The 230,686-nt window shown below is 39.2% G+C and carries 200 protein-coding genes, 9 tRNA genes, 1 pseudogene, 1 riboswitch and 1 other annotated feature (1 of these 212 running past the window's edge); of the genes and pseudogenes, 109 read left to right on the forward strand and 101 right to left on the reverse strand.

The genetic code is table 11. From position 1 onward, the window contains the following. The 5 genes from ycaO to AACV00_RS11585 all read left to right on the forward strand — a co-directional run. Positions 1-175 carry the 3' portion of a 30S ribosomal protein S12 methylthiotransferase accessory factor YcaO gene (gene ycaO / locus AACV00_RS11565; protein WP_017827047.1) on the forward strand. The gene continues 1,583 nt to the left of window position 1, outside the view, so the window shows 175 of its 1,758 coding nt (coding positions 1,584-1,758); the start codon falls outside the window, past its left edge; it ends in the stop codon at positions 173-175. A 670-nt stretch (positions 176-845) separates the two neighbouring features. Continuing rightward, complete coding sequence (focA, locus tag AACV00_RS11570) at positions 846-1,700, forward strand: formate transporter FocA (protein ID WP_004244577.1); 855 nt, start codon at positions 846-848, stop codon at positions 1,698-1,700. A gap of 54 nt (positions 1,701-1,754) precedes the next feature. Beyond that, positions 1,755-4,037 (forward strand): formate C-acetyltransferase, encoded by a 2,283-nt coding sequence (gene pflB / locus AACV00_RS11575; RefSeq protein ID WP_004244576.1) that lies wholly within the window; start codon positions 1,755-1,757, stop codon positions 4,035-4,037. Between the two features lie 107 nt (positions 4,038-4,144). Continuing rightward, positions 4,145-4,885: a pyruvate formate lyase 1-activating protein gene (gene pflA / locus AACV00_RS11580; RefSeq protein WP_004244575.1), complete on the forward strand. Its 741-nt coding sequence runs from the start codon at positions 4,145-4,147 to the stop codon at positions 4,883-4,885. Between the two features lie 357 nt (positions 4,886-5,242). After that, positions 5,243-6,148: a BPSS1780 family membrane protein gene (locus AACV00_RS11585; RefSeq protein ID WP_104459799.1), complete on the forward strand. Its 906-nt coding sequence runs from the start codon at positions 5,243-5,245 to the stop codon at positions 6,146-6,148. A gap of 72 nt (positions 6,149-6,220) precedes the next feature. Here the strand turns inward: AACV00_RS11585 and allD are convergent, their stop codons facing one another. Then, positions 6,221-7,270 (reverse strand): ureidoglycolate dehydrogenase, encoded by a 1,050-nt coding sequence (allD, locus tag AACV00_RS11590; protein WP_161680289.1) that lies wholly within the window; start codon positions 7,268-7,270, stop codon positions 6,221-6,223. Positions 7,271-7,669: 399 nt separating this feature from the next. Between allD and AACV00_RS11595 the strand changes: the two genes are divergently transcribed. After that, entirely contained in the window at positions 7,670-8,002 is a 333-nt protein-coding gene (locus AACV00_RS11595; protein WP_104459800.1) for a hypothetical protein, read from the forward strand. A 179-nt stretch (positions 8,003-8,181) separates the two neighbouring features. On the opposite strand, the gene serS is transcribed toward AACV00_RS11595, so the two are convergent. From serS to lrp, 5 genes are all read right to left on the reverse strand, one after another. Continuing rightward, positions 8,182-9,471, reverse strand: a complete 1,290-nt coding sequence (gene serS, locus AACV00_RS11600) for a serine--tRNA ligase (RefSeq protein ID WP_004244571.1) — start codon at positions 9,469-9,471, stop codon at positions 8,182-8,184. A 133-nt stretch (positions 9,472-9,604) separates the two neighbouring features. Beyond that, positions 9,605-10,954, reverse strand: coding sequence for a replication-associated recombination protein A (locus tag AACV00_RS11605; protein WP_012367706.1), 1,350 nt, complete (start codon positions 10,952-10,954; stop codon positions 9,605-9,607). 10 nt (positions 10,955-10,964) lie between these two features. Continuing rightward, positions 10,965-11,570 (reverse strand): outer membrane lipoprotein chaperone LolA, encoded by a 606-nt coding sequence (lolA, locus tag AACV00_RS11610; RefSeq protein WP_004244569.1) that lies wholly within the window; start codon positions 11,568-11,570, stop codon positions 10,965-10,967. Between the two features lie 112 nt (positions 11,571-11,682). Further along, complete coding sequence (locus tag AACV00_RS11615) at positions 11,683-15,534, reverse strand: DNA translocase FtsK 4TM domain-containing protein (RefSeq protein WP_442956593.1); 3,852 nt, start codon at positions 15,532-15,534, stop codon at positions 11,683-11,685. 106 nt (positions 15,535-15,640) lie between these two features. After that, positions 15,641-16,135 carry a leucine-responsive transcriptional regulator Lrp gene (lrp, locus tag AACV00_RS11620; protein ID WP_004244566.1) on the reverse strand — a complete coding sequence of 165 codons (495 nt, stop codon included), beginning with the start codon at positions 16,133-16,135 and terminating at the stop codon, positions 15,641-15,643. Positions 16,136-16,677: 542 nt separating this feature from the next. Between lrp and trxB the strand changes: the two genes are divergently transcribed. From trxB to infA, 5 genes are all read left to right on the forward strand, one after another. Next, a complete protein-coding gene (trxB, locus tag AACV00_RS11625) occupies positions 16,678-17,637 on the forward strand; it encodes a thioredoxin-disulfide reductase (RefSeq protein WP_004247618.1) in 960 nt (319 codons plus the stop codon). Positions 17,638-17,775: 138 nt separating this feature from the next. Further along, positions 17,776-19,545, forward strand: a complete 1,770-nt coding sequence (cydD, locus tag AACV00_RS11630; RefSeq protein WP_036908219.1) for a heme ABC transporter permease/ATP-binding protein CydD — start codon at positions 17,776-17,778, stop codon at positions 19,543-19,545. A gap of 2 nt (positions 19,546-19,547) precedes the next feature. After that, on the forward strand, positions 19,548-21,299 hold the full coding sequence (gene cydC / locus AACV00_RS11635) for a heme ABC transporter ATP-binding protein/permease CydC (RefSeq protein WP_004244562.1): 1,752 nt from the start codon (positions 19,548-19,550) through the stop codon (positions 21,297-21,299). A 1-nt stretch (position 21,300) separates the two neighbouring features. Beyond that, positions 21,301-21,993, forward strand: a complete 693-nt coding sequence (gene aat, locus AACV00_RS11640) for a leucyl/phenylalanyl-tRNA--protein transferase (RefSeq protein ID WP_004247616.1) — start codon at positions 21,301-21,303, stop codon at positions 21,991-21,993. Positions 21,994-22,312: 319 nt separating this feature from the next. Then, positions 22,313-22,531 carry a translation initiation factor IF-1 gene (infA, locus tag AACV00_RS11645; protein ID WP_004244560.1) on the forward strand — a complete coding sequence of 73 codons (219 nt, stop codon included), beginning with the start codon at positions 22,313-22,315 and terminating at the stop codon, positions 22,529-22,531. A gap of 119 nt (positions 22,532-22,650) precedes the next feature. Here infA and clpA read toward each other — a convergent pair whose 3' ends face one another. Together clpA and clpS are read right to left on the reverse strand one after the other, a co-directional pair. Further along, complete coding sequence (gene clpA / locus AACV00_RS11650) at positions 22,651-24,945, reverse strand: ATP-dependent Clp protease ATP-binding subunit ClpA (RefSeq protein WP_036894527.1); 2,295 nt, start codon at positions 24,943-24,945, stop codon at positions 22,651-22,653. Between the two features lie 30 nt (positions 24,946-24,975). Continuing rightward, complete coding sequence (clpS, locus tag AACV00_RS11655; RefSeq protein WP_004244558.1) at positions 24,976-25,290, reverse strand: ATP-dependent Clp protease adapter ClpS; 315 nt, start codon at positions 25,288-25,290, stop codon at positions 24,976-24,978. A 289-nt stretch (positions 25,291-25,579) separates the two neighbouring features. Here clpS and cspD point away from each other — a divergent pair, with 289 nt between their 5' ends. Next, positions 25,580-25,789 carry a cold shock domain-containing protein CspD gene (cspD, locus tag AACV00_RS11660; RefSeq protein ID WP_004244557.1) on the forward strand — a complete coding sequence of 70 codons (210 nt, stop codon included), beginning with the start codon at positions 25,580-25,582 and terminating at the stop codon, positions 25,787-25,789. 162 nt (positions 25,790-25,951) lie between these two features. On the opposite strand, the gene macB is transcribed toward cspD, so the two are convergent. The 3 genes from macB to AACV00_RS11675 form a co-directional block, all read right to left on the reverse strand. Further along, positions 25,952-27,895: a macrolide ABC transporter ATP-binding protein/permease MacB gene (gene macB / locus AACV00_RS11665; RefSeq protein WP_004247615.1), complete on the reverse strand. Its 1,944-nt coding sequence runs from the start codon at positions 27,893-27,895 to the stop codon at positions 25,952-25,954. After that, positions 27,895-29,004 carry a macrolide transporter subunit MacA gene (gene macA / locus AACV00_RS11670; RefSeq protein WP_094959750.1) on the reverse strand — a complete coding sequence of 370 codons (1,110 nt, stop codon included), beginning with the start codon at positions 29,002-29,004 and terminating at the stop codon, positions 27,895-27,897. The genes macB and macA overlap by 1 nt, the downstream gene beginning before the upstream one ends. Before the next feature lie 141 nt (positions 29,005-29,145). Then, positions 29,146-30,819 carry an ATP-dependent nuclease gene (locus tag AACV00_RS11675; RefSeq protein ID WP_020945404.1) on the reverse strand — a complete coding sequence of 558 codons (1,674 nt, stop codon included), beginning with the start codon at positions 30,817-30,819 and terminating at the stop codon, positions 29,146-29,148. Between the two features lie 345 nt (positions 30,820-31,164). Here AACV00_RS11675 and AACV00_RS11680 point away from each other — a divergent pair, with 345 nt between their 5' ends. The 6 genes from AACV00_RS11680 to artM all read left to right on the forward strand — a co-directional run bounded on the left by AACV00_RS11680 (position 31,165) and on the right by artM (position 36,569). Continuing rightward, on the forward strand, positions 31,165-32,067 hold the full coding sequence (locus tag AACV00_RS11680; RefSeq protein WP_004244553.1) for a lysine exporter LysO family protein: 903 nt from the start codon (positions 31,165-31,167) through the stop codon (positions 32,065-32,067). Between the two features lie 51 nt (positions 32,068-32,118). Next, positions 32,119-33,582, forward strand: a complete 1,464-nt coding sequence (locus AACV00_RS11685; RefSeq protein WP_036971351.1) for a DUF2867 domain-containing protein — start codon at positions 32,119-32,121, stop codon at positions 33,580-33,582. A gap of 106 nt (positions 33,583-33,688) precedes the next feature. Further along, positions 33,689-34,417: an arginine ABC transporter ATP-binding protein ArtP gene (gene artP, locus AACV00_RS11690; protein ID WP_012367698.1), complete on the forward strand. Its 729-nt coding sequence runs from the start codon at positions 33,689-33,691 to the stop codon at positions 34,415-34,417. Between the two features lie 14 nt (positions 34,418-34,431). Continuing rightward, on the forward strand, positions 34,432-35,166 hold the full coding sequence (artJ, locus tag AACV00_RS11695; RefSeq protein ID WP_004244550.1) for an arginine ABC transporter substrate-binding protein: 735 nt from the start codon (positions 34,432-34,434) through the stop codon (positions 35,164-35,166). Positions 35,167-35,196: 30 nt separating this feature from the next. Then, on the forward strand, positions 35,197-35,901 hold the full coding sequence (artQ, locus tag AACV00_RS11700; protein ID WP_036971348.1) for an arginine ABC transporter permease ArtQ: 705 nt from the start codon (positions 35,197-35,199) through the stop codon (positions 35,899-35,901). Then, positions 35,901-36,569, forward strand: a complete 669-nt coding sequence (gene artM, locus AACV00_RS11705) for an arginine ABC transporter permease ArtM (RefSeq protein WP_004244548.1) — start codon at positions 35,901-35,903, stop codon at positions 36,567-36,569. Before artQ ends, artM begins: the two co-directional genes overlap by 1 nt. Before the next feature lie 142 nt (positions 36,570-36,711). Here the strand turns inward: artM and rlmC are convergent, their stop codons facing one another. The 3 genes from rlmC to AACV00_RS11720 all read right to left on the reverse strand — a co-directional run bounded on the left by rlmC (position 36,712) and on the right by AACV00_RS11720 (position 38,850). Further along, entirely contained in the window at positions 36,712-37,845 is a 1,134-nt protein-coding gene (rlmC, locus tag AACV00_RS11710) for a 23S rRNA (uracil(747)-C(5))-methyltransferase RlmC (protein WP_036971346.1), read from the reverse strand. Positions 37,846-37,873: 28 nt separating this feature from the next. After that, entirely contained in the window at positions 37,874-38,377 is a 504-nt protein-coding gene (locus AACV00_RS11715; RefSeq protein ID WP_004244546.1) for a YbjN domain-containing protein, read from the reverse strand. Between the two features lie 170 nt (positions 38,378-38,547). Next, positions 38,548-38,850 (reverse strand): YbjC family protein, encoded by a 303-nt coding sequence (locus tag AACV00_RS11720; RefSeq protein WP_004247610.1) that lies wholly within the window; start codon positions 38,848-38,850, stop codon positions 38,548-38,550. A gap of 170 nt (positions 38,851-39,020) precedes the next feature. Between AACV00_RS11720 and AACV00_RS11725 the strand changes: the two genes are divergently transcribed. After that, positions 39,021-39,284, forward strand: a complete 264-nt coding sequence (locus AACV00_RS11725; RefSeq protein ID WP_004244541.1) for a GrxA family glutaredoxin — start codon at positions 39,021-39,023, stop codon at positions 39,282-39,284. Positions 39,285-39,550: 266 nt separating this feature from the next. Here the strand turns inward: AACV00_RS11725 and AACV00_RS11730 are convergent, their stop codons facing one another. Further along, positions 39,551-39,976 (reverse strand): secondary thiamine-phosphate synthase enzyme YjbQ, encoded by a 426-nt coding sequence (locus AACV00_RS11730; RefSeq protein ID WP_004252055.1) that lies wholly within the window; start codon positions 39,974-39,976, stop codon positions 39,551-39,553. 237 nt (positions 39,977-40,213) lie between these two features. Between AACV00_RS11730 and ybjG the strand changes: the two genes are divergently transcribed. The 4 genes from ybjG to AACV00_RS11750 all read left to right on the forward strand — a co-directional run bounded on the left by ybjG (position 40,214) and on the right by AACV00_RS11750 (position 46,578). Then, positions 40,214-40,825: an undecaprenyl-diphosphate phosphatase gene (ybjG, locus tag AACV00_RS11735; protein WP_004247606.1), complete on the forward strand. Its 612-nt coding sequence runs from the start codon at positions 40,214-40,216 to the stop codon at positions 40,823-40,825. A 929-nt stretch (positions 40,826-41,754) separates the two neighbouring features. Then, entirely contained in the window at positions 41,755-43,083 is a 1,329-nt protein-coding gene (locus AACV00_RS11740) for an HAAAP family serine/threonine permease (protein ID WP_004244537.1), read from the forward strand. A 114-nt stretch (positions 43,084-43,197) separates the two neighbouring features. Next, the gene (locus tag AACV00_RS11745; protein WP_004244536.1) at positions 43,198-44,562 is read left to right on the forward strand and encodes an L-serine ammonia-lyase; all 1,365 of its coding nucleotides are present in this window, start codon (positions 43,198-43,200) and stop codon (positions 44,560-44,562) included. A 345-nt stretch (positions 44,563-44,907) separates the two neighbouring features. Continuing rightward, entirely contained in the window at positions 44,908-46,578 is a 1,671-nt protein-coding gene (locus tag AACV00_RS11750; protein ID WP_004244535.1) for a formate--tetrahydrofolate ligase, read from the forward strand. Positions 46,579-46,667: 89 nt separating this feature from the next. On the opposite strand, the gene AACV00_RS11755 is transcribed toward AACV00_RS11750, so the two are convergent. Further along, the gene (locus AACV00_RS11755) at positions 46,668-47,870 is read right to left on the reverse strand and encodes a serine hydrolase (protein WP_004247605.1); all 1,203 of its coding nucleotides are present in this window, start codon (positions 47,868-47,870) and stop codon (positions 46,668-46,670) included. 157 nt (positions 47,871-48,027) lie between these two features. On the opposite strand from AACV00_RS11755, the gene AACV00_RS11760 reads away from it, so the two are divergent. After that, positions 48,028-48,648 (forward strand): glutathione S-transferase family protein, encoded by a 621-nt coding sequence (locus tag AACV00_RS11760; RefSeq protein WP_004244532.1) that lies wholly within the window; start codon positions 48,028-48,030, stop codon positions 48,646-48,648. Here AACV00_RS11760 and AACV00_RS11765 read toward each other — a convergent pair. Then, the gene (locus AACV00_RS11765; protein ID WP_161680292.1) at positions 48,645-49,466 is read right to left on the reverse strand and encodes an SDR family oxidoreductase; all 822 of its coding nucleotides are present in this window, start codon (positions 49,464-49,466) and stop codon (positions 48,645-48,647) included. The two genes, AACV00_RS11760 and AACV00_RS11765, sit on opposite strands and share 4 nt — an antisense overlap. Positions 49,467-49,795: 329 nt before the next feature. Beyond that, positions 49,796-49,927: a sequence feature (His leader region), on the forward strand. Positions 49,928-49,971: 44 nt separating this feature from the next. On the opposite strand from AACV00_RS11765, the gene hisG reads away from it, so the two are divergent. The 8 genes from hisG to hisIE are packed head-to-tail and all read left to right on the forward strand — an operon-like array spanning position 49,972 to position 57,101. Next, the gene (hisG, locus tag AACV00_RS11770) at positions 49,972-50,871 is read left to right on the forward strand and encodes an ATP phosphoribosyltransferase (protein WP_004244529.1); all 900 of its coding nucleotides are present in this window, start codon (positions 49,972-49,974) and stop codon (positions 50,869-50,871) included. A gap of 6 nt (positions 50,872-50,877) precedes the next feature. After that, the gene (hisD, locus tag AACV00_RS11775) at positions 50,878-52,194 is read left to right on the forward strand and encodes a histidinol dehydrogenase (protein ID WP_004252067.1); all 1,317 of its coding nucleotides are present in this window, start codon (positions 50,878-50,880) and stop codon (positions 52,192-52,194) included. A 2-nt stretch (positions 52,195-52,196) separates the two neighbouring features. After that, entirely contained in the window at positions 52,197-53,279 is a 1,083-nt protein-coding gene (gene hisC, locus AACV00_RS11780) for a histidinol-phosphate transaminase (RefSeq protein WP_104459804.1), read from the forward strand. 48 nt (positions 53,280-53,327) lie between these two features. Next, the gene (hisB, locus tag AACV00_RS11785) at positions 53,328-54,395 is read left to right on the forward strand and encodes a bifunctional histidinol-phosphatase/imidazoleglycerol-phosphate dehydratase HisB (protein ID WP_004252073.1); all 1,068 of its coding nucleotides are present in this window, start codon (positions 53,328-53,330) and stop codon (positions 54,393-54,395) included. Further along, positions 54,395-54,985 (forward strand): imidazole glycerol phosphate synthase subunit HisH, encoded by a 591-nt coding sequence (hisH, locus tag AACV00_RS11790; RefSeq protein ID WP_004244525.1) that lies wholly within the window; start codon positions 54,395-54,397, stop codon positions 54,983-54,985. The genes hisB and hisH overlap by 1 nt, the downstream gene beginning before the upstream one ends. A 6-nt stretch (positions 54,986-54,991) precedes the next feature. Beyond that, on the forward strand, positions 54,992-55,729 hold the full coding sequence (gene hisA / locus AACV00_RS11795) for a 1-(5-phosphoribosyl)-5-[(5-phosphoribosylamino)methylideneamino]imidazole-4-carboxamide isomerase (protein ID WP_088206717.1): 738 nt from the start codon (positions 54,992-54,994) through the stop codon (positions 55,727-55,729). After that, on the forward strand, positions 55,711-56,484 hold the full coding sequence (gene hisF / locus AACV00_RS11800) for an imidazole glycerol phosphate synthase subunit HisF (RefSeq protein WP_161680294.1): 774 nt from the start codon (positions 55,711-55,713) through the stop codon (positions 56,482-56,484). Before hisA ends, hisF begins: the two co-directional genes overlap by 19 nt. Then, positions 56,484-57,101 (forward strand): bifunctional phosphoribosyl-AMP cyclohydrolase/phosphoribosyl-ATP diphosphatase HisIE, encoded by a 618-nt coding sequence (hisIE, locus tag AACV00_RS11805; RefSeq protein WP_004247598.1) that lies wholly within the window; start codon positions 56,484-56,486, stop codon positions 57,099-57,101. Before hisF ends, hisIE begins: the two co-directional genes overlap by 1 nt. A gap of 142 nt (positions 57,102-57,243) precedes the next feature. Here the strand turns inward: hisIE and yiaY are convergent, their stop codons facing one another. Further along, a complete protein-coding gene (gene yiaY, locus AACV00_RS11810; protein WP_004244521.1) occupies positions 57,244-58,395 on the reverse strand; it encodes an L-threonine dehydrogenase in 1,152 nt (383 codons plus the stop codon). A gap of 313 nt (positions 58,396-58,708) precedes the next feature. Here yiaY and AACV00_RS11815 point away from each other — a divergent pair, with 313 nt between their 5' ends. Next, positions 58,709-59,206, forward strand: coding sequence for a YbaK/prolyl-tRNA synthetase associated domain-containing protein (locus AACV00_RS11815; protein WP_004244520.1), 498 nt, complete (start codon positions 58,709-58,711; stop codon positions 59,204-59,206). A 119-nt stretch (positions 59,207-59,325) separates the two neighbouring features. Here AACV00_RS11815 and gndA read toward each other — a convergent pair whose 3' ends face one another. After that, positions 59,326-60,732, reverse strand: a complete 1,407-nt coding sequence (gene gndA / locus AACV00_RS11820; protein ID WP_004244519.1) for an NADP-dependent phosphogluconate dehydrogenase — start codon at positions 60,730-60,732, stop codon at positions 59,326-59,328. 244 nt (positions 60,733-60,976) lie between these two features. On the opposite strand from gndA, the gene AACV00_RS11825 reads away from it, so the two are divergent. Further along, positions 60,977-62,557, forward strand: a complete 1,581-nt coding sequence (locus AACV00_RS11825; protein WP_004247594.1) for a TerC family protein — start codon at positions 60,977-60,979, stop codon at positions 62,555-62,557. Positions 62,558-62,718: 161 nt separating this feature from the next. Here the strand turns inward: AACV00_RS11825 and dcuC (AACV00_RS11830) are convergent, their stop codons facing one another. The 5 genes from dcuC (AACV00_RS11830) to apbC form a co-directional block, all read right to left on the reverse strand. Then, positions 62,719-64,080 (reverse strand): anaerobic C4-dicarboxylate transporter DcuC, encoded by a 1,362-nt coding sequence (dcuC, locus tag AACV00_RS11830; protein WP_004247593.1) that lies wholly within the window; start codon positions 64,078-64,080, stop codon positions 62,719-62,721. A 429-nt stretch (positions 64,081-64,509) separates the two neighbouring features. After that, on the reverse strand, positions 64,510-66,441 hold the full coding sequence (gene asmA, locus AACV00_RS11835; RefSeq protein WP_110706700.1) for an outer membrane assembly protein AsmA: 1,932 nt from the start codon (positions 66,439-66,441) through the stop codon (positions 64,510-64,512). 45 nt (positions 66,442-66,486) lie between these two features. Continuing rightward, positions 66,487-67,068 carry a dCTP deaminase gene (dcd, locus tag AACV00_RS11840; RefSeq protein WP_004244515.1) on the reverse strand — a complete coding sequence of 194 codons (582 nt, stop codon included), beginning with the start codon at positions 67,066-67,068 and terminating at the stop codon, positions 66,487-66,489. A gap of 76 nt (positions 67,069-67,144) precedes the next feature. Next, complete coding sequence (gene udk / locus AACV00_RS11845; protein WP_004247591.1) at positions 67,145-67,786, reverse strand: uridine kinase; 642 nt, start codon at positions 67,784-67,786, stop codon at positions 67,145-67,147. A 212-nt stretch (positions 67,787-67,998) separates the two neighbouring features. Next, positions 67,999-69,111, reverse strand: a complete 1,113-nt coding sequence (apbC, locus tag AACV00_RS11850) for an iron-sulfur cluster carrier protein ApbC (protein WP_004247590.1) — start codon at positions 69,109-69,111, stop codon at positions 67,999-68,001. A gap of 204 nt (positions 69,112-69,315) precedes the next feature. Between apbC and metG the strand changes: the two genes are divergently transcribed. The 6 genes from metG (at position 69,316) to sanA (ending at position 76,513) form a co-directional block, all read left to right on the forward strand. Next, positions 69,316-71,343 (forward strand): methionine--tRNA ligase, encoded by a 2,028-nt coding sequence (gene metG, locus AACV00_RS11855; RefSeq protein ID WP_049198734.1) that lies wholly within the window; start codon positions 69,316-69,318, stop codon positions 71,341-71,343. A gap of 135 nt (positions 71,344-71,478) precedes the next feature. Continuing rightward, the gene (locus AACV00_RS11860; RefSeq protein WP_004247588.1) at positions 71,479-71,946 is read left to right on the forward strand and encodes a CidA/LrgA family protein; all 468 of its coding nucleotides are present in this window, start codon (positions 71,479-71,481) and stop codon (positions 71,944-71,946) included. Further along, positions 71,940-72,641: a CidB/LrgB family autolysis modulator gene (locus AACV00_RS11865; protein WP_004247587.1), complete on the forward strand. Its 702-nt coding sequence runs from the start codon at positions 71,940-71,942 to the stop codon at positions 72,639-72,641. Before AACV00_RS11860 ends, AACV00_RS11865 begins: the two co-directional genes overlap by 7 nt. Before the next feature lie 215 nt (positions 72,642-72,856). Further along, positions 72,857-73,741 carry a cytidine deaminase gene (gene cdd / locus AACV00_RS11870; RefSeq protein WP_049198735.1) on the forward strand — a complete coding sequence of 295 codons (885 nt, stop codon included), beginning with the start codon at positions 72,857-72,859 and terminating at the stop codon, positions 73,739-73,741. Between the two features lie 214 nt (positions 73,742-73,955). Next, positions 73,956-75,653: an NAD-dependent malic enzyme gene (locus AACV00_RS11875; protein WP_004244507.1), complete on the forward strand. Its 1,698-nt coding sequence runs from the start codon at positions 73,956-73,958 to the stop codon at positions 75,651-75,653. 134 nt (positions 75,654-75,787) lie between these two features. Continuing rightward, the gene (gene sanA, locus AACV00_RS11880; RefSeq protein ID WP_004244506.1) at positions 75,788-76,513 is read left to right on the forward strand and encodes an outer membrane permeability protein SanA; all 726 of its coding nucleotides are present in this window, start codon (positions 75,788-75,790) and stop codon (positions 76,511-76,513) included. Here the strand turns inward: sanA and yeiB are convergent. The 3 genes from yeiB to AACV00_RS11895 form a co-directional block, all read right to left on the reverse strand. Next, on the reverse strand, positions 76,510-77,661 hold the full coding sequence (yeiB, locus tag AACV00_RS11885) for a DUF418 domain-containing protein YeiB (RefSeq protein ID WP_087726652.1): 1,152 nt from the start codon (positions 77,659-77,661) through the stop codon (positions 76,510-76,512). The genes sanA and yeiB overlap by 4 nt on opposite strands. A gap of 9 nt (positions 77,662-77,670) precedes the next feature. Then, positions 77,671-78,333 (reverse strand): GTP cyclohydrolase I FolE, encoded by a 663-nt coding sequence (gene folE, locus AACV00_RS11890; protein ID WP_004244504.1) that lies wholly within the window; start codon positions 78,331-78,333, stop codon positions 77,671-77,673. A gap of 145 nt (positions 78,334-78,478) precedes the next feature. Next, complete coding sequence (locus tag AACV00_RS11895; RefSeq protein ID WP_004244503.1) at positions 78,479-79,648, reverse strand: YbfB/YjiJ family MFS transporter; 1,170 nt, start codon at positions 79,646-79,648, stop codon at positions 78,479-78,481. A gap of 214 nt (positions 79,649-79,862) precedes the next feature. Between AACV00_RS11895 and moeA the strand changes: the two genes are divergently transcribed. The 3 genes from moeA (at position 79,863) to AACV00_RS11910 (ending at position 83,834) form a co-directional block, all read left to right on the forward strand. Next, positions 79,863-81,104 (forward strand): molybdopterin molybdotransferase MoeA, encoded by a 1,242-nt coding sequence (gene moeA, locus AACV00_RS11900; protein WP_004252107.1) that lies wholly within the window; start codon positions 79,863-79,865, stop codon positions 81,102-81,104. Positions 81,105-81,109: 5 nt separating this feature from the next. Next, a complete protein-coding gene (moeB, locus tag AACV00_RS11905) occupies positions 81,110-81,877 on the forward strand; it encodes a molybdopterin-synthase adenylyltransferase MoeB (RefSeq protein WP_036971803.1) in 768 nt (255 codons plus the stop codon). 256 nt (positions 81,878-82,133) lie between these two features. After that, positions 82,134-83,834 carry an amidohydrolase gene (locus tag AACV00_RS11910; RefSeq protein WP_049257433.1) on the forward strand — a complete coding sequence of 567 codons (1,701 nt, stop codon included), beginning with the start codon at positions 82,134-82,136 and terminating at the stop codon, positions 83,832-83,834. A gap of 63 nt (positions 83,835-83,897) precedes the next feature. Here AACV00_RS11910 and AACV00_RS11915 read toward each other — a convergent pair whose 3' ends face one another. Beyond that, positions 83,898-84,362, reverse strand: coding sequence for a GNAT family N-acetyltransferase (locus AACV00_RS11915; RefSeq protein WP_004244499.1), 465 nt, complete (start codon positions 84,360-84,362; stop codon positions 83,898-83,900). A 9-nt stretch (positions 84,363-84,371) separates the two neighbouring features. Then, a complete protein-coding gene (locus AACV00_RS11920) occupies positions 84,372-84,950 on the reverse strand; it encodes an LOG family protein (protein WP_004244498.1) in 579 nt (192 codons plus the stop codon). Between the two features lie 348 nt (positions 84,951-85,298). Here AACV00_RS11920 and rhtA point away from each other — a divergent pair, with 348 nt between their 5' ends. Beyond that, the gene (rhtA, locus tag AACV00_RS11925) at positions 85,299-86,189 is read left to right on the forward strand and encodes a threonine/homoserine exporter RhtA (RefSeq protein WP_004244497.1); all 891 of its coding nucleotides are present in this window, start codon (positions 85,299-85,301) and stop codon (positions 86,187-86,189) included. Positions 86,190-86,466: 277 nt separating this feature from the next. Further along, a complete protein-coding gene (gene dps, locus AACV00_RS11930) occupies positions 86,467-86,973 on the forward strand; it encodes a DNA starvation/stationary phase protection protein Dps (protein WP_004244496.1) in 507 nt (168 codons plus the stop codon). A gap of 60 nt (positions 86,974-87,033) precedes the next feature. Here the strand turns inward: dps and dinG are convergent, their stop codons facing one another. Continuing rightward, on the reverse strand, positions 87,034-89,142 hold the full coding sequence (gene dinG, locus AACV00_RS11935) for an ATP-dependent DNA helicase DinG (RefSeq protein ID WP_004247579.1): 2,109 nt from the start codon (positions 89,140-89,142) through the stop codon (positions 87,034-87,036). Between the two features lie 263 nt (positions 89,143-89,405). On the opposite strand from dinG, the gene AACV00_RS11940 reads away from it, so the two are divergent. Continuing rightward, positions 89,406-90,314 (forward strand): LysR family transcriptional regulator, encoded by a 909-nt coding sequence (locus AACV00_RS11940; protein WP_004244494.1) that lies wholly within the window; start codon positions 89,406-89,408, stop codon positions 90,312-90,314. A gap of 120 nt (positions 90,315-90,434) precedes the next feature. Here AACV00_RS11940 and AACV00_RS11945 read toward each other — a convergent pair whose 3' ends face one another. Beyond that, positions 90,435-91,814 (reverse strand): MmgE/PrpD family protein, encoded by a 1,380-nt coding sequence (locus AACV00_RS11945; RefSeq protein ID WP_004252118.1) that lies wholly within the window; start codon positions 91,812-91,814, stop codon positions 90,435-90,437. A gap of 70 nt (positions 91,815-91,884) precedes the next feature. Beyond that, complete coding sequence (gene purB, locus AACV00_RS11950; protein ID WP_004252122.1) at positions 91,885-93,252, reverse strand: adenylosuccinate lyase; 1,368 nt, start codon at positions 93,250-93,252, stop codon at positions 91,885-91,887. A gap of 408 nt (positions 93,253-93,660) precedes the next feature. Here purB and metC point away from each other — a divergent pair, with 408 nt between their 5' ends. The 4 genes from metC to sseA all read left to right on the forward strand — a co-directional run bounded on the left by metC (position 93,661) and on the right by sseA (position 97,568). Then, the gene (gene metC / locus AACV00_RS11955) at positions 93,661-94,836 is read left to right on the forward strand and encodes a cystathionine beta-lyase (protein ID WP_004244491.1); all 1,176 of its coding nucleotides are present in this window, start codon (positions 93,661-93,663) and stop codon (positions 94,834-94,836) included. Between the two features lie 35 nt (positions 94,837-94,871). Continuing rightward, positions 94,872-96,239 (forward strand): C4-dicarboxylate transporter DcuC, encoded by a 1,368-nt coding sequence (dcuC, locus tag AACV00_RS11960; RefSeq protein ID WP_004252125.1) that lies wholly within the window; start codon positions 94,872-94,874, stop codon positions 96,237-96,239. Positions 96,240-96,524: 285 nt separating this feature from the next. Beyond that, a complete protein-coding gene (locus tag AACV00_RS11965) occupies positions 96,525-96,710 on the forward strand; it encodes a hypothetical protein (RefSeq protein WP_012367682.1) in 186 nt (61 codons plus the stop codon). A 12-nt stretch (positions 96,711-96,722) separates the two neighbouring features. Continuing rightward, positions 96,723-97,568 carry a 3-mercaptopyruvate sulfurtransferase gene (gene sseA, locus AACV00_RS11970; RefSeq protein ID WP_161680296.1) on the forward strand — a complete coding sequence of 282 codons (846 nt, stop codon included), beginning with the start codon at positions 96,723-96,725 and terminating at the stop codon, positions 97,566-97,568. 83 nt (positions 97,569-97,651) lie between these two features. On the opposite strand, the gene AACV00_RS11975 is transcribed toward sseA, so the two are convergent. The 3 genes from AACV00_RS11975 to rhlE all read right to left on the reverse strand — a co-directional run bounded on the left by AACV00_RS11975 (position 97,652) and on the right by rhlE (position 100,445). Next, on the reverse strand, positions 97,652-97,900 hold the full coding sequence (locus AACV00_RS11975; protein ID WP_004244486.1) for a GlsB/YeaQ/YmgE family stress response membrane protein: 249 nt from the start codon (positions 97,898-97,900) through the stop codon (positions 97,652-97,654). Between the two features lie 205 nt (positions 97,901-98,105). Further along, positions 98,106-99,038 (reverse strand): tRNA dihydrouridine(16) synthase DusC, encoded by a 933-nt coding sequence (gene dusC / locus AACV00_RS11980; protein WP_004247575.1) that lies wholly within the window; start codon positions 99,036-99,038, stop codon positions 98,106-98,108. A 9-nt stretch (positions 99,039-99,047) separates the two neighbouring features. Beyond that, positions 99,048-100,445 (reverse strand): ATP-dependent RNA helicase RhlE, encoded by a 1,398-nt coding sequence (gene rhlE, locus AACV00_RS11985; protein ID WP_004244484.1) that lies wholly within the window; start codon positions 100,443-100,445, stop codon positions 99,048-99,050. Between the two features lie 310 nt (positions 100,446-100,755). Between rhlE and cecR the strand changes: the two genes are divergently transcribed. The 5 genes from cecR to AACV00_RS12010 are packed head-to-tail and all read left to right on the forward strand — an operon-like array spanning position 100,756 to position 106,517. Beyond that, positions 100,756-101,454, forward strand: coding sequence for a transcriptional regulator CecR (cecR, locus tag AACV00_RS11990; protein ID WP_104459811.1), 699 nt, complete (start codon positions 100,756-100,758; stop codon positions 101,452-101,454). Positions 101,455-101,471: 17 nt separating this feature from the next. Continuing rightward, on the forward strand, positions 101,472-102,458 hold the full coding sequence (hlyD, locus tag AACV00_RS11995) for a secretion protein HlyD (RefSeq protein WP_004247573.1): 987 nt from the start codon (positions 101,472-101,474) through the stop codon (positions 102,456-102,458). Between the two features lie 20 nt (positions 102,459-102,478). After that, positions 102,479-104,248 (forward strand): ATP-binding cassette domain-containing protein, encoded by a 1,770-nt coding sequence (locus AACV00_RS12000; RefSeq protein WP_004247572.1) that lies wholly within the window; start codon positions 102,479-102,481, stop codon positions 104,246-104,248. Then, on the forward strand, positions 104,241-105,392 hold the full coding sequence (locus AACV00_RS12005) for an ABC transporter permease (RefSeq protein WP_004244479.1): 1,152 nt from the start codon (positions 104,241-104,243) through the stop codon (positions 105,390-105,392). Before AACV00_RS12000 ends, AACV00_RS12005 begins: the two co-directional genes overlap by 8 nt. Positions 105,393-105,407: 15 nt before the next feature. Then, the gene (locus AACV00_RS12010) at positions 105,408-106,517 is read left to right on the forward strand and encodes an ABC transporter permease (RefSeq protein WP_004244478.1); all 1,110 of its coding nucleotides are present in this window, start codon (positions 105,408-105,410) and stop codon (positions 106,515-106,517) included. A 142-nt stretch (positions 106,518-106,659) separates the two neighbouring features. On the opposite strand, the gene AACV00_RS12015 is transcribed toward AACV00_RS12010, so the two are convergent. From AACV00_RS12015 to moaA, 5 genes are all read right to left on the reverse strand, one after another. Further along, the gene (locus AACV00_RS12015; protein ID WP_004244477.1) at positions 106,660-107,370 is read right to left on the reverse strand and encodes a Bax inhibitor-1/YccA family protein; all 711 of its coding nucleotides are present in this window, start codon (positions 107,368-107,370) and stop codon (positions 106,660-106,662) included. Positions 107,371-107,564: 194 nt separating this feature from the next. After that, positions 107,565-108,026 carry a molybdopterin synthase catalytic subunit MoaE gene (moaE, locus tag AACV00_RS12020; RefSeq protein ID WP_004244476.1) on the reverse strand — a complete coding sequence of 154 codons (462 nt, stop codon included), beginning with the start codon at positions 108,024-108,026 and terminating at the stop codon, positions 107,565-107,567. 1 nt (position 108,027) lies between these two features. Next, positions 108,028-108,273, reverse strand: coding sequence for a molybdopterin synthase sulfur carrier subunit (moaD, locus tag AACV00_RS12025; protein ID WP_004244475.1), 246 nt, complete (start codon positions 108,271-108,273; stop codon positions 108,028-108,030). Continuing rightward, positions 108,270-108,749, reverse strand: coding sequence for a cyclic pyranopterin monophosphate synthase MoaC (moaC, locus tag AACV00_RS12030; protein WP_004247569.1), 480 nt, complete (start codon positions 108,747-108,749; stop codon positions 108,270-108,272). The genes moaD and moaC overlap by 4 nt, the downstream gene beginning before the upstream one ends. A gap of 41 nt (positions 108,750-108,790) precedes the next feature. Continuing rightward, entirely contained in the window at positions 108,791-109,771 is a 981-nt protein-coding gene (moaA, locus tag AACV00_RS12035; protein WP_004244473.1) for a GTP 3',8-cyclase MoaA, read from the reverse strand. After that, positions 109,761-109,910, reverse strand: a riboswitch (molybdenum cofactor riboswitch). (Overlaps the previous gene by 11 nt.) Positions 109,911-110,199: 289 nt before the next feature. On the opposite strand from moaA, the gene AACV00_RS12040 reads away from it, so the two are divergent. Next, a complete protein-coding gene (locus tag AACV00_RS12040; protein WP_004247568.1) occupies positions 110,200-111,135 on the forward strand; it encodes a gluconeogenesis factor YvcK family protein in 936 nt (311 codons plus the stop codon). A gap of 117 nt (positions 111,136-111,252) precedes the next feature. Here the strand turns inward: AACV00_RS12040 and AACV00_RS12045 are convergent, their stop codons facing one another. From AACV00_RS12045 to bioB, 6 genes are all read right to left on the reverse strand, one after another. After that, on the reverse strand, positions 111,253-112,215 hold the full coding sequence (locus AACV00_RS12045) for a DUF1266 domain-containing protein (RefSeq protein WP_004247567.1): 963 nt from the start codon (positions 112,213-112,215) through the stop codon (positions 111,253-111,255). Positions 112,216-112,399: 184 nt separating this feature from the next. Then, the gene (gene uvrB, locus AACV00_RS12050) at positions 112,400-114,409 is read right to left on the reverse strand and encodes an excinuclease ABC subunit UvrB (RefSeq protein WP_004247566.1); all 2,010 of its coding nucleotides are present in this window, start codon (positions 114,407-114,409) and stop codon (positions 112,400-112,402) included. A 469-nt stretch (positions 114,410-114,878) separates the two neighbouring features. After that, positions 114,879-115,565, reverse strand: a complete 687-nt coding sequence (gene bioD, locus AACV00_RS12055) for a dethiobiotin synthase (RefSeq protein WP_004244465.1) — start codon at positions 115,563-115,565, stop codon at positions 114,879-114,881. Continuing rightward, positions 115,558-116,325: a malonyl-ACP O-methyltransferase BioC gene (gene bioC, locus AACV00_RS12060; RefSeq protein WP_104459814.1), complete on the reverse strand. Its 768-nt coding sequence runs from the start codon at positions 116,323-116,325 to the stop codon at positions 115,558-115,560. The genes bioD and bioC overlap by 8 nt, the downstream gene beginning before the upstream one ends. Beyond that, on the reverse strand, positions 116,300-117,463 hold the full coding sequence (bioF, locus tag AACV00_RS12065) for an 8-amino-7-oxononanoate synthase (protein ID WP_004244461.1): 1,164 nt from the start codon (positions 117,461-117,463) through the stop codon (positions 116,300-116,302). The genes bioC and bioF overlap by 26 nt, the downstream gene beginning before the upstream one ends. Then, positions 117,463-118,500 carry a biotin synthase BioB gene (bioB, locus tag AACV00_RS12070; protein WP_017628468.1) on the reverse strand — a complete coding sequence of 346 codons (1,038 nt, stop codon included), beginning with the start codon at positions 118,498-118,500 and terminating at the stop codon, positions 117,463-117,465. Before bioB ends, bioF begins: the two co-directional genes overlap by 1 nt. A 103-nt stretch (positions 118,501-118,603) precedes the next feature. Between bioB and bioA the strand changes: the two genes are divergently transcribed. Continuing rightward, complete coding sequence (bioA, locus tag AACV00_RS12075) at positions 118,604-119,881, forward strand: adenosylmethionine--8-amino-7-oxononanoate transaminase (protein ID WP_017827749.1); 1,278 nt, start codon at positions 118,604-118,606, stop codon at positions 119,879-119,881. Positions 119,882-119,937: 56 nt separating this feature from the next. Here bioA and pgl read toward each other — a convergent pair whose 3' ends face one another. Continuing rightward, positions 119,938-120,927, reverse strand: coding sequence for a 6-phosphogluconolactonase (gene pgl / locus AACV00_RS12080; protein ID WP_049198758.1), 990 nt, complete (start codon positions 120,925-120,927; stop codon positions 119,938-119,940). A gap of 148 nt (positions 120,928-121,075) precedes the next feature. Here pgl and AACV00_RS12085 point away from each other — a divergent pair, with 148 nt between their 5' ends. Next, positions 121,076-121,897: a pyridoxal phosphatase gene (locus AACV00_RS12085; RefSeq protein WP_012367674.1), complete on the forward strand. Its 822-nt coding sequence runs from the start codon at positions 121,076-121,078 to the stop codon at positions 121,895-121,897. A 69-nt stretch (positions 121,898-121,966) separates the two neighbouring features. Here AACV00_RS12085 and modC read toward each other — a convergent pair whose 3' ends face one another. The 4 genes from modC to AACV00_RS12105 all read right to left on the reverse strand — a co-directional run bounded on the left by modC (position 121,967) and on the right by AACV00_RS12105 (position 125,066). Next, positions 121,967-123,031 (reverse strand): molybdenum ABC transporter ATP-binding protein ModC, encoded by a 1,065-nt coding sequence (gene modC / locus AACV00_RS12090; RefSeq protein WP_004244454.1) that lies wholly within the window; start codon positions 123,029-123,031, stop codon positions 121,967-121,969. Next, positions 123,025-123,717: a molybdate ABC transporter permease subunit gene (modB, locus tag AACV00_RS12095; protein ID WP_004244453.1), complete on the reverse strand. Its 693-nt coding sequence runs from the start codon at positions 123,715-123,717 to the stop codon at positions 123,025-123,027. Before modB ends, modC begins: the two co-directional genes overlap by 7 nt. 17 nt (positions 123,718-123,734) lie before the next feature. Beyond that, positions 123,735-124,505 (reverse strand): molybdate ABC transporter substrate-binding protein, encoded by a 771-nt coding sequence (modA, locus tag AACV00_RS12100; protein ID WP_041701066.1) that lies wholly within the window; start codon positions 124,503-124,505, stop codon positions 123,735-123,737. Between the two features lie 417 nt (positions 124,506-124,922). Continuing rightward, positions 124,923-125,066: an AcrZ family multidrug efflux pump-associated protein gene (locus AACV00_RS12105; RefSeq protein ID WP_004247559.1), complete on the reverse strand. Its 144-nt coding sequence runs from the start codon at positions 125,064-125,066 to the stop codon at positions 124,923-124,925. 158 nt (positions 125,067-125,224) lie between these two features. Here AACV00_RS12105 and modE point away from each other — a divergent pair, with 158 nt between their 5' ends. After that, a complete protein-coding gene (gene modE, locus AACV00_RS12110) occupies positions 125,225-126,016 on the forward strand; it encodes a molybdenum-dependent transcriptional regulator (protein ID WP_004244449.1) in 792 nt (263 codons plus the stop codon). Positions 126,017-126,081: 65 nt separating this feature from the next. Here the strand turns inward: modE and AACV00_RS12115 are convergent, their stop codons facing one another. From AACV00_RS12115 to AACV00_RS12140, 7 genes are all read right to left on the reverse strand, one after another. Continuing rightward, positions 126,082-126,594 (reverse strand): contact-dependent growth inhibition system immunity protein, encoded by a 513-nt coding sequence (locus AACV00_RS12115; RefSeq protein WP_049203649.1) that lies wholly within the window; start codon positions 126,592-126,594, stop codon positions 126,082-126,084. Between the two features lie 3 nt (positions 126,595-126,597). Then, positions 126,598-126,765, reverse strand: a complete 168-nt coding sequence (locus AACV00_RS17645; RefSeq protein ID WP_353655908.1) for an endonuclease toxin domain-containing protein — start codon at positions 126,763-126,765, stop codon at positions 126,598-126,600. Between the two features lie 331 nt (positions 126,766-127,096). After that, the gene (locus tag AACV00_RS12120) at positions 127,097-127,429 is read right to left on the reverse strand and encodes a hypothetical protein (protein ID WP_004252172.1); all 333 of its coding nucleotides are present in this window, start codon (positions 127,427-127,429) and stop codon (positions 127,097-127,099) included. Positions 127,430-127,578: 149 nt separating this feature from the next. Beyond that, a complete protein-coding gene (locus AACV00_RS12125) occupies positions 127,579-128,085 on the reverse strand; it encodes a contact-dependent growth inhibition system immunity protein (protein ID WP_004252175.1) in 507 nt (168 codons plus the stop codon). Between the two features lie 3 nt (positions 128,086-128,088). Then, positions 128,089-129,795 (reverse strand): DUF637 domain-containing protein, encoded by a 1,707-nt coding sequence (locus tag AACV00_RS12130; RefSeq protein WP_237584924.1) that lies wholly within the window; start codon positions 129,793-129,795, stop codon positions 128,089-128,091. 84 nt (positions 129,796-129,879) lie between these two features. Beyond that, positions 129,880-133,455 (reverse strand): two-partner secretion domain-containing protein, encoded by a 3,576-nt coding sequence (locus AACV00_RS12135; RefSeq protein WP_237584925.1) that lies wholly within the window; start codon positions 133,453-133,455, stop codon positions 129,880-129,882. A gap of 14 nt (positions 133,456-133,469) precedes the next feature. Then, positions 133,470-135,029, reverse strand: coding sequence for a ShlB/FhaC/HecB family hemolysin secretion/activation protein (locus AACV00_RS12140; RefSeq protein WP_104731549.1), 1,560 nt, complete (start codon positions 135,027-135,029; stop codon positions 133,470-133,472). 175 nt (positions 135,030-135,204) lie between these two features. On the opposite strand from AACV00_RS12140, the gene modF reads away from it, so the two are divergent. Then, complete coding sequence (gene modF, locus AACV00_RS12145; RefSeq protein WP_161680298.1) at positions 135,205-136,671, forward strand: molybdate ABC transporter ATP-binding protein ModF; 1,467 nt, start codon at positions 135,205-135,207, stop codon at positions 136,669-136,671. Positions 136,672-137,021: 350 nt separating this feature from the next. Further along, positions 137,022-137,774 (forward strand): 2,3-diphosphoglycerate-dependent phosphoglycerate mutase, encoded by a 753-nt coding sequence (gene gpmA / locus AACV00_RS12150; protein ID WP_004244443.1) that lies wholly within the window; start codon positions 137,022-137,024, stop codon positions 137,772-137,774. A gap of 67 nt (positions 137,775-137,841) precedes the next feature. Here gpmA and aroG read toward each other — a convergent pair whose 3' ends face one another. Together aroG and pnuC are read right to left on the reverse strand one after the other, a co-directional pair. Beyond that, positions 137,842-138,900 carry a 3-deoxy-7-phosphoheptulonate synthase AroG gene (gene aroG, locus AACV00_RS12155; RefSeq protein WP_004244442.1) on the reverse strand — a complete coding sequence of 353 codons (1,059 nt, stop codon included), beginning with the start codon at positions 138,898-138,900 and terminating at the stop codon, positions 137,842-137,844. A gap of 243 nt (positions 138,901-139,143) precedes the next feature. Beyond that, positions 139,144-139,872: a nicotinamide riboside transporter PnuC gene (gene pnuC, locus AACV00_RS12160; protein WP_004244441.1), complete on the reverse strand. Its 729-nt coding sequence runs from the start codon at positions 139,870-139,872 to the stop codon at positions 139,144-139,146. A gap of 239 nt (positions 139,873-140,111) precedes the next feature. Between pnuC and AACV00_RS12165 the strand changes: the two genes are divergently transcribed. Beyond that, positions 140,112-141,002 carry an aminoglycoside 6-adenylyltransferase gene (locus AACV00_RS12165; RefSeq protein WP_161680300.1) on the forward strand — a complete coding sequence of 297 codons (891 nt, stop codon included), beginning with the start codon at positions 140,112-140,114 and terminating at the stop codon, positions 141,000-141,002. 155 nt (positions 141,003-141,157) lie between these two features. On the opposite strand, the gene AACV00_RS12170 is transcribed toward AACV00_RS12165, so the two are convergent. The 11 genes from AACV00_RS12170 to AACV00_RS12220 all read right to left on the reverse strand — a co-directional run bounded on the left by AACV00_RS12170 (position 141,158) and on the right by AACV00_RS12220 (position 148,957). Beyond that, a tRNA-Lys gene (locus tag AACV00_RS12170) sits at positions 141,158-141,233 on the reverse strand. A 30-nt stretch (positions 141,234-141,263) separates the two neighbouring features. Next, a tRNA-Lys gene (locus tag AACV00_RS12175) sits at positions 141,264-141,339 on the reverse strand. A gap of 152 nt (positions 141,340-141,491) precedes the next feature. After that, positions 141,492-142,265: a cell division protein CpoB gene (gene cpoB / locus AACV00_RS12180; RefSeq protein ID WP_004247552.1), complete on the reverse strand. Its 774-nt coding sequence runs from the start codon at positions 142,263-142,265 to the stop codon at positions 141,492-141,494. Positions 142,266-142,274: 9 nt separating this feature from the next. Continuing rightward, positions 142,275-142,772 (reverse strand): peptidoglycan-associated lipoprotein Pal, encoded by a 498-nt coding sequence (gene pal / locus AACV00_RS12185; RefSeq protein WP_004247551.1) that lies wholly within the window; start codon positions 142,770-142,772, stop codon positions 142,275-142,277. 45 nt (positions 142,773-142,817) lie between these two features. Beyond that, a complete protein-coding gene (gene tolB / locus AACV00_RS12190) occupies positions 142,818-144,113 on the reverse strand; it encodes a Tol-Pal system beta propeller repeat protein TolB (protein WP_004244437.1) in 1,296 nt (431 codons plus the stop codon). Between the two features lie 142 nt (positions 144,114-144,255). Further along, positions 144,256-145,323, reverse strand: a complete 1,068-nt coding sequence (gene tolA / locus AACV00_RS12195) for a cell envelope integrity protein TolA (RefSeq protein WP_004244436.1) — start codon at positions 145,321-145,323, stop codon at positions 144,256-144,258. 27 nt (positions 145,324-145,350) lie between these two features. Continuing rightward, positions 145,351-145,776, reverse strand: coding sequence for a colicin uptake protein TolR (gene tolR, locus AACV00_RS12200; protein WP_004244435.1), 426 nt, complete (start codon positions 145,774-145,776; stop codon positions 145,351-145,353). A gap of 22 nt (positions 145,777-145,798) precedes the next feature. After that, on the reverse strand, positions 145,799-146,485 hold the full coding sequence (tolQ, locus tag AACV00_RS12205; protein ID WP_004244434.1) for a Tol-Pal system protein TolQ: 687 nt from the start codon (positions 146,483-146,485) through the stop codon (positions 145,799-145,801). Next, positions 146,485-146,880, reverse strand: coding sequence for a tol-pal system-associated acyl-CoA thioesterase (gene ybgC, locus AACV00_RS12210; RefSeq protein ID WP_004247549.1), 396 nt, complete (start codon positions 146,878-146,880; stop codon positions 146,485-146,487). Before ybgC ends, tolQ begins: the two co-directional genes overlap by 1 nt. A gap of 309 nt (positions 146,881-147,189) precedes the next feature. After that, positions 147,190-147,597, reverse strand: a complete 408-nt coding sequence (locus AACV00_RS12215) for a hypothetical protein (RefSeq protein ID WP_036919986.1) — start codon at positions 147,595-147,597, stop codon at positions 147,190-147,192. Further along, positions 147,587-148,957: an MFS transporter gene (locus AACV00_RS12220; RefSeq protein WP_049203644.1), complete on the reverse strand. Its 1,371-nt coding sequence runs from the start codon at positions 148,955-148,957 to the stop codon at positions 147,587-147,589. Before AACV00_RS12220 ends, AACV00_RS12215 begins: the two co-directional genes overlap by 11 nt. A gap of 90 nt (positions 148,958-149,047) precedes the next feature. Here AACV00_RS12220 and AACV00_RS12225 point away from each other — a divergent pair, with 90 nt between their 5' ends. Beyond that, positions 149,048-149,941 carry a LysR family transcriptional regulator gene (locus AACV00_RS12225; RefSeq protein WP_004247548.1) on the forward strand — a complete coding sequence of 298 codons (894 nt, stop codon included), beginning with the start codon at positions 149,048-149,050 and terminating at the stop codon, positions 149,939-149,941. 90 nt (positions 149,942-150,031) lie between these two features. On the opposite strand, the gene ybgE is transcribed toward AACV00_RS12225, so the two are convergent. From ybgE to sdhC, 12 genes are all read right to left on the reverse strand, one after another. Continuing rightward, positions 150,032-150,316, reverse strand: a complete 285-nt coding sequence (gene ybgE / locus AACV00_RS12230) for a cyd operon protein YbgE (protein ID WP_004244426.1) — start codon at positions 150,314-150,316, stop codon at positions 150,032-150,034. Next, positions 150,316-150,429 carry a cytochrome bd-I oxidase subunit CydX gene (gene cydX / locus AACV00_RS12235; protein WP_004244425.1) on the reverse strand — a complete coding sequence of 38 codons (114 nt, stop codon included), beginning with the start codon at positions 150,427-150,429 and terminating at the stop codon, positions 150,316-150,318. The genes ybgE and cydX overlap by 1 nt, the downstream gene beginning before the upstream one ends. Positions 150,430-150,441: 12 nt before the next feature. Next, positions 150,442-151,599, reverse strand: coding sequence for a cytochrome d ubiquinol oxidase subunit II (gene cydB, locus AACV00_RS12240; RefSeq protein WP_004244423.1), 1,158 nt, complete (start codon positions 151,597-151,599; stop codon positions 150,442-150,444). 14 nt (positions 151,600-151,613) lie between these two features. Beyond that, the gene (gene cydA / locus AACV00_RS12245) at positions 151,614-153,182 is read right to left on the reverse strand and encodes a cytochrome ubiquinol oxidase subunit I (protein WP_161680302.1); all 1,569 of its coding nucleotides are present in this window, start codon (positions 153,180-153,182) and stop codon (positions 151,614-151,616) included. Between the two features lie 1,484 nt (positions 153,183-154,666). Further along, positions 154,667-155,539, reverse strand: a complete 873-nt coding sequence (gene sucD, locus AACV00_RS12250; protein ID WP_004244421.1) for a succinate--CoA ligase subunit alpha — start codon at positions 155,537-155,539, stop codon at positions 154,667-154,669. Continuing rightward, positions 155,539-156,705: an ADP-forming succinate--CoA ligase subunit beta gene (gene sucC, locus AACV00_RS12255; RefSeq protein WP_004244420.1), complete on the reverse strand. Its 1,167-nt coding sequence runs from the start codon at positions 156,703-156,705 to the stop codon at positions 155,539-155,541. Before sucC ends, sucD begins: the two co-directional genes overlap by 1 nt. Positions 156,706-156,866: 161 nt before the next feature. Then, a complete protein-coding gene (gene odhB / locus AACV00_RS12260; protein ID WP_161680304.1) occupies positions 156,867-158,075 on the reverse strand; it encodes a 2-oxoglutarate dehydrogenase complex dihydrolipoyllysine-residue succinyltransferase in 1,209 nt (402 codons plus the stop codon). 13 nt (positions 158,076-158,088) lie between these two features. After that, positions 158,089-160,893 (reverse strand): 2-oxoglutarate dehydrogenase E1 component, encoded by a 2,805-nt coding sequence (sucA, locus tag AACV00_RS12265; RefSeq protein WP_004244418.1) that lies wholly within the window; start codon positions 160,891-160,893, stop codon positions 158,089-158,091. 284 nt (positions 160,894-161,177) lie between these two features. Further along, complete coding sequence (locus tag AACV00_RS12270) at positions 161,178-161,894, reverse strand: succinate dehydrogenase iron-sulfur subunit (protein ID WP_004244417.1); 717 nt, start codon at positions 161,892-161,894, stop codon at positions 161,178-161,180. Between the two features lie 34 nt (positions 161,895-161,928). Continuing rightward, a complete protein-coding gene (sdhA, locus tag AACV00_RS12275) occupies positions 161,929-163,695 on the reverse strand; it encodes a succinate dehydrogenase flavoprotein subunit (RefSeq protein WP_004244416.1) in 1,767 nt (588 codons plus the stop codon). Next, positions 163,695-164,039: a succinate dehydrogenase membrane anchor subunit gene (sdhD, locus tag AACV00_RS12280; protein ID WP_004244415.1), complete on the reverse strand. Its 345-nt coding sequence runs from the start codon at positions 164,037-164,039 to the stop codon at positions 163,695-163,697. The genes sdhA and sdhD overlap by 1 nt, the downstream gene beginning before the upstream one ends. After that, complete coding sequence (gene sdhC / locus AACV00_RS12285; protein WP_123059542.1) at positions 164,033-164,413, reverse strand: succinate dehydrogenase cytochrome b556 subunit; 381 nt, start codon at positions 164,411-164,413, stop codon at positions 164,033-164,035. Before sdhC ends, sdhD begins: the two co-directional genes overlap by 7 nt. Before the next feature lie 631 nt (positions 164,414-165,044). On the opposite strand from sdhC, the gene AACV00_RS12290 reads away from it, so the two are divergent. Further along, the gene (locus tag AACV00_RS12290; protein WP_004244410.1) at positions 165,045-166,328 is read left to right on the forward strand and encodes a citrate synthase; all 1,284 of its coding nucleotides are present in this window, start codon (positions 165,045-165,047) and stop codon (positions 166,326-166,328) included. A gap of 69 nt (positions 166,329-166,397) precedes the next feature. Here the strand turns inward: AACV00_RS12290 and AACV00_RS12295 are convergent, their stop codons facing one another. Then, a complete protein-coding gene (locus tag AACV00_RS12295; RefSeq protein ID WP_063109018.1) occupies positions 166,398-167,159 on the reverse strand; it encodes an AraC family transcriptional regulator in 762 nt (253 codons plus the stop codon). A gap of 102 nt (positions 167,160-167,261) precedes the next feature. On the opposite strand from AACV00_RS12295, the gene AACV00_RS12300 reads away from it, so the two are divergent. The 6 genes from AACV00_RS12300 to AACV00_RS12325 all read left to right on the forward strand — a co-directional run bounded on the left by AACV00_RS12300 (position 167,262) and on the right by AACV00_RS12325 (position 179,535). Beyond that, positions 167,262-168,392 (forward strand): multidrug effflux MFS transporter, encoded by a 1,131-nt coding sequence (locus tag AACV00_RS12300; protein WP_161680306.1) that lies wholly within the window; start codon positions 167,262-167,264, stop codon positions 168,390-168,392. 386 nt (positions 168,393-168,778) lie between these two features. Continuing rightward, positions 168,779-172,507 (forward strand): DUF4132 domain-containing protein, encoded by a 3,729-nt coding sequence (locus AACV00_RS12305; protein WP_161680308.1) that lies wholly within the window; start codon positions 168,779-168,781, stop codon positions 172,505-172,507. 25 nt (positions 172,508-172,532) lie between these two features. Then, positions 172,533-173,642, forward strand: a complete 1,110-nt coding sequence (locus AACV00_RS12310; protein ID WP_004252202.1) for an ATP-binding protein — start codon at positions 172,533-172,535, stop codon at positions 173,640-173,642. A 100-nt stretch (positions 173,643-173,742) separates the two neighbouring features. Further along, complete coding sequence (locus AACV00_RS12315) at positions 173,743-176,325, forward strand: DUF5682 family protein (protein ID WP_161680310.1); 2,583 nt, start codon at positions 173,743-173,745, stop codon at positions 176,323-176,325. Beyond that, on the forward strand, positions 176,312-177,463 hold the full coding sequence (locus tag AACV00_RS12320; protein ID WP_017827817.1) for a VWA domain-containing protein: 1,152 nt from the start codon (positions 176,312-176,314) through the stop codon (positions 177,461-177,463). The genes AACV00_RS12315 and AACV00_RS12320 overlap by 14 nt, the downstream gene beginning before the upstream one ends. Then, a complete protein-coding gene (locus tag AACV00_RS12325) occupies positions 177,460-179,535 on the forward strand; it encodes an SWIM zinc finger family protein (RefSeq protein WP_161680312.1) in 2,076 nt (691 codons plus the stop codon). The genes AACV00_RS12320 and AACV00_RS12325 overlap by 4 nt, the downstream gene beginning before the upstream one ends. An 80-nt stretch (positions 179,536-179,615) precedes the next feature. Here AACV00_RS12325 and AACV00_RS12330 read toward each other — a convergent pair whose 3' ends face one another. The 7 genes from AACV00_RS12330 to seqA all read right to left on the reverse strand — a co-directional run bounded on the left by AACV00_RS12330 (position 179,616) and on the right by seqA (position 184,773). Continuing rightward, on the reverse strand, positions 179,616-180,359 hold the full coding sequence (locus AACV00_RS12330; protein WP_004247540.1) for a type 2 GTP cyclohydrolase I: 744 nt from the start codon (positions 180,357-180,359) through the stop codon (positions 179,616-179,618). A gap of 223 nt (positions 180,360-180,582) precedes the next feature. Beyond that, on the reverse strand, positions 180,583-180,789 hold the full coding sequence (locus tag AACV00_RS12335; RefSeq protein WP_004247539.1) for a YbfA family protein: 207 nt from the start codon (positions 180,787-180,789) through the stop codon (positions 180,583-180,585). A gap of 308 nt (positions 180,790-181,097) precedes the next feature. Then, positions 181,098-181,382: a NadS family protein gene (gene nadS, locus AACV00_RS12340; protein WP_004247538.1), complete on the reverse strand. Its 285-nt coding sequence runs from the start codon at positions 181,380-181,382 to the stop codon at positions 181,098-181,100. Position 181,383: 1 nt separating this feature from the next. Further along, complete coding sequence (locus AACV00_RS12345) at positions 181,384-181,716, reverse strand: type II toxin-antitoxin system RelE/ParE family toxin (protein ID WP_104459334.1); 333 nt, start codon at positions 181,714-181,716, stop codon at positions 181,384-181,386. Positions 181,717-181,864: 148 nt separating this feature from the next. Further along, positions 181,865-182,347: a YehS family protein gene (locus tag AACV00_RS12350; protein ID WP_104459333.1), complete on the reverse strand. Its 483-nt coding sequence runs from the start codon at positions 182,345-182,347 to the stop codon at positions 181,865-181,867. 156 nt (positions 182,348-182,503) lie between these two features. After that, a complete protein-coding gene (gene pgm, locus AACV00_RS12355; protein WP_036919970.1) occupies positions 182,504-184,147 on the reverse strand; it encodes a phosphoglucomutase (alpha-D-glucose-1,6-bisphosphate-dependent) in 1,644 nt (547 codons plus the stop codon). A gap of 74 nt (positions 184,148-184,221) precedes the next feature. Next, complete coding sequence (gene seqA, locus AACV00_RS12360; protein ID WP_004244392.1) at positions 184,222-184,773, reverse strand: replication initiation negative regulator SeqA; 552 nt, start codon at positions 184,771-184,773, stop codon at positions 184,222-184,224. 464 nt (positions 184,774-185,237) lie between these two features. On the opposite strand from seqA, the gene ybfF reads away from it, so the two are divergent. The 4 genes from ybfF to fur all read left to right on the forward strand — a co-directional run bounded on the left by ybfF (position 185,238) and on the right by fur (position 187,844). Then, positions 185,238-186,023: an esterase gene (gene ybfF / locus AACV00_RS12365; RefSeq protein ID WP_036894445.1), complete on the forward strand. Its 786-nt coding sequence runs from the start codon at positions 185,238-185,240 to the stop codon at positions 186,021-186,023. A gap of 198 nt (positions 186,024-186,221) precedes the next feature. Further along, entirely contained in the window at positions 186,222-186,521 is a 300-nt protein-coding gene (ybfE, locus tag AACV00_RS12370) for a LexA regulated protein (protein WP_004244385.1), read from the forward strand. A gap of 158 nt (positions 186,522-186,679) precedes the next feature. Then, complete coding sequence (gene fldA / locus AACV00_RS12375) at positions 186,680-187,207, forward strand: flavodoxin FldA (protein ID WP_004244384.1); 528 nt, start codon at positions 186,680-186,682, stop codon at positions 187,205-187,207. A gap of 190 nt (positions 187,208-187,397) precedes the next feature. Beyond that, a complete protein-coding gene (fur, locus tag AACV00_RS12380) occupies positions 187,398-187,844 on the forward strand; it encodes a ferric iron uptake transcriptional regulator (RefSeq protein ID WP_004244382.1) in 447 nt (148 codons plus the stop codon). Between the two features lie 83 nt (positions 187,845-187,927). On the opposite strand, the pseudogene AACV00_RS12385 reads toward fur, so the two are convergent. The 4 genes and pseudogenes from AACV00_RS12385 to nagE all read right to left on the reverse strand — a co-directional run bounded on the left by AACV00_RS12385 (position 187,928) and on the right by nagE (position 194,241). After that, a pseudogene (locus AACV00_RS12385) lies at positions 187,928-188,270 on the reverse strand (type II toxin-antitoxin system HicB family antitoxin). A gap of 71 nt (positions 188,271-188,341) precedes the next feature. Beyond that, positions 188,342-189,736: a chitoporin ChiP gene (gene chiP / locus AACV00_RS12390; RefSeq protein ID WP_004247531.1), complete on the reverse strand. Its 1,395-nt coding sequence runs from the start codon at positions 189,734-189,736 to the stop codon at positions 188,342-188,344. Between the two features lie 637 nt (positions 189,737-190,373). After that, entirely contained in the window at positions 190,374-192,041 is a 1,668-nt protein-coding gene (gene glnS / locus AACV00_RS12395; RefSeq protein ID WP_161680314.1) for a glutamine--tRNA ligase, read from the reverse strand. A 196-nt stretch (positions 192,042-192,237) separates the two neighbouring features. Next, a complete protein-coding gene (gene nagE, locus AACV00_RS12400; protein ID WP_004252221.1) occupies positions 192,238-194,241 on the reverse strand; it encodes an N-acetylglucosamine-specific PTS transporter subunit IIBC in 2,004 nt (667 codons plus the stop codon). A 387-nt stretch (positions 194,242-194,628) separates the two neighbouring features. On the opposite strand from nagE, the gene nagB reads away from it, so the two are divergent. The 13 genes from nagB to fghA all read left to right on the forward strand — a co-directional run bounded on the left by nagB (position 194,629) and on the right by fghA (position 201,654). Then, positions 194,629-195,435, forward strand: coding sequence for a glucosamine-6-phosphate deaminase (nagB, locus tag AACV00_RS12405; protein WP_004247451.1), 807 nt, complete (start codon positions 194,629-194,631; stop codon positions 195,433-195,435). A 122-nt stretch (positions 195,436-195,557) separates the two neighbouring features. Further along, entirely contained in the window at positions 195,558-196,721 is a 1,164-nt protein-coding gene (gene nagA, locus AACV00_RS12410; RefSeq protein WP_004246019.1) for an N-acetylglucosamine-6-phosphate deacetylase, read from the forward strand. Between the two features lie 9 nt (positions 196,722-196,730). Continuing rightward, positions 196,731-197,963: a DNA-binding transcriptional regulator NagC gene (nagC, locus tag AACV00_RS12415; protein ID WP_004246020.1), complete on the forward strand. Its 1,233-nt coding sequence runs from the start codon at positions 196,731-196,733 to the stop codon at positions 197,961-197,963. Between the two features lie 413 nt (positions 197,964-198,376). Continuing rightward, positions 198,377-198,453, forward strand: a tRNA-Met gene (locus AACV00_RS12420). A gap of 8 nt (positions 198,454-198,461) precedes the next feature. Continuing rightward, positions 198,462-198,546, forward strand: a tRNA-Leu gene (locus AACV00_RS12425). Between the two features lie 25 nt (positions 198,547-198,571). Beyond that, positions 198,572-198,646 (forward strand) — tRNA-Gln (locus AACV00_RS12430). A gap of 44 nt (positions 198,647-198,690) precedes the next feature. Then, positions 198,691-198,765 (forward strand) — tRNA-Gln (locus AACV00_RS12435). Positions 198,766-198,809: 44 nt separating this feature from the next. Continuing rightward, positions 198,810-198,886: transfer RNA gene (locus tag AACV00_RS12440), tRNA-Met, on the forward strand. Between the two features lie 3 nt (positions 198,887-198,889). Continuing rightward, positions 198,890-198,964: transfer RNA gene (locus AACV00_RS12445), tRNA-Gln, on the forward strand. A gap of 51 nt (positions 198,965-199,015) precedes the next feature. Further along, positions 199,016-199,100: transfer RNA gene (locus AACV00_RS12450), tRNA-Leu, on the forward strand. A 262-nt stretch (positions 199,101-199,362) separates the two neighbouring features. Beyond that, the gene (gene frmR, locus AACV00_RS12455) at positions 199,363-199,638 is read left to right on the forward strand and encodes a formaldehyde-responsive transcriptional repressor FrmR (RefSeq protein WP_004246023.1); all 276 of its coding nucleotides are present in this window, start codon (positions 199,363-199,365) and stop codon (positions 199,636-199,638) included. Between the two features lie 19 nt (positions 199,639-199,657). Beyond that, complete coding sequence (locus AACV00_RS12460) at positions 199,658-200,770, forward strand: S-(hydroxymethyl)glutathione dehydrogenase/class III alcohol dehydrogenase (protein WP_012367592.1); 1,113 nt, start codon at positions 199,658-199,660, stop codon at positions 200,768-200,770. Between the two features lie 53 nt (positions 200,771-200,823). Then, entirely contained in the window at positions 200,824-201,654 is an 831-nt protein-coding gene (gene fghA, locus AACV00_RS12465) for an S-formylglutathione hydrolase (RefSeq protein ID WP_104731541.1), read from the forward strand. A gap of 48 nt (positions 201,655-201,702) precedes the next feature. On the opposite strand, the gene ubiF is transcribed toward fghA, so the two are convergent. Beyond that, the gene (gene ubiF / locus AACV00_RS12470; RefSeq protein ID WP_004247447.1) at positions 201,703-202,890 is read right to left on the reverse strand and encodes a 3-demethoxyubiquinol 3-hydroxylase; all 1,188 of its coding nucleotides are present in this window, start codon (positions 202,888-202,890) and stop codon (positions 201,703-201,705) included. A gap of 212 nt (positions 202,891-203,102) precedes the next feature. Here ubiF and miaB point away from each other — a divergent pair, with 212 nt between their 5' ends. The 6 genes from miaB (at position 203,103) to AACV00_RS12500 (ending at position 209,326) form a co-directional block, all read left to right on the forward strand. After that, positions 203,103-204,533 carry a tRNA (N6-isopentenyl adenosine(37)-C2)-methylthiotransferase MiaB gene (miaB, locus tag AACV00_RS12475; RefSeq protein WP_004246028.1) on the forward strand — a complete coding sequence of 477 codons (1,431 nt, stop codon included), beginning with the start codon at positions 203,103-203,105 and terminating at the stop codon, positions 204,531-204,533. 28 nt (positions 204,534-204,561) lie between these two features. Next, positions 204,562-205,623: a PhoH family protein gene (locus AACV00_RS12480; RefSeq protein ID WP_004246031.1), complete on the forward strand. Its 1,062-nt coding sequence runs from the start codon at positions 204,562-204,564 to the stop codon at positions 205,621-205,623. Then, positions 205,616-206,083, forward strand: a complete 468-nt coding sequence (gene ybeY, locus AACV00_RS12485) for an rRNA maturation RNase YbeY (RefSeq protein ID WP_004246032.1) — start codon at positions 205,616-205,618, stop codon at positions 206,081-206,083. Before AACV00_RS12480 ends, ybeY begins: the two co-directional genes overlap by 8 nt. A gap of 70 nt (positions 206,084-206,153) precedes the next feature. Further along, positions 206,154-207,035 carry a CNNM family magnesium/cobalt transport protein CorC gene (gene corC / locus AACV00_RS12490; protein ID WP_004246033.1) on the forward strand — a complete coding sequence of 294 codons (882 nt, stop codon included), beginning with the start codon at positions 206,154-206,156 and terminating at the stop codon, positions 207,033-207,035. 7 nt (positions 207,036-207,042) lie between these two features. After that, positions 207,043-208,566 (forward strand): apolipoprotein N-acyltransferase, encoded by a 1,524-nt coding sequence (gene lnt / locus AACV00_RS12495; protein WP_124725736.1) that lies wholly within the window; start codon positions 207,043-207,045, stop codon positions 208,564-208,566. A gap of 76 nt (positions 208,567-208,642) precedes the next feature. Continuing rightward, positions 208,643-209,326 carry a hypothetical protein gene (locus tag AACV00_RS12500; protein WP_161680316.1) on the forward strand — a complete coding sequence of 228 codons (684 nt, stop codon included), beginning with the start codon at positions 208,643-208,645 and terminating at the stop codon, positions 209,324-209,326. A gap of 8 nt (positions 209,327-209,334) precedes the next feature. Here the strand turns inward: AACV00_RS12500 and AACV00_RS12505 are convergent, their stop codons facing one another. From AACV00_RS12505 to AACV00_RS12520, 4 genes are all read right to left on the reverse strand, one after another. After that, positions 209,335-209,838, reverse strand: a complete 504-nt coding sequence (locus AACV00_RS12505) for a protein disulfide oxidoreductase (RefSeq protein WP_004252236.1) — start codon at positions 209,836-209,838, stop codon at positions 209,335-209,337. Then, on the reverse strand, positions 209,838-210,569 hold the full coding sequence (locus AACV00_RS12510) for a DsbA family protein (protein ID WP_004247442.1): 732 nt from the start codon (positions 210,567-210,569) through the stop codon (positions 209,838-209,840). Before AACV00_RS12510 ends, AACV00_RS12505 begins: the two co-directional genes overlap by 1 nt. Then, positions 210,569-212,605, reverse strand: a complete 2,037-nt coding sequence (locus AACV00_RS12515; protein ID WP_049257099.1) for a protein-disulfide reductase DsbD family protein — start codon at positions 212,603-212,605, stop codon at positions 210,569-210,571. Before AACV00_RS12515 ends, AACV00_RS12510 begins: the two co-directional genes overlap by 1 nt. Before the next feature lie 80 nt (positions 212,606-212,685). After that, a complete protein-coding gene (locus tag AACV00_RS12520; RefSeq protein ID WP_004246039.1) occupies positions 212,686-213,075 on the reverse strand; it encodes a hypothetical protein in 390 nt (129 codons plus the stop codon). A gap of 356 nt (positions 213,076-213,431) precedes the next feature. Between AACV00_RS12520 and AACV00_RS12525 the strand changes: the two genes are divergently transcribed. The 8 genes from AACV00_RS12525 to nadD all read left to right on the forward strand — a co-directional run bounded on the left by AACV00_RS12525 (position 213,432) and on the right by nadD (position 221,782). Continuing rightward, positions 213,432-214,325: an amino acid ABC transporter substrate-binding protein gene (locus tag AACV00_RS12525; protein WP_004246040.1), complete on the forward strand. Its 894-nt coding sequence runs from the start codon at positions 213,432-213,434 to the stop codon at positions 214,323-214,325. A gap of 118 nt (positions 214,326-214,443) precedes the next feature. Further along, positions 214,444-215,184, forward strand: coding sequence for an amino acid ABC transporter permease (locus AACV00_RS12530; RefSeq protein ID WP_004247440.1), 741 nt, complete (start codon positions 214,444-214,446; stop codon positions 215,182-215,184). After that, on the forward strand, positions 215,184-215,858 hold the full coding sequence (gene gltK / locus AACV00_RS12535) for a glutamate/aspartate ABC transporter permease GltK (RefSeq protein WP_004246042.1): 675 nt from the start codon (positions 215,184-215,186) through the stop codon (positions 215,856-215,858). The genes AACV00_RS12530 and gltK overlap by 1 nt, the downstream gene beginning before the upstream one ends. Beyond that, positions 215,859-216,584 (forward strand): amino acid ABC transporter ATP-binding protein, encoded by a 726-nt coding sequence (locus AACV00_RS12540; RefSeq protein WP_004246043.1) that lies wholly within the window; start codon positions 215,859-215,861, stop codon positions 216,582-216,584. A 359-nt stretch (positions 216,585-216,943) separates the two neighbouring features. Further along, on the forward strand, positions 216,944-219,526 hold the full coding sequence (gene leuS, locus AACV00_RS12545; protein WP_004246044.1) for a leucine--tRNA ligase: 2,583 nt from the start codon (positions 216,944-216,946) through the stop codon (positions 219,524-219,526). Positions 219,527-219,538: 12 nt separating this feature from the next. Beyond that, the gene (lptE, locus tag AACV00_RS12550) at positions 219,539-220,087 is read left to right on the forward strand and encodes an LPS assembly lipoprotein LptE (protein ID WP_004246045.1); all 549 of its coding nucleotides are present in this window, start codon (positions 219,539-219,541) and stop codon (positions 220,085-220,087) included. Then, on the forward strand, positions 220,084-221,118 hold the full coding sequence (gene holA, locus AACV00_RS12555; RefSeq protein ID WP_161680318.1) for a DNA polymerase III subunit delta: 1,035 nt from the start codon (positions 220,084-220,086) through the stop codon (positions 221,116-221,118). The genes lptE and holA overlap by 4 nt, the downstream gene beginning before the upstream one ends. Continuing rightward, positions 221,111-221,782: a nicotinate-nucleotide adenylyltransferase gene (nadD, locus tag AACV00_RS12560; protein ID WP_049210526.1), complete on the forward strand. Its 672-nt coding sequence runs from the start codon at positions 221,111-221,113 to the stop codon at positions 221,780-221,782. Before holA ends, nadD begins: the two co-directional genes overlap by 8 nt. A 13-nt stretch (positions 221,783-221,795) precedes the next feature. Here the strand turns inward: nadD and AACV00_RS12565 are convergent, their stop codons facing one another. After that, the gene (locus AACV00_RS12565; RefSeq protein WP_107336924.1) at positions 221,796-222,551 is read right to left on the reverse strand and encodes a YbgA family protein; all 756 of its coding nucleotides are present in this window, start codon (positions 222,549-222,551) and stop codon (positions 221,796-221,798) included. Between the two features lie 390 nt (positions 222,552-222,941). Between AACV00_RS12565 and rsfS the strand changes: the two genes are divergently transcribed. The 8 genes from rsfS to lipB all read left to right on the forward strand — a co-directional run bounded on the left by rsfS (position 222,942) and on the right by lipB (position 230,627). Next, a complete protein-coding gene (gene rsfS, locus AACV00_RS12570; RefSeq protein ID WP_004246049.1) occupies positions 222,942-223,268 on the forward strand; it encodes a ribosome silencing factor in 327 nt (108 codons plus the stop codon). A gap of 2 nt (positions 223,269-223,270) precedes the next feature. Continuing rightward, on the forward strand, positions 223,271-223,741 hold the full coding sequence (rlmH, locus tag AACV00_RS12575) for a 23S rRNA (pseudouridine(1915)-N(3))-methyltransferase RlmH (protein ID WP_004246050.1): 471 nt from the start codon (positions 223,271-223,273) through the stop codon (positions 223,739-223,741). Positions 223,742-223,778: 37 nt separating this feature from the next. Next, entirely contained in the window at positions 223,779-225,674 is a 1,896-nt protein-coding gene (mrdA, locus tag AACV00_RS12580; RefSeq protein ID WP_004246051.1) for a peptidoglycan DD-transpeptidase MrdA, read from the forward strand. Between the two features lie 4 nt (positions 225,675-225,678). After that, positions 225,679-226,791, forward strand: coding sequence for a peptidoglycan glycosyltransferase MrdB (gene mrdB / locus AACV00_RS12585; protein ID WP_004246052.1), 1,113 nt, complete (start codon positions 225,679-225,681; stop codon positions 226,789-226,791). Between the two features lie 10 nt (positions 226,792-226,801). Then, positions 226,802-227,797 carry an endolytic peptidoglycan transglycosylase RlpA gene (gene rlpA / locus AACV00_RS12590; RefSeq protein ID WP_161737336.1) on the forward strand — a complete coding sequence of 332 codons (996 nt, stop codon included), beginning with the start codon at positions 226,802-226,804 and terminating at the stop codon, positions 227,795-227,797. 126 nt (positions 227,798-227,923) lie between these two features. Next, positions 227,924-229,135 carry a D-alanyl-D-alanine carboxypeptidase DacA gene (dacA, locus tag AACV00_RS12595; protein ID WP_161680322.1) on the forward strand — a complete coding sequence of 404 codons (1,212 nt, stop codon included), beginning with the start codon at positions 227,924-227,926 and terminating at the stop codon, positions 229,133-229,135. A gap of 198 nt (positions 229,136-229,333) precedes the next feature. Continuing rightward, on the forward strand, positions 229,334-229,597 hold the full coding sequence (gene ybeD / locus AACV00_RS12600) for a DUF493 family protein YbeD (protein ID WP_026090527.1): 264 nt from the start codon (positions 229,334-229,336) through the stop codon (positions 229,595-229,597). 385 nt (positions 229,598-229,982) lie between these two features. After that, complete coding sequence (gene lipB, locus AACV00_RS12605) at positions 229,983-230,627, forward strand: lipoyl(octanoyl) transferase LipB (protein ID WP_004246056.1); 645 nt, start codon at positions 229,983-229,985, stop codon at positions 230,625-230,627. Positions 230,628-230,686: the final 59 nt, after the last annotated feature.

The raw sequence follows: 230,686 nt of genomic DNA on the forward strand, positions 1-230,686 counted from the left end.
TTCTCGTATGTATGGCGAGGAAACACTGCAAGCTGCATTAAATGCAATTGAAGGTAAACAACCTTTTTATGGCTTGCAACCCATAGCTCCATCATTAGCGAATTTGCCTGTTCATCAATCTTTATTAGCCGCGTATGAAAAATTACAACAAGCAAAACGTCAATCGAATAAATAACATTATTTTATTTAAGGTTATTTATTAAATAATTATTTTTAACTGATTAATAATCGCTTTGTTTAAAATCAAAACACTCTACTTATTAGTAGAGTGTTTTATTATATATAAAAAAATATAACGACAATTTTGCCACCATGACAATTATGTCAAATGACAAAAGTGTCAAATATGTCAAAAGTGACGATTTTAAGTTTTAAATACGACACAAAAAGATAAGGTTAACTTTTTAATCTAAAAAAACCACAAAAATATAGTTTAAATTGCTAATTGTTTACCTAGATCTCAAAAATTTAAAAACCGTATTTTTATAATGGTTTTAAGGCTGGCGTAATCAATTAGATTACCCACAAATAAAGTAATGTTTATATTTAGCGCAAAAGTAAATGGAGCGTTAAATTTTATTTTTATCTGTTAACGCTAATAAAAATAAATAATACGTTATATTTACTTTTTACTTTGTTTATCCAGCCAGGCTAAAATTTTTTGATAAAATTTAAAAAATTTTTTCTTATTATTAATCAAATAATTATAGCTAATTTAGCCGGTTTTTACGTACTAAAATTGCGTCTCTCATAAGCGACTATGATCCATATCAACTTTAGGAGTAAGACCCTTTGCTACTATTATTGCGTGCTATAATTATTCCAACATATAAGAGAGTGTTAGTATGAAAGCTGACAGCCCTTTTAATTTATTATCACCTGCTGATATGGCAAAAGTTGCCGATGATGCATGTTGTTATAAAGCAAACAAACATATCCCAACAACTTACTTATCTGCTTTTACTGCGGGAATGTTTATTTCAATTGCGTTTGTTTTTTATATTACAGCGACTACAGGCACCGCATCTGTTCCATTTGGTCTCGCTAAACTCGTTGGAGGAATTTGTTTCTCTTTAGGCTTAATGCTCGTGGTTGTTTGTGGTGCAGACTTATTCACTTCAACTGTACTCACCATTATTCCTAAAGCGACAGGACGTATTTCTTGGGCTAAGATGTTCGCTAATTGGATAAATGTCTATATTGGTAACTTTATTGGCGCCCTGTTCTTTGTTGCCTTAATGTGGTTTGCAGGTCAATATGCAGCAGCTAATGGGTTATGGGGTCTGAATGTATTACAAACTGCACAGCATAAAGTTGAGCACACCTTTATTGAAGCTGTTTGTTTAGGTATTTTAGCTAATTTAATGGTTTGTCTTGCAGTTTGGATGAGTTATGCAGGTCGAACTTTAATTGATAAACTCTTTGCACTTATTTTACCTATCGGTATGTTTGTGGCGAGTGGCTTTGAGCACAGTATCGCTAACATGTTTCTTATTCCTTTAGGTATTGTAATTAAGAATTTTGCACCGGCAGAATTCTGGACTACAGTAGGTGCATCACCAGAACAATTTTCAAATCTAACAGTATCAAATTTCCTCGTTGATAATTTATTGCCAGTCACTATCGGTAATATTATCGGCGGAGCAGTCCTAGTCGGTCTGGTATACTGGTTAATGCATCTGCGCGGCGATAAACATTAATCCGTGCAGTTATGACTGATTTCTTAAGTTCCATTGTAAAAAGGTAGAAGTATCATGTCTGATTTAAATGAAAAATTTGCTGAAGCATGGAAAGGTTTTTCTGAAGGTGAATGGCAGAACAATGTTAATGTTCGTGACTTTATTCAAAAAAACTATACTCCATATGAAGGCGACGAATCTTTCCTAGCAGGTTCCACTAAAGCAACTGATACACTTTGGGAACAAGTTATGGAAGGCATCAAAATTGAAAACCGCACTCATGCGCCGGTTGATTTTGATACTTCTGTTGCTTCAACTATCACTTCACACGATGCGGGTTATATCGAAAAAGATTTAGAACAAATCGTCGGTTTACAGACTGATGCACCTCTAAAACGTGCAATCATCCCATTCGGTGGGATCCGTATGGTTGAAAGTTCTTGCCACGCTTATAACCGTGAGCTAGATCCAGAGCTGAAAAAAATCTTTACTGAATATCGTAAAACACACAACCAAGGTGTATTCGATGTTTATACTCCAGACATCTTAAAATGCCGTAAATCAGGTATCTTAACTGGTCTGCCAGATGCTTATGGTCGTGGCCGTATCATCGGTGACTACCGTCGTGTTGCACTGTACGGTATCGAGTTCCTACGTAAAGACAAATTCGCTCAATTCACCTCTTTACAAGAAAAACTGGAAAAAGGTGAAGATCTGGAAATGACTATCCAACTGCGTGAAGAAATCGCAGAGCAGCACGCTGCATTAGGTCAAATCCAAGAAATGGCTGCGAAATATGGTTGTGATATTTCTCGCCCAGCTCAAAATGCGAAAGAAGCAGTACAATGGACTTACTTCGGTTACTTAGCCGCTGTTAAATCTCAAAACGGCGCAGCAATGTCCTTCGGTCGTGTATCTACTTTCTTAGATATCTATATCCAACGTGATCTCGATGCAGGTCTGTTGACTGAAGAACAAGCTCAGGAATTAATTGACCACTTAGTCATGAAATTACGTATGGTTCGTTTCTTACGTACTCCTGAGTATGATGAATTATTCTCTGGTGACCCAATCTGGGCAACAGAATCATTAGGTGGTATGGGTTTAGATGGTCGTACTTTGGTAACTAAGAATACTTTCCGTTTCTTAAATACCCTGTACACCATGGGTCCTTCACCAGAACCAAACATGACTATCCTATGGTCAGAACAACTGCCTATTAATTTCAAAAAATATGCAGCTAAAGTCTCAATCGATACTTCTTCAATCCAGTACGAAAATGATGACTTAATGCGTCCTGACTTCAACAGTGATGACTATGCAATTGCATGTTGTGTTAGCCCAATGGTTGTGGGTAAACAAATGCAGTTCTTCGGTGCTCGTGCAAACTTAGCTAAAACCTTACTGTATACCATCAATGGTGGTGTGGATGAGAAACTGAAAATCCAAGTAGGTCCAAAACACGCACCTATCATGGACGAAGTATTAGACTTTGATACTGTGATGAACCGTATGGATCAATTTATGGATTGGTTAGCAACTCAGTATGTTACTGCACTGAATGTTATCCACTACATGCACGATAAATACAGCTATGAAGCAGCACTGATGGCACTTCATGACCGTGATGTATACCGTACTATGGCTTGTGGCATCGCAGGTCTATCTGTTGCGGCTGACTCACTGTCTGCTATCAAATATGCAAAAGTATCACCAATCCGTGATGAAAACGGTTTAGCCGTAGACTTCAACATTGAAGGTGAATACCCACAATTTGGTAACAACGACTCTCGTGTTGATGATATCGCTTGTGACTTAGTTGAACGTTTCATGAAGAAAATTCAGAAACTGCACACTTACCGTAACGCAGTGCCAACTCAGTCAATTCTGACCATCACTTCAAACGTTGTGTATGGTAAGAAAACAGGTAACACTCCAGACGGTCGTCGTGCTGGCGCACCATTCGGACCAGGTGCTAACCCAATGCATGGCCGTGACCAAAAAGGTGCAGTTGCTTCATTAACTTCAGTTGCTAAACTGCCATTTGCTTACGCGAAAGATGGTATTTCTTATACCTTCTCTATCGTACCTAACGCGTTAGGTAAAGATGATGATGTTCGTAAAGCAAACCTTGCAGGTCTGATGGATGGTTACTTCCATCATGAAGCGGATATCGAAGGTGGCCAACATCTGAATGTTAACGTAATGAATCGTGAAATGCTGTTAGAAGCAATGGAAGATCCTGAGAAATATCCTCAATTAACTATCCGTGTTTCTGGTTATGCAGTCCGTTTCAACTCATTAACTAAAGAGCAGCAACAAGACGTTATCACTCGTACATTCACTCAAACAATGTAATTTGATAACTCATGCATTTATTTACTGAGAAAGTAGATAAAATCGCTTAGAATAAAGGCCCCTACTTTGGGGCCTTTTTATCTAGACAGTTTTGGAGTAACCCTGTTATGTCCGTACTTGGTCGTATCCACTCATTTGAATCCTGCGGTACTGTTGACGGTCCCGGAATACGCTTTATTGTTTTCTTCCAAGGATGCCTAATGAGATGCCTCTATTGTCACAACCGTGACACATGGGATACTCATGGTGGGCAAATTGTCACAGTTGATGAATTAATGAAAGAGGCAGTGACTTATCGTCACTTTATGAATGCCTCTGGTGGTGGCGTTACTGCTTCTGGTGGTGAAGCTATCTTACAAGCAGAATTTGTACGTGATTGGTTCCGTGCTTGTAAAAAAGAAAATATCCATACCTGCTTAGATACTAACGGTTTTGTACGCCGTTATGATCCTGTCATCGATGAATTAATGGACGTGACTGATTTAGTCATGCTGGATTTAAAACAAGTGAATGATGACATTCACCAAAAATTGGTTGGTGTTTCTAACCAACGTACACTGGAATTCGCCCGCTATTTAGCTAAACGAGGCCAAAAAACCTGGATACGTTACGTGGTTGTGCCCGGTTGGTCTGATGATGATGATTCTGCTCATCGTTTAGGCGAATTTATAAAAGATATGAAAAATATCGAAAAAGTCGAGCTTCTCCCTTACCACGAATTAGGTAAACATAAATGGGTTGCTTTAGGAGAAGAGTATAAACTCGATGGTATTCATCCACCGTCAAAAGAGACGATGGAAAATGTTAAAGCAATTATTGCATCTTATGGTCATAAAGTGATGTATTAAGCTTTTATACACCCCCATTTTAAAAAGCAGTGCACAATGTACTGCTTTTTTTATGTAAAACTGCCATCAAGTTTTCCCCTCCCTGCGGCATGTTCTTTTGAGAAAGCGCCAGCCACTAAATTAAAAAATATTGTTTTCCATACCTCAAATAAAGATATTTTTAATAACGACCATTGCAGTTAATTATGACAATATAAAATTGTTACTCATTCTAATGGTCATTTAGAAGTTTCTAAGATTATCCTTAAGCATTCTTTAGTTTAATAGTATTGATTAATTACAAAATAAAAAGATATGATATGAATTATAAAAAGTTATATTTATAAACAATTAATTATTTTTAAGGCAGAGAAAAAAATGGAACAAGATAATAGTTCATCGCTTACGGAGCCACAAGAGGTGTTTACGCCAGCTCCTCTACAAAGAGGTGCTTCAGGGGCAACCGAGTGGTTAGGTATTGGCTGGGATTTAGTTAAAGAGCGCTTTTTTATGTGGGTAGGCGCTGTAATTATTTACTTTCTTGTTAACTTAATTATCTCATCTATCCTTGGATTTATCCCACTTATTGGGCCGATTATCTCCCCGTTTATTTCAGCTGTATTAGTTGCCGGGCTTATGATGATAGCCCATCAGCAATATGAGACTGGTCAGCTAAATCTGGATAATTTATTTTCTGGTTTCCAGAACAAACGCTACCTTAGCATCATGGGTGCTTATGGTATTAGTGTGCTTATTATCTTAGCAGGCTTTATTTTAGCACTATTAATCAGTGGCTCATTATTGATGGAAGTTGCTCAAGCCGCTCTTAATGATGCACCAACCTACTATATTCAAGGCTTATTGGCTGATAACCTGACACCAATTACGTTTTCTTCTATCATTATTATCATTTTTAGCTTAATCAGTACTGCCTCTTATTGGTTTGCCCCTGCCTTAATTTTAGTAAATGACTATAAAGCTATCCCTGCCGTTAAAGCCAGTTTTATGGCGGTTAAAAACAACTTATTTGGTGGCTTTCTATTCTTTGTGCTGTTAAGCATCATTATTGGCTTGAGTATTATCCCATTTGGATTAGGCTTATTTATCACTATTCCACTCTCTTTTACTGCAATGTATGGATCATATCGCCATATTTTCTATCAGAAAAATATGGGTAATATGACTAATAACCATACTGATAACAATGACAATAATGGTGATGGTGGGAATAAAGTTTCTTTAAATAAAACCGCAGAATCGAATATCGGTAAATTAGTCAGTTAAATATTTTATAATTTTGGATAACCCAAAAACAGCCACCTAATTAATGGATGGCTGTTTTTTTATTAATATAACTTAGCTGGCAAATGGGTTTTTATTATCATAAGATTGATTAAATAATACATCAGAATTTAAGTAATGATAAATTTCGTCAACGATTTCTATCCCCTCTTTTTCGCTTCTCTGCGCTGCAAGCTGACTATTTTCCCCAGGATATAATACCCGTTCAAAACCGACTGCAGGCTTAATACTATGTAGCTCAGCCATTACTTGAGAAATGTGTTTTTTAAATAAATCAGCATCAGTGAAGAAAGCAGGATTAATCACAATGTGGAGCTGGCCTAATTCACGACCTTGTGTCAAATCATGATACATAGAGCTAACATGTTTACCAAAAGGTAATCCTAATAAAATGCCAGACAATACATCAACCATCATCATCAAGCCATAGCCTTTTGGTCCCGCAATAGGTAATAAACCTTTTACTGCAAAGGGATCACAGGTTGGTTTGCCCGCTTCATCTACCGCCCATGTGTCAGGAATGGCACTATGTTTAGCTCGCGCATCGAGAATTTTACCCCATGCCTGCACCGTCGTCGCCATATCAAAGGTAATAGGTTTATCATCTGCACTCGGGGCTGAAAAAGCGATAGGATTAGTGCCATAATAAACTTCAGAGCCACCAAATGGCACTACCATAGGATCCGATTGGCAAAGTGAAATACCAATCATTCCAGATGCAGAGGCTTGTTCTACAAAGTAGGATAACGCCCCACTATGACCAATACGTCTAACCCCAACAACAGCAATGCCTTTCTCTTGTGCCATATTAATCGCGTGCTCCATGGCCTGCTTAGCAGCAACATGTCCAGCACCATTATCACCATCAAAAATCGCACTACAAGGTCCTGTCTCTTGATAAGTAAACTTAGGATGCGTATTTGTTCCTCCCTTACTAATGCGCTCAGCATAATATTCCACACGTACAGCACCATGGGAATGAATTCCTTTCACATCAGCATGAACTAATACATCGGCAACAATGTCTGCATGGTTTTCATTCAGTCCTGCATTATGTAACTTATTTTTGATTAATTGGTGTAACTGCTGTTTAGAAATTATCATACAATAGGCTCTTTAGTAGGGTTCTAAATAAATAGAAACGTCATAAGATAATTGAAATTAACTTGAGCGATAATTTTAATGTAGCAGTATAGAGATGATCTGCTGTGATCAGTTTAACCAATAGCGAATTGCATTATATTTTTATTTAATCTCACTTATTTTAGTAAGAATTTTTTAATAATCATCTGTTTTTTCTGCACCTGATAACTGTTATTAAATAATATTAAGAGCAATAAAACGCTCTTTTATTAAAAAATCATCAGTAAAAACCCACCTGCTATTATTTATTAATAATGTCACCCTTCATCTGTATCAAAGAGAAAAAATGATATGTTTCTTTTGATCATTTAAGTCCATTTAGGTAGTCTGTAATAACAATTATTATTTGTGGAATAAAGAATGATAAATAAAGAAATGTTAAAGAACCTAAAGTATTTTGAAAAAACTCCATTGATTCATCATATTAATTATTCCCTAACTGAAAATGCTAAAAAAAATATACTAAACGGCTGGTTACCTGCATGTATGGAAGATAAATGGCTTTCATATAGTATAGAAAACTGTGTTTATGTTCATCGCAGTTGGAGTGGCCATTTAATGTATAAATTCACTATTGATAATAACACCATTGATTTTATAGAAATTGCAATGGACGATTTTGTTGATATGACAAATGAAAGAAAAATAGAAGTATTTTTCTCTTTGTTGCCTTACTTATCTCAACCTCATTGAAGTATTAGATACTGAAGCTAGTATATAGCCAGAATATAAAACATTAATAAAATTATACTCAGGTTAAAAGGTTAATAGAAATTACCACCACTAGTCTTTTGATGCTCTTTATACCATTAAAAAACCCCCTGTTTAGTAGGGGGTTTTAATATTATAAACACTGAGTAATTAGGTTTTTATTAACCAATATACTCAAGGCCATTCATATAAGGACGTAAAACTTCTGGAATTTCAATACGACCATCAGCGGTTTGATAGTTTTCCATAATGGCGACTAAAGTACGCCCTACAGCTAAACCTGAACCATTTAAAGTGTGCACAAGTTGAGTTTTCTTGTCACCTTTAGCACGGAAACGTGCTTGCATACGGCGTGCTTGGAAATCCCAGCAGTTAGAGCATGAAGAAATTTCACGGTAGGTATTTTGTGCCGGTACCCACACTTCTAAGTCATAGGTTTTACGTGCGCCAAAGCCCATATCACCTGTACAAAGTACCACTTTACGGTAAGGCAGATTGAGCAATTGCAACACTTTCTCTGCATGGCCAGTTAGCTCTTCTAATGCATCCATTGATTTTTCAGGATGTACAATTTGTACTAACTCTACTTTATCAAATTGGTGCATACGGATCAGACCACGTGTATCACGGCCATAAGAGCCCGCTTCTGAGCGGAAACATGGCGTATGTGCAGTCATTCGCAATGGTAGTTCGTCTTCTTCGAGAATAACGTCTCTAACCATATTGGTAACAGGTACTTCTGCTGTTGGGATCAGCGCATATTGGCTTTCAGACTCTTCTTCAAGTGGTTTGGTATGGAATAAATCACCACTGAATTTAGGTAACTGTCCTGTGCCATATAAAGTGGCATGGTTAACTAAATAAGGCACATACATTTCTTGATAGCCATGTTGTTCTGTATGCAAGTTCAGCATGAACTGGGCGATCGCGCGATGTAAACGTGCAATTTGACCTTTCATCACAACAAAACGTGAACCGGTGATTTTCACGGCAGATGGGAAATCTAAACCATCTGTGAGTTCACCTAGAGTAACGTGATCTTTTAATTCAAAGTCATAAGTCTTTGGTTCACCCCAACGAAATACTTCAACGTTCTCGCTGTCATCTTTACCATTAGGCACAGAGTCATGAGGCAGATTCGGTAAAGTTAACGCATAGTCACGAATGTCGGCTTGCAGTTTATCTAATTCCGCTTTTGCCGCTTCAAGTTTTTCACCTAATTGGTTAACTTCCTGACGAAGTGGCTCAATATCTTCACCACGCGCTTTAGCAGCACCAATAGACTTCGATCGGGAATTACGTTCTGCTTGCAGGGATTCTGTTTCAACCTGTAACACCTTACGGCGTTCTTCTTGTTGACGAATTTTTTCCACATCGAGGGTAAACCCCCTGCGAGCCAGTTTTTCGGCGACCGCGTCTAGCTCATTACGCAGTAGATTTGGATCGAGCATGCTTATCCTGTGCTTATTGATAGATTAATAAAAACCTTATCTCCTATCATTCTCTTGTTTACCTATCGCGAAGATACCTGAGATAAGGGGTAGTTAAAAAAATTACTAATGATTGAATAACCTTACCGCATCTTTACAATTTGCGATAGCGTTTTGTCACACTATTTTGATCTTGCTGAGAAAGCCAGTCTAATTTCTCAGCAAGCTTGATCTCTAACCCTCGATTAACAGGGTGATAATAACGCGTTTGTGCCATTTCAGCAGGAAAATAGACCTCTCCTGCCGCATAAGCATTAGGTTCATCATGAGCATAGCGATACTCTGCACCTAAGCCCATCTCTTTCATTAATTGCGTTGGCGCGTTACGTAAATGTGCAGGTACATCATAATCAGGTTTACTTTTCGCATCTGCCAGTGCGGCTTTATAAGCGGTATACACGGCATTACTTTTCGGCGCACAAGCAAGATAAACAATCGCTTGTGCTATCGCACGTTCACCTTCTGCAGGGCCTACCCGCGTAAAGCAATCCCATGCAGCGATGGCAACTTGCATAGCTCGAGGATCTGCATTACCAACATCTTCTGAAGCAATAGCCAGTAAGCGACGAGCAACATACAGTGGATCTCCCCCCGCAGTGATGATACGAGCATACCAATAAAGTGCAGCATCAGGTGCCGAGCCACGTACTGATTTATGCAAGGCAGAGATAAGATCGTAAAATCGATCACCTTTATTATCAAAACGGGCGCTACGTTCACCACTAATTTCTTTTAGTAATTCCGCTGTTAGCGTTCGTTTGCCTTGGCTATCGACTTCTGCCATATCAGCCATCATTTCAAGCAGGTTGAGTGAACGGCGCGCATCGCCATTGACTAATTCAGCAATCATTTTGCGTGTATTATCAGGTAAAATAATATTACGCCCACCTAATCCACGTTCAGTATCATCTAATGCTTGCTGTAATACCTGTTCAATGTCTGTTTCTGTCAATGAGCGTAGCAGGTAAACTCGTGCACGTGATAGCAGTGCCGAATTTAATTCAAAAGAAGGGTTTTCCGTTGTTGCACCAATAAAAGTGATAGTGCCATCTTCAATATGTGGCAAAAAAGCGTCTTGTTGGCTTTTATTAAAACGATGAACTTCATCAACAAATAGGATGGTTCTACGCCCCGCATTTCTATTTTGGTGCGCTATGTCAATGGCGGCCCTGATCTCTTTGATCCCTGACGTCACCGCAGAAAGTCTTTCTATATCCGCTTGGGCATAGCGCCCGATAATTTCAGCTAATGTGGTTTTTCCTGTGCCCGGAGGTCCCCATAAGATCATTGAATGCAATTGGCCTGCTTTTATCGCCCGTGGTAGCGGTTTACCTTCAGCGAGTAAATGCTTCTGCCCAATATACTGTTCTAATGTTTCAGGCCGCATTCTCGCGGCCAGAGGTTGAAATTCATTTTGTGAAAAGTCGAGTGATAAATTACTCAAAATAGCCTCACTAGCGTTGGTCATCCACCGTCACACCCGCGGGTGGTGTAAAGCGGAACGCTGATGCATCAATGGGGGCGACCTTTTGTGCCGTTAATTGGTATTGGCTGACTTGCCCATCTTGCTCTGTAGCCGCAAATTGTTGGATTTGACCATTAGGTGAAACGGTAATAGAAAAGTGCTTTAAATTGTTCTCTGTTTTAGGGGTTAATTCAAAGCGATCACCATTTTGCTTAACATCGTAATTTTGCCATTCTTTACTATCATTACGCGCAATCAACATAAAAGGGGTATTCGTTGTGGCACTCTCTAACCAAGTTGCCGTCACTTGTTCGACAAATGGGTTATAAAACCACAATGTTTTACCATCAGAAATTAGTGTGCTCTCATCCGGTGCCGTCATTTGCCAATTAAACAGATCAGGACGCTGTACTTTTAAATGTCCTTCCCCTTTTTGAATTAACGCACCTTCGTTACTGGTCACCGTTTGACTAAAGTTAGCCTGAAAGCTATTCACTTTATTAAGACGTTGTTGTAAGTCTTGACGAGCATCCGCCCAAGCGGCTTGGCTACCAAACAACGCGATAGCACAGACTGTGAGTAATACTTTTTTCATTCAACACGCCTCTGACTGAGATTACGCCGACATCATGTCGGCGTATAAGTTATAGTGATATTTATTAGATTATCATGCTGATTTAAGCGCTGATAACTCTGTTTTCAAGATATTACATTTCTGCTGGCGGTGGTGATAATACATCACGCGTATTATTGTGATTAGGTGCACTGACAATACCCTGCATCTCCATCTGCTCAACAATTCTGGCTGCACGGTTATAGCCTATTCTAAATTGACGCTGTACACCGGAAATGGAGACTCGCTGTTTTTCAACCACAAATTCTACGGCCTGATCAAATAATGGATCAAGCTCTTCACCATCATCATAACCACCACCATTGCCACCTTCGCCTTCTTCACCACATTTGGTAATGGCTTCAATATATTGAGGTCGTCCACGTGCTTTCCAGTCTGTTGCAACCGCATGTACTTCATCATCGCTGACAAATGCACCATGTACACGCTCTGGCATATAGCCATTAGGGGCATAAAGCATATCACCCATACCTAACAAGGATTCGGCACCACCTTGGTCTAAAATAGTGCGCGAGTCGATTTTACTCGATACGGTAAATGCGATGCGACTTGGAATGTTCGCTTTAATTAAACCAGTAATAATATCCACTGAAGGGCGCTGAGTGGCTAATACTAAGTGAATTCCCGCCGCACGTGCTTTCTGTGCTAAGCGAGCAATTAATTCTTCCACTTTTTTACCCGCGGTCATCATTAGATCAGCAAACTCATCGACGATGACCACAATATAAGGCTCTTTTTCTAACATAGGCAACTCAGGTGCCATGCTGTCAGAAGGTTTCCATAGTGGATCTGGAATTGGACGCCCCATGGCTTCCGCTTCTTTAATTTTTTCGTTATAGCCCGCAAGGTTACGTACCCCTAATGCGGACATTAATTTATAACGGCGTTCCATTTCTGCGACACTCCAGCGCAAAGCACTCGCAGCATCTTTCATATCTGTCACCACTTCGGTTAACAGATGCGGAATACCTTCATAAACCGATAATTCCAACATTTTCGGGTCAATCATAATAAAGCGTACATCTTCTGGCTTCGCTTTATAGAGAATGCTGATGATCATCGCATTCACCCCAACAGATTTACCCGAACCTGTAGTACCTGCAACCAGTAAGTGAGGCATTTTAGCCAAGTTAGCAACCACAGGTTGCCCACCGATATCTTTCCCTAATACCACAGTTAATGGTGAACGACTGTCACGGAATGCATCACTATCTAATAGTTCACGCATATAGACGGTTTGGCGTTTTTTGTTTGGTAACTCAAGCCCAACATAAGGTTTGCCCGGTATAACTTCAACAATACGCACTGCCGTCGTGGAAAGTGAACGTGCTAAGTCGCGGGATAGATTTGAAATACGTGCAGCTTTTACACCAGGCGCTAGCTCTAGCTCAAAACGGGTGATCACCGGGCCCGGTGAAATACCAACCACTTTTGCTTTAACACGGTAGTCATTTAAACGCGCTTCAATTAACTTACCAATACGCTCAAGCTCAAACATATCAACAGGTTCATCATCCATAGGAGGAGAGGTTAATAAGTCAAGTGATGGCATTGGTGTTGTTGGTTTTTGTAACGGCCTATCATTGCGCATTAATAACGGATGAATTAATGACTGTTGCTGTTGCTGTTGCTGTTGCTGTTGCTGTTGCTGTTGCTGTTGCTGTTGCTGTTGCTGTTGCTGTTGCTGTTGCTGTGTAAAATGTTGAGCCATCTGTGCTTGAGGCTCAATACGTGTTTGCCCTACAGAAGATACAGAAGATACTGGCTCTGCTGGGGTTACCATCGGCGTAAAAACAGGCTCTGCAGGCTCTTCATCTAACAAATCATCCACCGGTGATAACGAGCCTAATGCATCAAGATTTTCTTGTAACTCGATAGTCGGTGTGTATTCCTCTTCTTCATCATCACGAGGTGATACTTGTAAGAATGCATCACTGTTAGGATAAAGAGTGCTGTTATCAGTCTGTTGAGTAATAGGGGTAGATTGAGCCGCAAAAGAGTGCTGAATATGGGGATGATACCCTTGTGCCGAGGCTGGCGTTTCGGATGCTCCAGTCGTGACTGATGGCAATACCTCGTCATCTTCATCCTGTAAAACATCCTCACCGTAGCGTTCTTGCAGTTGTTGCTTAAACTGCTCAGCGAGGTGTTGTTCATACTCATCACTCTCCTCTTCTGTTTCTTGCGCAGAAAAGGTATGGGTATCAATGAAAGGTTGATTATCAGACTCGTCATACTCGTCATAGGTTGACTGCGAGCTAGATGTCGCTGATGACATCGTGATGGTTGGCTCAACATTTTGTGTTGCTGATGTATCCTCACCATAGCGCTCACGTTGTTGCTCAAGAAATTGCTGACGTAACGATTGTTCGAAATTAGCCTGCTCTTGTATATCCGCTAAATCGTCTTCATGATCTTGTTGAAGCGCTTCTTCACGGCGGCGTAATTCCGCCTCACGTTGTGATGGGATACGAATACCATAAAGCTCTCGACGCGTTGGTAATCGTACAGGATTTGGCCGAGGTAATTCAGGCCCTAATCCTTGTTTAACTTGTGCACCGTGACTGACTATTGCTGCTGTTGCCACACTGGCAACTCCGGCGGCTGTTTGAGTTAATGAAGCTGAATTGCTATCTGTTGATGTAGCTGATGTAGCAGATGGCGTAAATAATGATGCACTATGGTCGCTATTATCCGCCGCTATTTTTTGCGAGACAATTGGCGCTTCGTTTGTCTCAATAGGTTTGTTTTCCGTCAATGGCATGGTTGTCGGTACTTCTTCTGTCACGACACTATTGTCTGCCATAGAGTCAGAGGAATGCGCTTGTTGCTTAAGAAATGCCGATGGTATTTCAAAGCGATAGTGTTCAGGTTCAGGCTCAGTGACTGGGCTAGCGTCATGAGTAGCCATAATGGATGGCGGTGTTACTTCTGCATCATGGGTTGTGGCATGCGTCGGTTGTTGATTATCAACAATATGCTCTGCCCGCTCTTTGCTCTCGTGCGCCTCAGCGATAACTGTCTCTGTGGCTGAAATCGTTGGGGTTGCAGATCCGCTAGCAACTTCTGAAGTTTCAGTTATATCATCATGTTGTGGCGTGATCGCCATTTCTTGCTGACGCGCTAACTCAAGGGCGGAAGGTGCAGAAAAGAGAATATCATCACTATCTGGTTCTATTTGCGCAGAAAGTTGATGTTCTGGCTGGGTGTTGTTATCCACCAGCACCTCGGGATCTGCCTGAATAGGATCGGCGGGTTCTTCATAATCATCATAGTCAATATCTTTTTGACCACGATTAGTAATAAAAGCAACCGCACCTAAGATAACCGCACCAATCTTTTCGGTAATCGTCAGCCATGACCAGCCAGTAAATAGCGTAAAGCCTATCGCCCATACTGATAGTAGCGCCAGTGTTGCACCTAGCATATTAAACCAAGGTAGCAATGCCTTGCTAAATAAGCTACCAATCACCCCACCAGAGCTAAAATTGTAGATATCATCAAAATTAAGATCAGCTAACGCACAAGATGTAAGAACCAGAGCCAAGGCACCAATTGTACGTAATGCAAGGGAGAAAAAATCTGTGTATTCACGATTTTTTTGATGACGTAATGCATTCCAGCAACCAAATACCACCACAATAGGGATTGCATAAGCGAGCAAGCCAAATGCTGAAAAAAGGATATCAGCAAGCCATGCACCAATATTGCCACCTAAGTTTTGAATAGGTTCATTCCACGTGGTTTGTGACCAACTCGGATCGGCTGGATGGAAGCTCAGTAAAGAAATCATTAAAAAGATAGCACCAATGCCTATCAAAATAAGAAGGGCTTCCCAAATACGACGGCGGTTACTTATCTTAGTAAAACGAATATTTTTATCTTCTGTATATTCCTGGCTCAAAGAGGGCTCTCCAGGTTTCACTTAAGGTTTAAACGGAACAACGCTGAGATAACCCAGCGTTGAAACTGTATACATAAACAGGAGTGTACCTAACTTTATCCTGTTTTGCACTAACCTATTAGCAGGCTTAGCGTGTTTTAATCACTAGGCGATTGCTTTGTTTTACTTCTTCCATCACCACATAAGTGCGGGTGTCGTTTACACCAGGAAGACGTAATAGCGTTTCGCCTAATAATTTACGATAAGCAGACATATCAGGTACACGAGTTTTCAACAGATAGTCAAAGTCACCAGAAACTAAATGACATTCTTGGATCTCTTCAAGTTTTTGAACAGCCATATTAAATTGTTCAAAGACATCTGGTGCACCACGGTTTAATGTGATTTCCACAAATACCAACAGAGATGCATCTAGGTAATGGGGGTTTAATAGCGCAGTATAACCAGAAATAAATCCTTGGCGTTCTAATCGGCGTACACGCTCTAAACATGGGGTTGGTGATAAACCAACGCGTTTAGACAGCTCAACGTTTGAGATACGACCATCTTTCTGAAGCTCATTTAGAATATTCCGGTCTATTCTATCAAGATCTTTACCCGGACGTTTTTTATTATCAATCATCTCTATACTCTCTTTCTCTTTTTCTCTTACTTTATTTTCCTATACCCATACCTGTACACCTTCAGCATCATATTGAGACCTCGGTATCAAACGGTCAGAGCAAACTACCAATCTATTTTTATTTAATGCCAGATAAAACAATCATTTTATCCAAATTTTTATCTATTCATCTTGCAAAAGCACTATCCTATGCCCTGTCTGTCTAAAAATAATACCTATTACGTCTGAGGATAATTATCTTTTACAGTCATGTTTTCGCAAATGTACAGCGGATTGTCAAAGCAAATGAACAAAAATCAGAACAAGGCGCTATGTTATTGTCTATATATGCAAGATAAACAGCAATTGTAAAGCAAAATATTTCAGGTTAATTCGATGATGTTAACGCAATATAACTCTATAATTATTAAACTATATTACTATTAACTATTGCTAAAATAGTTAAAATATTATCGCTATTTCCCTTTCTTGGCTTTTTTTAACGTCTTATTTCTCCTACAATCGCTCAATTCGCATCAAGCCTAATCAAAGATGAGGTATCCATGAGCACCATCAAACATAGCAAACTTATTATTTTAGGTTCAGGTCCTGCCGGCTATACTGCAGCAGTTTATGCAGCACGAGCTAACCTAGAACCCGTGCTGATTACGGGTGTTGAAAAAGGAGGACAGCTCACTACCACAACTGAAGTTGAAAACTGGCCTGGCGACCCTGAAGGATTAACTGGTCCTGGTTTAATGGATCGCATGTTTCAGCACGCTGAAAAATTTAATACCGAGATTATCTCTGACCATATCAACAAAGTCGATCTGAAAAACCGACCTTTCCGCCTATTTGGTGATGAACAAGAATATACTTGTGATGCCTTGATCATTGCAACAGGGGCATCAGCACGTTATATCGGTTTACCTTCTGAAGAAGCATTTAAAGGCCGTGGTGTTTCTGCCTGTGCAACCTGTGATGGCTTTTTCTATCGTAACCAGAAAGTTGCTGTTGTCGGTGGCGGTAATACTGCCGTAGAAGAAGCACTGTATTTAGCAAATATCGCCTCAGAAGTGCACCTAATCCACCGCCGCGATTCATTCCGCTCTGAAAAAATCTTAATTGACCGTTTAATGGACAAAGTTAAGAATGGCAATATCATTTTGCATACCGATCGTACCTTAGATGAAGTGTTAGGTGATGATATGGGTGTCACTAAAGTGCGCTTAAAAGATACGAAAAGTGATAAAACCGAAGAGCTAGAGGTTATGGGCGTCTTTATTGCTATTGGTCATAGCCCTAACACGGCAATTTTTGAAGATCAATTAGCCTTAGATAACGGTTACATTAAAGTTCAATCCGGTACGCAAGGCAATGCTACCCAAACATCTATTGAAGGTGTTTTTGCCGCAGGTGATGTAATGGATCATATTTATCGTCAAGCCATTACCTCAGCTGGTACAGGTTGTATGGCTGCTTTAGATGCAGAACGTTACTTAGACGCACTAAAATCTAACTAAAATCCTCACTTCCTTTCAAGGCGCTATTTCAGTAGCGCCTTTTACCATGTAACATACTAGCTTGGTCGTTAAAGAGTAATTATTATTCTTGGCGTTTTTGATACTTTGTATCTCACCTGCAGATTTGAATCTTTTCTCATGGATAAAACTAAACAAAATGAATTGGTTCGATGGCTGAAACAGCAAAGTGCTCCAGCCCGCCGTTGGTTACGGCTATCAATGATTTTAGGGGTAGTCAGTGGTTTATTAATTATTGCGCAAGCATGGTTATTAGCCATTCTACTACAAGCGTTCATTATGGATGGGCTAAGTCGTGATACACATACGACTACTTTCCTTATCCTTATCAGCATCTTTATTTTACGCGCTGTCGTGATGGCGATACGCGAACGTGTAGGCTATCGCTGTGGTATGGCGGTCAGACAGCAAATTCGCAAAATAGTACTTGATAGACTTGAAGCGCTAGGCCCTGTATGGGTCAAAGGCAAGCCCGCAGGAAGTTGGGCAACGATTATTCTAGAACAAATAGAAGATATGCAAGATTACTATGCGCGTTATCTACCGCAAATGTATCTCGCCTCTATTGTACCTTTGCTTATTCTTATTACCATTTTTCCTATTAATTGGGCCGCAGGATTAATTCTTTTTGTCACAGCCCCTCTTATTCCTTTATTTATGGCGTTAGTTGGCTTAGGCGCAGCAGATGCTAACCGGCGTAATTTTCTTGCCTTAGGTCGCTTAAGTGGCAACTTCCTTGATAGATTACGTGGTTTGGATACATTGCGCCTATTCAACCGTGGTGATGCAGAAGTAAAACAGATAACGGATGCAACGGAAGACTTTCGTAAGCGAACCATGGAAGTGCTACGTATGGCATTTCTCTCTTCTGGCGTATTAGAATTCTTTACCGCCGTATCCATTGCGGTCGTCGCGGTCTATTTTGGTTTTTCCTATCTTGGAGAATTGAGCTTTGGTGATTATGGGTTAGGCGTGACGTTATTTTCTGGTTTTTTAGCCCTGATCCTTGCCCCTGAGTTTTTCCAACCATTACGCGACTTAGGCACCTATTATCATGCTAAAGCACAGGCGGTAGGTGCAGCTGGCTCCTTGGTTGAGTTTTTAGAAGCCGAAGGTGAACAGCCCCAACCTACGGGTAATCAAACTATTAATACCGACCAAGGTATTGAAATAGTTGCCCAACAATTAGAAATTTTGTCACATCAAGGAGCCAAACTGGCAGGCCCTCTTAACTTTACCATTCATCCCAAACAGCGTATTGCACTGGTCGGGCAAAGTGGCGCAGGCAAGAGCTCATTACTTAATGTATTGTTAGGTTTTTTACCTTATCGTGGCTCGTTAACCGTCAATGGTGTTGAGTTAACTCAACTCTCTCCACAGGCATGGCGACAATGTATCAGCTGGGTGGGACAAAACCCTAACTTACCAGAGCAAACCCTGCTGGATAATATTCGTTTAAGTGATCCGAACGCCAGTGAAGCGAAGATAAATCAAGCTATTGAAAAAGCTTATGTAAGTGATTTTATTAACGAATTACCGGATGGTTTAAACACCATTATTGGTGATAATGCTGCCCGTCTTTCTGTTGGTCAAGCCCAACGTATTGCGGTAGCTCGCGCCCTGTTATCACCTTGTCACTTTTTATTATTAGATGAGCCAGCAGCAAGTTTAGACTCTCACAGTGAACAGCGCGTTATGCAAGCGCTTAATGAAGCTTCATTACATCAAACGACGCTGTTAATTACCCACTTATTAGAAGAAACGATGGAATATGATCAGATTTGGGTAATGGAAAAAGGGCAAGTCATTGAAACTGGGACTTATCAGTCACTCAGTCAACAACATGGTGCCTTTGCTCGTCTTCTTGCTCATCGTAAAGAGGAACTTTGATCATGAGAGTACTGCTTCCTTTTCTCGCGTTATACCGTCGTCACTGGTTTATGCTGTTACTGGGTATTTTGTTGGCAATTTTAACATTATTAGCCAGTATCGGCCTTTTAACACTTTCTGGCTGGTTCTTAGCGGGCACGTCATTAGCGGGTTTTGCGGGCATTTATAGTTTTAACTATATGTTACCCGCCGCTGGGGTACGAGGTGCGGCAATATTTCGTACTGCGGGGCGTTATTTTGAGCGTCTTGTCAGTCATGATGCCACCTTTCGTGTACTCTCACACTTGCGTGTTTTCACTTTTAAGAAAATTTTACCGCTCTCTCCTGGGGGGATCGCCCGTTTTCGTCAAGGTGAATTACTTAACCGTTTAGTAGCTGATGTTGAAACCTTAGATCACCTTTATATTCGGGTGATCTCACCGATAATTGCCGCCTTTGTGGTTATCATGACCATTATGTTTGGGCTTGGGCTTATTGATGCTCGCTTAGCAAATACGCTAGGTGGTATTATGCTCACCCTGCTGGTGGTATTACCTTTTGTATTTTATTATGCCGGAAAGCCCATTGGTCGTGATCTCACAGATCTAAGAGGGCAATATCGCACCGTACTCACCAGTATGTTACAAGGGCAAGCTGAATTAACAATTTTTGGCGCCCTTCCCCGCTTTAGACAAAATTTAGCGCAACTTGAAGCACGCTGGCTGCGCCGTCAAGCACAACAAGCTAACTTAACTGGTTTATCTCAATCGCTAATGATTTTAGCCTCGGGATTAACCGCCACACTGATTTTATGGTTAGCTGCCGATGGTATTGATGCCCACTTTATGCCAGAAGCACTCATCGCTCTCTTTACTTTCTGTGCATTAGCGGCATTTGAATCGCTCGGCCCGGTGACTGTCGCATTTCAACATTTAGGGCAAGTCATGACATCGGCTACGCGTATTACGCATTTAATTGAGCAACAACCCGATGTCACCTTCCCAGCCCAAGGGGGAGAGATAAAACCGAGCGCCTCATTAACACTACGGGATGTCTGCTTTACCTATCCTAATCAACCCATGCCTGTGATCAATCATGTTGATCTCACCATTGAAGCAGGACAACATGTGGCATTACTGGGTAAAACGGGTTGTGGTAAATCAACACTCTTACAATTAGTCAATCGCGCGTTCGATCCCTCTCAGGGCGTGATCACATTAAATCATTTATCTCTTGCTGATTATGATGAAGCGACATTGCGTTCAATGATGTCTGTTGTACCTCAACGTGTGCATGTTTTTAGCCATACTTTAAGAGAGAACTTAATTATGGCAAAAGAAGATGCGACAGATGAAGAGCTTACTCATGTTCTACGCCAAGTTGGTCTTGAACAACTGGTCGAAAATGATGAAGGTTTAAATGCATGGATGGGTGATGGTGGAAGACAGCTTTCTGGAGGCGAACAACGACGTTTAGGGCTGGCAAGAGCCATACTCCATAATGCACCACTTATTTTACTTGATGAGCCAACAGAAGGTCTTGATGCAGACACAGAGCAACAGATCCTCGCGCTATTACAGCAACATTGCCAAGGAAAAGCGGTATTAATGATCACCCACCGACTTTCTGGGTTAGATAAAATGGATAAAATTTGTGTGATGGATGGCGGTCATATTGTCGAAACCGGCACGCATCGTCAGTTATTACAACAGCAAGGTCAGTATGCTAAATTTCATCAAAGACAAGCATTGTTAATGCCACATGATGAGGCGTAATATGCCGTTGTTTCAATTAGATGAACACGATGTGACTTTTCCTGCCCCCCATTTGGCTTTAAAAGAGCCAAGTGGGTTATTGGCAATTGGTGGCGATATTTCCCCTGCTCGTTTGAAAGAGGCTTATCAAACGGGGATTTTCCCTTGGTATACCCCCCATGAAACGCCGTTATGGTGGTCACCCGATCCCCGAGCCGTCTTACCCGCAGGAACATTGCATATTGGTCGTACGTTACGTAAGTTTTTACGCCAAGCGCCTTATACCATCACCTTAAATCAGGCATTCTCTGATGTCATTGAGGCCTGTAGTGTACGTGATGAGGGAACTTGGATAGGCCCTGATATAAAAACCGGCTATCGGGCATTGCACCAACAAGGAGAAGCCCATTCTGTAGAAGTTTGGGAGGGCGACGAATTGGTCGGTGGTTTATATGGGGTTAACGTTGGTGCCGTTTTCTGCGGTGAATCAATGTTTAGTCGTCGAAATAATGCTTCTAAATGTGCCTTTGTTGCTTTTTATAACCATTTTCTGCGTTATGGGGGTCAACTATTTGATTGCCAAGTGTTAAACTCTCATACGGCAGCATTAGGTGCGATAGAAATTGCCAGAGATCGCTATTTAGAGGCGCTATCTCGTTGGAAAAAGGTGATTATTGATAAAAAGTGTTGGTATCAGCAATCGTTGGAATTATAATCACCACTCGTTTTTGTAAAGCCCATCAGATTTTAAATAGAATTTCACTGCTGTGGTCTATACAAAAATTCATCTTGCACATCCAAAGTGTGGTTTGGATGTTGTTATTTTATTGCAATAAATACCGCACAATAAAGAATTATGACTTGTGTTATTAACCTTGTTTTTCAGCAACTAAAACACAAGTAACGGTAAGGAATATTAACTTGTTAGCAAAGCAAACATCTTTGTTAACCAATAACATTCCTTTACATAGGACAATATTTTCGGCATTATCTTGCCGTTTAAAAAATATGGTTATTAAAACTTAGAGGATTAGATGGCCAAAGAAGACAACATTGAAATGCAAGGCACTGTACTGGATACTCTGCCAAACACGATGTTCCGTGTAGAATTAGAAAACGGACACGTCGTTACCGCTCATATTTCAGGAAAAATGCGTAAAAACTATATTCGTATCCTGACAGGCGACAAGGTTACCGTTGAGCTGACCCCATATGACCTGAGCAAAGGCCGTATCATCTTCCGTAGCCGTTGATCCCAATCCATTCTCTCCCGCAATATCATCATTTCGGGTGAAAAAAAACACCACAGGCAAAGCATGAATTGATGCTGACCTGTGGTGTCTGCTTTTTAGCCTAAGATAAACCGCTATTATTAAATAACGGTATCTTCTTTTTTAGCCAATTTTTCTTGGCTAGTAAATTGGTACTGTAATTTATTTTCTTGGTCATTTAAGGTCACAGAAACCGAGCCACCATTAACTAACGAGCCAAACAGAATTTCATTGGCTAATGGTTTTTTCAGATTTTCTTGAATTACGCGAGCCATAGGTCTTGCTCCCATTGCTTTATCGTAACCTTTATCACTTAACCATTGGCGAGCTTCTTGACTTACCTCTAGCGATACCCCTTTATCATCCAATTGAGCTTGTAACTCGACAATAAATTTATCGACCACCATAGCAATAATATCGGCTGATAGCGCATTAAACCAAATAATGCTATCTAAACGGTTACGAAACTCTGGGGAAAACGCTTTTTTGATTTCAACCATGGCATCAGTGCTATGATCTTGTTCAGTAAACCCTATCGATTTACGTTGCGTTTCATGAACACCCGCATTGGTTGTCATCACCAAAATCACATTACGAAAATCAGCTTTACGGCCATTATTATCAGTAAGTGTTCCGTTATCCATCACTTGTAGCAGAATGTTAAACACATCAGGATGTGCTTTTTCAATCTCATCAAGTAACACTACAGAATAAGGGTTTTTAATCACCGCATCTGTGAGTAATCCACCTTGATCAAAACCAACATAACCAGGAGGTGCCCCTATTAAACGGCTTACCGTATGTCGTTCCATATATTCAGACATATCAAAGCGCAGTAGCTTAATATTAAGCGCTTTCGCCAACTGGACCGTTACTTCTGTTTTACCCACCCCAGTTGGTCCGGCGAATAAGAAAGAGCCAACCGGCTTATTCTCTTGCCCTAAACCTGCTCGGCTCATTTTGATAGATTCAGCCAAGGCATGAATAGCTTGATCTTGACCGAACACCAACATTTTTAATTGGTTATCCAGATTTTTTAGCATTGACTTATCACTGCTAGAAACCGTTTTTTCTGGAATACGGGCAATTTTTGCTACTACCGATTCAATATCAGAGACATTAATCGTCTTTTTACGTTTACTTGGTGCAATTAAACGGGTTTTCGCACCGGCTTCATCAATAACATCAATGGCTTTATCAGGAAGGTGTCTATCAGTAATGTATTTAACCGATAAATCAACAGCTGCCTGAATTGCCTTATTGGTATAACGCACATCGTGATGTGCTTCATACTTCTGACGCAATCCCTTAATAATTAATACGGTTTCATCTGCCGAAGGCTCAATTACATCAATTTTTTGGAAACGACGAGCCAAGGCGCGATCTTTTTCAAAGATCTGACTAAATTCTTGATAAGTGGTTGAACCAATCACACGAATACGACCACTTGATAATAGTGGTTTAATTAAGTTAGCGGCATCAACTTGTCCACCAGAGGCGGCACCAGCACCAATGATGGTATGAATTTCATCGATAAATAAGATACTTTTTTCATCTTTTTCAAGTGTTTTCAATAACGCTTTAAAGCGTTTTTCGAAATCACCACGATATTTGGTTCCTGCTAATAAAGATCCAATATCAAGAGAATAGAGCGTACAGCCTTTCATCACATCAGGCACATCATTTTGTTCAATACGCCATGCAAGCCCTTCTGCAATTGCCGTTTTACCGACACCCGATTCACCGACCAGTAATGGATTATTTTTACGTCGACGACATAAGACTTGTATCGTTCTTTCTAATTCCGCTTGACGGCCGATAAGTGGATCAATTTTACCCTGACGCGCCAACTGGTTTAAGTTAGTGGTAAAATTATCCATGCGATCATCGCCTTGTGGCATCTCTTGTTGAGATTGTGCATTTATATCGCCCATATCAGACTGATCATCACTGTTTTGTTGATCATCTTTTAAAATGCCATGAGAGATAAAATTAACCACATCAAGACGGCTAACATCATGTTTACGTAGTAGATAAGCGGCGTGAGACTCTTGCTCACTAAAAATCGCCACTAGCACATTGGCACCGGAAACTTCATTTTTACCTGAAGATTGCACATGGAACACAGCACGTTGTAATACACGTTGAAAACTCAAGGTTGGCTGTGTTTCTCTATCGACATGCTCGGGTAAAATAGGTGTCGTTTTACGAATAAAGATTTCAAGCTCTTCGCGTAAGACTGCTAAATCGACTTTACAAGCTTCCAATGCTTCACGCGCCGATTTGTTACTTAATAGCGCCAGCAACAGGTGCTCTACAGTCATAAATTCGTGTCTGTTATCACGGGCTTTCGCGAATGCAATGTTAAGACTAAGCTCTAATTCGTGATTAAGCATAAGCACCTCCTCCTTAAAAGACTCACCGGACTACGCTTTTTCCAGTGTACACAAAAGTGGATGGCCATTCTCTCTGGCGTATTGATTCACTTGTGCAACTTTAGTTTCAGCGATATCCGCACTATAGACACCACACACTCCCTTCCCTTTATGATGAACGTCCAACATAATTTGTGTGGCTTTTTCTTCGTTAAGAAAAAAATACATTGTTAATACTTCTACAACAAAATCCATGGGGGTGTAATCATCATTATTCAAGATCACCTTATACATCGCAGGTGGCTCATTTAACTGAGAGACCTTCTCCCCTAGTGTGGTTTCTGTTAAAAAATCAAACTGACCCATTGTTATGTGTTACTCATTGGTTTGTTAAACGTCACGACTCACTATGACATTCAGTTTACCATCTCATAGGAAAGTCTGCCTATCAACGGTTTTTTATTAACTCTTTTTCTACCAAAATAAATAACAAAGCGTTAGCTACATCAAAGTTTCACCTACTCGGAACATTTTCTTGCTCATCTCCCCCTTGACGATTGAAACAATTAATTAGAGTATGTTTTATGAACAGCTCAGTAAATATACTGAAAGTAATGTTAAGTAAATAAAGACAAGTATATGAGAGAAGCTAAGTATGGAGACAGGTACAGTTAAGTGGTTTAACAACGCTAAGGGTTTTGGTTTCATTACCCCTGCCGCAGGTGGCGAAGATATTTTTGCCCATTATTCATCAATAAGAATGGAAGGCTACCGCACACTGAAAGCGGGTCAGAAAGTTAATTATAGCACAATAAAAGGACCTAAAGGGGATCATGCTGATCTTATCATTCCTATTATCGAATAATGGTTAAGTAAGTATGATGTGGATAATATTTTATCCGCTCTCGCCCCTTATTTCGTCCATTTTCACACTTTAAACAGAAAATGACGCTCACATTATCATACCAATAAAAGCCCTTATCTTTTGAAAGATAGGGCTTTTGATCTTTTATAGACTACCGCTATTTTACTCTCTCGCTAAGGCATCAATAGGGTTCATTTTGGCCGCATTTCTCGCCGGTAAAAAACCAAAAATAACCCCAATTGCTGTAGAGCAAGCAAAAGCACTTATCAGTGCCGTGGGCTGGAACACAAAATGCCAATTGGGTAGCATCATGCTGGCAAACATAGCAATCGCAAATGAAAGGCTAATACCTAATAATCCTCCCACCAAACACACCAGTACTGACTCAATTAAAAATTGTTGCATAACATCACTGGCTCGTGCGCCTACCGCCATACGAATACCAATTTCCCGAGTCCTTTCCGTAACAGAAACCAACATGATATTCATCACGCCGATCCCGCCTACCACCAGCGAAATAACCGCTACCAAGGTTAAAAACAGTTGCATAGTTTGCGTGGTTTTTTCAGCCGCCTTAATAAAGCTATCAATGTTATAAGTAAAAATATCTTTTTTACCATGCCGGATCGTTAATAAGCGGAGAATTTGTTGCTCAGCAACACTCGCATCATAGCCCTCTTTTACTTTTACTGTGATGTTATCTAAATAACTACGATTATAAATTCGACTACTTAGCGTACTGTAAGGCACCCAGACACGTAATGACTTATTATCACCAAAAGTGGATTTTTGCTCTGCAACCACACCTATGATAGTAGAAGGAATATTACGAATAATAATTTGCTCGCCAATCACCGCTTGTTTATTCGGGAAAAAACGATGACGAGTATTTTCATCAATAACGACTACTTGCGCTTGGCGATGGATCATATCAGGCGTAAAAGTGCTCCCCTGTGCAAATTTCAACGCATACACTGAAAAATAATCCTCGTTAACACCAGAAACTGTTGCCGGCGCATCTTGATTACCACGACGTAATCGAGAGCTAAAGTAAATCTGTGGTGTCACTGATTGTATATAAGATTGCTGTTTTAACGCATCAACATCTTGAATGGTTAAGGATTGTTTATCTTCTGGTGAATCACTACCAAGCTCCTTACCCGGATAGATATCAATGGTATTGGCGCCAATCGCTTTTATATCTGCTAAGACCCTATCTTTGGCAGCATCACCAATAACAATAATGGTGACAACAGAGGCAATGCCAATAATGATCCCCAACATTGTCAGCAAGGTACGAATTTTATTCACCACCATTGCTCGCCAAGCCATATTTAATGCCTGCGTAAAACGCCCAATGACTTGATGAAAATAAGAGGCGGTTTGGATCGCAGGTGGTGCCTTTTTCACTGGTACAGAATGGTGATTATTATTATCGCTAATAATTTGACCATCTTTAATTTCAATAATACGATCGGCTTGTTGGGCAATTAATGGATCGTGAGTGACAATAATCACCGTATGCCCTTGTTGATTTAATTGCTTTAAGATAGCCATTACCTCTTTACCCGATTGGCTATCTAATGCCCCCGTTGGCTCATCGGCGAGGATCACTTCTCCGCCATTCATTAATGCGCGGGCAATACTGACTCTTTGCTGTTGACCTCCGGAAAGCTGACTTGGCCGATAGTGAATACGCTCTGCTAAACCAAGGCGAGTTAATAGCGCACGAGCGCGCTCTTTTCTTTGCTCTGTACTTTTACCTGCATATATGGCGGGGATCTCCACATTTTGCTCAGCAGTTAAATGCGCCATCAAATGGTAGCGTTGAAAAATAAAGCCAAAATGTTCGCGACGTAGCGCAGCCAGTTGGTCACTTTCCATATCTGCCACACATTGCCCAGCCACTTTATATTCACCGCTGCTTGGCTTATCTAGGCAACCTAATATGTTCATTAGCGTTGATTTCCCTGAGCCTGATGCACCAATAATCGCGACCATTTCCCCAGCATTAATCGTCAGTGAAATCTGATCTAGTACCACCGTGTCTTCTTCACCATTGGTATATAAACGGCTTACGTTGTTGAGCTCTAGTAATGCAGACATTATGACTCTCCTGCAATCTCACCGAGGATCACGTCATCATTTTCATTTAATCCACTAATGACTTCTGCATAAACATCTGTACGAATACCGATTTTAACTACGCGTTTTTCAGGCTGCCCATTGACGAGAACCTCTACTTGATATTCATTTATGCCTACATCTTCCCCTAATGCTGACAATGGCACTAAGAGAATATCTTTTTTATGCTCAAGGAGAATTTTAACTTGTGCTGTCATTTGTAAACGCAACAAATGTTGTTCATTGGGGACTTCAAAACGTGCATAGTAAAAAATCGCATCATTGATTTTTTCAGGTGTAGGTAAAATATCTTTTAACTTACCATTGAAGGCTTTGTCTGGTGCTCCTAACACAGTAAAAGAGGCTTTAAGATCGGGTTTTAAATAGATAACATCCGCCTCAGAAACTTCGGCTTTTACTAACATGGTATCTAAATCAGCTAATGTTAATATGGTTGGTGCTTCTTGAGCTGCAATGACTGTCTGCCCTTCAAGGGTTTTGATAAAAGTGACCACACCATCCATCGGCGCAGTAATACGGGTATATTGCAAATTAGTTCTTGCGGTATCCAGTGTTGCCTGATTTTTTCTAATTTGTGCTTCATAAGTCGCCACTCGCGCTTTTTTGACTTCAACGTCTGTTTTAGTGCGATCAAGCTCTTCTTGGGCTATAACATGTGTGCCAATCAGCTTTAATTGACGTTGATAAGTCAATTGCGCCAAACGTAATTCGGCTTTAGCTTGCTGTAAATTAGCCGTCAGTTCATTATTAGTTTCTTGAGATTCCGCGACCTCATTTTGTGCTTTTTTCGGATCAATAATCGCCAACAGATCGCCTTTTTTTACTATATCCCCTTCTTTTACATATAAGGTTTGTAGCTGACCACTCACCTGCGCACCAACATCGACTTTGCGTACCGCATCTAATTTGCCCGTTGCTGTGACTTCTTTGGAAAGCTCCCCACGAGTAATTTTTTGTGTTTGATAACTAGGTAAATGCTCTTTCGGCCAGAAAAAAAATAAGCCTATGGCAATAAAAATCAAAATAGCAGCTATAATCTTCCCTTGCTTTTTAGTTAGGAAAAAAGCCATGAAATATCCTTCTTATACAATAAGAGTGAAATAAAAAATAAAGTCCTGTTGGTAATAACCTAAAATCACCCTTAACTTTTTCGATAATAAAAACACAATAAGATATCTATGCCCCTATAAATAGAAGCATAGAAAAATGACTTAATTGGCTTTTCCTCTCGCAAGCCATGCTACCCGAGAAAACATCACCTTTAATAAAGTAGGAATAGCATCAATACCTCGTTGTGCAGCATTATTAGCAACCGTTAAGGCAAGATCAGGCTTTGATGAACGTTGTATCGCTTTTATGATCACACGTCTTACTGGCCATTTTTCATTATCAGGAACACCCGCAACCTCATGATAGACATTGCGAAAACCTTCTTTATATAAATAGTGTTCCATATCTAATGCTGGCAACCGTGTTAATCGGTCACGCTCCGCATCATTTCTTTTTGCGGCAAATTCTTTAACGGTGGCGGCGTATTTTTTACCCGCCTCATCGCCATCAACCAACGTATGCCATTCTATACCCATATAGGTAGCATACTTTAACAGTGGCTTAAGTCCGCACTGCGCAAACTCAATGACTTTGATCCCTTCAGATTCAAAGAAGTAGTTACATTGTCTGGCTAATTCGTTCATTAGCCAGATTTCCGTTTCCCCTTCGACCAATAACCAACAACGAGCAAAGAGTGCAGAAGGTCGGTTATAACGAATATGAAAAGAGATACGACGCTCTTCTTCTGCATGAAGTTGTTTGTCGCCAAGTCGATAAGCGGCAACTTTATCTGTATCACGTACTAATCGACAAACACTTTGTAGTGGTGCTAAGGAGAGTAACTCCCCTGAATTGGTTGTCGTAATGCGTTGCAAAGAAAAGAGATTTAATAATCCCCATGCCACAGAAAGCATAATAGGGTGTAAGCGAGTTTCAGGGTTTTCTACAATCACTATCGGTCTTGCATAAGGATCAAGTTCGACACTGCCTCGTGACTGTAGAATAGAAGAGAACATACCTAAAATAATTAAGCGGATATTGCGCTGATTAGGTTTCGCTAAAATCTTATTAATATTTTCTAGTGCATGCCATCCTCGAATATGTGGCTCACTGACTTTGCGATGTTTCAAATGAGATTTAAACAGTAGCGCACCGTGATCAGCAAAATAGTGTCCTAATAACTGTTGCATTGCATCTAACCCTTCACGTAAATCTTCATCTGATAAATTGTCTGGGTTATTAATTAATGCTTTCGTTAATTCACTCATCTTATTATTAAATGCTTCACGACGAGGCTCGTTATGAGGGTCAATAACTTCTGTTGTTAAATTAGGTATAAAACGCGCATCCTGTAAACGCAATACTGGATAAAGGCGCACAATTTCAGCAATAATCGCTTTGGTCTGTCCATTCGCTAAACGGATCTGTTTACCTTCTTTATCCAGAAAATAACGAAAGGTTTTGACATTTTGCTGCTCATCTAATTCTGCACTAATACGGTAATAAATATGCTTACGAGCGTCCCCATTAGCTATCCATACGGGTGCTAATTTACGAAAACGATACGAGCGATGACGACCAGGACGTGATTCGGTAAAAGTCAGAATAATTTGTAGGTTTTTTTTACTGTTTTCTGGCTCATTAGGTAAACGATGAAAATCTTCTGCTGTAAAAGCATATTGATAAGTTTCGATCCCCAAACTCAAGGTTAACGCATCAAGTAATGAAGTTTTACCCCATGCATTTTCGCCAACCAAAACCGTATTCATATCAAGGGGGAGAGAAAGGCGATTAAGCCCCCGAAATCCTGCTATTTCCACTCTTTCTAAATACATAAATTCCCTCTCAGGTCGCAACTCAGTTGTTATGGTTCATCTATTGCATCTCTATCAACTTTATACGCTTTCTGATAATAATTTTACTTAATGACTTATTTTTATTAAAACACAGTTCCTCATGAGCGTAATAAAATTTACTCAACTATTCGACACATAACTAATTAGCTCATTTTTCAAACAATTAAGGCTATATTAATCAGATCGTGCTAGGCTCTTCTTCTGTAATAAAAATTTTCAACTTATCGCGGTTTCTATATCCACATAACTATTAGCAAATGTTATAATACAATTCGCGTTATTAGTTTATTTTATAATTTTGACAACACACAGTAAGGAATAGAAATGCTATCAGGGTTATTGATTATCCTATTGCCCCTGTTTATAGGGTATTTGATTAAGTTAAACAATCGCCCTTTGCTTCAATTGGCTAACCGTTTACTTAGTGCAATGGTTTATGTGATCCTCTTTTTAATGGGGGTTAGCTTAGCCATGTTAGATAATATTGGTGAAAATTTATTTTCTATCCTTGCCTATGCCAGTGTCTTCTTTATCTGTACTTTTGGTGCCAATCTGCTGTTTTTATGGTTGCTGGATAAAAAAGATCCCTGGCATGTCCCTGCACATAAACAAGCTAAGCCCCCTTCACGTATCAAAATGGTACTCGAATCACTACAACTTTGTGGTGTAGTGGTAGTAGGTTTTTTTGTCGGTTTAACCGGATGGTCAATTTTTGGTTATGCATCTCAAGCCAGCCAAGGCGCACTTATCTTTTTATTATGGCTTGTTGGTCTACAATTACGTAATAGTGGCATGAGTCCAAAGCAGATCTTAATTAATCGTCGCGGTACTACCATTGCAATAGTGATGGCAATAAGTGCCCTTGCAGGTGGTGCATTAGCGGCTTATTTACTCGGATTACCCACAAAAATGGGATTAGCGATAGCCTCTGGTTATGGTTGGTATTCTTTATCGGGGATCGTATTAACCGATGCGTTTGGCCCGGTAATTGGTAGTACCGCTTTCTTTAATGACTTAATGCGTGAATTAGCCGCTATCATGCTAATCCCCATTATTGTTAATCGTTATAGAAATACGGCATTAGGTATTTGTGGTTCAACTTCTATGGACTTTACGCTACCTGTATTACAACGCAGTGGAGGGGTTGCCATAGTTCCTGCTGCAATTGTGCATGGTTTCGTATTAAGTTTGGTCACACCAATCTTAATGGCGTTCTTTACTTCATAGAAAATTTTGTAACAATAGTATTATTACGTCTTTTCTTACAGTGGGTTAACGATGAATCAACAGCGTGTATTGGTATTAGGTGCCAGTGGACATATTGGACAAAATCTTATTCCTGCCTTAATAGCACAAGGCCATCAAGTCACCGCCGGTGCTCGTAGAGTCGATTGGATGATGTCGCAAGGGTGGCAAAATACACGCTGTGTATTTGTTGATTTACACGATCCCAAAACATTACGAGATGTCATCCGTAATACGGATATTGTGTATTACCTTGTACACAGTATGGGAGATGCCCATAACCTTATCGAACAAGAGCGCCAAGCGGCATTGAACGTCGTCGATGCTTTAGAAGAGAGTGACGTTAAACAAATTATTTTTTTAAGTGCGCTCCAACATAAAGATCAACCCTACTCTCCCCATCTTGTTGCCCGCAAGCTCACGGGAGAAGTACTTAGAACCAGCTCTATTCCTGTGACAGAAATCCGCACCTCTATGATTGTCGGCCCCGGTTCGGCCGCTTTTGAGATCATGCGAGATATGGTATATAACTTACCGATATTAACCCCGCCACGTTGGGTGCGTTCAAAATCATCTCCTATTGCGTTAAAAAATTTAATTTACTATTTAACAGAAATTATTCATCACCCAACCCATCAACACCGCATTTTTGATGCCGGTGGCCCTGAATATATTAGCTATCAAACACTTTTTGAGCGCTTTATTAACATCTCCGGCAAAAAACGATTACTGATCCCTTTACCTATCCCCGCCAGTATTATTTCTGCTGGGTTTATTAGCCTAATAACTTCAGTACCCACTTCAATCGCCAAGGAGCTTATCCAAGGGCTTAAATACGATCTTCCCGCTAAAGATGCCTCTTTACGCAAACTGATCCCACAAAAGTTAATTTCTTTTGATGACGCAGTCAGAGAAACACTCGCAGATGAAGAAGCGGCTTTAGATGATCAAGATTGGGGTTACTCTCCTGAAGTACGTAACCGTTGGAAACCCGGCTATGGCTATTATCCCAAAAATGCCGGATGTACAGTGTCAACACCAGCGAGTGCGGCGGCACTTTGGCATGTCGTTCAGCAAATTGGTGGTGAACAAGGTTATTTTTATGGTAATGCATTATGGAAAACACGTGCTTTATTAGATGATCTTGTTGGCAACAAAGTCACTTATGGGCGCCCTCAGCGTGAAACGCTAGCGCTAGGTGATATGATTGATGGTTGGCGGGTAATAAAGTTAGAGCCTGAAAAACAACTGACTTTACTCTTCGGTATGAAAGCCCCCGGTTTGGGACGCCTCTCTTTTACTATTCACGATAGTGGTAACCTACGCTCATTAGATGTCCGTGCTTGGTGGCATCCTGCTGGTTTTAGTGGTTTACTCTATTGGTTTGCCATGATGCCAGCCCATTTATTTATTTTTAAAGGTATGGCTCAAACCATCTCAACTTGCGCCTATAGATTGGATAAAAATTCACCTAAAAAGCCCGAGCAATCGTCCTAATATCCATTTTTAAGTAAAAAAAGCAATTTTTTATGCACTATTAGTTGCATAATTATTCTCATCGTTTTATCATTTGAAACAGTTAATGACTATTCAAAAAAAACGCATGAGTATTCAATTAAAAAATATAAATTGTTTCTACGGTTCGCACCAAGCACTCTATGATATTAATCTAGAATGTTCTGCTGGTGAAACAATGGTTCTGTTAGGACCAAGTGGTGCGGGTAAGAGCTCTCTAATGCGAGTTCTAAACTTATTAGAAATGCCTCGTTCTGGTGAATTAGACATTGCTGGTCTACATTTTGATTTTGGCCAGCAACCGAATGCGAAAGCGATTCGTACATTACGCCAAAATGTTGGCATGGTTTTTCAGCAATATAATTTATGGCCACACTTAACGGTTCTTGATAATTTAATTGAAGCACCTTGTCGTGTATTAGGCTTGGCAAAACCGCAAGCTAAAGAAAAAGCGATGAAATTACTTGAGCGTTTACGTTTAAGTGATTATGCACAACGTTTTCCACTGCATTTATCCGGTGGACAACAGCAACGTGTTGCCATTGCAAGAGCATTAATGATGGAGCCTCAGGTACTGTTATTTGATGAACCAACGGCAGCACTTGATCCAGAAATTACGGCTCAAGTTGTTGATATCATAAAAGAGCTTTCTGAAACAGGGATCACACAAGTTATTGTGACCCATGAAGTTGAAATTGCGCGCAAAGCCGCAAGCAAAGTTGTATATATGGAAAACGGCCGTATTATAGAGCAAGGTGATAATCATCATTTCACTGCCCCTCAAACGGAAGCTTTTGCTAATTACTTGTCACACTAAATCGGGATCTGACAATGAAAAAAATATTATTTGCAGCACTTCTGACCAGTATTACACTTTCTGCAACAGCGGCTGATAAAGAGACTATTCGTTTTGCTACTGAGGCAACTTATCCTCCATTTGAAATGATTGATGCAAACAATCAAATCGTTGGTTTTGATGTAGATTTAGCAAATGCCATGTGTGAAAAAATTAATGCTGAATGTACTTTTACCAATCAATCATTTGATAGCTTAATTCCTAGCTTAAAATTCCGTCGTTTTGACGCATTAATGGCGGGGATTGATATTACGCCTGAGCGTCAAAAACAGGTAGATTTTACTGATTCTTACTATGACAACTCAGCGGTCTTTATCACCGTGACAGGTAAAATTTCCGATGTTGCAAGCTTAAAAGGCAAGCAAATTGGTGTCCAAAATGGGACAACCCATCAGAAATTCATCAATGAACAACATAAAGAGATGAAAACGGTGCCTTATGACAGTTACCAAAATGCCGTGTTAGACCTAAAAAATGGTCGTATCGAGGCTATCTTTGGTGATACCGCTGTGGTTAATGAATGGCTGAAAAAGAATCCTGAATTAGGCATTGTCGGTGATAAGGTCACTGATCCTAACTATTTTGGTACAGGCCTTGCTATTGCAGTAAGAAAAGGTAATGCTGATTTACAAGATAAATTAAACAAAGCATTATCTGAAGTAAAAGCCGATGGCACCTATGATGTCATTTATAAAAAATGGTTTGAATAATTATAGTTAATAACAACAATAGCTTAATAAATGAATGAAATAACAACGCTAGCAGGTGCGACCGTGACTACGGTCACACTTGCTATTTCTGCTCTTATTATCGGATTAGTTCTAGCCATGCTGTTTACTGCGTGGGAATCCGCAAAGTGGAAAGCCTTTGCTTTTCTAGGAACTTGCTGGGTAACACTAATTAGAGGACTGCCAGAAATGCTGGTGGTTCTTTTTGTCTATTATGGCACCTTACAAGGTGTCATGATGCTCATGGATGGTATTGAATTAGGTTCTTTCACCTTACAATTTGACTTTGGTGATACTGAATCTTTACCTTTCTATTGTGGTGTTATCGCCCTTTCACTTCTGTATGCGTCTTACGCTTCACAAACTTTACGTGGTGCATTAAAAGCCGTGCCAACCGGACAGTGGGAAGCAGGACAGGCATTGGGTATGGGAAAAATCACCATTTTTTTCCGCTTTATCATGCCCCAAATGTGGCGTCACGCGTTACCCGGACTCGGTAATCAGTGGTTAGTGCTCTTAAAAGATACCGCTTTAGTCTCATTAATTAGCGTTAATGATTTAATGCTACAAACCCAGAGTATTGCCAATCGTACTCAAGAGCCTTTTACTTGGTATAGCATTGTGGCACTTATCTATTTAGCCATTACATTAGTCAGCCAATATATTCTGAAATGGTTAGAGATGAGAACGACCCGATTTGAACGGAGTGCCTCATAATGTGGGATTATATTGTTGATATTTTACCAGGCTTACCGACCAGTTTATCACTGACTTTTGTTGCGCTCTTAGTCGCCTTTACGTTATCGGTATTAATGACTTTTATTTTGGCATTAAAAGTCCCTGTTATTTCACCTATCGTAAAAGTCTATATTACATTGTTTACTGGCACACCTTTGTTGGTACAATTTTTCTTAATCTATTATGGACCAGGACAATTCCCCTCATTAAAAGAATATCCTCTGTTGTGGGAATTATTATCCACACCTTGGTTTTGCGCCATGGTGACATTAGCATTAAATAGTGCGGCTTATTCAACACTCCTTTTCCACGGTGCAGTCAGGGCGATACCTGCTGGACAATGGCAATCCTGCCAAGCTTTAGGTATGTCACCGCTACAAACAGCGAATGTCATCTTACCTTATGCTTTCAAACGCGCCCTTTCTTCTTATTCCAATGAAGTGGTGCTGATTTTCAAGAGTACTTCTCTTGCTAGCACTATCACTTTACTTGAGCTAACCGGCTATAGCCGACAAGTCTTTGGGCAAAATTATGATGTGATGGTATTTGTTGCTGCAGGCATTATTTATTTAGCTATCAATGGAATACTGACACTGTTAATGAGATTAATTGAGAAGAAAGCCTTAGCTTTTGAACATCGTGATTAGTGTAACTTAAATCATTACACCACTTTTTTTGCTTTAAAATTAACCCCCAAAGTTGAACAACCGCTTTGGGGGTTATTAAGTTGTGCAGTTAAAATTATCAAGCGTTAACGACAATAACATGTTATTGCGATTAAATGAGCGTTTAACTTTGTTGTAAAACCAAGAGCGTCAACACTTCATAATGAGCAGTATGAGGGAACATATCAAACAGTTGCACTCTATCGATACGATAATGAGAAAGTTGTTGTATATCTTTTGCCATCGTTTGAGCATTACAACTGGAATAGAGGATAAAACGAGGCTTCATACTATTTAAATAGTCGCATAACGTTTCGCCAATACCTCGTCGTGGCGGATTAACCAGTACTAATTCAGGAACAGACTCTTTTGCTAAAGCAAAACCAGTAGAGTCCAGCGCTTGAAACTCTACATGCTCTAACCCTAATTCATTGGCGGATAAACGTGCACATTCAATCGCTTCAGGGCTAATCTCAATGCCTGTTAATTCCGTGTTTTTTTGTGCGCAATGTAAGCCAAACCCCCCTGAGCCACAAAAGAGATCCCATAACCGGTTTATCTGCAACTCTTTGACCCAATGCCCTGCCGTTGCATACAGTGACGCAGCAACATCGGGGTTGGTTTGAAAAAAACCTTTCGGGCGAACATGTAACGGAATATCATTAAAATATTCATCTAAAAAGGTTTTCTCTGTTAATACAATTTCTTGCTCACCTTCTAATATCGCCATATGGACAGGTTGGATATTCACCGAAATGACGGCTAATTGGGGTAATTGAGCCTGTAACCATGGTAATGCTTGGCGAAGTTGCGCCAGTTTTTTTTCTGAGCGCAGCACAAAACGTAGCATCATGCTGTGATTGTGGCGGCTTTCTGTTAATAAAATAAACTTTAGCTCGCCTCGACGACGTTCCACGTTATAAGGCACTAATCCTGCTTTGGCTATAAAGGTTTTTAATATTGGGAAAACCGGTTCAAAAGAAGCGGGATAGAGTGGGCATTGGCATAAATCAACACCTTCCCCCTCTGGTTTACGTAACCCTAAAATCGGTTTTTCGACACTACCACTTACCACCATTTTCGCTTTATTACGAAATTGAACTTGTTGGCTTTCTACCGGCGCTAATTGAGTAAACGCGTAGTTTTTGGGCAATAAGTCTAATAGATTATGTTGTTTTTGATTAATTTGTTCGGAATAAGCAAGAGAAAGCCACTCACAAGAGTGGCAATCACCCGCACTGGAGCGTGCGCATTGCATAAGATTTTGTGACCGTTATAGATAGTAATTAATGTACAGTATATGAAGAGTCTGTTGATGATGATGTTATGTCTAGATCTTCATCTTCTTCATTTTCTTGTCTTTCGCCATACAGAAAATCATTATTAAAGATCTCACTGATCACTTCTGCTGACTGCTCTTCAGCCTTATGTAAAAACAGATCGAACTGATTAAATGATAGTCCCACAGCAATAGGTAAAGATTGGCTCAAAACTAATTTCGGTAAGTTTTCATCGCTAATTTCTAGGAACGTCTTAATAAATAGGGAACTTGCATTAATTTGACTAAGATTTGCCATAACAGGCACTATCGCTGATGGTTTTAATTCAGCAATAGCGGTAAAAACAAGCACATCATCAAGCACATCAATTTTAGCATCAAAAATACCATTGATATATTGAAGATGAGGTAAATGTAACGCCTGACAAGAGTCACATTCATAGAAAGCAATCTGTAATTCATCCAGCCAAGATTTCAGCTGATCCAGATCGATAGTAACAACAGCGTCCATTAAATAACCTTTACGCGCTAAAAATAAGAGTGCTTTTCTGCATTGATGTTATTTTGCCACTTTTTTTCACCAGAAGGCAGTAATAAATAGAAAAACGCCACAAATAAAGTCAAGTGACAAAGAGGCTAAGTCACCTAGCCTCTTTCACTCATCATCATATAAAAGCGTATTTATTTTTCGTTATGTGGCTTTTTCTTTTTATTTTCAGTTGCTTTAGTATCAATACCTAAGAAGGTTAAACGATAGATCGCTCGCCAAACGATATGTATTGCAGGTGGGATCATACAAAGCACCCCTAAAACAACCAAGGTCAATTGCCCTGTATAGGTTGTTAACCATTCCGGTGAAGTCATATATTGATTAATATATAAGTAAGCGATAACCAATAGCACAATACCAATTAGTTCAATAATAATAATTGGCTTTGGCATATCTGATAGTGTTTTCATATCCCGTTTAGAGGGCTTTTCCATGTTGTCTCCGTTCATCACCTTGCACTAGTCCTATATCATCATTCAGCAAATTGATATAATTTATTACACTAAAAGGCAATAACTGTTTTTGTTTATTCGAATAAAAAGGCATAGTATTCACAAATAAAGACTATTATGCCTGAATTTATTTCCTCAATAAGGAGTGTCGTATGTTTGTTGTAATTTTTGGTCGTCCTGGTTGCCCATATTGTGTCCGAGCTAAACAACTTGCTGAAACCTTGTCTGAAAAACGTGATGACTTTGATTTCCGCTATGTGGATATTCAAGCTGAAGGTATTACCAAAGCAGACTTATCAAAAACTGTCGGTAAACCAGTTGAAACTGTGCCACAAATTTTTATTGATGAAAAACACATTGGTGGCTGCACAGATTTTGAAGCTTATGCGAAAGAGCATTTAGGCATCTATAACTAATTTTTAAAACGCTAAAATACTTTATTTATCAATGTGTTTTAGCGTTTTCATTCTTTTTTACCTACTACTTTCTCCGTTGTTTTTTCCCTTTTCAGACCACTTACTAAAAATATTTCTAATTTTTTTCATTAATTGGCGAACTTTCTTTTTAACTCGTAGTCTGAATTAGTGCCACTGCTTTTCTTTGATGTCCCCAAATATTGAGGAGCCCGATAGTTTCAACCCCTTTTGGTGAAATAACTGTCGGGTTTTTTATTGCCTAAAATTCAGTAACACTCTCCTTGTAATGTCACCACAATACGTCGACGCCCACCGTGATTTCTATGTTCACCTAAATAAATCCCCTGCCATGTACCTAAATTTAATTCCCCTTGGCAAATAGGCACCGACACACTCTGACCAAGTAAACTACTTTTAAGATGGGCAGGCATATCATCACTGCCTTCATAAGTGTGAAGGTAATAAGCTTCATGCTCTTTCACACAGCGATTAAAGAAACTTTCAAAATCACTACGTACAGTCGGATCGGCGTTTTCATTAATGGTTAATGACGCAGAAGTATGTTGAATAAAAAAATGAGCAATACCTATTTTGTATTGTCTGAGTTCGGGTAATTCTTGCAACAGTGCCTGTGTGATTAAATGAAATCCTCTCGGTTTTGCTTGAAGTAAAATCTCTTTTTGAAACCACATTGATTAATACCTTTAAACATATGGGTGATAGATAAAAAAGTGCAATTACTCAAGGGTAAAGTGTTTTTTTAGTCAATTCAGTCAGTCAGCGAAAAAAAACTGACAATTCTTGAAAAAAAGCACAATTAAATAAGAAAATTACTCTTTACCCTGCGCACAGCCTCATTTAACCTTGTGGGATTGACTGATTATGTACCATAAACATTGCCTATCAGCACGATATATATGGAGCTTACTTTGCTGGAACAACTCAATTTAGCCGTATTTTCATTGATGAATGCAACCCCTTCGGCCTCCCCTTTAGAGATTAATGTCGCGATCTTTATTGCTAAATACTTAGTTTACTTGTTCCCTCTGTCTTTAGCTTTCTATTGGCTATGGGGAAATGAAAAACATATTGATCAGCAAAGGACTTTAGCTTGTAAGGCTGGGGTCGCTCTGATTATTGCCCTCTCTATCTCTTGGTTTATCGGTATGATAGCTCCCCATGATCGCCCTTTTGCTGCCAATATCGGTTATAACTTCCTTGATCATGAGGCAACGCCTTCCTTCCCTAGTAATCATGGTACTTTCGTGTTTACTATCGCACTGGCTTATCTTTTTTGGCATAACAGTAAACGTATTGGCATGCTGATGCTTATTTTAGGTCTTGCGATTGCTTGGGCTCGTATTTATCTTGGCGTCCATTGGCCAATAGATATGGTTGGTGCATTTATTGTTGCTCTCCTCTCTTGTGCATTAAGCCAAATACTTTGGTCACAAGGCGGGAAAAAGTTACAAAAAGCTATCCACCAGCTCTATCAACTCTGCTTTGCATATCCTATTCGCAAAGGTTGGACAAAAGCTTAATCCTATTAGGATAAGAAACAACCGCAAAAGGCCACAGTATTAATGTGGTCTTTTTTATTGTCTTTTTCTGCTATTTAATATAAATAAATAAAGATTTTATATATTAATATATGAATAAAAATATTCTCTATTATTATATTTTTTGTCCAAAAAATAATTTCGTTGTTATTTTAATCAAAATGAAGTTTTTATATTCACTAGAAATAAAATATTTTATGATTTTATTAACAGGAATATTGTACCAAATATAAACAATATTTCTGTTATTGATAAAATAATGAGATAACTATTTTATCAAACAGTAGAAGACCATTAATAAATAATCATATTTTTTTATTTCTATAGGCTTTTAAGTGATTTTTTAGCCAAGTCACAAAATTTATTTTTTATATATAAATCAACATATTATAAAGTTAAAATAATGTTTTAAATGTAAATAAAAATAACCTCATTGATTTAAATCATCTATTTTATAAAAAATAGAAAGCAGGAAAAATAATCATTAACATATGAATATTTCTATATTTAATTTTATTCTAAAAAATAAACAATTTTGGAAAACCATTTCAAAATGTTTATAAACAGCACACAAAAAGCACAAAGTATAAAAAATGTTACATTTAGCGATTTTTTAGTTATATTTAGCATTTGAGATGGTGATCACGGTAGTTTATCCTGAAAAACACTATATTCTGCCCATCTAAAGTCTAGATATAAACTTATTGAATATTTTTTCAAATTTTAGAAGATTTTTATTCTTTTAAAATCTAGCTTTTTTAGTATGTGGTAATTGAAGATATTGAGATAACACCAGGCACTCAATGCGCTCATTTATTCATAATAAAATTTATGCAGTGATTGCTTTGTAAAAAGGCAATGACTCACTTTATTTTTCATTATTTTTTTACCGCGTTATTTCGGAGAGTATTATGGATACAACCAAAGCTGGTTCTATCGCACAGGGTAATACCCAAAGTGATTACAAAACATGGCGTAAGTCAGACACAGTATGGATGCTCGGTTTGTATGGTACAGCTATCGGTGCTGGCGTTCTGTTTTTACCTATCAATGCCGGGATTGGTGGCTTAATTCCTCTGTTGATTATGTTAGTACTTGCTTTTCCTATGACCTTTTTTGCACACCGTGGTATGTGTCGCTTTGTGCTATCAGGTAAAAATCCAGGTGAAGATATTACTGAAGTGGTTGAAGAACACTTTGGTAAAACAGCAGGTGTATTAATCACTCTGCTCTATTTCTTTGCTATTTATCCTATCTTGTTGGTTTACAGTGTCGCTATCACTAATACGGTAGAAAGCTTTATTGTTCACCAAATGCATATGACAGCACCACCTCGTGCGATTTTATCACTGGTACTGATTGTCGGTATTATGTGTATCATTCGCTTTGGTGAACAAGCTATTGTTAAAGCAATGAGTGTCTTAGTATTCCCATTCGTTGCCATCTTGATGGTACTTGCTTTATACCTCATTCCTGAATGGAATGGTGCCATTCTTGATACGCTCTCTTTTGATCACGCATCAACTTCTGGTATGAGCCAAGGCTTGTTAGTAACCTTATGGTTAGCTATCCCTGTGATGGTGTTCTCTTTTAACCACTCACCAATCATCTCTGCTTTTGCTGTGGCAAAACGCGAAGAGTACGGTGACAATGCAGAGAAAAAATGTTCACGCATCTTAGCTTATGCTCATATTATGATGGTGATCACTGTTATGTTCTTCGTGTTTAGCTGCGTATTTAGCTTAACACCAGAAAATTTAGCTGAAGCAAAAGAGCAAAATATCAGTATTCTGTCTTATCTTGCTAACCACTTTGAAGCACCCGTTATCGCTTACATTGCACCTTTCATTGCCTTTGTTGCGATTACTAAATCTTTCTTAGGTCACTATTTAGGGGCTCGTGAAGGTTTCAATGGCTTAATTATCAAAGGGATGCGCGGAATTGGTAAGAATGTCGAAAAAGATCGTTTAAACAAAATCACAGCTCTGTTTATGTTGGTTACAACGTGGATCGTTGCAACATTAAACCCAAGTATCCTTGGTATGATTGAAACACTGGGTGGCCCAATCATCGCAATGTTACTGTTCTTAATGCCTATGTATGCTATCCGTAAAGTACCAGCGATGAAAAAATATCAAGGCCATATTAGCAACGTATTTGTTGTTATCATGGGTCTGATTGCAATCTCAGCGGTTTTCTACACCTTAGGTAATACTTTCATTAATTATTTCTTTAACTAATAAGTTTATCGATGGCTACTTTCTAAAATGAAAGTAGCCATATCGCTACAGTCTACAAAACAGTTTTCATTCTAATAACACACAGTGCGCCTTTAAATTAGGGAGGCGAATATTATGGTTAGCGTTTTTGATATTTTTAAAATCGGTATTGGACCTTCAAGCTCACACACGGTAGGCCCAATGAAAGCAGGTAAAGAATTTGTCGATTTACTTGCTGAGAAAAACCTTCTCTCCTCTGTTTCCCGCGTAGTCGTTGATGTGTATGGCTCTTTATCTCTAACAGGTAAAGGTCACGCAACAGATATCGCGATTATTATGGGATTAGCCGGTAATTTACCTGATACGGTTGATATTGACGCTATCGCACCTTTTATTAAACAAGTCGAAAATACCGGACGTTTGATGTTAGCTAATGGTGCTCAAGAGGTTGATTTCCCCGCGGTTGGAGGCATGAATTTTCATAAAAGTAATTTACCTCTTCATGAAAATGGTATGACTATCAGCGCCTATAATGGCGAACAACTTCTGTTGAAAAAAACCTATTACTCCATTGGTGGCGGCTTTATTGTTGATGAAGAGCATTTTGGTCAGCCCGAAGAGAATAAAGTTGAAGTACCTTATCCTTATCAATATGCTGCTGATTTGCGACGTCACTGTAAGGAAACCGGCCTCTCTCTTTCTGCACTGGTGATGCAAAATGAGCTTGCATTACGCAGTAAAGAAGAGATCTCAGCCCATTTTGCTGCCGTTTGGGAGGTAATGAAATCAGGTATCGAGCGCGGTGTTAATACCGAAGGCTTATTACCGGGACCATTACGTGTTCCTCGTCGCGCGTCTGCATTACGTCGTATGTTAGTGACTGAAGATAAAACCACCACCGATCCTATGACAGTGGTTGATTGGATCAATATGTTTGCATTAGCCGTAAACGAAGAAAATGCCGCCGGTGGACGTGTTGTAACAGCCCCCACTAATGGCGCATGCGGTATTATTCCTGCCGTACTCTCCTATTACGATAAATTTATTCGCCCAGTCAACGAAAACTCCTATACACGCTTTTTCTTAGTGGCCGGTGTTATTGGATCGCTGTACAAAATGAATGCCTCTATTTCCGGTGCTGAAGTGGGTTGTCAAGGTGAAGTCGGTGTAGCCTGCTCAATGGCTGCAGGGGCTTTAACTGAACTGCTAGGGGGTAGTCCTGAGCAAGTCTGTATTGCGGCTGAAATCGCGATGGAGCATAACTTAGGTCTTACTTGTGATCCGGTTGCAGGACAAGTACAGGTGCCTTGTATCGAGCGTAATGCTATTGCTGCCGTACAAGCGGTAAACTCAGCACGGATGGCGCTTCGTCGTGTCAGTGATCCACGTATCTGTTTAGATAAAGTCATCGAGACTATGTATGAAACAGGTAAAGATATTAATTCTAAATATCGTGAAACATCACAAGGTGGCTTAGCCATTAAAGTCTCTTGCGATTAATTTAACACTTTGACATGATTGTTACCCATAAACCAATGCCAGCTTTTGCTGGCATTATTTATTTTTGCTCCCCGACCATGATCCCTCCAATCACAACATAATAATTTTATATTTTTATCACAATGGCAGTATCATGTGACACCGAGCATATCTTCTAAAGTCCAATATCTATAAACCTATAAATCTATTGGTCATATTTATATTATTAGCTAAAGTTGATTAATTAGAGGGTTATTCGCTCAATAAGTAGCAACAGAGCGACACATTTTTTCTTGATCTGTTGAATCGATAGCATTGATGCATTATCACTCATGTAGCTCTACACGGGATAAAAAGAGAACCAAAATGAAATCAGATATTGAAATTTCCCATCAAGCACCGCTTTTACCCATCCAAGATATTGCTAAAAAAATAAATGTAGACCAAGACGATATTGAATTTTATGGCAAATACAAAGCCAAGTTTAGCCAGAGTATTTGGTCAAAAATCACCTCAAAAAAACAGGGTAAATTGGTGCTTGTCACTTCCATTAATCCCACACCAGCAGGTGAAGGTAAAACCACCGTTACGGTAGGATTAGGACAAGCCCTTAATCAATTAGGCAAAAGTGCCATTATTGCATTACGCGAACCCTCCTTAGGCCCTTGTTTTGGTCTAAAAGGAGGAGCGGCTGGCGGTGGATATTCACAAGTTGTACCGATGGAAGATCTCAATCTTCATTTTACCGGTGATTTTCATGCTATCACCTCTGCAAATAATTTATTAGCAGCGATGTTAGATAACTCGCTTTATCAAGGTAATCCCCTTAACATTAATCCTAAAAAGATTATTTTTAAGCGCTGTATGGATATGAATGATCGCGCACTACGTCATTTAGTGATTGGATTAGGTGGCGACAAAGATGGGGTGGTTAGAGAAGATAGCTTTGTTATCACCGTTGCTAGCGAAATTATGTCTATCCTTTGTTTAGCAAAAGATATTAATGATTTAAAACAGCGCTTAGCACGTATCATCGTTGCATATAACTATGAAGGCGAGCCTGTTAGTGCTGAAGATCTCAACGCTGTCGGCGCTATGGCAACCTTACTTAAAGATGCCCTTAATCCTAATTTAGTACAAACTTTAGAAAATACCCCCGCGATTATTCATGGTGGCCCTTTTGCCAACATTGCCCATGGCTGTAATAGCCTAAGAGCGACTAAACTTGCTCTTCAACTGGCTGATATCACTGTAACAGAAGCGGGATTTGGCGCTGATTTAGGTGCGGAAAAATTCTTTGATATCAAATGTCGCATAGGCGACTTACAACCAGACTGTGCAGTTTTAGTCGTTACCACTAAGGCATTAAAATATAATGGTGGCTTAGGCAAAACACAGTGGGATCACGAAAATCTCACCGCTTTGGCAACGGGGATCGAAAATCTAGGTAAGCATATTGAAAATCTGAAAAAATATGGTGTTCCGGTTATTGTTACAGTAAATGCTTATGTGACAGACTCTGCTAAAGAGCATGAATTTATCGCCCAATATTGCCAGCAAAGAGGATGTCGTTTTGCCATTAGTCAAGTATGGGAAAAAGGTGGCGCGGGTGGTATTGAATTAGCCAATCAGGTTATTGATACACTAGAAAATGATGCACCACAGTTTCAATTACTCTACCCTGATAATATGCCTTTAAAGCAAAAGATAGAGACCATTGCTCAAGAAATTTATGGTGCAAAAGGGGTGACTTACAATGCTAACGCCCAAGAGATGCTAACAAAAATCGAGGATATGGGCTTTGGCCATTTCCCTATTTGTATGGCAAAAACGCAATATTCTCTATCAGATGATCCCGCATTACTTGGTCGCCCGACTGATTTTACCATTAATATCCGGGAAGTGTATGTCAGTGCTGGTGCAGGCTTTGTTGTTGCATTAACGGGCACAATAAATACGATGCCAGGATTACCTAAAAAACCGGCAGCAATGGCGATGGACGTTGATGATCATGGGGCAATAAAAGGACTGTTCTAAGGCACTTAAAACCTGCTCAATAAAGAATGCCAGTTAATACTAGCATTCTTATTTTAAATGGGTGAGTTTTTCAGTAATTATGAGCTTAATTAACCAAAAAGCGCATTAAACCAACCAGAGACTGTTTTAACCACAAAGTCCCAGATACGACTAAAGAACCCCCCTTCTTCAACCGCTTCTTTTACCACTAATGGACGCTGCTCAATCACTTCATCGTTTAGTAAGAAATTCACTGTTCCTACGACTTGATTTTGTGTTAATGGTGCTTCTAATTCGGGGTTAGTCAATGTAAAAGAGGCTTTTAAGTTCTTTAACTCTCCTTTAGGAATGGTGATTGATGCATCTTTAGCAACACCTAAAGCCACTTCACCTTTATCGCCATACCATACTTTTTGCGTAGTCAGGGGCACGTTCTCTTTTACAGGTGTCACGGTTTCAAAAAAGCGGAAACCCCAGCCGAGTAATCTTTCACTTTCAGCAAAACGCACTTTATCTGATGGCGCCCCTAAAACCACTGCAATCAGACGCATATTTCCTTCGGTTGCCGAAGAGACAAGGTTATAGCCAGCCCCATTGGTATGCCCGGTTTTTACACCGTCGACATTCATATTTTTATTCCACAATAGACGGTTACGATTTGGCTGGCGAATATTGTTGAAGGTAAATTCTTTTTCTTTATGAATATCATATTCTGAAGGTACATCGCGGATCATGGCAGCTGTTAATAACGCCATATCTTGTGCTGTGGTGTACTGCCCTTCAGAATCTAGACCGTGTACTGTTTTAAAGTGAGTGTTTTTTAAACCTAAATTCGCGGCATAGGTATTCATAAGATCAACAAAGGTTTCTTGGCTACCGGCAACATGCTCTGCCAACGCAATACTGGCATCATTACCAGATTGGATCACCATACCTCGATTTAAGTCGATCACTTTAACTCGATCGCCTGGTTTTAAAAACATCAAGGATGAGCCCTTTAAAACAGGATTACCCGTCGCCCAAGCATTGCGCCCAACAATAACAATATCATCGGGCGACATACGTCCCTCTTTTATCGCTTGTCCTACCACATAACTACTCATTATTTTGGTTAGACTGGCAGGATCTAGGCGCTCTTCAGGCTTCTCTGAAGCAAGTATTTTTCCACTGTTATAATCCATTAATACGTAAGATTTAGCCTCAATTTGAGGCGGCACAGGATTATTCACCGCAAAAGTAGGACTAGAAATAATTAGCAGTAAACCCATTCCCGCGGTAACCTTAGCCAATACGGATGGAAGATTTGTTTTCATTACCGATCATCCTTTTATATCAATTTGTTAAAGCTTTCCTACTATAGGGCTTTATGGAATAAGACGCCAACATTGATAGATAAAGATTTATCTTATATTCATATTTAACGCCCTACAGAGGGAATTTTTGTTACTTATCGTGGTTTAGGAGACCTTTATGTTAAAAGTCTGGGGTAGAAAAAACTCATCGAACGTTAAAAAAGTCCTGTGGTGTTTAAAAGAGCTTCAAGCTCCTTACGAACAAATTGATGTCGGAGGCCCTTTTGGTGGACTTCATGAGGCCAACTATTTAGCACTCAATCCCAATGCATCTATTCCTACCTTACAAGATGATGATTTTGCCTTATGGGAGTCAAATACCATAATTCGTTATTTATGTACCAAATATGAAAATTATCATCTCTACCCAACCGATGTAAAGCAACGCGCAAACGTTGAAAAATGGATGGATTGGTCAAATGGTAGCCTTTTTTCTCCAATCCAACAAATGATGATAAATCTTGTTCGCACACCAAAAGAGCAGCAAGATCCACAGCTTGTACAGAGCCTAAAAGCGAAATTAAACCAACTGATCAAAATTGCCGATGATCAACTGGCTAAAACAGCTTATTTTGCCGGTGACTATTTTTCATTAGCTGATATCGCTATTGCTCCTTTGGTATACCCATGGCTAGAGGTTTGCCAAGAAGGTGCAAATTATCCACATCTACAACGCTGGTTTGCACAATTAAGTGAAAATCAGATCTTCCGTGATGTCGTTTTACTGCCGGTAAATTAACTCATTGGCATTTTGTCGGGATCAGGATAGTGATAATGAAATCCGAGATCTCGGCAAATCTCCTGACCGTCGATCTCTCGTGCTGGCGGTTTATCTTCTAGAGCAAATTCAGGGGGAGTAAGATCTAACTGTGCAGCAGCACGGCTGTAAAAATCTTTCTTTTTAGGATGAATAGGCGCGCATAAATTATATAAACGGCCTCCTTCATTTTGAGCAAGCAGTTGCTCTATCGCAAAAATAACATCGTCTAAATGCACTAAATTGACACTCTGATGTGCACCTTTGACCTGTTTTTTACCGGATAAAAAGCGTCCTGCATGACGACTAGGCCCAACTAACCCCGCCAAACGTAAAATATCGACGGTCGTAAGTGGTAAGCGATGTAACCAATTTTCAACTTCCGCTATCATCTTAGCGGATTGCGTTTCTGGCCTAATATCAACTTCTTCTGTAATAACACCACTTTGATTGCCATATACTGAAGTAGAGCTAATATAAATCACTCTTGTCACATGCCGAGACATGGCGCTATCCACTAATGTTTGTATCCCTTCAACATAATCATATCCTCCCCCCGCCGCACTGGGAGGTAATGTAATAATCAGTACGTCAGTTTCCATTAAGTAATCAAAATCATCTCTATCACACTCAATAGCCGGTGTTAAATTCATTAGACAACAATCAACACCACTCATTCGTGCTGCTTCTACACCATCTTCTGTGGTTTTTGTTCCTTTTACTTGATATCCCGCTTCACGCAAGGCATTGGCAAGTGGTAATCCTAACCAACCTAATCCGACTATCGTGATCCGTTTCATTTTTTACCCCTACTTTCATGGCTTATTTAAATTATGTAACAAAACTTAATTTTATCCATTACTGATAAAAACTGCTTAAGCGTTATATATATTTAGCCTGCTTTAATATACTGGCGCACTTACTCGGTTAAGTAAAGAAAAGAAATATTAAAATTCTCTAAAAAACATAAGGTTACAATTTATTTAAATTATTATTAAAAAATAGGTTGCTTTTTACTTTATAAATCAGGTAGGTTGAAAGGCAGACAAATTCTAAATACTGGTTAATTATTTATAACGGGTATTTTTATTCGCTAGGAAAACATTATGTATAGCATTCAATTAAACCATCATCATCACCATCATCCTGACTAGTCTTTCAGGCGATGAGTGCTGGAAGACGTTTAGGTAACGCTTCCGGTGGTCTGAGTGCAGACAATAAAATAAAAACCCCGGAAGGCAACTTCCGGGGTTTTTTTATAGCTAAATTTCATAACAAGAATACGGACAAAGATAGGGTAACATTATGTTAGATAAAGCAAGATTACGAATTGCCATGCAAAAATCAGGTCGTTTAAGTGATGATTCACGAGCACTTTTAGCGCGTTGTGGCATTAAAATAAACTTAAACCAACAACGCCTTATCGCTTATGCGGAAAATATGCCTATCGATATTTTACGTGTCAGAGATGATGATATCCCCGGTTTAGTGATGGACGGAGTGGTTGATTTAGGCATTATTGGTGAAAACGTATTAGAAGAAGAATTACTAAAACGCCGAGCACAAGGAGAAAATCCAAGTTATATCACACTGCGTCGTCTTGACTTTGGTGCTTGCCGTTTATCTCTTGCTGCACCGGTTGATTTTGATTATCAAGGGGTTGAATGCCTCAATAATACCCGTATTGCCACCTCTTACCCTAATCTATTAAAACGTTATTTAGACCAAAAAGGGATCACCTTTAAATCTTGCTTATTAAATGGCTCCGTTGAAGTCGCACCTCGAGCCGGTCTGGCCGATTCTATTTGTGATTTAGTTTCTACTGGCGCCACATTAGAAGCCAATGGATTAAAAGAAGTAGAAGTTATTTATCGTTCTAAAGCTTGTTTAATTCAACGTGACGGTGAAATGGACGCAACAAAACAAGCCCTTATCGATCGCTTAATGACGCGTATTCAAGGAGTTATTCAAGCGCGCGAATCAAAATACATTATGTTACACGCGCCAAGTGATTGCCTTGAAGATGTTATCGCCCTATTACCGGGTGCTGAGCGCCCGACCATCCTTCCTTTAGCGGGTGATCAAAATCGAGTAGCAATGCACATGGTCAGCAGTGAAACCCTCTTTTGGGAAACGATGGAAAAACTAAAAGCATTAGGGGCAAGTTCAATTCTTGTTTTACCAATAGAAAAAATGATGGAATAAGGTGAGATGATGAAAACGGCGTTTAATACATTAAATTTCTGGGATAAATGCACCCAACAGCAACAACAACAGCTACTCACTCGCCCAGCGATATCCGCATCAGCGCCTATTACAGAGCAAGTTGCTACGATTATTTCTCAAGTACGCAACGATGGGGATAAAGCCCTTAAGGCACTGAGTCAAAAATATGATAAAGCGGCTCCCGATAGCGTATTGGTGACAAAAACACAGATTGACGCGGCTTGTGCAAGGCTCAATAACGAAATCAAACAAGCAATAGCGCAAGCCATGAGCAATATACGCCGTTTTCATGAAGCGCAAATTCCTAAAACCATTGAGGTAGAAACGCAACCCGGTGTATTTTGCCAACAAGTCAGTCGCCCTATTGATGCAGTAGGACTTTATATTCCCGGTGGATCAGCGCCTTTACTCTCAACAGTGATGATGTTGGGGCTACCGGCCCGTATTGCCGGTTGTCGCAAAATAATTTTATGCTCTCCGCCACCGATTGCTGATGAAATTTTGTATATTGCGCAACAAATTGGTATTGATGAAATATTCCAAGTCGGTGGTGCTCAAGCCATTGCTGCGATGGCTTTTGGTACAGAGTCTATCCCAAAGGTAGATAAAATTTTCGGCCCGGGAAATGCTTATGTGACAGAAGCAAAACGCCAAGTCAGCCAATCGCTACAAGGTGCGGCTATTGATATGCCAGCTGGCCCTTCGGAAGTATTAGTGATTGCTGATGCCGATGCTGATCCTGCCTTTATTGCCGCTGATTTACTATCACAAGCAGAGCACGGTCCTGACTCACAAGTGGTGCTATTAACCCCAGATGAAGCCCTTGCCAAAGCGGTCATTAGCGAGACGCAAGCCCAATTAACACAATTAACTCGCGCAGAAATAGCACAACAAGCCTTAGCCGAAAGTCGTGTCATTATCACCCGTGATCTCAACCAATGTATTGAAATCAGTAATCGCTATGGGCCTGAACACTTAATTATTCAGACTAATGATGCAGACTCACTTGTTGATAGCATTACTAGCGCCGGCTCAGTGTTCTTAGGGGCTTGGTCTCCTGAATCGGCGGGAGATTACGCTTCTGGCACCAATCACGTACTACCTACATACGGTTATACCGCCACCTATTCGAGTTTAGGCTTAGCCGATTTTATGAAACGTATGACCGTACAAAAACTGACTGCTCAAGGTTTGGCTGATTTAGCCAATACCATTGAAATATTAGCGCAAGCAGAGCAATTAACTGCACATAAAAATGCCGTCACACTTCGCGTTAACGCCTTGGCTCAAGGAGATAACTAGCCATGAACACGCCCTTTGATATTACCCTATTAGCCAGAAAAAATGTTCGCCAGTTAACCCCTTATCAATCAGCGAGACGTTTAGGTGGAAATGGCTCGGTTTGGTTAAATGCCAATGAATACCCTACCGCTCCTGACTTTACGTTTAATGAAAAAAATTTAAACCGCTACCCTGAGTGTCAGCCGGTTAACGTAATTAATCGCTATGCAGCATATGCAGGCGTTCAACCTGAGCAAGTGTTAGTTAGCCGAGGTGCCGATGAAGCGATAGAACTACTGATCCGTGCTTTTTGTGAGCCTGGTAAAGATGCTGTTCTCTATTGTCCACCCACTTATGGTATGTACAGCGTCAGTGCGGAAACCTTTGGTGTAGAACAGCGTGTTGTCCCTGCTCTTGCTGATTGGGAGCCTGATGTCAAAGCCATTGCATCACAACTTGATAATGTAAAACTTATCTACCTATGCAGTCCCAATAACCCAACGGGCAATATCGTTGAGCCTTCACTGATCCGCGAAGTATTAGCATTAGCAAAAGATAAAGCCATTGTGGCTATTGACGAAGCTTATATTGAGTTTTGTCCTCAAGCATCACTAGTCACTTGGTTACAAGAGTATCCGAATTTAGTCATTTTGCGAACTCTCTCTAAAGCTTTTGCATTAGCGGGGCTGCGTTGTGGCTTTGCACTTGCCAATTCACCTGTTATTGAATTATTACTTAAGGTGATCGCCCCTTACCCACTTTCTACCCCAGTTGCTGATATTGCGGCACAAGCATTAACTGACCAAGGTATAGAAGCGATGAAACAACGGGTAACGGAAATTGTACACAATAGAGCATATTTAGCAGATGCACTAAAAAATTTACCCAATGTTGAACAGGTTTATTGTAGTGAAACCAACTATATTTTAGTGAAATTCACTGATGCTGATTGTGTTTTCCGCAGTTTATGGGATCAAGGGATTATTTTACGCGATCAACAGCGTCAATATGGGCTGGCAGGTTGTTTACGCATCTCTATCGGTACACGTCAAGAGTGTGATAGCGTGATAACCGCTATAAAAAATAGACAAACGGCAAACGTATAAACATCACTAATGATAACAATAAAAAATCACCACTGAGGGATCTCAACCATGAGCCAGAAAATTCTTTTTATCGATCGTGATGGTACTTTGATCACAGAGCCACCAACCGATCACCAAGTTGATAGTCTCAATAAGCTTGCCTTTGAAAATGGCGTTATTCCCGCATTACTCAACTTACAACAGGCGGGCTATAAGCTTATTATGATCACCAATCAAGATGGGCTTGGTACAGACAGTTTTCCACAAGCTGACTTTGAACCCCCTCATAATCTCATGATGCAGGTTTTTTCTTCACAAGGTATTGTTTTTGATGAAGTATTAATCTGCCCTCATAAACCTGAAGACAACTGTCCTTGTCGTAAACCTGAAACAGGGTTAGTCACCCAATATCTGGTTGAAAGTGCTCTTGATAAAACCAATAGCTATGTGATTGGTGATAGACAAACCGATCTACAATTAGCTGAAAATATGGGGATCAACGGATTACGCTATAACGCCAATGAATTAAGCTGGTCAGCTATCAGTGAATTGCTGACGAAAAAAGATCGCTACTCCCACGTTGAACGTAAAACCAAAGAGACACAAATTGCCATTGATATCTGGCTTGATCGTGAAGGCGAGAGCCAAATTAGCACTGGAGTTGGTTTTTTTGATCATATGCTAGATCAAATTGCCACCCACGGTGGCTTTCGTATGAATATCAATGTACAAGGGGATTTAGTCATTGACGATCACCACACCGTTGAAGATACAGGTCTTGCACTCGGCGAAGCACTGCGAGAAGCATTAGGTAATAAACGCGGCATTGCACGTTTTGGTTTTACTTTGCCTATGGATGAGTGCCTAGCAAGTTGTGCGCTAGATATTTCTGGACGCCCTCACCTTGAATATAAAGCAGAATTTAAATATCAGCGCGTTGGTGATTTAAGCACAGAGATGATTGAGCACTTTTTCCGCTCTCTCTCTTACACTATGGGCTGCACTCTACACTTAAAATCAAAAGGCAAAAACGATCACCACAAAGCAGAAAGTCTGTTTAAAGTATTTGGTCGTACCTTACGCCAAGCTATTCGTGTTGAAGGAAATACCTTACCCAGTTCAAAAGGTGTGCTGTGATGAAAGTCGTCATTCTTGATACAGGTTGTGCTAATTTAGCCTCGGTTGCATACGCCGTACAAAGGCTAGGTTACGATCCGATTATTTCTTATGAAAAAAATATCGTGTTATCTGCTGATAAACTGTTTCTACCCGGGGTGGGAACAGCTAGTGCCGCTATGGAACAACTAAAAGCCCGTGAACTTATCCCTTTAATTAAAGCGTTAACCCAACCCGTATTAGGCATTTGCTTAGGAATGCAAATTTTGGCCTCTCTGAGTGAAGAAGGTCACAATATCCCTCTATTAGGATTAGTTGACGGTAATATCAATAAACTTGATACCAAAGGATTACCCTTACCGCATATGGGTTGGGATCAGGTATTAGCAAAACCCGCTCACCCTCTATTTCGCAATATTGACAGCGACGCTTGGTTCTATTTTGTTCACAGTTATGGTTTAGGGCTCAATGACTCAACCATAGCCGAAACAGAATATGGTTCACGCTTTAGCAGTGCCATTCAGAAAGATAATTTCTATGGGGTGCAATTTCACCCTGAACGCTCAGGAAAAGCGGGTGCTCAACTGATTAAGAATTTTTTGGAGATGTAACGCATTATGATTATTCCGGCATTAGATTTAATTGATGGCAAAGTCGTTCGTCTTCATCAAGGTGATTATAATAAACAACGTGATTATGATGATGATCCGATCCGTCGCTATCAACAGTATCAACAAGACGGAGCAAAATTATTGCATCTCGTCGACCTAACTGGTGCGAAAGATCCACTTGCACGGCAGATCCCACTATTAAAACAGCTAGTTGCCTGTGTTAACGTTCCTGTGCAAGTTGGTGGTGGTATTCGTAGCGAAGAAGATGTGAAGTCGCTATTAGCCGCAGGAGCAAGTCGAGTGGTGATTGGCTCTACAGCGGTGAGCCAGCCCGAATTAGTCAAAACATGGTTTGAGCGTTATGGTGCCGATGCGATTGTACTCGCCCTTGATGTTCGTATCGACGAACAAGGTAAAAAATGGGTGGCAGTAAGTGGCTGGCAAGAAAACTCCCCCTATACACTAGAAGAGATCATCGCACTTTATCAACCTGTAGGATTAAAGCATGTATTGTGCACCGATATTTCTCGTGATGGCACCTTAGCCGGTTCTAACGTCGAACTGTATAAAGAAATTAGCCAGCGTTTCCCTGAAATTTTATTCCAAGCTTCTGGCGGTATTGGCGATTTACAGGATATTGCAGCACTTCCTGGATCGGGTGTTGCGGGTATTATTGTTGGCAGAGCACTATTAGAAGGCAAATTCACATTACAAGAGGCGATATCATGTTGGCAAAACGCATAATTCCTTGTCTTGATGTTCGTGATGGACAGGTTGTTAAAGGTGTGCAATTTCGTAACCATGAAATTATTGGTGATATTGTTCCCTTAGCAGAACGCTACGCGAAAGAAGGTGCCGACGAGCTGGTCTTTTATGATATTACCGCCTCTTCTGATGGCCGAGTGGTCGATAAAAGTTGGGTATCGCGGGTAGCCGAAGTGATTGATATTCCATTTTGTGTTGCGGGTGGCATTCGCTCAGTAGAAGATGCCGGGAAAATTCTCTCTTTTGGGGCAGATAAAATCTCAATTAATTCCCCTGCACTTTCTGATCCAACACTGATTTCTCGCCTTACCGATCGCTACGGTGTGCAGTGTGTAGTTGTGGGAATTGATACATGGTTTGATGAAAAAACCGGGGAATATCTCGTTTATCAATTTACGGGTGATGAAAAACGCACACAACAAACGCCATGGAAAACGCTCGATTGGGTACAAGAAGTACAGCAACGGGGGGCGGGAGAAATAGTGTTAAACATGATGAACCAAGATGGTGTAAGACAAGGCTATGATTTAAAACAACTCGCACTGGTACGCCAAGTCACTCAGGTTCCCATGATAGCTTCTGGCGGTGCAGGTGAAATGTCACACTTTCTGGATGCATTTAAATTAGCCAATGTTGACGGTGCCCTTGCCGCTTCCGTATTCCATAAGCAGATCATTAATATCAACGAATTGAAACAGTATCTCACAGAAAATGGCGTTAAGGTAAGAATATAATGAATAATACAAAACTCGCCCAATTAGATTGGCAAAAAGTCGATAACCTAATGCCTGTCATTATCCAAAATGCTATTTCTGGTGATGTCTTAATGCTTGGTTATATGGATAAAGCCGCATTAGAAATGACGCTAAACAGTGGCAAGGTCACTTTCTATTCACGAACTAAACAACGTTTATGGACAAAAGGTGAAACATCAGGCAATTTCCTTAAATTGGTGGATATTTATCCTGATTGTGATAACGATACTTTACTTATTTTAGCTCACCCAATCGGGCCTACTTGTCATAATGGGACTGAAAGTTGTTTTGCTCCAGCTAAAAGCCAATGGGGATTTCTTTATGAGCTTGAGAACTTACTGCGCGAGCGTAAAAGCGCCTCGCCAGATAGCTCTTATACGGCACAACTTTATGCCAGCGGAACCAAACGTATCGCACAAAAAGTCGGAGAGGAAGGTGTTGAGACTGCTTTAGCTGCAACTGTTAATGATCGTGAAGAGTTAAAAAATGAAGCTTCTGATTTGCTCTATCATTTAATGGTGCTATTACAAGACCAATCGCTATCTCTATCTGATGTGATTGATTGCTTACAAAAGCGTCATAAAAAAGCGCAATAAAATAAGTGTCAGTCATTAAACTACATGACCACTTAATACTTAATAATATAAAAAACACCTCAAATACGACATTGATATTTGAGGTGTTAATTCTTTGCTTAAATAAGATGTTAACTTATATTAACCCTCTTATTTTTAGCGATTACATTGCTTGGCGGAATATCTCGATAACATCACTTTCACTACCTTGAACAGGGTTAGTGATGGCACATGCATCTTTTAATGCATTTTCAGCTAATGTTTTAAAATCTTCTTCTTTCACGCCTAATTCTTTCAGGCCTGCTGGAATACCGACATCTTTGGCGATTTTGCGGATCTCTTCAATACAAGCTTGCGCACCCTGCTCATCATTCATTGCCGAAACATCAACACCCATAGCTTGCGCTATATCTTTTAAACGACCTGCTGCTGCTTGGATATTATAAGCTTGAACATGAGGCAGTAATACTGCATTACATACACCATGAGGTAAGTTATAAAAACCACCTAATTGGTGAGCCATAGCATGCACATAACCTAAAGAAGCATTATTAAATGCCATACCCGCTAAAAATTGTGCATAAGCCATATTTTCACGTGCTGCTGTATCACCACCGTTTTCAACGACTTTACGTAAAGACTCACTGATCATCGTCACTGCTTTTAACGCACATGCATCAGTAATAGGATTAGCGGCAGTAGAGACATAAGCTTCAACAGCATGGGTTAACGCATCCATACCCGTAGCTGCGGTTAAACCTTTTGGCATACCAATCATTAACTCTGAATCATTTACAGATAAGATTGGTGTTACATTTTTATCAACAATAGCCATTTTAATATGACGCGCAGTATCCGTGATGATACAAAAACGTGTCATTTCAGAAGCAGTACCAGCGGTTGTATTAATTGCAATCAGTGGTAATTGCGGATGCTCAGAGCGATCAACCCCTTCATAATCGGCAATCTTACCACCATTGGCAGCGACTAGTGCGATACCTTTAGCACAGTCATGAGGAGAGCCACCACCTAAAGAGATAACACAGTCACATTGATGCTCTTTTAATAAGGCTAACCCCGCTTCAACATTTTCAACGGTAGGGTTTGGCGCTGTACCATCATAAGTAACGCTAGCAATACCTGATTTCGCCAGTAATTCACTCACTTTATTTACAACACCTAATTGATTTAAAACACTATCAGTAACAATCAGTGCTTTATGAAAGCCAAAGTCTTTCATTGAGTTTATCGCGTCTGCAAGACAACCTGCGCCTAATTTGTTTACTGAAGGGATATAAAATGTTGAACTGGCCATTATTGACTTCCTTTTAGTAATTTAATCTACGTTTTAATATGTTCTATTCTTTTTATTCTTAAATTGATCATTATCAATATAATGAATAAATATTAATTTTTTTATAATATTAGAGCTCTAAAATAATATAGATAATCTAATTATCCTATTAATTCAATAGGATAATACTATTAACATATTATCATTTGTAACAAAATAATTTGATAGGCTTATCAAAATAATAAATACCAAAGAAACATATCACCGCAGAAAAATTTTTTTAAAGTCGTATAATGACCGAATAAGAATACATGCTTAATCTTAGGAGTCATTGATGTCTTTGACTATTTTCGAGCAATTAACCACATTACTCAATAACCACCACGCCCGTTATCGCGTCATGGAACACCCGACCGCGGGTCGTTCTGAGGAAGTTGCTAAAATAAGAGGTACACAATTAGGGCAAGGGGCAAAAGGTCTAGTTTGTCATGTAAAAGGTAATGGTATTAAACAACATGTACTGGCCATTTTACCTGCTGATAAACAAGCTGATCTATCAAAACTCGCTATCGCTATTGGTGGGACAAGAGCCTCTCTTGCAAGCCCGAAAGAAGTTGATGAACTAACGCAATGTGTATTTGGCGCGATCCCACCTTTTAGTTTTCATCCAGCACTAAAACTGGTTGCTGATCCGCTATTATTTGAACGTTTTGATGAATTAGCCTTTAATGCTGGAACATTAGAACGCTCGATTATTTTAAATACACAAGATTATCAGCGGATTGCTCAGCCCGAGTTAATTCATTTTATTCGCCAAGATGATAATGATTAATAAAAGTACTATAAAATGCAGTTAAAAAGTATTTTTTAACTATAACTTTTTAATTACAAATAGTAAAAAGGTGCTGAAATTCAGCACCCCTAACACTTATAACTCACTGTTTTTAAAACTTACTCCATCCACTCAGTATGGAATACGCCTTCTTTATCAGTACGTTTATAAGTATGCGCACCAAAATAGTCACGTTGTGCTTGAATTAAGTTTGCTGGTAACACTTGCGCACGGTAGCTATCGTAATAAGAGATAGCCGCAGAGAATGTTGGCGTAGGAATACCTGCTTGAACACCATAACAAACAACATCACGCAATGCTTGTTGATACTCATCAGCGATATTTTTAAAGTAAGGTGCTAATAATAAATTAGCGATATTCGCATCGTCATTATAGGCATCAGTGATTTTTTGTAAGAATTGAGCACGAATGATACAACCTGCACGGAAAATTTTCGCAATTTCACCGTAATTTAGATCCCAGTTATATTCATCTGATGCAGCTTTCAATTGTTGGAAGCCTTGCGCATAAGAGACAATTTTACCTAAATATAGTGCACGACGAACATTCTCGATAAAGGCTTTTTTATCACCAGTAAATGCTTTTGGTGCTGGACCTGATAATACTTTAGATGCCGCCACACGTTGATCTTTCAGTGAAGAAATATAACGTGCAAAAACAGATTCTGTAATCAACGTAACAGGAACACCTAAGTCTAAAGAGCTTTGGCTAGTCCATTTACCGGTGCCTTTATTTGCCGCTTCATCAAGAATAACATCAACAAGGTAGTTACCTTCTTCATCTTTCTTACGGAAAATATCAGCAGTAATTTCAATAAGGTAGCTACTTAATTCACCTTTATTCCACTCGGTAAAAGTGTCCGCTAACTCTTCGTTAGTTAAACCTAGTGAGTGTTTTAATACTGAATAAGCTTCTGCTATCAGTTGCATATCACCATATTCGATACCATTGTGTACCATTTTCACATAGTGACCTGCACCATCTGCACCAATATAAGTGACACAAGGCTCGCCATCTGCCACCGCGGCAATTTTCTCAAGAATAGGAGCAACTAACTCATAGGCTTCTTTTTGACCACCAGGCATAATAGAAGGTCCTTTTAATGCCCCTTCTTCACCACCAGAAACACCCGTACCAATAAAGTTAAAACCTTGAGCCGATAGCTCACGATTACGACGAATAGTATCTTTAAAGAAAGTATTTCCGCCATCAATAAGGATATCGCCCTTATCTAAATGTGGTGTCAGCGCTGCGATGGTTTTATCTGTTGCTTCACCCGCTTTAACCATTAACAAAATACGACGCGGTTTTTCTAATGAATCAACAAATTCCTCAATAGAGTAATTCGGAACCAGTTTTTTACCTGGATTTTCAGCGATCACTTCATTGGTTTTATCGCTCGAGCGGTTGTAGATAGATACAGTGTAACCACGGCTTTCAATGTTTAGCGCAAGGTTACGTCCCATCACTGCCATACCAACCACGCCGATTTGCTGTTTTGACATGAAATAACTCCCGTCTGAATATAAACCTGCCAGTCTCAATGTACTGACAATTTGTTAACCTGATCACATAGTAACTCACTCTCTCATTTGGTGGTAGTTATTGATGCAATCGATATCGCATTCCTTATGGATAAAATGAAATTATTCTGCCACTATCAATAATAATTTATTGAAAAATTCCGCTAAATTGCTCATTATTCCCAAGTCGGCATATGCCGTCTTTATAGAAGGTAAAACAAACTGTATGGAATGGATCGTAGATCCGACGATATGGGTAGGTCTTTCCACCCTTATTGTTCTCGAAATCGTACTTGGTATTGATAACCTTGTTTTTATTGCTATTCTAGCAGATAAACTCCCAGCAAAATTAAGAGATAAAGCACGTATCACAGGATTATTGTGTGCTCTTATTATGCGGATTGTACTGCTATTTAGTCTCTCTTGGCTTATCACCCTAACCAAACCTCTTATCACACTGTTTGATCATCCTTTCAGTGCCAGAGACTTAATCATGCTCCTCGGAGGGATATTCTTACTTTTCAAAGCCACAATGGAGCTTAATGAACGGCTAGAAGGTAAAGATCATAACGAGGGAAAACAACGTAAAACCACGAGTTTTTGGTCTGTTGTTGCGCAAATTATTGTACTAGATGCTGTATTCTCTCTAGACTCTGTTATCACTGCGGTAGGGATGGTTGACCATCTCGGCGTTATGATTGCTGCTGTAACTATTGCGATGTTCTTGATGATCCTCGCAAGTAAGCCATTAACCACATTTGTCAATAATCACCCAACTATTGTTATTTTATGTTTAAGCTTCTTATTGATGATTGGTTTTGCCTTAGTTGCAGAAGGGTTTGGCTATCCAATACCTAAAGGCTATTTATACGCTGCCATTGGTTTCTCTATTATGATAGAGATATTTAACCAACTCGCACAGTTTAACCGTCGACGCTTCTTATCAGCTTCTCGCTCTTTGCGTGAACGTACAGCGGAAGCGGTATTGCGCATTATTAATGGTAAACCAGAAGCCTCTGAACTTGACCCTCACACTTCTGATTTAGTTGCTAATACAGAAGAGGTGTTTGATCCTCAAGAGCGCCAAATGATTGTGCGCGTTCTGGGTTTAAGCCAGCGAAACGTCAATAGTATTATGACTTCACGCCATGATGTTGAATATGTTGATCTAAAAGCCACCCAAGATGATATTCGCCAATTACTAGAAGAAGATCCCCATTCTCGTCTCGTTATTACCGACGAAGAAAATAGCGACGAACCTATCGGCGTGGTAAATGTTATTCAATTATTAAATCAACAGTTACGTAATGAACCATTAGATTTGCGTTTATTAATTACACAACCCTTAATCTTCCCTGAGGGGTTATCACTATTACAGGCATTAGAACAATTCCGTAATGCTCATACTCACTTTGCCTTTGTGGTTGATGAGTTTGGCTCTGTCGAAGGCATTGTTACCTTAACCGATGTAATGGAAACCATCGCCGGTAATTTACCAGTAAGTACAGAGGAAAATGACTCTCGTCACGACTTAGTACAGAATGAAGATGGCTCATGGACTGTCAATGGTTTTACACCGCTGGAAGACTTAGTGCTTTATATTCCTATTAAGTTGGATGAAAAACGTGAGTATGAAACCTTGGCTGGCTTATTGATGGAACACTTACAACGCGTTCCTGCCGTCGGTGAAAAAGTGGTTATTGATGGTATTGAATTTGAACCATTAGATGTACACAATCACCGTATTAATAAAGTACGTATTGTTGAACCAACACCTGAAGACGAAGAAAACGTCGACGAAGCTTAATTTCTATTAAATAACCAAATATCCGTCTCTAAGGCGGATATTTTTTATCTGAAAATGATGCTTAATAAAAAAACGGGCTTTGTCTATGCATAACAAAGCCCGTCAATAGAATGAAAAATAAAGTAGATAAAGCTAACTTTATTTCAATAATTTATTGATGATCAACCTAATGTGCTGGGTACCAGTATTTCCGTTGCAACAATCACAATCACAAGCCCGACCAATACTGGTACAGAAACGCGTTTCATCACTTCAAAAGGTGAAATTTTTGCCATTCCTGATACAGCAACTACCACACCCGATACAGGTGATAAAGTCCGTCCTAAGTTTGATGCTTGTAACATCGGAATAGTTAAGTAAGCAGGATTCACACCCATATTACTTGCTAAGCGCGGAATTAATTCAACGAAAGCATAGAAAGGCGCATTCCCTGAGCCGGTTGTCATTGCCGCGAGCATGGTAATTAAGACTAATGCAATCATCATAACAATTGCCCCTGATCCTAATGATTGTGCACCATCAATTAACGCGTGAATAAAGCCAACCGTTGTTAAACCTTGCGCAAAAACCCCTGCGGCAACTAATAACATTACCACTTGGGCAAATGCATCAGCCATACCACGGTAAGCAACTTCTAAACCGGCAAAAACTTCTTTAGCACTAAAGCTACGGATAAATTCAATAACCGCAGATAACATCATGCAAAGAATAATAATGGCAACAATATGAAGCTCTGGTAACCATTTACCATCAAAAACTAATACACCAATAATAGGTGTGAAAGGTAAAATCGCATAGAAATTAGGGGCGTGAGTTTTGATTTCGTTCACATCTAACATCTCTGTTTCAATATGCTCTTTACGATCAAGATAACGTTGCCAGAAAAAGTGAGCAATACACATCCCAAGAATTGCGGCAATAGAGATAGGCAGTGTTGTTTTAAACGCAAAATCAATAAGTGGCATTTCAGAAGCTTGTGCCGCTAAAATCACGTCACCAGAGGTTGGCGCCAAAATAATTGATGCAGGTGAAGCACAGATAGCTGCCGCCGCACCACGACTAATTCCCATATTGACCATCACTGGGAATAAGGTCGCCATCAATAACACACCAAGACCTGTTGCGGATGAAACAGCTAATGACATTAAACATGCAACAATATAAGCCGCTACCATTAAAAGATAAGGTGAGTTGATCATTTTTAATGGGCGTGAGGCAAGTTTCACGACCACGTCATTGGCACCAATATGAGTCATATAAGAAGCAAACCCACATAGCACCATGATCATCATCCCCAGATCACCACCACGGCTCATAAGTAGATTTTTTACATACTCAACAATATCGATTAAGCGATAACCGGTACTTGTGACACTGGCTGGTAATACTGATTTGCCCATAATCACACTGATGATAAGCAATAATAGCCCACCAGTAAGTAGCACACCTGTTGGCGAATATCCCTTAACAATGTAACGCCCAACACCCACAGCGACGAGGGCGCCGATAAGAATTTCAATCATGTATAGTTCCTGTCTACGATAGTTATTTATAAAATGAAGCTTTTTGTTTTTATCATCATTTTTTTGCATTTAGTGCAATGGACACACTCTGCCCAAAGGCAACGTTGCAGTGTATGACATATATCAAAAAAAACGACTATTTTTTTACATGTAAACAGTACGAATGAGTATTTTTTAGGCAAAAACTGAATTAAATGATAAACATAATGCACTATGAGCATAATTTAATCATTTTATCCATTTTCTGTTAACGGTGACAGGGAACCGGGAACGTGGATAAGAAACGTAATGCAGCATCTGTGTTCCACAGATATTGTTTAATATAAGAGAAGAGATTATTAATCATAAATTAATAAAATCAATTTATTAGCCAAAAAATAAAATAAGGTGGAATAAAAATTTATTCCACCTTGTTAACAACTTTAAAAATTATATTTTTTTCAATAATTGATTAAGCGCTTTAACTTCGGGGCTATCATCTTGCTTATTTAACCAATTATCTATGGCCTGTTTTGCTTTTTGCTGTAATTGATCACGTAGTAATTTTTCAACGTTAAACTCATATTGGATAGCATTCCAATTACCATACAATCTTAATGGAATATCTATTTTGGCTAGTTGGCGAATAAATTCATTCTCTTTACCCCAACCTTTTTTGATATTAACCATCAGCATCACATCTAGATTATGACGTTGTAGATCTAATTGACCTTGCCCGCTGATCTGATAAGCACTTGCTTGAGCATCTAACTGATTTAACGTCACTCGGCCTTTAGGCGCTAGTTTAAACTGAGCAATCACACTATCTGCTTTGGTATAGTTCTCAATATCTTCAGGATAAACCACTTGATCGGTTGTTTGTGCAATAGATTGCTGGATCACTTGTGGAATATTTAATCCTAGCATTTTAAATTCGCTTAATGAGGTATCCAGCGTACCCTGCCAACTATTAAGAAACGCGTTGTGATTATATCCGGCACCTTCTAGATGCCCTTTAGCAGAAATTAAACCGCTGAAATTTTCTGGCTGATCAAAGACGCGTAATAAAGGTTGCAAAGGGATATTATTCATTGTGACATTCATACTAATATGCGCTGGCACAATGCTGGTAGAAATCACCGTAGGCAGTGAGAAATTTCCGTTTAGGATCTGCCCTTCTAACCTATCAATATTTAATGATTTGGGGTTATTTAATGCGGTTAATTTAACATTGTTTATTTCTAATTCTTTATACAATAACTTATTGAGCGCTAAGTTTAAGCTAAATTCAATATCACCCCAGTGGGTTAAATCATACGCTTTGTTTTCAATTGTCGCGGAGGTAATAACCGGGCGAGCCATAATAGTTGCATTGGGTGATGGTGCAGCCTGAGCATGGCTAAAGAATGAGAATGATGGCGACGGAGTATTCGCCAAGGTTAACGATGCCGTTTCAGATGAATTAGGCTGTGCTAACTCAGGTAATAGGGTATTTAAATTTAAAGTGTCCCCAGTTAATTCCACTTGATAGCGGTTCTTTTTAGCCAATTCAGCCGTGATGCTACCTTGTAGCTGACTCTCATTTGCCGTCATATTTAAATTATTTAAGGCAATAACATTTACACTATCATTTTTAATATTGAAATCTGAGGTTAAATTTCCGGAGATCCCTTGAGCCGGAAGTCCTATTCCCGATAATGCATAATCTAATTGAGCGATATTGCCACTGATTTGATATGGGTAGCCACTCATATCAGCATTAGCAACAACATTTAACATTAACTCGCGACGATCACGATTAATTTTGGTGCTCATCTCAAGGTTAATTTGTTTTTTGTCGTCCGTTTTTAATAATAAATTGATATCGCGTAAATTAAGTTGCTCTCCCCCTTTGGTTTGCCAAATAATCAAACTATCGGAGATCCTCACCTTAGCAATATTTAGTTGCCAACGATTTGTTTTTGGCTCAATAATCGGACGAGTACTGTCTCCATTGGCAACAGAAGGCGGGGTTATTTTAGGTATTGCTTTACTCTCAGGCGTTTGTCTAACCACGGCGCCTTTTAGCATCACTTCTTTTACTTCCAACTGGTGGGAAAGTAATGGCCATAATTCCACATCAAGACGCATATTATCAGCAGTGATCAATGGTTGCTCAGCACCGGGAGCTGTTAATGACATTTTACCACTAATAATGCTGAGTTTTGGCCAGACATGCCAACGCATATCATCTTGTAAGGTTAATTTATAGCCACTTTGTTTTTCAACGCGTTCAACAAGATAACCACGAAAATCATTAGGGTTAATGAGCAAAACTAATGTCGTTAAGCCTGCCAAAATCACTACAAGCAAAATGGCGAGTGTTGTCAAAAACCTTTTCATATTGTTACCCGCTTAATAAAGTTGATAATAGTCGTTAATGAAAAATTAATCTTCGCTAATCCGACTTCCTACCGCACCTTGTTGATTTTTATATTTCGCATCTTGGCGACGATTGTAAGGCCTATCCGCAGAGCCTGACATAGGTTCAAAACTTAATGCGCCAATCACCATACCCGGTCTTAATGCTAATGGCAGTTTACCTGAATTAAAAAATTCTAATACGATGTGTCCATGCCAGCCCGGATCAATTCGGTGAGCCGTGACGTGTACCATTAATCCCAATCGCGCTAAAGATGAGCGTCCATCTAACCACCCTACTACATTATCCGGTAATGTGACAGACTCTAATGTAACCGCCAAGGCAAGCTCTCCGGGATGAAGATAAAAAGCTTCGCCTTCTGGTAATACAATTTCATCACTCATCACCCGCTCAAGGGCCTCATTAACTTCATTTTTGGGGCCACTGAGGTCAATGTAAGCCGCAGTATGTCCTTGGAAAACACGAAACTGGTTACCCAAGCGAACATCCGCTGTTGCGCCGTTAATTCGCTCGACAGGCGGGCGGGGTTCAATGACTAATTTACCTTCATCAAGCCACTGAATAATATCACGGTCGCATAATCGCATTTTATTTCCCTTCTTCAAGTTAAACAGGCAGTTTCATGGTTAATCATGCATGAAAGCTGCCTACAAATGAACTCAATTATTCACAAAACTGTCCGATTTTTGCTTTCAAAATATCGATCGCAACACGGTTTTTTCCCCCTCTAGGCACAATAATATCGGCATATTGTTTAGAAGGCTCAATAAACTGGAAGAACATCGGACGAACAGTTTTATTATATTGTTCAATAACAGAATCTAGACTACGCCCACGTTCATTCACATCACGTTTAATTCTACGCATTAGACAGATATCTAATGGCGTATCGACAAAGATAGAAAAATCCATCTCTTCACGTAAGCGCTTATCTGTTAATAACAGAATACCTTCAATAATAATAACTTTTTTTGGTTTAAAATGAATGGTTTCTGATTTACGGGTGTGAGCGACATAATCATATTGAGGGAGTTCGATGGCGTTTCCGGCTTTTAGTTCACACAAGTGTTGGTATAAAAGTGCGTGATCCATCGAATTGGGGTGGTCGTAGTTAACTTTATATCGCTCTTCCATTGTTAAATCACTTTGGTCACGATAATAGCAATCTTCTGGTATCACACCGATATTATGATCACCTACTTGCGCTCTTAATTCACGGTAAAGTGTACTGGCAATAAGACTTTTACCTGAAGCAGAGGCTCCAGCGATACCTACAATTGTGCACTGATGTGCTGTGTCAGCCATAATAAAAAACCTGGTTTGAAATAAAAAAGAGGAATAACGTAATAATATGTAAATATTACGCTCGCGCAGATTATAGTTTTGAAATCCTTCTGGTTCCAGCGTAAAACCAAAAATCTCTTTGTTTTTTATCAAAAATAGTCAGATTTCAGCGGATAAAAAAAAGGAAGCCTAAAAGACTTCCCATAATAATCAATAGATTATTGTTTCACCGCTTATACCGCGCGGAAAGAAATTTCCGTTGGAATAGCATCCCCATCCCAATACATTTGCGCAGAAACTGTTGAAGCAATTTCACGATAGATATCAGCGAATTCACCTTCTGGATCACGCATCACCGTCGGTTGTCCGCGATCTAAATCTTCACGTAAAGAGATATGCAGTGGAATTTGACCCAATAATTGGCAATGATATTTTTCGGCTAATTTCTCAGCACCACCAGTACCAAAAATAGGCTCAAGATGACCACAATTGCTACAAATATGCGCACTCATATTCTCAATAATACCTAATACGGGTACATTGACTTTTTTGAACATGACAATGCCTTTCATCGCATCCACCAGCGCAATATCTTGTGGTGTTGTAACAACAACGGCGCCAGTCACCGGAATATTTTGTGATAAGGTCAATTGAATATCACCCGTTCCTGGTGGCATATCGATCACAAGGTAGTCTAAATCAGGCCATAACGTATCTTGCAGCATTTGCATCAACGCTTTACTTGCCATTGGACCACGCCATACCATGGCATTATCGTCTGTGACTAAATAACCGATAGAGTTAGATGCTAGACCATACGCCATAATAGGTGCCATATGTTGCCCATCTGGTGAAGTTGGGCGTTCCATGGTTGTACCTAACATATTAGGAATGGATGGGCCATAAATATCCGCATCCAGAATACCAACTTTAGCCCCTTCTTGTGCTAGCGCTAAAGCAAGGTTTACCGCGGTACTGGATTTACCCACCCCGCCTTTACCTGAACTCACCGCCAGAATATTACGTACGCCATTAATACCTGGAAGATCGTTTGCACGACGTAGTGTGGCAATATTATGTTTTAGCTTCCACTCAACAGCTTTGGCTCCCGTCATATTACGCAGCTCTGCCGTTTTTTCTTCAATCAGTTGTTGGAAAGGTTTTTTCCACACAAACGGCATCACTAATTCGATATGAAGGACATCATCAATCATCGCACACTGATGTAATGCTTTTAGGGAAAGCAGATTACGTTTCAATGTCGGGTGTTCAAAAGTAGACAAGACACCTGAAACTTTTTCTTTCAGAATCTCAGGGGTGGTCTGCTCGGGGGATTTATCACTCATCCCGGCTCCTCTCATTTTCGTTATTCATTAAATATCTGAGTGCACCTATCATATCAGATAGTCAATGACTACGATAATGCCTTACCTCAATTTGCCAAGCGAAATTTCTCTTGCAAAAACTCTATGATTGCCCTAGCGACATCATGACGGATAGGTTAACATCAAAGACCCTTTTTTTAATTTAATGGAAGTAAGATCCTTACTATGTCTCACGTCGCGAATAAATTATTGGTAACCTGCGCGTTACCTTATGCTAACGGTTCAATTCATCTCGGTCATATCCTTGAACACATTCAGGCTGATATCTGGGTCCGTTACCAACGAATGCGCGGCAAAGAAGTTCATTTCATCTGCGCTGATGATGCTCACGGCACGCCTATTATGCTGAAAGCTCAACAATTGGGTATTACCCCAGAAGCCATGATTGAAGAGATGAGCAAAGAGCATCAACAGGATTTTGCCGGTTTTAATATCAGCTACGATAATTATCACTCCACACACAGTGAAGAAAATCGTCAATTATCGACGAAAATTTATCTAGCCCTGAAAAAAAATGGTCATATTAAAAGTAAAACGATTTCTCAACTTTATGATGAAGAAAAAGGCATGTTCTTGCCTGATCGTTTTGTTAAAGGGACTTGCCCTAAGTGTAAAGCGCCCGATCAATATGGTGATAACTGTGAAGTATGTGGGTCAACTTATAGCCCGACAGAATTAATTAATCCTCGCTCTGTGGTATCGGGTTCAACGCCGGTAATGCGTGAAACTGAACACTATTTCTTTGATCTCCCAGCCTTTAGCAATATGTTGCAAGAGTGGATCCGCTCCGGTGCATTGCAAGAGCAAGTAGCCAATAAGATGCAAGAGTGGTTTGACAGCGGTCTGCAACAGTGGGATATCACCCGTGACGCCCCTTATTTCGGTTTTGAAATCCCTGATGCGCCGGGTAAATATTTCTATGTTTGGTTAGACGCCCCTATTGGTTATATGGGCTCATTCTTAAACCTATGTGAAAAGCGTGGTGATTTAAGCTTTGATGAGTTCTGGAACAAAGAGAGCAAAACTGACTTATACCATTTTATCGGTAAAGATATCGTTTATTTCCACAGCTTATTCTGGCCGGCAGTGTTAGAAGGTAGTGAATACCGTAAACCAACCAACCTATTTGTGCATGGCTATGTCACCGTCAATGGTGCGAAGATGTCAAAATCTCGCGGTACCTTTATTACGGCACGTGCCTATCTTGATCACTTTGATGCTGATTGCCTACGCTATTACTATGCGGCAAAACTTTCATCACGTATTGATGATATTGACCTAAACTTAGAAGACTTTGTACAGCGTGTAAACAGCGATATCGTCAACAAGGTGGTTAACCTCGCGTCCCGTACTGCGGGTTTTATCAGTAAACGCTTTGATGGCAAATTAGCGGCAAGCCTTGATGATGCGAAGTTATATCAACATTTCGTCGATATGCAAGAAAGCATCGCACAATGTTTTGAAAACCGTGAATTTGGTAAAGCCATTCGTGAAATTATGGCATTAGCAGACGAAGCTAACCGCTATATTGATGAAAAAGCGCCTTGGGTGGTTGCTAAACAAGAAGGTAAAGAGGCTGAGTTGCAAGCTATTTGTACTATGGGAATTAACTTATTCCGTGTACTGATGACTTATTTAAAACCAATTCTACCTTCTTTAACAGAACGTTCAGAAACCTTCTTACAAACTGAATTAACTTGGAATGCTCTGTCGCAACCGCTGTTAAACCATGAAATTACTAAATTTAAAGCATTGTTTAATCGTATTGAAATGGATAAAGCCAATGCAATGGTAGAAGCTTCAAAAAGTACCATTGCGCCAGTCAAAGAAATCACGGGCCCATTAGCAGACGCGCCTATTCAAGAAACCATTAAATTTGATGATTTTGCCAAAATTGATATGCGCATTGCTGAAATTAAACAGGCTGATTTCGTTGACGGCTCAGATAAGTTGCTAAAATTAATACTGGACTTAGGGGGAGAAACACGCCAAGTATTCTCCGGCATTCGTTCTGCATACCCTGATCCGAAAGTATTAGAAGGTCGCTTAACTGTTATGGTTGCAAACCTAGCACCTCGCAAAATGCGTTTTGGAATTTCAGAAGGTATGGTGATGGCCGCAGGCCCTGGTGGTGAAGATATTTTCTTACTTAGCCCAGATAGTGGGGCTAAACCGGGTCACCAGGTGAAATAAAAACTGACCTTTATTCAAAATGCAAATACAAAGCGGGGTTCTATAAAGAGCCCCGCTCTTTTTTTATTGTGATCCATAGCACACTTTGAAAATTGGTGTATGATAAATACGTCAGTTGATTTAGGACACATATCTATGAAATCTAAGCGGGTGCAGATTACAATCTGGCACTATATACGATCATTTTTTATACTTTATCTTTGTCTTTTTGCCGGTAATCTTATTTCAGCCTTATTACCTTTCGCGGTGCCAGGCAGTATTGTTGGACTACTTATTCTATTTGGTTTACTTGCCTTCCAGCTTATTCCACTACGTTGGGTAAAACCCGGTGGTAATATTTTACTGAAAAATATGTCATTGCTCTTTATTCCTATCGGGGTGGGTGTAATGAACTATTATAATTTATTAAGCCAACAACTCTTTCCTATTGTTCTGGCCTGTGTTGTCAGTACCTTTGCGGTGATGGCGCTAGTCGCTTACTGCTCACATTACGTGCATCGTGAACGTCCTATTATCGGTGCTAAACCCGATAAAGTAGAGGATGTAGAATTAGCAGAACAACAAGACGACGACAGAGCGTTAAGTGAGAAGAAAAAATGTTAATATTAATGAATATTTGGTGGTCATTACCGCTAACACTTATTATTTTCTACTTAGCACGTAAACTGGCTGCTCGATTTAAATGGCCTATTTTAAATCCGTTATTGATTGCTATTGTTGTTATTATTCCTATTTTATTAGTGACACACACCGCTTATGAGGATTATTTTGCCGGAAGTCGTATCCTTAACGACTTGTTGCAACCAGCTGTTGTTGCTTTAGCTATTCCTTTATATCAACAATTACACCAAATACGCGCACAATGGAAATCGTTAATTAGTATCTGCTTTATTGGTAGTATCGCCGCCATGGCTAGTGGTACAGCGATTGCATTATGGGCTGGCGCTACTCCTGAAATTGCCGCCTCCATTTTGCCTAAATCGGTAACAACCCCTATCGCAATGGCTGTTGCGGATTCCATAGGTGGTATTCCTGCAATCAGTGCTGCATGTGTTATTGCAGTAGGTATTTTAGGTGCCATTTTTGGTCATACGCTATTTAAAATATTACGTATTCCAACTCACGCTTCTCGTGGTTTAGCGATGGGAACAGTCTCTCACGCAGTGGGTACTGCAAGAGCAGCTGAAATCGATTATATTGAAGGGGCATATAGTTCATTAGCATTAATGACTTGCGGTATTATTACTTCACTTACTGCACCCTTTATTTTTCCTTTTATTTTGCACCTTTTTAGCTAATTAGCTAAATCAAGAGAACACATAAAAAACCTTCGTTCAGAGCGAAGGTTTTTTATGCTAATGCTAAAATCAATTTACTATAAATTTGAGATGCATCTCCCAATTAATCATTCAGTTGCAATAGTTTCATTGAAAATATGATTTTAATCACATATAAGAATAGGTAAAGATGCCTAAAATCTTACAATAGCAGAAGATTAATGGGAGACACCTATATGCATACTCGTTTTCAGGCAATTTGGTCAGATTTATCCCCTCAATTACAACAAGCACTTACGCCTTATCTTGAGCAGGATGAATTTCCGGCAATGTTCACTGCAGAACAAGTTAATGCGTTAAAAACACAGTTACAATGTAATGATGATGAGTTAGCCCTCGCATTACTGCCTGTTGCAGCCGCTTGTGCTGTGACACCTATCTCTCATTTTAATGTGGGTGCCATTGCTCGTGGTGAAAGCGGCCACTTCTATTTTGGGGCAAATATGGAGTTTGCTGGCGCCCCATTACAACAAACGGTACACGCAGAGCAAAGTGCGGTTACACATGCTTGGTTACGCGGTGAGTCTCGTTTAGTTGCCATCACAGTTAACTATACCCCTTGTGGTCATTGTCGTCAGTTTATGAACGAACTAAATAGCGGCACTCATATTGCAATCCATCTCCCAGGCCGAAAAGTGGCGACCTTAGGTGACTACTTACCTGATAGCTTTGGCCCTAAAGATCTCAATATCACTACCCTACTGATGGATAAAGTTAATCACGGTTATCAAATAAATAACACTAGCCAACTAGCACAACAGGCACTACAAGCAATAAATCGTAGTCATGCCCCTTACAGCCATTCTCACAGTGGTATTGCTGTACAGATGAAAAGCGGCAAGATCTTTCAAGGTAGTTATGCTGAAAATGCCGCATTCAATCCTAGTATGCCACCATTACAAGCGGCACTTATTGCATTAAATATGGCGGGTGAAAATGTTATGGATATTGAGTCTGCAATATTAATTGAAAAAGCAGACAGCCTATTAACTCAGTGGGATGCCACACAAGCAACATTAACAGCTTTAGGTTGCCGCCAAATACAGCGTGTCACTTTGTAACATTTTTTAACTTATACCGTTAAATTGTCCTCATAAAAAAGCATCAGCATGTAAATTTTTGCTGATGCTTATCAGAAAAAGTCATAACAATTGTATCTATCTCTCATTTCTAAGCAGAAAAATCATAAAAAAATAACATAAGCTGTACATATTTTTATTATTTTGTAGGATCTACACTTGTCATGTGACTAACTGCCTTACAAGAGTATTTTTCATGGAACTGGAACACGAAAGTAAACGTCCTCTCTATATCCCGTATGCAGGCCCAATCCTGCTTGAATTTCCCCTGTTAAATAAAGGTAGTGCTTTTAGCGAAGAAGAGCGCAGCACCTTTAACCTTCATGGTTTACTGCCTGAGGCAGTAGAAACCATTGAAGAGCAGGTGGAACGCGCTTACCGTCAATATCTTGATTTTAAAAATGATAACGATAAACACATCTATTTAAGAAATATCCAAGATACCAATGAAACGCTATTTTATCGTCTGTTGGAATCTCACCTTACTGAAATGATGCCCATCATTTATACCCCCACAGTAGGTGAAGCTTGTGAGCACTTCTCTGATATTTACCGCCGTGCGCGTGGACTTTTTATCTCTTACCCTAACCGCGCCAATATTGATGATATGCTACAAAACGCCACCAAACAAAACGTAAAAGTGATTGTGGTCACAGATGGTGAGCGTATCCTTGGTTTAGGTGACCAAGGTATCGGTGGTATGGGTATTCCTATTGGTAAACTCTCTTTATATACCGCTTGTGGTGGAATAAGCCCCGCTTATACCTTACCCGTTGTACTGGATGTTGGCACCAATAATCCACAACGTTTAAATGACCCACTTTATATGGGCTGGCGCCATCCACGTATTACCGGAGATGAATATAACGAATTTGTCGATGAATTTATTCAAGCCGTTAAACGTCGTTGGCCAAATGTACTGCTGCAATTTGAAGATTTTGCACAAAAAAATGCCATGCCGTTATTAAATCGTTATCGTGATGAATTATGTTGCTTTAATGATGATATTCAAGGTACTGCCGCTGTGACATTAGGTAGTCTAATTGCGGCAAGTCGTGCTGCGGGGCGTCAATTAAAAGATCAAACTGTCGCTTTCTTAGGTGCAGGCTCAGCCGGTTGTGGTATTGCAGAGCAAATTATTGCACAAATGAAGTCTGAAGGACTAAGCGACGAACAAGCTCGTGCACGTATCTTTATGGTTGACCGTTTTGGTTTGTTAACGGATAAACTGCCAAACTTACTCGATTTCCAAAGCAAGCTTATTCAAAAAAGCGAAACGCTGGCCGATTGGCAAACAGAAACGGATGCAATTTCACTGTTAGAAGTGGTTAAAAATGCTAAGCCAACCATTCTGATTGGCGTTTCTGGTCAAGCAGGACTTTTCACTGAAGAGATTATTCGTGAAATGCATAAGCATTGTGAACGTCCTACCGTGATGCCTCTTTCTAACCCAACGTCTCGTGTTGAAGCGCGTCCTGAAGATATTATCAATTGGACTGATGGACAAGCTCTTGTTGCTACAGGAAGTCCATTTGCCCCAGTCACCTATAAAGAGAAAGTGTATCCTATTGCACAATGCAATAACTCATACATCTTCCCAGGTATTGGCCTTGGCGTTATTGCAAGTGGTGCAAAGCGTGTTACTGATGCCATGTTAATGGTTGCAAGCCGTGCGTTAGCCGATTGCTCGCCTATGGCAAAAGAAGGCGATGGCCCACTATTACCTTTATTAGCCGATATTCAACAAGTTTCACGTTATATTGCTAAACAAGTTGCCAAAGAAGCACAGGTGCAAGGTGTTGCAACGGTCACGTCTGATTCTGCTTTAGAAGAAGCGATTGAACGTAACTATTGGGAGCCTGAATACCGTATTTACAAGAGAACGTCATTCTAATTGAGTTAAAATCATTAGGTTTCATTCTGAAAAGCGCACTATTATCACTAATAGCGCGCTTTTTTCTTGCTTCCCAATTAGTGCTCAAGTAGCCTTTAACCTATTAGAAAACCCTGAGTCATTAAGGCAAGGATATGCTAAAGCGCCTCATTTATCTCTTTTTGACCCTTTTTATCTTAGTTGCGGTGGCATTAATTGCTTGTGATCGCTGGATAGGTGTAAAAACTAGCCCCTATATATTTGAAGATATAGATAAACTACCCGCCAAAAAAGTAGGCATGGTATTAGGTACTGCTAAATATTACACCACAGGCTATCTTAACCAATTTTATCAATATCGTATTCAAGGTGCTGTTAATGCCTATAACAGCGGCAAAGTGCAATATCTGTTACTCAGTGGAGATAATGCACAGCATAGCTATAATGAACCCAATACGATGCGTAAAGATTTAATTAAAGCAGGCATACCGGCATCGCGTATCGTTATGGATTTTGCTGGATTTAGAACTTTAGATTCGGTAGTACGCACAAAAGAAGTGTTTGGAACAGATGGCTTTACTATTATCACTCAGCGTTTCCATTGCGAACGAGCCGTATTTATTGCCCTTGAAAAAGGCATTGATGCCCAGTGTTTTGCTGTTGCTTCGCCGAAGAGTATGTTTAAGGTGCGTGTACGTGAAGTTTTAGCCAGAGCAGGTGCAGTTGTCGATCTCTATATATTAAAACGCGAACCGCGTTTTCTAGGTCCACCAGAAGCGATACCTGCTGTACAAAATATTCCTGATGATATTAAGGGCTATCCGGCGGTTTCACCACAAGAGGTAGAAGCGTTGCCATTAAACAATGGCAAAAACAGTTAAAAGCGTTTAGCTAACCCTGTTGACGAGTGGCGCCACAGCCACTCGATTGGCCCTTGAGAAAAATAGCGTAACCACGTTACAGCAAAGATAATATTTATCCCCCAAATAGCCATCACAAATAGCATAAGCTGCAATAAAGTAAATTGGTTAAATAACCCCATCCGCTGGAAAAGCGTCGTGCCAATAATACTCTGTAGTAAATAGGTGGTAAGCGCCATTTTCCCCACACAACGTAAAGCATAGGCGATAAAACTGTGTTGAATATAAGGCCATGCCCAATAGAGTAAAGCAATATAACCTAAGCTTTGAATAATTTGGATCACCATGGTGATAGGCTGAGCCACTACCGCAGACCACATATAATGCCAATCTAAATAATAATCGGTAATAACAAGCGTCCCTTGGAAAAGTAAACTTATGACTAAAAAACAAACCGCTATCAAACCATAATGAGACTGTGAATAGCATCGTTGTAACCAACCGGATGCCATTAACGCCGCCCCCATTAACATGGCGCCAATTAAAAACCAACTATATTGACGAACTAAATTAAAAATAAAATCACTCAGTTCATCTAATCGCCAGTAGATACTATTTATATAGTTTCCGGTTTTCCAGTTAGTCTCTATCATGGCGGAATAGTCAGAGCTATACCAAACTATTTCAACAAAATCACGATAGTAATAAAATAAAAAAGCTAAAATAATCGCGCCAAATAAATAGAGCAGCAGCCCAAGGATAAATTGCCGCTTAATAGGTAATGCTTTAATAAAAAAGAGAACAAATAATCCGCAAATACTATAAGGAAATAAGATATCCCCTTCCCATAGTAATAGGGTATGAATAATACCGATTAATGCCAGAATAATTAGGCGAGAGACGTTCCAAGCAACAGAGCGTTGAGATAATAAATAAAGTGTTCCGCCAAATAGCAGCGCAAAAATAAACAGAAACTTTCCTTGGGTAAATAAATTTAGCCCCATCCAAGTAAGTTTGTCCGCAAAAGTCGCCTCTCCTGAATGCATAGGATTAAATGAGGCAACTCTTAATAAGGCAAAACCTGAGATATTGAGTAATAAGATGCCAAGGATCGCTATTCCTCTCAACGCATCTAAAGCGTCGATGCGTTGACGTGAACTTTGTTCCATTTATTCATCTCAAAGATGGCGTACAGCACGCAAAAACTCTTGGCGAGTATTTTGGCTAGATTTAAATAGTCCACCTAATGAAGTTGTGGTGGTTGCACTGGTTGCATCACGAATGCCTCTTGCTTTTACACAATAGTGAACGGCATCAATAGAGACAGCAACGTTTTTCGTCCCCAATAGCGTTTGTAAGGCAATCAATATTTGTTGCGTTAAACGCTCTTGCACTTGAGGGCGTTGTGCGAAGAACTGCACAATACGGTTAATTTTTGATAAACCAATCACTTTATCTTTAGGAATATAAGCAACCGTTGCTTTACCATCAATAGTGACAAAATGGTGCTCACAAGTACTGGTTAATGTGATGTCACGAACAGTGACCATTTCATCAACCTGCATTTTATTTTCAATCAGGGTGATTTTAGGAAAGTTGTGATAATCCAAGCCTGAAAAAATTTCATCAACATACATTTTCGCAATGCGATGTGGCGTTTCCGCTAAACTGTCATCACTTAAATCTAGGTTTAACAATTTCATCACTTCCGTCATGTGATGTTTAATTTGTTGTTTACTCTCACTGGGTGAAAGTTTTGGCTCACGAAGAGGCGTTTCCAAACCACGCTCCACTAACGCGGCATGTACCCATTGCGCCTCTTTACTTAATGTTGATGACATTGGACTCTCCGATAAACACATTAATTAAGTCTCTGTTACCTAATTCAACGATAACCGTTACACTTTAGATGAGCTGAATCACATTATCCAGCAATACTGCATTTTTGGTTATGAAATTATTGCTTTTTTGTCATTTTTTATTGTTTTACCCTTTATTGTTTTCTTTCATACAAACCAAAATACCGCCGATGATCAATATCACAAAGGCGACATATAATGCCGGCTCTAGTCTTCCCGTTAACGCCGTTGAAAGGAAGGAAACCAGAGGCCCAACTAGCTGTCCAATAGCATAAAATGTTGTTAATAATCCTGCCATATAACGAGCATGATCAGGTGCCAACTCTTTACCACGTAAAAATGCCAATTGCACCGCACACATTAACCCTCCCCCCACTAAAAATGCGCCAATAGCAAGACCTGTAATTGTGGGTAGCCATTCGGCAATGATGATCCCCAGTGCTTGCAACCATAGTGTTATCGCCAATCGTAATTGTGTATTAAGGACATTACGTGTCAGTATCGCGATCCCAATACATAAAGCTGCGGAAGCACCAAAAATAGGCCAGACAAATTGAGCAACTAAGCTACCGGGAAAACGTTCCGTCGCCATTTGAGATAAAAAGGTTGCAGGTAAAATATAACCAAAGCCCGCAAAGGTATAACCCCAAATCAATTTTTTCATCGCCGGCGTTAAGATAAGTGGCTCTACTTTGACTTGCTCACGATTAATTGACCAAGGTTTGGGTAAATGATAGCTCACATAAATTGCACAAATAAATGCCAACACACCGTAAATCAACCAACCTGTTGTCGCACTCATCTGCCACTTGAGAATGAATACCGCAAGAAGGCCACTAATAAAGATCCCCGCCCCTGTTCCTGCATAGACTGCCACACTTAATGCCGGGCGATTTAAACGGGCTAATACTTCATTTGCCCACGAAGCAACGAGCACTAATGTCCAACCGCTTGCCCAACCAATAAAAAAACGGGCAATACTATGAGTTAAAGCATCATTAAGTACCGCACTAAGCAGTGTAATGATCACCGCTCCCCATAATCCCCCCCAAAGCCGATAGCCCACACCTTTAGTTGCTTTCATCGCATCATATGAACCAGCTAAATATCCTAGATAATTAAATGCAGCAACAATACTGGCACTGGTTAATGTCAGTTGTGTGTCCGCAATCATTAGCGGTACTTGAGGCGTAAAAGTAAAACGCCCTATCCCCATAGCAACAACTAAAGCAAGGAAACCACTAAAAGCGATATGAAAGGCTTGTGCTGAATGGCTTGGGTGGGTTGAGGTATTCATAAGGCTCCATTGTATTGATGTTATTTATTACATTTAAAATACAACAATATTATTAACACATTAACTAACAGTTTTGTTTTAAATAGTTAACATTTTATGTTGAGTAATATTTTCTTTTTTTGCTGATGAGATGATCGCTAACATGATGTGCTTCATCGTGATAGATTAGTATCATGAAATAAAACAGAACATTTCGATAGATTTGGAGTATACAATGAGTCAATGTCAGGTTAGCGGTTTGTTATCCCTTGATGAGGCGCTAGAAAAATTACTTGAAAAACCGGTGGCAATCACAGATACCCTTAGTATCCCTTTGCATAAGGCAGCAGGTTATATCTTAAGTGAGCACATCACTTCACCACTCAATGTACCTCCTTTCGATAATTCTGCCATGGATGGTTACGGTGTACGTTATACGGATCTAAACACTCAATCTCCTTTACCTATTGCAGGCAAAGCGTTTGCTGGAGTCCCTTTTGAAGGTGAATTACCACAAGGACAATGTGTTCGTATCATGACCGGAGCCATGATACCCGCAGGTGTCGATACCGTTATTATGCAAGAAGAAACACAAGTGACTGACAACGGTATTCTTTTTCCACATCCGGCCAAGCTTGGACAAAATATTCGTCGTATTGGTGAGGATATAAAACAAAACGATATCGTCTTAGCCGCAGGAACAAAACTTTCTACAGCACAGTTACCTCTTATTGCTTCACTCGGTATTGCCAATATTAATGTTTACCGCAAATTAAAAGTGGCCGTATTTTCAACGGGTGATGAGTTGCAAACTATTGGCCAACCATTAAAAGCGGGGCAAATCTATGATACTAACCGCTTTGCCGTACGCTTAATGTTGGAAAAATTAGATTGTGATGTGCTTGATTTAGGCGTTATTCCAGATTCGCCAGAAAAACTGCGAGAAACTTTTAAAACCGCTGATGCACAAGCGGATTTAGTGATTAGCAGTGGCGGAGTTTCTGTGGGTGAAGCGGACTATACTAAACAAATTTTAGATGAAATAGGCGAAATTGGTTTTTGGAAATTAGCCATTAAGCCAGGTAAACCTTTTGCTTTTGGTCGCTTACATAATGCTTGGTTCTGCGGATTACCGGGTAATCCTGTCTCAGCAACAGTGACATTCTACCAATTAGTACAGCCTTTAATTGCCCGTTTATCTGGTTTTAGTCAGTGGCGAGCACCACAGCGTTTCCATGCTAAAACCTGTTCACCATTAAAAAAATCTGTCGGTCGTCTGGATTTCCAACGCGGTATCGCCAGTATTAATGAAAATGGTGAATGGCAAGTAACCACATCGGGACATCAAGGCTCTCACGTATATAGCTCCTTTAGTGTTGCAAACTGTTTTATCGTCTTAGAGCGAGAGCGTGGTAAAGTTGCAGCGGGTGAAACCGTCACTATTGAGCTATTTAATCCTCTGCTAAAAAGCGAATAGTGTTTATGAGTATAGAATTAACCGATGAAGAAACGCTGCGTTATAATCGCCAAATTGTGTTAAGAGGCTTTGATTTTGACGGTCAAGAAGCACTGAAAGGTGCTTCTGTATTGATTGTCGGTGTTGGGGGATTAGGCTGTAGTGTATCGCAATATCTCACTGCCGCAGGTGTTGGCAAACTGACACTATTAGATTTTGATACCGTTTCACTGTCCAATCTTCAACGCCAGATCCTGCATCGCGATAGCACCATTGGTCAGCCGAAAGTTTTATCAGCTAAAACAACATTAAACGCGATTAATCCCCATGTACAGATAGATACGGTTGATGCACTACTTGAAGATAAAGCACTGGCTGAATTAATCAGCCAACATCATCTGATAATGGATTGCACAGATAATGTCACTATCCGCGAACAACTAAATCGACTGTGTTTTGTGCAGAAAAAACCCTTAGTATCTGGTGCAGCCATTCGTATGGAAGGCCAAATTAGCGTCTTTACCTATCAAGATGATGAACCTTGCTATCGCTGTTTAAGTCATCTTTTTGGTGATAATGCACTCACTTGTGTTGAAGCGGGTATTATGGCCCCTGTTGTGGGTACTATTGGCACTTTACAGGCCATTGAAGCCATCAAATTACTCACTGGTTATGGTGAAACTTTACATGGCAAAGTATTAATATTTGACGCTATGCGGATGCAATTTCGTGAATTTAAGCTACCTAAAAATCCACACTGTGATGTATGTGCGGCTAATTTACCCGATAATTGACCCCTTCTAATATTTTAATAGGGTAAGTAGCTATCGGTTCTGCTTACCTTATTCTCTTCCATATAGTGGTATTCTATGCGGTTTATCCTATTATTTTCGCCCGTTGATAAAACAGTTAGTTAAATCAATGTAACACGTAGGTAGTATTGAGCGTCATTTAATTCTAATATGACCGCCCGCATCAAAACTTCATAGGATGCCCAATCAGTACCGAAAATTAGCCATCATCGCCAAAAAAGCTATACAAGGTAGAAGAATGACATTTCAAATTGCAGACACACTCTATTATAACGGCCTAATCTATACCGCTGATAATAGTAACAATTTCGTCGAAGCTATCGCTGTTTCCCAAGGCATTATTATTGCAACAGGCACAAAATCGAATTTACTTGCTTACTGTAATGAAAAAACACAGCATATCGATTTACAGAAGAAAATGGTGATGCCCGGCATTATTGATGCTCATATGCATCCATTTTGGGGGGGAGCCACATTAGCAGGTTGTCACCTTGATTACCTCTCCTTAACAATCGATGAAATTCTATCGCGTATCCAACGCTATCTTGATGCTGATCCCATCGATAGTGATACAGCTTGGTTGAAAGTGTCAGCATGGTATCGTGAAGGGATGCAACCGGAAGGGATACAAATGACGCGTTATCACCTTGATAGCTTAAATACGTCTCGTCCTATCTTACTTTTTTCTAGTGATTGTCATAGCGTATTAGCAAATTCCCGCGCACTAGAATTATTAAATATTACGGCTGAAACCCCCGATCCACCTGATGGCAATATTGAACGTGATGGTGATAGAACACCTATTGGTATTCTTGAAGATGCGCCAGCTATGCAGGCTATTGATAGTCTACCGCCTTTAACAGCAGAGCAAAATCTACAAATCGCACGCCATGTACAAAAGTTGCTCAATCAACAAGGGGTAACGACTATCATGGATGCACGTGTTGGTGAGCCACAATTACGTGCCTTTAATACTTTACGAGAAGCGGGTGAATTAACGGTTCGTGTTGAGAATGCGGTTGAAATTACCCCTGATGATGTGGCTGATATTGCAGCTATTCCTCATGCTGTACAACAAGCAATAACACGATTCTCTCAATGGCATCAAATCAGCCAAGGCGCGCAACCCAGTGTCGCTATTCGCCATATTAAGCTTTTTCTTGATGGTGTATTACAAGCGCCGATTATGACAGCCCGTTTACACGCCCCTTATCGTATTAATGTCGGTACGGATGAAACGCCCCATTGGCAAGATTCAGAGCATGTTGGCGATCTCTATTTTTCACCTGAAATCTTGACGCCATTAGTCACTGAGATTAGCCGTGCAGGTTATCATCCTCATATTCATACCGTCGCTGAAGGGGCGATTAGTGTCGCACTTGATGCCATTAGTGAAATGCGCAAAGCCTTGCCAGAAAAAGATATTCGCCCCGGCCTTGCGCATAACGAATTAATGTGTGAAAAAGATTATGCGCGCTTTGCCCAATTAAATACCTACCCTTTTCTCTCCTTTCAATGGGCTGGCGTAGAGCAACATAATATTGATAAAGATCTTGAAATGTTAGGCAAAGCACGTTGCCAATATCTAGAAACCGCCGGTAAATTTATTGATGCGGGAGTGACTGTCGCATTTGGCAGTGATTGGCCGATTGATCCATTAAATGAGTGGTATGACTTTAAAGTTGCCATGACTCGACAAAAAGATCCCTCTCAGCCACGTTTAGATAATGATCGCAATCTCACCTTAATCGAAGTATTACGAGCCGCCACCATCAATGCCGCTTATGCACTAGATATGGATAAACAGATTGGTTCATTAGAAGTAGGGAAATTCGCCGATTTTATTGTCTTAGATAGAAACTTGTTTGAAATATCGGCAGAAGATATTGAAAATGTCAGGGTATTGTGTACGATAATTGCGGGGAAACCCACAATTTAGCTGAATAACATAATTAATAAACCCGCACTCAGCGGGTTTATTTTTGCCATGATTAAGCGAAACTTACAAAGCAATACCCATCACGGTACTGACTTCTTTTAACCCTTCTCGCTGATAAAAACGTTTAGCATCGGCATTTTCAGCCAATACTGAAAGCTCTAGGTGGGTCATTTTTTGTTGTTTTGCCCACGCCTTCATAGCATTTAGCAACAATGCCCCTGCCCCTTGTCCACGAACAGAAGGGTCAACAACAATATCAAAAATATAGGCATATTTACGCTGTACTAAACAGTTAAATAGCGGTGTCTCTTGTATTTGGGCAATAGTAAAACCGACAATTTTCTGTTCTAACTCAGCCACTAACAGATGAAATTTATCATTTTTAATGCCATTAATAATAAATGCTTCATCTTGTTTACCCGGTTTTAATCTTTCTGGCTGTAATTTCGCCATCTCAGCAAATAAATAGCCATACAGGGTATTAATCTGCTCAACATCAGAAAGTACAGCTTTTCTTATGGTTATCATGCTCTACCTTTATTTATCGTAGGTTTTAATCGAAGGGGCAATATAACTTTCAAATTTATCTAATAACTGGATAGGTGATTGCTCAACAATCGCCATATGACGATATTTTTCATGTAAGAATTTTTCATCTACCATTTTATCTATCATAGCCAGTAATGGCTGATAAAAATCATTAATATTAAATATACCTAATGGCTTTTGATGAAGGCCAATTTGGCTCCAAGTAAACACTTCACTGAACTCTTCTAATGTGCCAAAACCCCCCGGCAGTGCCACAAAGCCGTCCGCGAGTTCAATCATTTTACTTTTACGTTGGTGCATAGTTTCAACGACATGGAGTTCTGTCAGATTTTTATGTGAGATTTCACGCCCTTCTAATAGCGTTGGGATCACACCAATAACTTTACCCCCTTCCTGTAAAACGGTATCCGCGAGCGTGCCCATAATTCCTACACTGGCACCACCATAAACTAAAGTGATATTACGTTTAACCAGCTCTTTAGCAAAAAGAATCGCTTGTTGTTTATAAATTGGTGAAGCGCCTAAACTTGAACCACAATACACGGCAATAGACTTTATTTTATTCATTTTTAATTCTCTTTAGCTAGTTAAAACGAGTGAAAAATTATACTGAACCCCTCAGTTATAAAAAAGGTCAAAAAAAATTATTTTATCGCTTTTATAATATATCTCTCTGTTTGTTTTATTAATAATACACATTTAATTTGATTGTTTTTATTCATCCTTACTGTATTTTCCAAATATATTTTAATATTATTAAACTATCCCTAAACTAAAATAATTTAAGTTGTGTTATTAATAAATAATTAATAAATAACTATATTAAAAATCACAAATTTACTTTATATTATGTGATCCTTTGTTATATAGGATAACAGAGTACTCAACGCTTTACTTTTGACGAGGTTTTTCAGGATGTTGTCAGCCAGACACTCAGCTAAATTACAGGTGTTCTACCCTGTGCTTCTTTTGCTTCTTTCTATGCTATCAATACAAAGTGGCGCATCATTGGCAAAAAGCCTGTTTCCTGTTATTGGCGCCCCCGCAGTCACAGCATTACGCCTTTTTCTAGGTACTCTGATCCTGTTTTTTATTTTTAAACCATGGCGTCTAAGCTTTTCTCGTAGTGCCATAATGCCACTATTTTTATATGGTTTATCATTAGGGGCAATGAACTACTTATTCTACTTGGCTCTTGAAACTATTCCATTAGGTATTGCAGTAGCACTTGAGTTTACGGGACCGCTTGCGGTAGCGATGTTTTCTTCACGCAGAGCAATCGATTTTTTATGGATAATCTTAGTGATTGCTGGATTAGGGTTATTACTGCCGATTGGGGATAATATTCACGGACTCGATCCCCTAGGCATTTTATATGCATTAGGTGCGGGTGTCGGTTGGGCATTGTATATTGTTTTCGGACAACGTGCAGGAAAAGGCTATGGCGCAGCGACAGTTTCTATTGGCTCACTTATTGCCGCCTTTATCTTTTTCCCTATTGGTATGCTACAAAGTAGCCCTGAGCTAGTTTTTAGTTGGTCTATATTACCTATTGGATTAGCTATTGCGATTTTATCTACCGCTTTTCCTTATACTTTGGAAATGATTGCACTTACCCGTTTACCGGCAAAAACCTTTGGGACATTGATGAGTTTAGAGCCTTGTATGGGGGCTTTTATTGGTATTATTTTCTTACATGAACATTTAACGTTAATACAATGGGTTGCGTTGGCATTTATTGTGTTAGCGTCAATTGGTTCCACTGCAACCATGAAAAGAAAAACCAAAATTGAAAAAGTAGAATAAATATTTATACAGTTTAACTTATTAATAAATAAAATATTAAATGAAAAGAGATCAGTTGATCTCTTTTTACTTATTAAATAATAACTTTACTTCCCTAACATTGCTATTTTAAGCATATTGTCTTATTCTAAATAGGCTATTTCGATAGATGACATTTTTATTAGTAATGCCCTATCAATTTAATAGTAGCAAGCGATAAGACTAACCATTAATAATCCACTATCATAATTAACAGAAATTAAGATATTGAGTTATTAATTATTTAGGGAGAACGATTATGAGTACTGCTAAATTAGTCAAATCCACACCTTCAGCCCTGCTTTATACCCGTAATAATGTTGATGACAGTGTTAAACTGCATACTATCGAACTACTGCAGCAAATGGTGACTCAGTTTATCGATTTGTCTCTCATTACCAAACAAGCACACTGGAATATGCGCGGTAGAAACTTTATTGCCGTACACGAAATGGTAGATGGTTTCCGTGATACCATCAATGAACATACTGATGAGTTTGCTGAGCGTTTAGTACAATTAGGTGGCACAGTCCTTGGTACACCACAAACTGTCAGTAAAAAAACACCTTTAAAAGCCTATCCACTCGATATTCATGATGTGCAAGATCACCTTAAAGCATTGGCTGATCGCTATGCGGTAGTCGCTAATGATATTCGTAAAGCGATTGATGAAGTTGAAGATGAAGATACTGCTGATATGTTTACCGCAGCATCCCGTGATCTAGATAAATTCTTATGGTTTATTGAAGCAAATATTGAAAACTAATTGCTTACTTAATCACATGCTTCTTACTGAAAAGGGCTACCAATATAGGTAGCCTTTTTATTATTCTGTTTTAGGTATATCTGGCTGATAAATAGGAAAGACAGGTAGCGCGGTTAATAGCCGTGAACCGTAGTTTTTCGTTAATAAACGTCTATCATAAATAACAACTTCACCATGGCAATGATGGCTACGAATAAGACGCCCAACTTGCTGGATCAAATTAAATGATGCACTTGGTAAGCTTTGCACTTCAAAAGGATAACGTTTCAGTGATTTTAGCCATTCCCCTTCCGTCACAATAACCGGATCAGTAACAGGTGGAAAAGCAATTTTATGAATATGTACTTGCGTTAAATAGTCACCTTTTAAATCTAATCCTTCAGCAAAAGATTGTAACCCAATTAACACACTATTATCGCCCGCATCAATACGCTTACAATGTGTCTCCACTAAACGATAGCGCGGTTGATCTCCTTGGACTAAAAGACTCAAACGTAGATCTTTAACTTCCTCTAAAAAACCTTCCATCGCCCGTTGACTACTAAATAATACTAATTGCCCTCGATGGTGGTTTTCTACCATTCCTTGACGAAAATAGCGTGCCATCTCTTTTAAATGCGCTTTTTCATTCGCCATTGTCGGTTCATAACGCATTTTAGGGATAACGAGTTTCCCTTGCCTTTCATGTGTAAAAGGCGATGACAAGGTAATAAAACGATCATCAAAGTGTTCGCTTAGTCCTGTAAGCTCTTGAATACGCGAAAAACTGTTTAATGAACGTAGTGTGGCAGAAGTGATCACCACATGAGGAATATTTTTCCATAATAATTGTGTTAACTGTTCACTAACGCGAATACCAGCACAATGTAAATAGAGATGTGACTGCTTTTTATCATAACGACGAGTAAGCCATTTCGAAACGGGTGCTTTTGATGTCTGCTCTAATGTCGCAAGTCGCCATAGTTTTGCCATATTTTCCAGATAACCAACCATTCTGCTGGTGGTTAAAATCGCGCGATGTAAACGTACAACATCTTCTTTTGCTGTTCGCTCAGTTAAGTCGTTAAGAATCGACTCACCTAACATTTTTAAACCATCGGTTAGCTTAAATAAGTCTTGGCAACATAATAGTAATTGTTCAGGTAATTGACCTAATGGAAATAAATATTCATCATTTTCACTGCGCTCAGGCAATAACGCGCGGGTAAAATGTTCAACGTCTTGATAGGCTTCGCGCATTTTTGCAATATGAGCATCAAAACGAATGGGATCGGCTAATTTGGGTGGTTTGACTGGGATAAATTGTGCTAAATATTGGCTGACATGACGAGTCATATTATCAAGTTGCATATTTAATGCCGATAAGGTTATTTCCCCTTCAACTTCAAGCGCATCTCTAGCAACATCAGGAATATGATGCCCTTCATCCAATACTAATAAAATATTTTTTGCATCAGGTAACACCGATTCACTTTCCATCGCAGCCATCACAAGAGCATGATTGGTGATAACCACATCAACTTCGTCTATTTCTCGACGGGCCAGAAAAAAAGGACAGCGATGATAGTATTGGCAATTACGACCTAAGCAATTCATTTTATCTGTGCTAATCTTGCGCCATAAACTATCCGTTAATGCTCGTTTATGGTGATCACGCAAACCATCCCAACCAAAGCTGGTAAAATCGTGCTTTAACTCTTGGCAAATCTCCCTTTCCGCACTGGTTGCGACATCAACTTTATCTTCCAGCAAGAACATTAAATCAATTTGCTCGCCTTCTGTTGCACAAATTGCCTCTAAATTACGGGGACATAAATAACGACCTCGCCCAAAAGCCCCAGTAAAAGTCAGGTCTGGAATAATTTTTTTTAGTAAAGGCAGATCTTTGCTGTAAATTTGATCTTGTAGCGCCACATTCGCCGTACTGATAATCAGTGGTTTTTTCTCTTCCCGACTGATAGCAATACCAGGAATAAGATAAGAGAGTGTTTTACCTACTCCGGTAGGCGCTTCAATAATTAGATGTCGCCCCGTTTCATCAGAAAATGTCTTCGCAACTTCAGCAATCATTTCGCGCTGAGGCGCTCGTGGAATAAAGCCTTCAATATGCTCAGGTAATGCTTTATACCATTGGCTGATTTGCATTTTTACAGATTGAGAAAGGGACATAACTACTCTATTCGTCATTAAAATAAGCGTTATTGTCGCATAACACTGTATAAAAATCAGTAGTCAGCTGCACTTACTCGCCTTTTTCATCAAATACTGCGTAACCCTACGAATTTATTGAGCGGTGTTATAGATTATTGATCCAACTCTTCATAGTATGAAAGAGAGCGGTATGCCAATTAAAAAGAACTTTATTAACCTTTATAAAAATAATACCTCTTGCGTTTTATTTCGCACCACAACACCAATTAAGAGATAATAAAATGACTTCTGCAAAGCGCCCTATTTTTAATTTAGAGTTAGACCTACTCAGAACTTTTGTTGCTGTTGCCGATGGTTCCACCTTTGCCGCAGCCGCTGAATCAGTTTGCCGAACACAATCTGCAGTCAGCCAACAAATGCAACGCCTTGAGTCATTAATAGGTAAAGAGCTTTTTGCTCGACAAGGGAGAAATAAAACATTAACCGAAGCAGGCACTCAACTGCTTAATTATGCTCGGCGGATTTTGCGCATTAATGATGAAGCATGTTTATCTTTATTGCATGAAGAAATTGATGGAATATTAAAGATTGGCTCTCCCGATGATACAGCAAACACAATCTTACCCGATCTACTTGCTCGTTTTTCAGGTGCTTATCCTCGTTTAATTATGGAGATTATTGTTAAACGTAGCCCTTTTTTAATGTCAATGTTGGAAAATAATGAGGTCGATTTAGCCATTTCTACAGAAGAGCATGTCGGTTATCCTAAAATTGTCTTACGCGTATCGCCTTCGTTATGGTATTGCGGTAAACATTTTAGATTTGATCTTGACGAACCGTTACCTTTAGTGGTTCTTGATGAACCAAGTACTTACCGTGATATGATGATAAATCACCTTGATCAACAAAATATTCGCTGGCGCATTGCCTATATTGCCACCACCTTATCTGGTGCCAGAGCGGCCGTTCGTGCTGGTTTAGGTATAATGGCACGCTCTATCGAGCTTTCTGGTGATGATTTACGTATTTTGGGTGAAAAAGAGGGATTACCGCCATTACCTGCTATTCGTTATAACCTTTATCTTAATGCCAATAGCCCGAGTAAAGCAGCTCAGATACTATTTGATTCATTAAAAAATGAGCAGAATGAAGTCATTAATCACGCAGATATTACCCTTCAAAACCACTAACTCATTAAGGAAACAAAAATGGCACTACAATAAATTGTCAGTGCCATTTATCAGGTGCAACTCATTTAAACAAAAGGTATCAGATTCATTATCTTGTCCCTGTGGATGCAGATAAAAGAGTTATGCCTCTACCCGTAATAATTGTGTAAGTAATGAAATAGGTATATTTTCAAAATTCATTATATTTTCAATCAGTTGATCAGCTTGTGTCTTTTTCATTACACACTTGGCATTATCATAAAACTTCGCTATTACATCCGTATCAACCATCGGATTTTCAGGGTTACCATACTGAATATCGATCCTTTCAGTTAATTGTTGCCCATTTTTCAATCTAACAAAGATTAATCCAGGAAAATAGCTCGGAAAGGGAATTTCATTTTCTGATGGATAACGATAGCTCACTTTTTTCGCCAATAGTTGGATATCGTTACGCTGTAAGTTTTCCGCTGAAAGCGATGATAAAGTTAACGCATTATCCAAAAAACCAATAGCAAATAACCAAGGTAAGCTAAATTTTGCCCCATAAGCTGTTTTTGGCGCCCATTTTGTTTCGAGTGGCTCACAAATTAATGCAGCAGCAACTGGATCAATCACACATTCTACTTGTTCAATTTCTTCCGCACTGATCCCTCTTTTAAGTAAACGACGTCCACAATCAACAGTAGCATGAGCAAAATGGCAAACCGGATAAGGTTTTATTGAAACATTTAAAAACTCCCATTGTTCACCTAATCCTTGTGCAACTTGTTCAGGGATCGCTTGCTCGCTGATCCCATGAGTATGATAAATACTGTATCGCCCTTCAAATATTGTCTCAGGCCCAGTCATTCCCCCTTTAGCTAACGAGGCTGCAATAATACCGGATTGAGCGGCCCATCCGGCATGAAAACATTTTGCCGATGAGCTATTAGTCAGATATTCAGCGATACCCGCTGCTTGACTTGCCGTTAGTCCTAACGCATTTACCGCCTGCTGTGACGTAAGTTTTAATAATGAAGCCGCACATGCTGTTGCACCGAAGATCCCAGCAATCGCCGTTGCATGAAATCCACGTTGATGGAAACCACTGTGACTCGCTAAACCAACCCGTGCAGCGACTTCCCAACCAATAACCCAAGCCGTTAATATTTCTTCATTTGAGGCGTTTAATGTTTCCCCTAACGCAAAAGCTATCGGTGTTAATACAGCACTACCGTGAGTAATAGAATCAGTATGTGTATCATCGAAATCTAATGCATGTGCAGCAATACCATTGGCTAAGGCTGCTGCAGTGGTATTAGCTGTCTGCATACTTCCCCAAATGGGGATCTTACCTTGGCTATCGGGTAAAAGAGTAATCCCATGACGTCCTTGTTTCGAGCTAGATTGTGTACTCCCTGCAAGTGCTACACCTAATGTATCTAATAAATGTAATTTGGCTCGAGCTATCAGTTGCGTTGGAAGCTGTGAAAATGTCGTTGTAGTAATAAAATTAGCTACATGCTGACTCAATGTCATATAAATACCTCAATGCTGATAATAACAAAGCCAGTTATCACTGGCTTTTTATGAGATTTCATTCCATCAATTAATCATTTAACCAGCCGGAAGCTTTTGTTTGAGCGACTACACGATCAACTTGCTCAGGAGCATTACCAACATAGGTAGTTGGATCTAGCAAAGCATTTAACTCTTCTTGTGAAATATGGTCACGAATACGAGTATCACGATTAATAGCTTCTACGAAAGTAATCCCTTCTTCTTGTCCAGACATTGACGCTTCATACACAATTTCGTGAGCAGTTTGTTTGCCTGCTTTATCGGACAGAGCAAACATCACACGTTCTGCTAACATAAACCCACCTAAGATATCCATGTTGTGACGCATTTTTTCAACATGAACATTTAGCCCACCTAGTACTGTTTTCATATTATCCAAGATAACAGATAACATCAGACACATTTCTGGCATAATCTTCCACTCCATCTTCCAGATAGCACCATCACGTTCATGTTGATGTTTCATCATATCCGTTAATACAGAAAGATTAGCTTTTAAGGTATTACTTACACAGGCGGCATTTTCAACAATAGCTGGATTGCGTTTATGTGGCATAGTTGAAGAGCCAACTTGCCCTTTACCAAAAGGCTCTGAAAGCTCATCAATTTCATTGTGTGCTAATATTAAGATCTCGTTAGCTATTTTCCCTAACGTTCCACTAATTAATCCAATTAACATACCATATTCACTAAATCTATCACGTGCTGGTTGCCATGAGATTTCCGGTATACCTAATCCTAAGCGTTTTAATACGCGTTTTTCTAATTCATCAGCTTTATCGCTTAAAGAAGCTTTAGTCCCGACAGCACCGACTACACTGCCAACAAATAGACGAGGTTCCACCTCTTTAAGTCGTTGATAATGACGCGCTAACTCTGTCAACCAAATTGCTGTTTTATGCCCAAATGTGATTGGTAACGCTTGTAACGCTAAAGTGCGTCCAACCATAGGTGTATTGCGGTGTTTTTCACTTAAAGAAAGTAATGAACGACCTAATATTTTAATATCACGTAAAAAAGTTTGATGAGCAGCTTTAAGTTGTAGCACTAAGCCTGTATCAATAACATCTTGTGTTGTCGGCCCAAAATGAACATATTCTCCATAATGTTCAGAACAAGCATATTCTAAGCCTCGAATAGTAGGTACTAATGGATGTCGAGTAAGACGAACTTGTTCTAATACATAATCCATATCTAATTTTTCAAGTTTTGCACTCTGTACAATAACCTCAGCCGCCTTTTGAGGAATTAAACCAAGCTCAGCTTGTTCTATTGCTAATGCTGCTTCATAATCAAGCCAATTTTGCATTCTAGTTTTGTCAGAAAAAATAGTTCTCATTTCTTCTGTTGACCATAAGTTTTTTAATAAAACAGAATCAAACACACTAGTTCCCATAATTATTTCCCCTGTTAAAAGAATAATAAAAAATCGTTTTTAAAATAAAACGAGTTGTTAGCTTGTTACTTTATTTATGCAATAGAATTTTAATAAAAACACTTTGATAATTTTAATCTAATTTAAAGAATTTCTAATCAATTAAAAATTAATTAAAATTCAATAAGTTGCAAAATAAAATTAATTTATTATTTATACCTTTTAAATCTTAAACAATCTTTAAGATTTAATTAGAATAATTAATGATAAAAAATTAGAGCAAGATCATCATTTTTTAAAAATAGATATTTTAAAAATAAATATCTTTGTTATAAATAATAGCAACTACAAATTTCCAGCTCAAAATAGTAATTAAATTCTAAATTAATTACTGGGAGATCTTATTTTCTATATTCGGAGATATAAATAATGAAACAGAATAAACAAACAACATTGATACATAGTGGGCGTCAAGCAATTAAAACATCTGGCCCAATTAACCCTCCTGTTATGAGAGCCAGTACTATTGTTTTTGATTCAATAAAAAGTTGGCGTGAAATACGCGATCGTCGTATTACTGAACGAGTATTAAGCTATGGTGCTCGTGGTACAGAAACAGCGTTTGCACTTGAAGCATTAGTAACTGAATTAGAAGGTGGTTATCGAGCACAGCTCTTTCCTACAGGGCTAGCCGCAATTGCATTTACTATTATGGGCTACGCCCGAAGTGGTGGGCATGTTTTATTTGCTGATTCTGTCTATGAACCCGTACGTAAAATAGCCTCTGCTTTTTTAGAGCCTAATAATATCACTTATAGCTTTTTTAAAACTGACGGTTCAGATTTCGAGCAAAAAATTCAAGAAAACACTCAACTTATTTTCGTTGAATCACCGGGTTCATTACTTTATGAAATGCTGGATCTACCAGAAATTTGCCATATCGCTCATGAAAAAAATATTCCTGTTGGGGTGGATAATACTTGGGGCTCGGCATGGCTTTATAACCCTTTGGAATTAGGTGCTGATGTTTCTGTAATTGCTGCAACTAAATATTTATGCGGTCACTCAGATGTCATGATGGGCATTATGATCGCAAATGAAACCGCATGGAAACAAATTGGGGCATTACCAGAAGCTCTTGGTCAAGCAAGTAGCCCTGATGATGCCGCCTTAGTCCTGAGAGGAATGAGGACTCTTGCTCAACGTCTTACAAATCATGGTAAATCAGCACTGGCTATCGCTCAGTGGTTAGAAACACGCCCTGAAGTGGCCAAAGTTTGGTTTCCAGAGTTACCCACACATCCTCGCCATGACTTATGGAAACGTGATTGTAAAGGTAGTAATGGATTATTAACCATTGAATTTAAACAAAAATATACCATTAAACAATCTGAACAATTTATTGATGCATTAACCTTATTTGGTATTGGTGCATCTTGGGGAGGATTTGAAAGTCTTGCATTACCCGCCAATGTTATGGGTGCCAGAACAGCAACAGATTGGCGTGAAGGCCACGGTCCTTTTGTACGTTTACATATTGGTCTTGAGTCTACTGATGACTTAATTGCAGATCTCACCCAAGCATTTAGTGCATTAAATCAATAACAACAATACTGCATCACGACACTGGGGAATTAATTATGACTGGTTTAATTATTGCCGCGCTAGTTACTGCGTTGGTAGTTTATTTGCTGGCTCGAGGTTATAAACCTCAACCTGTGTTATTACTCGGAGGCATGCTGTTATTGCTCCTTACAGCTTCTCTCGATCTCAACCCTTTATTACCGGAAAATAAATCTACACAATTTAAGTATTTTGATATTTTCCAAATTTTTACCGATATTATGAGCTCGCGTTTAGCGGGTTTAGGTTTAACCTTAATGGCAATTGCTGGTTTCTCACGTTATATGGAACACGTGGGCGCCAGCCGAGCTTTATTTGCTATTTTTGAAAAACCATTAAAAACGATTAAATCCCCCTACTTATTACTGGTTATTTCATTTTTAGTCACACAAATTTTAGTTATTTTTATTCCTAGCCATGCAGGTTTAGGAATGTTACTCATGGTAACGATGTACCCTATTTTAATTCGCTCAGGTATTAGTCCTCTATCTGCTTTAGCTGTTATCGGTTGTTGTCAATTTATTGATCATGGACCCGGCTCTGGAAATGTTATTATGGCGGCTAAAACAGCGGATATTGAACCTGCAGTCTATTTTGTTCAACACCAACTCCCTATCACTATTCCTATTATCATTGCGGTTGCTATTACCCATTTCTTTATTCAACGTTGGTGGGATAAACGTGAGGGTTTTGTTTTCGACCCAACAGCTATTGATAATGTAAAAGAAGAAGGAAGTCAGGTGCCATTATCATATGCCTTATTACCCGTGATCCCTTTAATTCTTATTATTGGTTTTAGTCCGTTATTTCATAATTACATTAAATTAGAAGTGACTACCGCAATGATTATTAGTACGGTTATTGCACTAGTCTTTGAATATGTGCGATTGCGCGATGCTAAAGCGGTAATGAACAGTTTTATGTTGTTCTTTGAAGGCATGGGAAAACAGTTTGTTTTAGTTGTATCGTTGATTGTATCTGGGGAATTTTTTGCTAATGGATTACTAAAAAGTGGCGCGGTAGATACCTTAATTAGTTCTGCTCAAGATGCTGGCTTTGGTATTGCTGCGATGATTATTGTGATGAGTGCCATCTTAGCATTAGCAGCCTTTTTAATGGGATCGGGTAATGCTGCATTCTTTTCATTTGCCGCATTAACACCCAAAATTGCTGCGTTCTTAAAAGTCGATGTCATCACTTTAATTTTACCTATGCAAATTATGACCAGCTTTGGTCGCACAGTTTCACCTATTACGGCAGCTATTGTTGCTATTGCAGGAATTGCCAATGTCTCACCTTTCCAAATAGTGAAAAGAACCGCAATTCCAATGGCTATCGCCGCTACCGTTAACTTAGCGATGACATTCTGGTTTTTATACACATAATTTACAGCACCGATTGTGTATCAAATAAAATAATAAGTTGTATTCCCTTCCCCTTAAACTCGGTGACTCCTGAGTTTAAGGGCTTTTTGTTATTATCCATCACCCTAAACAATAACTATCACCATAATTAAAACTAGGTATTATTATATTCCAAATTTGTTTGTTTTTTGAACAGCGATATCGTATTTTAATACTAACCAATTTACTGCTTTATGTGGTACAGCACTTGTTTCAATGGCATATCTAGATATACTTTTTAGTAACATTCATCTGCACATAAATCTTATGAAAAAATTACTTCTTGTTGTTATCGCACTACTGGCTTTTGGCTCCCTTGGGGGCGTTTTTCTTGCCGGACTAAATATTTATACGCGCTCAACCACACCGGTAGACACAGAGCAAACTCAACCTAATCGCTCACCAGCACAGCAATTTCCAGCTCTACCAGATAGCTCACCATCGACGAAATAAAGAGGTTGCACCATGGAATTTGATTATTTTGTTACTCCACAATGGCTTTTTGAACATCACGACGCTCAAGATCTCGTGATAGTTGATGTTAGCGCGCCTATGCCTACGCAAGATATTGACTATCATCAGCGCTATCTTGAACGTCATATTCCTGGTGCCCATTTTTTTGATCTGGATGAAATCGCCGATAAAACAACATCATTACCACATATGTTGCCATCTGACACACTGTTTTCTGAAACCTTAACTCAGTTAGGTATTTCAAATAATACAACAGTGATCCTCTATGATATCGGCAATCTCTTTTCAGCACCTCGTGGCTGGTGGACTTTTACTACCTTAGGTTGTCACAAGGTGCGTATTCTGGCCGGTGGTTTACAAGCTTGGCAAGAAGCGGGGTTCCCCCTTGAACAAGGAGAAACGCCCAAAGTCCCAGCCACTCACCCTTTTATCGTCACACGCCACACTCAACGCTGTGTCGATAAACAACAAATACTGGATAATCTGACCACGCAACAAAATCAAATCATTGATGCTCGCTCGGCGGATAGATTTTATGGCAGAGCACCAGAGCCTCGCCCTGGTTTACGTAGGGGCCATATTCCCAATAGTAAAAATGTTCCTTGGGATAGCTTAGTCATTAATGGACAATTAAAAGATAAAGCGCAATTACAGCACATTTTTGAACAAGCGGGAGTCGATTTATCTCAGCCAATTATTGTCAGTTGTGGCTCAGGTATGACTGCGGCTATTCTATTTTTAGCTTTAACTCTATTGGGCTGCCAAAATATCGCACTGTATGATGGCTCTTGGGCGCAGTGGGGAGCAGAAAACGCATTACCTTGTGAATGCGAATAAAATAAAAGCGATAGTGAAGTTAACGCAAAAAAGTAAACCCGCAGATGCGGGTTTAATAGTATTAATAGACTCTTTATTTCCAATTAACTGGCAAATATTTTTGCTAAATAAAGCACAACGATTGCCCCTATTACGGCAACGACAAAACTACCAAAATTGAAACCATCTACTTTGCCTTTACCAAAGAAATTACTAATTACACCACCAACTACAGCACCCACAATACCTAGAATACAGGTCCAGATAAGGCCGATATCATACGAGCCAGGCATTAAAAATTTGGCTAAGATACCCGCAATAAGACCGAACACAATCCAAGAAAGAAATCCCATAGTTCCCCCTAAATGTAGTGATAATATAGATAGTATATTAAAAATGGTCACTTTAAGAGTGTAAGACGAAATAGTGATTTTTTCCAATAATTGTACTTAAACAGCAATTATTTTTTTCATATTCAGATATTTTTACCTTTTTATAGAAAAAACCAGCACCTTATTATTAATGCTGGTTTTGGCTATTAATAACCTATTGTGGTTATTATAACGCTTCTATTATTTTGGCTATTTCAGGTGAGGTTTTTAGCGTTCTAATTTGACTAAAAAGTGCATCAGCATCTTGATATTCTTTCCTTAAATATCCCAACCACTGTTTTATACGGGAAGCATGGTAATAAGTGGTATCCCCTTGCTTTTCTAGACGAATATAGCGTTTAAGTAATTGGATCACTTGTGACCAAGGCATTTTTTCTTCAATACCTTTTATCACATTACTTAAATTGGGCGTATGCATCGCCCCGCGACCTATCATAATCGCATCACAGCCGGTTATCTTTAAACAAGAGATAGCATCTTCTCGACACCAAATCTCACCGTTAGCGATAACGGGAATAGTCAATTTTTGGCGAATTTCACCAATCGCCTGCCAGTTTATCTTATCAGCACGATAACCATCTTCTTTTGTTCTACCGTGGATAGTAATTTCTGTCGCGCCACCTTGTTCTACGGCATCGGCAATTTCATGACAATAAGATGAACAATCCCACCCTAATCGGACCTTTACAGAAACAGGTAAATCCGCAGGTACAGCACCACGCATCGCTTTAGTTGCTTGATAAATCGTTTCTGGTTGTTTTAATAACGAGGCACCACCACCATTACCATTGACGGTTTTAGAAGGACAACCACAATTAAGATCAACCCCCCATGAACCTAAAGAGACGGCTCGAAAAGCGTTTTCTGCCAACCATTGTGGATTTTGCCCTAATAATTGTACCCGCACCAAAGTGCCACTTTGCGTGCGGCTTTGGGTGTGTAATTCAGGGCATAAACGATAAAATGCTTTTGGCGGTAATAATGAATCAACAACGCGAATAAATTCCGTGATACAGAGATCGTAATGATTAATCGCCGTCAGTAGATCTCTCACAAGGGGGTCTAACACCCCCTCCATTGGCGCTAATAGGACTCGCACAGTTTAGCCTCAAAATTCTTTTCTAGCTTTTGACCAAGGATTTTGATTATCACGATCATCATCGTGTTTGCGTGAACGTCTAGCTGGTTTAGATTTATTCTGTTTTATCTCACCCGTTTCACTCTCTTTTTGATTACGACTATTTTTATTACGTGGTGTATGGCGATTATCTTTGCCACGCATATCAGCACGACCATGTCCGCCTTCTTTATTATTACGTGCTTTATTCTTTGGCTTTTTATGCAAAGGTGCCGCTTTTATTGAGGGATCAGGATCATAACCTTCTAATGCTAAACGAGGAATTTCACGTTTTAATAAGCGTTCAATATCGGCTAATAAGCCATGTTCATCAACACAAACTAAAGATATCGCTTTACCTGTTGCCGCCGCACGCCCTGTTCGACCAATACGATGAACGTAATCTTCTGCTACCTGCGGTAATTCAAAGTTGACCACATAAGGAAGTTGGTCAATATCAAGTCCCCGCGCTGCAATATCAGTGGCAACTAACGCTTTTAATTTACCGTCTTTAAAATCAGCTAAAGCACGTGTTCTAGCTCCTTGGCTTTTATTACCATGGATCGCCGCTGATTTGATGCCATCTAAATTAAGATGTTCAGCTAATTTATTCGCACCATGTTTAGTTCGAGTAAAAATAAGAACTTGAGGCCAATTTTCTAGACCAATTAAGTGTGATAACAGCTCTGTCTTACGCTTTTTATCCACTAAATGGACATATTGATCAACAGATTCAGCCGCTGAGTTTTTGGGGGCAACAGCAATACTTATAGGATTGTTGAGTAGTGAGTTAGCAAGCCCTGTTATCTCTTTTGAAAAAGTCGCTGAAAAGAGTAAATTTTGTCGTTTTTTCGGTAACTTATTGATGACTCGACGAATATCATGAATAAATCCCATATCTAACATACGATCAGCTTCATCTAACACCAATACTTCAACGCGAGATAAGTCGACAGCATTTTGATGTTCAAGATCAAGTAAGCGGCCCGGTGTTGCAATCAAAACATCGACGCCACCTCGTAGTTTCATCATTTGAGGATTGATACTAACGCCACCAAAAACCACCAATGAACGAATAGGTAAATAACGACTATAAGCTTTTACGTTATCGGCAATTTGTGCAGCTAATTCACGTGTAGGGGTTAAAATAAGTGCTTTAACTGGCTTACGCCCTTTCGTTTTCTCTGCTGATGTAGCGAGTTTTTCCAGTATCGGTAATGTAAATGCGGCCGTTTTTCCCGTACCCGTTTGTGCACTTGCTAATACGTCCTTACCCGCCAAAATCGGCTCAATCGCCTGTTGTTGAATAGGGGTTGGGGTTTTATACCCTTGTTCATCAATAGCGCGGAGAAGCGCCTCACTTAAACCAAGCGATGTAAAATCGGTCAAAACAGAAATCTCCTACAACCAGAACGTATAACACGGTGATTGAAATTAAAAATGACGGGCTTTCACCTCAAGGTGAAAGAGAATGAACCTTATCAGGTTAACCTAATAGCGGTCATTTTAACAGTTTTGCTATCTTGCGAATATAAAAATAATTTTTAAATAAATCATGTTTTTTTTATTACATGTCATCTTTATTTCATTATTTACTACAAATTTATCCTGTTACTCAATATCATCGAATATACTACTTTCAATAACGACTATTTTAATGTTATTTCTTTGTTACATTTTACTTAAGTAAGGTATCCTTATGCCAGACACACACCAAAAGAAAACTCGAGGGGAACTTGCAAAACGACAGTTATTAGAAGCTGCCTGTGAAATCTTTGGTAAAAATGGGCCTGATGGCGCCACAACTCGCCAGATTGCGCAAGCTGCGAAGCAAAATATCGCGGCTATTGCTTACTATTTTGGCTCTAAAGAAGGGTTATATCTCGCTGTTGCACAGTATATTGCCGATTTAATTCGAATTGATTTTGAACCCACCGTTGCACAACTTGATGATTTTATTGAAAAACCTAATCCAACAGAGCACTTACCCCTATTACAAAAACTGATCATTGACAGTTTTTTGCAATATGCCCGACTCGTACTTGATAAAAGCAATGTACATATCAGTCGTATTATGGCAAGAGAACAACTTGTTCCCACAGAAGCCTATTCCCTTATCCACCAGCAAGCGTTATCTCCGCTATTAACTCGTGTAAATCGTTTATTAGCACTTTATATTGGCTTAGATCCAACTTTACCAAAAACCATGCTACATACTCACGCTATTTTGGGAGAGGTGCTATCATTTCGATTAGTACGAGAAACCATTTTACGCCAAACTGGATGGGATAGAATTGGTAAACAGGAATATGAAATTATTTCTAATACCTTAAAAGTACATATTACTTTACTACTTGATGGACTAAGAGAGATCTATACTCATAACAACCATGCATAAATATAAATAGAGTTATTATGAAAACGAAAAAAATCAGTGTCTTTATTATCTTAATGATTATTATCGGTATTATCGCAGGTATCTATTATTATGAAGAGAACAAAGATCCTGAGTTAGTACTCTATGGAAATGTTGATATTCGGACGGTTAACTTAAGTTTTCGTGTTGCAGGCAAGTTAGCGGAACTACAAGTTGATGAAGGTGCGCCGGTCACCAAAGGTCAATTATTAGGCCAACTCGATGATGCACCTTACATTAATGCATTAAATAAAGCTTATGGTGAACGTGATAGTGCCATCGCTTCATTAGCCTTAATGGAGGCTGGTTACCGCAGTGAAGAAATTGCACAAGCCCAGTCAGATGTGTCATTAAAACGTGCCGCATGGCAATATGCTGAAAACTTTTATAAGCGACAACAAGATCTTGCTAATCGCAAAGTTATTTCAGCCAATGACTTAGACAGTGCCCGCAATAATCGTAACCAAGCGGCTGCGGCATTAAAAGCAGCACAAGACAAACTCAATCAATATCAAAATGGTTATCGCCAAGAAGATATTGATATGGCAAGAGGTCAAGTACTTCAAGCCAAAGCGGCAGTTGCCCAAGCAGAGCTTAATCTTCAAGACACCAAATTAACCTCACCTGCAGAAGGAACTATACTGACTCGTGCTGTGGAGCCTGGCACTATTTTATCAGCAGGAAGCCCTGTTTTTACTGTTTCTTTAACTAACCCTGTGTGGGTTAGAGCTTATATTAGTGAAAATCATTTAGGTGAAGCGATACCTAATCGCGAAGTGTATCTTTATACCGACAGTCGCAAAGATAAGCCTTATCATGGCACTATAGGTTTTGTTTCGCCAACCGCTGAGTTTACCCCTAAAAGCGTTGAAACACCGGAACTACGCACTGATCTAGTTTATCGTATAAGAGTGGTTGTCACCGATGCTGATGATGCATTACGCCAAGGAATGCCAGTGACCTTGAAATTTGCACCGACTCATTAAGTTGAGGAGAGGCAATCAATATGGATAACACAAATTACACCATCAATTTAAGCGGTGTTGAAAAACGCTTTATTGGGCTTGAAAAACCGGCGGTTGCTTCACTCACCGCCACCATTACCGGTGGTTCAGTCACAGGTCTTGTCGGCCCTGATGGTGCGGGAAAAACAACCCTAATCCGCATGCTAGCAGGATTACTAAAACCTGATGCTGGTGAGATCAAAATTTTAGGAATGGATCCGCAAAAACAGAGTGTTGATGTTAGGGCTATCCTCGGTTATATGCCACAAAAATTTGGCTTATATGAAGATCTCACTGTGCTAGAGAATCTCAACCTTTATGCAGATTTAAAAAATGTTATCGGTGAAGAGAGAAAAAGAGTTTATCAACAGCTACTCTCTTTTACTGACTTAACACGTTTTACCTCTCGTCTAGCGGGTAATCTTTCTGGTGGGATGAAACAAAAATTAGGGTTAGCTTGTACTCTATTAGGTAGTCCCAAAGTCCTGTTATTAGATGAGCCGGGAGTTGGTGTTGATCCCATTGCCCGTCGAGAGCTTTGGCAAATGGTTCATACCTTAGCCGGTGATGGCATGCTTATCTTATGGAGTACCTCTTATCTTGATGAAGCAGAACAATGTAAAAACATTCTGCTACTGAATAAAGGTGAATTACTTTATAGCGGTGTACCTCAGACCTTAACGGCTAAAATGGCGGGACGCTCTTTTTTACTCAATGTTGAAGGTCATCAGCGTCGAAAAGTATTGCAACAAGCCATTATACAACCTCAAGTGACCGATGGCGTGATCCAAGGGCAATCTGTACGATTGATCTTAAAAAAACACAGTGACCAAACAGCATTGTTAAACGCCTTAGGAAAACCAGATGCAAAACTTATTCCGGCGACACCGCGCTTTGAAGATGCCTTTATTGATTTATTAGGTGGTGGCCCTTCTCATAAATCTGAACTGGCGGAGATCATGCCACAAATCCCCCCAGCACCCGATGAAACCGTTATTGAAGCACAACAATTAACGAAAATGTTCGGTCAATTTGCCGCCACTGATCATGTTGATTTCCAAGTTAAACGTGGGGAGATTTTCGGATTATTAGGCCCTAACGGTGCGGGAAAATCGACAACTTTTAAGATGATGTGCGGGCTATTAGTACCAACGAGTGGTAAAGCATTAGTGTTAGGTATGGATCTGAAAGTCAGCTCAGGTAAAGCTCGCCAACATTTAGGTTATATGGCACAAAAATTCTCGCTATATAGCAACTTAAAAGTGGGGCAAAACCTGAAATTTTTTTCTGGGGTTTATGGATTATATGGTAAGCAACAGCGCAATAAAATTAATGATATGATAACCGCATTTGGCTTACAGCCAATGATTAATCAAATCACCGATACCTTACCTCTTGGCTATAAACAGCGTCTTGCCCTTGCATGCTCTTTGATGCATGAGCCAGATATTCTTTTTCTTGATGAACCTACCTCAGGGGTTGACCCTTTAACACGCCGTGAATTCTGGCTTCATATCAATGGAATGGTGGATAAAGGTGTAACAGTGATGGTAACGACTCACTTTATGGATGAAGCTGAATATTGTGATCGTATCGGTTTGGTTTATCGCGGAAAAATTATTGCAGCAGGCGAGCCGGATTCATTAAAACAGATGGTAGCAACAGAAGAAAATCCGACCCCCTCTATGGAAGATGCTTTTATTGGCTTAGTACTGGATTACGATAAAAAACTTGAACAAGAAAATCACCAAGGGAGCGAAAAACATGAGTAATTCGTCTCAATCATCACCTGCACATTTTTCTTGGCGACGTTTATATGCTCTTTGTTTAAAAGAGACTAAACAAATCACCCGTGATCCCAGTAGCGCGCTTATTGCTATTGTTATCCCCCTCACCTTACTGTTTATTTTTGGTTACGGTATCAACTTAGATTCAAGCAAATTAAATATTGGTATACTAACTAACCAACAAAGCCAACCGGCACAAGAGTTAGTGTATACTTTTACCAACTCTCCCTATATTAACGCCACCATTAGCGATAATCGCCAATTGCTTATCGATAAAATGCAAGCCGGAGAAATTCGTGGCATTGTGGTTATTCCTGTCGACTTTGCGCAATTATTAGCCCGACAAGATAGCAAAGCTCCCATTCAAGTGATCACCGATGGTAGTGAGCCAAATACCGCAAACTTTGTACAAGCCTATACCAAAGGGGTTTGGCAAATCTGGTTACAGCAACAAGCTTTAAGTCAAGGCATTCAACAGCAACCATTAATTGAAATTGAGCCAAGGTATTGGTTTAACCCTGCCGCCATCAGCCAACACTATATTATTCCCGGTGCCGTCACTATTATCATCACCGTGGTTGGGGCTATTCTAACCTCTTTGGTTATCGCTCGAGAATGGGAGCGTGGCACCATGGAAGCCTTACTCTCAACCCAAATTACACGCACAGAATTACTGCTTTCCAAGCTTATTCCTTATCAAGTATTAGGCAGTTTTGTTATGGTGCTATGTATGTTGGTCACTGTCTATATATTAGGCGTGCCTTACCGTGGCTCATTATGGATTTTAGCGGGTATTACTTCACTATTTTTAGCCACTGCACTAGGTATGGGGCTATTGATCTCCACCCTAACTCGCAATCAATTTAACGCGGCAATGATCTCGCTTAATGCGGCTTTTTTACCTGCGGTGATGTTATCAGGCTTTGTGTTTGAAATTGATAGCATGCCATTTTTTATTCAAGTAGTGACCTATTTTATTCCCGCACGTTATTTTGTTAGTAGCTTACAGACACTCTTCTTAGCGGGAGATATTCCGATGATCTTAATGCTGGATATGTGGCTATTAATTGTTTCAGCCATCTTTTTTATTGGCTTAACGGCGTTAGCAACACGTCGTCGCTTAGATTAATAAGGGAGAGTTTTTATGTTTCATCGTCTTCTCACCCTGATAATGAAAGAGCTACAGTCATTATTACAAGAGCCGCAAACACGGATTATCTTAATATTACCGGTTATCTTTCAGATGATCTTATTCCCTTTTGCGGCCACCCTTGATGTTACCAATGCCTCTGTTGCTATTTTTGATGAAGACAATGGTAAACAATCTATTGAATTAACCCAACGCATAGCCAAAGCCAGTGCTTTTTCTGAAACCCTATTATTAAAAAGTGAACATGAAATTAAAGAGACGATTAATAATCGTAAAGCCTTGCTATTAGTGCGTTTTCCACAAAATTTTAGTGCTAATTTAGCCAGTCATACTCCGGTAAAATTACAATTAATTCTTGATGGACGTAATTCTAATAGTGCACAAATTGCGGCAAATTATGTACAACAAATTGTGCAAAATTATCAAACAGAATTAGCCGGCGATACCCCATCTTTACTGAATAAAAGCGAATTAGTAGTACGCAATTGGTATAACCCCAATTTAAACTATAAATGGTTTATTGTGCCTTCTTTAGTAGCCTTAATTATCACCATCGGGGTAATGATAGTAACATCACTGTCTGTTGCTAGAGAGCGAGAGCAAGGGACATTAGATCAGCTATTAGTTTCACCGTTATCAACTTGGCAAATCTTTGTGGGAAAAGCGGTTCCTGCCATGGTTGTTGCGGCAGTACAGGGAACCATTGTATTAATTATCGGTATTTTCGGCTATCAAATACCTTTTTCAGGCTCACTGCTATTATTTTACTTTACCATGCTTATTTACGGTTTATCGCTGGTAGGTTTTGGGCTTTTGATTTCCGCGTTAAGTTCAACACAACAACAAGCATTTATTGGTGTGTTCGTATTTATGATGCCCGCAGTATTATTATCAGGCTATATTTCTCCAGTGGAAAATATGCCAGTTTGGTTACAGCAAGCCACATGGATAAACCCAATCCGTCATTTCACCGATATTACCAAACAAATCTACCTCAAAAATGCCGATATTACCGTAATATGGCATAGTTTATGGGCACTGATTGTTATTGCTATTGGGACAGGATCTATTGCCTATTATCTTTTCCGCAGGAAGATAGTATAAAATCTGTACCTTGATAGATAAGAATAAACATCTCACGCTATAAATAACGACTTGCTGCCCGTATTTTATAAATACAAAAAATCCCATAACTGAAGAGGTTATGGGATTTAACTATGCGGTTATTAAACGACGCAGTTTATGATTAACGACGATCGCCTAAAATACGCAGTAACATTAAGAACAGGTTGATAAAATCTAAATAAAGCGTTAATGCACCCATAATTGAGTAACGGCGCATATTTTCTTTATCTTCTTGATTAATTTCGCTACCCATATCCTTTAATTTTTGTGTGTCATATGCGGTTAAACCAGCGAAAATCAGTACACCTGCGTAAGAGATAACCATGCTCATCATGCTGCTTTGCATAAAGATATTAACAATAGAAGCAATGATAATACCGATAAGCCCCATAAACAGGAAGCTACCCATCCCAGTTAAACTACGTTTAGTGGTGTAACCATAAACACTTAATGCACCAAACATTGCCGCACAGATAAAGAAAGTGCTAGCAACAGAGGAGTAAGTATAAACAATTAACACACTCGAAATAGTGACACCTGTTAATGCGGAATAGAGCATAAAGAGGGTTGTAGCAAGCGCACCACTCATTTTATGTACCATACCGGATAATATAAAAACTAATGCTAATTGAGCGATAATCAAACCGAAGAAAAAGATCTTATTAGTGAAGATCATCTCAATTAAAGTCGCGCTGGATGCAACATACAGAGCAACAAATGCAGTAAGTAACAGACCTACTGTCATCCAGCCATACACTTGCGCCATAAAGGTTTGTAGACCTGTACCAGTGCGCTGTACGATTGAATCATTTGAACGTGAAAATCGATCCATGATGATTACCCTTTAATCATAGTGATAACGTTGAATTTAACGATAACGTTTATTTCAGTAAAGAGCCCATTATGGACTCATTAGTGATTAATTTTATCACACTAATGTTACATTTCCACGAAATAAACTGTATAGAATGTCACCGTAAAATAAATTTAAGTAAAGTGATGTTGTCTTTGATTTCGCTTGATGAATTATTCCCAACGCTTAGCTGAATCATAGTCACTTTGGCGAGCATCAACCCATCTATCTTGGTTAGCTGATAGCCCCTCTTTTTTCCAAAAAGGCGCGCGCGTTTTTAAAAAATCCATAATAAATTCTGCGGATTCAAAAGCACTATGGCGATGTGCGCTGGTCACACCAACAAACACGATCTCTTCACCAATATTTAATTGGCCAACACGGTGGATGACGCTGACTCTTTGTAAAGGCCAACGCGCGCGTGCTTGCTCAACAATGTCATTTAACGCCTTTTCTGTCATACCAGGATAATGCTCTAGAGTTAGCGTATTAACTTCATCACCTAAATTATGATTACGCACTTTTCCTGTAAAAGTGACGACCGCACCATCACTTTCACACTCTGACAACCATTGATATTCATCACCAACATTAAAATGTTCGTTTTGGACTGATATACGGGTCAATGTACTCATCTTAGCCCCCTGTTACAGGTGGGAAAAAAGCCACTTCATCACCGTCTTTAATGGCATAAGTGCCTTGAACAAAGGATTGATTTACCGCGGATAACAATTTGCCATCTTCAAGCGCTAATGCCCAACGATCGCCTTTGTTAATTAAAGCACGGCGTAAATCATCCACTGTTGGATAATCATTTTGTAATTCCAGTGAATCAACACCCACTAATTCACGCACTTGGGCGAAAAAAAGAACCTTAATCATGCATCCACCTTAAAGTGTCCCGATTTACCACCGGTTTTTTCTAATAAACGCACAGATCCTATGACCATATCTTTTTGTACTGCTTTGCACATATCATAGATAGTCAATGCGGCCACTGATGCGGCAGTGAGAGCTTCCATTTCAACCCCCGTTTTACCCGTTAAGCGACACACTGATTCAATACGCACACGATTTGAGTCTGTAAGGGCTTCTAAATGGACTTCAACTTTGGTTAACAGCAATGGGTGACATAAAGGAATTAATTCCCATGTTCTTTTGGCTGCTTGAATACCCGCAATACGTGCGGTAGCAAAGACATCTCCCTTATGGTGTCGACCTTCGGTTATCATTGCTAAGGTTTCTGCTGACATTTCAACAAAGGCTTCTGCTCGTGCTTCACGTACGGTTTCAGCTTTGGCGCTAACATCCACCATATGCGCTTCACCGGCAGCATTAATATGAGTTAGTTGAGACATGCACAACTCCTGAAATTAACTAAATAACAGAGCGAAAAAACTTATCCACCAATCACAGAAAGATTAGGGGTAATACCACTATCGCCCTGATGAAGAAAATGTGTTTCTCTTTTATGAAGAAGTCCACCCTGAATACGCTGTTGTAGAGCTTGTTGTTGTGCATCATCAGCCAATAAATCGCGTAAAGGAATACCATTTTCGCCAAATAAGCAAAGATGAAGATTACCAATCGCAGAAACGCGTAAACGGTTACAGGTGACACAGAAGTCTTTTTCATAAGGCATGATAAGACCAATTTCACCTTGATAATCAGGATGAGTAAAGACTTGAGCTGGCCCATCACTACGGGCGCGAGGAATTTGTAGCCAACCTTCGTTAAGTAAACGTTGGCGGATCACTTCACCAGATAAATGAAAGCGATTAAAAACATCACTACCATCACCAGTTTCCATTAGTTCAATAAAGCGTAGTTGTATCGGTCTGTCTTTGATCCAATGGAGAAAATCAGGCAAGTTTTTATCATTTACGTTGCGCATTAACACAACATTGACTTTCACTTTGTCATAACCTGCCGTAAAAGCAGCGTCTATTCCTTCCATCACTTGATGGAATTTATCTTGCCCGGTAATGGCATGAAATTGGCGGGGATCTAAGCTATCAACACTGACATTTATCGCACTTAGCCCCGCATCACGCCATTGTGCAACATCACGGGCTAAACGATAGCCGTTTGTTGTCACAGCAATCTTTTTAATGGCTGGGTTTTCATTAATAGTCGCGATAATATCAGTAAAATCTCGACGCATCGTAGGCTCACCACCCGTTAAACGGATTTTTTCTGTGCCTAATTCAGCAAAAGAGTGAGTCAGTCGGCGGATTTCATCCAGTGATAGAAAGGACTTATGACCATTTGGCTTGTAGCCATTAGGTAAGCAGTAAGTGCAACGGAAATTACACACGTCTGTGATTGATAGACGTAAATAGAAAAATTTGCGGGAAAACGCATCAACAAGTTGTTGCATAATAACACCTTTCCAAATTCGGGAGATGCGGGCATTTCTACCGTGCACCCTGGTGACTTAGTTAGTCACGGCCAGAACATCATATCTTTTGGATAAAGCTTGTTGACTTAGATGTTAAGGCTAGGAGTTAATCTTTACCTGTTTTTAACAGGTTCTTATACCAATATTTTATGTGTGGATTTTACCTGTTTATTTAATAAAAAGCGAATATTGTTTTCGTTATATAATTTATAATACAACGACTTACAACACTTTTTTTATTTTTATTCTATTTACACTCCCCTTACTCTTCCCTTTTATTTGTCTAAATAACCAGCAATCGATACTCATTCAAGATTAAGAATGTGATGAAATCACGCCGTGATCATAGGCTTAAATTATAATTGTGATAAATTAGCGGCAAATTTTTAAAAGTGAGTAAGACAATTATGCGAAATCGCACGCTAAGTGATTTAGATCGTGTTGTAGCCCTTGGTGGAGGTCATGGCCTTGGACGTGTGCTTTCAGCACTCTCCCATTTAGGAACACGCCTTACGGGGATTGTCACGACAACAGATAATGGTGGCTCCACGGGACGTATTCGTAAAGACGAAGGCGGTATCGCGTGGGGAGATATGCGCAATTGTATTAATCAATTAATCACAGAGCCTTCCGTTGCTTCTGCGATGTTTGAATACCGTTTCTCAGGCACAGGAGAGCTTGCTGGACACAACTTAGGTAATCTTATGCTAAAGGCCTTAGATAACTTAAGCGTTCGTCCATTAGAAGCAATTAATCTTATCCGCGGTCTACTTAGAGTCAATGCTCATCTTATTCCTATGTCAGAACAAGCGGTTGATTTAATGGCCATTGATGATGAAGGTAATGAAATCTATGGCGAGGTCAATGTAGATAATTTACCGAGGATGCCTCGTCAATTAAAACTCTATCCAGACGTCACCACCACACGAGAAGCCATTGAAGCCATTGAGCAAGCTGATTTAATTTTAATTGGCCCGGGCAGTTTTTTTACCAGTTTGATGCCTTTATTGTTGCTACCTGATTTAGCTAAAGCATTACGTCGTAGCAGTGCCACTACTATTTATATTGGTAATTTAGGTAAAGAGCTTAGCCCTGCGGCTGCAAGTATGACGATGTCAGATAAAATCGCCATGATGGAAACCTATATTGGCTTACAAACTATTGATGCCGTGATTATTAGTCCAGAAACACAATATGAATCAATGAAAGGACGATTAATTGTTCAAGCGCAATTAGAGGCGAAAGATATTCCTTACCGTCATGATAGGCACCTATTAAGTAAAGCTATTGAATTAACACTTCAGCAATTAGGTCAACGTAATACCGCTTGTACAGCGAGTTAATCGTTATACCAATCAAAAAACCGCACTAAAATCATTATCTATCTCAGTGCGGTTAATTAGTTTTTATTAGATTATTTTCTTACTTTAACTGCGTGATTTTGTTTTACAAATAGGCAATTAGCTATTAAGTGTTTTTAAGGTAATGCGTTCGCTGATCACTTCTTCTATTTCAGCCAGTGTCATAGGTACGTCATTTTTCATAAAACCTAATCCAGCTACGGCTCGTGTAAAAGACATTAAATCTAATGGCGGTAGCTCCATCACCCAGTTTTCTTCTGTCGCTAAGGTATTTTCTGCTTTGAGTATATTTTGTACGACATCGGAAAATGTTTGATGTGATGATGCCCAATTTTGATCACCACTTGCCCATAACCAACGAGTAGCAATAAAGTTTTGCCACATATCTTCCCAACCATCATAAATACGACGTAGCATTGATGCACTCATTAATGACCATGTTTGTGCTTCTTGCTGGGTAATATAACCTTGTTGGCAGCCTTCTAAGCAAAGCTTGTTAAAACGACAAAGATCCCAAATAAGATATTTTACATTTTGGATATTCATTCGATTGGTGTTCATCATATCGATTTGCCATAAACGTTCATTTTTATCATTTTCAGTTAAATCAGATAATAAAATATCGTTTTTTAATGATTGAATATCTTCTTCTTTGCCATTCAAAATCTGGTCACGTAACTGGTAAAAGTCATTGGTATGACCTTGAGTCAGCAACCAAAATAATTGGTAGATTAAATCCCACCGATCATTAACTCCCCAAGCCGCTGATAGCCCACCATCATCTTTACCTTGATTATATTCGTTATATGCCCACTCATTCATTACCGCATAAGGGGCTGCGACATATAATCCCCATTCTTTGGGTAATAACTGATTTACTGGGCTTTCTGTTGCTGGAGACGATAAAACGGGCTCAGGCTCTGTTGTTGCTGGCATTGTAGCAGTGGGTAATTTATTGTCTTGCAATGCAAATCGTAACCACTTAAAAAGTATCACGAGGAAAAAACCACCAATAATGACTCCTACAGAGCTTGGAAACCCTGCATACACATAACCACTCATTCACTATCCTTAATGTCTTTTTTATCTTTGTAAATCATTGACTGTTTGTTAGTTGTAATATTTAAACAGTTGATTGCCAGGAAGGGAATAACAAAATAGATAATAATTGACAAAGAGAGAACAAAAAAAGAGCGCTATAAAAGCTATAACGCCCTTTGTAAGCCTATCTACTTACATTTTCTTATTAAGAATTAGCAATAAATTGCGCACGCAAAGTTTGTAATTTATCCCGTGTTTGAGCCGCTTTTTCAAATTCAAGATCTTTAGCATGTTGATACATTTCCGTTTCTAAGCGCTGAATTTCTTTTTCTAATTCAGCCGTAGAAAGTAATGGATAATCTTCATGAGTATCAACCGCTTTATGTCCTTTCTTATTACGGCCTTGAGTCGGTTGACCAATCTTAAGAATATCACCAATTTTCTTATTCAAGCCTTTTGGCACAATGCCATGTTCAAGGTTAAATTGTTGCTGTTTTTCCCGACGACGTTCTGTCTCACCAATGGCTTTCGCCATAGAATCTGTTATTTTATCGCCATATAAAATAGCTTTACCTTCAAGGTTACGAGCAGCACGACCAATCGTCTGAATAAGCGAACGTTCTGAACGTAAGAATCCCTCTTTATCTGCATCTAAAATCGCCACAAGAGAGACTTCGGGCATATCTAACCCTTCACGAAGTAAGTTTATCCCCACCAGCACATCAAATTCACCTAGACGTAAATCTCGGATAATTTCAACCCGCTCGACGGTATCAATATCTGAGTGCAAATAACGTACCCGTTCACCATGCTCTTCAAGATATTCGGTCAAATCCTCTGCCATACGTTTTGTTAATGTTGTCACTAATACACGTTCATTTTTAGCTGCTCGTATACGTATTTCTGATAATAAATCATCAACCTGTGTGGCAACAGGGCGAACTTCAACCACCGGATCAAGTAAACCTGTAGGTCTAACCACTTGTTCTACAATGTCATTACCTGATTTTTCTAGCTCATATTTTCCCGGTGTTGCTGAGACATAAATGGTTTGTGGTGCTAATGCTTCAAACTCTTCAAAACGCAATGGACGGTTATCCAACGCAGAAGGCAACCGGAAGCCATATTCTACTAACGTCTCTTTACGTGAGCGGTCGCCTTTATACATGCCGCCAATTTGCGGAATAGTAACGTGCGATTCGTCAATCACTAATAACCCATCAGCAGGCAAATAATCAAATAGCGTTGGTGGTGGCTCACCAGGCCCACGGCCAGAAAGATAGCGGGAATAGTTTTCAATACCTGAGCAATACCCCAATTCATTCATCATTTCTAAATCAAATTGAGTGCGCTGGGTAACTCGCTGCTCTTCAACCAATTTATCATTGGCTAATAGCACCTTACGTCTTTCAGCTAGCTCCTGTTTGATTTTTTCCATCGCATCCAGAATACGTTCGCGCGGCGTAACATAGTGGGTTTTAGGATAGACGGTGAAACGTGGCACATTGTAATGAATTTGCCCTGTGAGAGGATCAAATAGCGATAAACGCTCAACCTCTTCATCAAATAATTCAACACGTAAAGCGTAGTCATCAGATTCAGCCGGAAAGATATCGATCACTTCACCACGGACTCGGAAAGTACCGCGCTGAAAAGCCTGATCATTGCGGGTATATTGCAAATCAGCAAGTCGGCGTAAAATCGCACGTTGGTCAATAATCATGCCATTGCTTAAATGTAGCATCATTTTTAAATAGCTATCAGGATCACCCAAACCATAAATAGCTGAAACTGAAGAGACCACAATAACGTCTTTACGCTCTAAGAGAGCCTTTGTAGCCGATAGACGCATTTGTTCAATATGTTCGTTAACAGAGGCGTCTTTTTCAATAAAGGTATCGGAGCTTGGCACATAGGCTTCAGGTTGATAGTAGTCATAATAAGAGACAAAGTATTCCACCGCATTTTCAGGGAAAAACTCTTTCATTTCACTATAAAGCTGTGCAGCTAGCGTTTTGTTTGGCGCTAATACCATAGTAGGACGATTTAGGTTAGCTATCACATTGGCAATAGTGAAGGTTTTACCTGATCCGGTTACCCCTAATAAGGTTTGGTGAGCAAGTCCATCTTCTAACCCTTCACATAATGAAGCGATAGCAGTAGGTTGATCACCACCGGGTTTAAATTCTGAATGCAGTTTAAAAACTTTGCTCATATTCTTATCTCCTCGCAGACACTCCTTATGATACTGGATAAAAATCCAGCTTCAATCTCTATCTTACAAAAAATAATCTGAATAACGGATTTAAGTTATCCCCAGATTTTAATCAAAAAGTTTTTTAAAAAATCAACCCCTTATTTTAGGGATAAATCACTGAGAGTAAGTTGACGCTTTCGCACTATTGATTTTATTTAACTTATTAATAATAAACAATAAAAAATAAAAGTTGAGAATAACACCAATCTTTAGCAATGCCTTGTATTCTCTATATTTGGCGTATTTTTATTATGGTAATACACAAGGTTATCCACAGGAATAGTGGATAACTGAACAAAGTGCTTATACCACGGTAGGTTACAGCTTTTTTTCTTATTAAAAATAACCCTAATATTTAGCAAAAAAATAATTTTTTTATTTTTTTATACATGAAAATAAGCTGTTAAAATTGACTCAATATGATGTATCAATGTGATTTGAGATAAGAGAGATCAAGATAAGAGGTAAAATTATGTTGTTTAACGTCTTGTGTTAAATAAGGAATTTTACCTAAAAGTGGTGCTTTAATATGCGCCATTAAAGTAGCTAAATACTGCTGTTGATACCGCCCGGCAGGCTCTACTTCATTTGCTACCCAGCCCGCTAAAGTCAACCCTGATTGCCAAATAGCTTGTTGCGTTAATAATGCATGATTAATACAACCTAATTTAATACCCACCGTTAAAATAACGGGTAATTTTTCTTCAATCACCCAATCTGCAAAGAATTGGTTTGCTGATAGTGGCGTAAACCATCCCCCAGCACCTTCAACTAATACCCAATCTGCGCGTTGTTGCAGATAAGATAACCCCTTCGACATAACCTGAAAATCAATAGGTTGTTTTGTTTCTTCGCTCACAATATGAGGTGAGGTGGGGGTTTCAAAGCAATAGGGATTCACTTGCTGATAAGCCAAAGGGACGCTACTAAACTGTTGTAACGTTAATGCATCACTATTACGTAAACCTTCAGGTAACCATTCGCTACCAGATGCGACAGGTTTATAACCCGCCGTTTGATATCCTTGTTGTGTAGCGCATTGTAATAATGCACTACTTACGACGGTTTTACCGACTTCGGTATCTGTTCCTGTTAAAAACCATGTTTTAGCCATGAGAAATCTTTCCTATAACGAGTTCATAAGTAAGTAGATATTTACCAGAGTCTGTTTTACGCCAAACTTGCTCTAATTGACGCAGTTTTTGGCGTGTCATTAATCCTTTTGGCCGTTCTCCTTGCACAAAATTCGCGCCTACCCCTTTTAATGAGGTAAAAAGCTCAGGCAATGATGCATATTGTTCTGTCACCTTTTCAGTCACAAATTGATATTGAAAACCACTACAGGCTTGTTCAATCTGTTGGTAAGAGAGGAACGGGTTAACATGTTGGTGGTTATCAAGAAACTGCCAAGCGTCTCGTACCTCTTGTAACGTTGATGTTGCTAACGTAGAAAAATAGAGCGCCCCTTGTGGATTGACGACACTCATTAAGCTATTTACCGCAATGGTAAGATCATCACACCACTGCATAGCTAAATTGCTAAAAACGATATCTATGCTGTGGGGGGTGATCGCACAGTGCTCAATATCACTTTGTAAATAACAATTAGCCCGTTGTTGTTGTCTCGCCACTTGTAACATGGCATGAGATAAATCAAGTGCGATAACAAACCGTCCTTGTTGTCGCCATTTTTGACTGAAATACCCAGTGCCACACCCCGCATCTAGCACCCTATCCCCAGCTTGGTGGCGAGCTAAATACATCAATTTATCACCACTATAACGTTGAATAGAGGCATGATGATCATAATGGCTAGCCGCTTTACTAAAACACTGGGCTATCTGCTGTTTATCTGTTTTGATTGAAGAAGCCATGAAGAAGCTCGATTAACATCGCAATGTCGGAAATTTGGTGACGAGTCGTTAAAGTAATGCGTAAACGTGCGCTGTGAGGGGGTACAGTCGGTGGAAAGATCGCTTTTACCCAGAAACCTTCACGTTGTAAATAGTCTGAAAGTTGTTGACAGCGTAGTTCATCACCAATAATTAACGGTTGAATGGCTGTTTGTGAAGGTAATAATGTGACTGGAAGTGATGAGACACCTTGACGGAAAAAGCTAATAAGTTGTTGAAGATATTCTCGTCCTTCATCATCTTGTTTAATAACTTTTAACGCTGCATGTAAAGCAACGGCTTGTGCGGGGGGCATTGAGGTACTGTAAATTAAGTGACGTGAATATTGTTCGAAAAACTCAGCAGTCGCCTTATTACACAGTACAGCCGCACCACTAATGCCAAAGGCTTTACCAAAAGTCGCTATTAATAACTCAGGTTTAATCCCTGCTTCATGGCAACTCCCTTTACCTTCTTTACCTAACACGCCAATACCATGCGCATCATCAACCATTAACCACGCCTGATGCTGTTGACTTATTTCTGCCATAGCCGCTAATGGCGCTTTATCACCATCCATGCTAAAAACCCCTTCTGTCACGACTAAGCTTTTATTCGCAGAGGTTTTATGAAGTCGCTGAGATAGAGATGGCGCAGAATTATGCAAAAAGCGCCATAAACTCGCCGGTGATAAGATAGCCGCTTCCATTAATGAAGCATGACAAAGTTTATCGGCAATGATGGCATCTTCTTTTTCAAGTAATGTCGCAATAACACCTTGATTAGCACTATAACCTGAAGAAAATAATAGCGCATGATCGTACCCTAACCAGTCAGCGAGTTGTTGCTCTAACTGCTGATGGGCCTGTGTAAAACCGGTAATATGACCCGATCCCCCACTCCCTACACCATATTCATTCGCACCACGTTGCCATGCTTGAATAACATCAGGATGTTGGCTTATCCCTAAATAATCGTTACCAGAAAAATTAACATATTTATCACCAGACAGTGTGGTTAAATAGCGTCCATTACTATGCTGGATCACCTGTCTTTTTCGCCATAATGGCGTATTTCTACGCTCATTAAGTCGCTTATCTAGATAGTTTTGCCAACTCATTACAGTGCCGCGTTATAAAATTGTTCGGTGTCTTTTTCAGCAACAGCTTGTAGCAACGCGTCTTCTTGTTGCTGATCGCCCATCGAGACAGATAATCTTTCAGGATTTAAACCAAGCTTACGGAATAATTGGTGATCTTTATCTTCAGTGGGATTCGTAGTCGTTAATAATTTGCAACCATAAAAAATGGAGTTTGCGCCAGCCATAAAACAAAATGCTTGCGTTTGTTCACTCATTTGCTCACGCCCTGCTGAAAGTCGCACATAAGAGCGAGGCATCATAATACGAGCAACAGCAATAGTCCGAATAAAATCAAAGGGATCGACATCTTCATTATCAGCCAGTGGCGTACCTTTAATTTTGGCTAACATATTGATAGGTACACTTTCCGGCGGTTGCGGTAAGTTAGCTAATTGCACTAACATAGCGGCTCTATCTTTGACCTCTTCCCCTAAACCTAAAATGCCTCCAGAGCACACTTTAATGCCCGCATTACGTACTTTATCTAAGGTATCTAAACGGTCTTGATATGTCCGGGTGGTAATAATGCTACCGTAAAACTCAGGTGATGTATCAAGATTATGGTTATAAAAATCCAGTCCGGCTTGTGCTAAGCGTGAGGCTTGTGAATCATCAAGCTTACCCAATGTCATACAGGTTTCCATACCTAGCGCTTTCACTTCTTTGACCATCTGCTCAAGATAAGGCATATCACGCTCATGTGGATTACGCCAAGCCGCGCCCATACAAAAACGGGTTGAACCTGCTGCTTTTGCTTTTTTGGCTGATTCAATCACTTGTTGTACTTCCATTAAGCGCTCTTTTTCTAACCCTGTTTTATAGCGCGCACTTTGGGCACAATATTTACAATCTTCAGGACAAGCGCCTGTTTTTATCGACAGTAAGGTGCTGACTTGAATTTGTGAAGGATCAAAATGTTGACGATGCACTTGTTGCGCTTGAAAAACCAAATCTAAAAATGGCATATCAAACAGTGCCCTAGCTTCTTTTAATGTCCAACGTTTTAACGTACTCACAATACATTCTCCTGTTCAAAAGTGATTGCCAGTTTAAATAATAGGGTTATCATGTCAACTAAAATTGATCACACTAGGTTTACATGATTAACTGGAAAGTAAAATGACACCCGATGATATTGCTTTTGATTTACGCCATATTTGGCACCCTTATACCTCGATGAGTAACCCATTACCGGCTTATCCAATCGTAAGTGCAAAAGGGGTTGAACTCACTTTAGCGAATGGCAAACAATTAATTGATGGTATGTCTTCATGGTGGGCTGCGATCCACGGCTATAACCACCCTGAACTCAATACGGCGGTAACAGAACAACTAGCAGCAATGTCCCATGTGATGTTTGGCGGTATCACCCATCCCCCAGCGGTTGCTCTATGTCGAAAACTATTGGCTATCACTCCCGCACCACTAGAGTGTATTTTCCTCGCTGATTCAGGCTCTGTAGCGGTTGAAGTGGCGATAAAAATGGCATTGCAATATTGGCAGGCAAAAGGTGAAAAACGCCAGCGCATTGTGGCATTAAAACGCGGTTATCATGGTGATACTTTTGGCGCGATGTCGGTGTGTGATCCTGACAATTCGATGCATAGTCTCTACAAAGGCTACCTGCCGAATCATCTGTTTGTCGAAGCGCCAAAAACCGGATTTTATCAACCGTGGGACGCTACTGATATAGACGCTTTACGCACCACATTAGCGCAACATCATCAACATATTGCCGCCGTGATGCTAGAGCCAATCGTCCAAGGAGCTGGTGGTATGCGCATATACCACCCAGAGTATTTAACACAAGCTCGAGCGTTATGTGATGAATTTAATGTGTTATTAATTGCCGATGAAATCGCCACTGGATTTGGCAGAACCGGTAAATTATTTGCTTGTGAACACGCGGGGATCTCCCCCGATATTATGTGTGTAGGTAAAGCATTAACAGGTGGTTATATGACGCTATCCGCCACGTTAACTACACGCCATATTGCCGATACTATCAGCCAAGGTGATGCAGGTTGCTTTATGCATGGCCCTACCTATATGGGGAATCCTCTTGCCTGTGCGGTGGCGAATGCTAGTTTATCACTATTAGAACAAGGTCACTGGGTTAATCAAGTCGCCCAAATTGAAGCTCAACTTAAAACCGAATTATTACCCTTAAAGCAAGCAAAAAGCGTTAAAGATGTGCGGGTACTTGGTGCTATTGGTGTCGTAGAAATGGTTGAGCCAGTCAATATGGCTAAACTACAGAAATACTTTGTCGATGAAGGGGTTTGGATACGACCTTTTGGTCAACTGATTTATATTATGCCTCCTTATATTATATCACCTGAAAAGCTCACTAAACTCACTCAAGCAATTGAGAAAGCGGTTAATCTTACCAATTAATTATTTTGTTTTAATATCTCTAGCGGCATCATCTACCGCTAGAGAGCAAGCGATACTTATTTGGTGACTACAGTGACCCACATCGCCCCTTTTCCGACTGGGTAACAAGCTAATTCCGTTAATGCGCCGGTTTGCCTATCAATACGAGAAACAGAGACAAAATCAGATTTCTGACCGCAAGAAATGAGATAATTTCCTGTATTATCAAGATTAAAACCGCGTGGTTGTGTCTGTGTTGTATAATGACCTACAGGTTGTAGATGATCCCCTGCTTCTGAAACTGCCATTACACTAATCAAGCTTTCCGAACGTTCACTGGCATAGAGGAAACGACCGTCTGGGGTAATATGGATATCAGCGGCCCAACGTGTGCTATTGAAAGTTTCTGGCACCATATCGATGGTTTGCATTAAACGATAAAGATCACCCATACGACGATAAACATTGATTGTTGCATCTAATTCATTAAGGCAATAAAACACTTCGCCATTAGGATTGAACGCTAAATGACGCGGCCCTGCATTTATTGCTGTGGTTAACTCTTCGCTACGCGCTTCACTTAAATGTCCCTCTTCTGAAAGATTAAATAGACGAATATGATCTTCACCTAAACAGGGAACAATAAGCTGCTTGTTATGCCAATCAATATTAGAAGAGTGTGGTTTATTTAATCCTTCAATAAGTTGTATCGGCGCTTGAGCAATACCTTGTTGATTAATCGGCAATACCGCTAAGTTACCTTGGTGATAAGAAGGAACAAACAAAAAGCGTTCGGTTTTATCCAAGCACAAATGAACCGGCGCACTTGGAATTGCCGTTATTGCTTTTTGTTCTAACTGGCCATCAGGTGCGATTTCAAAGGTCACCACACTAAAATGAGGACGAATGCCAACATAAAGATGTTTTCCATCTGCACTAGCCACCATAGGTTGAACTTGTCCTGCAACCTCAACAACCTGCAGTAGATGCATCTCTCCCGCGCTATTTAATGTATACGCATGGATTTGATGACTCTCTGGACTTGCTACGTAGACTACCTGTTTCATCCTTTCTCCTTAAAATCGATTACCTATTGATTTATAAAGAATAATAACTTAACCAACTGATACCTGTCACGATTAAGCTAGTTTATCTTTGCTAGGTTAACGTGTAACATCAGCATCATTGCATCTTTATACTATCAAGGGGCTTATTATGTCGTATCGCGTTATTGCACTGGATCTTGATGGCACATTGCTTGATGACCAAAAACGTATCCTACCGGGATCTTTAACTGCTCTTAATCTTGCCAGAAAAGCGGGCGTTAAAGTACTCATTGTAACAGGTCGTCACCATGTTGCTATTCATCCATTCTATCAAGCGCTAGATCTTGATACACCCGCTATCTGTTGTAATGGTACTTATCTTTACGACTACCTCGGTAAAAAAGTGCTTGAATCTGATCCTTTAACCCCCGAAGAAACACGCGCGGTACTCGACTTGGTTAAACAAACCGATGTGCATCATTTAGTCTATGCAGATGATGCAATGATGTATGATCAACTTACCGCTGCCGTACAACGTACACTTAATTGGGCTGATACTCTTCCTCTGGCACAACGCCCTAATTTAGTCAAAGTAGATGATTTTTACCAAGCAATGCATCATGTTGATTCTATCTGGAAAATAGCGACCACAACCCCCAATCACGATGAGTTACGTGCTTTAATCGAACAAGTAGAACAACAAGTCGGCTTAGAGTGTGAATGGTCTTGGGTCGATCAAGTTGATATCGCCAAGAAAGGTAATAGCAAAGGTCGCCGTTTACAGCGTTGGGTTGAAGCCAATGGCATGAAGATGAGTGATGTTATGGCGTTTGGTGATAACTTCAATGACTTAAGTATGTTAGAGCACGTTGGTTTAGGTGTTGCTATGGGTAACGCATCAGATGAGGTCAAAGCACGCGCTAAACTGGTGACTAAAAATAATAATCAGCCCGGTATTGCAGAGACTATTCATAAATATATTTTGTCTTAAATACTTGCTATTCAAACAACAAAGCCTCATCTATGACGAGGCTTTATTTTTATAAATCAATAAAATAAATTAAAGATGGCGACTTAGTGAAATACTTTTTATTTGCGCATAAAGCCACTGCCCTTCTTGAATATTGAGTTCATCTCTCGCCCAAGGGGTGATCCGCGCCCATAAATAATTGCCATCATTAACCAGTTTCACATCTACCTGATCATCATGTTTGATCATTTCAACCACTTTCATATGTAATATATTACGGATACTACTATTTGATGGGCGAGTGGTAGTTAACGATACATCTGAAGCATCAATACGAACGCGCACATCGCGACCTATTTTTGCCTCTATTTGTGGCAACCACAGTACTTGATTACCAAAGGCGGTCGCCGTCATCGCATAATGGCTATGATGTTCAACGACCATAACATTTGCAACACTGCTTAACGTCTCTTTTTGTAACCAAGGGCGTAATGCGCTACTGGCCCAAACATCTTCTAACTTACCCATTGCCTTAATTTTTCCGGCATCCATAACAATCACATTATCAGCAAGTCGAATAATCTCATCTAGACTATGACTCACATACAAAATAGGTATTTGTACATCTTGTGAAAGTTTTTCTAAATAGGGTAATAATTCACGCTTGCGGGGTAAATCAAGAGAGGCCAATGGTTCATCCATTAGCATAATATCGGGTGCAGTTAATAATGCACGTCCAATAGCCACACGTTGTTTTTCACCACCAGATAGCGTAATAGGAAAACGCGAAAGTAGATGTTCGATACCTAATAGATAAATAATTCTATCAAACTGTACTTTCATTGTTGGTGACATACCGTAAAGTAAATTTCCTTTTACGGTATAATGAGGAAATAGCCGTGCATCTTGAAATACATAGCCTACTTTGCGCTTTTCAGGTGGCAGATAAATTTTCTTCTCAATATCCACCAATGTGTGATTATTTAACACAATATGTCCTGAATCAGGTTTGGTTAAACCACCAATCACATTAATGAGCGACGTTTTACCTGCGCCAGATAAGCCAAATACCGCCGTGATACTTTCTGTTGGTAATTGAGTATTCACTTCCAGACACAAAGAGCCCAGTGTCTGTTTAAAATTCATCTCTAGCATACGCCCCCCAATCTTTTACGACCCCAACGAGTTAGCCACTCTGAAGCCATTAAAGAGACGAGCGCCAAAATAATTGCAATGACACATAAACGGGCGGCATCCATTTCTGCCCCCGGTGTTTCAATTAACGTATACATAGCCAAAGGGATCGTTCTGGTTTCCCCTGGAATATTGGAGACGAAAGTGATTGTGGCGCCAAATTCACCTAATGAGCGAGCAAAGGCCAATACGATCCCCGCAATAATGCCGGGCATAGATAATGGTAACGTTATAGTAAAAAAGACACGTAATGGTGATGCGCCTAATGTTCTTGCCGCTTGTTCCATACGTTGGTCGACAGCTTCTAGTGCTAGTCTAATTGCTCTTACCATCAGTGGAAATGCCACAACAGCTGAGGCAAGTGCCGCCCCTCGCCAACTGAAGGTAAAACTAAATCCAAACCAATTATATAGCCATTCACCAATAAATCCGCGTCTCCCCATGCTAATTAATAATAGATAACCAACAACAACGGGAGGTAAAACTAAAGGTAAATGAATAATGCTATCAAGCAATGATTTACCAGGAAAACGAACCCTAACTAACAGCCAAGCCATCAATATACCAAAAGGAAGACTAATTATTACTGCAATTGTCGATACCTTAAGGCTTAAAAGAATCGCTTGCCATTCGTATTCACTTAACATCTCCAAAAGTATAATTCCTAAAGTGGGCTAAAGCCGTATTTCTTAAATATTTCTGCGGCTTGAGGTGTTTTTAGATAGTCATAAAAATCACGAACAGCTTTATTATCCTGTCCTTTTACAACTGCCATTGGATACTCAACAGGTTTGTGACTATCAGTTGGGAATACCCCAACCACTTTCACTTTGTCACTGGCAACAGCATCAGAGCCATAGACAATACCTAATGGTGCTTCATCTCGTTCAACTAATGCCATGCCGCTGCGAACATTATTAGTGCGCGCCATTTCCGGACTCACCACATCCCATGCACCTAAATATTCTAATGACTCTTTAGCATAGATACCAACAGGTACATGATCTGGATCACCCACAGCTAATTTTCCACCATTAAGTAAGGATTTCCATTTAGTATCCTTATTAATAACAACATTGTTTAATTTGCTATCTTTAGGGGCAATTAACACTAAGTCGTTACCTAATAATGTATGTCGTGAATCAGTCACCATTAAATTCTTATTAATAACATAATCCATCCACTGCTGATCGGCAGAAATAAATAGATTTGCAGGTGCTCCTTGCTCAATTTGGCGAGCAAGTGTTGAAGAGGATGCATAAGAAGCAACGACATCCGCTTGTTTTTCCTGTTTATATTGTGCCGAAATTTCATTAAGCGCATTAGTGAGAGAAGCCGCCGCAAATACCGTTATTTTATCCGATGCCATACTTTGGCTCACTAAAGCAAAAGAGATAATCGCACCAGCCAGTAACTTACCTGATAATTTTTTCATGTTGAGTTCCACTTAAATAGGACAATAACCACGCTGTATATATCAAGATATAACGTAAAATGAAAGGATAAGTTGATTAAAATTGGTTATATATCAATAAATATAGCGATAAGTAGGGAGACAAAAATGGCGATAGCAATGGAGATAGAAATGCAATCAACAACGCGACAACTTGAAGTTAAATAGCTAAAAGATAAATAGCTAAAAGATAAATACTCTAAATAATTCAAGGTGTAGCTAGGCGACAAGTGAATGAGTCGCTAGGAGCATACATAAGTATATGACTAGTGCGAATAAACGCAGTCAACAACGCTACAACTTGAAGTATGACGAGTATTTGAGGAGTATTTGAGGAGTATTTTAGGAGTATTAAAAACAGCCCTTCACAATAAAGGGCTGTTCTAAATAGAGGGGTAATTATGCTTTTTTATCAGCCTTTGACTGACTAGGTGAAATTAAGTTAAAAATCTCGCCTAAACCATAAATAATGCCCATGATAAGTACCATCACAACAGGTACCATCAAGAGAGCGAACCCTAAACTTTTCAATAATTCAAACATGATAACCTCTTTATCATGGTATATTCGGAAAGCCAGAGTTGGCATTTCTTCACGAATAACGAATAATAACGCTATAGTTGTATCTATTCTAGAGAATTATCGTTTTGTGTCGGCACAAAAAATGCGATAAACAGACAAACCAGAAGAAGCCTATCATTATGCAAGCAGAAATATTACTGACACTGAAACTTCAAGATAAGCTCTTTGCTGATCCACGCCGTGTTGCGCTGTTAAAACAAATTAAAGCAACAGGCTCAATTAGCCAAGGGGCGAAAATGGCGGGCATTAGTTATAAAAGTGCTTGGGACGCTATCAATGAAATGAATCAACTGGCTGACGAACTCCTTGTTGATAGAGCAACTGGCGGTAAAGGGGGTGGAGGCGCCACACTGACTCATTATTGTGAACGCTTACTACAACTTTATGATCTATTAGGACAAATTCAACAAAAAGCCTTTGATGTATTAAAAGACGATTCATTACCTTTAGACAGCCTTTTAGCGGCTATTTCACGTTTTTCGTTACAGACCAGTGCCAGAAACCAATTTTTTGGCACCATTATTGAACGCGATCACTTACAAGTACAACAACATGTTAATGTTCAGCTTGCTGATCAAAAAACGGTTATCCGCGCGGCGTTAACTGAAAAAAGTGCCGATCGTCTAAATCTTAAAGAAGGCAAAGAAGTACTCGTTTTAATTAAAGCGCCATGGGTCAATATAGAAAAAGGCGCCTCTGTAGCACAACAATATGACAATGCGCTATCAGGCACCCTAACCCAAATTGAAACGGGCAATGAAAATAGCGAATTAGTGGTAACGTTAGAAGGTGGATTAGAAGTGTGTGCGACTTGTTCTAACCAGCATGTTACACAACAAAAGCTACATATTAATGATACCGTAACAGCGTTATTTAATGCCGATCAGGTGATTATCGCCACATTATGTTAATTATTAGCATGATGGCTTTTGAGTAAAAATAACACCATCACTTAATTGATATTTTAAAAATTATATTAAGTGATGGTTTTTCGACTGATACAACGTGTAAAAGCTTTTTTTATTGAAGCACCTAAAACCTCATCACTACAATTGGCTTTTAATGTAATAATTGCACTATCAGATATTCCCTCACCTACCCAATGATCCATACGTAAATGATTTTGAGGTCTAATGATAATTTCATTACCTACAACACTTAAACTACACAAATTCATATTTTCAAATAGAGCCGTTTTATTTTTATAACCATACTCTTTGACAATTTTTTTTATCCATTCAGGATAAGATTTTTTATCAGTATACATCTCATGAAATTCTTGTGAGTTACTTTCTATTTCCCTACTATTCATTAAAAAATTTTTTGAATAATAACCTAACTCAGCATTAGTGATATCATTAGATAAAATCTTATATCCATATTTAAAGTCCGTAAAATGGATATAACACCCAGAGATAGTTACTATAATATAATAATCATTGTTAAAATAAACATCTGCATATAAATTATAACATTTCGATTTAATCACGAACTAATCCTCAATTATAGTAATATTAATTTTTTTTGAAGATGCATTTTTAATAGAATCATTAATAGCATCCCATTGTTGTTTGGTTGTTCTTGCAGGAACACCTAATTCTAGAGTTTTTGATTTAATATCACTTGGTAAAGTTTTATAACCTTTATTTCTGCTGGATATTTATCTATTTAATAATTTCCAAATAAAACCATCACCTAATCATTATCTTAGAAATAATATTAAAAAAATGGCTTTTTTATTTATTGATGCTTACATTAAAAATTAGCGACTAATTTATTTATTCTGAATACATATGAGTAAAATAATCGCTAATTTTATTATTATAAAACAATCTATCTTTGGTAAAATCAAGATTATCAGAGACTACAATATATTTCCTTAACTTTTCTGGAATATTTGCTATTGTGGCATAAACAGTAGGAACAATAAAAAATAGTCACCTATTTTTGTTTTGCCTTCATATACAGAGCTAAAACGATACATCCTCAATTTAATTGGTTGGCCCATTCCATCGTAATTGATGTCGTAATTCATTAGGAACTAAATCAAATAACATTTTTATATACCTAACATTACCATCATATAATATACTTATTTTCGAACTGCATTTTTCAATATATGTTTTAGCTTGATAATTTAAAAATGAGATATCACTTTCATCAAAATCTTGACTAAGTATTTTTTTGGGTAAATTATGAATTAACTGTAACTCATAATAACAAGATTTATCTTTTGCTTTTGCTATCATTCCTCTGGACTGAATATTTCTTAATTGAGGTAAAATCCAATACATCATATCTATGTATATTTCATTTTTAGTCATATGCTATCACTTTATTTTTCTTGATCTACTATTGGTTTTATAGCAGTAATAGTTAGTTAAAATGTTATATTTATTTATAACACCTTGTATATATAACAAAAAATCACTTTATACATAGTATGAATAAAGTGATTTTATTTAATATCCATTTAAACTTTACAGCTAATACAACGTGTAAAAGCTTTTTTTATTGAAGCACCTAAAACCTCATCACTACAATTGGCTTTTAATGTAATAATTGCACTATCAGATATTCCCTCACCTACCCAATGATCCATACGTAAATGGTTTAGAGGACTAATAGTAATTTCATCATCTGTAAGCTCTAAGCTACATCGATTCATATTATTAAAAAGTGCTGTTTTATTTTTATAATTATATTCTTTGATTATTTTTTTTATCCAGTCTTGATAAGTTTTTTTATCATTATACATTTGATTAAACTTATCTGAATTTCCTTTTATTTGTTCACTTTTAATCAGAGCGAGTTTGGCATAATAACCTAATTCGTCATCAATAATATCATTAGGTAAAACCTTATAGCCTTTTTTTAGATCCATTATATAAATAGAATGACCAGAAAAAGTTAATAAAAAATAATAAGTATCATTATAATAAACACTTGCTCTTAATTTATTACCTTTTAATTTAAACATTAACTATTCCTCAATAATCGTAATATTAACTTTTATATTTTTTGATGATGCATTTTTGATCGAATCATTAATAGCATCCCATTGTTCTTTAGTGGTTTTTTCTGGAACTCCCAATTCTAATGTTTTTAATTTTACATCTTTTTTAAAAATTTCTGCAGTTCCTCGTCCATCACCACTATATTTATCTATAGTTGAAATATATGTATTTAATGTATTTTTTAATGATTTTGGATTTTTAAGCCTTGATTCAGTTTGGGTATTTAATGTCTTTACACTAATATATTCACCTGTCTTATCATCATAATAGTCAAATGTTTTAGCGTTAAGATGTAATCGTTTCAGTCGTTTATTTGATAGCCCAATAAAATTTTCAAATGTCATTCCTTGCTCTGCTATTGTACCTTGGTACATCCATTTCATTGTGATTTTATTTCCTGATTTGTCAATAAAATAAATATCATTTCTTGGTATAAATTGCGTTTTATTGGCATTAAATCTAATAGGTCCATAAATTCTATTACCATTACGCTTAGTTATCGACGCTCCTAGTGCAATCACTGAAGTTAAATTTTCAAGTGTTACTTTATCCCATCCTGTAAAATCACTCGCATTTTCAATCCATTGATTTCTTGCAAAAATTTCACTATCTGTTAATTTATCAATTTCTGTATAAGTGAATAACTTAATATTTTCATAACCACTAAATAGTGGATAGTTTCCCCCAATCCTTGTTCTTTCTTTTGTTATCCAATAATCTGAAAGTAATGAATCTTCCTCATGTGTATGTGGGTATTTTTTCATTAAAGATTCATAATAATTTCTTTCTGATGAATTTAATGATTCCTGAGCAATACAATAAACTTTCCGACAAGATGCAGCTAATAAGCGTTCTAACTTATTTTTATCTCCATTGGCTAATTTATTAATTGCTTTTGTTTCTTCTAAATGAAGTTGTCTATTATAACGTTCTACTAATTCAGCCGAATTAGCCGCACTTATAACGCCCTCCGCTTTACCTGTTGCAACTAAACCAGCAAAAGCCCCCACCAAACGACTTTTTTGAGCTTGTTGTTCTCGCCACTGTTCTGTCTTAATTAAATTATCGTTGAGCGATATTGCCGCTATTTCTGCTGCCAAGGCGCCGGCTACTGCACCTGTTACACTGCCTCCTGCAATTTCAGCGCTCACTCCTGCAACAACAGAATGGCTTAAAACCTTTCCTGCATGCCCTAATATCGCACCGTTATCACCAATGAGATTGGCACCTTCAGCGTGAAATTGACTGCCGATATGGCTTAATAGCGCAGTTTTAAAATTATCAATAAAACTGCCACCTTGAATGGCTGTGCCCAGTGTAGAACTCACTACTGACTGTGAGGCAACGCGTTGAGCAACTTGAGTCCATGTGGCATTATCCGTCGCAAGCAACTTGCCTGTTGTCGGTAATGTTCCCCCCTGTATTGCTTGATCCCAACCCATAAATTGGTCAAGACCTTGCAAGGTGCCTGCAACGGCCATACTGGTGACAATGGATTTCACCGTATCACTGCGACTTAAGGAGCCAAATGTTTTAGAAATATTGCCTTGATTTTCGGCTAAAGAGACCGCAGCTTGCGAAACTAAAGAAGCAAAACCGGCTTGTGCCGCAACTGATGCCGTTGACGCAACCCCCGCAGAGGCTCCTGCAGCAATAGTTGCATTACTTGCCATTCCTCCTATTGAGGCAGCTGTTGCCGTACCATAAGTTGCAACCCCTACCGCGATGGCAATAACCGCACCAACAACTGGATTTAACTACTGGGTTTTATCATCCCAACTGGAATAAGTGTCTTTCACTAAATTCCAATTAATATTTTCTTGACGTTGGAGCGCATTAAGCCAAGCATATTCTGGTGTGTTACTTAAGGCAGTTAATGCCTGCTCTAAAGATTGCTCTTTTTTGGCTTTAATATCTGCAGATATGCCTTTTGGCGCATCAATAGTCAGCTTTCCGCCAATATAGAGTTCAGGTAATAGCCATGTTCCCTTGGTGTATCCCTGATTACGTTGAGTGATATATATATCTTTTGAACGAGTAATAACTTGTTTAAAAGCAGTATCTTTCACCGCTTTAAAATTAATGCCTCCTGTTTTACTGGTTAATTTGGCATTCTTTGCTGTCTCTAATTTACTTGCTTCTAAAGTGATATCATCCTTAGCAATTAAATTAATATCGTCATTAGCAATAAACTCGGTAACTTTATTCGTTGTGTTATTAAATGTTTTGGTATATTTCTTTTTAGTCGCACACAGTGTCCACCAATTACATTTTTTCTTTTCTTCTTCATAGTAACTGGATTCTTCCATTGCCTGTGCATAAAGAAATCCACCTTTAGCAGCAATATCCATCTTTTTATTAGCAGCCAATTGAGAGGCCTGAAATAAAATACTGCCCTCAGATAATAGTGTTAGATGATTACCGCTATTAATTTCAGTACTGACTTGTTTACGAAGTTCTTCTAACTCTGAATCCGACTCTTTACGAAAATGTGTTCTTACTGATCCCAATTGGATATTGCCACCACTGGAAATAGCAATATCCCCCTCTGATTTAAGTGAACTTCCTTCTGTTGTGAGTGAGCCTGATGATGCAATAGAAATACCTTTATTTCCCATAATGGATGTGGTGGCATATTGAATGTCTTGCGCATCTTCGTGGGGATCTTTGATGGCGGAATAAGCATTTGCACCCAGTTTTATATTTCTACCCGCTAATACAATGATTTTATCTTTTGAATTTAATACTGTTGAACTTAAATCAATATCACGCGCGGCATTTAAAATAAGGTTATTATCTGAAAATAATTTAGATTGTAGTTGGGGGTAATGAATATCACTGAAAAAAGGAGCGGCTTCTTTTATTAATTTGGAGGCAAGAAAAATATCTTGTCCTGCATTAAAAGTTATTTCTTTGTTACTATAATATTTTATTCCCTGACTAACAATATCTTTACCAGCCATCAAGCTTATATTATTCTTACTTTTCCAAAGCCCCATATTAAATAAAAACGCTGGAATATATTGTTCATCTCTAAAAGTTGGCATTAGATTGAAAAATAAAGACTCATCGCGTTTTATTTTAATATTCTCTAATGCTGATAAACTTTTTTCATTTGATTCATTAATTATTACATTTGAAATGTAAATGTTTTTACCTGAATAAAAGTCTATTTTTTCAGACACATCAATAAATGGTGCCTTAATGCTATTCAGAGTATAAGAGGCTATAGGGCTAAATGAATAATTAATATCTCCATTCTTAGTTATGATGGAAAAATGCTTTGCTGTTATATCTATATTTTCAGAATTAACATTATCAATTGCTGTTAAATTTATAATATCACCAGATAATAAATTTGAATTACTTATATTTATATTTTTATTAGCAATAACAGATAAAGAGTTACTTGATTTTAAATTTAATGAAATATTTAAATTATTAGCATTTAATAGTATATTTTTAGCTAATATAGTACTTTCAAAATCAGATATTCTTCTATACTTTTTAATTTCTTTTTCTAAAAATGGAAATTTACGTTCTAACGCTATACTATCTTTAAAATCTAAAACTAAATTATTACCTGCTTTTATCATATATTCAGAAGCACTATCTACAATAAATTCATAATGACTTCCAGTTTTAGTAAAGGGAATAAAATGAACTATTTTTTGAAACTTAGTTTCATCAATATTATATTTATTTACATCATCTCGATAAAAAATATGAGCATTATCATGAGAATAAAGATCCCATTTATTAAGGTGTCCAAACCGATAATAGTATACTTTTGCATTGTTTCCCGTTGCGATAAGATCATTAGTTGCAAAAATATCAGATTGGGTATTAAAAAACTCGTTAGATTGTATATATAAATTTTTACCAGAATAAATAACACTAGGAACATACTTTTTATTCTTTTCAAATAATGAGCGTTCTACATTAACACCTCCATTATTTTTTAAATCTAATATATCAAACCACTTTTTATCAGAGAGTTCTTTTAATTCAGCAAGTAAAATAATTATAAGGAAATTATTCGTAGGACTATTGTAAGGATGAAGAAAATGAGTACCTATATTTATAGACGATGTAGAATCAGGCTCTTGCTTTATTTCTTTAAATAAAGGAGTAATAGATTCATTAACCAATTTCTTGGTTCTAATAATCAAATCACCCTTTTCTGTTTTTATGGTGGCTGATTGATTTTCAATTAAACTACTTGGTTCACCCTGTGCATTTTTTTGTATCCATAAATTATCTTTTGCTTGAATAAGCGCTTTTTCACCTTTATTAGTGAATTTATCTACGAATAAACGCATATCCTTTTCTGCGATAATATCACTATGATTCGTTAGCGTATTAGTTGCTAATGTAATATCTCTTTGCGCTTTTAAGCTGGCATTACTATTCATTTGTAGCGCTTTGCTACTAACATTAATATCTTGCTCAGATTGAATATTGCCATTAAAGGTAATTTTGCCATCAACTGTTAAATTGATACTGTTTTGCTTTGTTTGAATATCAGTTAAATTAACACCGACCCCTTTTTCTGTGCTAACTAAGCGTATTTGATTGGCATACATTCCACCCAATGCTTTTGTATCAATAGCGACGGTCGGTTTTACACCTTCTCCATTAATGCTATTTACTGTCCCTTTGCCGAAATCAATATGGTTATTCCCTTGCATTAAAGAGAGATTTTTAGCATTTATCTTTCCATTTATTTCAATACTACGACTAATAATATCGGCATAATTTTGTAAATCGGCATTCATACCTTGCTTACCAATAACAATACTGCCTTTTTTTACTTCTAGTGCCGAATAGGTACCTTGAGGGCTAAATTGAGGCTTTCCCGTCGTGAGAGTAATTGATGGAGTATTAATAAATGAGCAACCATCACAACTAATTCCATTAGGATTAGCAATTAAAACATCCGCTTGTTGTCCTGCAACTTCTAATTTACCTAATAACTGTGAACGACTATTACCGACAACTTCATTAATAATTAAATTAGCCGTATTACCTTTTAAATTTTTATTAGCAGATATTTTTTTTGCCAATTGACTATTGGCATCAACTTGCGAATTATTAAGTACTGCCCCCTGTTTATTAACATTAAAGACATTAAACCTATTATGAGAAACACCACTGTCATTAGGTGTTGCTATATTAATAATAGGAATATTATTTTGCTGATTTATTGTTATCGTTTTATCAGATGAAGTAATGACAGAGCCCCAAGCAGGATGCAATGGGTAAATAGCGGTTAAATAAATAACACAATAGCTTATTAAACGCTGTTTTCGCGAAATATCCTTTTTATGCATAAAAAATTCCTTATTTAAAGAGCAAAAGAAATTGACCAAGATAAAGACCATTGGTTAGCATTTGACCACTTTGGATAAATGAATGGTTTGTTTATCAATAGTTGTGAAGAAAAAGGGGAACGATAAAATGAAAGCCCCATAGCGCCAGCTAATAAAGACTGCTGCTTTGTTTCATATTGATCAGAATAGATAACGCCATAATCAACAGCTGTAATAAAACGCCATTGACCTAAAAATGAATTTATCCATGGTGTATTAATTTCATTACGCCAATAAAGTCCTCTATTGGCACTAAGCTTATTTTGTTTAGCACCACGAACTGCATTTAATCCATCTATGGTTATTTTTTCCACACTATAAAGATTATCAGATGTATATTGACCATAAAAAGACGTAATATAGGAGACAGAGTAAGGAAATAAATATTGATAATGTATATTTAGACTCAATTTTCTATAGTGGCTTCGGGGTGAGTTTTCAGCAATATAATCAGGTGATGCCCCAAAAAAAGACAACCCAATTTCTGCTGATGGATTAATAGATAAATAACCTGATGTCAGATTAAAATGATATTGGGGGGCTAATGATAGTGATGTTAATGTTGGGCTATTGATTAATATCGGCTGTTTGGCTAATTCCGTTTTTACTTTTTTATGCTTTAATATGCCTTTTAATATTATCTTCTTCTTACTATCCCGATAAAGTAAACGACTAATATCAACTTGCTGATTAGTATTTATATTTTTATAGATATATTTATTACTATAACTTTTAATAAAATGAGAAGAACGGTTATAAGATAACTGATATTGATAAAACCAATAGCCATAGGGAATATTTATACTCGCTGTATAGCCTCTATAATAATGTGAATGTAATAAATCTGTATTACTGTTTAAGGAGAGATCCCACTGCTCTCCAAATCCAAATAACGAATCTATTGTTGTGGTATTCGTCAGTAAAATTTCACCTGTTGCTTTTGAACCTGAATTATCAATAGTAAGTTGATTTCTGAAAGGATGCGTTTTGTTTTTCTTATAAATAAAAATAGTCGAGTATCCTATCCTGTCACTAGGTTGAATATCTAATCTATATTGTGATGTTGTTAATCGATTAAGTTGTTCAAGCCCATGCTCTAACTCACGTAAATTAAGTCGTTTATCTTGATATGAAGGAAATAGAATATCAACCATGGGAGAAGTCATATTATCAATAAAGATTGATTTTATCTTTCCTTCAATTACGTTAATGGTTAATTGATGATTTGAGAGATCTTGATCGGCAATAAAAGCTTGTGAAGTAATATAACCTTTTTCAATATACGCATTAGTCATTGATTTAATGATATGTTGCATATCACTTAATGTTAAACATTTATTTATATATTTAGATATTAATTCTTTTTGTGCCTTATTAGTTAATAAACCATTCCTTTCTATTTTTATTTCATTAATTAAGAAGCAATTATTTACATTATTATTTATTTCTGCAAAAGTTATCTTACTTATCGTTAATAAAAATAGCGCCATTAACCCTAATAAATAGTTAACACATTCCCTTTTAATGTTATTCATATAAACGAGTCCTTATGTTTTTATTAAAATAACATAAATAATCTTGCCCATCTTTTATCTTTTTTATTCTCTCTGCACTATTTTTACTTAAGCGATCAGCAACAAATATTGACAAATTTTAATTAAACCGATATTGGTAAGTATTCTACTTGTAATAAAAACAAGGATAATAATAATGAAGTACTTGCAACTCACAAAAACACAGTTTCGCTTAAGTGATACACTCTGCTTGCATATCGATGATTTAACTATCAATGAAGGAGAAAGTTGGGCATTCGTTGGTAGCAATGGTAGTGGTAAAACGGCGCTCGCTAATACATTATGCCAAGAGGGGATTTTATTATCGGGTGAGCTTATTAATAGGTTTACTCGTCCGATTAATCTCTCTTTTGAAAAATTACAAAAAATGATAGAGGAAGAGTGGCTGCGTAACAATACAGACTTATTAAGTGAAGATGAGGATGATACGGGATTAACCGTGGCTCAGGTGATCCAAATGCAGGTAAAAGATAATGATCGCTGCCTGTTATTAGCAAAACAATTTGGTATTGATGCACTTTTATCAAGGCGTTTTAAATATCTTTCAACGGGAGAGTCTCGTAAGGTACTGCTTATTCAGTTATTGATGAATAAACCTGATCTATTAATTTTAGATGAGCCTTTTGATGGTTTAGATATTGACTCTCGTCGTACATTAAGTGAGTTACTTTCATCACTACATCAACAAAAGCTAACGATTGTTCTTATTTTAAATCGCTTTAATGATATTCCTGATTTTGTGCAAAATGCTGGCTTATTGATTGACTGTAAACTCGTGGCACAAGGTAAAAAAAGTGATATTTTATCAGACTCAGTAATTGCGCAATTATCTCACAGTGAAACACTTGAAAATCTGATCTTACCCGCCTCAGACTCCGTTGATGCAGTTCCTACCTTACCACCAACGCTTTCCCCTATTATACTTAAGGATGGCGTGGTCAGTTATAATGATAAACCTGTGCTCCATCACTTAACCTGGGAAGTTAAACCACAACAACATTGGCAAATATTAGGTCCTAATGGCGCAGGAAAATCGACCTTATTAAGCTTAATCACAGGAGATCATCCTCAAGGCTATAGCAATGATTTAACTCTATTTGGTCGTAAAAGAGGCAGTGGTGAAACCATTTGGGAGATCAAACGCCATATTGGTTATGTTAGTAATGCCTTACATCAAAGCTATCGCGTCTCTTCAAGTGTGAAAAATGTGATTATTTCTGGTTTTCATGACTCTATTGGTATTTATCAAGCCGTTACCGATAAACAGCAAAAATTAGCGGATGAATGGCTAACACTAATTGGTTTAACTGCACTCGCTAACCATCCTTTTCACTCACTTTCATGGGGACAACAGCGTCTAATATTAATTGTAAGAGCATTGGTTAAACACCCGACATTATTGATCCTCGATGAACCATTACAAGGATTAGATACAACCAATAGACTATTAGTACAGCGCTTTATTGATATCATGATAAGCCATAGCAATACTCAACTACTGTTTGTCAGTCATCATCAAGAAGATGCACCTCACTGTATTACCCATCGACTGATTTTTATTAAAGAAGGAGATATCTATCGTTACCAACAACAACCCTGTTAACTAGATATAGGCTATTTTTAAGGTAAGATACATCATCACACTGAAGAAAAGGGTATTTGTTATCGATAGATGGCGATGATTTTAACGATAGATTTAGAGAGCATATTTTTTACTGATAATTATCCAGAATCGGCTTTTCGTTTCTTTTCACCGATCCCGTTAAACTAATAGCTTGATCGATTAAGCAAAAGGTGTAATAACTGTGTAATATTTCATCAAACAATCGTCATTTTTGACATAATCCCCCTAGTTTTGTTAGTTATGTTTGGCGTTCTTGTTGATGATCCATATAATGATTGCAGTCCTGATTTTAAACTTATATTAAGAAAGTAATTATAGGAGTCTAAACTATGGCAGTAACTAAGCTTGTGCTAGTTCGACACGGTGAAAGTGTATGGAACAAAGAAAACCGTTTTACAGGCTGGACTGACGTTGAATTGTCAGATAAAGGCCGTAATGAAGCGCAAGAAGCAGGTAAACTGCTGAAGGCTGAAGGTTTTACTTTTGACTACGCATATACTTCTGTACTAAAACGTGCAATCCACACTCTGTGGAACATTCTTGATGAAGTTGATCAACAATGGCTGCCAGTAGAGAAAAGCTGGAAACTAAACGAACGTCACTACGGTGCATTACAAGGCTTAAACAAAGCTGAAACAGCTGAAAAATACGGTGACGAGCAAGTTAAACAATGGCGTCGTGGTTTTGCGGTTACCCCACCAGAGTTAACTAAAGATGATGATCGCTTCCCAGGTAAAGATCCACGTTATGCATCTTTAACTGAAGCTGAACTGCCATTAACAGAAAGCTTAGCGTTAACTATCGACCGTGTAACACCATATTGGGAAGAAGTCATTAAACCTCGCGTTGCTTCAGGTGATAAAGTGATTATTGCCGCTCACGGTAACTCACTGCGCGCTCTGGTTAAATACCTAGACAATATGAGTGAAGAAGAAATTCTTGAACTGAATATCCCAACAGCAGTACCTTTAGTTTACGAATTTGATGAAAATATGAAACCAATCAAACGTTACTACTTAGGTAATGCAGAAGAAATCGCAGCAAAAGCCGCGGCTGTTGCTAACCAAGGTAAAGCAAAATAATTTTACTTTGAATTAGATAAAAAAAATGCCACTTTTGAGTGGCATTTTTATTAATAAAAACAGACTATTATGATTTATTACGACGAGTAGCGACTGCATCGGCTAATTGGCGTAATAACGTTTCTGTATCATCCCACCCAATACAAGCATCTGTGACACTTTTACCGTATACCAAAGGTTCACCACTTTCTAATGATTGATTGCCCTCTTCTAAATGACTTTCAACCATTACACCAATTAAAGCTTTTTCTCCTGCGCTAATTTGTTGGCAAATATCGGCACCAACCTCCATTTGTTTCTTAAATTGTTTACAGCTATTGGCGTGGCTAAAATCAACCATAACATTTTGGGGTAATCCTGCTTTTTTCAGACCTTCTTTTACGGCAGCAACATGTTCTGCACTGTAATTAGGCTCTTTACCGCCCCGTAAAATAATATGGCAATCTTTATTCCCTGCAGTACGAACTATCGCTGAGTGACCCCATTTAGTTACCGATAAGAAACAGTGTGGAGAGCCTGCAGCATTGATGGCATCAATCGCCACTTTAATTGTGCCATCTGTGCCATTTTTAAAACCAACAGGACAAGATAGTCCGGAGGATAATTCTCTATGCACTTGAGATTCTGTTGTTCGAGCACCAATGGCTCCCCAACTCATCAAATCAGCGACATATTGTGGGGTTATCATATCTAAAAACTCGCCAGCCGTTGGTAATCCACTATCATTGATGGTTAATAGCAAACGACGAGCAATGCGTAATCCTTCATTAATATCAAAGGTACAATCCATATGTGGATCATTTATCAGCCCTTTCCAACCGACTGTGGTACGTGGTTTTTCAAAATAAACTCGCATCACAATTTCAAGTTTATCTTTCAGCTCTTCTCTTAATAAATTTAAACGCTGAGCATATTCCAGTGCCGCGTTAGGATCATGAATAGAGCAAGGCCCAATCACCACTAATAGGCGATCATCTTTTCCAGCAAGGATTTGATGAATAGCTTCACGGGCATGACGAACTGTAAACGCCGCATTGTCAGTGGCTGGAAACTTTTCCAATAATGCCACTGGCGGTAAAAGTTCATTGATTTGTGTTATTTTAAGATCATCATTCTGGTAATTCATTCCCGTGTTCCACTCTATTATTATCTAGTCAATATGATTTCTGTTTCTTCAATCTAACCATTCGTTTTCTCTCTGTAAACACCCTTAAGAGCCTAAACAGCCCATGACGGTAGATAACAAAAACATCGAAAACAAGTAATAGCACCATTAAGTAAAATAATGATTCGAAATTGCCTAGAATAGAAGAATAAACACAACGAATAGCAAGGCTGGAGAGAAATATAACTCTACCAGCCTTTTTTATTATGAGAGATAATTATTTTTGTTTGAATGCTTTGCTGATTTGATCCACAAACGAGAGCCATTAATAGCGATAGCCAATAAGATGATATATTCAATAGACATGGCATAAACACCCTGTTTATAAAATATAACAATACTAATGACATTAATAACAGACCAAATTAACCAGTTTTCTACCAATTTGCGTGTCATTAAGATCATAGCCACAATGGAGAGTACCGTCATTGTTGAATCCCAGAATGGGTAAGCATCTGGCTCGATAGCAGGTGTGGCTAAATTTGCCCCGAAGACATTTAAGATATCAACAGCAATAACTGCTAAATAGCCAAAAACAGTATCAATATTAAACGTTAGCGCAATAATGGCAGCAATGGAGACAATGATTAATACGATTTGTTGGCCCGGCTTTAACCAACGTATTTTCAATTCTGCTTGTTCAAAATCATTCACTCTACTCCATGCATACCAACCATAAATATTGGCAGCAAAGAAGAAAATCTGTAGCAGTAGACTAGCATATAACTGGATCTGGAAAAAAATAATGGCGAATAAAGTGACATTAATTAACCCAAATAAATAGTTAATGATCTTTTCCTGGCTCGCAAGCCATATACATAATAATCCAGCAATAGTCCCTATAGCTTCAATCCATGAGAGTGGATAGCCTTCTTTTCCTAATGGAATATTGACTAAAATATTATTGATACTAAACCAACTAATGACATCCATTTGACAACCCCGACTTAATCATAGAAAAAACAAATAAAATATGGGTTATTGCGACATTGTTGCAAAGTGATAAAGATATATATACATTCCTATCAATGATAGCACTTAGTTTAAAATATTAAACAAAATGCCATTTATTTACCATAAAAAACAAAAAGTGTTTTATATAATAAATATGCTATTTTTTTATTCATACTTACAACAAATAACTTTATCTACTATAACAACTAGAGAGAAATATGGAGCCAATCACCCGCTTAATCGATCGCATGTTATCTTTTGCATTACTTGATCCTCGAATTGAGGCTGTGGTATTAACAGGCTCAGTGGGTCGTAATAAGAAGATAGACAGCTATTCTGATATTGATATAGAGCTTATTGGTCACGGTGCGACTGAGCTAGCAAAAAACCAACATTGGCTATCACAATTTGGTAAACACCTCGTCTCTTTAGCAACAGAATGTGAAGATCCGAACGGCATTCGCTGGCCAATCTATTTGCACGTATTAGCTCAAGGCCGAAAAATGGATATTTTGATGGCAGAGCCTGAAAGAATTATCAATATGAAACAAAATGGTCTAAGTCCAGTTTATCAACGAGGCTATCGTGTTTTACTTGATAAAACAGGTTTATGTGACCAACTTCCAGAAATTAGCACTGTGACTCCCCCTGCCCTTTCCATAGAGCAAGCTGATACCTTGGCTCAAGAGTTTTGGTTTGAAGCCACACAAATCGCTATAGCTATCTTACGTAATGAATTTTGGTTCGCTGAATATCGTATGAGTGATATAAGGGAATGGTTGATCCGTTTACTAGAGCAAGTTGCTCTGCAAACATCAACACAAGATGTCTGGTATCAAGGCAAAAACTTACGGGAGTGGTTACCTAAGTTTTACTCATTACGTTCATTAGAAAGCACACTGGCTATGAGTACCCCTTATGAAGCAGCGGCTGCATTAAGTATTATCATGGCTTTTTTTATTGATGCATCAAAGCGTTTTGGTTTGTCGATAGAAAAGGCAACACAAGCACAAATACTCATTAGCGATTGGTTTATTGATAATGAACTATTAACTGAAAATGAATATTACCAAATAACCACTTCCATTATTTGTCATTATCCAACTTAAGTGAGATCAGATAGTTTTTTCAGCAATGGAGAAGCTATCTATTTACATCCTCTATTTGAGTAACTCGAGTAATAAATACAAAAACGAGTTATAGAGAGCATTTTTAGATAGAATGAGAATGGCGTGTGATAAAAGACTAGAAAAGCATATTGAAATGGTGGGTCGTGGGCGACTCGAACGCCCGACCAATTGATTAAAAGTCAACTGCTCTACCGACTGAGCTAACGACCCATTTCATAAAATGGTATGTAAATTCGAAAATGGTGGGTCGTGGGCGACTCGAACGCCCGACCAATTGATTAAAAGTCAACTGCTCTACCGACTGAGCTAACGACCCTTTTCGAACTCACCACATTCTCTGTGGCAACGGCGGGTAATAATACTGATTTAATGTTATTGTGCAACGTTTTTTTTCAAAAAAACATTCAAATGCTGAAAAAACAATCAGTTAACCCCGAAAATGTAACATTCACATTACGGGGCCAATAATTATAGTGCTGCTAACTGCTTTTGTGCTAATTTTGCACCAGCACTGTTTGGATATTGCTTAACCACTTGTTGATAAATAGCTTTCGCATTATCCTTTTGCCCTTTCTCTTGCATAATAAGCCCTATCTTATAAAAGGCCTCACTTGCTTTTTGAGATTTTGGATAATTTTTCACAACAATAGCAAAAGTACTCGCAGCCTGATCTTTATTACCTTTTAGATAATACATTTGCCCCAACCAAAATTGAGCATTTGATTGATAGCTAGACTTCGGATAACTTTTAATAAAGTTGTTTAATGCAACAATTGCCTTATCGTAATCTTTTGAATTCAATACAATATCAATTGCCGCGTTATAATCAGCTTTTTCATCACCTGTTGACGACGAACTCGTACTTGTATCAGATGTTGAAGGTACATTGCCACCCGTTGAAGCCTCATCCGTTGTTGGTGCTGAGTTGCCACCATTTAGGCTATCTAATTGTTGATAGATATTACGTTGACGCTCTACAACTTGGTTTAACTGGTATTGATTTTCCTGAATTTGACCACGCAACATATCAATATCGCGTTGAGAATCTGCGAGTTGTTGCTGTAATTGGGTCAAAAGCTGACTATGAGCATTAGAGATACGCTCAAGTTGGGCGAGTCGTTCATCAGTAGAGCCTGAACCGATATTACTGATTGGCGCTTGGGCAATAGCGGCTACAGGAGCCGCTACGCCAACCAGTAACAACAGACTCATCAATAAAGGTCTGAAGTTACTGTTGTTCATGCCGTTCTCTTAGTAAACCAGTACTGCACGACGGTTTTTCGCATAAGCGGCTTCGTCATGACCCAGTACAGCAGGTTTTTCTTTACCGTAAGATACGATTGATAATTGATCAGCTGATACGCCTTTACCTTGCAGATACATTTTAACTGCGTTTGCACGACGTTCGCCTAACGCGATGTTGTATTCTGGAGTACCACGTTCGTCAGCATGACCTTCGATAGTAATGCGTACTGAAGGGTTAGCACGCAGGAATGCAGCGTGAGCATCTAACAGTTGAGCATATTCTGAAGTAACGTCATATTTATCAAAACCGAAGTAAACAATGTTAGTTTGTTTCAGTTGTTCTAATTGCTGACGTGCTAATTCTTCAGCAGTAGGGCCTTGCTCAGTAACAGGTACATTGTTGCTTGTATCTGTTTGATCGTCGTTTTTGTTTGAGCTACATGCTGCAACAGCAACGAGTGGTAATGCTAACATCAACCCTTTAAACACTTTGTTTAATTGCATCTCTAATTGTTCCTTTATTTGTTTGCCATACATAATTCTTATGCATCACATAAACGGAGACCAGGCAGGTGATTTAACCTGACCATCAGTCGCCGGAAGACGCGCTTTGAAACGTCCATCAGTCGATACTAGTCGCAAAATGGTTCCTAAGCCTTGAGTAGAGCTATAAATAACCATAGTGCCGTTAGGCGCGATGCTTGGCGTTTCATCCAGAAACGTATCTGTTAAATATTGAACAGCATTCGTTTCTAGATCCTGCTTAGCGATATGTTGCCTACCGCTTTCAGAACTCACCATAACTAAGAAACTACCATCAGGACTTACTGCAGGATTTTGGTTTTGTTTTCCTTCCCAAGTAATACGTTCTGGCGTTCCTCCGTTAATATTAATTTTATAAATTTGAGGACGTCCGCCTTGATCCGAAGTATAGACCAAAGTCTGTCCATCAGGCATCCAAGTCGGTTCTGTATTATTACTTCTACCGTTGGTTACCTGTGTCATATTGCCACTGGCTAAATCCATTACATAAAGATTTAGACTACCGCTTTTTGACAGTGCAAAGGCTAATTTAGAGCCATCTGGAGAAAAAGCAGGTGCACCATTATGTCGAGGGAAAGAAGCGATTTGACGCACTTCCCCCGTTGCTAATGTCTGTACAACTAAAGCAGATTGACCACTTTCAAATGTGACATATGCTAGTTTAGCACCATCAGGAGACCAAGCGGGTGACATTAATGGCTGTGATGAACGATAAACGCGATCTTGATTAAATCCATCATAGTCAGATACACGTAATTCATATGGATAAGCGCCACCATTAGTCACAACGACATAAGCAATACGGGTACGGAACGCACCACGAATGCCAGTTAATTTTTCAAAGATTTCATCACTGGCGGTATGAGCAGCATATCGTAACCATTTATTGCTGATTTTATACTCACTTTGCGCTAAAACCGCTCCCGGAGAGCCAGCAACATCAACTAGTTGATAGCTAACAACATATTGACCATCTGCCGAGGGCTGAACACGCCCTACAACCACTGAATCAATACCTAATGCTGTCCAGAGTGCAGGTTGAACCTCAGAAGCGGTAACGGGTTGTTGAGGCAAACGATTCATATCAATAGGGTTAAATTTACCACTATTTCGTAAGTCAGCCGCAATCACTCCAGCAATATCTTCTGGCATTTGACCTGTGCCTTCCCATTTAAAAGGAACAACACCAATAGGGCGTGCAGTATTCACCCCTTGTGTAATTTCAATGCGAACTTCTGCATTAGCGAGCGTTGTAACGCATAATATCAAAAGTCCGAAAATAACATTTAATGCCTGCTTCATCATGTCTCCCTTTTATTATTGCGGTTATTGCGCAATAACGCACAGAATAGTAACAAACGCTTTTAAACAACACCATACAACACATCAATAACATTCTAAAATAGAGATAAATTAATGTATGTTTTCCTACTATCAGACAGTTTTATGGCTTAAACTCAATTGTTGGTGATTTTACTTGTTCGTAAATATCTTTCGGTGGCTTAGGCAATGTTGCCATTTTAGCCGCTTGTAATGCAACTTGGCATAAAGCCGGATCACCACCTACCGCTTTTGCACTTACTAACATACCGTCTGGTGCAATACTTATTTTAAGGTCACATTTACGACCTTTATATAAATCAGAATCAAAAAACTTCTGTTCGATGGCAACTTTTACTTGCCCAGTATAGCGATCAATGCCCGCAGCATTTGCCCCAGAGCGATTACCACCACCTTGACCTGCTGCAGAAGCCCCCGATTGTTTATCGCCTTGAGCAACTAATCCATCGAGTAGACTATCAACCGCTTTACTTTGTTGCTGTGCAGCGGCTTTCGCTTTAGCTTCCGCTGCTGCTTTGGCTTTAGCTTCTGCGGCTGCTTTCGCTTTTGCATCAGCCTCTGCTTTCGCTTTCGCATCGGCTTCAGCCTTCGCTTTTGCCTCAGCTTCTGCTTTTGCCTTCGCTTCTTCTGCTTTCTGTTTCGCTGCTAATTCTGCTTGTTTCTTCGCTTCTGCCTCTGCTTTGGCTTTCGCATCAGCTTGCTCTTTTAAAATACGATCGCGTTCAGCTTTAGCTTGTGCGGCAGCTTCTTCAGCCTGCTTTTGCTCTTCTTTCGCTTTAGCAGCGGCGGTGGCCGCTTCACGACGTTGAGCTTCTGCAGCCTCTTTTGCTTGCAAACGTTCCACTTCTAACGCTTTTAAACGTTCTTGTTCTTTAATTTGTTGTTGGCGTAGCTCTTCTTCTTGTTGCTGCGCCCGCGCTTTACGTTCTTGTTCTGCTTTTTGGACATTAGCTTGTTGCGCCTTTTGCTGATTATACTCTTGTACTACCGCATTAGGGTCAACCATAATAGCATCAATAACTTGCCCATCAGATCCACCGCCACCGCCTAAATTCCATTTCTGAGTTAACGATCCCCAGATAAGCAAAGCGATGATCAGTAAATGCAAGACAGTAGACAAGATAACTGAACCGCTCAATTTACTTCGGATTGGTTTCGTCTTCTTTCCCACGCTATTATCCAAACTTATTTCAGCCTACTAAAGAGGCTGAGTCATTAAACCGACAGACTTAACACCCGCTTGACGTAACATGTTGAGTGCTTTAATTATCTCATCATAAGGAACATCTTTAGCGCCACCAATAAGAAAGACCGCTTTCGGGTTTTTTTCTAATTGTCGTTTTGCTTCAGCCATAATCTGTTCTTGAGGTAAAAGCTCTAAAACCTCTTGTTCAACACGGATATTATATTGCCCCACTCCAGCAACTTCGACAATTACAGGCGGGTTATCACTGGTTGAAACAGTCTGTGTTTCTGTTGCTTGTGGAAGATCAACCTCAACACTTTGTGAAATAATTGGCGCTGTTGCCATAAAAATCAGCAAAAGCACCAATAACACATCAAGCAAAGGTACTATATTAATTTCTGATTTTACGCCTCGGCGGCTACTGCGACCTCGTGCCATCAGCTCTCTCCTTTTGCCTTAACTATTTCTTTTCTGCGGAGACAAAAGCTTGGCGATGTAAAATCGTCAGGAACTCTTCCATAAAGTTATCGTAACTTTGTTCCAACTTATTTACACGTTGCGTAAAGCGGTTATAAGCCATAACTGCGGGGATGGCCGCAAATAAACCAATGGCTGTTGCAATCAACGCTTCAGCAATACCGGGTGCCACCATCTGTAAAGTTGCCTGTTTAACGCTACCTAAAGCGATAAATGCATGCATAATCCCCCATACCGTACCGAATAAGCCAATATAAGGACTAATTGACCCCACCGTACCTAAAAAAGGAATATGCGTTTCTAAGGACTCTAATTCACGATTAAATGAAACACGCATTGCACGGGAAGCCCCATTAACAACGGCATCGGGTGCATGAACATTCGCTTGATGTAGTCGTGCAAACTCTTTAAAACCAGAATGAAAAATTTGTTCTGCCCCTGATAACTCGTCACGACGAGCTTGGCTTTCTTTATATAGACGAGCCAAATCAGTGCCTGACCAGAATTTATCTTCAAAATCTGCCGCTTCACGATCTGCTGCATTCAATACTTTCGTACGTTGAATAATGATCGCCCATGAGGCAATAGAAAATCCGATTAATAACAACATGATCAACTTAACTAAAAGCCCCGCTTTTAGAAAGAGATCGATAACATTCATGTCAGCCACTACTTAAACTCCGCGATAATGGACTTAGGAAGCCCTACAGGCTTCATTTTTAATGAATCAACGCAGACAACTAATACATCTGCCCTACACAGTACCACACCATCTTGATTGATAAGCTTTTGAGAAAATGTCATTGATGCACCACGTAATGTAGTAATTTCACTTTCTACTTTCAGAAGCTCATCAAGCCGTGCTGGCGCAATATAGTCAATGGTTAATTTACGCACAACAAACGCAACATGATCATACTCCCGTAAATCATGCTGATAAAAACCTTTTTCTCTGAGTAATTCTGTTCTTGCACGTTCAAAATATTTTAAATAACTGGCATGATAGACCACACCACCGGCATCAGTATCTTCGTAATAGACACGAACTGGCCAAAGAAACCGCATAATTCCGTCCTTACATTCCTTGAGTAATCCCATAAATAATTAAGCTATAGATTTGTTAACTATACTTAAGAGGTGCCTCTAAGGGAATCATAGTAACGTAAAGAATAGAAAACACCGTTTTCAGACGCCAATCATAAACTCTTCTTTGCAACACGCAATATGCTTTAGCGCCTGAATAGAAAAAATATTTTTATTAGTTCAGCATTAAAATGCTTGCTAATTAACAATTAATAGTTTAGCACTCTGATTCAAACTTTTTCCCAACCAATAAAAAAACCAGTCTTATTACTGGTTTTTTATTAAAATCAATCAATTATCTAATACAGGTGTTTCATGCAAGTAATACCACTGCCATTGATAATTTAGAGACGTGCGTCTCAAAACCACCACAGATTGACGGGTGAGAATCTTCTTATTTTCATAATGCGTTTCACGATAGCTCACCGTTGCCCAATGTTCAGATTGGTAAATAATGTTATAGCTATCTGTTTCAATCCTCAATTCTGGCCTTTTCCCTGCATTACGAGAAAACATTGCCATTACATCATCATAATTTATTTTCTTTCCTGTTATACCAATCATAGAAAACGTGTTGGCAAGTAACATTTCTATATTTTTTAATGCCTGTGTAGAAATAGGGGTTTGAGTAAAAACAGTTTCAATCTCATTATGCAACACTTGCACACTTTCTATTAATGGGTCTATTTTAATGCTCATGATTTGTTTCCTGTAAGTTTGTTTTTTGCTTTAACAATATGAAAAGAAATAGCGGAAATAATCCTATGGTTGCACAGATAAAAAATGTCGTGCTATAAGCCATTTGTGACGATACAAAAAGAGATAATGTGTTGAAGATCATTGCAACAAGTGTCGCGCCAACACTAAATACAACTTGACGATTTATATTCCAAATAACACTAGCTTGAATAAGCCTTTGTTTATCAAAGTCATAAAGGGCCGTTGTTTGTGCTGTATTTGCACCGATCCCTCCGCCAATTCCCATCATTAAATAAGCGAGTATTAATAAAGGCAGGTCGCTTTCTTTATCTACTAATGCTAATAATGCAATACCAATACTGTGCAGAATTAAAGCGAATATAGCTAAGCGCTTCATACCCAATTTATTATAAAGTGCACCACCAACAATAATGGAAATAAATGCACCTATAGCATATAGCAGCATAAAACTGCCTGTACCCTGCCCCGAAAAATGGAGATATTGTTGTAAATAAAAAATCGCCAGAATATTTACACCAGTAAAAACACCTGGAATACAGTAATAGAGAAAAATGGAAAGTGATAAGTTTCTATTTTTTAATAAATTTAGATTAATTACCGGTGATAAACTCTGTTTATAATGACGATAATAAAGAAGAGAAAATAATGCAGCAAAAAAACTGATGACTAATGCTAATTGTGTAGAGTGATACTCACCGTAAGCAGATAATGCACATAACCCTGATACGATAATAATACTGATTAATAAGATCCCTTTAAGATCTGGTATTATATTTTCTTGTGATTTAGACTCTTTTACCCAAATAAAAGCCAAAAACGCAGTAAGTAATGAAAAAGGCACATTACTATAAAAAACCCAACGCCAAGATACAGCATCAACGATAAACCCACCTATTGTGGGAGAAATTGCAGGTGCAATAAGAGCAACAGCCATAATTAAAGTTGAGACTTTGCTTCTTTCATGCCCTTGAAAATACTGAAATGTTAGAGCTTGGCCGATGGGAATTAATAATCCACCACTAAGACCTTGAATAAAACGCCATAAAATCAGCTCAAAAAATGAGTGTGAATAGCCTACTAACGCCACAGAAGCACTAAATATCAACATCGAGCTGACCATTAATACTCTCACGCCAAAACGTTGAGATAACCAGTGACTCAATGGAATAATCAGTGTTAAACCTAAAATATAACTATTTGATACCCATGTAATGGAGACGATAGATACCTTCATATCCGCTGCAATTGCTGGTAATGCAATTGCCGACATAAAAATATTTATACAATCAATAAAAAAACCCAGTAAAAAAATAATGGCTATTTGATAACGATAAGACATAGCAATCCTCCGCCTTATAGGGTACGAAAGATTGACGAATATCGTCTATCTGACAAAATAGAACTTATTGTTTAATCAGAGTAAACAATCATGCAAAATCAAATAGACCGAATTCGTTCTTTTATCGCCGTAGTAGATACAGGCTCTTTTACACAAGCAGCAAAGTATTTACGCTTAAGTAAATCAATGGTGAGTATTCATATTAAAGCATTAGAAACGGAATTAAATGTATCTCTTCTTAATCGGAATACTCGGCGCTTCACATTAACTGAAACGGGAGAAATCCTTTATCAAGATTTTCGTCAAGTTTTAGTTCAACTCGAACAAACATTAGATAAGGCACGGTTAGGACAACAAAACTTACAGGGAACTTTACGATTAACTTCAACGGCTGAATTTGGTGAACATTATATATTGCCACTTTTACATCAATTTATGTGTTTACACCCTCAACTAAAAGTGCAATATATATTCAATTCTTCTATTGATGATCTTATCAATCATAAGTTAGATTTGGCGATACGCCTTGGCGCATTAAAAGACAGTAATTATCGCTATCGCAAATTAGCAGATTACACAATCAAATTAGTGGTATCACCACATTTATTGAAAAAATATCCTATCCAAGAAATTGCAGATTTAGCGGCAGTTCCCTATCTTGCAAACAGCAATTTACGCCATAGCAAACTCAGCCAACAAGAAAAAATCAATCAACTATTTTCACAATTGCACTCAATGGCACTTTTCGAAACGAATACTATTAGTGCATTAAAACAGATGGCACTCAAACAAATGGGAATGACTATATTACCAGAGTGGTACATTCAACAAGAAATAACACAGGGTGAACTTGTTAGCCCTATTCCTGAACTTACCTTATTAAATCAATCTATTAATGTCATTTTTCCACATGGTGAACATATGCCAAGAAAAACCCGTCTATTTATTGATTTTTTAAAAGAGAGAATTAATTCTATGCCCTAAAAGGTGAGGGGGAATATTGCATAACCCATATACAAGAAGTGAATGCCTTATTTTACGCCACTTACTAGAGGTTAAAATAAGGCATTTTGATTAGAAGAAGAAATAATATAGCCCTACAACTAAAATAATAATGGCGGGAATGGGATGTAATAGATATTGCGCTACGACATGTTTAGGACGATAGGCTAAGCCAAAAACTGCCCCTGCACATACAGCCCAAATCAGTAATATTCCTTGCCAAATCGCTAATGAGCTTGTATTAGCCGCGAATCGACTCGGATCCCACATAACACAAAATGCCATTGCTAGAGCCATGATTAAAACAAGAGCCCTAATTGGGCCCTTGTTAAGTAGTTGGTAACTTTTATCCAACATTATTCTTCACTTTCTGAAGTTTTTTTCGCTTCAGCGTGCTCATAAGCCAGTCCTGCGATCACCGCAATACTACAAGCGAAGAGTGTGCCGAGAAGCCATGCAAAATACCACATTCTCTATGCTCCTTAGTAAAGAGTATGATTATTGCCTTCGATAAATTTCTTATCGAGGCGACCATGCATTTTCCAGTAACACCAGATAGTGTAGAGGAGAACGATAGGTACAAAGATAATCGCGACTACTGTCATCACTTGTAAAGTGAACAGGCTTGAAGTTGCATCCCAAATTGTCAAGCTTACATCAGGGAATGTGCTTGATGGCATAATGAATGGGAACAGGGTTACACCAAACGTTAGGATAACACAAGCAATAGTCAGTGAAGTGAACAGGAATGCCCAAGCTCCTTTGTTTGCTTTAGTTGCAACAACCGCTAATAAAGGACTTAACAGACCTAATGCCGGTAAGATCCATAAAATAGGATAGTTGTTGTAGTTCGTCATCCAAGCGCCAGCTTCGTGAGAAACTGTTTTCAACAACGGAGAAGAAGGACCCGCAGTATCAACCGCACTAGTGATAATAAAGCCATCAATACCGTAGATTAACCACACGCCTGCTAATGCAAAAGCAATAAAAGTGATTAAAGAGGTAATGTAAGTTGCTTTACGAGTACGCTCATGCAGCTCACCGGTAGTACGCATTTGAAGATAGCTAGCACCCTGTGCCACAATCATCATTAAGCTAATAACACCAGCTAATAAACCATATGGGTTTAATAGGCTTAACAGGTTAATTAGTGCGTTAGTTGTACCATTATAAGATACACGTTGCATGCTATCGACTTCTAATGGAACACCTTGTAACAGGTTACCAAAAGCAACACCGATAACTAATGGTGGAACAAAGCTACCAATAAAGATACCCCAATCCCACATACCACGCCATTTTGGTGATTCTAATTTAGAACGGTAGTCAAAACCTACTGGGCGGAAGAATAATGCCGCCAGTACGAAGATCATACCAAAATAGAAACCAGAGAATGCCGCAGCATATACCATTGGCCATGCAGCGAATAATGCACCACCAGCAGTGATTAACCAAACTTGGTTACCATCCCAGTGAGGTGCAACAGAGTTAATTAAAATACGGCGTTCTGTGTCATCTTTTGCAATGACGCGCAATAACACACCAACACCCATATCAAAACCATCGGTGACCGCAAAGCCGATCAGTAAGATACCAATCAGTAGCCACCAAACAAACCGCAATACTTCATAATCAAACATAGTGGACTCCTGTGTTACTTACTTTGTGCAGAAGAAGCTGTCTTCTGTTCAAAGTGATAGCGACCCGTTTTCAGACTACTTGGGCCAAGGCGACCAAATTTGAACATCAGGAACATTTCGGCAACGAGGAACAGAGTATACAGACCGCAGATAAGTCCCATAGAAACGAGAATATCAGCCTGTGTCAGTGAAGAAGTTGCTACAGCCGTAGGCAAGATTTCACCAATCGCCCATGGTTGACGTCCATATTCTGCAACAAACCAGCCCGCTTCAACAGCAATCCATGGTAATGGAATACTAAATAGCGCAGCACGCAGTAACCATTTGTAGTTACCGATACGGTTAGACAGAACAGTCCAGAAAGAGATCGCAACAACCAATAACATCAGGAAGCCGGCAGCAACCATGATACGGAATGACCAGAAAAGTGGTGCGACGTTAGGAATAGAGTCTTTTGCAGCTGACTTAATTTGTTCTTCAGTTGCATCAGAAACATTTTGAGTATAACGCTTCAATAATAGACCGTAGCCTAAGTCTTTTTTAGACTCATTAAATGCAGCTCGTACGGCAGGATCAGTGTTACCTGAACGCAATTCAGTTAATAGGTCATACGCCTTCATACCATTACGAATACGCACTTCATGCTGACTCATCAGATCATGTAGACCTAATACCGGCGTATCAAAAGAGCGCGTTGTGATGATCCCCATTACATATGGAATTTCAATAGCAAATGAGTTTTCCATTTTTTCTTGATTAGGGAATGCAATCAAGTTAAAGGAAGCTGGCGCAGGCTGTGTGTGCCACTCACCTTCAATGGCAGCCAATTTGGTTTTTTGTACGTCACCCATTTCATAACCAGATTCATCACCCAGTACGATAACAGATAGTACCGCAGCGATACCAAAGGTTGCCGCAACAGCGAAAGAACGTTTTGCAAAACCGATATCACGACCTTTGAGTAGGTAGTAAGAGCTGATACCTAAAACAAAGAATGCACCAGTACAGTAACCTGCAGCAACGGTGTGAACAAATTTCACCTGAGCAACTGGGTTTAAGACCAGATCAGCAAAACTCAACATTTCCATTCGCATGGTTTCAAAGTTGAAGTCTGCAGCAACAGGGTTTTGCATCCAACCATTTGCGACTAAGATCCACAGTGCAGAGAAGTTAGAACCGAAGGCAACTAACCAAGTTACCATTAAGTGTTGCTTCTTGCCTAAACGATCCCAACCGAAGAAGAATAATCCGACGAAAGTTGATTCTAAGAAGAATGCCATCAGACCTTCGATTGCTAAAGGCGCACCGAAGATATCACCAACGTAATGAGAGAAATATGACCAGTTAGTACCAAATTGGAACTCCATGGTCAAACCAGTTGCGACACCCAGAGCAAAGTTAATACCGAATAACTTACCCCAGAACTTTGTCATATCTTTGTAAACTTGTTTACCTGACAGGACATATATCGTTTCCATGATTGCCAACATAAACGCCATACCGAGCGTTAATGGGACAAACAGGAAGTGATACATCGCTGTTAAGGCAAACTGTAACCGTGACAGTTCGACAATATCAAACATCTTGACTCCTTGCTCCTAGCAGGAAGACACCGACTTGCGGCAACCCGACTTTAATTAATAAATAAAGCCTCATAACTACCAGCAATAAATGCCTCTAAAAACAACAACGAATATTAAAGACCAAAAACACAATACCTTACAAATAGTACGCCTATATTTACATATAATAAATATATTTTGCGTGACCCAGATTTGAATTCTGAGCTTAGGTCAACAATACGACTTTTAGGTTAGTAACAGCATATTTGATCGTGTGCCAATTTAAGCATATTTAGAAAATTTTTCCACAATTAATAACTTGACCCACATCAAAAAAACACTTTAATGTTAACTAGTTGCGAATAAATTACCCAATAGTTACCGTAATGTTAATTTACTGTTGGTTTTATTTTTAAGTATAATTTACCTCCCATTAATTTCCATAATAAAATTAACTTTTTATTTTCATAAATACATTTAAATAGTCATATTTAGCTGTATTTCATTAATTCTAATATTAAAAACATTTTTTTTCAGGTAAAAAAGGGATATTTAAAAAAAATAATCTATTAATTAATAAGTTGAAAATAAATTTTTAATTTTTTATCTTTTTAAATTTAGTTTTATCGAGCGAACCTAAAATATAAATAAACTCTTATAATGATAATCTTTTTTTAATACAAAGTTTAATTTAGGATAAATAATGTATCTATCCGTTGAATAGAAATAACTCATACACTCTATAGCAATCATACCTTAAGCCATAAAAATAAATAATATTCCTTTATAAAACAACAATATATAATCATTTTATTTTTAAAATATGGATAGCAAAATGGCATAACTGTATTGAAGAATGATTATTTGTAAGCTTTATCTCTAAAGTTTAGCTGATAGTTGATAGTTTAATGTTATTTTAGAAGGTCGTTTTTTTAGCATGGTTACTCTGCTACTCATTAAACTTCTCTTTCGAGCATTATTGTATCTATAATACATTTTTCACTATGAAACCTTCACCATACTGCAATAGGGCAAGATTGTGCCCTTCCAATAATACTAACAAATGATAATAATTGAGGGGGGTTATCTGCTAATAAGGTATCGTTAAACAATATAAATTAACTATAGTAAATCTTATACACATAGTATTAATGAATAAAAATTATACTAAAAGTATCCCTTTTTTTGCCTTCCCCTACTCTTCATATCAGTTAGGCTGAGCAAAACAAATTCCGCATTTTTTAGCAAACCAGGGCTCAGGTATTCTTGTTTAGCGCCATATTTTCGTTATTGCTGTGTTTAAATCACTATTTAACACACAAAAAATGAAATAAAAATATATTTAAAAACAATAAGATGAGATAAAATCGAACAAAAATACACGTGACTACTTGCTGACAGCACCTAAAAGCGCCATAAAATAGAACAATAAAAAATGCCAATCTCCAGTTTGATCAGAGATTGGCATGATATGTAGTTTTAACTAGAGGTAATTAACAAAAATGTTACTTATTTAATAGCGATTTAACAGCATCACCGATATCAGCTAAACTACGTACTGTTTTAACGCCAGCGGCTTCTAATGCGGCAAATTTCTCGTCAGCAGTACCTTTACCACCCGCAATAATGGCGCCAGCATGCCCCATACGCTTACCTTTAGGTGCTGTAACACCAGCAATATAGCCTACAACAGGTTTGGTAACGTGATCTTTGATATAAGCAGCTGCTTCTTCTTCCGCTGTACCACCAATTTCACCAATCATAACAATTGCTTCTGTTTGCGGATCTTCTTGGAATAGCTTCAGAATATCAATAAAGTTCGATCCCGGAATTGGGTCACCACCGATACCAACACAGGTTGATTGACCTAAACCAACGTCAGTAGTTTGTTTTACTGCTTCATAAGTTAAAGTACCTGAACGAGAGACAATACCTACTTTGCCAGGTAAGTGAATGTGACCAGGCATAATACCAATTTTGCACTCACCTGGAGTAATAACACCCGGACAGTTAGGGCCAATCATGCGAACACCAGCTTCATCTAATTTTACTTTTACAGTCAGCATATCCAGCGTAGGAATACCTTCTGTAATTGTAATAATTAGTTTAATACCTGCATCAATAGCTTCTAAAATAGAGTCTTTGCAAAATGGTGCTGGTACATAAATAACCGTCGCCGTCGCCCCCGTTGCTTCCACTGCTTCACGTACAGTATTAAATACTGGTAAGCCTAAATGTGTTGTACCACCTTTACCCGGTGTAACACCACCCACCATTTGAGTACCGTAAGCAATAGCTTGTTCGGAGTGGAAAGTTCCTTGGCTTCCAGTGAAACCTTGGCAAATAACTTTAGTGTTTTTATCGATTAAAATAGACATTATTTTGCCTCCGCTGCTGCAACAACTTGTTTAGCGGCATCCGTTAAGCTCTTAGCAGCAATAATATTTAAACCGCTATCTGCTAATTTTTTAGTGCCTAACTCTGCATTGTTTCCTTCAAGACGAACAACAACTGGTACGTTAACACCGACTTCTTCAACTGCACCAATAATACCGTCTGCAATAAGGTCACAACGTACAATGCCACCGAAAATGTTGACTAATACAGCACTGACATTTTCATCTGACAAAATAATCTTAAATGCTTCTGTAACACGCTCTTTGGTTGCCCCTCCCCCAACATCAAGGAAGTTAGCAGGTTCACCGCCATGCAGTTTAACGATATCCATGGTTCCCATAGCTAAACCAGCGCCATTAACCATACAACCGATATTGCCATCGAGTGCTACATAATTTAATTCCCATTGTGCCGCTTGCGCTTCACGTGGATCTTCTTGTGATGGATCATGCATTTCACGCATTTCCGGTTGACGGAATAACGCATTACTGTCCACACCTAATTTACCATCAAGACAAATCAAATCATCATCTTTGGTGATCACTAATGGGTTGATCTCAATAAGCGCTAAATCACGCTCTAAGAAGATCGTCGCTAACCCCATAAATATTTTAGCAAATTGACTAACTTGTTTGCCTTTTAAACCGAGTTTGAAGGCTAATTCTCGTCCCTGATAAGGCATAGGTCCTGTCAGCGGATCAATAATGGCACGATGAATAAGCTCTGGCGTCTCTTCCGCCACTTTTTCAATTTCAACGCCACCTTCAGTAGAAGCCATAAAGACAACACGACGGGTACCACGGTCAACAACAGCACCAAGATAAAGTTCTTTAGCAATATCTGTTGCCGCTTCAACCAAGATTTGTGTTACTGGTTGGCCATTAGCATCTGTTTGATAAGTTACTAAACGTTTGCCTAACCATTGTTCAGCAAATGCGCGGATCTCTTCTTTTGAGTTGACGACTTTTACGCCACCCGCTTTACCACGTCCACCCGCGTGAACTTGACATTTAACAACCCAAGGGCCTTGGCCAATTTTTGATGCAGCTTCTTCTGCCTCGCGCGGCGTGGAGCAGGCGAAACCAGCAGGTGCTGGTAATCCATACCGTGAGAAAAGCTGTTTTGCCTGATACTCGTGTAAATTCATGATGTTCTATCCATAATCTTGTTGAAAGTCGGACTTTCTTATTTTTTTGACTATAAGCCAGAAAAATCTGGCTTCACGAACACACTGTACTTCTTTGATGCTTGTGTATGTTGCTGTAGAGGCAGGAGGAGCATCTCCTGCCTAAAAGCGATATTTATTACCTACACATCCAGTAATAAACGGGCAGGATCTTCTAGCATTTCTTTAACGGTCACTAAGAAACCGACAGACTCACGGCCATCAATTAAACGATGGTCATAAGAAAGTGCTAGATACATCATAGGTAGAATAACAACCTGACCATCAACTGCCATTGGGCGATCTTTAATCGCATGCATACCCAAAATAGCACTTTGTGGTGGGTTGATAATCGGTGTTGACATTAATGAGCCAAAAACACCACCGTTAGTAATAGTAAAATTACCGCCCGTTAAATCTTCAACGGTTAATTTACCATCACGACCTTTCACTGCTAATGCTTTGATATTTTTCTCAATATCCGCCATGCTCATCGCATCTGCATCACGTAATACCGGTGTTACCAGACCACGCGGTGTTGATACTGCAATACTGATATCAAAATAGTTGTGGTAAACCACATCAGTACCATCAATAGACGCATTGACTTCTGGATAACGTTTTAACGCTTCAACTACCGCTTTAATGTAGAAAGACATAAAGCCTAAACGTACACCGTGGCGTTTTTCGAATGCTTCACCATATTGCGCACGTAAATTTTTAATAGGCTGCATGTTGATTTCGTTAAACGTTGTCAACATAGCGGTAGTATTTTTCGCTTCTAATAAACGCTCTGCAACACGTTTGCGTAAACGCGTCATTGGTACACGTTTCTCACTACGATGCGATAATGCAGCTTGAGAAACTTCAGCGGTGGCTGCTGTTGCTGATTTATTATTAGCAACATGGCTTTCAATATCTTGACGAGTTAAACGTCCACCAACACCACTGCCTTTTACATCTGCTGGATTAATATCATGTTCAGCGACTAAACGACGTGCTGTCGGGCTAAGAGCATCATTGCTTTCTTTCGCAACAATATCTGCACTTTGACGTTGCGCAGGCGTCGTATCTTGTGCAGGTTTCACATCCGCAGGAATACCAGTGCTATCACCAAGACGAATACGTCCTAATAATTGACGTGAACCTACCGTAGCGCCTTCTTCTTCAAGAATGCTATCCAGCACCCCAGCTTCACTCGCCGGTACTTCTAACACAACTTTATCTGTTTCAATTTCAACCAGCACTTCATCGCGTTGAATGCTATCACCAGGTTTTTTATGCCAAGTTGCGACTGTCGCGTCAGCAACTGATTCAGGGAGATCCGGTACTAGAATATCTACACTACTCATTTTCTATCCTTATTTATTCAACTTTCAGTGCATCTTCAACCAGAGCTTTTTGTTGCTCCTGATGAACAGAGGTATAACCAACAGCTGGAGAAGCTGATGCAGGACGACCTGCATAACGTAATGTTGCGCCAGTAGGAATAGCATCACGGAAGTTATGCTGACTACAATACCAAGCGCCCTGATTTAGCGGTTCTTCTTGACACCAAATAAAATCTTTCACATGAGCATAAGGTGCCAAAATCTGTGCCATATCATCATGAGGGAATGGATATAGCTGTTCAATACGAATAATCGCAACATCTGTTTGCCCATTAGCACGACGTTGTTCTAATAAATCGTAGTAAACTTTCCCTGAACACATCACGACACGTTTCACATCCGCTGGATTTAATTCATCTAACTCACCAATTACAGGTAAGAATTTACCATCCGCTAATTCATCTAAGCTTGATACCGCTAATGGATGACGTAACAGTGATTTAGGTGACATAACGATTAATGGGCGACGCATGCCACGTAACGCTTGGCGACGTAACATATGGTAAACCTGCGCTGGTGTGGAGGGCACACAAACTTGCATGTTTTGCTCTGCACATAATTGCAGATAGCGTTCCAAACGTGCAGATGAGTGCTCTGGACCTTGACCTTCATAACCATGAGGTAACAGCATGACTAAGCCACACATACGACCCCATTTTTGCTCACCAGAGCTAATAAATTGGTCGATAACCACTTGTGCTACGTTAGCAAAGTCACCAAATTGCGCTTCCCAAATAGTCAGCCCGCGAGGCTCAGTAGTGGCATAACCATATTCAAATGCTAATACCGCTTCTTCTGTTAAGACAGAATCCCAAACATTAAATTGACCTTGGGCGTTATGAATATTGGCTAATGGTACATAAACTGAACCATTGGTTTGATTGTGAATAACCGCGTGACGATGGAAGAATGTGCCACGGCCTGCATCTTCACCAGAGAGGCGAATAGTAATACCTTGATCCACTAAAGTGGCATACGCTAAGGTTTCAGCCGCCCCCCAATCGAGTAATTTTTCGCCTTCAGCCATAACAGCACGATCGGCATAAATTTTCTCGACGCGAGATTGCATTGCGATTTCAGAAGGTACTGTGCTGACACGACGCGCTAAATCTTGTAAGCGTGATTTTTCGACTTTATGCGGATACTCTTCATTCCATTCATGGTTTAAGTAAGGTTCCCATGTATAAGAATGTAGCCCCATAGGACGATACTCTTCAACGACACAATCACCACGATCGAGAGCATCACGATAGAGATTAACTAACTCAGTAACATCATTAGCTTCGATTAAACCTTGCTCTACTAACTTATCAGCATAGATCTTACGAGGTGTTGGATGTTTTTTGATTTTTTGATACATCAATGGCTGAGTTGCATTTGGCTCATCCGCCTCGTTATGTCCATGACGACGATAACAAACAAGGTCAATCATCACATCACGCTTAAAGGTATTACGGAAATCCAACGCTAAACGGGTGACGAAAGCTACCGCTTCAGGATCATCTGCATTTACATGGAAAATAGGTGCTTGAACCATTTTCACAATATCAGTGCAGTATTCTGTTGAACGGGCATCTTTAGGATTTGATGTGGTAAAACCAACTTGGTTATTAATAACGATACGAACCGTACCACCAACTTCATAACCGCGAGCTTGTGACATATTCAGTGTTTCTTGAACAACACCTTGCCCTGTCACTGCTGCGTCACCATGAATGGTGATCGGAAGAACCATATTACTGCGCGCTTCATCTAAGCGGTCACGACGAGCACGGACAGAACCGATAACAACCGGACTCACAATTTCTAAGTGAGATGGGTTAAAGGCTAAAGCAAGGTGAACTTGAGCACCTTCTGTTGCAAAATCAGATGAAAAGCCTTGGTGATATTTAACGTCACCAGTTCCCAAATGCTCTTTGTGTATACCCGCAAATTCATCAAATAAATCTGCCGGTTTTTTCCCTAAAATATTAACCAGAACGTTTAAACGTCCGCGGTGAGCCATGCCAAGTACCACTTCACGGGTATCTTGTTTCCCTGCATGACGAATTAAGTCTTTTAACATTGGGATCAGAGCATCCCCACCTTCTAAAGAGAAACGTTTTGCTCCTGGGAATTTAGCCCCTAAGTAACGTTCTAACCCTTCAGCTGCAGTCAGTTCTGCTAAAAAGCGAATTTTTTCTTCTTTAGTAAATTGGTCTGCAACATTGACAGATTCTAAACGTTGTTGGATCCAACGTTTTTCTTCTGTATTGGTAATATGCATATATTCAGCACCGATAGAACCGCAGTAAATACGTTTCAGTGCTTCATAGATATCACCGAGTTTCATGGTTTCTTTGCCGATAGCAAAAGAACCAACATTAAAGGTTTCTTCAAAATCTTCTTTGGTGAGATTATGGAAAGCAGGATCTAAATCTGGAACAGATTCTCTTTTCCATAAACCAAGCGGATCGAGATTAGCATTTTGGTGACCACGAAAACGAAACGCATTAATGAGCTGCAAAACTTTAACTTGTTTTGAGTCCATTGCAGGATCGCTTACCGAGGTATGATATCGAGTGGATTCTTTTGCGAGGCGTCTGAAGTAGTCGCGGGTTTGAGAATGCGACTGTTCTGCGCCTTGACTTACGGGTAGTTGTTGAAAGATTTCTCTCCAACTTTCGTCAACAGAGTTTGGGTCAGTTAGGTAATCTTCATAGATTTCTTCTATGTAAGACTGATTCTCTCCTGCTAGAAATGTGGAATCTAGCCAGTCCTTCATTGCGCCGTTCTGCATTATGATCCCTTAAGCTATACAGCTTTAGTTCGCCGTGGATAACTAGTACCGTTATTAAACGGTGTCGATTGCAAGGTTCTCTTATGACCCGCTATCTCGCAGGTTCTTAAAATATTGGAGTTTTTCACTCTCAAGGAACCTTTAAAAACTGTCTAACAGTGTTTAAAGGTGCCTCCAAAAACCGCTATCAAGACAAACTTATACAAATACACAGACTACTTATTGCAAACGTCTAACTTAATTTTTTCATTAACCGCCCTAACTATTTTAGGGCGGTTATTAATTTATGCACTATGTTTTAGCAACATTGATTTAATATGACCAATTGCTTTAGTCGGATTTAACCCTTTTGGACATACGCTGACACAGTTCATAATACCGTGACAACGGAATACACTAAACGCATCACTTAAATCATCAAGACGAGATTCTGTTTCAGTATCACGACTATCAATCAAGAAACGATACGCTGCTAACAGTCCAGCAGGTCCGATAAACTTATCTGGATTCCACCAGAATGACGGGCAAGATGTTGAACAACAAGCACAAAGAATACACTCATAAAGTCCGTCAAGTTTTTCACGTTGTTCTGGTGACTGTAGATTCTCACGAGCCGGAGGATTTTTGTCGTCGTTAATCACATATGGACGGATCTTCTCGTACTGCGTATAGAATTGAGTCATATCCACTATTAAATCACGAATAACCGGTAGACCTGGTAACGGTCTGATCACAATTTTCTTACTTCCTTTCTGTAAAGATGAAATAGGTGTGATACATGCCAAACCATTTTTACCATTCATGTTCACTCCATCGGAGCCACATACACCTTCACGGCAAGAACGACGGAATGATAATGTAGGATCTTTTTCCTTTAATTGAATTAATGCATCTAGCAACATCATGTCACGCCCTTCGGGTACTTCAAGCGTGTAATCTTGCATACGCGGCGCATTATCAACGTCGGGATTATAACGATAAATTGAAAATTCAAGTTTCATAATTCAGTCTCCGCAACTTCAATAACACCGCTAATTAATATGTACGCACTTTTGGAGGGAAAGCCTCACGCAGTTTCGGCTGCATATTGACTTTACGTCGTGTCATTGTTTCGGTTTGCGGTTGATATAATGTATGGCATAACCAGTTTTCATCATCACGATCAGGGAAATCGAAACGGCTATGTGCACCACGACTTTCCGTACGGAAATTAGCAGATACCGCTGTGGCATAAGCTGTTTCCATCAAGTTATCTAACTCTAAGCACTCAATACGCTGTGTATTAAATTCACTTGAATTATCATCGAGTCGGGCATTTTGCAGGCGTTCACGGATCACTTTCAGCTCTTCTAAGCCCTTCGCCATTGCATCCCCTTCACGGAAGACCGAGAAGTTATGTTGCATACAAGATTGTAATGCTTTACGGATCTCAACCGGATCTTCGCCTGAACGATTATTTTCCCAACGATGTAAGCGTGTTAATGCAGCTTCAACATCAGAATCGCTAGCATCACGCATCGTGCCCTGCTCCATCAAAGACTCTTTTAAGTGAACACCCGCAGAACGACCAAATACCACAAGGTCAAGCAGTGAGTTACCACCTAATCGGTTAGCACCATGGACAGATACACAAGCAATTTCACCCACAGCAAATAATCCTGGGATCACTTCATCTTCGCCTTTTTCATTCATGCGAATAGCTTGTCCGGTAACTTTAGTTGGGATCCCCCCCATCATATAGTGACAAGTAGGAATAACCGGAATAGGTTCTTTAACTGGGTCAACATGAGCAAAGGTACGAGAGAGATCAAGGATACCCGGTAGACGAGATTCCAGAACTTCTTTACCTAAGTGGTCGAGTTTCAGTTTGGCATGAGGTCCCCATGGTCCATCACAACCACGGCCTTCACGGATTTCAATCATAATAGAACGTGCAACTACGTCACGACCTGCTAAGTCTTTAGCATTTGGTGCATAACGTTCCATAAAGCGTTCACCGTCTTTATTCAGTAAATAGCCACCTTCACCACGGCAACCTTCCGTCACTAACACCCCAGCCCCTGCGATACCTGTTGGGTGGAATTGCCACATTTCCATATCTTGTAAAGGCACACCCGCACGAACTGCCATACCAACACCATCCCCCGTATTGATATGCGCATTGGTTGTTGATTGGTAAATACGCCCCGCACCACCTGTCGCTAAAATGGTGGCATTGGCTTTAAAATAAACAACTTCACCTGTTTCAATGCAAATAGCGGTACAACCAACAACATCACCGTCTTGGTTTTTAACTAAATCCAGCGAATACCATTCAGAAAAGATAGTGGTATGATTTTTTAAATTTTGTTGATACAAAGTATGTAATAGTGCATGGCCTGTACGGTCAGCAGCGGCAGCAGTACGGGCAGCTTGTTCACCACCAAAATTTTTCGACTGACCACCAAATGGGCGTTGGTATATCCGTCCATCATCAAGACGAGAGAAAGGAAGTCCCATATGTTCCAGCTCTAAAATAGCTTCTGGACCGGTTTTACACATATATTCGATAGCATCTTGGTCACCGATATAGTCGGAACCTTTAACAGTATCGTACATATGCCATTCCCAGTTATCCTCATGGGTATTGCCTAAAGCAACTGTAATACCACCTTGAGCGGAAACAGTATGAGAACGAGTAGGAAAAACTTTTGAGATTAGTGCACATGACAGACCCATTTGAGAAATCTGTAAAGCGGCGCGCATACCTGCACCACCAGCACCAATTACAACTGCGTCAAATTCTCTAACTGGCAGATTCATTACACACCCCACACCACAATTGTTCCATAAATAAGATAAACCAACAGCGCAACGACAATAATAAGTTGTAACGTCAAGCGTAATGCTATTGGCTTAATATAGTCCGTTAACACTTGCCACATTCCAATCCATGCATGAATTAGAATAGAAAGTAGCGTTAATAGGGTAAAAACTTTGGTTAGAGAGGAGCTAAAGAATCCACGCCAAACTTCATAGGTAATATCAGTTGTTGCAACAAAACCAACAAAATATAAAACATATAAGAAAATAATGATGGCAGTTGCACGTAGGAATAACCAATCCTGTATGCCTGTACGGCCTAAAGTAGAAGAATTACTTACCATACTAATACCCCCGCCAATATTGATAAAATAACGGTAATAATCATTGAAATTGCCGCAGAACGACGACCAACAACCAATGTTTCATCAATAAAGCCGAAGTCCATTAACATATGACGAATACCACCACAAATGTGGTATGCCAATGCTGTTAGGATGCCCCATAAAATAAACTTCGCGAAGAAGCCAGTCATGATATCAGCGGCTTGCTGAAAACCTTCGGGAGATGAGAGAGAGGTGCCAAGTAACCACAGTAAAATACCAACTGCGACTAACATGATAACCCCTGAGACACGATGCAAGATCGATGCGATAGCAGGGAGTGGAAACTGTATCGTCTGTAAATCCAGATTGACAGGTCTTTGTTTTTTCACAATTTATGCCCACACAGCTTTTATAATTTTTCCTTCCTCCGGACCTGGATGGAAATTAAGCAGCGAATGGGGTACAAAGGCACACTTTAAGTAAAATGTTAAATCCGTCTATTTTACAAAAATTGTGGATTCGTTACGCTGGTTCTCCATACAACAAAGGTTCCGGAGACCTGGGCGCAGTATAAGTGCTTCACAAACTTATTACAATTACCACACAACTTGTGTGCTAGACATTTGGTTCGAACAGTGAGAGGGATCACTTTTTCAAACATCCAATGTAATAATCGTTATCATTTTTGACACATGTACAACATTTTTCTTACATTTGGTGCATATTTTTAATGTTTATGTTTTTTTTGTGCGCAAACACGCTTCCAGAAATCGAAAACTTATGTAAAAGTGTAAGCAGAACACATTCTAAGTGCCTTGCATAAAAAAGCACCTAAAAAACATAACATCAAAAGCTCCTTAACAAAAGTGACACACTATAGACCTACGGTTTTACTCGTGTTAAGCCATAAAATAAAACTCGCTAGGTACTTTTTATCAACTATAGTTTCACTATCGAAGTGCATCTTTATGAAGATACCCTCGACTTTGTTAGGAGACATAATAAGCGCTAAGGAGATTATAAATGGCTGATAACAAAGCTAAGTTAACGATTGGTGAAACTTCTGTGGACTTGGACGTTCTCTCCCCTACACTCGGTTCCAAAGTCATTGATATTCGTACTCTCGGCTCCAAAGGTTATTACACCTATGATCCAGGCTTTACCTCAACGGCATCTTGTGAATCGAAAATTACCTATATCGACGGTAATAACGGTATTTTATTGCACCGCGGTTTCCCAATTGGGCAATTGGCTACTGAGTCAACCTACTTAGAAGTATGTTATATTCTGCTTTATGGCGAAGCACCGACCCAAGAGCAATACGATAAATTTAAAACAACCGTCACTCGCCATACCATGATCCATGAGCAAATCACCCGCCTGTTCCATGGTTTCCGTCGTGACTCACACCCGATGGCTGTACTTTGTGGTGTGACAGGAGCTTTAGCTGCCTTTTACCATGATGCGCTTGATGTCTCTAATCCAGTTCACCGTGATATCACGGCATATCGTTTACTGTCTAAGATGCCTACTGTAGCCGCAATGTGTTACAAGTACTCCATAGGACAACCTTTTGTTTATCCAAGAAACGATCTGTCTTATGCAGGTAACTTCCTACATATGATGTTTGCCACACCTTGTGAAGAGTACGTGGTTAACCCAGTTCTTGAACGTGCGATGGATAGGATCTTTATTCTTCATGCCGACCATGAACAAAATGCTTCAACATCTACTGTACGTACTGCAGGCTCTTCAGGTGCAAATCCATTTGCCTGTATTGCTGCGGGTATTGCTTCACTATGGGGACCTGCTCATGGTGGTGCTAACGAAGCTTGTTTACGTATGTTGGAAGAGATCAAAACCGTTGAACATATTCCTGAATTTATTAAACGCGCAAAAGACAAGAATGACTCTTTCCGTTTAATGGGCTTTGGTCACCGTGTATATAAAAACTACGATCCGCGTGCAACAGTCATGCGCGAAACTTGTCACGAAGTATTAAAAGAACTGAATCTCAATGACAGTTTACTTGAAGTGGCAATGGAATTAGAACGCATCGCCTTAAATGACCCGTATTTTATTGAGAAAAAACTCTATCCTAACGTCGATTTCTACTCAGGTATTATTCTAAAAGCGCTAGGTATTCCATCAAATATGTTTACGGTCATTTTCGCTATTGCACGTACTATCGGTTGGATTGCTCACTGGAATGAAATGCATGAAGATGGACTGAAAATTGCACGTCCTCGTCAGTTATATACTGGCTATAACGAGCGTAAATTCCATAGTGAACTTAAAAATAAATAAATCGATTTAAACACGATTTATTGACTGGCTAAGCCCCGTTTTTGCGGGGCTTTATGCTATTAGTATGGATCAATTTCTTAAATACTCTTGTGGTGTTTGCCCGGTCATTTTTTTAAAAAAAGTGATAAAGGCACTATCGCTGGCAAACCCTAATAATTGACTAACTTCTAAATAACGATGATGTGTGGCTAATAGCTCTATCGCTTTCATTAATCGCCATTGCTGACGCCATTGTTGATAGCTTAATCCTGTTTCTTTATAAAATAATCGAGTAATGGTTTTTTCACTAGCACCAATATATTGCGCTAATTCTTGTAGTGGCGGAGGTAATTCATCGAAAGATAATTTTCTTAACCGTCTATCACTGGGCATTGATAAATGATTAGGTTGACGTTTAGCTTGCTGAATTTCATCTAAAAAAACAGCTAATAAATTTGCATAACGCCCTACTTCCCACTGGGTGTCAAAATCAGCAATAGCAATACGCTCTAATATCTCTCTAAGTAAAGGTGAAATAGTCAGTATTTCGCTTTCAGTTGGGAAACGATGATGAAATTTATCGGCAATATAAACTGAACGATAACCTACAGCCGCATACATCTCGACTCGATGTTCCAGTTTTGGCGGGATCCAAGCAATTCTCATGGGTGGCAAAACAGATACACGAGAGGCTAAAGTAATTCTCATACAACCCGATTGAGTAAACAGTAACTGCCCCCTATCATGTGAGTGAAAACCTGAATCATGTTTTCCCATCTCTGCGGCAATACCCACAACTGATGCAAGGTGTTCTTCTGGCACAAAGTGGTCGTATTGATTAAGCCAAGCCATCACTTGTCCTATTTGGTAAATATTATGTCTTTATATATATAACAAGACAATTATTATCACTGTATTCTGTCATCAAAGTATCAAGCTTTAGGAAAACAAAGAATGAACAGAAAACACTCTCTATGGTTAGCAATTGCGTTAATGATGTTTCCACAAATTGCAGAAACCATTTATAGCCCAGCACTTACTGATATTTCAAATGGTTTTAGAGTCAGTGCCAATGAAGCAGGGCAAACACTTTCGCTCTACTTTTTTGCTTTTGCACTCGGTGTCATTATATGGGGTCGTTTATGTGATGTCATTGGCCGGCGCCCAACAATGTTAGCAGGGTTATTTATTTATGCCATTGCTTGTATTGGTGTCTTTATGACCGATAATTTTTCTGTATTACTGATATTACGTATGCTTTCTGCTTTTGGTGCCGCAGTTGGCTCTGTAGGAACACAAACTATTATGCGTGATGTTTATAGTGGTGAAGAATTAGCCAAAGTATTTTCCGTTATGGGAGCGGCAATCGCATTAAGTCCGGCTATTGGTATGTTAAGTGGTTCTTTACTGGTGAGCTATGCAGGTTATCAAGGGGTATTTAGTGGTCTTGCTCTTCTCGCCGTCGTTTTATTGCTGTGGAGTACTATTGCATTACCAGAAAGTCGCCCTGCAACAATAAAAACCGCACCACTAGCGGAAACAGCGATAAAAATGCTGAAAGATAAGCAAATTGCCAAGACTATACTTTTAATTGCTTTTTTTAATATCAGTCTATTTGCTTATTACCAACTAGCACCTTTTATGTTTGATAATCAAGGTTATAGTGCAAGTACTTTTGGCTATAGTGGTATTGTATTAGCAATAGGTGTCGGTATTGGTTCTTACATTAATAAAGCATTATTAAGCCATCATTGGCAATGTGAGAAATTAGTATTACTTGCAAGTATTATTGCAGTAATTAGTGCTGTAGGTGTTTATTTATTACGCAATCACATTAGTTTTATTATTCCAATGATGACAAGTGTCGTTGCCTATGGCATTGCTATTCCAAATATCTTAGCGACGGCTTTAGCGCAATATAAAGATCGCTTAGGCACAGCGGGTGCACTATTAGGTTTATTCTACTATTTACTTATTGGTGGTGGTTTAGCACTGGCTGGATGGGGACAAAGTTTAGCGATTACCTTGCTGATTTGTAGTATAGGTGCTTTGTTACTCTCTTTCTCTCGCCAAACAGCAAAATAATATATTTAAAAGAGCTTGTTATATTTATAAGAAGCTCTTTTTATTTTGTAACATTTCGAAAAAATCAAGAATAGAAAGATTAACTTGTCTACAGGACTAAGTGTTAATACTTAGCAAATTAAACAGACAATTCTTAATCTTTTTAAAATCCACAAAAAACGCCTTTATTATCACTTCTTAACTTTTAGTACTTTTTCCTGAGATTGCATTTTATATAATGATGAATTGAATATTAATAAAGTTAGATTGGCTTTTTTAGTGTTTATATCCATATATTTAACAAATGTTATGCCTTGACTTTATTTTCGCCAGTAATAATAAATTGTTCGTTTTACTGTTTCATGGTAAAAAAAACTGTTTATCCATACATGGCTTAAGGAACTGGCGTGATAAAAAAAATATTAGATATTCTCCCTATTTTTGGGAAAAAAGACGTCGATATTACTGAACAATATCTTCAAGGCTCTCTTGTCCTACTGGCTATATTTGATGAAAGTTTACCTAAGCGTGCATTAGATTATGTACTTACAGGTACAAACCCTGAAATTCTATTTGAATTAAATAAACTAGATGCAGCGAAAGCCGCTGTTTATTTTCATCGTGCAGGAACATTAGAGTGGTGGTATGCCAGTAATGTTGATACAGGAAAGTACGGTAAGGTTATCACCCAAGGCCTTAATGCCCGCCATAAACTCTACTCAAAGGTTGGTGAAAGTTTTTCCTTAGAGCAAGTGGCCCGTTATGCCAAAGTCATCGCTGCCGCATGTCAAGATATCAATATTAAAGTAACAACAACGCAAGTCCCCACTTGGGTTATCTACCTGTTAGTTGATGCGTTTTATACCACTTACGATAATGCACGTAATCTTAATTTAGAACATCGTAAACATTGGAGTATGGAGTTTATCGCCAATATGGTCGAAGCAGAGGCCAATATTGCCGGTGAAAATGCGTTATTTGCAATTTTTGATAGAAAAGATGTCTCTGAATATTATGCCGCTAATCTTAAGCGTATTTATGAACTGTGTGATTTAAAAGACTATCTACTTTCACATCAAGAATTTGTTAGAAAAGAATTAGTTGAAAAACTTTCAGCGAATGGCTTAGTCGAGCTAATAAATTATCTAAATAAAAATACGATATTACGCGATACTTTTGCAGATATTATTGTTTTACTTGCCACTAGCAGTTTAAGAACCGTCAAAAAAACGGCTGAACCTATTTTAAATACCTTACCTGCTGAAATCGTAAAAGAAAATTTAACCCATGTTTTAATGAATGGTACTCCCAAACAACGTACACAAGCCGCTGATTTATTTGCGCGCCAAGGTGAAAACCGTGATGTGCTGGCAGAAGCATTAAAACATGAAACCTCAAAAGCAGTTATCAAGAGCATTGAAAGTGCGCTACAACGTTTTTGTGTTGCTGATAATGCAAATACCGTTGAAGCCATTAAAGCGCCTGATTTTACTCCCTTAGAAGACACACCATTACCCGATAGTGCCCGCGATATTCTGGTCAATAACTTCAATGAAATGTTAGTAAAAGCAAAAGAAAATGCTGAACGTGAAATTGAAGAAAATAAAACGTCTAAACACTCTTATAATTGGGCACAACGCCATTATAAAGATCTCTCTAAAATTGATGAAAAACAGTGTCGCGCATTAGTGGATAAACTCAATAGCGGACAAGGCACTATTCAAGTCAATGAGATCCAAATAATTAAACACAAAAACCGTATTCCTAATTTACCTGAATACACCTTTTTCCATGCCGTGCGCGTGATCACCAATAACCGCCAACATGCGGATCACTTTTCCTCTCACTATTTTAATAGTGATATTCCTGAACGTTTATTGAGTGATATTGAATTACGACACGTTGAAAATGTATTAGAACGATGTCATTTCAAACGTGCAACGCGTATCACAGCGGCGCTGTGCTTAGAATCTTATCAAGATGGCTTACGTCGTTTCCGTAAACCAGAACAAGTTTGGCCTTTCTTCTCTCAACATACTGATTATATTGCAGAAGCGCTAAACTTAATGCCAAATCAAAGTGAACACCGCTATCGCCAATTTGAAACATCACAAGGTATTGAAGTATTAAGCCGTTTTCCAACCATTCCAGCACAATTCGTTCCGCGTATCATGGAATTGGCTCTAGGTGAAAATAAAACACACCGAGTTTCAGCTCAGAAATTATTAGAAACCTTACCGAATATTCACTTAAGTGCACAAGAAGGCTTAACTTCAAGTAAACAAGAAATTCGAGTCACCGCGATTGAATGGTTAGCACGTTTAAATAACCCTGACTCATTACCTGCCCTTAATGCCTTACTGAAAAAAGAGAAACGCGAAGTAGTACGAGCCGCTCTGCTCACTGCGTTAGAACAATTAGGTGAGGATATTTCAAGCTATTTATCGCCAAAGACATTATTAGCAGAAGCTGAAAAAGGTCTCAAAGCCAAACCACCCGCAAGCCTTGCTTGGTTTAACTTCGAGGCGATCCCTGCATTAACATGGGAAAACAAAAAAGCGGTTGATCCCGCGATTATTCGTTGGTGGATTATTCTCGCCGTCAAATTAAAAATGCCAGGGGGGAATGCGTTATTACAACGTTATATCAGCCTACTTTGCGTTGATAGCCAACATAAACTTTCAAGCTTTATCCTGCACACTTTTGTCGCTCAAGATATTAAAGGACCAACACTTGAAGAAGCGATGGCTGAAGCGCAACAAAATGCCCCTTCTCGATTAACACAATACAAAGATTGGGCCAAACGTTATCCTGAATATTATGCTAAATATGAAACCTATACTTTAGAGCAAGTCGTCGAAGAAATTAAAAACGAGGTACTACGTCGTTATTTAGGTTCGGCAATCAGCGATAAAGGAATGCTCGCGCTTATTTGTGGAATTGAGGGGCATATTGCAGTATCAGTATTACGTAACTATATGCGTGATCACTATCAGCGTCGTGCGCAAATAGAAGCGATGATTGATGCAGTAGCTTCAAGTAATGATCCTATTATCATTCAACTTCTGCTTTCATTATCACGTCGTTATCGCACAGCATCTGTGCAGGAAAAAGCGCGTAATTTAGTTATGCAAATAGCTGAACGCAATGGTTGGAGTGCTGATGAATTAGCCGATAGAACCATTCCAACCGCCGGCTTTGATGATTCAGGAACATTAGTACTGGAATATGGCGAGCGTACTTTCACCGCCAAAATGGATGCAAAACAAAAAATTGTCCTGTTTAATCCTGAAGGTAAGGAAGTTAAGTCATTACCTGCAGCACGCAAAAATGACGATCCAGAGCTGATTAAAGAAGCGAAAAAACTTTTCACTTCAAGTAAAAAAGAACTTAAACAAGTTATTGAATTACAAAGTGTGCGTTTATATGAAGCGATGTGCGCGCAACGCCAATGGCTAAGCGCTGATTGGCAAGAGTATATTTTAGCTCACCCTATTATGCATAAATTGATTGAACAATTAGTTTGGCAAGAAGTAAAAGAGGGTGAAGTTATCAATACCTTCCGCCCTTCTGATGATGGTGCTTTACTTAACCTTGAAGATGACGAAGTCACCTTACAAAATGATTCTTTGATTCAATTAGCTCACGCCGCCCTAGTTAATGAAGATGAGCGTAAAGCATGGATTGCACACTTCAAAGATTACAAAGTGAAATTCTTATTTTCACAAATGGAACATAAGATCCCTGATTTAGATCTGACACAAACAGAAGTTGAAGACCGAAAAGGTTGGATCACAGACACCTTCACCTTACGGGGTATTTTAACCAAAATGGGCTATCAGCGAGGCCCTGCTGAAGATGGAGGCTCGTTCTCTCACTATTACAAATTCTTCTCTAGCTTAAACTACTACGTCAATATCGGTTTTAGTGGTAGCTATGTACCAGAAGAAAATATTCCAGCGGTTTTATTCGATTTAAGTTTTGAGAAGGATCAGCAAAATTACTGGGATCGCAATAATATTGAGTTAAAGCAAGTACCACCGATTTTATTAGCAGAAAGCTACGCGGATTATCTAAAAGTCGCTGAAGCTTGTGCAGGATTTGATCCTGAATGGGAAAAGAAAACACCTTGGTAAAATTTAGGGATAATTAGGAAAGAATATGGCTAAAAAAGCACCCAAAGAACAACAAGCAATTAGGGAAAGTGCTGAGGTTCGATTTGCTGAAGAATTAGAACGCTTAACAAAAGCGGATGCTAATAATCCGAAGCCCCAAGGATGGCTTCGCTCTCCTCGAGCTGTGCGCCAATTTATTTTAGGTGATGATACTTTAGGTATCACACCTAAGTTTTTCGGTGATGATGCCTTAGTTGATCGTGCAATTGTTACATTATTAGGCAAACAGGGCTTAATGCTGGTTGGTGAGCCAGGTACAGCAAAATCAATGCTCTCAGAACTTTTTGCGGCTGCTATCAGTGGTGATTCAGGATTAACCATCCAAGGTACTGCAGGGACGACAGAAGATCATATCAAATACTCATGGAACTATGCGTTACTATTAGCAGAAGGCCCAACAGAACGAGCATTAGTCGGCTCACCGATTTATCAAGGCATGTTACAAGGTAAAATTGTTCGTTTTGAAGAGATAACTCGCTGCCCTCCTGAAATTCAAGATGTACTGGTTTCTTTAATGTCCGAAAAGCAGTTAATGATCCCTGAAATGGGCGACGGTGCGCGTATTAGTGCAAAACCCGGATTTAACTTGATTGGTACCGCAAACTTGCGTGACCGAGGTGTACATGAGATGTCTGCCGCATTAAAGCGACGTTTTAATTTTGAAACAGTAAAACCTATTCGTGATCCAGCTTTTGAAATCAGTTTGATCCAATCACAGCTTGAAAATGAGTTAGGTACTTTAGCGACAGAAATCACCGTCCCTATGGATGTGGTGGAATTACTGGTTACCACATTCCAAGAATTACGTTCAGGTAATACGCAAGATGGTGGCAATATCAAAACACCTGATGCGGTTATGTCAACAGCAGAAGCCGTAAATATCGCTTATGCTTGTGCGTTAGAAGCGCATTATTTAGGTGATGGCGTGATGAATGCCGGTGCGATTGCACGTCAATTAATCGGCGTTGTATTAAAAGATAATCCTGATGATATTAAGCGTATTCGTTATTACATGGACAACGTCGCCAGAGAAAGGGCCAGAAATAGTAAAGAGTGGAAAGCGTTCTTTGATGCGTCAAAAGACTTTTGGCAATAAAACGTAAAGAGCCATAGCGAGACATTAAAGTCTATTTATTTATCTATTAAAGGCAGAGTTAACTTACTCTGCTTTTTCACCCAAAAAAGGGATCAACACGGTGACGCTACCTTCAATATCTTTACCAACAAGAATTGACCAAGCCCGACTGAAATGGATATCGTTACAGCAACAACATCTCTATTTTGCCCCTGTACGCCACCATAGCCCAGCTTGTGCTTATGCAGTTTTATCATTAATTGATTCTGTAAAACCTGATTATATCTTAATTGAAGGTCCGGATACCTTTAATTCGCTTATTCCTAGCCTAACGGATAAAGATACTCTCCCTCCTGTTGCTATTATGGGGCAAGCCGAATATTGTCATCATAATAGTAGCCTAGAAGAGCGTGAAAAATCGCTACACTCTGCCTATTTCCCATTTTGTGAATATTCCCCTGAGTGGCAAGCTTTGCGAGGTGGTTTACGTATCAATGCAACAACACGTTTTATCGATTTACCTTGGGCTGCTCAAGTCAATAACGAAGAGTATAGCGATCTACAAAGCCGTAGCTTACAAAAAGAACGTTATTTAGCCCATAGCCAATTTATTGCACAATTAGCTAAACAATGTCATTGCCGTGATCATGATGATGTTTGGGAGCATCTTTTTGAGTTACGCAGTATTGAGGCATTAGCAGATTGGCAAACTCTGTTTAATGACATTTTTATTTGGTGTGCACTTGCACGCCTTGACTATGAACCTGAAGTACTTGCATCTGAGGGCTCTTCACAACGTGAAGCACATATGCTCACTCATATTAAAACCATCAAACAGCATGAGCCTAATGCCAAAATATTAATCGTCACGGGGGGAGCCCACACCCTTGCGCTAATCGAAGGCTTAGCTTCTTCACAACCCCACTCTTTCGCTATTTCTAGCTCAGAACAAAAGCACTTTACTAAAATGCAAAAAATGGGCGAAAAAGAGCAAGCTTGGCTTATTCGCTATAGCTTTGACAGATTAGATGCACTTAATGGCTATGCATCTGGTATGCCATCTCCGGCTTTTTACCAACAAGCTTGGCAAAGCTTAATGCAACAACATCATGATAAATTAGAAAACAATGATGCGGCAAAACAGCCAACGCAAGTTTATCGCAATAAAATGGGCATCGCCTTTTTAAGCTCAGTGGCTCAGACTATCAGAGAAAAACAATTTGATAATCCCCCCAGTTATTTAACCGTAAAACTAGCAGCCGAGCAGAGTTTACGCCTCGCTTTACTAAGAGAGCACACTGGTATGGGGCGTTATGATTTGCTTGATGGGTTACAAAGCGCCTTTATTAAAGGCAGTTTAGATGACAGTCAAAACGAATTATGGGACGAAATCAAAACCTGTTTTTCAGGTTATCTATTAGGACAAATTCCATTAGGTACAGCAACGCCCCCTTTAGTCAATGAAACCTATGAACGCGCCAAAGCATTTCGCTTTAAACTTGATGATACATTAGCAAAAACTACAAAATGTGATGTTTATCGTAACCCCCAACATCGCTTAAGAAGTCGTTTTTTACATTTATTGGCATTTTTAGAAATCCATTTTGCCCACCGTGTCAATGGACCTGATTTTCTTTCTGGTCACCAGTTAGATCTATTATTTGAAGAATGGCAATATGCATGGACCCCCAATGTTGAAGGTGAACTGATTTCATTATCAGAAAAAGGCTCTCAACTTGAAACTATCGCCTTAAATAAACTGTTAGCAATGGAAAAACAGCTTGCAGAACAAGGACAAAGTCGTTCAAGCCAAAGTGCGGTCACTTTGTTAATTCAAGCGGCATTAATTGGGCTCCACCAGCGTATCCCTACGCTATTTAAACTGCTAGATAGCTATATTCAGCAAGATTTTCGCCTTGAGTCATTAACACAATGTGGACATAAATTGATCCATTTATGGCGAGGTCGTCAATATCTTGATATTACCGATGAGCTGACATTGGAAAATAGGCTACATCAAGTGATCCCTCAAGCCTTCTTTTGCTTAGAGCAATTGGCTCAAGGTGATGAGCAACAACAAGAAAGCAATCTGCAAGCCCTACTCTCTTTACGTGAACTCATTGAGTTTATGCCATCACTGAATCATCAACATGATTATAAAAGTGATTTTTATCAGCAACTTAATCGCCTTGATGGACAATTAGATACCGTTCCTTTATTAAAAGGTGCGGTAGATGCGTTACGTTATCTGGGTTCATATATTGACGAAAAGACCTTAGCGGCCGTGTTAAATGCGACCTTTAGTACAGGCAGCTCTCCCGAACATGCCATTGGTTATTTTGTCGGTATAATGCGCACCGCACCAGAGCTAGTCATTCGCCTACCGTTGTTAGTCAATCACTTAAATAGCTTATTACAGCAATGGGATGAAGAACGCTTTATTCAGATTTTACCTGATCTGCGTTTTGCCTTTAGCCAACTTAATCCCAAACAAAATGCAGAGCTTGCACAATATATTGCTAATGATATTGGTTTAGATACGCAAGCCTTATCACTATGGCAATCAGAATTTAGTGCCAAGCAAATGCTTGAAGCCACTAAACTCAATCAAAAATTGCAACAGCGCATTAAGACACAAGGCATGATTTCTTGGTTTGAGGCGAAGAAAACAGAGAAAGGAGACCATACTCATGGAGAAGCATGATGATATGCCTAAAGATAAAATACAACAAGCCAAACGCTGGCGCTTGATTTTAGGCCAATACGCTGATGATGCTTTAGGGCAAGCCACGTTTAATGCTGATGATCTTAAAATTGAACGTACACTCGATTTTCTTTATCGCCGTGAATATCAGCGCCGAGGATTACGTCAAGAGCGCGGCCGCCATGGCTCTCTCGATGCATCGCAACTTACTGCCGTAAACTGGCTAAATCAAGCTCGCAAACTTTTTCCCAATAGCACATTTGAACGTATGCAATCACAAGCGATTGAACGTTATCAAATCAGTAGCTTTCTTAAAGATCCCAATACGCTAAAAGCCATGGAGCCGACGAAAGCGTTAGCTAAAACACTATTAAGCTTACGCGGACGAATGAGCGAAGAAACGCGAGATGCAGTAAAAACCATTATTCGTAAAGTGGTTGAAGATATTTTGCGTCAAATTCGTAATAACTTTCGCCAATCATTAACCGGTCGTCGTAATCGCTTTAGACGCTCGTTAGTGCCAAATAGTCGTAACTTTGATTGGCGTGCCACTATTGCCGCCAATTTAAAACATTACGATACCCAAAATCGTCGTTTAGTGATTGAAACCCCTTACTTTAATTCACGAATGCAACAGCATTTTCCATGGGATGTAATTCTCTGTGTTGACCAAAGTGCATCAATGTCTAGTTCCATTATGTATGCAGCAGTGTGTGCGAGTATTTTAGCCTCATTACCTGCTGTTAATGTCTCCTTAATCGTTTTTGATACTCAAGTTGTCGATTTATCACACTTAGCCGACGATCCCGTTGAAGTATTAATGACAGTCCAATTGGGAGGAGGTACGGATATTGCTAGTGCCATGCAATATTGCGAAAGCTTAGTTAACAACCCTAAACGTACTGTTATTTCGCTTATCAGTGACTTTGAAGAAGGGGGATCATTAACCCGATTATTAGATTGCACACAACGTCTCAATAGCCAACAAGTTAAGTTATTAGGACTGGCAGCACTAGATGATGAGGCTCAACCGGTCTATGACTCAACTATCGCACAAAAACTCGCCGATAGAGGTATGCAAGTTGCAGCTTTAACCCCAGAACATTTCGCACAGTGGCTAGCAGAGGTAATGCAATGAGTTGGCAGACCGTTTATTTTCATTATGATGAAGATGCGCTTACCGTCTTTGCTAATGCCGGATTATTAAGACGCGCAAGAAAAGATGTTGATAACGAAAAAGTCTCTGTTACTGATGCAAATACAGGGCAATTTAGCAGTGATGGGCAAAAAGTCGTTTTACATGAAGCAGGCATTCAGCAAGCCAGTTGTGATTGTTCCGCATCAGGTTGTTGCAAACATATTTTAGCCGCCATTTTATGGTTACAAGCCAACAACAATTCGACTGATGATATTAATACTGATAATCCCATTGAAACATCAGCAGAAAAAATTATAGCACCTGTTGAAACGCCGCCTTTATTACCCTCTTTATTTACGCTTGATCCCGAGTTACTCATCAAAAAAGCAGGTAAACCCGCCTGTCGGACTGCAATTAACTTAATTGAACAATGGGAAGATAAAACTTTAGTTCTAGAAGACACAGGAACCCAGCTAAAAATCCAACTCCCTGATGTTGATGAACCGGTCATTTTCTTACAAGCAAGTGGTTACGATGGCATGTTATCCCCTTTTTCTAGCTCTCAGAAAAAAGCTTTTCATCTTGCGATTGTCGCGAAAATATTTGAGCAAAATACACAGCCTTGGACGTGGCCTGAAGATTTAATTCCCTTAAAATCTTCAAAACGCCCACTGAATGATGAAGAAATTGCCCTTATTAATACTATTGAACAATTTATTGATGATCTATTACGTCAAGGGCTATCACACATTAGTTTAAGTAGCGCAACGCAATTACATTTACTTAATATGTCTGCTCGTGCCGAGGGTTTACCTCGTTTAGCCTCTTATTTACGAACATTAAGTACTCAAGTCAAACGGTTAGCAGAAAGACATTTCACTATGGATGAAAGCAATGTCTTACGTCTATTAGCTCATATCTCAGCCTATCTTTTCCAGCTATCTTATGCGACACCTGAACAATTAAAAACATTACGAGGACAACTTCGCCGTCAATATGATGATAAAAAAACCAGTCTCGCGCTTATTCCTATTGATGCACATTGGTGGACAGCACAAAGTGGCGCATTAGGCACAACTTTTACTTTCTGGGATAAAGAAGCAAAACAATTTTTACAAGCGACACAAGCTCGCCCTAATCAACTTGATACCCTATTTAATCGCTATAGTGTTTGGCATAGTTTATCGTTATGGAAACAAACTGCAGATAAGCTCATGCGCCGACCTTTCTTATTACAAGCGCCACGTGTTTCTGATGAAGGGAAACTGGCCACTATTGGCGATAGCTTTGCGCAAAATCAAACCGATTTTCTTGATGTCACAGATTATCATCAACTACAAACAGAATTAGGTATTCATAACTGGCAAGATTTACCCGATTATTTTACGGATCAACCAGAAGGATTTCTTTCCCCTCTGGTTTTACATATCAAAAGCTATAATCCCTTAATTTGGCATGAAGTAGAGCAGTGTGTTATTTGGGAAGTGGTAGATAATAATGGAAATTCGGCCTTTTTGCGCCTTTATTGGGAAGGCGAAACGCAAAATAATTTAGAAGAATTACGTTTTCTCACTAAACGAGAATTAGAAATCGTTGCGATCACCGTGCAACCTGTTCGACGTGATTTCAATATCGATTTATTACCCACCACCATTTGGATCAAAACAGAGCAAGGCATTGAAATGTTTTATCTCGATTTTGACCAATTTCCACGTAAGAAAAAACAGTCTGGTTTTATTAGTCATATTCAAGAATATATGGCTAAACGTAAGCGACAAACGGCAATGCATCACAGTGAACCTACCCTTGCACAAAAATTTTGTCGCCCCATTTTATCCGTATTGGAAGCCCAAGCATGTACAGGGCGAGAACAACTTTCTGCAATGCAAAAAGAGCAATTAGAGAGAAGCAAACAAATTGCTGACGATTTAGGTATGACATTAATAGCTAACCAATTAACTCGTTATCTCGCTTTAACTGCTCGTGACTCTCAAGCTTTATTACAGTTAATTTGGCTATGTGATAATCTGCAACAATTACAAAGCCCGTTACCCATTCAACTTAATGAATAAATTTCAAGGTTGTTGTTAAATAAAAAGCTATCTCACTTAGTTAATAAGAGAGATAGCTTATAGAATAGCAATAACTGGGTTTAGGCAGGATTATCAATATCGACAAAAGTAACATCTAAATGGTGAGTTTGTGCTAACCATTCACCTAATGCTTTAATACCATAACGCTCGGTAGCATGATGCCCAGCAGCGAAAAAATGCACGCCCATTTCTCTTGCTATATGAATCGTCTGCTCTGAGACTTCTCCTGTTACAAATGCATCAACACCTTGCTCTGCCGCCTGTTGAATAAATCCTTGTCCTCCACCAGTACACCAAGCAATATGGCGAATAACATCTGGTGCATTGTCACCACAGTGAAGCACATTACGCTGTAAGGCTTTTTCGAGTCGTGTTTTTAATTCATTGGCTGTGACAGGTAGATCAAAAATCCCTTTCGGCACTAAAGGCTCGATCTCACCCTCAACTTTTACGCCCATTTTTAACGCTAATTGAGCGTTGTTACCTAAAATAGGATGGGCATCTAAAGGTAAGTGATAACCATATAGATTGAGATCATTACATAGTAGGGTTTTTAAGCGATTGCGTTTCATTGAACGGATAACAACTGGCTCATTCTTCCAAAAATAACCATGGTGAACTAATACAGCATCTGCATTTAAACGTACCGCTTCATCAAGTAAAGCTTGGCAAGCCGTTACTCCTGTCACTATTTTTTGAATATGAGGGCGCCCTTCTACTTGAAGACCATTAGGTGCGTAGTCGTGAAAATTCTCAATACTTAGCTTTTCATTAATAATTAATTCTAGATCAGTATTTTTCATATCCTGTTTCTCCTTGTTATCACGGCGCCACAGTGCATAGTGTACATATGTGATAAATAACAATAGATTAATTAGCACTTCTCAAAGTGAATAACCTTTATTGTAACTTAAAATAAGAGAATAAATAGAACAGTGAAAAATACACGTGATAACACGTTAAAAAGGGTTTGAAGAAGGGGAAAAAATAACGCCTGTTTCAACAGGCGTTAAATGGAATTTTCTGTTATTTATGGCTAGTTAATGCCATTTCTGATTTAGCTAACCAAACTGGCTTATTGCTTGTTTTAGACCATACACGATGTAAATAGCTATAAAACTGAGCGCGTTTAGGATGAAAAACCATAACAGGAAATGCCACAATACCTAGCGCTACCGCACCAGTACGACGGGCTAAAACATGTTTTTTAGTGTATTCGTTATAAGCTGGCATAGTGTTCTCCTGCATAAAATGAATTGATGCTGAAATTTTACCTCATTTGATGAAATTTTACTACTGATCAGACCACTTATTTTGTGCGAAAAATCACCTTTATTTTGCTTGTAGTGTAATTAAATTTCACAATAGAAATAAAAATGAAACAAAATTGAAACAAAAACAAAAAAACTATTAACAAAGCAAACTAATACTTTATTGAATTACGGTTATAGTAAATAATTTCGCGAGTGAATGATAAAAAAGAGAAAATCAGAGAATGAGATTTACTGCTAAACAAAATAAGTTTAGCAGTAAACAAGAAATTAGATATTGGCTAACTCTTTAAATAAATTAGGGTTTTTATAAATAGCAATAAGTACTTTCGCTGTAAGCCCTGTCGGATTACGTCTTTTTAATTCCCAACTTTTTACAGTATCGATACTTGTCCCTAATGCATGTGCAAATTCACTTTGTGAAACGTTAAGTTGCTCCCTAATCGCTTTTACATCAGCAACTTCAAACCGAGTCACTTTCGATGCTTTTTTATCGCCATTTTTAATTTCTACGGCTTCTTCTAAAGAGGCTTTTAGATCATTGAAGAAACTCATATCACCGTTCACCTTTAAGTTTTTTTGTTAGTTTTTTTAACTCAATCTTTTCTGAATCAGTTAAACTAATTTTTATTGTTTTTGGATACGCCATAACTAAATAGATAACTTCTTTAGTCGCTAAAAAATAAATAACTCTAGTCCCCCCACTTTTACCTTTGTTACCTATAGCCATTCTTATTTTGCGTAATCCACCTGTTCCTTTAATTAAGTCGCCTTTATCAGGTTTACTGATAAGTTCATTTTGAAGTATTCTTATTTCTTTATCTGTAGCCAATAGTTTGATTTGCTGAGTAAATATTGAGGTTTCAATAAATTCTATAGCATGACTCATTAAGTTCCCTTTCTAATCCATCATTTGAAAGTGTACAATGTACACCATCAAAATTCAAGATTAAATACGAGTTCTCATACTATAAAGAATTTTCTTGAAAAAATTCTTCTATTTCTATTAAGAGGGAATAATTTGAATTAAGACATATTTATTTCTTCACCGCTTTGCCTTTGCCACGTAAGGTTTCAGTTAACCCTTTCAGAAAGTATCTCACCAGTTGATCGCCACAGTTACGGTAGTTTTTATGTCCTGGCTTACGAAATATCGCGCTAAGTTCAGGCTTAGAAACGCGAAAATCCGCTAGTTCATAAATGTTAATCATATCCATGTCTTTTAATTCAAAGGCAACACGTAATTTCTTTAAAATAATATTGTTGGTTATCCGTTTTTCGACTTCTGGAGTAGGATATTTTTCACCTTTACCACGACGATAAAAGATAAGCCCATTTAAAAAATGTCCCAAGGCCATATCATCACACTCAACAAAGGCAGGATCATCGTCTTTTTTTAACCACTGATTGACTTGCTGTTTAGTCGCGGTGAAATCCGCCAGTTTCATTATATCAACAATATGACCATCGCTAAGATCTAACATATAACGCACACTGCGTAACACATAATTATTTTGCATTGATTATCCGCTCTTTATTCAATTCTAAATCAATCATCAATGATGGATATCAATGTTGTGATCTAAAAGTTATTATGATTAAAAAAATACACTCCACCTATAGGTAGAGTGTATTCTATTTGGTGATAAATAAATTATACGACTAAGTTATTTAGTTTATTGTTTACTGGCAAAAACATTATTAACAATTTCAATGGCTTCTTTTTCAATTAATTCGCGATGCTCAGAGCCACGGAAGCTTTCACAATAAATTTTGTACGCTTCTTCGGTTCCAGAAGGACGAGCGGCAAACCAACCATAATCGGTCATCACTTTTAAACCACCAATAGCAGCACCATTACCAGATGCGTGAGTTAAACGCGCAGTAATAGGATCACCTGCTAAGGTATTTGCGGTGACCATTTCTGGTGATAATCGTGACAACAACGCTTTTTGCTCATGAGTTGCAGATGCTTGTATACGATTATAGCTTGGAGAGCCAAAACGCTGCGCTAACTCGTTATAATGTTGTTGTGGATCTTTACCTGTTACCGCTTTTATTTCAGCAGCCAGTAAACATAAGATAATACCATCTTTATCTGTTGACCACGGTTTACCATTAAAACGTAAGAATGATGCCCCCGCACTCTCTTCACCACCAAAACCAAACTCGCCACTGAATAGACCTTGCACAAACCATTTAAAGCCGACAGGTACTTCAACAAGTTCACGACCTAAATCAGCCACGACTCGGTCAATCATCGCGCTAGAGACGAGTGTTTTACCCACTTTTACCTCATTTGACCACTGAGGACGATGGCGAAAAAGATAATTAATCGCTGCCGCTAAATAGTGGTTAGGATTCATCAAGCCCGAAGGAGTGACAATACCATGGCGATCGTAATCAGGGTCATTGGCGAAAGCTAAGTCAAATTTATCACGCAGTTGCAATAAACCTTCCATTGCCCAAGGTGATGAGCAATCCATACGGATCACACCATCATGATCTAATGTCATAAAGCGGAAAGTTTGATCCACCTGATCGTTTACCAACTCAAGATCAAGTTCGTAATATTCACCTATGCGTTTCCAGTATTCAATTCCTGAACCACCCAGTGGATCGACACCTAATTTCAAACCCGCTTTTTTAATTGCCTTCATATCAACAACGTCACCTAACGCTTTAACATAAGGCATAATTAAATCTTGCTCGTGGATATAACCACTCGCTAATGCATCATCATAAGAAAGACGTTTAACCCCCAATAAATTATTTTCCAATAATTCATTGGCACGTTTTTCAATCACAGAGGTTAAATCAGTATCAGCAGGCCCACCATTTGATGGATTGTATTTTATCCCTCCATCTTCTGGAGGATTATGTGATGGTGTAATGACGATACCATCAGCAATGTCTTGGTGCCCTTGATTGTAAGTTAAAATAGAGAAGGAAACGCTAGGCGTTGGGGTATAACCATTATTCTCTTGAATAATCACGTTAACTTTATTTGCAGCAAGCACTTCTAAAACCGAAATAAAAGCAGGCTCAGATAATGCATGGGTATCTTTACCTACATAGCAAGGCCCCGTTACACCATTATTAGCTCGGACTTCAGCAATAGCTTGAGCAATTGCTAGAATATGTGCTTCATTAAAGCTATGACGTTTGGCACTGCCTCGGTGACCCGATGTACCAAATTTCACACGATGAGCATTCTGATTTGCTTGCGGTTTTAGTGAATAATATTGTGCGGTTAATTGCGCTACATTAATCAGATCGCTTTGACGAGTATGTTGCCCAGCTCTTGAATGGATTGCCACAAATCTTCTCCTATTTTACATCACAATCATGCTTTAAACGAAAGCCTTTGCAATGCATCAATTAACAATAGTGTTTAGATAGTTCCACACACTTTATCAATCTCATTGGCAGGGAATTGCATATCCTGCATGATGCTTTGTACCATAGTTCTTTTACGCTCAGTATTTGAGTTGGTAATAACCCAAAATGGCGTACCGGGAATATGGCGAGGTTTTGTATGACGTCCACTGTCGAGCAATGTTTTTTCATCACCGGCAAAATAAATTCGCGTGCGTCCATGTACTGTTTCAGCAGATTGAGTAAAAGTAGCACTATCTAAGCTATATAATGTAGACAGGATCTGTAAAAAACGATCAACTGATTTTGTTTTCTCTGCATAACTATCAGATAACAGCAGTTCACGCATTTCACGGACCGGATTTTTTGCTGGTGCGACAGGCTTAAGATCAGCATCCTGTTTAACGACAGGCGCTTGTACTGACTCAGTGACAACGACTGGCTGTACGGGCTGTTTGGCATCAAGCTTCAATAGACGCCTTAAAATATCTGAAGCGCTTTCACCGATATGTCTAGTTTCGCTAGCGATATAGCGGTAAAGTTCGTCATCAATTTCTATCTTTTTCATTGCTACCCAGTACTATTTTCAAAAAAAAGTGACTAGGATTATAAGATATAATCTTTAAAAACAAAATAGGTAAAATTTCAATAACTTAAAGCGTATTCATTAAAGAATTAATCTTTTTAAACTTTAAGCTGGGTATTTATCCTATTGTTTCTATCTGTATCATCTTCTATTCTTTGAATTTATTGCCATAGAATAGAGTTGACATCTTCTTCAATGCCCTTTCACATCAGCAATTAAAATAATATAAAACTCTGACTTATCCTTATTGAGCTATATCAAAATTTTATTTTTTCCATTACATTTGGAATAATAATCTATATTATTCTATTTTCTCAGAATATAATAAATTAAACTATCTCTTGTTAGATTAACTTTATCTCATATTCCGAAAAAGACAACAAGTTGGCTAATATGATTGCACATGTCATCATAAGGAAAAAATAGACTTAATTTTGGTCATCAATATGAAACTCAATGCATTATTAAACTATCAAATACATCAACCAGAAACAGCAACGATAAACAATTTACCTATTGTGTTGATCCATGGGCTTTTTGGTGATCTCAATAATCTAGGCGTACTAGGTCGCGATCTACGTCAAGACCACACCGTGATACAAATTGATGTGCGCAACCATGGGCATTCTCCTCATAGTGAAAGTATGCACTATCACGATATGGCACAAGATGTATTAACCCTGCTTGATAGCTTAAATATCGCAAAAGCAATCGTTATAGGTCATTCAATGGGAGGGAAAATTGCAATGGCAATGACCGCTCTCGCACCTCTTCGCCTTGAACGTATCGTAGTTATTGATATGTCTCCTGTTGCTTATAATGTTCGTCGTCATGATAAAATTTTTGCAGCCCTTGAAGCTGTCACTAAAGCTCACGTCACACAACGTACAGAAGCTATTGCTATTATGCGCCCTTTTATTGAGGAAGACAGCGTTATCCAATTCCTGCTTAAATCATTTAAAAAAGGTGAATGGTTATTTAATTTACCCGCAATCAAACAGGATTACCCCGATATTATTGGTTGGCAAGAGGTGCCAGCTTGGCATCATCCTGTTTTGTTTATACGTGGTGGACTATCCCCATATATTTTAGATGAGTATCGCGATAATATTGCTCGCCAATTTCCACAAGCAACCGCCTTTGTTGTCGCCAATACAGGACATTGGGTGCATTCTGAAAAACCAGAAACAGTAATTAAGGCCATTCGTCGCTTCTTAGCCAAAACAGTATAATGTTCCTTTGTTGGTTATAAATCACCAGCAATACTATTTTATAGCGTACAATTATTGCTCTTAAATCTGTCATTGTTGATAAAAAGACCAAATGACAATAGGTTAAACACAGGAAGCAGTAGCGATACGCCGATATGTGGGGTATTATTGGGCGCTTCATATTGAGTCATTGGTATACGCCCTTTCACAGCAAAATTTATGGCAAAAGAACAAACTGATCGCACCACACTGGATTTGTTCGCAAATGAACGCAGACCTGGGCGACCTAAAACAAACCCGCTTTCTCGGGATGAACAGCTTAGAATTAATAAACGAAACCAATTACGACGCGATCGCGTCAATGGATTACGTCGGGTTGAGTTGAAATTAAATGAGGATGCTGTCAATGCGCTTAATGAGCTTGCGAGCGCAAAAAATGTCAGTCGTAGTGAGCTTATTGAAGAAATATTACTAGAACAACTCGCACAAACTTATGCGTTAAAAAAACATCAAAGCTAAAAAAATCAGCAGGAAAATCACACAAATTCGACAGAATTACCCTGCTCTTTTCGTCAAAATAGTGCTTTAGTTTTCAATTATGAAAACATGATGTTTATCTTTTACTGGTAATTGTTCAAAAATACAGACAAAGAGAATAAAAGAGGTTATCTCACTTTATGGCAATCATAGGAATATTCTTCGGCAGTGATACCGGCAACACTGAAAATATTGCCAAAATGCTTCAAGAAAGATTAGGCGCGGATAATGCCGAAGTTCATGATATCGCAAAATCCAGTCAAGAAGACATCGAAGCATTTGATATTCTATTACTAGGTATTCCTACCTGGTATTATGGTGAAGCACAATGCGATTGGGATGACTTTTTCCCAACATTAGAAGATATTGATTTCAACGGTAAACTTGTTGCTCTATTTGGTTGTGGTGACCAAGAAGACTATGCAGAATACTTCTGTGACGCAATGGGAACTATTCGTGATATCATTGAACCTCGTGGCGCAGTCATTGTGGGTCATTGGCCTACTGAAGGTTATCATTTTGAAGCATCTAAAGGTCTTGCTGATGATAATCACTTTATCGGCCTTGCGATTGATGAAGATCGCCAACCAGAATTAACTGAAGAGCGTGTTGACGCTTGGGTTGCTCAGATCAAAGAAGAGATGAGCCTTGACGAAATTCTGGGATAATATAAATTCTTAATATTGAGAATGATAATTATTCAATGGTGTGCTAAGATAGTGTGATAGGTGGGGTGTTTATTTTTTAATATCATGCCTATAATCATTAAGGTTATTAAATACCCTATGTATTAATGAATATATACAGTATTTTGTGAGCACATATTAAATTCACCATTAGCAACAGGATTAAATCCGCATGACCGACAATAATAAAGCGTTAAAAAATGCTGGGTTAAAAGTTACACTTCCTCGCTTAAAGATCTTGGAAGTGCTCCAGGATCCTGAGTGCCATCATGTCAGTGCTGAAGATCTCTATAAAAAACTGATCGATATCGGCGAAGAGATTGGTCTGGCAACAGTCTATCGCGTCTTAAACCAATTTGATGATGCTGGTATTGTTACCCGACATAATTTTGAAGGTGGTAAATCAGTATTTGAATTAACTCAACAACATCACCATGATCACTTAATTTGCCTGGATTGTGGTAAAGTTATCGAGTTTACTGACGATGCTATCGAAGTTCGTCAAAGAAATATCGCTGAACGCCATGGCATCAAACTTTCCAATCATAGCCTGTATTTATATGGTCACTGCGCCGCAGGTAATTGTAAAGAAGATAGCCACGCACATGATGAGAAGTAATCATTCTGGATAATATCTCAGTAAAAAAAGGAACTGCCTGCAGTTCCTTTTTTATTGGTAAAGATTTACTACATTTTGAAATGTTAACGTACAACTAATTCACGCTCTAATAGTTGCACAATAAATTGATTTTTTGAAATATCATGGGCATTCAATCTCGCCTCTAACCAAGCAGGATAGCGTAGTGTAAATACTTTCAGCTTATCTTCTACTTTTAAAAGGTGCGATCTCCTCTTCAGTACAAGTCTCAATAAATTCAGCTAAGGAAATTGCGCCTTCTTTTTGCAACCCTTCAATACTATCAGCAACAAAGTCACAATACCCATTGACATCTAAAAATTGTCCTCGGAATGCACTTATTTCTGATCCATAAACAACAGATGCAGGGTGACCATTTATTATCATGATATTTGTGCTTTTAATCATGTTTTACTCCTATCACACTCTCAAACTATTAAGGATAAAGCGTAATAAATACACTTTATCCTTATTGTTATTTAGAAAATCGTAAATGGCATGATCACATTGAATTTAACGTCTTTTTCATCTTGGAAGATATTACCAAAACCACCTTCATAGCTTGGTATATCGGAATGGTTATCATAACGAGTGTAGTGGAGTTTAAATAACGTACCTTTCGCTCTCCCCTCTTGAACGGTATACATGATGTCGGCATTCCATGCGCTTTCTCTAATACGTTTACTTTGGTCATAAATAGGGTTACTACTCGGTTTTGCATCCCAAGCATACACATAGGAAGTACCAATCGCCCAGCCCGGTAGATCCCAATTTTTTAGATCATACATCACTCCCGCGTATAATGCTTTTTCACCATTGGCGTTAAAATCAGAACGACCATCCCACCAGATATCTAAACGACCATTCGAGGTTGCCCATCCCGGCGTCATACGTTGTAAAAAGTAACCTTGGTTACCTTCTGCTTTAACCCAAGTACCTTCAACTTTAAAATCAAATACATTGTAGGTATAACCTAAAGTGAATGCTTGTAACCATGCCAAACCATCATAAACATCGTTAATTCCCCCTCCGGTGACTTTATCTTTTGCACCGTAGAATTGATAAGAGGTTTTTAATGTATTATTTGCGATAGGGAAATCGTAAGAAACTTTGCCAAAATATTGATCAATATAACCATCAGCTTGGCCAAATGCGGCTTCTAATACTAAGCTATTTTTAAAATCATATTTGGCACCAAAAGAGTGTAAATAACTGATATTTGTCTCTAAGTCTGCCTTACGGAAATTGTACATATTCCGATACCACGGCGCTTTATATTCATCAGTCCACATATATGAGAAAGAGAGTTCACCATTTTTATCGAAATCAAATACAGCGCCCGCTTCTGCACCGCGATAAGTACCGGGTAAGAAACTCCAATGAGGACGTAATAATGTTTGCCCTTTAGGTTGAATATATCCACCTTGAGCCCAGAAATGGCCTAATTTAAATTTAGCAGCAGCTTTATAAATACTCACGCCACTGCGATCACCTGTCCATTTTTCATCCCAGCGACTTTTTGCATCACTAAATCCTATTTCATTAGGTGCAGCTGGCCCACTGTTGTTAAGTTCAACAGCACCAAAAGCAGCTAAATCAATACCAAAAAAATCACCCAGATAACCAGAAGAAAAATCAAGATTAGCGTTAAAGGTAGAGTGGTGTAAATTTGCTTTATATTTGCCGTAATCAGGACTGTTTGGTGTTAACTCTTTTCTATCACGGTCACGTTGCCAGTAATAGATCCCCCCTGTCAGGGTTGAGTCATCAATAAATCCTTCAGCATAAGACATTTTCGCAGGTAGTGCAGTTACAAGCAATGCGCCCATAACGGCAAGTGCCACCCTGCCTGGTTTAGCATGTTGCATAACCATAGCATTGTTTCCTCTTTGACTTTGACTAAAAAAGAAATAAGCACCAACGCCTATTTCCAAATATAAAACCCCAAATGGGGAAAAAACCTAAAATTAGGTTAACAACAGCTTATTTTTCGCGACGCGAATTATCAACCTAAAAAAAAGAATTTTTATCAAAATATGACCAAGGGCACATTACTTAATTACAGTTTCATATTTTTTCTTTAGTCAATGAGGGACAAGTAGAACGTAAATATTTTTTAATATATTGATATTAAAAAAGAAAATTATCACACCTAATATGATAATGTTTCGTTTTTATAGAAAAGAATTATTAGTCGTATTAATTAATAAACTTTTTTAGAAAAGAAAAATATGTGTCATGGTTCACATTTTTATTATTATAGACAAATTCAATATAATCATATGAAATAAAAGAAGAAGATGATGACAAAAGTTAATAATTTAACACAACGTAAATAAGAATTGATACAAATAATAGCTATAGAAACTCACATTACAAAATAAAAAATAATAATTATTGGTCGATAAAAACAAACTTATTTGATAAATAAAAAATGCTCGATAAATTATTATCGAGCATTTTATTAAGATGTGAGTTTAGTGATATTACACGCCACTAAAACAGAGCGTATTAACCTTGTTTCGAAATCTTCGCCCAAGTATCACGTAAACCAACAGTACGGTTAAAGACCAGTTTATCCGCTGTCGAAAGCTTATCAGCACAGAAGTAACCTTCACGCTCAAATTGATACGCTTTTTCAATAGCCGCATCTTTTAAGTTTGCTTCCACAAAACCTTGACGGATCACTAATGATTCAGGGTTAATGGTTGATAAGAAATCCTCTTCAGCACCAGGATTCGGTACGCTAAATAAACGATCATAAAGACGAATTTCTGCTGGAATAGCATGTGGAATGCTTACCCAGTGGATCACCCCTTTTACTTTACGACCATCAGCCGGATCTTTATTTAACGTCTGTGGATCGTAAGTACAATAAATGGTGGTTATTTCACCTTGTTCATCTTTTTCAACTCGTTCTGCTTTAATGACATAAGCATTACGCAGACGGACTTCTTTACCTAATACCAGACGTTTATATTGACGATTGGCTTCTTCTTTAAAGTCTGCACGATCAATATAAATTTCACGGCTAAATGGTACTTCACGAGTTCCCATTTCTGGTTTATTTGGGTGATTTGGCGCAGTTAAAATCTCTTCACCTTCTGGCATATTTTCAATCACTAAACGTACCGGATCGATAACAGCCATTGCACGAGGTGCGTTTTCGTTTAAATCATCACGAATACAAGCTTCTAATGATGCCATTTCCACGTTGTTATCTTGTTTGGTCACACCAATACGTTGACAGAATTCGCGGATTGACTCAGCCGTATAACCACGACGACGTAAGCCAGAAATTGTCGGCATACGCGGATCATCCCAACCATCAACAATATTTTCTGTCACAAGCTGATTTAGCTTGCGCTTAGACATGACGGTATATTCAAGATTAAGACGTGAGAACTCATATTGACGAGGGTGGCAAGGAATAGTGATATTATCCAACACCCAATCATATAAACGACGGTTATCTTGGAATTCCAAAGTACATAAAGAATGTGTGATATTTTCCAATGCATCAGAAATACAATGGGTAAAATCATACATTGGATAAATGCACCATTTGTTACCGGTTTGATGGTGTTCAGCGAATTTGATCCGGTAAAGAACAGGATCACGCATGACAATAAATGGTGATGCCATGTCAATTTTCGCACGTAGGCACGCTTTCCCCTCTTCAAAGCCACCCGCACGCATTTTTTCAAATAGCGCTAAGTTTTCTTCTACACTACGAGAGCGATAAGGGCTATTTTTTCCTGGCTCTTTGAGTGTGCCACGATATTCACGAATTTCTTCAGCACTCAACTCATCAACATAAGCCAAGCCTTTGTTAATCAGCTCAATCGCATATTGATACAGTTGATCAAAATAGTCAGAGGAGTAATGAACGTTACCATCCCATTGGAAACCTAACCACTGAACGTCTTTTTGAATCGAGTTGATATATTCAACATCTTCTTTTACTGGATTCGTATCATCAAAACGTAAATTACATTTACCTTGATAATCTTGTGCAATACCAAAATTTAAGCAAATTGATTTTGCATGGCCAATATGAAGATAGCCATTAGGTTCAGGAGGGAAACGGGTATGGACACTATTATGTTTCCCGGTAGCCAGATCTTCGTCAATAATTTGACGAATAAAGTTCGTTGGGCGGGCATCTGCCTCATTCATGGTCATTTTTTCCTCAAAGCAAAACGCATATTGACCTACTATAATCCAATAAGCAGGTTTCATAAATACCCTAGCGAAAGAGAGCGCAGAGATATTTATCAAGATAGGGATAAAAAAACGGGAAGTAGACAACACTCCCCGTTTTATCGTCTTATTTAACCATCTCTTTATAGAGGATTAAATATCTATATGATATTTATTTTAATACTTTATAGATTATGGTGTTATTTGCCGTCACTTGGCCGGATGCAATATCACTCACTTTATCAAAGTCATCGATATTACTGATGATAACCGGACTTATCATTGATTTAGCATTAGTGTTTAAATACTCAAGATCTAGCTCTAAGATAGGCTGGCCGAGTTTAACCTCTGTACCTTCTTCAACCAGACGTTTAAAGCCTTTTCCTCCTAATGCGACCGTATCAATCCCCATATGGACGATAATCTCAACACCGTTATCCGTTTCAATGCAAAATGCGTGGTTAGTATCAAAGATTTTTACTACCGTACCGGCAGCAGGTGCCATCACAATATTTGATGTGGGTTTAATAGCAAGACCATCTCCCACGACACCGCTTGAGAAAGCTTCATCAGGCACATCTTTTAATGCAACCACTTCACCATCAAATGGCGCGACCATTTCAAGAATGACTTTGGCATCATTATTAGTCTGTTTTTCTGATGTTTTTTCTGTCGATACCGCGTTATCTGTATGTCTACCAGCATAAGCGGCAACTGGGCCTTGTGCTAATACATCACGCATGGCACTTGCAACAATTTCAGCCCGTGTGCCCACAATCACTTGAACACTCTGTTTATTTAAGCGAATAACCCCTGAAGCACCTAGGTGTTTTGCGTAAGCATCGTTGACTACACTGGCATCTTTTACATTTAAACGTAAACGAGTAATACAAGCATCAATACCAGTTAAGTTATCTGAGCCACCAACTGCAGCGATATATTGACGTGCTTCTTGTTGCACTGCTTCTTTGCTATTAGTGGGGACGGCTTTGATATCTTCATCATAGCCGTCTGCGGTTTCATCCCCCGCCACTTCATCTTCACGACCCGGTGTTTTCAGGTTAAATTTAGTAATAGTGAAACGGAAAATACCATAGTAAATGAAGAAGAATGCGATACCTTGCACAATCAACATATACCATTTAACCGCCAGAGGGTTGCGTGAAGATAAGAACATATCCACAAGGCCCGCACTAAAGCCAAAGCCTGAAATCCACTCCATACTTGCGGCAATATAAACAGAAATCGCCATTAAGAATGCGTGAATAACATAAAGCACTGGAGCAACAAACATAAAGGAGAATTCAAGCGGTTCAGTGATCCCCGTAAAGAATGCCGCAAATGCCCCAGCCATCATGATACCGGCAACTTTTGCTTTATGCTCTTTGCGCGCACAATGATAAATAGCCAGTGCTGCCCCTGGTAAACCAAACATCATAACTGGGAAGAAACCTGCTTGATAACGTCCTGTCACACCGACCGTTGCCAAGCCCGCATCAATCGCTTGCTGACCAGCAAGGAAGTTAGGAATATCATTAATACCCGCCACATCAAACCAGAACACAGAGTTCAGCGCATGGTGTAAACCAACAGGAATTAATAGGCGGTTAAAGAAAGCATAAATACCGGCGCCCAAAGCCCCCATATCTTTAATGCTTTCACCAAAGCTCACTAAGCCACCGTAAATTACCGGCCAGATATACATTAGAATAAAGGCGACGATAATCATCAAGAATGACGTGAGGATCGGCACTAAGCGACGACCACTAAAAAATGATAATGCACGAGGTAATTCGACACTGCTAAAGCGGTTATACAGCTCAGCTGAAAGTACCCCAACCAGAATACCGACAAACTGGTTGTTTATTTTACCAAAAGCCACAGGCACTTCTGCAAGTGGTAGACCTTTGATCATCGATACCGCAGCAGGTGAACAAAGTGTAGTCACCACTAAAAAGCCGACAAAGCCAGTTAAGGCCGCCGCCCCGTCTTTGTCTTTTGACATACCATAAGCAACACCTATCGCAAACAATACTGACATATTATCGATAATGGCAGCACCTGATTTGATCAGTAAAGCAGCTAGCGCATTATCGTTTCCCCAGCCTACCGGATCAATCCAGTAGCCTATTCCCATCAGAATTGCTGCAGCAGGCAATGTCGCAACGGGCACCATCAATGCCCGTCCTATCTTTTGCAGATAACTTAAAATATTCACACACTCCCCCTTGGATAACCCCTATTTGGGATCTTATTTATACTCATTTATATTTATTGATGAGTTAATTATTTAATTCCATTTTTAGTCTAAAAAAATTATTTTGTATCGCAAATTAATTAGTGCTAATTTGTGATTAAAGTCACCTATATAGGATATTTTTTAGCTTAAATGCTGGCTAAGTCAGAAAGCTTATTTTATGATTAAAAATATCTTTTGAAGGATTGATGTCTTCATTGACTAAAAATGAAAAGCAATTCGTGTTATAGATGAGTCACTGATAATCACGCATTGAAATAGTATGTAACTTGATTGTCAGATTTGTCTTTTTTCTATGAGGTTATTATGAGGTTAATCCCCCTATCCACGGCACAGCAAGTGGGAAAATGGTCGGCTAATTATATCGTTGAGAAAATTAACGCATTTGCGCCAAGCGCCGATCGTCCTTTTGTTCTTGGTTTACCTACTGGTGGTACGCCATTAGCAACGTACAAAGCGCTAATTGAACTACATCGTGCAGGTAAAGTAAGTTTCCAGCATGTTGTCACCTTCAATATGGACGAATATGTTGGCATTCCAGCAGATCACCCACAAAGTTATCGTACTTTTATGTATGAGAACTTTTTTAATCATATTGATATTAAAGATGAAAATATCAATTTATTAAACGGTAATGCAACAGATCCACAAGCAGAATGTGCACGTTATGAGGCGAAAATAAAGTCTTATGGCAAAATCAATCTGTTTATGGGAGGTGTTGGTAATGATGGTCATATCGCTTTTAATGAACCCGCCTCATCACTCGCTTCTCGTACACGGATGAAAACACTGACTGAAGATACTCGTCTCGCTAATTCACGATTCTTCGACAACGATATCAATAAAGTGCCTAAATATGCGCTAACTGTCGGTGTAGGGACATTATTAGATGCAGAAGAGTTAATGATTTTAGCGACTGGCATCAATAAGGCTCAAGCAGTACAGGTGGCAACAGAAGGTGCTGTTAATCATCTATGGACTATCTCTTGCGTGCAATTACACCCTAAAGCAATTTTAGTCTGTGATGATCCGGCGACAATGGAACTGCGTGTGAAAACACTGCGTTATTTTCAACAAATTGAAGCGCAAGAGCGCCAGCAATACCAAGATTAAGTTTAGTAAATTAAGTACCTACGATAAGTAGTGGAAAACTAAGCTCTCTTACTTATCAGCCAGAATTTGCTGGCTGATATCGGTTTTTTAGATTGACTTCCCTTATATTAGGAGACAAAGGTATGTTTGCCTTAACAAATGCTGTTATTTATACAGGTTATGACCGTTTAGAAGATCACGCCATTATTATTAACGGGTCACGTATTGAGCAGGTTTGCCCACAGGATCAACTACCAAAAGATATAGCCACTCGTGATATGCAAGGTGCGATTGTCTCCCCCGGTTTTATTGATTTACAAGTCAATGGCTGTGGCGGTGTACAATTTAATGACACCGCGGAAAATGTCACAGTAAAAACGCTAGAGATTATGCAAAAAGCCAATGAACGCTTAGGCTGTACTAGCTATTTACCAACATTAATTACCTGTTCTGATGAATTGATGAAAATAGGCATTGAAGCAACTCGTGCTTATATGCAAAAACACCAAAATAAAGTGTTGGGATTACATTTAGAAGGCCCTTATATCAATATCATTAAAAAAGGGACACATGATCCTCAATTTATTCGTCAACCAAGTGCACAGATGATTGACTATTTGTGTGATAACGCTGATGTCATCGCTAAAATTACACTCGCACCAGAAATGGTCGATGAAAAATATGTTCGTCAATTAATCACAGCAGGTATTGTTGTTTCTGCAGGCCACTCAAATGCCACCTATGAAGAAGCGCGTAAAGGCTTTCGTAACGGTATTTCATTGTCGACTCACCTTTATAATGCAATGCCTTATATTTCAGGTCGTGGCCCGGGTCTTGTAGGGGCAATTTATGATACCCCTGAGGTTTACGCAGGGATCATTGCCGATGGTTTACATGTTTCATGGGCAAATATCCGTAACAGTAAGCGCTTAAAAGGTGAAAAACTGTTATTAGTGACAGATGCGACAGCTCCTGCGGGGCTTGATCCAAATAAAAATGAGATGGATAGCTTCGTTTTTGCTGGAAAAACGATATATTATCGCAATGGGCTGTGTGTGGATGCGGACGGTACATTAAGTGGTTCATCACTCACGATGATTGACGCTATTAAAAATAGTGTACTTCATGTTGGTATTCCATTAGATGAAACATTGCGTATGGCAACACTTTACCCTGCCCGTGCGATTGGTGCAGATAACGAACTCGGTACAATTGAAGCAGGTAAAATAGCAAATATTGCTTCTTTTGATAAGGACTTCAACCTTTGCACAACATTTGTCAATGGTATTGAAATAACAGATAACTAATGGATGTAAATGCTGATGAGTCACAACAACACTGAAACGCAAATTGGCAATATCGATCTTGTTAAGCAACTTAACAGTGCGATTGTATATCGGCTCATTGATCAACACGGGCCGATTTCTCGTATTCAAATCGCCGAGCAGAGCCAACTCGCCCCTGCCAGTGTCACTAAAATTACTCGTCAGCTTCTTGAACGTGGCTTGATTAAAGAAGTTGATCAACAGGCTTCAACCGGAGGTCGTCGCGCAATATCCATTGTTGTGGAACATCGCCGTTTTAATACCGTCAGCGTCCGATTAGGACGCAATGATGCCACTGTTGCTCTTTATGATCTCAGTGGTAAAGCCTTAGTAGAGCAACACTACCCTTTAGAACAAAGCACCCAACAAGAAGTTGAAACCTTGCTTATTAATGCTATTGATGATTTTATTAAACAAAATCAACGTCGTATTAATGAGCTTATTTCAATTTCAATTATCTTGCCCGGGTTAGTTGATCCTAATAAAGGCATTGTCCACTATATGCCTCATATGAAGGTAAATAACTGGGCACTCGTTGATAACTTAGAAAAACACTTTGATCTGCCTTGCTATGCGGGCCATGATATTCGGAGTCTCGCCTTAGCAGAAAACTATTTTGGTGCCACCAGAGATTGTGAAGATTCTATCTTGGTTCGTATTCATCGTGGCGCAGGGGCTGGTGTTATTATCAACAACAAAATTTTGCTCAACCAGCGTGGTAATCTTGGTGAAATTGGTCATATCCAAATAGATCCATTAGGAGAGCGTTGCCACTGTGGTAACTTTGGTTGTTTAGAGACTATTGCGTCCAATAGCGCAATAGAAGCTAAAGTCCGCTACCAACTTGAACAAGGCTATCCCAGCCAGCATTTATCTGCAACACAATGCCAAATTCAAGATATATGCGATGCAGCGGTAAAAAACGATCCCCTCGCTGTTGAAACCATTAAACAAGTGGGTCTTCATCTAGGTAAAGCTATCGCCATTGCAATTAACCTATTTAACCCACAAAAAGTAGTTCTGGCAGGAGAAGTGACCGAAGCGGCTGAAATATTACTACCGTCGATCCAAAGTTGCATTAATACCCAAGTATTAAAAGAGTTTAGAGAAGCGCTTCCTGTTGTTATCTCCGAACTTGATCATCGCTCAGCCATTGGGGCATTTGCACTTACCAAGCGAGCAATGCTTAATGGAGAGTTACTACAATATTTATTCGACAAATAATCTTTTTGTTACAATAAAACGGATTTTTAAATGAAGGCTGTTATTTATCTCAATTAAGATTAATTTTAGGATAAATTTCAACCAGTCATCTTTGTTTAAAAAACAACGTGCAGCTAAAATAACTGTGCGTTGTTTTATTATGTCACCACCACACCGCAATATCCCCTTCCCTGTGCTATCAAATTATCACCTATTAGGCTGTTTTTTCTTTTTATTCAGACAATCTGTTGTTATTTACTTAGTAAGATTTTTCATCAACAAGGTTGTTTTTTGGATCTTTTTTCGACAAAATGATTAACCAGCGAGCAAACGAACACTTTTCTCGAAAATTAATGCAAAAAGCAGTTGACGGATTTGTCTGTAATACGCATAATGCGCCCCGCAACGCCGACGAAGGTTATGCAAAAAAAGATGGCTATGTAGCTCAGCTGGTTAGAGCACAACACTCATAATGTTGGGGTCACAGGTTCGAATCCCGTCATAGCCACCATATTTTTTGCGGGAGTGGCGAAATTGGTAGACGCACCAGATTTAGGTTCTGGCGCCGCAAGGTGTGCGAGTTCAAGTCTCGCCTCCCGCACCATTTTAACCGTCGTCAATTTATCAGGTGGGGTATCGCCAAGCGGTAAGGCACCAGGTTTTGATCCTGGCATACCCTGGTTCGAATCCAGGTACCCCAGCCATTTTCCTGATAGATAATATGCGTGTTGACAATTGAATTAGCGGATGGGGTATCGCCAAGCGGTAAGGCACCAGGTTTTGATCCTGGCATTCCCAGGTTCGAATCCTGGTACCCCAGCCATATTTCTGCTAAATTCAATAAATAGTGAGAAATTATCTCCTATTGGCTATGTAGCTCAGCTGGTTAGAGCACAACACTCATAATGTTGGGGTCACAGGTTCGAATCCCGTCATAGCCACCATTTTGGGGTATCGCCAAGCGGTAAGGCACCAGGTTTTGATCCTGGCATGCCCTGGTTCGAATCCAGGTACCCCAGCCATATTCTGAAAGAGAGACTCGTTAAACGAGTCTTTTTTTCTCAAAGGTTGTTGCGGGAGTGGCGAAATTGGTAGACGCACCAGATTTAGGTTCTGGCGCCGCAAGGTGTGCGAGTTCAAGTCTCGCCTCCCGCACCATTGATTAATAGTGTCAAACACTAAATAAAATCAACAAACAAGACTCGCTATGGCGGGTCTTTTTTGTTTTTAGCCTTAAATATCCCCTCTCTCTCACCCTTTATCAACACGCTGACGCCTTGTCTATTTCCTCATTACTCTCATACTTATCATTGTTTGCTCGATAATCTACATAAACTCATCGTAACGCTATTTTTTGATCAAGCTGTACATATATTCATACCAATACTATACTCCCCCATAGTATAATTAAGGATTATATATGCCACACTCACCAGCAGAAAAAAAAGCCGCGTTAACCCGTGTAAGAAAAATCAAAGGGCAAATTTTGGCATTAGAAACCGCCCTTGAAAACGAAAATGAATGCGGTCAAGTTTTACAGCAAATTGCTGCCATTCGGGGTGCTATCAATGGCCTGATGGCGGGCGTACTCGAAAGTCATTTACGTGAAGGTCTAATGGATGCCGTCGCTTCTCCTGAAGATCAAAAAAACTCCGTTGATGATGCAATCTCACTAATACGCACTTACCTGCGCTAATAACAACAAGGATATCATTATGAAATCTCGTGCTGCGGTCGCCTTTGGACCAGGAGAGCCTTTAAAAATTGTTGAAGTTGATGTGATGCCACCTCAAGCAGGTGAGGTATTGATTAAAATTAGTCACACTGGCGTATGCCATACTGATGCCTTTACCCTTTCAGGTGATGATCCTGAGGGTGTTTTCCCGGCCATTTTAGGTCATGAAGGCGCGGGGGTGGTGGTTGAAGTAGGTGAAGGCGTCACCAGTGTCAAACCGGGTGATCACGTGATCCCTCTCTATACAGCAGAATGTGGCGAATGCCTATTTTGTAAATCAGGCAAAACGAATCTCTGTGTAGCAGTAAGAGCAACCCAAGGTAAAGGCTTAATGCCTGATGGCACAACGCGCTTTTCCTATAATGGACAACCTATTTATCACTATATGGGTTGCTCTACCTTTAGTGAGTATACGGTAGTAGCTGAAGTATCACTCGCTAAAATCAATCCACAAGCCAACCATGAAGAAGTCTGCTTACTCGGTTGTGGCGTGACAACAGGTATTGGTGCTGTACATAATACGGCAAAAGTACAACAAGGTGACTCGGTGGCTGTATTTGGTTTAGGTGGCATTGGTCTTGCTGTACTGCAAGGCGCTAGACAAGCCAAAGCAGGCCGTATTTTTGCGATTGATACTAATCCTGAAAAATTTGCATTAGCACGCCAATTTGGTGCCACAGACTGTTTAAATCCCAATGATTATGACAAACCTATTCAAGAAGTACTGGTTGAAATGACTCAGTGGGGCGTTGATCATACTTTTGAGTGTATTGGTAACGTCAATGTGATGAGAGCCGCTCTAGAGAGTGCTCACCGTGGTTGGGGGCAATCTATCATTATTGGTGTTGCGGGGGCAGGACAAGAGATCTCAACACGCCCTTTCCAACTCGTCACAGGTCGTTCATGGAAAGGGACTGCATTTGGCGGAGTAAAAGGTCGTAGCCAACTACCCAATATGGTTGAAGATGCAATGAATGGGAAAATCGAACTCAAACCTTTTGTGACCCACACTTTACCTCTTGAAAAAATAAATGAAGCCTTTGATTTAATGCATGAAGGTAAATCAATTAGAACTGTTATTCATTTCGATTAATCACTCTCAGGCCTATTATCAAATAGGTCTGACTTTGTTGTTAAGGAGTCAAAATGAACAACATTGAACGCCATGCCTGTTTTGGCGGTTGGCAAGAGGTTTATCAACACACCTCTACCACCCTCAATTGTGAGATGAAATTTGCTATCTATCTCCCGCCTATGGAAGATAGGCAAAAATATCCGGTTTTATATTGGTTATCAGGATTAACTTGTAATGAACAAAACTTCATTACTAAAGCTGGAGCACAGCAATATGCTGCGCAACACGGTGTTATTTTAGTGGTACCTGATACTAGCCCTCGTGGTGAAAATGTGGCTGATGATAGTGCTTATGATTTAGGACAAGGTGCTAGTTTTTATCTGAATGCCACACAAGCACCTTGGAATAGTCATTATAAAATGTATGACTACATTGTTAATGAACTCCCTAAATTGATTGAGACACATTTTCCTGCCAATGAGCGACGTGCTATTAGTGGACATTCAATGGGGGGACATGGTGCATTGATGATTGGTTTGCGTAATTTGTCTCGCTATTGCAGTATTTCAGCGTTTTCACCCATTGTTGCACCAACCCAAGTCCCTTGGGGACAAAAAGCCTTCAGCGCTTATTTAGGCGACGATATGGCACAATGGCAACAATATGACACGATTGAATTACTGAATAAAACACCACAGACAGTACCCATACGAGTGGATGTCGGTCTTGATGATCCTTTTTACCAACAGCAACTACAGCCAGAACGTTTAGCACAAGTGTGTGATAAAAAACAGTTTGCATGCTGTTTAAATTTACATCAAGGCTATGACCACAGTTACTATTTTGTCGCGAGTTTTATCGGTGAACATATAGCCTTTCATGCTAAGCACTTAAAGGCTTAAACCTAATGCGATGATCGATGAATACAATTCAGATCATCGCATTGCTCATCATTTAATCCCTAAAGCATAACGTAACGCGGCTTCTTTCGCTTTTCCTGCATGCTGCGCCGCTAATAACCCGATATTTCTGGCTAATTTTAAACCTGGTAATTGATGGCTAAAAGCGTGGTAAAAGAGATCCATTCCTGCTTGCATCAGCATATTATCAGGCATACGACGGCGCTGATATTTTTTTAACAATGCCATTGAATGCCAAGGTTCAAAATGCTGTTTCGCTTGCGCCACTAAATTAAGCAAGCAATCCACATCACGATAACCGAGGTTAACCCCCTGTCCTGCTAATGGATTAATAGTATGTGCCGCATCCCCCACTAAAATCACACCATTATCAACATAACGACTAGCATGCTGACGAGTTAATGGAAAAGAGCCTGCTGCAATAGGTGTCACTTTGCCTAAGCGTTCAGGGAAAGCATGTTCGATTTCTTTTTCTAACTGTGCCATTGGCATCGTTTGTAGTTTTCTAATTCTCTGCGGAGAATCATACCAAACTAAGCAAGCCCAATTATCAAACAAAGGCAAATAAGCCCGTGGCCCTGAAGGGTAAAAGCGTTGCCATGTACCCTTTTCTGGTGGCAATTGCGTTTTCACGGTGATTAACATACAGGATTGACGATACTGCCAACCATTACTGCCAATCCCTGCCATTTGACGTACTTGCGAATTAGCCCCATCGGCCCCTACAACTAACTGAGTGGTGATTTCCTGACCATCAGCAAGCGTGACTTGCCATTTATTATCTAAGTATTTCATGTTACTTAGACTATTTGGGCATAATAAAGTGATATTGCTATAACGTTCTGCTTCTTGCCACAATGCCAATTGCAAAATGCGATTTTCAACCATATAACCTAATTCAGGTAAACCAAGACTTTTGGCATCAAAAATAACATGGGCATTATCTTCTTCCCATGTTTCGAGGGTTAGGTATGGCGCACTGCGCATCGCTAAAACATGTTGCCATGCACCTAGCTGTTTTAATAAACTAACGGACGCGCAGCTGATCGCAGAAATACGAATATCAGGATGAGATGAGGCATCAAAAGGTGCTGGAGATTGCCGTTCTACCATTGCAACACGCAACCCTTCTTGCGCCAGCCCAATGGCAACGGCTGCGCCAATCATGCCACCACCGGCAATGACTGCATCAAAATCGTTTTTTACATTTCTCATCATTGTTATGCCATAACTCATTGCTTTAAAAATAATAGGTAAGCGCTATATCAGTTTATTAGAAATAAGCAAAACTGAACGCCAGAAAGAATTAGCGCCGACTGACTCTAGTCACTGACCACACAAATGACTACAATAACCGCCTTATTGGCTTATTACACGCAACGTTTTTCAGTGATTAGCTATTATCTCACTGTAAATACCGGATTTATACAATGTCGACGATAAAAAAACTGTACATTAAAACTTGGGGCTGCCAGATGAATGAGTACGATTCATCTAAAATGGCAGACCTACTCGAAAGCACCCACGGTTATCAGTTAACCGATGTCGCCGAAGATGCGGACATTCTACTGCTAAATACCTGTTCTATCCGTGAGAAAGCACAAGAAAAAGTCTTTCATCAGTTAGGACGTTGGAAAAATTTTAAAGATAATAAACCTGATATTATCATCGGCGTTGGTGGTTGTGTTGCCTCTCAAGAAGGTGAATACATTCGTCAACGTGCGCAGTGTGTCGATATTATCTTCGGACCACAAACCTTACACCGCTTACCAGAAATGATTAATCAGGTAAAAGGCACCAAAAGCCCAGTGGTCGATATCAGTTTCCCTGAAATTGAAAAATTTGACCGTCTACCTGAACCTCGTGCTGAAGGCCCTTCTGCATTTGTTTCTATCATGGAAGGCTGTAATAAATACTGCTCATTTTGTGTAGTGCCTTATACGCGTGGTGAAGAAGTCAGTCGCCCTTGTGATGATATTCTATTTGAAATCGCACAACTGGCCGCTCAAGGGGTACGTGAAGTTAATCTATTAGGTCAAAACGTCAATGCTTATCGTGGTGAAACCTTTGACGGGCAAATCTGTAGCTTTGCAGAATTACTGCGCCTAGTGGCAGCGATTGATGGTATTGATCGTATTCGTTTTACTACCAGCCACCCTATTGAGTTTACTGACGATATTATTGCGGTTTATGAAGATACCCCTGAATTGGTTAGCTTCTTACACTTACCAGTACAAAGCGGATCAGATCGTATTTTAACCTTAATGAAGCGTAATCATACAGCTCTTGAATATAAGAGCATTATTCGTAAATTACGCAAAGCACGCCCTGATATTCTGATAAGCTCAGACTTTATCATTGGTTTCCCAGGTGAAACGCAAGATGATTTCGAAAAAACCATGAAATTAATTGCGGATGTAAACTTTGATATGAGCTTTAGCTTTATCTATTCAGCCCGTCCAGGAACCCCTGCGGCTGATTTACCTGATGATGTGAGTGAAGAAGAGAAGAAACAGCGTTTATATCTGTTACAACAGCGCATTAATCAGCAAGCAATGAACTACAGCCGTGCCATGCTTAACAGCGTACAACGTATTCTTGTAGAAGGCCCTTCACGTAAAAATGTGATGGAACTTTCAGGTCGTACCGAAAATAACCGCGTGGTTAACTTCGAAGGTACACCGGATATGATTGGTAAATTCGTTGATGTCGAAATTGTTGACGTTTACGCTAACTCATTGCGTGGTAAAGTGGTCAGAACGGAAGATCAAATGGATTTACGTATCCATGAATCACCAGAATCCGTTATTGCCCGTACTCGTAAAGAAGATGAATTAGGTGTAGGTGTTTACCAACCTTAATTGATCAGACTTAACAAAAGGATACTCAGTGACAGTAATAGCCCATACACAGGTAGCGACCCAAGAGATTTTCTTAGAGCCCGCAGATAATGACCGTTTAATGAGTTTATGTGGCCCATTTGACGACAATATTAAGCAACTTGAACGCCGTTTAGGTATCGAGATCAATCACCGTGATAACCGTTTTAAACTAACGGGTAAATCACTGAATGTGAATGCAGCTGCAGGAATTTTGCGACATCTGTATGTGGAAACCTCACCCATTAAAGGTGTGATACCCGACATCGACCCTGAGCAAATTCACCTTGCCATCAAAGAGAGCCGAGTGCTTGAGCAAAGTGATGAGCATGTGCCTGAATTTGGGAAATCGACCAATATTCGCACTAAACGCGGCGTGATAAAACCACGTACGCCTAACCAAGCGCAATATATTGCCAATATCCAAACTCACGATATTACTTTTGGTATCGGGCCTGCAGGTACAGGGAAAACCTATCTGGCTGTTGCTGCCGCTGTCGATGCCCTTGAGCGTCAAGAAGTACGCCGTATTTTACTGACTCGCCCTGCGGTAGAGGCGGGTGAAAAGCTCGGTTTTTTACCCGGCGATTTAAGCCAAAAAGTCGATCCGTATTTACGACCACTTTATGATGCGTTATTCGAGATGTTGGGTTTTGAAAAAGTTGAGAAACTGATAGAGCGTAATGTGATTGAAGTGGCCCCTTTAGCTTATATGCGAGGTCGTACACTCAATGACGCATTTATTATTCTCGATGAAAGTCAAAACACCACAATCGAACAGATGAAGATGTTTTTAACGCGTATCGGTTTTAACTCTAAAGCGGTCATCACAGGTGATATCACGCAAATCGACCTTCCTCGAGGCCATAAATCCGGATTGCGTCATGCCATAGAAGTGCTATCTAATGTCGATGATTTAAGCTTTAACTTCTTCCATAGTGAAGACGTGGTTCGCCATCCTGTGGTTGCTAAGATTGTTGTCGCATATGAAGCTTGGGAAGTTGAAGATCAAAAACGCCGCCAAGCAATTAAAGCAGAAAAAGAGAGACTGCAGAGAGAAAATCATGAGTGAAGTGATTCTTGATTTACAAGTTGCCACTGAAAATACACAAGGGCTTCCGAGTGAAGCCCAATTTATCACTTGGCTGGAAGCCGTACTACCGCAATTTCAGCCTATTAGTGAAGTGACTATCCGTATCGTTGATGAAGCGGAAAGCCATGAGTTAAACCTAACTTATCGTGGAAAAGATAGGCCAACTAATGTACTTTCTTTTCCTTTTGAAGCACCGCCTGAAGTGGAATTACCTTTACTGGGTGATTTAATTATCTGTCGTCAGGTCGTTGAAAAAGAAGCCGATGAGCAAAATAAAACTGTTGAAGAGCACTGGGCACACATGGTTATCCATGGTTGTCTGCACCTTTTAGGCTATGATCATATTGAAGATGATGAAGCTGAAGAAATGGAAGGTTTAGAGACAGAAATCTTACAAAAATTAGGTTATGAAGATCCCTATTTGATTGAAAAAGAGTAACAGTTCTCTTTATTTTATGATAAATACTATATCTAATAACCATTCAATGAGGAAAAATAGTTAAAACGCCATGAGCGACGACCAATCTTCGAGTAACGATAACCCTGGTCCTAAAAAGGGGTTTCTCACATTGCTTAATCAGTTATTCCACGGTGAACCTAAAAATCGTGATGATCTGATGGAGCTTATCCGCGATTCTGAACAGAAAGAATTAATCGATCCTGATACCCGTGATATGTTAGAGGGGGTAATGGATATCGCTGAGCAGCGTGTACGGGATATTATGATCCCCCGCTCGCAAATCGTCACATTAAAACGCAATCAAACCCTTGATGAGTGCCTTGATGTGATTATTGATTCAGCGCACTCTCGCTTTCCTGTCATCAGTGAAGACAAAGATCATATTGAAGGCTTATTAATGGCAAAAGATTTATTGCCATTTATGCGTACTGGTGCTGAGCCATTTAGTATAGACAAAGTTTTACGTTCTGCTGTCGTTGTACCAGAAAGTAAACGCGTTGACCGCTTACTAAAAGAGTTCCGTTCGCAACGCTATCATATGGCTATTGTCATTGATGAATTTGGTGGTGTTTCTGGTTTGGTCACGATTGAAGATATTCTTGAACTTATCGTCGGCGAAATTGAAGATGAGTATGATGATGAGGATGATATTGATATTCGTCCATTAAGTCGCCATACCTACTCAGTGAGAGCATTAACCCAAATAGAAGATTTTAATGAGGCATTTGGTACTCACTTTAGTGATGAAGAAGTCGATACGATTGGTGGTTTAGTTATGCAAGCCTTCGGTCATCTTCCTGCTAGAGGTGAAACTATTACCATTGATAATTACCAATTTAAAGTTGTTATGGCAGATAGCCGTAAAATTATTCAGGTTTATGTGCACATTCCTGACGATGCGCCTGTACCTGAACTAGGTAATGATGTGTAGGATATTAATGAATAATTTCTCTTTATTAAACCGCCAGTGGGTTCGCACCCTACTGGCGGTTTTTTTCGGTGCCAGTGGCACACTCGCGTTTTCTCCCTTTGATTTCTGGCCTGCAGCGTTAATTTCTTTATCAGGTTTGCTACTGATAATAACGCAACGAACCACACGACAAGGGGTATGGCTTGGTTTTGCCTGGGGATTTGGATTATTTGGTAGTGGTGTAAACTGGGTATATGTCAGCATTGCTGATTTTGGGGGAATGCCATTTGCTATCAATATTTTCTTAGTCATATTGTTAGCCCTTTACCTATCGCTTTATACCGCCCTATTTGCCGGATTATTAAACAAGTTCTTTCCTAAACCTACCTTTTGGCGTTTTGTCTTTGCGGCTCCCGCTGTATGGCAACTCACTGAATTTTTAAGAGGCTGGGTGTTATCAGGGTTTCCGTGGTTACAATTTGGTTATAGCCAAATTGATGGCCCATTAAAAGGTATTGCACCTATTTTTGGTGTCACCATGATAACCTTTTTGCTGACCATAATTAGTGGACTTATTGCTGTCGCTATCTATCGTAAATCACTATATAGTGCGGTGATCGGAGCAATATTATTACTCTTACCTATCAGCTTTAAATCTTATCAATGGTATCAACCTTTAACTGATGAAACGCAAGAAATTGCCTTAGTTCAAGGCAATATCGCGCAATCATTAAAATGGCAACCCGGTACTTTAGAAAGTACGTTAAACACCTATCTCACCCTAAGTCGCCCTTTTATGGGTAAAGCAAACTTAATTATTTGGCCTGAGTCAGCTATCCCTGATGTTGAAATTCAGCAACAAGGCTTTTTAGCGCAATTGGATAAACAATTAAGAGCACAAGACACGCATCTAATGACAGGAATTATTGATGCGCGTCCTACCTTAGAAGGCTATCGTTTTTATAATAGTGTTATTACATTAGGTGAGCACTATGCTTACCAATATCCGGCAACAGATCGCTATAACAAACATCATCTTGTGCCTTTCGGTGAGTATGTCCCTTTAGAGTCTTTATTGCGCCCATTAGCGCCATTTTTTAATTTACCTATGTCATCATTAAGCCAAGGTGAATATATACAACCTCAACTGACGGTAAATGATGCCAAAATAACCGCCGCCATCTGTTATGAAATTATTCTTGGAGAACAAGTTCGCGCTAACTTTAAGCCGGATACACGTTTCTTATTAACTATTTCAAATGATGCTTGGTTTGGTAATTCAATTGGTCCATGGCAACATTTTCAAATGGCTAGAATGCGTTCATTAGAGTTAGGACGGCCATTATTACGTTCAACTAATAACGGCATTACCGCCTTTATTGCTGCTAATGGTGATGTTATTGCCCAGCTTCCACAATTTGAAGCAGGTGCATTAGCTGAAAAAATGACACCCACGACAGGATCAACACCTTATTATAAAATGGGGAGTTATCCAGTGTGGATTTTAGCAGGGGTGTTTTTAATTCTTGCTTTTATTAAGCGTCGTTCTTAATGTTAAATAAAGCCCTACTCAATTAATCTTAAAACAATTAATTAAGTAAGGGCTTTTCTAATAAAAGGACTTTTCAATGATCCATTACCCTGAATATATTCTTGATATTATTTGGCAAAGAGCGAAAAAAATATCTGCCGATAATGAAACAAAAGGATTTCGTAAAGATAAAGAAACTAAATGGATCAAGCGCCAAATGTTTAATCAACAAAATGAATTTGGCTGGGTATTATCAAAACAGCCTAGTTCGATTCATCAACTTATTGAAGATGAAACAATTGTGCCTTTACATTGGCAAACAGCGAGAGCCTATGAGCAAAAACAAGAAGCAAGCTCTAAACATCTCAATATGATCCCACTTGACCCACCAGCACTATCGCGACTCATTCAATCACCAACAGATGTTTTACCTTATTGGCAACATGCCCATCAGATTTCCAGCGATAATGAAGAAAAAGGTTTTCGTAAAGATTATTACGGTCGTATTATCCAGAAAAATGCGTTTGGAGATAAACAACATCAATATGGTTGGACATTAGCTCAATTAACACCAGCCAATAAGAATAATCAAATCGTTATTCCTATTAATATTGTACCAATACATATTAATACCTCAAAACGCACTTACAATGAAAAGGAATTAATTGTTCAAGGTAGCCAAGAAGCAAAAATAAAACGCAGACGTAAAAAACTTGTCTATGAGATAATCGATTTTATTGTCAGCCTACCTGGCATTATTTTTTCTTCATTTAAACTCTGATAAACAAGTTAAATTGAAGCCCACCATAACCTAAGTTTTAATCCCCAAGAGGATGTCCAGCCACTTGTAAAGTGCACCATTTCACCTTTATAGAGAATAACAAAAGAAGGTGTAGCACTTATCCCCCAACGTTGAGAAATAGCCCCTCTATCATCATTAATAACCGGAAAAACTAGTTGCTTGGAGTTAATGCCACGTATTATTTTGGCATCATCACCAGAGCGGATAACTACAGACGTAACATTATAACCCTGTTGTGCTAAATCATTTACCGTCGGTGTAGTTAACTTACAAATGCCACACCAACTCGCCCAAAAATAGATCAGTAATGGTTTCTCTTGGCTAAGGGCAATCAATGAGACTGGTTTATCATCAACTGTATAAAGCGTAGATAAATCAGTAAGTTCTGGTGGCGTTGGTTGACGCCACCAGTCCATAGCAAATGAAATAGCCACAAAAATAAGGGCGAGAATAATTAATTCTTTACCCCATTTTCGTAAACGATTTGCCATTATTTTTTCACTTTCGCCAGTTGTTCTTTCACAATAATTTCTAACTGATCATAATCAACAGCACCCGGTAAAATAGTATCACCAATTACCGTCGCTGGCGTACCTTGAATACCCAGTTTACGAGAAAGCTCTAAGTTATTTTGCAACGTTTTTAAGCTGTCATCAGTTAACTTAATTTTGCTAGTATTAGTGCTCTTCATTGCATCTTCAATACTTGCATTATCTAGCATCGTTTTCTTCTGCATCAAACGTTGATGAAGTGCTAAGAATGCTTTTGGATCTTCTTTCCAGACAGAAAGCACCGCCTGAGAGGCTTTAGCAGAGCTTTCACCTTTAAATGGTAATGGTTTAATGATAACCGCCACATCAGGGTATTGTTCGGTGATCTTTTCTAATAATGGGTCAAAGCGTTTGCAATACGGGCAGTTATAATCAGTGAACGACACTAACACTAACTTAGCATCTTTAGCGCCAATACGTGGACTTGCCGCATCGTTGTATAATGCATCATGTTCAGAGGCCAATGCTTGACGGAACTGTGCTTGTTGCTCATCTGCCTTCTTAGTTTGCAATGCCATGATAGCTTCTTCCAAAATCTCAGGATTACTCACTAAAGTATCACGAACTAATGCACGTACTTCTTTTTCTTGAGCTGCATTCAAGGCAGCGGCTTGAACATTTGCACCAAAAAGTAACGAAGAGATAACCAGTACAGAAAGTGTTTTTTTCATTATTGGGCTCCTTTAGCCTCTGAAAGAATAGTTAACATTAGATCTTTATTTAAAAGAGGCGGTAGGATCTCCCCCTCCTTGTTACATGGTCCATAAATCTGGTTAAACGGCACGGCGACTTGACCGCGCTGTTTTAAAAATTGGGTGATCTGTTCTGACGGTTTCGTCCAATCCCCTCTTAATGCGACAACATCAGGCTCTGAAAGTGCCTTTTGCACATCATCGCGTAATAATACATTGTATTTATTTGCTTTGCAGGTAACACACCAATCTGCGGTAACATCAATAAACACCCGTTTATTTTCAGCTAACGCTTGATGGATAGCCTCTTCTGAGAGTGGTTGCCAATTCACATGATCTTGCCCCGCCAAGGTCTGAGTATCAGGCTGAGCAATAAATAGATAGCTTGTACCACCTAAAATAAGGGTGATCACCATTGAAGCAAATAGCGTTTTTTTGCCGTAATGTTTAGCAATAGCAAAAAGCAAGATCAGGGCGATAGCCACAAAAATAGCCGCAACAATGCCAATACCAAAATGGGGGATCAATAAAGTGATCAGCCAAATACAAGATAGCAACATCATAAAGCCTAAAACAACTCTTAGGCGATTCATCCATTTACCCGGTTTTGGCAATACTTTGGCAATTGATGGAAACATAGCAACCATGATCCATGGTAAACTCATTCCAAGACCTAATGCGGTGAAAATTAACCATAACTCACTTAATGGTGCTATCAATGCATAAGCAACCGCAGTCCCTAAGAATGGGGCAGAACACGGTGTAGCAAGCAATGTAGCAAAAGCCCCTTCCCAGAAATGTCGACTATAACCTTGACCTCCTGCTGTCGCTATTTTGGTATTCATATCACTTGATAAACGTAATTCAAATAGGCCAAATAAATTAGCGGTAAAAATAGCCGTGATCAGCACCATAAAGCCGATAAACCAAGGGCTTTGAAACTGTATGCCCCAACCTATTGCTTCTTGGCTGTAGCGTAATACGGTCATAAACAGCGCTAAGGCCCAGAATGACACTAAAATTCCCACAACAGAAACAGAAAACTGTTTACGAATAGCCCCTGTATCACGTTTTTCGATATGAAGAATTGAGCCCAATTTCATCGCCAAAACAGGTAACACACAAGGCATTAAATTAAGAATTAAGCCCCCTAACAGCGCAAAGGATAAAATACTCCATAATCCTACCCCCGAGTCAGCAGTAGGCAGAGATGCGCTATCGCCTTGGCCTATAGTGTCATTGACTTGACGTGAATAGCCATCGTCAGTCACAACAAAGGAGAGTGGTTTTCCTGTAATGTCACCCGCAGCGTCTCCCCAATCATCGGTTACATCGACAGTAACAGATAAATGATCACCTTTTGCTGTTAACTGTGGAATGCCATATAGCATTCCTTGTGGTGGATCGAGATAAATATTAGGTTGATGCCAATCACCTTGTTCTCGTTGTAATGAGAGGGTTAATTGACTATTTCGATAATCAGATGAAACAGCAGAAATTAATCCACTTGTCACTGGTACTTTGGCCATGGCTTGATTATATTGCCATTCAAAGTCAGCGGGAGCAGGCTCGTTTAAATCCAGATTTAATGAGTAATCAGTTAAAATACAGACATTACTACAGGTTGAAAGTGTTAATACCCCATTTAAGTTATCGCTATCGACAGATTTTAGTTCAATGGGGAAGACGACTTCTTTATCGTAACCTTGGGTATGAATACCTGCGACATCAAAAGCGGAAGGTGATGGCCAATGCCATATCATATCAGACACAGATTGCGTCCAATTAATTTCAGGTGCTACGCCACCTTCTCCGGGAGAGCGCCAATATGTTTTCCAGCCCGGCGCTAATTGCACCTCAAGCAATATTTTAACATCGCCTGTCGATGACTTGTCAGCCGTAGCCCTAACCTGAGCATGATCATTGTCTGGCATAGTTAGCCAACCTGTATCGGCGGCTAATGAAGATAATGAAAATAGCATCAACATCAATGCTATTAAAAAAGAACGAACCATAGCAACTCCCTAAAAAATCCTCTAACGCTACACATAAAACAACGCCTCAATATAAGACGTATTATTGAGTTAAAGCGCTACTAATCCCTTAGAATACAGTAATGAAGGTGAAGCCTTATTCGTGGAGGTGGGTGATGTTGTTTTTTCTGGCTACGTTGACGAGAAACATAAATGGCAGCCATACCAAATAAAAGTAATACCGCCCAAGTATAAAAAAGCGGTTCAATCGCTAAAGGAGGAATCGATAAGAGTGATTTAGCACTTAATTCGCAGGTTGAAAGTGAATATTTCCCTTCACTTGCATTTTGTTGCTCTGCAATTGGCGTCGAGAATGAGGACTGTGTTTGCGAAACAGCAGATGCTAAGCGCTCACTAATCACATGAGCCCCCATAGAGCGCTGAACAATACAACACAAGATCAGCAATACTGTTATCAACACTAGCCAGCGACCTGACCGCCAATTATGCATAGATTTCCTCATTTGTTGACCTGCTATCTTAACGGTAATCTACAGACAAACAACTCCTTAAGATAAACTTTACAAATTCTTTTCTTTTTTAGATTAACGCCTTTTTCTTCTTTGTTCTTTTTAACCTTTAACTTCTCATGGTTATTACTATAATAATTTTAAATATTGAAAATCACTTCCAAAAAACATTGAACAATTTTTTATTTCATCCTTTTATTGAGAGATAGCTCTCGTATTTGGAATATTGCACTTCCCAACCGTATGTTATTTGTTCTATTTATTAACATTATCAAAACAAATTAAAACAAAAAAGCAACACAAAGCAACACATCAATATCACCACGACAGGAGTTATTATGCGCATGCGTAAACTAGCATTATCATTAATGATTTTAGGGGCTGCAGGAGCTGTGCAAGCAGAAGAACTCACTGGTACCTTAAAAAAAATCAACGATAACGATATTATTATTGTTGGTCATCGTGAATCCTCTGTCCCTTTTTCATACTACGATAATCAACAAAAAGTGGTCGGATACTCTCAAGACTATTCCAACCTAATTGTTGAGGCAGTAAAAGAAAAATTAGGCAAACCTAACCTACAAGTTCGCCTTATCCCTATCACTTCTCAGAATCGAATTCCACTATTACAAAATGGTACATTTGACTTTGAGTGTGGCTCAACGACCAATAATCTCGCTCGCCAACAACAAGCTGATTTCTCGAATACTATTTTTATTGTTGGTACACGTTTACTTGCGAAAAAAGACAGTGGAATTAAAGATTTTGCTGATCTTGCGGGCAAAAATGTGGTTGTTACGTCAGGCACCACATCTGAAATGTTACTCAACAAGCTCAATGATGAGAAAAAAATGAATATGCGCATTATTAGCGCAAAAGATCATGGCGACTCATTCCGTACACTTGAATCAGGGCGTGCCGTTGCTTTTATGATGGATGACGCCTTATTAGCGGGTGAACGTGCTAAAGCGAAAAAACCTGCGTTATGGGAGATTGTGGGAACACCTCAATCGGAAGAAGCTTATGGCTGTATGTTACGCAAAGGTGATACACAATTTAAGTCGTTAATTGATGAAACCATTGCTAATGCGCAAAAATCTGGCGCAGCAGAAAAATCGTTCAATCGTTGGTTTAATGCCCCAATTCCACCGAAAAACCTCAATTTAGAATTCACTATCTCGGATGAAATGAAAGCACTGTTTGCATCACCAAATGATAAAGCATTGAACTAACAATGCATATAAGTAATTGATGCAAAATTAATAATTATAAAGTATCTGTTGGACAGACAGATCAGTGAAGTTTGGGGCAGCCGTTCCCTGCCCCATTTTTTTCACCGGAGGTGAAATCATGTCGATTGATTGGGATTGGGGGATATTCTTCCAAGAAGCCCCTTTTGGAAATACCACTTACTTAGGTTGGCTTATTTCAGGCTTTCAAGTTACTGTCGCTTTATCTCTTTGTGCTTGGATCATCGCTTTTATTGTCGGCTCTTTTTTTGGTATTTTACGAACCGTACCTAATCGCTTGCTCTCTAGTTTAGGGGCTATCTATGTTGAACTATTTCGTAACGTCCCCCTGATTGTACAATTCTTCACATGGTATTTAGTGATCCCTGAACTCTTACCACAAGCTATTGGTGATTGGTTCAAAATGGACTTAACGCCGAATATCCAATTCTTTGTCTCTTCAGCACTCTGTTTAGGTTTGTTTACCGCAGCGCGCATGTGTGAACAGGTGCGGGCGGCAATCAATTCATTACCAAGAGGACAAAAAGCAGCAGGCTTAGCACTAGGCTTAACACTGCCACAAACCTACCGCTATGTTTTATTACCTAATGCTTATCGCGTCATTATTCCGCCAATGACCTCTGAAATGCTGAACTTAGTCAAAAACTCTGCAATCGCCTCAACGATTGGCCTGATTGATATGGCTGCGCAAGCGAATAAATTATTAGATTATTCAGCTAAAGCTTATGAATCCTTTACCGCTATCACGCTAGCCTATGTCTTTATTAACGTCATTATTATGTTGATTATGCACTGGTTAGAAAAACGGGTGCGTTTACCTGGCACAGCAGGAGGTCAATAATGTACGAGTTTGACTGGAGTTCTGTTGTTCCTAGCCTACCTTTTTTAATGGATGGCATGGTCATTACTTTAAAAATCACCATAACAGCAATTGTTATCGGTATTTTATGGGGAACAATACTTGCAGTGATGCGCTTATCTACTTTTAAGCCCATCAGTTGGTTTGCGGCCGCTTACGTTAATACCTTTCGTTCTATTCCTTTAGTGATGGTATTACTGTGGTTCTATTTAATTGTGCCTAACATATTACAAAATGTTCTAGGCCTTTCACCAAAAAGTGATATCCGTTTAATTTCAGCAATGGTAGCGTTCTCTCTATTTGAAGCTGCTTATTACTCTGAAATCATCAGAGCAGGTATACAAAGCATCAGTAAAGGCCAGTTTTCAGCATCCTTAGCTTTAGGAATGACAAAATCACAAACGATGCGTTTAGTGATTTTACCTCAAGCATTTCGTGCCATGATCCCTTTATTGCTCACACAAGGTATCGTTTTATTTCAAGATACCTCACTCGTGTATGTATTAAGTCTGACCGACTTTTTCCGAACAGCGGCAAATATTGGTGAGCGTGATGGCACACAGGTTGAAATGATCCTTTTTGCTGGTTTTGTCTACTTTATAATTAGTTTCTCCGCTTCAATGTTAGTGAACTTTCTTAAAAAAAGGACTACTTAGATGATTTCCCTAAAAGATGTATCCAAATGGTATGGTCAGTTTCAAGTACTGACAGATTGTTCCACTGAAGTGAAAAAGGGGGAAGTTGTTGTTGTCTGTGGACCTTCAGGATCAGGTAAATCGACACTTATCAAAACCGTTAATGGTTTAGAGCCTATACAACAAGGTGAAATCCTAGTAAATGATATAAAAGTCAATGATAAACGAACTGATTTAGCTAAGTTACGAGCCAAAGTTGGTATGGTGTTTCAACACTTTGAATTATTTCCTCACCTTTCCATTATTGAAAATCTTACACTAGCGCAAGTGAAAGTCCTTAATAGAGAGAAAGGTGCAGCAAAAGAGAAAGGGCTAAAATTATTAGAGCGCGTAGGCTTAGCCAACCACGCTAATAAATACCCTGCTCAACTTTCTGGTGGTCAACAACAACGCGTTGCTATTGCTCGTGCTTTATGTATGGATCCTATTGCGATGCTATTTGATGAACCCACATCCGCACTTGATCCTGAAATGATTAATGAAGTTCTTGATGTTATGGTTGAGCTGGCTAATGAAGGCATGACCATGATGGTGGTTACACACGAAATGGGCTTTGCTAAAAAAGTTGCTGACCGTATTATTTTTATGGATGAAGGTCGTATTGTCGAAGATAGCCCGAAAAATGACTTCTTTGATAATCCTAAATCAGAAAGGGCTAAAGATTTCCTAGCTAAAATCTTACATTAATCTTCAATTTTCTTTTTTATCCCACTCACTTTTCCCCTTTGCTGGCATGAATTATTACATGCCAGCAAAATATCGCTAAAAATAATCATCAACCTTTGATGACGCAACACAGTAGCAATTAATTCATTTTTATTGCAATAATTAGGCTAAACGCTTGAAAATCTCGCATTTATCATTAACAAAAAAATGCTGTTTTCGTGCTATCTCGCCATTGTGGCAAAAAAGTTATGCAAACAATGGCTTTCATTGAGATCAATAGTTGTGGCTATTAGACAAAATCAGCTATGCTATGCAAGTCTTAATTCATCATAGCGGTTACCCTTCGGTAGCCATTAATTCACCATAGGATTATCGGTGCCATGCAAGAACAATATCGTCCCGAAGATATAGAGCAAACTATCCAGGAACACTGGGAAAAGAACAATACATTTAAAGTGACAGAAGATAATAACAAAGAAAAATATTACTGCCTGTCAATGCTACCTTATCCTTCTGGTCGACTACACATGGGACACGTCCGTAACTACACCATTGGTGACGTGATTTCCCGTTATCAACGTATGTTGGGTAAAAACGTCTTACAACCTATTGGTTGGGATGCGTTTGGTTTACCCGCAGAAGGTGCTGCCGTAAAAAATAACACCGCACCTGCACCGTGGACTTATGAAAATATCAATTATATGAAAGGCCAGTTAAAAAAACTGGGCTTTGGTTATGATTGGGATCGTGAAGTCACCACCTGTACACCAGAATATTATCGTTGGGAACAGTGGTTTTTCACTAAGCTGTATGAAAAAGGTTTAGTGTATAAAAAAACCTCTGCTGTAAACTGGTGCCCACACGACTTAACCGTACTGGCTAACGAACAAGTCATCGATGGTTGTTGCTGGCGTTGCGACACCCCTGTCGAGCGCAAAGAAATTCCACAGTGGTTTATTAAAATCACCGATTATGCTGAAGAGCTGTTAAACGACTTAGATACGTTAGATGAATGGCCAGAACAAGTTAAAACCATGCAACGTAACTGGATTGGCCGGTCTGAAGGTGTTGAAATTACCTTTGATGTCGCAGATAGCGACGATACTATGACCGTATATACCACACGTCCAGATACCTTTATGGGTGTCACTTATGTTGCTGTGGCCGCCGGTCATCCATTAGCTCAAAAAGCCGCTCAAAATAATCCTGAAATTCAGCACTTCATTGATGAATGCCGTAACATGAAGATGGCAGAAGCTGAAATGGCAACCATGGAGAAAAAAGGTATTGCTACAGGTCTGTATGCTATTCATCCATTAACCCAAGAGAAAGTCGCTATTTGGGTAGCTAACTTTGTCTTAATGGAATACGGTACAGGTGCGGTTATGGCCGTTCCAGGTCACGATGAACGCGACTGGGAATTTGCCACTAAATATGGTTTGCCGATTAAAGCGGTTATTGCTGATGCAGAAGGTAACCAACCTGACTTATCAACAGGCGCTCTGACTGAGAAAAATAGCCTAATTAACTCTGGTGAATTCTCAGGACTTGATAACCAAGCTGGTTTTAATGCTATTGCAGATAAACTTACTGCAATGGGTGTGGGTGAACGTAAAGTGAATTACCGTTTACGTGACTGGGGGGTTTCTCGTCAACGTTATTGGGGTGCGCCAATTCCAATGGCAACCTTAGAAGATGGTACCGTTGTTCCAGTTCCTGATGACCAATTACCGGTTATTTTACCAGAAGATGTGAAAATGGACGGCATTACCAGTCCAATTAAAGCGGATCCTGAGTGGGCTAAAACAACGATTAATGGTCAACCAGCGCTACGTGAAACAGATACTTTTGATACCTTTATGGAATCTTCTTGGTATTACGCACGTTATACCTGCCCTGATTACGACAAGGGAATGTTAGATCCAAAAGCTGCTAACTATTGGTTACCGGTTGACTGGTACATTGGTGGTATTGAACACGCTATCATGCACCTGATGTATTTCCGTTTCTTCCATAAATTGATGCGTGATGCTGGTTTAGTTAATTCTGATGAACCTGCTAAACGCTTACTGTGCCAAGGCATGGTATTAGCAGATGCATTTTATTATACCGGTGAAGATGGCGCTCGCCATTGGGTCTCTCCTGCAGAAGCGATTGTTGAACGCGATGAAAAAAATCGCATCATCAAAGCAACTGACAGTGCAGGCCATGAACTGACTTACGCTGGTATGAGCAAAATGTCTAAATCAAAAAATAACGGCATCGACCCACAAACCATGGTTGAGCGTTATGGTGCTGATACCGTACGTCTATTTATGATGTTTGCTGCACCACCAGAATTAACACTTGAGTGGCAAGAATCAAGTGTTGAAGGTGCGAACCGTTTCTTACGTCGTTTATGGCGTTTAGTTCATGAGCATACCGAAAAAGGAACGACTCAATCACTTGATTTGGCAACATTAACCACAGAGCAGAAAGACTTACGTCGCGATTTACACAAAACTATCGCCAAAGTTTCTGATGATGTAGGTCGCCGCTTAGCATTCAATACGGCTATTGCTGCGATTATGGAGTTAATGAATAAATTAACACGTGCACCACAAGAGACTGAGCAAGATCGTGCTTTAATGCAAGAAGCATTAGAAGCGGTGGTACGTATGCTTTCTCCTATCATTCCACATGCTTGTTTTGTCATGTGGCAAGCGTTAGGTGGTAAAGAGGATATTGATGTTGCACCATGGCCTGTTGCTGATGAAGAAGCGATGGTCGATGACACGAAACTTATTATTGTTCAAGTTAATGGTAAAGTACGTGGTCGTATCACTGTTCCTGCTAATTCAGAAAAAGATTATGTTCAGGAAATGGCAACAAAAGAGTACAGTGTTGCTAAATATTTAGAAAATGTCACCGTACGTAAAGTGATTTATGTACCGGGCAAATTACTGAACATCGTTGTTGGCTGATAAGGAGGCTTAGTGCGATATCTATTTTCGCTGTTTTTTGCGTTAGCGGTGTTGGTCACCGCTGGCTGCGGTTTTCACCTACAAGGTAAAACCCAAGTTCCAGCTGAATTAAAAACGCTTTACCTAAGCTCTGGTGACCCATACGGGCCACTGTCTCGTGTAATGCGTCAACAATTGAGATTAAGTGGAGTTCAACTGGTTGAAACGCCAAAAGCAGATATTCCTGTTCTCAAAATTGTTGGATCTTCAGAAAATAAAGAGACTGTCTCTGTGTATCAAGACGGTAAATCGGCTGAACGTCAGCTCACTTTTGTCCTAGATGCACAAGTGATTATGCCTGATGGAACCATCTACCCTATTTCATCACAGGTTTCACGTCCATTCTTTGATAACCCATTAGAAGCATTAGCTAAAGATGCCGAAAATGATATTATCAAACAGGAAATGCGTGAACAGGCTACCGCTATCTTAGTACGTAAATTATTGGTGGTTCACAATGCTGAACGCCAAAAAGCGTCAGAGGCAGCTAAAGCGAAACAGATAATCTCACCAGCCAAATGATCCGCCTTTATCCAGAACAACTTAATGCGCAACTCCAAGAGGGGTTGCGCCAAAGTTACCTACTTTGGGGTAATGAACCGCTATTACTCCAAGAATCTCAAGATGCCATTCAAACGGTGGCAAAATCACAAGGCTTTACGGAACATTATCAATTTACCCTTGATAACAGCACTGATTGGAATGAAATATATTCACTCTGCCAGTCACTGAGTCTTTTTTCACAAAAGCAATCTATCTTACTCCATCTTCCTGAGAATGGTCCTAATGCGGCAATGTCAGAAAAGCTCTTACGCTTATCTCACGAATTGCATGAAGATCTCTTGTTAATTTTACGTGGACATAAATTAACCAAGGCACAGGAAAATAGCGAATGGTTTAAAACACTCAGCCAGCAAGGTATTTATGTGACTTGCTTAACCCCTGAGTTAGATAAATTACCAAATTGGGTAGCGAGACGCGCCAAGCAAAAAGGCCTTGAGCTTGATGAACAAGGTAATCAATTACTGTGTTACTGCTATGAAGGAAATTTACTCGCTTTAGCTCAAGCAATTGAACGCCTCTGTTTGCTCTATCCTGATGGTAAATTAACCCTGCCAAGAGTTGAAGCGGCTGTCAATGATGCCTCTCATTTTACTGCTTATCATTGGATTGATGCATTATTAGCAGGCAAAACCCAACGGGCATGGCATATCTTGCAGCAACTAAAAAGAGAGGATACTGAACCCGTTATTATGCTTAGAACATTGCAACGCGAATTAATGCAATTAATTACCTTACATCGTAGCGCTAAAACGGCCTCCTTAAAATCCGTTTTCGATCAACATCGGATATGGCAAAACCGACGTCCGATATTTACCGCCGCGTTACAACGTTTGTCAGAGCATCAATTACTCACTGCCATGCGATTACTTACCCAGATTGAAATAACCCTTAAACAGGATCACGGACAAAACGTTTGGCCTGAACTTCATGCCCTTGGCTTATTATTATGTGGAAAAGCATTACCGGAAGGATTTATTCGCCATGGCTAGCACCAATAATACCCCCCCTTTAATTCATCAAGCCATTGCTCTATATGGTGGTACTTTTGATCCGATCCATTATGGGCATTTACGTCCTGTAGAAGCCCTTTCTGGCTTGATAGGGCTAAAAGAAGTGATTTGGTTGCCTAATAATATTCCCCCTCATCGCCCCCAACCAGAAGCCTCTTCACAACAGCGATTAGCCATGGTGCGGCTCGCATTACAACCTTTTAGTGCTTTCAAAGTCGACACTCGAGAGTTAGAGAAACCGACTCCCTCTTATACCATTGAGACATTAAAAGCGTTTAGACAAGAAATTGGTGAGAAACAGCCATTAGCCTTTATTATTGGACAAGATTCATTACTTTCAATTGATACTTGGCATAAATGGGAAGAGTTGTTAGATGTGTGTCACTTATTGGTTTGCGCTCGCCCGGGTTACCAAACCACATTTACATCACCACAAATGCAAACCTGGCTTGAACAACATCAAACCAAACAGCAAGCAGATATTCACTGTTTACCCGCCGGGAAAATTTTTCTTGCTGATACTCCTTTATACAATATTTCAGCGACCGATATTAGGGCTAGACATAAAGCAGGATTAGATTGTCATGATCTTCTGCCTGAGTCTGTTGAAAACTATATCAAACAGCATCAGTTGTATCGATAACAGATCTTAGAGATTAAAATTGCGCTCTTAAGTCATCAAATACCGCTGGATAAGGTGAAAAATAGCGTTGAGAAAGTAGATAATTATCAGGATAAAACGCCAAGTAGTTTTTCAACCGTGACAAAGGAGCCGAAAGACTCGTTTTTCCTTGCCGATAAGATAAAATCTCTTGTGTTAACAACTGTTTTTGCTCTGCGCTAAGTGCTCGCTTAAAATATCCCGCCATATGCATTAATGCATTGGTATGCCCTTCTCGAGTTGCTGGTATTGACAGTGCTTTCATTAAGGCCTTTTGATACTGCTCGGCAAATTGTAACAGCGGTAGCGAATTAGGGATATTGGCCATATAACGCCCCAATTCTCGATAAGCGACTTGAGAATAAGCCATTAACAAATATTTATATCGACTATGAAATTGGATCAGTGCTTTTTTGCTCAACTTAGCATTTACCTGCTGTTGATAATCAATTAAGGCAAAAAACTGTGTCAGAAAATGTTCCAATCCACTAGGTTGAGAAAATTGTTCAAGGGTTAATTGTAACTCTCCTTCCCCCAAAATCTGCGAGAATAAGGTTGATGAATATTCCCCTTTCATTTTAACCCGACAAATCACTGCCTTATTTTGTCGTTTTTCATCATTATTTTGTTTAATTTCAATGCCTTCATAGCATAACAATTGACAAAATCGTTGCCAATCTGCCTGTAACAATGCGTTTTTGTTACTCGCTATTTCTGAAGTTTGCTCCAAATAATAATAATTTTCTTTCATTCGTCTGTTTCTCTTAGTCACTATCTCAACATTACACCGTATAATGATACAATCATTGACGTGATGATACCGTTATCAGGTATTTCACGAGCATTGACAGACATTGTTTTACTGTTATTCTCACCCTCGGTTCCTATTAAGGGAACTGTGGAGTAAAACTGTCGTCTAATTGGAAAGTTCTTATCTGCCGGCTTTTATTATTTATTATGGCGCAATAAATAGGCATATATGAATTTTTCTAAATCAAGCGTCGAATAGCAACCATACTTGATAGATGTTTTTGCTATCGACAACTGGAATAAATCATCGAGTAAAATAGATTTATTGGTATAAATTCCTTTAAAATAGCGCTTTGTTATTTTCTCGATTGAGTTAACTAAATAGAAAAAGGTGACCCTTTTGCAAGGCTCAGAATTACAGCAATTTATTATTGATAAACTTGAGGATTCTAAAGCTCAAGACATTATCGCATTAGATGTTCGTGGAAAATCAAGTGTCACTGATTACATGATCATCTGTACGGGAACTTCAAACAGACACTTAATGTCTGTCGCCGATAATCTGGTTGATGACTGTCGTGAAGCAGGATTACAACCTTTAGGCATCGAAGGACAAGGCGTTTCTGATTGGATTGTTGTTGACCTTGGTGAAGCCATGGTACACGTAATGCAAGAAGACAGTCGCCGTATGTACGAACTCGAAAAACTCTGGAGCTGAGTTTGAAATTACAGCTCATCGCCGTTGGTACAAAAATGCCGGACTGGATCCAGACCGGCTTTATGGATTATCTTAACCGCTTTCCCAAAGATATGCCCTTAGAACTCATCGAGATCCCCGCGGGTAAACGAGGGAAAAATGCTGATATTAAGCGTATTCTCGAAAAAGAAGGCGAACAGATGTTAGCAGCGGTAGGTAAAGGAAATCGTATCGTCACCCTTGATATTCCTGGCGCCCGTTGGGATACCCCAAAACTTGCCGAGCAACTCGATCGCTGGAAGTTAGATGGAAGAAATGTCAGCTTATTAATTGGTGGCCCTGAAGGTTTAGCCCCCGCTTGTAAAGCAGCTGCAGAACAAAGTTGGTCTTTATCTCCATTAACTATGCCACATCCGCTAGTACGTGTAGTGGTAGCAGAAAGCCTTTACCGTGCATGGAGTATTACCACAAACCATCCTTATCATCGGGAATAATAAATTGGCGGGTAAGTAAGTGAAATCAACTAATGGGATGAAGAAAAGAAAACGCACCCCGTTTCGAGATTATACAGCGGAGTCAAAACTCTTTATCCGCCGTGTTATTGTCGCATTTTCAGGGATCTTAGTTTTAACGGGCATCTTAGTTTTTAACTTGTATCACTTACAAGTCGCTCGCCACGATGATTATCAAACTCGCTCGAATGATAACCGGATCAAATTAGTTCCCATCCCACCGAGCCGAGGCATTATTTACGATCGTAATGGGGTTCCACTTGCCCTAAATCGTACTATCTATCAATTAGAAATCGTACCGGAGAAAGTGGCTAATATCCAAGAAACATTGGAGAGTTTACGAGAGGTCGTTGATTTAACTGACGACGATATTGCTGCATTTGAAAAAGAGCGAAAACGCTCTCGTCGTTTTAGTTCTATTCCGCTTAAAACGTCACTTGACCAAGTGCAAGTGGCACGTTTTGCCATTAATCAATATCGCTATCCCGGATTAGAAATCAAAGGCTATCAACGTCGCTATTACCCTTATGGTTCAGCCCTTACTCATGTTATTGGTTATGTTGCAAAAATTAATGATAAAGATGTAGAACGTCTTGAAAAAGAAGGGCTCTATCCTAATTACGCAGCAACCCGAGATATCGGTAAATTAGGTATTGAACGCTATTATGAATCTGTTTTGCATGGTAAAACCGGTTATGAAGAGGTCGAAGTTAATAGCCGTGGCCGTGTGATCCGCCAATTGCATGAGCAACCACCACAAGCCGGTAAAGATATCTACCTAACTATTGATCTTGAATTACAAACCTATATTGAAACGCTATTAACCACTAGCCGAGCGGCTGTGGTCGTCACAGATCCTCGTAACGGCGAGATATTAGCACTGGTTTCTAATCCAAGTTATGACCCTAACCTATTTGTTGGGGGAATATCTAATACAGACTATCAAGGCCTACTTAATAATCCCGATAGACCATTAATAAACCGGGCAACCCAAGGGCTCTATCCTCCGGCATCAACGGTTAAACCCTTTATGTCTGTTGCAGCCCTAAGTGAAGGGGTTATTACTCCTAACACAACTATCCATGATCCGGGCTGGTGGCAACTGCCCGGCTCTGAAAAACGCTATCGTGACTGGAAACGTTGGGGTCATGGAAAACTCAATGTTACTAAATCCATTATTGAGTCAGCAGATACCTTCTTCTATCAAGTTGCCTATGATATGGGTATTGATCGTATTTCCACATGGATGTCCCGCTTTGGCTATGGTGAATACACGGGGATTGACCTTTCTGAAGAGCGTAATGGCATTATGCCAACCCGAGAATGGAAACAACAACGATATAAAAAACCTTGGTATCAAGGGGATACCATCCCTGTTGGTATAGGTCAGGGTTACTGGACTGCTACCCCAATCCAAATGTCAAAAGCGTTAATGACCTTAATTAACGATGGTCAGGTTAAAACCCCTCACTTACTTTATGGCACCAAGTTAGGTAATGAAATGCTACCTTACGTGGATAAAGAGACACGCCAAATTGGCGATATCAACTCCGGTTATTGGGAGTTAGCGAAGTACGGTATGTATGGTGTTGCCAATCTACCCAATGGTACAGGGCGACGTAGCTTTGCTGATGCTCCTTATAAGATTGCTGCAAAATCAGGTACAGCACAGGTATTTAGTTATGAAACCTATAATGCTAGCCAATTAGCAGAACATCTTCGTGATCATAAATTAATGATTGCTTTTGCGCCTTATGAAAACCCTACCGTTGCCGTCTCTATAATTTTAGAAAATGGTGGTGCTGGCCCATCTGTTGGGGATATTACTCGCCAAATACTTGATCACATTATACTTGGAGACAACAACACCGAGTTGCCTATTTCCCCGCCTTCACCGCGTGGCTCAGAGGAATAACCCAATGACAGAAAATAACAAGAAAAAATCACTCTGGACGCGTTTACATATCGATCCATTCTTTATGCTCTGTATTATTGCCTTATTATGCTATAGCGCATTTATTATGTGGACAGCAAGTGGGCAAGATCCTGATATGATGGAACGCAAGCTGGGACAAATTGCTACGGGTTTTATCGTTATGATTATCATGGCGCAGATCCCTCCACGGGTGTATGAAAACTGGGCTCCTCACCTTTACGTATTTTGTGTTGTATTACTTATTTTTGTTGATGTCTTTGGGCAAATTAGTAAAGGTGCACAACGCTGGCTTGATTTAGGTATCATACGTTTTCAGCCTTCTGAAATTGCCAAAATTGCCGTTCCTCTAATGGTCGCTCGCTTTATGAACCGTGATGTTTGCCCGCCAACATTACGTAACACAGCAATAGCCTTAGTGTTGATCTTCGTTCCCACCCTTTTAGTGGCAGCACAACCTGATTTGGGTACCTCTATTTTAATTGCTGCTTCAGGAATTTTTGTTATCTTCCTTGCCGGTATGAGTTGGCGTTTGATTACTGTCGCAACACTATTAATTGCTGGATTTATTCCGATACTCTGGTTTTTCTTGATGCATGATTACCAACGAACACGGGTCATGATGTTACTTGATCCTGAAATTGACCCCTTAGGAGCCGGATATCACATTATCCAATCTAAAATTGCTATCGGTTCTGGTGGATTACATGGCAAAGGTTGGTTACAAGGGACTCAGTCTCAACTTGAGTTTTTACCAGAGCGCCATACCGACTTTATTTTTGCCGTACTCGCAGAAGAATTAGGACTGATTGGTGTTTTAATCCTACTAACGCTCTATATACTCTTAATTGCTCGAGGTCTTTATCTCGCGACAAAAGCACAAAATACATTTGGCAGAGTCATGATTGGTGGATTAATGCTGATCTTCTTTGTTTATGTTTTCGTCAATATTGGTATGGTGAGTGGGATCCTCCCAGTAGTCGGCGTGCCATTACCACTGGTAAGCTATGGGGGATCGGCATTAATTGTACTAATGGCAGGATTTGGCATTGTTATGTCAATTCATACACACCGAAAACTATTATCAAAAAGTTTATAATGAGGTTTCTATGCGTTTGCAATGGGTTTTGATGGGTGTCAGTGCATTGCTACTTGCAGGATGTGTTGCTGATAAACCTGTGAATAATAATCAGCCAACCACAAGGTTGCCAAATGTACCTACACAACCCGTATTAGGTATAGAGCCTCGTTATGAGCCTTATCACCCGACTGCGAATCAAGATTATCGTAAAAATGGGGTAATTTATCGCATAGTCAAAGATCCGGCGAACTTTAGTGAACGAGGACAAGCGATTGTTTACGACAGCTTAGCAATGAGTCGCTTAACAACCATAGGTGAACGAGTCAACCCTTATGAGTTTGCTGCGGCACACCCAACATTGCCTATTCCAAGTTATGCGAAAATAACAAACTTAATCAATGGACGCACAATGATTGTGCGAATTAACGATCGTGGCCCTTACGTTGAAGGCAAACAAATACAGGTTACACCTGCTGTTTATAACAGTTTGCAGTTAATGCCAACAACCCCTATTCAAATTGAAGGTATTGTCGTTGATCAAAATGGCCAAATAAGTGGTATTGGTACTCAAGGTGCACAAATAGAGAAAAGAGCTACTACATTACCTGAGCGTCCTAACTTTAATACTCAGCCATCGACAATGGCTCCCCAACCCTCTGTAACAGCACCGTCTCCCATAACAGTGACTCAACCAGCTCCAGCTCCAGCTCCAGCTCCAGCTCCAGCTCCAGCTCCAGCTCCAGCTCCAGCTCCAGCTCCAGCTCCAGCTCCACAGCCAGTATCTTCATCTAGCGCAATAGCGCAAGGCTACTATGTACAAGTAGGTGCTTTAAGTAATCAAACTAATGCACAAACATGGTTAACTGAATTAACCAATACTTTAAATACCCAAGGTGTCATTAATACAACTGATGGACTACATAAAGTGCAATTAGGCCCCTACTCATCAAAAGCGCAAGCCGAAACAATAAAAAGTGCTTTGAAACAAAGTAAAAATATCGATGGGTTTATTGTTAGCCAATAAAGGGTAATAATTCGTAAAAACTCTTTTTCTAAAAGCAAATTCAGGCATAGAATCACCTGAGTTTGCTGATATTTTTCTTATCAACTTTTATTTATTTTCCCTGAATTTCCGGAACAGACAAACAGAATGAAACAGACACGCCCAGTGAAATTACTAAGAACACGTCTATTTAGTGCAACCTTTATATTATTAGCTATTAGCCATCATGCTATTGCTGATGACACATTAAAAACAATGATACCCGCTGTTCCTAATATCGAAGCCGAATCCTATATTCTTATCGACTATAATTCTGGGAAAGTCCTCGCGGAAAAAAATGCAGATGTCCGTCGTGATCCAGCCAGTTTAACCAAAATGATGACCAGTTATGTTATAGGTCAAGCCATTCGTGCAGGAAAAATATCGAACAACGATATTGTTCCTATTGGTGAAGAAGCATGGGCAACGGGCAACCCTGTCTTTCGCGGCTCATCATTAATGTTTTTGAAACCCGGTGATAAAGTCACCGTTTCACAATTAACACGCGGTATCAATCTACAATCAGGTAATGATGCCTGTGTAGCAATGGCCTCTTATGTTGCGGGAAGCCAAGATACCTTTGTCACTATGATGAATGACTATGTTAAGCGTCTAGGTTTACAAAACACACAATTTCAAACTGTACATGGTTTAGATGCACCTGGGCAATACAGTAGTGCACGAGATATGGCATTGATTGGCGCCGCATTAATTCGTGATGTTCCAGAAGAATATGCCATTTATAAAGAAAAAGAGTTTACCTACAATAATATCCGTCAAACTAACCGTAATGGTTTACTTTGGGATACTAGCCTCAATGTTGATGGTATTAAAACAGGTCATACTGAAGCTGCGGGTTATAATCTTGTTGCCTCTGCAACAGAAGGAAATATGCGCTTGATTTCTGCTGTGATGGGGGGACACTCATCTAAAGGCCGTGATGCTGAAAGTAAAAAACTACTTACTTGGGGTTTTCGCTTCTTTGAAACGGTAAAACCGCTGCAAGTGGGTAAAGAATTTGCCGCTGAACCTATCTGGTATGGTGATACTGATAAAGTGCAATTAGGGGTTAATAAAGATGTTTATCTCACGATCCCCCGTGGCCGACTCAAAGATCTAAAGGCCAGTTATGTATTAGATAATGTTGAATTACATGCGCCAGTCAGTAAAAACCAAGTGGTTGGCACCATTAATTTCCAACTTGATGGGCAAGTCATTGAACAACGTCCACTTGTTGTTATGAATGAAGTGAAAGAAGGTGGCATTTTCAGCCGCTTGATTGATTACATCAAATTATTATTTTCACGTTGGTTTGGTTAAGGCTTGAAAAGGATAAATGTGTCCATATATAAAGATTATATCGATATTGGAATAAACACATTTACCCATTCTATATTTACCCTAACTATCAGTATCGCATTCCTCATCATAGGAGGAATGCGCTTTTTATTTGTGCTGATGAGGTGTAAAAGAGATTATTAAAACAACATCGCCTGTTGTCTTAAGGATTACATTATGATGAAAACAAAATTAAACGAACTATTAGAGTTCCCTTGCTCATTTACTTACAAAGTCATGGGTCATGCTAAACCCGAATTAGTTGACCAAGTCGTTGAAGTGATCCAGCGTCATGCACCCGGTGATTATACACCTTCAGTAAAACCAAGTAGCAAAGGTAACTATCACTCAGTCTCTGTGACTATCAACGCAACGCATATTGAACAAGTAGAAACCCTCTATAAAGAGTTAGGTGAATTAGAGCTTGTTCGCATGGTGTTATAATTGTTTTCTATTTGCCCCCTTACCCTATTAGGGGGCATTAGACGTACTTAAGAAGCAATATTACGCAGTATCTTCTCTTTATCTTTATCTTTCTCTTTCTCTTTCTCTTTCTCTTTCACCTTACTTCTTATATTAATTCTTATTATTTCGTTATTGATTTGTCACCTAGATTTAGCAAGTCTCACTTAAATAAAAGCCTAATTGGGGTTAATCGCCAATTAAGCACTGCTTGGTTAATCACATCTATCTCCCCTTCCTCCCCTTCTCACTACGTCGTTTTTTTATCAATATTCCTTTATCAAACACAAACTGAAGCAATAATCTCATCTCATTCTGGTAGTTCATTTGTTGGAGCGTTATACTGCCTTTCACAATTACGCTACAAATGAAGATTTTCACGGTGCAAGATAAAACAATCATTATTCGCCAATTGGGTATGAAACCCTATTTACCGGTTTCTGATTCTATGCATCAGTTTACGGAAAAACGGGAAAGTCATACACCTGATGAAATTTGGCTGGTTCAACATGAACAGGTTTTTACCCAAGGTCAAGCGGGTAAAGCAGAACACCTTTTAAACACAGGCTCTATACCGGTGATCCAATCTGACCGCGGTGGACAAGTGACCTACCACGGCCCTGGCCAACAAGTGATGTATGTTTTGCTTGATCTAAAACGTAACCATATTGGCGTTCGCCAATTAGTCACTGTTTTAGAGAATACTGTGATCAACACACTCGCAGAATTTAATGTAGACGCATATGCTCGTGCAGATGCACCGGGCGTGTATGTTAATGGTGATAAAATTTGCTCTTTGGGATTACGTATACGCAAAGGTTGCTCTTTTCACGGTCTAGCACTTAATGTTGATATGGACTTATCTCCTTTTACGCGAATAAATCCTTGTGGTTATCCTGATCTAAAAATGACACAACTGGTTGATTTAGCGCCTAATGCAACATCGGAACAAGTGGCATCATTATTAATCAACCATTTTTGTACACAACTGGGATTCCAACCACAGCAATAAAAATGCTATAATTTTTTTAACATTTATCATTTTTTTTTAAAACCCTGATTACCTCAGTC

This window comes from Proteus sp. G3927, from assembly GCF_963894685.1.
Lineage (GTDB): Bacteria > Pseudomonadota > Gammaproteobacteria > Enterobacterales > Enterobacteriaceae > Proteus > Proteus mirabilis.

Coding starts and splice junctions, on each gene's coding strand:
- focA (WP_004244577.1), top strand. CDS start 846: ATGAAAGCTGACAGCCCTTTTAATTTATTATCACCTGCTGATATGGCA.
- pflB (WP_004244576.1), top strand. CDS start 1,755: ATGTCTGATTTAAATGAAAAATTTGCTGAAGCATGGAAAGGTTTTTCT.
- pflA (WP_004244575.1), top strand. CDS start 4,145: ATGTCCGTACTTGGTCGTATCCACTCATTTGAATCCTGCGGTACTGTT.
- AACV00_RS11585 (WP_104459799.1), top strand. CDS start 5,243: ATGGAACAAGATAATAGTTCATCGCTTACGGAGCCACAAGAGGTGTTT.
- allD (WP_161680289.1), bottom strand. CDS start 7,270: ATGATAATTTCTAAACAGCAGTTACACCAATTAATCAAAAATAAGTTA.
- AACV00_RS11595 (WP_104459800.1), top strand. CDS start 7,670: ATGATAAATAAAGAAATGTTAAAGAACCTAAAGTATTTTGAAAAAACT.
- serS (WP_004244571.1), bottom strand. CDS start 9,471: ATGCTCGATCCAAATCTACTGCGTAATGAGCTAGACGCGGTCGCCGAA.
- lolA (WP_004244569.1), bottom strand. CDS start 11,570: ATGAAAAAAGTATTACTCACAGTCTGTGCTATCGCGTTGTTTGGTAGC.
- lrp (WP_004244566.1), bottom strand. CDS start 16,135: ATGATTGATAATAAAAAACGTCCGGGTAAAGATCTTGATAGAATAGAC.
- trxB (WP_004247618.1), top strand. CDS start 16,678: ATGAGCACCATCAAACATAGCAAACTTATTATTTTAGGTTCAGGTCCT.
- cydD (WP_036908219.1), top strand. CDS start 17,776: ATGGATAAAACTAAACAAAATGAATTGGTTCGATGGCTGAAACAGCAA.
- cydC (WP_004244562.1), top strand. CDS start 19,548: ATGAGAGTACTGCTTCCTTTTCTCGCGTTATACCGTCGTCACTGGTTT.
- aat (WP_004247616.1), top strand. CDS start 21,301: ATGCCGTTGTTTCAATTAGATGAACACGATGTGACTTTTCCTGCCCCC.
- infA (WP_004244560.1), top strand. CDS start 22,313: ATGGCCAAAGAAGACAACATTGAAATGCAAGGCACTGTACTGGATACT.
- clpA (WP_036894527.1), bottom strand. CDS start 24,945: ATGCTTAATCACGAATTAGAGCTTAGTCTTAACATTGCATTCGCGAAA.
- clpS (WP_004244558.1), bottom strand. CDS start 25,290: ATGGGTCAGTTTGATTTTTTAACAGAAACCACACTAGGGGAGAAGGTC.
- cspD (WP_004244557.1), top strand. CDS start 25,580: ATGGAGACAGGTACAGTTAAGTGGTTTAACAACGCTAAGGGTTTTGGT.
- macB (WP_004247615.1), bottom strand. CDS start 27,895: ATGTCTGCATTACTAGAGCTCAACAACGTAAGCCGTTTATATACCAAT.
- macA (WP_094959750.1), bottom strand. CDS start 29,004: ATGGCTTTTTTCCTAACTAAAAAGCAAGGGAAGATTATAGCTGCTATT.
- AACV00_RS11675 (WP_020945404.1), bottom strand. CDS start 30,819: ATGTATTTAGAAAGAGTGGAAATAGCAGGATTTCGGGGGCTTAATCGC.
- AACV00_RS11680 (WP_004244553.1), top strand. CDS start 31,165: ATGCTATCAGGGTTATTGATTATCCTATTGCCCCTGTTTATAGGGTAT.
- AACV00_RS11685 (WP_036971351.1), top strand. CDS start 32,119: ATGAATCAACAGCGTGTATTGGTATTAGGTGCCAGTGGACATATTGGA.
- artP (WP_012367698.1), top strand. CDS start 33,689: ATGAGTATTCAATTAAAAAATATAAATTGTTTCTACGGTTCGCACCAA.
- artJ (WP_004244550.1), top strand. CDS start 34,432: ATGAAAAAAATATTATTTGCAGCACTTCTGACCAGTATTACACTTTCT.
- artQ (WP_036971348.1), top strand. CDS start 35,197: ATGAATGAAATAACAACGCTAGCAGGTGCGACCGTGACTACGGTCACA.
- artM (WP_004244548.1), top strand. CDS start 35,901: ATGTGGGATTATATTGTTGATATTTTACCAGGCTTACCGACCAGTTTA.
- rlmC (WP_036971346.1), bottom strand. CDS start 37,845: ATGCAATGCGCACGCTCCAGTGCGGGTGATTGCCACTCTTGTGAGTGG.
- AACV00_RS11715 (WP_004244546.1), bottom strand. CDS start 38,377: ATGGACGCTGTTGTTACTATCGATCTGGATCAGCTGAAATCTTGGCTG.
- AACV00_RS11720 (WP_004247610.1), bottom strand. CDS start 38,850: ATGGAAAAGCCCTCTAAACGGGATATGAAAACACTATCAGATATGCCA.
- AACV00_RS11725 (WP_004244541.1), top strand. CDS start 39,021: ATGTTTGTTGTAATTTTTGGTCGTCCTGGTTGCCCATATTGTGTCCGA.
- AACV00_RS11730 (WP_004252055.1), bottom strand. CDS start 39,976: ATGTGGTTTCAAAAAGAGATTTTACTTCAAGCAAAACCGAGAGGATTT.
- AACV00_RS11740 (WP_004244537.1), top strand. CDS start 41,755: ATGGATACAACCAAAGCTGGTTCTATCGCACAGGGTAATACCCAAAGT.
- AACV00_RS11745 (WP_004244536.1), top strand. CDS start 43,198: ATGGTTAGCGTTTTTGATATTTTTAAAATCGGTATTGGACCTTCAAGC.
- AACV00_RS11750 (WP_004244535.1), top strand. CDS start 44,908: ATGAAATCAGATATTGAAATTTCCCATCAAGCACCGCTTTTACCCATC.
- AACV00_RS11755 (WP_004247605.1), bottom strand. CDS start 47,870: ATGAAAACAAATCTTCCATCCGTATTGGCTAAGGTTACCGCGGGAATG.
- AACV00_RS11760 (WP_004244532.1), top strand. CDS start 48,028: ATGTTAAAAGTCTGGGGTAGAAAAAACTCATCGAACGTTAAAAAAGTC.
- AACV00_RS11765 (WP_161680292.1), bottom strand. CDS start 49,466: ATGAAACGGATCACGATAGTCGGATTAGGTTGGTTAGGATTACCACTT.
- hisG (WP_004244529.1), top strand. CDS start 49,972: ATGTTAGATAAAGCAAGATTACGAATTGCCATGCAAAAATCAGGTCGT.
- hisD (WP_004252067.1), top strand. CDS start 50,878: ATGATGAAAACGGCGTTTAATACATTAAATTTCTGGGATAAATGCACC.
- hisC (WP_104459804.1), top strand. CDS start 52,197: ATGAACACGCCCTTTGATATTACCCTATTAGCCAGAAAAAATGTTCGC.
- hisB (WP_004252073.1), top strand. CDS start 53,328: ATGAGCCAGAAAATTCTTTTTATCGATCGTGATGGTACTTTGATCACA.
- hisH (WP_004244525.1), top strand. CDS start 54,395: ATGAAAGTCGTCATTCTTGATACAGGTTGTGCTAATTTAGCCTCGGTT.
- hisA (WP_088206717.1), top strand. CDS start 54,992: ATGATTATTCCGGCATTAGATTTAATTGATGGCAAAGTCGTTCGTCTT.
- hisF (WP_161680294.1), top strand. CDS start 55,711: ATGTTGGCAAAACGCATAATTCCTTGTCTTGATGTTCGTGATGGACAG.
- hisIE (WP_004247598.1), top strand. CDS start 56,484: ATGAATAATACAAAACTCGCCCAATTAGATTGGCAAAAAGTCGATAAC.
- yiaY (WP_004244521.1), bottom strand. CDS start 58,395: ATGGCCAGTTCAACATTTTATATCCCTTCAGTAAACAAATTAGGCGCA.
- AACV00_RS11815 (WP_004244520.1), top strand. CDS start 58,709: ATGTCTTTGACTATTTTCGAGCAATTAACCACATTACTCAATAACCAC.
- gndA (WP_004244519.1), bottom strand. CDS start 60,732: ATGTCAAAACAGCAAATCGGCGTGGTTGGTATGGCAGTGATGGGACGT.
- AACV00_RS11825 (WP_004247594.1), top strand. CDS start 60,977: ATGGAATGGATCGTAGATCCGACGATATGGGTAGGTCTTTCCACCCTT.
- dcuC (WP_004247593.1), bottom strand. CDS start 64,080: ATGATTGAAATTCTTATCGGCGCCCTCGTCGCTGTGGGTGTTGGGCGT.
- asmA (WP_110706700.1), bottom strand. CDS start 66,441: ATGAAAAGGTTTTTGACAACACTCGCCATTTTGCTTGTAGTGATTTTG.
- dcd (WP_004244515.1), bottom strand. CDS start 67,068: ATGCGATTATGCGACCGTGATATTATTCAGTGGCTTGATGAAGGTAAA.
- udk (WP_004247591.1), bottom strand. CDS start 67,786: ATGGCTGACACAGCACATCAGTGCACAATTGTAGGTATCGCTGGAGCC.
- apbC (WP_004247590.1), bottom strand. CDS start 69,111: ATGAGTGATAAATCCCCCGAGCAGACCACCCCTGAGATTCTGAAAGAA.
- metG (WP_049198734.1), top strand. CDS start 69,316: ATGTCTCACGTCGCGAATAAATTATTGGTAACCTGCGCGTTACCTTAT.
- AACV00_RS11860 (WP_004247588.1), top strand. CDS start 71,479: ATGAAATCTAAGCGGGTGCAGATTACAATCTGGCACTATATACGATCA.
- AACV00_RS11865 (WP_004247587.1), top strand. CDS start 71,940: ATGTTAATATTAATGAATATTTGGTGGTCATTACCGCTAACACTTATT.
- cdd (WP_049198735.1), top strand. CDS start 72,857: ATGCATACTCGTTTTCAGGCAATTTGGTCAGATTTATCCCCTCAATTA.
- AACV00_RS11875 (WP_004244507.1), top strand. CDS start 73,956: ATGGAACTGGAACACGAAAGTAAACGTCCTCTCTATATCCCGTATGCA.
- sanA (WP_004244506.1), top strand. CDS start 75,788: ATGCTAAAGCGCCTCATTTATCTCTTTTTGACCCTTTTTATCTTAGTT.
- yeiB (WP_087726652.1), bottom strand. CDS start 77,661: ATGGAACAAAGTTCACGTCAACGCATCGACGCTTTAGATGCGTTGAGA.
- folE (WP_004244504.1), bottom strand. CDS start 78,333: ATGTCATCAACATTAAGTAAAGAGGCGCAATGGGTACATGCCGCGTTA.
- AACV00_RS11895 (WP_004244503.1), bottom strand. CDS start 79,648: ATGAATACCTCAACCCACCCAAGCCATTCAGCACAAGCCTTTCATATC.
- moeA (WP_004252107.1), top strand. CDS start 79,863: ATGAGTCAATGTCAGGTTAGCGGTTTGTTATCCCTTGATGAGGCGCTA.
- moeB (WP_036971803.1), top strand. CDS start 81,110: ATGAGTATAGAATTAACCGATGAAGAAACGCTGCGTTATAATCGCCAA.
- AACV00_RS11910 (WP_049257433.1), top strand. CDS start 82,134: ATGACATTTCAAATTGCAGACACACTCTATTATAACGGCCTAATCTAT.
- AACV00_RS11915 (WP_004244499.1), bottom strand. CDS start 84,362: ATGATAACCATAAGAAAAGCTGTACTTTCTGATGTTGAGCAGATTAAT.
- AACV00_RS11920 (WP_004244498.1), bottom strand. CDS start 84,950: ATGAATAAAATAAAGTCTATTGCCGTGTATTGTGGTTCAAGTTTAGGC.
- rhtA (WP_004244497.1), top strand. CDS start 85,299: ATGTTGTCAGCCAGACACTCAGCTAAATTACAGGTGTTCTACCCTGTG.
- dps (WP_004244496.1), top strand. CDS start 86,467: ATGAGTACTGCTAAATTAGTCAAATCCACACCTTCAGCCCTGCTTTAT.
- dinG (WP_004247579.1), bottom strand. CDS start 89,142: ATGTCCCTTTCTCAATCTGTAAAAATGCAAATCAGCCAATGGTATAAA.
- AACV00_RS11940 (WP_004244494.1), top strand. CDS start 89,406: ATGACTTCTGCAAAGCGCCCTATTTTTAATTTAGAGTTAGACCTACTC.
- AACV00_RS11945 (WP_004252118.1), bottom strand. CDS start 91,814: ATGACATTGAGTCAGCATGTAGCTAATTTTATTACTACAACGACATTT.
- purB (WP_004252122.1), bottom strand. CDS start 93,252: ATGGGAACTAGTGTGTTTGATTCTGTTTTATTAAAAAACTTATGGTCA.
- metC (WP_004244491.1), top strand. CDS start 93,661: ATGAAACAGAATAAACAAACAACATTGATACATAGTGGGCGTCAAGCA.
- dcuC (WP_004252125.1), top strand. CDS start 94,872: ATGACTGGTTTAATTATTGCCGCGCTAGTTACTGCGTTGGTAGTTTAT.
- AACV00_RS11965 (WP_012367682.1), top strand. CDS start 96,525: ATGAAAAAATTACTTCTTGTTGTTATCGCACTACTGGCTTTTGGCTCC.
- sseA (WP_161680296.1), top strand. CDS start 96,723: ATGGAATTTGATTATTTTGTTACTCCACAATGGCTTTTTGAACATCAC.
- AACV00_RS11975 (WP_004244486.1), bottom strand. CDS start 97,900: ATGGGATTTCTTTCTTGGATTGTGTTCGGTCTTATTGCGGGTATCTTA.
- cecR (WP_104459811.1), top strand. CDS start 100,756: ATGCCAGACACACACCAAAAGAAAACTCGAGGGGAACTTGCAAAACGA.
- hlyD (WP_004247573.1), top strand. CDS start 101,472: ATGAAAACGAAAAAAATCAGTGTCTTTATTATCTTAATGATTATTATC.
- AACV00_RS12000 (WP_004247572.1), top strand. CDS start 102,479: ATGGATAACACAAATTACACCATCAATTTAAGCGGTGTTGAAAAACGC.
- AACV00_RS12005 (WP_004244479.1), top strand. CDS start 104,241: ATGAGTAATTCGTCTCAATCATCACCTGCACATTTTTCTTGGCGACGT.
- AACV00_RS12010 (WP_004244478.1), top strand. CDS start 105,408: ATGTTTCATCGTCTTCTCACCCTGATAATGAAAGAGCTACAGTCATTA.
- AACV00_RS12015 (WP_004244477.1), bottom strand. CDS start 107,370: ATGGATCGATTTTCACGTTCAAATGATTCAATCGTACAGCGCACTGGT.
- moaE (WP_004244476.1), bottom strand. CDS start 108,026: ATGAGTACATTGACCCGTATATCAGTCCAAAACGAACATTTTAATGTT.
- moaD (WP_004244475.1), bottom strand. CDS start 108,273: ATGATTAAGGTTCTTTTTTTCGCCCAAGTGCGTGAATTAGTGGGTGTT.
- moaC (WP_004247569.1), bottom strand. CDS start 108,749: ATGTCTCAACTAACTCATATTAATGCTGCCGGTGAAGCGCATATGGTG.
- moaA (WP_004244473.1), bottom strand. CDS start 109,771: ATGCAACAACTTGTTGATGCGTTTTCCCGCAAATTTTTCTATTTACGT.
- AACV00_RS12040 (WP_004247568.1), top strand. CDS start 110,200: ATGCGAAATCGCACGCTAAGTGATTTAGATCGTGTTGTAGCCCTTGGT.
- AACV00_RS12045 (WP_004247567.1), bottom strand. CDS start 112,215: ATGAGTGGTTATGTGTATGCAGGGTTTCCAAGCTCTGTAGGAGTCATT.
- uvrB (WP_004247566.1), bottom strand. CDS start 114,409: ATGAGCAAAGTTTTTAAACTGCATTCAGAATTTAAACCCGGTGGTGAT.
- bioD (WP_004244465.1), bottom strand. CDS start 115,565: ATGGCTAAAACATGGTTTTTAACAGGAACAGATACCGAAGTCGGTAAA.
- bioC (WP_104459814.1), bottom strand. CDS start 116,325: ATGGCTTCTTCAATCAAAACAGATAAACAGCAGATAGCCCAGTGTTTT.
- bioF (WP_004244461.1), bottom strand. CDS start 117,463: ATGAGTTGGCAAAACTATCTAGATAAGCGACTTAATGAGCGTAGAAAT.
- bioA (WP_017827749.1), top strand. CDS start 118,604: ATGACACCCGATGATATTGCTTTTGATTTACGCCATATTTGGCACCCT.
- pgl (WP_049198758.1), bottom strand. CDS start 120,927: ATGAAACAGGTAGTCTACGTAGCAAGTCCAGAGAGTCATCAAATCCAT.
- AACV00_RS12085 (WP_012367674.1), top strand. CDS start 121,076: ATGTCGTATCGCGTTATTGCACTGGATCTTGATGGCACATTGCTTGAT.
- modC (WP_004244454.1), bottom strand. CDS start 123,031: ATGCTAGAGATGAATTTTAAACAGACACTGGGCTCTTTGTGTCTGGAA.
- modB (WP_004244453.1), bottom strand. CDS start 123,717: ATGTTAAGTGAATACGAATGGCAAGCGATTCTTTTAAGCCTTAAGGTA.
- modA (WP_041701066.1), bottom strand. CDS start 124,505: ATGAAAAAATTATCAGGTAAGTTACTGGCTGGTGCGATTATCTCTTTT.
- AACV00_RS12105 (WP_004247559.1), bottom strand. CDS start 125,066: ATGTTTGAATTATTGAAAAGTTTAGGGTTCGCTCTCTTGATGGTACCT.
- modE (WP_004244449.1), top strand. CDS start 125,225: ATGCAAGCAGAAATATTACTGACACTGAAACTTCAAGATAAGCTCTTT.
- AACV00_RS12120 (WP_004252172.1), bottom strand. CDS start 127,429: ATGACTAAAAATGAAATATACATAGATATGATGTATTGGATTTTACCT.
- AACV00_RS12125 (WP_004252175.1), bottom strand. CDS start 128,085: ATGTTTAAATTAAAAGGTAATAAATTAAGAGCAAGTGTTTATTATAAT.
- AACV00_RS12130 (WP_237584924.1), bottom strand. CDS start 129,795: ATGGCAAGTAATGCAACTATTGCTGCAGGAGCCTCTGCGGGGGTTGCG.
- AACV00_RS12135 (WP_237584925.1), bottom strand. CDS start 133,455: ATGCATAAAAAGGATATTTCGCGAAAACAGCGTTTAATAAGCTATTGT.
- AACV00_RS12140 (WP_104731549.1), bottom strand. CDS start 135,029: ATGAATAACATTAAAAGGGAATGTGTTAACTATTTATTAGGGTTAATG.
- modF (WP_161680298.1), top strand. CDS start 135,205: ATGAAGTACTTGCAACTCACAAAAACACAGTTTCGCTTAAGTGATACA.
- gpmA (WP_004244443.1), top strand. CDS start 137,022: ATGGCAGTAACTAAGCTTGTGCTAGTTCGACACGGTGAAAGTGTATGG.
- aroG (WP_004244442.1), bottom strand. CDS start 138,900: ATGAATTACCAGAATGATGATCTTAAAATAACACAAATCAATGAACTT.
- pnuC (WP_004244441.1), bottom strand. CDS start 139,872: ATGGATGTCATTAGTTGGTTTAGTATCAATAATATTTTAGTCAATATT.
- AACV00_RS12165 (WP_161680300.1), top strand. CDS start 140,112: ATGGAGCCAATCACCCGCTTAATCGATCGCATGTTATCTTTTGCATTA.
- cpoB (WP_004247552.1), bottom strand. CDS start 142,265: ATGAACAACAGTAACTTCAGACCTTTATTGATGAGTCTGTTGTTACTG.
- pal (WP_004247551.1), bottom strand. CDS start 142,772: ATGCAATTAAACAAAGTGTTTAAAGGGTTGATGTTAGCATTACCACTC.
- tolB (WP_004244437.1), bottom strand. CDS start 144,113: ATGAAGCAGGCATTAAATGTTATTTTCGGACTTTTGATATTATGCGTT.
- tolR (WP_004244435.1), bottom strand. CDS start 145,776: ATGGCACGAGGTCGCAGTAGCCGCCGAGGCGTAAAATCAGAAATTAAT.
- ybgC (WP_004247549.1), bottom strand. CDS start 146,880: ATGCGGTTTCTTTGGCCAGTTCGTGTCTATTACGAAGATACTGATGCC.
- AACV00_RS12215 (WP_036919986.1), bottom strand. CDS start 147,597: ATGAGCATTAAAATAGACCCATTAATAGAAAGTGTGCAAGTGTTGCAT.
- AACV00_RS12220 (WP_049203644.1), bottom strand. CDS start 148,957: ATGTCTTATCGTTATCAAATAGCCATTATTTTTTTACTGGGTTTTTTT.
- AACV00_RS12225 (WP_004247548.1), top strand. CDS start 149,048: ATGCAAAATCAAATAGACCGAATTCGTTCTTTTATCGCCGTAGTAGAT.
- ybgE (WP_004244426.1), bottom strand. CDS start 150,316: ATGTTGGATAAAAGTTACCAACTACTTAACAAGGGCCCAATTAGGGCT.
- cydX (WP_004244425.1), bottom strand. CDS start 150,429: ATGTGGTATTTTGCATGGCTTCTCGGCACACTCTTCGCTTGTAGTATT.
- cydB (WP_004244423.1), bottom strand. CDS start 151,599: ATGTTTGATTATGAAGTATTGCGGTTTGTTTGGTGGCTACTGATTGGT.
- cydA (WP_161680302.1), bottom strand. CDS start 153,182: ATGTTTGATATTGTCGAACTGTCACGGTTACAGTTTGCCTTAACAGCG.
- sucD (WP_004244421.1), bottom strand. CDS start 155,539: ATGTCTATTTTAATCGATAAAAACACTAAAGTTATTTGCCAAGGTTTC.
- sucC (WP_004244420.1), bottom strand. CDS start 156,705: ATGAATTTACACGAGTATCAGGCAAAACAGCTTTTCTCACGGTATGGA.
- odhB (WP_161680304.1), bottom strand. CDS start 158,075: ATGAGTAGTGTAGATATTCTAGTACCGGATCTCCCTGAATCAGTTGCT.
- sucA (WP_004244418.1), bottom strand. CDS start 160,893: ATGCAGAACGGCGCAATGAAGGACTGGCTAGATTCCACATTTCTAGCA.
- AACV00_RS12270 (WP_004244417.1), bottom strand. CDS start 161,894: ATGAAACTTGAATTTTCAATTTATCGTTATAATCCCGACGTTGATAAT.
- sdhA (WP_004244416.1), bottom strand. CDS start 163,695: ATGAATCTGCCAGTTAGAGAATTTGACGCAGTTGTAATTGGTGCTGGT.
- sdhD (WP_004244415.1), bottom strand. CDS start 164,039: ATGGTAAGTAATTCTTCTACTTTAGGCCGTACAGGCATACAGGATTGG.
- AACV00_RS12290 (WP_004244410.1), top strand. CDS start 165,045: ATGGCTGATAACAAAGCTAAGTTAACGATTGGTGAAACTTCTGTGGAC.
- AACV00_RS12295 (WP_063109018.1), bottom strand. CDS start 167,159: ATGGCTTGGCTTAATCAATACGACCACTTTGTGCCAGAAGAACACCTT.
- AACV00_RS12300 (WP_161680306.1), top strand. CDS start 167,262: ATGAACAGAAAACACTCTCTATGGTTAGCAATTGCGTTAATGATGTTT.
- AACV00_RS12310 (WP_004252202.1), top strand. CDS start 172,533: ATGGCTAAAAAAGCACCCAAAGAACAACAAGCAATTAGGGAAAGTGCT.
- AACV00_RS12320 (WP_017827817.1), top strand. CDS start 176,312: ATGGAGAAGCATGATGATATGCCTAAAGATAAAATACAACAAGCCAAA.
- AACV00_RS12325 (WP_161680312.1), top strand. CDS start 177,460: ATGAGTTGGCAGACCGTTTATTTTCATTATGATGAAGATGCGCTTACC.
- AACV00_RS12330 (WP_004247540.1), bottom strand. CDS start 180,359: ATGAAAAATACTGATCTAGAATTAATTATTAATGAAAAGCTAAGTATT.
- AACV00_RS12335 (WP_004247539.1), bottom strand. CDS start 180,789: ATGCCAGCTTATAACGAATACACTAAAAAACATGTTTTAGCCCGTCGT.
- nadS (WP_004247538.1), bottom strand. CDS start 181,382: ATGAGTTTCTTCAATGATCTAAAAGCCTCTTTAGAAGAAGCCGTAGAA.
- AACV00_RS12345 (WP_104459334.1), bottom strand. CDS start 181,716: ATGAGTCATGCTATAGAATTTATTGAAACCTCAATATTTACTCAGCAA.
- AACV00_RS12350 (WP_104459333.1), bottom strand. CDS start 182,347: ATGCAAAATAATTATGTGTTACGCAGTGTGCGTTATATGTTAGATCTT.
- seqA (WP_004244392.1), bottom strand. CDS start 184,773: ATGAAAAAGATAGAAATTGATGACGAACTTTACCGCTATATCGCTAGC.
- ybfF (WP_036894445.1), top strand. CDS start 185,238: ATGAAACTCAATGCATTATTAAACTATCAAATACATCAACCAGAAACA.
- ybfE (WP_004244385.1), top strand. CDS start 186,222: ATGGCAAAAGAACAAACTGATCGCACCACACTGGATTTGTTCGCAAAT.
- fldA (WP_004244384.1), top strand. CDS start 186,680: ATGGCAATCATAGGAATATTCTTCGGCAGTGATACCGGCAACACTGAA.
- fur (WP_004244382.1), top strand. CDS start 187,398: ATGACCGACAATAATAAAGCGTTAAAAAATGCTGGGTTAAAAGTTACA.
- chiP (WP_004247531.1), bottom strand. CDS start 189,736: ATGGTTATGCAACATGCTAAACCAGGCAGGGTGGCACTTGCCGTTATG.
- glnS (WP_161680314.1), bottom strand. CDS start 192,041: ATGAATGAGGCAGATGCCCGCCCAACGAACTTTATTCGTCAAATTATT.
- nagE (WP_004252221.1), bottom strand. CDS start 194,241: ATGGTGCCCGTTGCGACATTGCCTGCTGCAGCAATTCTGATGGGAATA.
- nagB (WP_004247451.1), top strand. CDS start 194,629: ATGAGGTTAATCCCCCTATCCACGGCACAGCAAGTGGGAAAATGGTCG.
- nagA (WP_004246019.1), top strand. CDS start 195,558: ATGTTTGCCTTAACAAATGCTGTTATTTATACAGGTTATGACCGTTTA.
- nagC (WP_004246020.1), top strand. CDS start 196,731: ATGCTGATGAGTCACAACAACACTGAAACGCAAATTGGCAATATCGAT.
- frmR (WP_004246023.1), top strand. CDS start 199,363: ATGCCACACTCACCAGCAGAAAAAAAAGCCGCGTTAACCCGTGTAAGA.
- AACV00_RS12460 (WP_012367592.1), top strand. CDS start 199,658: ATGAAATCTCGTGCTGCGGTCGCCTTTGGACCAGGAGAGCCTTTAAAA.
- fghA (WP_104731541.1), top strand. CDS start 200,824: ATGAACAACATTGAACGCCATGCCTGTTTTGGCGGTTGGCAAGAGGTT.
- ubiF (WP_004247447.1), bottom strand. CDS start 202,890: ATGATGAGAAATGTAAAAAACGATTTTGATGCAGTCATTGCCGGTGGT.
- miaB (WP_004246028.1), top strand. CDS start 203,103: ATGTCGACGATAAAAAAACTGTACATTAAAACTTGGGGCTGCCAGATG.
- ybeY (WP_004246032.1), top strand. CDS start 205,616: ATGAGTGAAGTGATTCTTGATTTACAAGTTGCCACTGAAAATACACAA.
- corC (WP_004246033.1), top strand. CDS start 206,154: ATGAGCGACGACCAATCTTCGAGTAACGATAACCCTGGTCCTAAAAAG.
- lnt (WP_124725736.1), top strand. CDS start 207,043: ATGAATAATTTCTCTTTATTAAACCGCCAGTGGGTTCGCACCCTACTG.
- AACV00_RS12500 (WP_161680316.1), top strand. CDS start 208,643: ATGATCCATTACCCTGAATATATTCTTGATATTATTTGGCAAAGAGCG.
- AACV00_RS12505 (WP_004252236.1), bottom strand. CDS start 209,838: ATGGCAAATCGTTTACGAAAATGGGGTAAAGAATTAATTATTCTCGCC.
- AACV00_RS12510 (WP_004247442.1), bottom strand. CDS start 210,569: ATGAAAAAAACACTTTCTGTACTGGTTATCTCTTCGTTACTTTTTGGT.
- AACV00_RS12515 (WP_049257099.1), bottom strand. CDS start 212,605: ATGGTTCGTTCTTTTTTAATAGCATTGATGTTGATGCTATTTTCATTA.
- AACV00_RS12520 (WP_004246039.1), bottom strand. CDS start 213,075: ATGCATAATTGGCGGTCAGGTCGCTGGCTAGTGTTGATAACAGTATTG.
- AACV00_RS12525 (WP_004246040.1), top strand. CDS start 213,432: ATGCGCATGCGTAAACTAGCATTATCATTAATGATTTTAGGGGCTGCA.
- AACV00_RS12530 (WP_004247440.1), top strand. CDS start 214,444: ATGTCGATTGATTGGGATTGGGGGATATTCTTCCAAGAAGCCCCTTTT.
- gltK (WP_004246042.1), top strand. CDS start 215,184: ATGTACGAGTTTGACTGGAGTTCTGTTGTTCCTAGCCTACCTTTTTTA.
- AACV00_RS12540 (WP_004246043.1), top strand. CDS start 215,859: ATGATTTCCCTAAAAGATGTATCCAAATGGTATGGTCAGTTTCAAGTA.
- leuS (WP_004246044.1), top strand. CDS start 216,944: ATGCAAGAACAATATCGTCCCGAAGATATAGAGCAAACTATCCAGGAA.
- holA (WP_161680318.1), top strand. CDS start 220,084: ATGATCCGCCTTTATCCAGAACAACTTAATGCGCAACTCCAAGAGGGG.
- nadD (WP_049210526.1), top strand. CDS start 221,111: ATGGCTAGCACCAATAATACCCCCCCTTTAATTCATCAAGCCATTGCT.
- AACV00_RS12565 (WP_107336924.1), bottom strand. CDS start 222,551: ATGAAAGAAAATTATTATTATTTGGAGCAAACTTCAGAAATAGCGAGT.
- mrdA (WP_004246051.1), top strand. CDS start 223,779: ATGAAGAAAAGAAAACGCACCCCGTTTCGAGATTATACAGCGGAGTCA.
- mrdB (WP_004246052.1), top strand. CDS start 225,679: ATGACAGAAAATAACAAGAAAAAATCACTCTGGACGCGTTTACATATC.
- rlpA (WP_161737336.1), top strand. CDS start 226,802: ATGCGTTTGCAATGGGTTTTGATGGGTGTCAGTGCATTGCTACTTGCA.
- dacA (WP_161680322.1), top strand. CDS start 227,924: ATGAAACAGACACGCCCAGTGAAATTACTAAGAACACGTCTATTTAGT.
- ybeD (WP_026090527.1), top strand. CDS start 229,334: ATGAAAACAAAATTAAACGAACTATTAGAGTTCCCTTGCTCATTTACT.
- lipB (WP_004246056.1), top strand. CDS start 229,983: ATGAAGATTTTCACGGTGCAAGATAAAACAATCATTATTCGCCAATTG.